The organism is uncultured Chitinophaga sp. (assembly GCF_937898475.1).
Taxonomy (GTDB): domain Bacteria; phylum Bacteroidota; class Bacteroidia; order Chitinophagales; family Chitinophagaceae; genus Chitinophaga.
This window is the reverse complement of record NZ_CALEJS010000033.1, coordinates 1-199,201: the sequence shown is the minus strand read 5'-3', so window position 1 is coordinate 199,201 and position 199,201 is coordinate 1. Positions and strand designations below refer to the sequence as shown.

At 49.7% G+C, this 199,201-nt stretch carries 157 protein-coding genes; 74 read left to right on the top strand and 83 right to left on the bottom strand.

Annotated elements, in window-relative coordinates:
- Positions 1-43: 43 nt before the first annotated feature.
- From Q0577_RS21170 to Q0577_RS21150, 5 genes are all read right to left on the bottom strand, one after another.
- Positions 44-238 (bottom strand): hypothetical protein, encoded by a 195-nt coding sequence (locus Q0577_RS21170; RefSeq protein WP_298739923.1) that lies wholly within the window; start codon positions 236-238, stop codon positions 44-46.
- 904 nt (positions 239-1,142) lie between these two features.
- On the bottom strand, positions 1,143-2,711 hold the full coding sequence (locus Q0577_RS21165; protein WP_298739922.1) for an MFS transporter: 1,569 nt from the start codon (positions 2,709-2,711) through the stop codon (positions 1,143-1,145).
- A 5-nt stretch (positions 2,712-2,716) separates the two neighbouring features.
- Positions 2,717-3,766, bottom strand: coding sequence for an HlyD family secretion protein (locus Q0577_RS21160; protein ID WP_298739920.1), 1,050 nt, complete (start codon positions 3,764-3,766; stop codon positions 2,717-2,719).
- An 11-nt stretch (positions 3,767-3,777) separates the two neighbouring features.
- Positions 3,778-5,127, bottom strand: a complete 1,350-nt coding sequence (locus Q0577_RS21155) for a TolC family protein (RefSeq protein ID WP_298739919.1) — start codon at positions 5,125-5,127, stop codon at positions 3,778-3,780.
- A gap of 15 nt (positions 5,128-5,142) precedes the next feature.
- Positions 5,143-6,021: an AraC family transcriptional regulator gene (locus Q0577_RS21150; protein WP_298739918.1), complete on the bottom strand. Its 879-nt coding sequence runs from the start codon at positions 6,019-6,021 to the stop codon at positions 5,143-5,145.
- 161 nt (positions 6,022-6,182) lie between these two features.
- Between Q0577_RS21150 and Q0577_RS21145 the strand changes: the two genes are divergently transcribed.
- A complete protein-coding gene (locus tag Q0577_RS21145) occupies positions 6,183-6,944 on the top strand; it encodes a hypothetical protein (protein ID WP_298739917.1) in 762 nt (253 codons plus the stop codon).
- A gap of 31 nt (positions 6,945-6,975) precedes the next feature.
- A complete protein-coding gene (locus Q0577_RS21140) occupies positions 6,976-7,731 on the top strand; it encodes a hypothetical protein (RefSeq protein ID WP_298739916.1) in 756 nt (251 codons plus the stop codon).
- A gap of 29 nt (positions 7,732-7,760) precedes the next feature.
- On the opposite strand, the gene Q0577_RS21135 is transcribed toward Q0577_RS21140, so the two are convergent.
- The 8 genes from Q0577_RS21135 to Q0577_RS21100 form a co-directional block, all read right to left on the bottom strand.
- Positions 7,761-8,186 carry a VOC family protein gene (locus tag Q0577_RS21135; RefSeq protein WP_298739914.1) on the bottom strand — a complete coding sequence of 142 codons (426 nt, stop codon included), beginning with the start codon at positions 8,184-8,186 and terminating at the stop codon, positions 7,761-7,763.
- A gap of 80 nt (positions 8,187-8,266) precedes the next feature.
- The gene (locus Q0577_RS21130) at positions 8,267-9,037 is read right to left on the bottom strand and encodes a helix-turn-helix domain-containing protein (RefSeq protein ID WP_298739912.1); all 771 of its coding nucleotides are present in this window, start codon (positions 9,035-9,037) and stop codon (positions 8,267-8,269) included.
- 30 nt (positions 9,038-9,067) lie between these two features.
- Positions 9,068-10,915 carry a sulfatase gene (locus tag Q0577_RS21125; RefSeq protein WP_298739910.1) on the bottom strand — a complete coding sequence of 616 codons (1,848 nt, stop codon included), beginning with the start codon at positions 10,913-10,915 and terminating at the stop codon, positions 9,068-9,070.
- A gap of 75 nt (positions 10,916-10,990) precedes the next feature.
- The gene (locus tag Q0577_RS21120; protein WP_298739908.1) at positions 10,991-11,479 is read right to left on the bottom strand and encodes a DUF6000 family protein; all 489 of its coding nucleotides are present in this window, start codon (positions 11,477-11,479) and stop codon (positions 10,991-10,993) included.
- 10 nt (positions 11,480-11,489) lie between these two features.
- On the bottom strand, positions 11,490-12,011 hold the full coding sequence (locus Q0577_RS21115) for a hypothetical protein (protein WP_298739907.1): 522 nt from the start codon (positions 12,009-12,011) through the stop codon (positions 11,490-11,492).
- Between the two features lie 16 nt (positions 12,012-12,027).
- Positions 12,028-13,125 (bottom strand): YbjQ family protein, encoded by a 1,098-nt coding sequence (locus Q0577_RS21110; RefSeq protein WP_298739906.1) that lies wholly within the window; start codon positions 13,123-13,125, stop codon positions 12,028-12,030.
- Positions 13,126-13,167: 42 nt separating this feature from the next.
- Positions 13,168-13,416 (bottom strand): hypothetical protein, encoded by a 249-nt coding sequence (locus tag Q0577_RS21105; RefSeq protein WP_298739904.1) that lies wholly within the window; start codon positions 13,414-13,416, stop codon positions 13,168-13,170.
- Between the two features lie 34 nt (positions 13,417-13,450).
- Positions 13,451-14,062 (bottom strand): hypothetical protein, encoded by a 612-nt coding sequence (locus Q0577_RS21100; protein WP_298739903.1) that lies wholly within the window; start codon positions 14,060-14,062, stop codon positions 13,451-13,453.
- 377 nt (positions 14,063-14,439) lie between these two features.
- Here Q0577_RS21100 and Q0577_RS21095 point away from each other — a divergent pair, with 377 nt between their 5' ends.
- The 4 genes from Q0577_RS21095 (at position 14,440) to Q0577_RS21080 (ending at position 21,471) form a co-directional block, all read left to right on the top strand.
- Positions 14,440-16,158 (top strand): thiamine pyrophosphate-dependent enzyme, encoded by a 1,719-nt coding sequence (locus Q0577_RS21095; RefSeq protein ID WP_298739902.1) that lies wholly within the window; start codon positions 14,440-14,442, stop codon positions 16,156-16,158.
- 42 nt (positions 16,159-16,200) lie between these two features.
- Positions 16,201-18,204: a hypothetical protein gene (locus Q0577_RS21090; RefSeq protein ID WP_298739901.1), complete on the top strand. Its 2,004-nt coding sequence runs from the start codon at positions 16,201-16,203 to the stop codon at positions 18,202-18,204.
- Between the two features lie 193 nt (positions 18,205-18,397).
- Positions 18,398-18,778 carry a hypothetical protein gene (locus Q0577_RS21085; RefSeq protein WP_298739900.1) on the top strand — a complete coding sequence of 127 codons (381 nt, stop codon included), beginning with the start codon at positions 18,398-18,400 and terminating at the stop codon, positions 18,776-18,778.
- A 200-nt stretch (positions 18,779-18,978) separates the two neighbouring features.
- Positions 18,979-21,471, top strand: a complete 2,493-nt coding sequence (locus tag Q0577_RS21080; protein ID WP_298739898.1) for a family 43 glycosylhydrolase — start codon at positions 18,979-18,981, stop codon at positions 21,469-21,471.
- Positions 21,472-21,551: 80 nt separating this feature from the next.
- Here the strand turns inward: Q0577_RS21080 and katG are convergent, their stop codons facing one another.
- Positions 21,552-23,825, bottom strand: coding sequence for a catalase/peroxidase HPI (gene katG / locus Q0577_RS21075; RefSeq protein WP_298739897.1), 2,274 nt, complete (start codon positions 23,823-23,825; stop codon positions 21,552-21,554).
- Positions 23,826-24,047: 222 nt separating this feature from the next.
- Between katG and Q0577_RS21070 the strand changes: the two genes are divergently transcribed.
- Positions 24,048-24,836, top strand: coding sequence for a DUF899 domain-containing protein (locus Q0577_RS21070; protein WP_298739896.1), 789 nt, complete (start codon positions 24,048-24,050; stop codon positions 24,834-24,836).
- A 5-nt stretch (positions 24,837-24,841) separates the two neighbouring features.
- On the opposite strand, the gene Q0577_RS21065 is transcribed toward Q0577_RS21070, so the two are convergent.
- Positions 24,842-25,171: a multidrug efflux SMR transporter gene (locus Q0577_RS21065; protein WP_298739895.1), complete on the bottom strand. Its 330-nt coding sequence runs from the start codon at positions 25,169-25,171 to the stop codon at positions 24,842-24,844.
- A 203-nt stretch (positions 25,172-25,374) separates the two neighbouring features.
- Here Q0577_RS21065 and Q0577_RS21060 point away from each other — a divergent pair, with 203 nt between their 5' ends.
- The 3 genes from Q0577_RS21060 to Q0577_RS21050 are packed head-to-tail and all read left to right on the top strand — an operon-like array spanning position 25,375 to position 30,688.
- Positions 25,375-29,472 carry a DUF6531 domain-containing protein gene (locus Q0577_RS21060; protein ID WP_298739893.1) on the top strand — a complete coding sequence of 1,366 codons (4,098 nt, stop codon included), beginning with the start codon at positions 25,375-25,377 and terminating at the stop codon, positions 29,470-29,472.
- A gap of 29 nt (positions 29,473-29,501) precedes the next feature.
- The gene (locus Q0577_RS21055) at positions 29,502-29,876 is read left to right on the top strand and encodes a hypothetical protein (protein WP_298739892.1); all 375 of its coding nucleotides are present in this window, start codon (positions 29,502-29,504) and stop codon (positions 29,874-29,876) included.
- Positions 29,877-29,932: 56 nt separating this feature from the next.
- Positions 29,933-30,688: a TerC family protein gene (locus tag Q0577_RS21050; protein WP_298739891.1), complete on the top strand. Its 756-nt coding sequence runs from the start codon at positions 29,933-29,935 to the stop codon at positions 30,686-30,688.
- On the opposite strand, the gene Q0577_RS21045 is transcribed toward Q0577_RS21050, so the two are convergent.
- Positions 30,685-31,047, bottom strand: a complete 363-nt coding sequence (locus Q0577_RS21045; RefSeq protein WP_298739890.1) for a helix-turn-helix domain-containing protein — start codon at positions 31,045-31,047, stop codon at positions 30,685-30,687. The genes Q0577_RS21050 and Q0577_RS21045 overlap by 4 nt on opposite strands.
- Positions 31,048-31,143: 96 nt before the next feature.
- Here Q0577_RS21045 and Q0577_RS21040 point away from each other — a divergent pair, with 96 nt between their 5' ends.
- From Q0577_RS21040 to Q0577_RS21020, 5 genes are all read left to right on the top strand, one after another.
- The gene (locus tag Q0577_RS21040; protein ID WP_298739888.1) at positions 31,144-31,896 is read left to right on the top strand and encodes an SDR family oxidoreductase; all 753 of its coding nucleotides are present in this window, start codon (positions 31,144-31,146) and stop codon (positions 31,894-31,896) included.
- A gap of 95 nt (positions 31,897-31,991) precedes the next feature.
- The gene (locus Q0577_RS21035) at positions 31,992-32,576 is read left to right on the top strand and encodes a hypothetical protein (protein WP_298739887.1); all 585 of its coding nucleotides are present in this window, start codon (positions 31,992-31,994) and stop codon (positions 32,574-32,576) included.
- A gap of 80 nt (positions 32,577-32,656) precedes the next feature.
- Positions 32,657-33,130, top strand: coding sequence for a hypothetical protein (locus tag Q0577_RS21030; RefSeq protein ID WP_298739886.1), 474 nt, complete (start codon positions 32,657-32,659; stop codon positions 33,128-33,130).
- A gap of 43 nt (positions 33,131-33,173) precedes the next feature.
- Positions 33,174-33,452: a hypothetical protein gene (locus Q0577_RS21025; protein WP_298739885.1), complete on the top strand. Its 279-nt coding sequence runs from the start codon at positions 33,174-33,176 to the stop codon at positions 33,450-33,452.
- Between the two features lie 281 nt (positions 33,453-33,733).
- On the top strand, positions 33,734-33,892 hold the full coding sequence (locus tag Q0577_RS21020; RefSeq protein ID WP_298739884.1) for a hypothetical protein: 159 nt from the start codon (positions 33,734-33,736) through the stop codon (positions 33,890-33,892).
- A gap of 173 nt (positions 33,893-34,065) precedes the next feature.
- Here the strand turns inward: Q0577_RS21020 and Q0577_RS21015 are convergent, their stop codons facing one another.
- On the bottom strand, positions 34,066-34,476 hold the full coding sequence (locus Q0577_RS21015; protein ID WP_298739882.1) for a DUF2000 domain-containing protein: 411 nt from the start codon (positions 34,474-34,476) through the stop codon (positions 34,066-34,068).
- Positions 34,477-34,478: 2 nt separating this feature from the next.
- Positions 34,479-35,015 (bottom strand): helix-turn-helix domain-containing protein, encoded by a 537-nt coding sequence (locus Q0577_RS21010; RefSeq protein ID WP_298739881.1) that lies wholly within the window; start codon positions 35,013-35,015, stop codon positions 34,479-34,481.
- 177 nt (positions 35,016-35,192) lie between these two features.
- Between Q0577_RS21010 and Q0577_RS21005 the strand changes: the two genes are divergently transcribed.
- The gene (locus Q0577_RS21005; protein WP_298739879.1) at positions 35,193-35,945 is read left to right on the top strand and encodes a hypothetical protein; all 753 of its coding nucleotides are present in this window, start codon (positions 35,193-35,195) and stop codon (positions 35,943-35,945) included.
- Between the two features lie 100 nt (positions 35,946-36,045).
- Here the strand turns inward: Q0577_RS21005 and Q0577_RS21000 are convergent, their stop codons facing one another.
- Entirely contained in the window at positions 36,046-37,041 is a 996-nt protein-coding gene (locus tag Q0577_RS21000; protein ID WP_298739877.1) for a hypothetical protein, read from the bottom strand.
- 115 nt (positions 37,042-37,156) lie between these two features.
- On the opposite strand from Q0577_RS21000, the gene Q0577_RS20995 reads away from it, so the two are divergent.
- The gene (locus Q0577_RS20995; RefSeq protein WP_298739876.1) at positions 37,157-38,254 is read left to right on the top strand and encodes an alpha/beta hydrolase; all 1,098 of its coding nucleotides are present in this window, start codon (positions 37,157-37,159) and stop codon (positions 38,252-38,254) included.
- Here the strand turns inward: Q0577_RS20995 and Q0577_RS20990 are convergent.
- The 5 genes from Q0577_RS20990 to Q0577_RS20970 all read right to left on the bottom strand — a co-directional run bounded on the left by Q0577_RS20990 (position 38,228) and on the right by Q0577_RS20970 (position 45,904).
- The gene (locus Q0577_RS20990; RefSeq protein ID WP_298739874.1) at positions 38,228-38,398 is read right to left on the bottom strand and encodes an antibiotic biosynthesis monooxygenase; all 171 of its coding nucleotides are present in this window, start codon (positions 38,396-38,398) and stop codon (positions 38,228-38,230) included. The two genes, Q0577_RS20995 and Q0577_RS20990, sit on opposite strands and share 27 nt — an antisense overlap.
- A gap of 179 nt (positions 38,399-38,577) precedes the next feature.
- Positions 38,578-40,992, bottom strand: coding sequence for an ABC transporter permease (locus Q0577_RS20985; protein WP_298739872.1), 2,415 nt, complete (start codon positions 40,990-40,992; stop codon positions 38,578-38,580).
- Positions 40,993-41,055: 63 nt separating this feature from the next.
- Entirely contained in the window at positions 41,056-43,434 is a 2,379-nt protein-coding gene (locus tag Q0577_RS20980) for a hypothetical protein (RefSeq protein WP_298739870.1), read from the bottom strand.
- A 20-nt stretch (positions 43,435-43,454) separates the two neighbouring features.
- Positions 43,455-44,192 (bottom strand): protein-L-isoaspartate(D-aspartate) O-methyltransferase, encoded by a 738-nt coding sequence (locus tag Q0577_RS20975; protein WP_298739867.1) that lies wholly within the window; start codon positions 44,190-44,192, stop codon positions 43,455-43,457.
- Complete coding sequence (locus Q0577_RS20970; protein WP_298739864.1) at positions 44,192-45,904, bottom strand: hypothetical protein; 1,713 nt, start codon at positions 45,902-45,904, stop codon at positions 44,192-44,194. Before Q0577_RS20970 ends, Q0577_RS20975 begins: the two co-directional genes overlap by 1 nt.
- A gap of 191 nt (positions 45,905-46,095) precedes the next feature.
- Between Q0577_RS20970 and Q0577_RS20965 the strand changes: the two genes are divergently transcribed.
- From Q0577_RS20965 to Q0577_RS20945, 5 genes are all read left to right on the top strand, one after another.
- Complete coding sequence (locus Q0577_RS20965; RefSeq protein WP_298739861.1) at positions 46,096-46,680, top strand: hypothetical protein; 585 nt, start codon at positions 46,096-46,098, stop codon at positions 46,678-46,680.
- 82 nt (positions 46,681-46,762) lie between these two features.
- Positions 46,763-47,506 carry a hypothetical protein gene (locus Q0577_RS20960; RefSeq protein WP_298739857.1) on the top strand — a complete coding sequence of 248 codons (744 nt, stop codon included), beginning with the start codon at positions 46,763-46,765 and terminating at the stop codon, positions 47,504-47,506.
- Between the two features lie 30 nt (positions 47,507-47,536).
- Positions 47,537-48,232, top strand: coding sequence for a DUF2461 domain-containing protein (locus Q0577_RS20955; protein WP_298739854.1), 696 nt, complete (start codon positions 47,537-47,539; stop codon positions 48,230-48,232).
- Positions 48,233-48,284: 52 nt separating this feature from the next.
- Positions 48,285-49,259 carry a DUF1080 domain-containing protein gene (locus tag Q0577_RS20950; protein ID WP_298739852.1) on the top strand — a complete coding sequence of 325 codons (975 nt, stop codon included), beginning with the start codon at positions 48,285-48,287 and terminating at the stop codon, positions 49,257-49,259.
- Positions 49,260-49,406: 147 nt separating this feature from the next.
- Positions 49,407-50,420, top strand: coding sequence for a DUF6528 family protein (locus tag Q0577_RS20945; protein WP_298739851.1), 1,014 nt, complete (start codon positions 49,407-49,409; stop codon positions 50,418-50,420).
- Positions 50,421-50,619: 199 nt separating this feature from the next.
- Here Q0577_RS20945 and Q0577_RS20940 read toward each other — a convergent pair whose 3' ends face one another.
- From Q0577_RS20940 to Q0577_RS20930, 3 genes are all read right to left on the bottom strand, one after another.
- Positions 50,620-54,045, bottom strand: coding sequence for a HEAT repeat domain-containing protein (locus Q0577_RS20940; RefSeq protein ID WP_298739849.1), 3,426 nt, complete (start codon positions 54,043-54,045; stop codon positions 50,620-50,622).
- A 166-nt stretch (positions 54,046-54,211) separates the two neighbouring features.
- Complete coding sequence (locus tag Q0577_RS20935; RefSeq protein WP_298739847.1) at positions 54,212-54,895, bottom strand: response regulator transcription factor; 684 nt, start codon at positions 54,893-54,895, stop codon at positions 54,212-54,214.
- A gap of 1 nt (position 54,896) precedes the next feature.
- Entirely contained in the window at positions 54,897-56,426 is a 1,530-nt protein-coding gene (locus tag Q0577_RS20930; RefSeq protein WP_298739845.1) for a HAMP domain-containing sensor histidine kinase, read from the bottom strand.
- 160 nt (positions 56,427-56,586) lie between these two features.
- On the opposite strand from Q0577_RS20930, the gene Q0577_RS20925 reads away from it, so the two are divergent.
- Positions 56,587-57,387 carry a GLPGLI family protein gene (locus Q0577_RS20925; RefSeq protein ID WP_298739842.1) on the top strand — a complete coding sequence of 267 codons (801 nt, stop codon included), beginning with the start codon at positions 56,587-56,589 and terminating at the stop codon, positions 57,385-57,387.
- Between the two features lie 26 nt (positions 57,388-57,413).
- Here Q0577_RS20925 and Q0577_RS20920 read toward each other — a convergent pair whose 3' ends face one another.
- On the bottom strand, positions 57,414-60,239 hold the full coding sequence (locus Q0577_RS20920; RefSeq protein ID WP_298739839.1) for an outer membrane beta-barrel protein: 2,826 nt from the start codon (positions 60,237-60,239) through the stop codon (positions 57,414-57,416).
- 119 nt (positions 60,240-60,358) lie between these two features.
- Here Q0577_RS20920 and Q0577_RS20915 point away from each other — a divergent pair, with 119 nt between their 5' ends.
- Genes Q0577_RS20915 through Q0577_RS20905 form a run of 3 tightly spaced genes read left to right on the top strand, consistent with a single transcriptional unit; the run spans position 60,359 to position 62,631 of the window.
- Positions 60,359-61,111, top strand: coding sequence for a class I SAM-dependent methyltransferase (locus Q0577_RS20915; protein WP_298739836.1), 753 nt, complete (start codon positions 60,359-60,361; stop codon positions 61,109-61,111).
- A gap of 30 nt (positions 61,112-61,141) precedes the next feature.
- On the top strand, positions 61,142-61,567 hold the full coding sequence (locus Q0577_RS20910; protein WP_298739834.1) for a hypothetical protein: 426 nt from the start codon (positions 61,142-61,144) through the stop codon (positions 61,565-61,567).
- Between the two features lie 2 nt (positions 61,568-61,569).
- Positions 61,570-62,631: an RHS repeat-associated core domain-containing protein gene (locus Q0577_RS20905; protein WP_298739832.1), complete on the top strand. Its 1,062-nt coding sequence runs from the start codon at positions 61,570-61,572 to the stop codon at positions 62,629-62,631.
- Positions 62,632-63,343: 712 nt separating this feature from the next.
- On the opposite strand, the gene Q0577_RS20900 is transcribed toward Q0577_RS20905, so the two are convergent.
- Entirely contained in the window at positions 63,344-64,318 is a 975-nt protein-coding gene (locus Q0577_RS20900) for an alpha/beta fold hydrolase (protein ID WP_298739830.1), read from the bottom strand.
- A 410-nt stretch (positions 64,319-64,728) separates the two neighbouring features.
- Here Q0577_RS20900 and Q0577_RS20895 point away from each other — a divergent pair, with 410 nt between their 5' ends.
- Entirely contained in the window at positions 64,729-66,207 is a 1,479-nt protein-coding gene (locus Q0577_RS20895; RefSeq protein ID WP_298739827.1) for an O-antigen ligase family protein, read from the top strand.
- Between the two features lie 415 nt (positions 66,208-66,622).
- Positions 66,623-66,937: a hypothetical protein gene (locus tag Q0577_RS20890; RefSeq protein ID WP_298739825.1), complete on the top strand. Its 315-nt coding sequence runs from the start codon at positions 66,623-66,625 to the stop codon at positions 66,935-66,937.
- 130 nt (positions 66,938-67,067) lie between these two features.
- On the opposite strand, the gene Q0577_RS20885 is transcribed toward Q0577_RS20890, so the two are convergent.
- Genes Q0577_RS20885 through Q0577_RS20875 form a run of 3 tightly spaced genes read right to left on the bottom strand, consistent with a single transcriptional unit; the run spans position 67,068 to position 68,379 of the window.
- A complete protein-coding gene (locus tag Q0577_RS20885) occupies positions 67,068-67,511 on the bottom strand; it encodes a hypothetical protein (protein WP_298739823.1) in 444 nt (147 codons plus the stop codon).
- Positions 67,508-67,900: a group III truncated hemoglobin gene (locus tag Q0577_RS20880; RefSeq protein WP_298739820.1), complete on the bottom strand. Its 393-nt coding sequence runs from the start codon at positions 67,898-67,900 to the stop codon at positions 67,508-67,510. The genes Q0577_RS20885 and Q0577_RS20880 overlap by 4 nt, the downstream gene beginning before the upstream one ends.
- A gap of 47 nt (positions 67,901-67,947) precedes the next feature.
- On the bottom strand, positions 67,948-68,379 hold the full coding sequence (locus Q0577_RS20875; protein WP_298739817.1) for an Rrf2 family transcriptional regulator: 432 nt from the start codon (positions 68,377-68,379) through the stop codon (positions 67,948-67,950).
- Positions 68,380-68,474: 95 nt separating this feature from the next.
- On the opposite strand from Q0577_RS20875, the gene Q0577_RS20870 reads away from it, so the two are divergent.
- Positions 68,475-68,828 (top strand): DUF488 domain-containing protein, encoded by a 354-nt coding sequence (locus Q0577_RS20870; RefSeq protein WP_298739815.1) that lies wholly within the window; start codon positions 68,475-68,477, stop codon positions 68,826-68,828.
- A gap of 3 nt (positions 68,829-68,831) precedes the next feature.
- Here Q0577_RS20870 and Q0577_RS20865 read toward each other — a convergent pair whose 3' ends face one another.
- A complete protein-coding gene (locus Q0577_RS20865; RefSeq protein ID WP_298739813.1) occupies positions 68,832-69,929 on the bottom strand; it encodes a hypothetical protein in 1,098 nt (365 codons plus the stop codon).
- A gap of 123 nt (positions 69,930-70,052) precedes the next feature.
- Here Q0577_RS20865 and Q0577_RS20860 point away from each other — a divergent pair, with 123 nt between their 5' ends.
- The 4 genes from Q0577_RS20860 to Q0577_RS20845 all read left to right on the top strand — a co-directional run bounded on the left by Q0577_RS20860 (position 70,053) and on the right by Q0577_RS20845 (position 75,707).
- Complete coding sequence (locus Q0577_RS20860) at positions 70,053-71,369, top strand: hypothetical protein (protein ID WP_298739811.1); 1,317 nt, start codon at positions 70,053-70,055, stop codon at positions 71,367-71,369.
- Positions 71,370-71,425: 56 nt separating this feature from the next.
- A complete protein-coding gene (locus Q0577_RS20855; protein WP_298739808.1) occupies positions 71,426-71,758 on the top strand; it encodes a YegP family protein in 333 nt (110 codons plus the stop codon).
- A gap of 178 nt (positions 71,759-71,936) precedes the next feature.
- Complete coding sequence (locus Q0577_RS20850) at positions 71,937-73,037, top strand: glycoside hydrolase family 43 protein (protein WP_298739805.1); 1,101 nt, start codon at positions 71,937-71,939, stop codon at positions 73,035-73,037.
- A 291-nt stretch (positions 73,038-73,328) separates the two neighbouring features.
- Positions 73,329-75,707, top strand: coding sequence for an ABC transporter permease (locus Q0577_RS20845; RefSeq protein ID WP_298739803.1), 2,379 nt, complete (start codon positions 73,329-73,331; stop codon positions 75,705-75,707).
- A gap of 8 nt (positions 75,708-75,715) precedes the next feature.
- Here the strand turns inward: Q0577_RS20845 and Q0577_RS20840 are convergent, their stop codons facing one another.
- Positions 75,716-76,267 (bottom strand): dihydrofolate reductase family protein, encoded by a 552-nt coding sequence (locus Q0577_RS20840; RefSeq protein ID WP_298739801.1) that lies wholly within the window; start codon positions 76,265-76,267, stop codon positions 75,716-75,718.
- 150 nt (positions 76,268-76,417) lie between these two features.
- Here Q0577_RS20840 and Q0577_RS20835 point away from each other — a divergent pair, with 150 nt between their 5' ends.
- The gene (locus tag Q0577_RS20835; RefSeq protein WP_298739798.1) at positions 76,418-76,672 is read left to right on the top strand and encodes an Atu4866 domain-containing protein; all 255 of its coding nucleotides are present in this window, start codon (positions 76,418-76,420) and stop codon (positions 76,670-76,672) included.
- Between the two features lie 148 nt (positions 76,673-76,820).
- On the opposite strand, the gene Q0577_RS20830 is transcribed toward Q0577_RS20835, so the two are convergent.
- Complete coding sequence (locus Q0577_RS20830; protein ID WP_298739796.1) at positions 76,821-77,612, bottom strand: hypothetical protein; 792 nt, start codon at positions 77,610-77,612, stop codon at positions 76,821-76,823.
- Between the two features lie 1,333 nt (positions 77,613-78,945).
- Between Q0577_RS20830 and Q0577_RS20825 the strand changes: the two genes are divergently transcribed.
- Positions 78,946-79,722: a hypothetical protein gene (locus Q0577_RS20825; protein WP_298739794.1), complete on the top strand. Its 777-nt coding sequence runs from the start codon at positions 78,946-78,948 to the stop codon at positions 79,720-79,722.
- A 381-nt stretch (positions 79,723-80,103) separates the two neighbouring features.
- Here Q0577_RS20825 and Q0577_RS20820 read toward each other — a convergent pair whose 3' ends face one another.
- Positions 80,104-80,499, bottom strand: coding sequence for a helix-turn-helix transcriptional regulator (locus Q0577_RS20820; RefSeq protein WP_298739789.1), 396 nt, complete (start codon positions 80,497-80,499; stop codon positions 80,104-80,106).
- A 39-nt stretch (positions 80,500-80,538) separates the two neighbouring features.
- On the opposite strand from Q0577_RS20820, the gene Q0577_RS20815 reads away from it, so the two are divergent.
- Positions 80,539-80,889, top strand: a complete 351-nt coding sequence (locus Q0577_RS20815; RefSeq protein ID WP_298739787.1) for a hypothetical protein — start codon at positions 80,539-80,541, stop codon at positions 80,887-80,889.
- Positions 80,890-80,899: 10 nt separating this feature from the next.
- Here Q0577_RS20815 and Q0577_RS20810 read toward each other — a convergent pair whose 3' ends face one another.
- Entirely contained in the window at positions 80,900-81,268 is a 369-nt protein-coding gene (locus tag Q0577_RS20810; RefSeq protein ID WP_298739785.1) for a DUF1801 domain-containing protein, read from the bottom strand.
- A 160-nt stretch (positions 81,269-81,428) separates the two neighbouring features.
- Here Q0577_RS20810 and Q0577_RS20805 point away from each other — a divergent pair, with 160 nt between their 5' ends.
- The 3 genes from Q0577_RS20805 to Q0577_RS20795 all read left to right on the top strand — a co-directional run bounded on the left by Q0577_RS20805 (position 81,429) and on the right by Q0577_RS20795 (position 86,414).
- Positions 81,429-81,830: a BlaI/MecI/CopY family transcriptional regulator gene (locus Q0577_RS20805; RefSeq protein WP_298739784.1), complete on the top strand. Its 402-nt coding sequence runs from the start codon at positions 81,429-81,431 to the stop codon at positions 81,828-81,830.
- Between the two features lie 22 nt (positions 81,831-81,852).
- Positions 81,853-84,114 (top strand): M56 family metallopeptidase, encoded by a 2,262-nt coding sequence (locus Q0577_RS20800; protein ID WP_298739781.1) that lies wholly within the window; start codon positions 81,853-81,855, stop codon positions 84,112-84,114.
- A gap of 80 nt (positions 84,115-84,194) precedes the next feature.
- Positions 84,195-86,414 (top strand): outer membrane beta-barrel family protein, encoded by a 2,220-nt coding sequence (locus Q0577_RS20795; RefSeq protein WP_298739778.1) that lies wholly within the window; start codon positions 84,195-84,197, stop codon positions 86,412-86,414.
- A 3-nt stretch (positions 86,415-86,417) separates the two neighbouring features.
- On the opposite strand, the gene Q0577_RS20790 is transcribed toward Q0577_RS20795, so the two are convergent.
- Positions 86,418-87,458 (bottom strand): adenylate/guanylate cyclase domain-containing protein, encoded by a 1,041-nt coding sequence (locus Q0577_RS20790; RefSeq protein ID WP_298739775.1) that lies wholly within the window; start codon positions 87,456-87,458, stop codon positions 86,418-86,420.
- Between the two features lie 122 nt (positions 87,459-87,580).
- Between Q0577_RS20790 and Q0577_RS20785 the strand changes: the two genes are divergently transcribed.
- The 3 genes from Q0577_RS20785 to Q0577_RS20775 all read left to right on the top strand — a co-directional run bounded on the left by Q0577_RS20785 (position 87,581) and on the right by Q0577_RS20775 (position 89,913).
- On the top strand, positions 87,581-88,459 hold the full coding sequence (locus tag Q0577_RS20785) for an SDR family oxidoreductase (protein ID WP_298739772.1): 879 nt from the start codon (positions 87,581-87,583) through the stop codon (positions 88,457-88,459).
- 159 nt (positions 88,460-88,618) lie between these two features.
- The gene (locus tag Q0577_RS20780; RefSeq protein WP_298739769.1) at positions 88,619-89,428 is read left to right on the top strand and encodes an AraC family transcriptional regulator; all 810 of its coding nucleotides are present in this window, start codon (positions 88,619-88,621) and stop codon (positions 89,426-89,428) included.
- A gap of 215 nt (positions 89,429-89,643) precedes the next feature.
- Positions 89,644-89,913, top strand: coding sequence for a metalloregulator ArsR/SmtB family transcription factor (locus tag Q0577_RS20775; protein ID WP_298739766.1), 270 nt, complete (start codon positions 89,644-89,646; stop codon positions 89,911-89,913).
- 282 nt (positions 89,914-90,195) lie between these two features.
- Here Q0577_RS20775 and Q0577_RS20770 read toward each other — a convergent pair whose 3' ends face one another.
- Together Q0577_RS20770 and Q0577_RS20765 are read right to left on the bottom strand one after the other, a co-directional pair.
- Positions 90,196-90,621 carry an OsmC family protein gene (locus tag Q0577_RS20770; RefSeq protein ID WP_298739763.1) on the bottom strand — a complete coding sequence of 142 codons (426 nt, stop codon included), beginning with the start codon at positions 90,619-90,621 and terminating at the stop codon, positions 90,196-90,198.
- Between the two features lie 97 nt (positions 90,622-90,718).
- Complete coding sequence (locus tag Q0577_RS20765; protein ID WP_298739760.1) at positions 90,719-93,598, bottom strand: triple tyrosine motif-containing protein; 2,880 nt, start codon at positions 93,596-93,598, stop codon at positions 90,719-90,721.
- 238 nt (positions 93,599-93,836) lie between these two features.
- Between Q0577_RS20765 and Q0577_RS20760 the strand changes: the two genes are divergently transcribed.
- A complete protein-coding gene (locus Q0577_RS20760) occupies positions 93,837-95,063 on the top strand; it encodes a family 16 glycosylhydrolase (protein ID WP_298739758.1) in 1,227 nt (408 codons plus the stop codon).
- A gap of 65 nt (positions 95,064-95,128) precedes the next feature.
- Here the strand turns inward: Q0577_RS20760 and Q0577_RS20755 are convergent, their stop codons facing one another.
- Positions 95,129-95,548: a DoxX family protein gene (locus Q0577_RS20755; protein ID WP_298739755.1), complete on the bottom strand. Its 420-nt coding sequence runs from the start codon at positions 95,546-95,548 to the stop codon at positions 95,129-95,131.
- 274 nt (positions 95,549-95,822) lie between these two features.
- Here Q0577_RS20755 and Q0577_RS20750 point away from each other — a divergent pair, with 274 nt between their 5' ends.
- Complete coding sequence (locus tag Q0577_RS20750; RefSeq protein WP_298739751.1) at positions 95,823-96,587, top strand: basic secretory protein-like protein; 765 nt, start codon at positions 95,823-95,825, stop codon at positions 96,585-96,587.
- Between the two features lie 87 nt (positions 96,588-96,674).
- Here Q0577_RS20750 and Q0577_RS20745 read toward each other — a convergent pair whose 3' ends face one another.
- From Q0577_RS20745 to Q0577_RS20735, 3 genes are read right to left on the bottom strand one after another with little or no spacing between them, the layout of a single operon-like run.
- Positions 96,675-97,418, bottom strand: a complete 744-nt coding sequence (locus tag Q0577_RS20745; RefSeq protein ID WP_298739748.1) for a metallophosphoesterase — start codon at positions 97,416-97,418, stop codon at positions 96,675-96,677.
- A gap of 4 nt (positions 97,419-97,422) precedes the next feature.
- Entirely contained in the window at positions 97,423-98,163 is a 741-nt protein-coding gene (locus Q0577_RS20740) for a nucleotidyltransferase (protein WP_298739745.1), read from the bottom strand.
- Positions 98,164-98,218: 55 nt separating this feature from the next.
- Positions 98,219-98,824 (bottom strand): ABC transporter permease, encoded by a 606-nt coding sequence (locus Q0577_RS20735; RefSeq protein WP_298739742.1) that lies wholly within the window; start codon positions 98,822-98,824, stop codon positions 98,219-98,221.
- 273 nt (positions 98,825-99,097) lie between these two features.
- Between Q0577_RS20735 and Q0577_RS20730 the strand changes: the two genes are divergently transcribed.
- Positions 99,098-99,745 (top strand): START domain-containing protein, encoded by a 648-nt coding sequence (locus Q0577_RS20730; protein WP_298739739.1) that lies wholly within the window; start codon positions 99,098-99,100, stop codon positions 99,743-99,745.
- A 3-nt stretch (positions 99,746-99,748) separates the two neighbouring features.
- Here Q0577_RS20730 and Q0577_RS20725 read toward each other — a convergent pair whose 3' ends face one another.
- Together Q0577_RS20725 and Q0577_RS20720 are read right to left on the bottom strand one after the other, a co-directional pair.
- Positions 99,749-100,255, bottom strand: a complete 507-nt coding sequence (locus tag Q0577_RS20725; RefSeq protein ID WP_298739736.1) for a hypothetical protein — start codon at positions 100,253-100,255, stop codon at positions 99,749-99,751.
- Between the two features lie 117 nt (positions 100,256-100,372).
- Positions 100,373-101,194 carry a helix-turn-helix transcriptional regulator gene (locus Q0577_RS20720; RefSeq protein WP_298739726.1) on the bottom strand — a complete coding sequence of 274 codons (822 nt, stop codon included), beginning with the start codon at positions 101,192-101,194 and terminating at the stop codon, positions 100,373-100,375.
- A 91-nt stretch (positions 101,195-101,285) separates the two neighbouring features.
- Here Q0577_RS20720 and Q0577_RS20715 point away from each other — a divergent pair, with 91 nt between their 5' ends.
- Positions 101,286-102,167, top strand: a complete 882-nt coding sequence (locus tag Q0577_RS20715; RefSeq protein WP_298739723.1) for a glycosyltransferase family 2 protein — start codon at positions 101,286-101,288, stop codon at positions 102,165-102,167.
- 95 nt (positions 102,168-102,262) lie between these two features.
- Here the strand turns inward: Q0577_RS20715 and Q0577_RS20710 are convergent, their stop codons facing one another.
- The 10 genes from Q0577_RS20710 to Q0577_RS20665 all read right to left on the bottom strand — a co-directional run bounded on the left by Q0577_RS20710 (position 102,263) and on the right by Q0577_RS20665 (position 118,606).
- A complete protein-coding gene (locus Q0577_RS20710; protein WP_298739721.1) occupies positions 102,263-103,669 on the bottom strand; it encodes an MATE family efflux transporter in 1,407 nt (468 codons plus the stop codon).
- A gap of 33 nt (positions 103,670-103,702) precedes the next feature.
- Positions 103,703-105,013: a SidA/IucD/PvdA family monooxygenase gene (locus tag Q0577_RS20705; RefSeq protein WP_298739719.1), complete on the bottom strand. Its 1,311-nt coding sequence runs from the start codon at positions 105,011-105,013 to the stop codon at positions 103,703-103,705.
- A gap of 25 nt (positions 105,014-105,038) precedes the next feature.
- Positions 105,039-107,192 carry a prolyl oligopeptidase family serine peptidase gene (locus tag Q0577_RS20700; RefSeq protein ID WP_298739716.1) on the bottom strand — a complete coding sequence of 718 codons (2,154 nt, stop codon included), beginning with the start codon at positions 107,190-107,192 and terminating at the stop codon, positions 105,039-105,041.
- Positions 107,189-108,991 carry an IucA/IucC family siderophore biosynthesis protein gene (locus Q0577_RS20695; protein ID WP_298739713.1) on the bottom strand — a complete coding sequence of 601 codons (1,803 nt, stop codon included), beginning with the start codon at positions 108,989-108,991 and terminating at the stop codon, positions 107,189-107,191. Before Q0577_RS20695 ends, Q0577_RS20700 begins: the two co-directional genes overlap by 4 nt.
- Before the next feature lie 112 nt (positions 108,992-109,103).
- Entirely contained in the window at positions 109,104-110,933 is a 1,830-nt protein-coding gene (locus tag Q0577_RS20690) for an IucA/IucC family siderophore biosynthesis protein (RefSeq protein WP_298739710.1), read from the bottom strand.
- Positions 110,934-110,938: 5 nt separating this feature from the next.
- Positions 110,939-112,462 carry an aspartate aminotransferase family protein gene (locus Q0577_RS20685; RefSeq protein WP_298739707.1) on the bottom strand — a complete coding sequence of 508 codons (1,524 nt, stop codon included), beginning with the start codon at positions 112,460-112,462 and terminating at the stop codon, positions 110,939-110,941.
- Positions 112,437-113,615, bottom strand: coding sequence for a GNAT family N-acetyltransferase (locus Q0577_RS20680; RefSeq protein WP_298739704.1), 1,179 nt, complete (start codon positions 113,613-113,615; stop codon positions 112,437-112,439). The genes Q0577_RS20685 and Q0577_RS20680 overlap by 26 nt, the downstream gene beginning before the upstream one ends.
- 31 nt (positions 113,616-113,646) lie before the next feature.
- Positions 113,647-114,771, bottom strand: a complete 1,125-nt coding sequence (locus Q0577_RS20675) for a TauD/TfdA family dioxygenase (RefSeq protein WP_298739701.1) — start codon at positions 114,769-114,771, stop codon at positions 113,647-113,649.
- A gap of 259 nt (positions 114,772-115,030) precedes the next feature.
- Complete coding sequence (locus Q0577_RS20670) at positions 115,031-116,113, bottom strand: DUF2652 domain-containing protein (RefSeq protein ID WP_298739699.1); 1,083 nt, start codon at positions 116,111-116,113, stop codon at positions 115,031-115,033.
- A 120-nt stretch (positions 116,114-116,233) separates the two neighbouring features.
- Positions 116,234-118,606: an ABC transporter permease gene (locus Q0577_RS20665; protein ID WP_298739696.1), complete on the bottom strand. Its 2,373-nt coding sequence runs from the start codon at positions 118,604-118,606 to the stop codon at positions 116,234-116,236.
- Between the two features lie 216 nt (positions 118,607-118,822).
- Between Q0577_RS20665 and Q0577_RS20660 the strand changes: the two genes are divergently transcribed.
- Complete coding sequence (locus Q0577_RS20660) at positions 118,823-120,238, top strand: aldehyde dehydrogenase family protein (protein WP_298739693.1); 1,416 nt, start codon at positions 118,823-118,825, stop codon at positions 120,236-120,238.
- 36 nt (positions 120,239-120,274) lie between these two features.
- Here Q0577_RS20660 and Q0577_RS20655 read toward each other — a convergent pair whose 3' ends face one another.
- The 4 genes from Q0577_RS20655 to Q0577_RS20640 all read right to left on the bottom strand — a co-directional run bounded on the left by Q0577_RS20655 (position 120,275) and on the right by Q0577_RS20640 (position 123,722).
- On the bottom strand, positions 120,275-121,324 hold the full coding sequence (locus tag Q0577_RS20655) for an MlaD family protein (RefSeq protein ID WP_298739691.1): 1,050 nt from the start codon (positions 121,322-121,324) through the stop codon (positions 120,275-120,277).
- 2 nt (positions 121,325-121,326) lie between these two features.
- Entirely contained in the window at positions 121,327-122,100 is a 774-nt protein-coding gene (locus Q0577_RS20650; protein WP_298739688.1) for an ATP-binding cassette domain-containing protein, read from the bottom strand.
- Between the two features lie 69 nt (positions 122,101-122,169).
- Positions 122,170-122,943 carry an ABC transporter permease gene (locus Q0577_RS20645; protein ID WP_298739685.1) on the bottom strand — a complete coding sequence of 258 codons (774 nt, stop codon included), beginning with the start codon at positions 122,941-122,943 and terminating at the stop codon, positions 122,170-122,172.
- Between the two features lie 263 nt (positions 122,944-123,206).
- Positions 123,207-123,722: a DinB family protein gene (locus tag Q0577_RS20640; RefSeq protein ID WP_298739682.1), complete on the bottom strand. Its 516-nt coding sequence runs from the start codon at positions 123,720-123,722 to the stop codon at positions 123,207-123,209.
- A 252-nt stretch (positions 123,723-123,974) separates the two neighbouring features.
- On the opposite strand from Q0577_RS20640, the gene Q0577_RS20635 reads away from it, so the two are divergent.
- Positions 123,975-125,168 (top strand): glycosyltransferase family 87 protein, encoded by a 1,194-nt coding sequence (locus Q0577_RS20635; protein WP_298739679.1) that lies wholly within the window; start codon positions 123,975-123,977, stop codon positions 125,166-125,168.
- A gap of 196 nt (positions 125,169-125,364) precedes the next feature.
- The gene (locus tag Q0577_RS20630) at positions 125,365-127,779 is read left to right on the top strand and encodes a TonB-dependent receptor (RefSeq protein WP_298739676.1); all 2,415 of its coding nucleotides are present in this window, start codon (positions 125,365-125,367) and stop codon (positions 127,777-127,779) included.
- 150 nt (positions 127,780-127,929) lie between these two features.
- On the opposite strand, the gene Q0577_RS20625 is transcribed toward Q0577_RS20630, so the two are convergent.
- Positions 127,930-128,319 carry a response regulator gene (locus Q0577_RS20625; protein WP_298739674.1) on the bottom strand — a complete coding sequence of 130 codons (390 nt, stop codon included), beginning with the start codon at positions 128,317-128,319 and terminating at the stop codon, positions 127,930-127,932.
- A 147-nt stretch (positions 128,320-128,466) separates the two neighbouring features.
- Between Q0577_RS20625 and Q0577_RS20620 the strand changes: the two genes are divergently transcribed.
- Positions 128,467-128,919, top strand: coding sequence for a YhcH/YjgK/YiaL family protein (locus Q0577_RS20620; RefSeq protein ID WP_298739673.1), 453 nt, complete (start codon positions 128,467-128,469; stop codon positions 128,917-128,919).
- Between the two features lie 111 nt (positions 128,920-129,030).
- On the opposite strand, the gene Q0577_RS20615 is transcribed toward Q0577_RS20620, so the two are convergent.
- Positions 129,031-129,339, bottom strand: a complete 309-nt coding sequence (locus Q0577_RS20615) for a hypothetical protein (RefSeq protein ID WP_298739671.1) — start codon at positions 129,337-129,339, stop codon at positions 129,031-129,033.
- Entirely contained in the window at positions 129,336-130,118 is a 783-nt protein-coding gene (locus Q0577_RS20610) for a thioredoxin family protein (protein ID WP_298739669.1), read from the bottom strand. The genes Q0577_RS20615 and Q0577_RS20610 overlap by 4 nt, the downstream gene beginning before the upstream one ends.
- Positions 130,119-130,279: 161 nt before the next feature.
- Between Q0577_RS20610 and Q0577_RS20605 the strand changes: the two genes are divergently transcribed.
- Positions 130,280-131,257, top strand: a complete 978-nt coding sequence (locus Q0577_RS20605) for a helix-turn-helix domain-containing protein (RefSeq protein ID WP_298739666.1) — start codon at positions 130,280-130,282, stop codon at positions 131,255-131,257.
- 335 nt (positions 131,258-131,592) lie between these two features.
- On the opposite strand, the gene Q0577_RS20600 is transcribed toward Q0577_RS20605, so the two are convergent.
- On the bottom strand, positions 131,593-131,787 hold the full coding sequence (locus tag Q0577_RS20600) for a YwbE family protein (protein WP_298739665.1): 195 nt from the start codon (positions 131,785-131,787) through the stop codon (positions 131,593-131,595).
- Between the two features lie 517 nt (positions 131,788-132,304).
- Here Q0577_RS20600 and Q0577_RS20595 point away from each other — a divergent pair.
- From Q0577_RS20595 to Q0577_RS20565, 7 genes are all read left to right on the top strand, one after another.
- The gene (locus Q0577_RS20595) at positions 132,305-132,898 is read left to right on the top strand and encodes a tail fiber protein (RefSeq protein WP_298739663.1); all 594 of its coding nucleotides are present in this window, start codon (positions 132,305-132,307) and stop codon (positions 132,896-132,898) included.
- A 27-nt stretch (positions 132,899-132,925) separates the two neighbouring features.
- Positions 132,926-134,089, top strand: coding sequence for an ABC transporter substrate-binding protein (locus Q0577_RS20590; RefSeq protein WP_298739661.1), 1,164 nt, complete (start codon positions 132,926-132,928; stop codon positions 134,087-134,089).
- 9 nt (positions 134,090-134,098) lie between these two features.
- A complete protein-coding gene (locus Q0577_RS20585; protein ID WP_298739660.1) occupies positions 134,099-141,619 on the top strand; it encodes an Ig-like domain-containing protein in 7,521 nt (2,506 codons plus the stop codon).
- 20 nt (positions 141,620-141,639) lie between these two features.
- Complete coding sequence (locus Q0577_RS20580; protein ID WP_298739658.1) at positions 141,640-142,578, top strand: PorP/SprF family type IX secretion system membrane protein; 939 nt, start codon at positions 141,640-141,642, stop codon at positions 142,576-142,578.
- Positions 142,579-142,924: 346 nt separating this feature from the next.
- Positions 142,925-143,488 carry a hypothetical protein gene (locus tag Q0577_RS20575; protein WP_298739657.1) on the top strand — a complete coding sequence of 188 codons (564 nt, stop codon included), beginning with the start codon at positions 142,925-142,927 and terminating at the stop codon, positions 143,486-143,488.
- 138 nt (positions 143,489-143,626) lie between these two features.
- The gene (locus Q0577_RS20570; RefSeq protein WP_298739655.1) at positions 143,627-144,397 is read left to right on the top strand and encodes an AraC family transcriptional regulator; all 771 of its coding nucleotides are present in this window, start codon (positions 143,627-143,629) and stop codon (positions 144,395-144,397) included.
- A gap of 72 nt (positions 144,398-144,469) precedes the next feature.
- Positions 144,470-145,423 carry a S41 family peptidase gene (locus Q0577_RS20565; protein ID WP_298739654.1) on the top strand — a complete coding sequence of 318 codons (954 nt, stop codon included), beginning with the start codon at positions 144,470-144,472 and terminating at the stop codon, positions 145,421-145,423.
- 3 nt (positions 145,424-145,426) lie between these two features.
- Here Q0577_RS20565 and Q0577_RS20560 read toward each other — a convergent pair whose 3' ends face one another.
- Positions 145,427-145,738, bottom strand: coding sequence for a GMC oxidoreductase (locus Q0577_RS20560; RefSeq protein ID WP_366884798.1), 312 nt, complete (start codon positions 145,736-145,738; stop codon positions 145,427-145,429).
- Between the two features lie 31 nt (positions 145,739-145,769).
- On the opposite strand from Q0577_RS20560, the gene Q0577_RS20555 reads away from it, so the two are divergent.
- Positions 145,770-146,018: a hypothetical protein gene (locus Q0577_RS20555; RefSeq protein ID WP_298739653.1), complete on the top strand. Its 249-nt coding sequence runs from the start codon at positions 145,770-145,772 to the stop codon at positions 146,016-146,018.
- Between the two features lie 316 nt (positions 146,019-146,334).
- On the opposite strand, the gene Q0577_RS20550 is transcribed toward Q0577_RS20555, so the two are convergent.
- From Q0577_RS20550 to Q0577_RS20540, 3 genes are all read right to left on the bottom strand, one after another.
- Positions 146,335-148,524: a beta-1,3-glucanase family protein gene (locus Q0577_RS20550; RefSeq protein WP_298739650.1), complete on the bottom strand. Its 2,190-nt coding sequence runs from the start codon at positions 148,522-148,524 to the stop codon at positions 146,335-146,337.
- A 33-nt stretch (positions 148,525-148,557) separates the two neighbouring features.
- The gene (locus Q0577_RS20545) at positions 148,558-149,694 is read right to left on the bottom strand and encodes a CapA family protein (RefSeq protein ID WP_298739648.1); all 1,137 of its coding nucleotides are present in this window, start codon (positions 149,692-149,694) and stop codon (positions 148,558-148,560) included.
- Between the two features lie 103 nt (positions 149,695-149,797).
- On the bottom strand, positions 149,798-152,179 hold the full coding sequence (locus tag Q0577_RS20540; RefSeq protein ID WP_298739646.1) for an ABC transporter permease: 2,382 nt from the start codon (positions 152,177-152,179) through the stop codon (positions 149,798-149,800).
- A gap of 274 nt (positions 152,180-152,453) precedes the next feature.
- Between Q0577_RS20540 and Q0577_RS20535 the strand changes: the two genes are divergently transcribed.
- Both Q0577_RS20535 and Q0577_RS20530 read left to right on the top strand, forming a co-directional pair.
- Entirely contained in the window at positions 152,454-153,602 is a 1,149-nt protein-coding gene (locus Q0577_RS20535; RefSeq protein ID WP_298739644.1) for a putative sensor domain DACNV-containing protein, read from the top strand.
- 163 nt (positions 153,603-153,765) lie between these two features.
- Positions 153,766-154,533 (top strand): phosphosulfolactate synthase, encoded by a 768-nt coding sequence (locus Q0577_RS20530; protein WP_298739641.1) that lies wholly within the window; start codon positions 153,766-153,768, stop codon positions 154,531-154,533.
- 9 nt (positions 154,534-154,542) lie between these two features.
- Here the strand turns inward: Q0577_RS20530 and Q0577_RS20525 are convergent, their stop codons facing one another.
- Entirely contained in the window at positions 154,543-155,253 is a 711-nt protein-coding gene (locus tag Q0577_RS20525; RefSeq protein WP_298739639.1) for a DUF3667 domain-containing protein, read from the bottom strand.
- 56 nt (positions 155,254-155,309) lie between these two features.
- A complete protein-coding gene (locus tag Q0577_RS20520) occupies positions 155,310-155,843 on the bottom strand; it encodes a DinB family protein (protein WP_298739636.1) in 534 nt (177 codons plus the stop codon).
- A gap of 263 nt (positions 155,844-156,106) precedes the next feature.
- Between Q0577_RS20520 and Q0577_RS20515 the strand changes: the two genes are divergently transcribed.
- From Q0577_RS20515 to Q0577_RS20500, 4 genes are all read left to right on the top strand, one after another.
- On the top strand, positions 156,107-156,943 hold the full coding sequence (locus tag Q0577_RS20515) for a S1-like domain-containing RNA-binding protein (protein WP_298739634.1): 837 nt from the start codon (positions 156,107-156,109) through the stop codon (positions 156,941-156,943).
- Positions 156,944-157,106: 163 nt separating this feature from the next.
- A complete protein-coding gene (locus Q0577_RS20510; RefSeq protein ID WP_298739630.1) occupies positions 157,107-157,838 on the top strand; it encodes an Error-prone repair protein ImuA in 732 nt (243 codons plus the stop codon).
- Between the two features lie 73 nt (positions 157,839-157,911).
- On the top strand, positions 157,912-159,417 hold the full coding sequence (locus Q0577_RS20505) for a DNA polymerase Y family protein (protein WP_298739628.1): 1,506 nt from the start codon (positions 157,912-157,914) through the stop codon (positions 159,415-159,417).
- The gene (locus Q0577_RS20500; RefSeq protein WP_298739626.1) at positions 159,414-162,590 is read left to right on the top strand and encodes an error-prone DNA polymerase; all 3,177 of its coding nucleotides are present in this window, start codon (positions 159,414-159,416) and stop codon (positions 162,588-162,590) included. The genes Q0577_RS20505 and Q0577_RS20500 overlap by 4 nt, the downstream gene beginning before the upstream one ends.
- 81 nt (positions 162,591-162,671) lie before the next feature.
- On the opposite strand, the gene Q0577_RS20495 is transcribed toward Q0577_RS20500, so the two are convergent.
- A complete protein-coding gene (locus Q0577_RS20495; RefSeq protein WP_298739623.1) occupies positions 162,672-166,580 on the bottom strand; it encodes a sugar-binding protein in 3,909 nt (1,302 codons plus the stop codon).
- Between the two features lie 349 nt (positions 166,581-166,929).
- The gene (locus Q0577_RS20490) at positions 166,930-167,220 is read right to left on the bottom strand and encodes a hypothetical protein (RefSeq protein WP_298739620.1); all 291 of its coding nucleotides are present in this window, start codon (positions 167,218-167,220) and stop codon (positions 166,930-166,932) included.
- A gap of 104 nt (positions 167,221-167,324) precedes the next feature.
- Between Q0577_RS20490 and namA the strand changes: the two genes are divergently transcribed.
- The 4 genes from namA to Q0577_RS20470 all read left to right on the top strand — a co-directional run bounded on the left by namA (position 167,325) and on the right by Q0577_RS20470 (position 170,509).
- Positions 167,325-168,389 (top strand): NADPH dehydrogenase NamA, encoded by a 1,065-nt coding sequence (gene namA / locus Q0577_RS20485; protein WP_298739618.1) that lies wholly within the window; start codon positions 167,325-167,327, stop codon positions 168,387-168,389.
- Positions 168,390-168,517: 128 nt separating this feature from the next.
- Positions 168,518-168,862, top strand: a complete 345-nt coding sequence (locus Q0577_RS20480) for a YciI family protein (protein WP_298739617.1) — start codon at positions 168,518-168,520, stop codon at positions 168,860-168,862.
- Positions 168,863-168,888: 26 nt separating this feature from the next.
- The gene (locus Q0577_RS20475) at positions 168,889-169,230 is read left to right on the top strand and encodes a YciI family protein (protein ID WP_298739615.1); all 342 of its coding nucleotides are present in this window, start codon (positions 168,889-168,891) and stop codon (positions 169,228-169,230) included.
- Positions 169,231-169,234: 4 nt separating this feature from the next.
- Positions 169,235-170,509 (top strand): sigma-70 family RNA polymerase sigma factor, encoded by a 1,275-nt coding sequence (locus tag Q0577_RS20470; protein ID WP_298739613.1) that lies wholly within the window; start codon positions 169,235-169,237, stop codon positions 170,507-170,509.
- A gap of 96 nt (positions 170,510-170,605) precedes the next feature.
- Here the strand turns inward: Q0577_RS20470 and Q0577_RS20465 are convergent, their stop codons facing one another.
- Both Q0577_RS20465 and Q0577_RS20460 read right to left on the bottom strand, forming a co-directional pair.
- Positions 170,606-171,964, bottom strand: a complete 1,359-nt coding sequence (locus Q0577_RS20465) for a DEAD/DEAH box helicase (RefSeq protein WP_298739610.1) — start codon at positions 171,962-171,964, stop codon at positions 170,606-170,608.
- 449 nt (positions 171,965-172,413) lie between these two features.
- Entirely contained in the window at positions 172,414-174,234 is a 1,821-nt protein-coding gene (locus Q0577_RS20460; protein ID WP_298739609.1) for a sugar-binding domain-containing protein, read from the bottom strand.
- A 580-nt stretch (positions 174,235-174,814) separates the two neighbouring features.
- Here Q0577_RS20460 and Q0577_RS20455 point away from each other — a divergent pair.
- Positions 174,815-175,354: a hypothetical protein gene (locus Q0577_RS20455; protein WP_298739608.1), complete on the top strand. Its 540-nt coding sequence runs from the start codon at positions 174,815-174,817 to the stop codon at positions 175,352-175,354.
- A gap of 69 nt (positions 175,355-175,423) precedes the next feature.
- Here the strand turns inward: Q0577_RS20455 and Q0577_RS20450 are convergent, their stop codons facing one another.
- The 9 genes from Q0577_RS20450 to Q0577_RS20410 all read right to left on the bottom strand — a co-directional run bounded on the left by Q0577_RS20450 (position 175,424) and on the right by Q0577_RS20410 (position 190,467).
- Positions 175,424-176,398: a zinc-binding alcohol dehydrogenase family protein gene (locus Q0577_RS20450; RefSeq protein WP_298739607.1), complete on the bottom strand. Its 975-nt coding sequence runs from the start codon at positions 176,396-176,398 to the stop codon at positions 175,424-175,426.
- A gap of 71 nt (positions 176,399-176,469) precedes the next feature.
- Positions 176,470-177,054, bottom strand: coding sequence for a Crp/Fnr family transcriptional regulator (locus Q0577_RS20445; RefSeq protein ID WP_298739605.1), 585 nt, complete (start codon positions 177,052-177,054; stop codon positions 176,470-176,472).
- Positions 177,055-177,086: 32 nt separating this feature from the next.
- Complete coding sequence (locus Q0577_RS20440; RefSeq protein ID WP_298739604.1) at positions 177,087-177,938, bottom strand: ROK family protein; 852 nt, start codon at positions 177,936-177,938, stop codon at positions 177,087-177,089.
- Positions 177,939-177,941: 3 nt separating this feature from the next.
- On the bottom strand, positions 177,942-179,252 hold the full coding sequence (locus Q0577_RS20435) for an MFS transporter (protein WP_298739603.1): 1,311 nt from the start codon (positions 179,250-179,252) through the stop codon (positions 177,942-177,944).
- Positions 179,200-181,041: a class I mannose-6-phosphate isomerase gene (locus tag Q0577_RS20430; protein ID WP_298739602.1), complete on the bottom strand. Its 1,842-nt coding sequence runs from the start codon at positions 181,039-181,041 to the stop codon at positions 179,200-179,202. The genes Q0577_RS20435 and Q0577_RS20430 overlap by 53 nt, the downstream gene beginning before the upstream one ends.
- Before the next feature lie 8 nt (positions 181,042-181,049).
- Positions 181,050-183,935 carry a glycoside hydrolase family 38 C-terminal domain-containing protein gene (locus tag Q0577_RS20425; protein ID WP_298739600.1) on the bottom strand — a complete coding sequence of 962 codons (2,886 nt, stop codon included), beginning with the start codon at positions 183,933-183,935 and terminating at the stop codon, positions 181,050-181,052.
- A gap of 488 nt (positions 183,936-184,423) precedes the next feature.
- Entirely contained in the window at positions 184,424-185,929 is a 1,506-nt protein-coding gene (locus Q0577_RS20420) for a RagB/SusD family nutrient uptake outer membrane protein (RefSeq protein WP_298739598.1), read from the bottom strand.
- 18 nt (positions 185,930-185,947) lie between these two features.
- On the bottom strand, positions 185,948-189,022 hold the full coding sequence (locus tag Q0577_RS20415) for a TonB-dependent receptor (protein ID WP_298739596.1): 3,075 nt from the start codon (positions 189,020-189,022) through the stop codon (positions 185,948-185,950).
- Between the two features lie 149 nt (positions 189,023-189,171).
- Positions 189,172-190,467 (bottom strand): hypothetical protein, encoded by a 1,296-nt coding sequence (locus Q0577_RS20410; protein ID WP_298739594.1) that lies wholly within the window; start codon positions 190,465-190,467, stop codon positions 189,172-189,174.
- A 239-nt stretch (positions 190,468-190,706) separates the two neighbouring features.
- On the opposite strand from Q0577_RS20410, the gene Q0577_RS20405 reads away from it, so the two are divergent.
- The 4 genes from Q0577_RS20405 to Q0577_RS20390 all read left to right on the top strand — a co-directional run.
- Entirely contained in the window at positions 190,707-191,438 is a 732-nt protein-coding gene (locus tag Q0577_RS20405; RefSeq protein WP_298739592.1) for a GntR family transcriptional regulator, read from the top strand.
- Positions 191,439-191,590: 152 nt separating this feature from the next.
- A complete protein-coding gene (locus Q0577_RS20400; RefSeq protein ID WP_298739590.1) occupies positions 191,591-191,971 on the top strand; it encodes a nuclear transport factor 2 family protein in 381 nt (126 codons plus the stop codon).
- A gap of 238 nt (positions 191,972-192,209) precedes the next feature.
- Positions 192,210-195,629, top strand: a complete 3,420-nt coding sequence (locus Q0577_RS20395) for a hypothetical protein (RefSeq protein WP_298739588.1) — start codon at positions 192,210-192,212, stop codon at positions 195,627-195,629.
- A 16-nt stretch (positions 195,630-195,645) separates the two neighbouring features.
- Positions 195,646-199,201: DUF6443 domain-containing protein (locus Q0577_RS20390; protein WP_298739586.1), on the top strand; the 3,556-nt coding region annotated here is incomplete at its 3' end.

Below are 199,201 nucleotides of genomic sequence, written 5' to 3'. Positions count from 1 at the left end.
CGTGGGGTTCCAAACATTGAAATAGAATTTGACACAGTTTATTTTACACTCCCTTTTGTGAGTAGAAGATGCGGCTATTGTTAATCTCTTCTTCTTCGGAATCCTCCAAGCCTTCATCATCAGTGAAATTATTGTGATACTCGATAGCTTCATTTTCAAACTCATTGAGTTTGGATTGAAAGCCGAGTACATCTAAAAATGCAACGGCCCTATGTGAATATCTATATTGATGCTCCATATTCTATTCCATTACAAAAACCAAAGGTTATTCTTTCCATAAGGAGGTATGTAATCATCGATGAAATGAGGAGGGATCTTAGCCACCATTTCAGATTACTTGATGGTACCCGAAGGTTTTGGTACTTAATTGACTTCCAGTATATTATGCTGAACTGGCGTACCTGATCTTAATTCCTTTATCGCCTTCATGTCTTTGAATAGCTCCGAATTTGTGCATTGTAGTTTATAATTGATGGGAAAGGTCATTTAATTGATTTGAGTGCAAGCTTTAGTGCCTGTTTCTTGTAATCTTCTTCGTTAATGGTTTTCAGAATTTTGTCTGCCAACCAGAGGGTAAACAAGTCTTCTTCCGATTGCTTAAAAATTTTGGTAAGAGTCACAATGTCTTCCTTCCTGAATAAGCGGTCGCCACGCTCCATTTTGCTGAGCATGGCGTGTCTATATCCAGTTTGGCAGCTAATTGCCGGAGCAATATGTTATCTTTTTCACGTAGCTCTCTAATCCTATTTCCAATCATTTTAAGTCAGTTTATTGACTTGACAAATTTTGGCTAATATAGGAAAAGAAAGCTGTATTGAAAGCAAAATAACGGAATAAAATGTATTCAGGATTTTAAGAAAACAGAAGATACTAAGAACTAAACGTCTTTAATATTCTGAGAATCCAGAGTTTTCTGAACTGTATGGCTTGGGTAGTGATCGTGCTGCCAGGTTTTTGCACAGCCATCACCACCGTGTTGAGTGACCGTAGTTTTCTAATAGTAACTGATTAGCAGAGAGGATAGCATAAAAAGGAAAATTAGCAACAAGTAAAGGATAGAGAAATAGCCTAGATGATAGTAAAGAATGGTTTAGCGTAACAAGGGAAGTGTAGTTACTTCTCAAATCAGAAACTGCAAAATATCATTTTTGCAGCCGCTTATTGATCACTGCAAAGAGCAGTAATGCGATGAAGGCCAGCACCATTAAACCTGCCGCCAGCAGGAATATAGCGCGGATGCCCAGCAGCTGGCTCTGGACAGCGGTGGCTTTGGCCACCAGCATACCGGAAATACCTGCTGCCGCATCAGGGGCGGCCCCACGGGCTGCCAGCGCGCTTTTGTATAATTCGGTCCTTTGCAGCAGGAGCGCATTCTCCGGGATCAGCTTAGCCAGGAAGCTGAGTTTGAACTGCTGGTTATAATGTAACTGCAAAGTATAGAAACCAGCAATGGAGTTGAGCACGGCAATAAAACGGGCATAGCTGCAGACAACAATGCCCGTCATCCCCGTACCTGGCGGAAGCTGTACCAGGCAAAAAACGGTGACCGGAACAAACAGCAGCCCGCAGCCAACACCCTGCAGCAGTATGGGGATACGTAGCTCATGTAGTGAGAGGTCGGGCGTCAGGCGTTCGTATACCCATATATGATAGCAGCACATCAACGCGAAGCCTGTGAGCAGCAGGAGAGGCAGCAGCTGCTTTCTGAGCAGTATCAGCTTCACCGCGATAAAGGTGGCGATGATCACCCCAGCTACGTTGTACAACCCTGCGTTGGCCACATCTGCTGCGCTCCAGCCAAGTATGCCTGCTGCATAGCCATAGAGCAGGTTGAGACTGTCCCGCACCCCGTAAAAGAGCAGCAGGAGCAGCAGGCCGAAAATAAATTTACCGTGACGGAAAACGCGGAGATCGATCAGGGGTCTTTTCAGGCTGGCCTGCCGGAAAAGGAAAAGTACCAGCAGCACCGCAGCGGCAATGGAGGTGTACAGGATAAGCGGATCCTGCATCCAGTAACGTTTGGGACCGTATATCATCACAAAGGCCGTTGCAGACGAGGCGAACATAAAGAGCGCCACGCCCGTCCAATCCAGCTGGTACAATGGATACGGCTTCATGATGGCGACCGGTCTGAAAATGAGCAGGCAAAGCAGCATGGCCATTAGCTGCAATCCGATCAGTGCGTAGTATAACGCCGTCCAGTCGGTTCTTACCACCACCCGTGAGCTGAGCAGGCCAAGCAGCGTACCGCTGGTCAGGATCAGTGAAAAGAACAGGGATGTGCCTACCAGTGTTTTTTTGGCTTCCGGCAGCGTAGAGAAGATGACGATCAGCATACAACCCGCTATGATGCAGGTAATGACGCCCGTGAAAAAGCGCAGTACGGAGAACACCAGCAGATCGTGCACAAAGAGGCAGCCTGTATTAAGCAGGATACCTGTCAGCAATGCCACCAGCAGGTAACTGCGTGTATTGAAATAACGCAATAGCCTGAACTGCAGCGGCAGGGTGGTAATAATACCCGCGTAGGTAACCTGGAAGGCAAAGGAAATATCTTCCGGCTGTGCACCGTAAAAAGAGATGACATGCGCCTGTATCAGTCCGAAGGACGCAAACTGTGCGATGGCCGCGAACAGTATCAGCACCAGCGCCAACCTGGCGATACCCGGGTAGCGGCTGATCCGGCTGTTGAAGTAAACGGTTTGCAGCATATCTTTTATTTGGTTGCCATTTTTACCCTTACCCTTACGTTCATGCCTGCTTTGAGCGCTTCCGCATCCTGGCCGGTGAACACTACCTTTACGGGTATACGCTGAATGATCTTTACAAAGTTGCCGGTGGAATTATCGGCTGGCAACAGGGAGAATTTAGACCCGGTAGAAGCCGCTATTGCCGCGATTTTTCCCTGGAAGACTTTACCCGGTATGGCATCCGCTTCAACGCTTACCGGCTGACCTACATACATGCCGTATACCTGTGTTTCCCTGAAATTGGCGCTTACCCATTTACCGGCGGTGGTTACCACAGATACCAGGGGTTGCCCGGCCTGAACCTGCTGACCTTCGAGGATGGTTTTTCTACCCGTGTAGCCGTTGTAGGGAGAAGTGATAACGGTGTAGCTGAGGTTCAGCCTGGCGAGATCCAGCAGGGCGGCGGCGCGTTTGCGTACCGCGAAGAGGGAGTTATACCTGGCCTGCAGTTCCCGCACTTTGCTGTCGCCGGTTCTCAGGCTGTTGACGGCCGCGTTATAATCGTTCCTGGCTACATCGTACCTGGTTTGCACCTGTTCAAATTCAGACAGGGTCACTGCATCATCGCCCAGCAGGTTCTTAAACCGTTTTACATCCTGTTCCTGTTGCCAGAGCCTGGCCTTGGCGGCGTTGATCTGGTCTTTGTTCACCAGGGTGGAAGTCTGGGCGGCGGCAATGGCGGCAGCTAATATTTCCAGCTGGCCTTTGGCATCTTCAAGCATGGCTGCTGCTTCCTTCACTTTTTGGATGTATTCGCGGTTGTCTAGTATCACCAGGGTATCTCCCTGTTGTACCTGCTGGTGCTCTTCAAAGCGCACATCCTGTATAAAGCCTCCGGCGCGGGCGGAAACGGGATTGATAAAGGCCTCTACCTGTGCATCGTTGGTATCTTCATAGTTGGCGGCATAGGCCAGGTACCAGGTAAAATAAGAGAGCCCGGCAAGGATGAGCGTTATAGCCACCCATTTGATCAGCTTGTTCATAAAGCCTGTTTTAGTATGCTTGTTAGTTTTCATTGCATCGTTGTTTAAAGTTTACCCGTTAAGAAAAGCAGCCGGTAGTACAGGGACAGGGCGGCGATGTTTGCCTGTATATGGTTCAGCCTGGACTCCTGGTAGAGGTTATCTGCTTCCAGGAGGTCTGTTAGGAGACTGAGCTGATTGGCATACTTGGTGTGCTGTATCTGGTAGTTGGTTGCTGCCTGCTCAATGGATTTTTTAGTAACGGCCGCCCGGTTCAGCGCTTCATTATACTTAATGTTCAGTGCCGTTGCTTCCTGTTGTACATTCTCGCTGATCCATTCCTGCTGCTGTTGTAAGCGGCTTTCCCTGAGCCGGGATGCCCGTACTTTATTTTTATGCTGGTAGCGGGATGAGAGCTCATAGGTCAGCCTTACACCGGCGGTACCCACTGCAAAAGTTTGTGGCCGGGGTGGAAACACGAGGGTGTTGGGATAGTTAAAGCCATACCCGCCAAACAGGGAGAGGGAGGGAAGCTGGAAGGATCTGGCAAGTTTGGTGCGGTTTTCCTGTAACGTGATGTGCTTTTTCAGCTTTAAGACGGCATAGGCGCCGGAGAGATCTGCCGAGAGCCTTTCCAGTTCCAGGCTGTCTGGCCGGATCAGGGACACGGTATCTGCGGGGATGATCGTGGTGGACTGATCCAGGTGCAGGAGCATATTCAGTTTACGGTTGCTGATGCGATAGTCATTGTCATTTGCAGTTTCGTTTAACAGTATGTTTGACAGGGAAACATCAGCCCGCAGCACATCGCTTTTGGTGACCTTACCGTTGATATAAAAGGCGTTGATATTTTTGGAGCGTATACGCGCCCGCGTTACCTGGTCTTTTATAAGCCGGGCCTGGAAATAGAGCCGGATCATGTCCAGGTATTGCAGGGTTACCTGTAAAGCGATGGAGGAGGCCTGTTCCCTGGTATCCAGGGTGGCCAGTTCGCTTTTATGCTGCATGTCGGTGACCATGGCCTTTTGACGGCCGCCGGCGTACAGGTTCATGGAGGCTTCCAGTGCCAGGGCCCCGGCATCCGGGCCGGGTGGTTTGGGTATCTGGTGCGGATCGCCCAGCACCCCGTCAAAAAGCGTTACGCTGGTATAACGCTGGTAAGATGCATTTGCCTGTACGCGGGGCAGGGCGCCCATCCTGGCATCCTGCAGATCTGCCCGGGCGGCGTCTTCTTCCTTTTTCAGCGCGCTGATGGCGCGGTTGGCAGCTTTAGCCTGCCGGATGGCCTCTTCCAGGGAGAGGCTGAGCGTGGCGTTGTGGGTGGATTGCGCTTTCAGGCTGCAGACCGGGCTTATAAAAAACAAAAAGAGGATCCATTTGGGAATGCTGGTACATCCCATCAGATGAATATTCATGTTCCGTGCGGATTTTTAAGCTTTGAGAGATTTGAAGTTGGTCCGGAACCGTCCCGGCGGCGTGCCTGCCAGTTTGGTAAAGATCCGGTTAAAGTATTTGGGGTCTTCGTATCCCAGCCGGTCAGATATCTGTTTTATGCTGAGGTCTGTATAGCACAATAAGCGCTGGCTTTCGCGGAGCATTTCCTGCTGGATAAAGTAAGAGGTGGTAAAGCCGGTTACCGCTTTTACGGTATCGTTCAGGTAACTGATGGAATAGCGCATTAAAGCGGCATATTCACTGGGCTTTTTAAGGTCAGGGAAATGTTGCCTTACCTGTCGTTTGAATTCTTTGGTCAGCTCAATGCTTCTCTGGGAATGGTGATTTAATCCCAGCTGCGTATTGGCCTGGAATGCGGAGGCAATTTTATACACACAGGGCGCGGCAAATGCATTAACAGCCGGTTTATGGAGGGGGCCCAGGCTTTCGTCGTTATAAGTTTGCAGCAGCAGTTCAAAATACCGGATAAACCACCACACATCCGGAGCCGATAAGGGCAGCACCGGCCCTTTGAACAGGGAGTCTTCGATCATCAGCCGGGCATGTTCATCTACCATTTTATTGTCCAGGAATAAGATCCATCCATCCACATTATTCTCAAACTTAACAGCCCGCTGTATCTGCCCGGGGAAAAGAAAGATCACCCGGCCGGGTGTAACCTGTACCTTCTTAAAATCAACCAGTAATTCGGCCCTGCCTGTGGTGAGCATGATGCATATAAAATGGTCGTTACGGTGCAGCGTACTGATATCGTCAAACAAGGAGGAAATAAAGGCTTCGTTCATCTTCTCGATACGAACGCCGGAGATATTTTCTTTTAGTTGCCATATAGGAATATTCAATTTCATCTTCATTGTCCATCATTTAAACACGGTACAAAATTACCGCATCCCCGCATTGGAATTTCCCACTTTTCACGCCATTTGTTGGATAAAACACCTTTTTTTACCTGAAATCGGAGGTGTACCCAACCTTTTTACCTGGCCATGCATCTAATAGAGGTAAAGCGATACGCATGAAGAAGATACTTATAATTTTTACTGTTATTTCCGCCACGCTGATGGTGATGTCAGCCTGTAATAAAGAAGACGCAGAACAGCCTTTTGTACCGGAAGATCATTATAGTGTCAGCGATACGGTATTGAAGCGGGGGCAGACAGGATATTTTGGGTTTGTTATTGGTACGGAGTGGAAGGGCGACTGGACCGTTACACCCAATGATGGAGTGAAGATCGTTACTACTGATCCTGAGTATGGCGTGTCGGCCCGGATCATCTTCACGCAACCCGGCCGCTTTATTGTTACGGCCAGGGCAAAAACAGGGGGCCAGGTATTTGCTGATACGGTGCGGGTGATGGACAGTACTTATATTCCCCCATACCACCCGCCATTCGGAAGTGCGGACGCTGATGATATCATCAGGCTGGAGCCGGTTACTTTCCGGGATGATGTGCTGGTATTTTATGTCACCAGCAGCAAGTGGTATTCCTGCCTCGCCTATTTTGAATACCAGAATAACAGTACGGCTACCGCGGTGGATATCAGCCTGGGTATTCCCAGCGGTGCAACGGTATTATGCCTGGCAATACCCATACCCAAACCGTTCAGCTTTATATATACCAGGGGCTATGCCAATGGTGTACATCCGCTTACCATCCGCCTGGGAAATGCTGTCTATACAGGTACGGTGATGGTAACGGATGATAAGTTTACTTTCAACTGGCCGGACAATATACCCATCGCCATTACAAGCAAACAAATTAACCGGATAAAATAATTAACACCAGATAAATGAAAAAGCGATCAGCATGAAGAAGACACTTATAATTTCTACTGTTATCTCCGCCACACTGATGATAGTGGCAGCCTGTACCAAAGAAGAAACACCCGTGCAGCCCGGTGAAACGTTTACCCCACCATTGCGGCTGACTGATGGCGAAGTAAAAAGAGGGCAGACCATTGTGGCCTGGTTATCAGACAGCATTCAGCGGGAATGGACCGTGGAACCCTGTGAGGGCGTAAAGATCTTCCCTGCCGGGCAATCAGCCGAGATACTGTTCACACAACCCGGTGAATATATTGTGAGGGCCAGCGGCAACAACGGCCCGGTATATACAGACACCGTACAGGTAGCAGACATTCCCTATACCCAACCGGAAAGCCAGGGGCCCGTCAGCCTGTCCGCAGACGATACCATTACACTGGAACCGCTGGCCTTCCCGGATGATGTGCTGGTTTTTCATGCACGGGGCAAGAAAGGTTATTCCTGCCTGCCCTTATTGGTGTACCAGCAGAACACTACCGCTTCCGCGCTGCACATTGATTTCATTGGTACGCCCAGCACCGCAGCGGTTACGTGTACGCCCGGCCCTTATTCACCGCCGCATGGTTTCGTATATACCAGGGGGTATGATAATGGAACGCATCCGGTTACGATCCGCTTAGGGACGGCGCTTACTGCTTATACGGGAACGGTCACGGTTACGGATGACAAGTTTAGTTTCAGCTGGCCGGATGGTATACCGGTGGTGATAGCGCCAAAGGTGGTGAGCAGGGTGAGATAAGGAAAGGCCTGGTTAGCGGAAGGAGCGGATTAAGCGTTTTCCAGCGCTTTGATATCGAACTTCTTCATCTTCATATAGGCTTCCAGTACTTTCGGCGCCCTGTCGGGATTGGAAAGCAGTTTGGGTAAAACAACAGGGACCACCTGCCAGGAGATGCCATATTTATCTTTCAGCCAGCCGCAGCTGCCTTCGCTACCGCCATCGGCGCTCAGCTTTTCCCAGTAGTAGTCTATCTCTTCCTGTGTTTCGCAGTCTATCACAAAGGACACCGCTTCATTAAATTTGAATTGGGGGCCTCCGTTAAGGCCGATGAACTTTTTACCATCGAGTTCAAATTCCACCACCATTTGATTATCTGCCCTGATCTTTGAGTTTTTGAAGATAGCACAGTAGAACTTTGCTGCTGCCTGGGCCTGGCCATCAAACCAGAGGCAGGGATAGATGTTGTTTGCCATATTGATGTGTTTTTGTGTTTGTTTGATGGTTCAAAATTAGCGGAGACAGGGAGCGGAAAATAGAACAAAAGTGACAAAATTCATTTGCCGGCTGGTTTGATGAGGGCGAGGTATTCTTTAGGGGTGATGGCGGTGAACTCTTTGAAAGCGCGGATAAAATGGCTCTGGTCTGAATAACCATTGCTGAGGGAAAGGTCTGTAAGGTTGCGGAACTCCAGTTTGCGGAGTTGCCGGAAAGCCGTATCAAACTGGCTGATGCGCCGGTATTGGGTAGGGATGATGCCGATATTTTTTTCGAACATGCGCTGAAAGGTGCGGGGCGTCATGCAGAGATCCTGCTGTACTTCCACGAGGTTCTTTTTGGAGGGAGCGCCGGCGATCTTTTCTACCGCATATTTTATGATCTGCACATCGGTGCTGACCTTGGTGGTAAGACTGAAAATATAATGATCCAGCAGGGAGATCATTTCGCTGGTGGACGATGCGTTCAGCAATTGCTCCTGCAGGTTGGCCCTGACAGCGGGCGACAGCAGGTTCAGGTCTACCGGGCTGTCTGTCAGTTCCCGGGCAGCAACGCCAAACAGGGAGTTGAGGGCATAGGGTTTAAAGAAGTAAGCAATGAGGGTAAAGTTTTCCTTTATGGTGAGTGTAGAGGGGAATACCGTCTGGCCAAAGAGGGTCAGGTGGTTGGTGGCATTCCCGATATGGCCTTTGGCTGTCTGGAAAAGAAGGGTAGGCTTACCATTGGCAAAGAGGGGCAGCACAAAAGGCGTACTAACCGGGTAATTATCGATTACCAGTATTTCCTGCACATAGTCAGCAATTTTCAAAGCCGGTTTGAGATATGACACATTCATATGATTGTACAGAAGACTGTTACATTATGGCTTTCCGGAAAGATCGTTCATAGTAAACCGCAGGTCGCTGATCTTTCCCTGGTATGTTTGCAGCTTACCGTTCAATGCTTCGCCCTGTATTTTGCCGCAGGTTACATAGCCGTTCCTAATCTTTGTCAGGTCTTTTCCCAGGTCCTGTTTTAAAATAGTCTGCCCGTTGAATACCACCTGCAGTGCGCCCTGTGCAGAGAGGCTGAAAAGCAGTTGTCCGCTGCCGGCAGGTATTTTCCCGCTGGCAATGTCGGTACCATCTGCTAATATGAGGCCTATTGTATGCTGATAGGCGTATAGTTTAAAGTTATTGAAATAGTCGCATATAACGCCTCCTTTGTCAGCGTCTTCCAGGTATGCAGTGATGATCAATGTATCGGGGTTCCAGCGTTTTTTGTTGAAGGAGAGATCAGAGACGCCCACGTTTTGGCGGATGGTATATCCCTGGTCAAAAAATTCAGGCAGGGGTCCTGCCAGTATCATTTCCGCTGTTTCGCCCTGCCGTTGCAGCTCTTTATTGAGCAGCTGTTCCAGTGCATGCCTTTTATCCTGATAAGCCGGATGGGCCGCCAGGTTTTTAAACTCATCGCGGTCGGTATTCAGGTCAAATAGTTCTTCGGGGGGATGATAGCTGTAACGGTCAAGCAGGAACTTCGTTTTGGGATCAGTGGCTGCGGCGGCTATCCAGCTATCGAAATAATATTCGTTCTGTTCCACCCTGTCGATATGTGTGATGAAGCGTGCGCCGGGGTGATAGTTTTTGATGTAGTGGAAGCCATCATCGGTAAAAACCGTCCGCGCGGGTGTATAATTATACCAGAAATGAGGCTCCATGGATGTTTCGGCGAAGATATACCGGTGATGATCTTTCTGTTTATCCAGTAATACATTTTTGAAAGAAGCGCCGTCCAGTTCATCGGTTGGTTTGCCGCCTCCGAGGTCGATCAGGGTAGGGGTGAGGTCTACCAGCGAGATCAGCGCATCAGAGGCGGAGCCGGGCTGCACTTTTCCCGGCCATTTTATGATCAGGGGCACCCTGAGGCCCTGGTCGTATGCAGACCATTTTGCAGCGGGGAATTGAGCGCCCTGGTCTGCGGTGAACATCAGGACGGTGTTGTTCGTTTGTCCGGCTTTTTCTATGGCCTGCATCACTTCTCCGAACATCTTATCCGCTTCGCCGATGCTTTGATAATAGGCGGTCAGCGCTTTACGGGTGGCTTTGGTATCGGCCAGGTAATTGGGGACTTTTATTTTTTCCGGATCGAAGTCTTTATTCGGGAACCAGGGCACATGCGGTACCCAGGGTGCAACAATGAGGCAGATAGGTTGTTGCGGGCGATCCCTGAAGTGGCTTTCGATCATGTGAACGGTTTCTTTTTTGCGATCCAGCCGGTTCTCAACCGGGAAATATTTTCCGAATGCTTCGCCGGTCTTTTCAAACGGGAAGTTATGGAGGGGGAATACATCCGTTTTGCCGGAGATCACCACCCGGTAGCCGAGTTGCTGCAGGAACTGCGGCAGGTTCGGTATATTGGGCCTTACGGTGAAGTGGTTCATCTGTGAGCCGTTTCTGAAAGGGTAGCGGCCTGTGAATATAGCGCTCCTGGAAGGCGTACAGATGGGGGCTGCGGCGTATGCACGGTTAAATTGTTTGCCTTCCCTGGCCAGGCGGTCTATATTAGGTGTTTTGACGTCAGTATTGCCATAGCAGCCGAGGTCTTGCTGGTTGAGGTCGTCAGCAAGGAAGATGACGATGTTGGGCTTGTTTTGTGCGGTGGCGGGGTTGGGCCATAGCAAAAGCGCCACCAGGAGTGATGTGAGTACAGTACAGGCTTTGGTCATATGCAAGCTTTTCCGGAGGGGGAAGATAGGAAATAATTTTGGGTCTGTATAGCCTCTTTGGAGGCTTGCATGTTGTTATAGGGGATGTTGATGCAGGTTGCGAAGAATAGCAGTTTGTTCCTCAAAATATGTTGATAACGATTCCTGCGACTCCCAGCGTTGTTGAAGCTGTTGTAAGTAGTTATTTGAAGCCTCAGTTCCTTCTTTCAGGGCTATATGTTTTGCCATCTCCAGTGCCTTGCGTTGCTCAGTGGTGTGCCGTTTTTCCCAAAACGCTTTCCACTTATCTGAATGCGTGTTAAAATTGGTGGTGTTGTTCAGCTTGTCTAAGAACAGCGCCGCCTCCATGACCTCCTTCTGATCGAAGTAGAGGGACGGTTGGGTCAGGTAATAGTCAAGATATCTGTTCAGATATTGGATGGAGTTTGCATCATTAAAGAAAGCCAGTGTCAGGGCATAAATGTGTCCTACGCAACAGACTTCAGTCAGATTGTCAAAAGGTGAAGCGTGCGTAACGGTTGCACCTGCGGAGTGGCGTTGTGCCATTTCGTTTGGATCGTCCATATATCTGGTATCAGGCTTTATTACTTACTTCTTTGATTATTGCATTTTCTTCGTCTGTGTTCCAGTTCTGGGTCCGGAGGCAGAGGTTTGTCCAGAATGTTTTGTTATCAAATGTTCGTCTTTTAAGTTTGTTGATCATTGGTAGCTTGTCAATCACGGTTGCATATACAATGTATCGTTGGCCTACTTGAAAGTTATATCCGCAGGCTGCTCCGTTGTAGGGTGTCAGGATGGTGATCGTGTCACTTGCCAATTTTCCTTTAAATTTCTTATCAACCTTTATCCTTACAACGGTTGAGGGGATTTCACGCCAGTTAAAGTATGCTACATTTTTATCCCCGGTGGTGACTATTCCCAGGCTGTCATAATTTGTTGTCAGGATTTTGGAAATAACTTTACCACTGAAGGCAGCATCGGAATAATGTAAGCTTGCTGAAACACTGATATCTTCCTGACAAGAACAGGCAAATGAATGTAGCGTACCGGCGATAGTGAGGATGATTGTTAGTAGGAGGATTTTGTCTTTTGTCATTTTCGACAGCATTTGCCTATTTTATATATTCAGAAATAAGTTCTATTTTTTCGCCAATATAATTATCTGCATCCGCTGGTTTCATTTCATTTTGCTTAAAGCCATAAATATCTTGTCCGCAGCCGTTGCAGTAGGTATCTATATCGCTGGTTTTCCCGCATTCACAAGTCCATACTTCCTTTTCTTTTGACGATAACAACTGCTTTTTTGTTGTCCTGGTGCCACGTTCGGTGAAGGCCTGTTGAATATAGCTCCTTATATGCTGTAATTCCTGAATGTCTTGGGTATTATAGTATGGCTTGTTGTATGTGACGATGCGGAGGGCGCGCTTCTTTGTCCGGAAATTATCACTATTTAACAGCTCCATGCTGTAATTGTAATCGAACAGATTTAGCTCGTTAATTATATCGGATAGTTTTGATGTAAGTAGTTCGCTTGATTCATTTTTAATGCTATTATATAGCAGGTCTAATTTTTTGTGTTCAGGTAAGGCGTCAATATAGCTGACTAGCTGCTTGTAAAATTGGTTAGTAGCTTCAAGAAGACCGTGGTCATTTACGATTGTTGTTGTAAACTTATTCAGGAGAAATGGGAACACTTCATCGACCTGGTTTGTAGTGATGAAGTTCCAGACATATTCGTTAAGCGACAGGCTACCGGTGTTTGCTTCTTCTATTATCTTTTTTTTGTATCTTAAAATGTCGATTCTTTCAAGACCAACATGATCGGGTTTTTCATCGGGTTTTGGCAAGTGTGCTTTTTCTGCAACTTCCTTTTCCAGAATGACTGCGGTTCCAACTGCTGTCAGCATGAACATAGACTTACCTTTTCCTGAAATTTCGTCCATGTCTATATTCAACCCAACAATACAGTTTGCTCCGATTTCATAGGCTGCGAATTTTATTCGTTCTATTGCTTCTTCGTAAAGAGATCTCAATTGTTTCTGGTAAGTGTAAGAGCGTCCGCCGAAAACGTCAGTTAATCCGCCCAGAAAATCGTTGAATAGGTTTGTCCCTGCAACAATGTGCGCAGAAACAGGTTTCAAGTACCGTTTTACTTTAAGTCCGTCAACAGAAGATGTTGTAACTACCAGAACGTCTTTGGGATTTACCATATTAAAATATTGATTTGATAATTGGCATCTGATAAAGCCTTATTAAGGGTGGGCTTTTCTTAGCCGGTTATTTACAATTTGTTGAATTTTTCCCTTGCCAATAATTCTTGCACCTTCTAAAAAATCAAATGTTATCCCCTCTTTGAGTTGTCCCGCAAATTGTTCTGGGGAACTTAGCCTGATTTCAGCGACAACGGTATCACCAGGGTAAACAGTTGTCCTTTCTATAAACGTTTGTTGTCCTGATGTTTGCAGTTTTGAAAATTCTTTTACAAATTTTTCTGCTGTCATAAGTATTGAGTGTATATGGGAGTAATTGAGGTAATTATAATTCATTCTTTATCCAACCAAGAAAGCGGTGAAACAAACCTTTTTTCTCAATGAAACGGATAGTTTTATCACCGCCTTCAATCACTTCTCCTTTATCGTTATTGGCGATTATCTGCCGTTTCATTATTCCAGGCTGATTTTGAAGAAACTTTTCCGCGTCTATTTCAATATAAGAGGATTGCTCAATTTCCGCTTCCTCGTCTGTACCTTCAAGCCCCCGAAACCAATTGTCAACTTTTCCTGCTATGCGTAATTGCCGGTATCTATGATTTTTAATTTCAGTGTCCTGGACTTTAATTGACCTGATATCATTTAGTTTCCTGAGCAGATCAAAGGTCTGGTCAATTACGGTACTGGGGCTGACGATAGAAAACCGCAGACTGAAGTCTTCCAATACGGACGCTGTTGGTCCTAGTATACAATGCGCCTCGGTTAAACCATTTTCAGTCCTTAGTTCAAAGTAGTAAGCGCCATAATTTTCAGCGGTTCGTTTATTGAACTTATCATCCAGGTGCTTCATGCCTGTTCTTTCAAATAGACCAATGATGTCTTGCTCCAAAACCGGATCTTTAAATTCGATATTGAATAGATATGATTCTAGTCCCATTGGCTGTCATTTTCGGTAGTGTTTAATAGATCTTCCAGGTCAACTTTACCTTTTCCCAGGCATCGGGGACAATCAACCATATTGCTGCGGAACAGCCGCTTGATAAAATTCATAGGTCAGGATTTGAAGCCGTTAAATATACACAATAAATAATAGCATACAGGAACAGGATAAAGTTATCTGAACTGTTTGTCAATCATTTAATTTTTCCGGGTGTTTAAAAAATCACTATCTTCCATCCCCGTAGATAGAAGACCCTGACTTGTCATATGAAAACGTAGAATGCAACCACAACAGATCCCATGATACTGATTCCCTGTTTTCCATCGTAAAACAGCTACACCACTGTATTCCCTCAATTACATAAACCGAAAAAAATGCAAAAGCAGAATTTTACCGTTGCAGATTACTTGCTTACACGGTTAAAACAACTCAACGTTACGGAGGTCTTCCAGATTCCCGGCGATTACGTTAAACATTTTACCCAGGCCCTTGAACATTTTGACGGTGTAACAGCGATTGGCTGTATCAATGAGCTGGACGCCGGTTATGCCGCCGATGCCTATGGCCGTACCAGGGGACTGGCCGCGGTATCCCTGCAGTACGGGGTGAGTACCTTCATTGCCCTGAATGGCATTGGGGGCGCTTATGTTGAACGCAGCCCCGTTGTAGTGATCAGCGCCACACCCGGTGCAGATGCCCGTCGTATCACCAACATGTACGACGTGCTGTATCATCACTCCACCGGCAACCTGGCGGCCGACCAGGAAGTGTACAAACAGGTAACGGTTGCAGCTGAAACGCTCAGCACTTCCGCCGGAGCAGGAGAGAAAATAGACCGGCTGCTCATTGCCGCCATCACGCACAAAAGGCCGGTGTTCATTGAATGCTACAAGGAAGTATGGGGAGAACCCTGTCTGCCGCCGCCAGACAAGCCGCTGGAGCCGCTGAAACGCAGCAGTGATCCGCTGGCGCTGTTGAATGCTGTGGATCAGGCCTGGTCGCAGATCGCTGCCGCCAAAAATCCCCTGATCTTTGCGGGCGTGGAAGTACTGCGCCACGGCTTATCCGGCCTGCTGCAGGACCTGATCGACGCCAGCGGTTTCCTGTACACCACCACCTCCCTGGGTAAAACCGTGCTGGATGAAGGCGGCGATAAGTTTATCGGCACCTATTCAGACGCCGCCTCCATTGAAAGCGTCCGTAACATTGTGGAGCAATCAGATTGTATCCTTACCCTGGGCACGATCATGACGGATGATTACCTCTGGTTCGTTGAGAACAAGTATCCCAATATGGTGCTGGCCACTACGGAGCAGATCAGGGCGGGTTACTTTATCTACAAAGACGTGACCATGGAGGATTTTATGGACGCCCTGCTCACCCGTTTCAAAAAGGTGAACACCTATCCGCTGAATGTAACGGCGCCACCACAGCCAAAGTTCCCGGAGCCCTGGCTGTCTAATTCAGATCCGTATTGGGATGCAAGTCCGCAAACCATTACCTACAACCGTTTCTTCCAGCACTCCATGCAGTTCCTGCAGCAAAATAAGCTGCTGAACCAGATTGTCATGACCTTCGGCATCAGCTCTGCCATGTATGTGGCTACAAATGCCTACGGTTTATCGCAGAACAGTTTCCTGGCTTCTGCCGCCTGGCAGATCATCGGCTATGAAACCGGCGCTGCATCCGGCGCGCAGCTGGGCAGCGGTAAACGCGCCTGGACCATAGCGGGCGATGGCGGCTTCATGATGATATGCCAGTCGCTCTCCACCCTGGCCAGGAACAAACTCAATGCCGTGGTCTTCGTAATGAGCAATGCCGTTTACGCTATTGAACAGGTATATGTGGATATCAATTCCTTCAAGCCTGGCCCGGAGCATACCTTTGATACATTCGACATCCTGCCAAAATGGGATTACCTGGCCCTTGCCAAGGCCTTTGGCGCAGAGGGATTCCGCGTTACCACCGTTGACGAACTGAATGCCGCATTGCCGAAGATCTGGGCGCTCACTGATAAACCAGCCCTGGTAGAAGTGGTGATCCCCGAAAAGGATCTTCCCCGCCAGATGTACCGGCTTGGAACAGAAAGCTGATCGACGCATTTAAACGTTTTTTCACCCTCAAAACACTATTCTATGGGAAAGAAGTATTCCATCTTCGGAGCCGGGGCGGCAGGGCTTTATACTGCCTGGCGATTACTGGACAGCATGAATAATACTGAAAAGGCTTCCGCCAAACAATTACAGCCGGGCGATACACTGGAACTGTTTGACTGGGGCAAATATGCTTTCAATAAAGAAAACCCCGGCACCCGCGCCGCCGGCGCACGTATCTGTACCTGGCATTACCAGGACGATAAAACAAAATCTTACCTGGAGCTGGGCGGTATGCGCTATTCTTATTGGGACGGTACGCCTAAAGGCGGCGGGCATCGTTTAGTAACGACCGTTATTGAGAAGCTGGACCTGAAGAAATTTTCCGTGCCCTTTAATGAATCCACCAACCCCTTGTTCTACCTGCGTACGAAGAATATGTACCTGAACGATATTTCTTCCTCCAACCCGGCGCCCTATAATGTACAGAACTATGGTGCGGCATCCTCACCCGATACCGGTTTCAATATCGTGGAAAGCCTGGCGGTAACCGCCGATTCAGGCCCGCAAACCAGGCTGGAGTGGTGCGATTTTTACCGCAATGGGAAGATCAGGGCCGAGCTGCCGGACAGCTCCGTTTATAAGAAAGGTGATCACCTGAAAGACATCGGTTACTGGAACCTGATGTTTGACCAGCTGGGATCAGAAGGATATAAATATACTTCTGACGGTAACGGTTATACATCCAACGTGATCAACTGGAACTCCGCAGTGGCTTTCCAGGCCAATAACGAATTCACACCGGGCACAGAATACCGTACGCTTACGCATGGGTATTCCAGCATGTTCAACGCCCTGTTCAATGCCATTGAAAAACTGGCAAAGGAGAAGCAGGTTAAATTTGACTACTACCCGGATACACGCCTGCATTCCATCCTGGTGATCGATAACGTGATCACTTATACAATAGCTACCCGCGAGCACCCGAATAAAGCATCCGGCGAACCACGGACTACAACAGCCGCCTGGCTGGCAATGCCCCGTTACGCCATAGAGCTGGTAGCGCAGGCTTCCCGTTATATAGCGCATAAGGGACTGGATGTGCTGAACCACAGGAAAGTACAGCTGTACCTGGAATCTGCCGTGCTGCAGCCGTCCTATAAAGTAGGGATGTTCTTTCATGAGCCCTGGTGGACGGAGAACGCCACTAACCCGCCCGCCTACCCGGCGCAGATCACCGGTTATGAGGTGACCCAGGATGTGCTGGACCAGCTGCAGAAGAATGGCTTTCCGCCGGCTTACATTGCAGACATGGGCAACGATGTTAACAATGTCAGCATCCTGGAAACCCCTTATGCATCGGCAGCTGCCTTTATCAAAGCTGTGGAGACCTGCATACAGGCACGGCTGACGGTAGTACAGGAAGAACAGCTGCTGAAAGCAGCCGAACGGAATACGATCGGGCCCAGTGTAACAGACCTGCCTATCCGCCAGGTGGTGTACTTCGGCAACAATGCCCTGGACCAGAGCGGTAAACCGGTATACGGACTGCTGGCCAGCTATGATGATGAACAGTTCACCAGCTTCTGGTCAGATCTGGAGATAGGGCCTAACAGGCAACGTGAAAGGCCTGTTTCAGAAAACTATCAGCCACTGGAAGGTCCGCGTAAAGTACCTGACGTGATGGTGAAGATGCTGCGCAAACAAATGGCACAGGTGCATTTTGGTCCGCAGGCAGATTATACCATGGTGCCGGAACCGCTGGAGGCAAAATATATGGACTGGTCTTTGCCGCCGTTCAATGCCGGTTATCATGCTTATGCAGGTCACTATGATGTATGCGATGTACAGCAGAAGATACGTAAGCCTTCGCAGCTGATAGAGGGCGCGGATGCAGATATCTTCATTGTAGGAGAGGCCTATTCCAATGACCAGGCCTGGGTGGAAGGCGCTTATTGCACTTCGGAATCTGTGCTGAACGATTTCTTTGGTATTCCGCCGATTATCGACAACAAGGAGTATCCGTTTATCTGCCCCTGCAAATAAAGGGATCACCATCAACATCAGCAGCCGCTTCAAAGCTATTTTGAAGCGGCTTTTTTTATGCCCGCAACCGTTAGTAGACAATCCGCTACCGTTGGTAAAACGGCAGCCTCCGGGAGGATCCTGATATGAAAACGTTTTATATGTTTGTAAAGCCGGCAACATAAAAATTTTTTTCATCATCAAAATAACCCGTATGAAACACCTATTGCTAAGCATGGCCTCCATGCTCCTATTCCTGCATGCATCAATGGCCCAGACAACAACAGCGGCAACTGCTGCCACCCCGCAAAACAGCCTGGCAATCGGCGCCCCGGCGAAAACAGTTTCGACCAAACAGAAGGCGCTGCCCGCAGCACCGCAGATGCGGAACCCTTATACCGCTGTAAATAAACCCGGCTGTGACGGTCAGGACAGAAAATTAGTGAACGGGGTATGTGAGATCGGACAAATAATATTTTCCAGGAGCGAGTGGAATGATACGACCCATGAGTGGAAGTGTTATTACTACTACCGCTGGTCAGATAACAGCACCAGTGCAGAGTATTACTTTGTAAACTCTGCCGGCTGCCCATGATAACAGGTTGTTATCAATACATTGATACTGATTTATTACGAGACTGTCTTTTCCAGACGGTCTCTTTTTTTGCCGGAGGTGTTCTTTTATGTCTTAGTTTTAACAGGAATTTGATAAGAAATGAATAAGTAATGATCAACCATGAATAACAGGCAAGGCTGCTGATTTTTATATTTATTTAAGGCACTAAATCCACTGTTATGAAAACCATTACTACGATCATTATTTTATTGATCTGTTCCCTGTTTACCTATGGCCAGGTGATCAACCCCCGCACACTTCCCCAGGAATGGGGCGAATACGGTATCGGCGACCCCTACATCCTTAAGTTCAGGGGCAAATTCTACCTGTACTGCAGCACCCGTGATGATCAAACCGGGGTTAAATGCTGGAGCAGCTGGGACCTTGTCAGCTGGAACTACGAAGGGCTCTGTGTAGCCAATACTGTTACCCTCTCCAAAGGCGCCTACGCCCCGGAGGTGATCTACTGGAACGGCACCTTCTACATGTACACTTCCCCGGCAGGGAATGGGCATTATATACTCTCAGCTCCCAGTCCGACGGGCCCCTTTACCGTGCAAACCGGCAACCTGGGCCGCACCATAGACGGCTCTGTATTTATAGACGATAATGCGCAGCTGTATTTTACCTATGCAGGGGGCAGCGGCATACAGGGCGCTGTCATGAGCGGCCCGCTATCCATCAGCGGCGGCGGGGCCACCTTAAGCGGCACATCGCTGAACGGGTGGACGGAAGCCTCCACGCTATTTAAACGTAACGGTCTTTACTACCTGACCTATACGGGTAACCATGTTTTCAGCAGGGGCTACCGCGTTCACTATGCCACGGCTACCAGTCCCTTGGGCAGCTACACCGCCGGAGATAACAATCCCATTGTGCTGAATACGGAAGGCGCTTTCTTTGGTTTGGGGCATAGCGGGTCTTTCATTGGCCCGGACCTGGATACCTGGTTCATTGCCTATCATAACCTTTTAGGGCCCAGCAGCATTGTAGGACCCAACAGGAAACTGAACATCGATCCCATGGGCTTCAACGGCAACAAGCTGCTGGTATACGGCCCTACCAACTGGACACAGCCATCTCCCGCCATGCCCACATTTTATGACCGCTTTGACAGAACGGCCATTGGCGGCAACTGGACCAACATCAACGGTGGTAACTGGGGCATCTACAACCAGGAACTGATGTGGCAGGATAATAAAACCACTTTACAGTGGTACCGCCAGGTAACCACCGCTGCTACCGCCGCCAATTATACAGCAGAATTCAACATGAAGGAAATGAGCAGGGGCGGAAATGACGCCCGCTTTGGCGCGGTGTTTTCCTACATTGATGAAAATACCTATGGTTCCGCCTTGCTGAGCAGCTTTAACAATACGCTGGAAACAGATATCAAAGTGAACGGCGTGTCTATCGGTGTTAATGCCATCCCGCTTCCTGCGGGCTGGGATTACCAGAAATGGCATGTAATACGTGTGGAGAAAGAGGGCACTACCTTCAGGATCTATGTAGATGGTATGCTGAAGTCTACCCGTAGCGCCAATATCACAGCAGGCGGCAAGATAGGGGTTACTACTTATCACGACCACGCTGACTTTGGTTACACTGCGTTCAGCAATCGCGTAAATGGCAGCGGCGTATTCAGCTTCTATAAACCGGTGCCCGGCACCATTCCTGCCGTGCATTACAATGAAGGCGGAGAAGGAGCAGGCTACCATGATCTGACTAATGAGAATATTGGCGGTAAATACCGTGCAGACCGGGTGGATATACGCGACTGTGAGGAAGGCGGGCAGAATATAGGCTGGAACCAGACTGGCGAGTGGTACCAGTACAATGTAAATGTGCAGTCGGCAGGCCCTTATCATCTTGGAATAAGATACGCCACTACCTTCACCTCCTGTAAAGTGCGTGTTTACTGCGATGGCGCCCCTGTTTCAGACATCGTGGCCATCCCTGCCACCGGGGCTTGGTCTGCCTGGCGTACGGCGGTTTTAAAGAACCTGAACCTGCCTGCGGGCAATCACAGCATCCGCATAGAAACGGTAGAAGGTGAATTTGATTTCTCCACATTGAAGTTCGAATCAGGGGCTACTACGGTGCCCGGCGGTTCAGATAATTTTGACTCCGGTAGTTTCTCTACCTTATGGAACTATACGAACGGCGCTTATGCTATTTCATCCGGCAGGGCTACCATCAACGGCTTTGGCAAAAGGACCATGGGGAATGTGGGCTGGACGGATTATACGGTGGAGGCGGATGTACAATGTCCTGCATCGGGCAACGGGGGACTGATCTTCCGGGTGCGTAATCCTGCTGCCGCAGAATTTGGCAATTCCACTGCGCTGAGCTCTGATTATTTCCAGGGCTATTATGCAGGGATCGAAGCGGGCGGTATTGTGCTGGGTAAACAGAACTATAACTGGACCTCTCTTTCGTACAAATCGCAGGCGCTTACACCCGGACAGTTCTATAAGCTGCGGGCCGTGCTGAATGGCGCCAACATCAAGATATACCTGAATGACATGGCTACGCCGGTGATAGATTATACAGACCCTTCGCCCATCATCAGCGGGAAGGCGGGGCTGCGGACGCATGCGGCCAATATGGCGTTCGATAATTTCCTGATCTCGGCAACTGCCCCGGTAATGGCGTTGGTGTATGGCCGTTAAGATATAGCGAACCATATATTAAAAAAAGGGTGTCTCAAAAGAAGAGACACCCTTTTAGCTATACTTACTGGATGTTATGGTCAAACGATGTCAAACCTGTCCAGGTTCATTACTTTCGTCCATGCAGCTACGAAGTCTTTCACAAATTTTTCCTGGCCGTCTGAGCTGCCATACACTTCTGCAATGGCCCTCAGTTCTGCATTAGCACCAAACACGAGGTCTGCACGGGTGGCGGTCCATTTCACCTTGCCGGTGGCGCGGTCGCTGCCTTCGTACAATTCCTTATCAGCGGTGACTGCTTTCCAGGCGGTGCGCATATCCAGCAGGTTGACAAAGAAATCGTTGGTCAGCACGCCGGGGCGTTCTGTGAAGACGCCTTCTTTAGATCCGTCGTAGTTGGCATTCAGTACGCGCATACCGCCTACCAGTACGGTGAGCTCCGGACCTGTCAGTGTGAGCAGGTGGGCTTTATCGATCAGCAGCTCTTCGGTAGATACCGGGTAACCTTCCTTGCGGTAGTTACGGAAGCCGTCGGCGATGGGTTCCAGGTAGGCCATGGATGCTACATCGGTCTGTTCCTGTGTGGCATCGGTACGGCCGGGTGTAAAGGGAACGATGATCTCGTGGCCTGCATCTTTCGCTGCTTTTGCAACGCCTACACAACCAGCCAGCACGATCAGGTCTGCCAGGGAGATTTTCTTACCGCCAGACTGTGCAGCGTTGAATTCCTGCTGGATGCTTTCCAGTTTATCCAATACTTTCTGCAGCTGCGTGGGATTGTTCACTTTCCAGTATTTCTGCGGGGCCAGGCGGATGCGGGCGCCATTAGCGCCACCGCGTTTGTCGGTACCACGGAAGGTAGAAGCGGAGGCCCATGCAGTAGATACCAGTTCTGATATGGTGAGTCCGGAAGCCAGGATCTTTTCTTTCAGTACGGCTACATCCTTTTCTTCGATCAGGGGATGATCCACTGCGGGAACAGGATCCTGCCAGATCAGTTCTTCCTGCGGAACATCGGGGCCCAGGTAACGGGCGCGGGGGCCCATATCGCGGTGTGTTAATTTAAACCAGGCGCGGGCAAAGGCGTCTGCAAATTCTTCGGGATGTTCGAGGAAGCGCCTGGAGATCTTTTCGTACACGGGGTCGAACCTTAAGGAAAGGTCGGTAGTGAGCATGGTGGGACGGCGCCTTTTGGAAGGATCGTGTGCGTCCGGTATAATTTCACCTGCATCTTTCGCTACCCACTGGTGAGCGCCTGCAGGGCTTTTGGTGAGTTCCCATTCAAAGTTGAAGAGGTTCTCGAAAAAGTTATTGCTCCATTTGGTAGGCGTGGTGGTCCAGGTAACTTCAAGTCCGCTGGTAATGGTATCCGCCCCTTTACCGGTACCAAAGCTGTTGTGCCAGCCGAGGCCCTGTTGTTCCAGGTCGGCGGCTTCGGGCTCTTTGCCTACGTGTGTGGCAGGTGCGGCGCCGTGGGTTTTACCGAAACTGTGGCCGCCTGCTATCAGCGCCACGGTTTCTTCGTCGTCCATGGCCATGCGGCCAAATGTATCGCGGATATCTTTTGCGGCAGCAATGGGGTCTGGATTACCATCAGGACCTTCCGGATTCACATAGATAAGACCCATCTGTACGGCGGCCAGTGGCTTTTCGAGGTTACGGGAGTGGATATCGCCATCCGCATCATCATCGGAAACCAGTACGCCATGTCCTTCCACACCGGGGGAGCCGTGGGCATAACGCAGATCGCCACCCAGCCAGGTGGTTTCTGAACCCCAGTATACATCTTCATCCGGTTCCCATACGTCGGCACGGCCGCCGGCAAAACCGAATGTCTTAAAGCCCATGGATTCCAGGGCCACATTACCGGTAAGGATCAGCAGGTCGGCCCAGGAGATCTTGTTACCATATTTCTGTTTGATAGGCCATAACAGGCGACGGGCTTTGTCGAGGCTAACGTTGTCGGGCCAGCTGTTAAGGGGGGCAAAACGTTGTTGTCCGGAGCCTGCGCCACCGCGGCCGTCAAATACGCGGTAGGTACCTGCACTGTGCCAGGCCATACGGATAAATAAGGGGCCATAGTGCCCGAAGTCTGCCGGCCACCAGTCCTGCGAGTCTGTCATGAGTGCATGCAGGTCTTTCTTTACGGCTTCCAGATCGAGGCTTTTAAATGCTTCAGCGTAGTTAAAATCTTCACCCATCGGGTTTGACTTGGAGGAGTGCTGACGAAGAATATTTAACTTCAGCTGCTTAGGCCACCAGTCCCGATTCCTGGTGCCGCCGCCGCCAACATTAGTCTTCATACTCCCGTTGTGAAAGGGGCATTTACTGATGTCTTTTGATTCGTTTCCCATTAGTATTTAAGTTTATGGTGTTGAGTGAATATTTACATGTGCCTGTTGCAGGTTGGTAAAATTATCGAAAAGTAGATATAGTCAGAATCAATTGATTCTATCTTTTAATAGTTTTAATCTATACGTCCGGATCAACCCACCGGAATGTCTATATCACCCTCCCGATACTTACAAATAAGGCCCTACATTTGTTTCATGGTATAAACGTTAAATTTTACAATCATGGCAAACAGACATCCGGAACACAACATCGTCAGCCGTGAAGAGTGGCTTTCCGCCAGGCTGGAGCTGCTGGCAGCGGAAAAAGAACTTACCCGGCAAAGCGATGCGCTGGCGCAGCGGCGGCAGGAGCTGCCGTGGGTACGTATTGACAAGGAATACCTTTTTGATACGGATGAAGGCACGGCATCCCTGGCAGATCTTTTCAAAGGACGCTCACAGTTACTGGTCTATCATTTTATGTTCGGGACGGATTATACGGCGGGCTGCCCATCCTGCTCCATGATTGCGGATGGTTTTAACGGCTTTTCGGTACACCTGGCCAATCATGATGTGATGCTCTGGGCCGTGTCAAGAGCGCCGCTGGCCAAACTGCAGGCGTACAAACAGCGGATGGGATGGGAGTTTCCGTGGGCATCTTCCGGCGGGAATGATTTCAATGCCGATTTCAATGTATGGTTTACGGAAGAGCAGCAGCGTGCAGGTGTGGATTATAATTACCAGCGTGAAAAGCGCTTTGAATGGCGGCAGGGCCAGGAAGGCGGCGGCCAGGCAGCTGAAGACAAGTTTGCCGCCATGTGCGGAACGGATACGCCCACCTTCCATCGTGACAGGCCGGGTATGAGCACTTTTGTGCTGGAAGACGGGGTGGTGTACCACGCTTATTCTGCCTATGCGCGGGGGCTGGACAGCCTCTGGGGTGTGTACCAGTGGCTGGATCGCGCTCCCAAAGGCCGTAACGAGCGCCAGGGAGTATGGTGGCGCCGTCACGACGAATACGCACAGCGCTGAAATGCTTAATGGGAAGAAACTGCTTTCAGTCCGACAATGGAACCTATCAACGTTGTTATAAAGAACAGCCGCCAGAAATGAGCGGGCTCATGAAATACCAGTATACCCACCAGGGCGGTTCCCACGGCCCCTATGCCTGTCCACACGGCATAAGCGGTGCCCAGTGGCAGGGTTTGCGTGGCTTTCATCAGCAACAGCATGCTGGCCACCAGGGACACCAGGAAAGCGCCATACCACAGATACATAGTAGTGCCGGTTGATGTTTTTGCCTTGCCCAGGCAGGAGGTAAATGCTACTTCAAACAACCCGGCGATAATTAAAATGATCCAGTTCACGGTTAAATGATTTTGAGCCTGCAAGATCGGAAGATGTGGGGAAGGAAAATTTTACAAATGATAAAAAATCAGCAGGGTGTTTCTTACGGGAAGATAGCTAAACTCCAAAAATTTGTATATTACAGCGGCTGTTAATGTTGTTAACCACAGCCTGTCCGCTGTCTCTACGCCTGTATTTGTGTACTGTAACCCAACCTGGAATCATGCTCGTAAGCAATAAGCATTTCGTCCCGGTGATCGGACTGGATATTCATTTTGTTATCCTGTTCGGTTTTCCCATTCCACTACCGCACCCGTATATCGGTTTTGTGCTGGATCCCATGGACTATATCCCGTTCTTAGGCGCTACCACCAAAGTTAATCATGTGCCGCGGGGTAAAAGCGATACCAGCGGTATTTTCATTATCCTTTTTCACATTCCCATGGGCGGGCCTTTCCTGCTGGCGCCCCTGATAGGCCATGACTCCGTCAATTTCTTCGGCAGCAAAACGGTGAAGGTGGAAGGTAATATGTTCAGTCCTTCCGGTCATATGCTGATGACCTGTAACGATATCGGTATTCCATTATCCCTTCAGCCGGGGAAGAAGTTCAAGCCACTGCCCAGTATGTACCTGCCCACCTCGTTTTCCATCCCGCTGTCGTATGGAAAGCCCGTGATGGTAGGTGGTCCCTTTGTACCCGATTGGGCGGGCGCCCTGCTTAATCTTGTCATGTCTTTTGGATTTGGCGCACTGATGAAAGGCCTGGGCAAAGGCCTGAAGCTGGCAGCGAAAGCCGGTAAGAAAGCCAAACGAAGGGTCAGCGACTTCAATCTTGCCCGCCAGGAAAAGATGGGCGGCAGTGATAAGCTGAGTCAGGCGCTTTGCAAGCTGGGCTTTGAGCCGGTAGACCTGGTACAGGGTATTGTAGTGTATGACGGTACTGATTTTGAATTGCCGGGGCCCATTCCCCTGCAATGGACCCGTTCCTGGAGCAGCGACAGCCAGCATCATGGCCTGCTGGGCCACGGCACGCATCTCTGCTATGATATGCGGCTGCTGGAGTTTCCTGATGAAGATGCCTGTGGCGTGCTGCTGGGCGATGGCCGCAGCGTAATATTTGACTATCTGCCAGATCCCGGCAACAGCGAATATAATCGGGCTGAAAAATTAACCCTTACACGCAGCGGGGAAGAAGAGTACCTGCTGTTCAACCACGGGGAACGGCGTTCGTATTATTTCCGTAAGCTGCACCGGCAATATCGCCTGTATGCTATCCGCAATGAAGCGGGCTTTATGATCAGCTTCCATTATACCAGCAAAGGGCACCTGGTACAGGTAACAGACAGTGTAGGCCGCCGCCTGAAAATAGCGAACGACGGGGAGGGGCGGATTACGGCGGTCACTGCACAGCACCGCGGACAACAGCAATTGCTGGTGCGTTACACGTACAATGAGAACGGTGATCTGTGCGCTATTACAGATCCCCTGGAACAGGCTACCCGTATAGCATACCGCCAGCACCGCATGACTGCCAAAACGGATCGTAACGGGCAGACATTCTACTGGGAGTATGATGACAGGGGCCGATGTTTCCATACCTGGGGAGATGGCGGGGTACTGGAAGGATGGATTGACTATCACCCCGAAGAAGGATATAACCTGGTGACCAATAGCCTGCATCAAACCACTACCTACTATTATACGCCGGATCACCTGGTTACTCAGGTCAAAGATCCGCTGGGGAACTCGCGTTTTACGGAGTATACCGAACATGCCGAAGTGTACCGCGAGATAGACGAGGAAGCCAATGTTACGGGCTATTCCTATGATGAACGGGGTAACTGCACCCGCATTGAACAGGCAGACGGCAGCGCCTATACGTTCAGCTACGATACGGCAGGCAGGCTGCTGCTCAGTACCAGTCCGCAGGGCGGCAGCCGCACTTATATCTACTATCGGAAAGCGCAGCACAACGGGCAGTTGCACACTGTTACGGAGGCAGACGGCCGTATCACCATCTTCCGGTACAATGCAGTGAACCTGCTGAGCAGCGTGGAAGATGAGCAGGAACATCGCAGCATACTGGAATATGATGAGGATTATAATTTATCGGCCCTGATATTGCCGGATGCCGGGCGCGCCAGCTGGGAATACGATGCCTGGGGCAATTGTACCAAGTCCGCTAATCCTTTACAACAGGAACAATATTTCCGTTATGACGCCCTGGGCCGCGCTACAGAAGTACTGCTGCCGGATGGTAACCGTATACAGCTGCAATACAACGCTTACGAGGAAATAGTGCGGCTGAAGGATGCACATCATGATATCCGTTTCGGCTACACGCCCTTAGGCAACCTGAAACTGCGGGAAGAGAACGGCGCCAGGCTGCACTTTATTTACGATAAGGAAGAACAGCTCAGCGGGGTGGCCAATGAGCATGGCGATATGTACCGCTTTATCCGCAATGGCCGTGGAGATATTATCCGCGAAACAGGCTTTGATGGCCTGAGCCGCGTTTACCACCGCGATGCCGCCGGTAAGGTGATCCGCATTCAGCGCCCGGGCAAACGGTGGACGGAATACGAATATGACTTTAACGGCCGCTTAACCCGCGCAGCGCACAGCGATGGCAGCTGGGAAACCTACAGTTACGACCGTAACGGTTTGCTGACAGAAGCCGTGAATGAACATAGCACGCTTAAACTGCAGCGGGATATCATGGGGCGCATTGTGCAGGAGTGGATCAACGATCACCGCGTGAACAGCCGTTATGGTACGGACGGCCGCCGCAGCCAGATCAGCAGCAGCCTGGGGGCGGATATCCGGCTGCAGCGCAACGCCGCCGGCGATGTAATGGGGGTAGCAGCGATGGCGGAGGGAATGGAGGAACCCTGGACGATGCACATTGAACGGAACTCCCTGGGACTGGAAATAGCGCGCAGTCTGCCCGGTGGCGTTAACAGCAGCTGGAGCTATGAGCCATCCGGCATGCCTGCCTCACATACCGTGCGATCCGGTGATCGTACCACCCGGCGCCGCCATTATCGCTGGGACGCCAACCAGCGCCTGAAACAGTTGACAGATGCGCTGAGCGGTGATGTGGTGAACTTCAGGCACGATGAGGTGGGCAACCTGGCCTGGGCGCAATATGAGGACGGGCAGTATGACTACCGCCTGCCTGATAAAGCCGGTAACCTGTACCGCACATCCTCCCGTAAAGACCGCAAATACTCGCCCGGCGGTTGCTTGCTGCAAACACCGGAGGCCCGTTACAGTTATGATGAGGAAGGTAACCTTAGCAGGAAGATCATCACCGCCACCGGTGAAGCATGGGAATACCAGTGGTATGGTAATGGCGCCCTCCGAAGCGTGCTACGCCCTGATGGAAAAATTGTGGTCTTCCGTTATGACGCCCTGGGACGCCGTGTTGAAAAATCTTACAATGGCCGGCTAACCCGTTTTGTATGGGACGGGCATGTATTGCTGCATGAATGGACCTATCCTGAAAAACAGCGGCCCTTGGTTACGATAGATGAAATGGGAGACGTGCAGCAAAGTCACCCGGAGCCCGTGCCTCCTGCAACCCTGGCCACCTGGGTGTTTGAAGAAGGCAGCTTTGCACCGGCCGCCAAAATAGTACAGGATGAACAGTATGCTATTATCACCGATCACCTGGGCAGTCCTGCGGAAGTATATAATGCAGGGGGAGAAAAGATATGGACCTGTGAGCTGGATATATATGGAAAGCCGCGCAGGCTGCAGGGAGATCCTGCACTGATACCCTTCCGCTACCCGGGACAGTATGCAGACCCCGAAACGGGCCTGTACTACAACCGTTTCAGGTATTACAGCCCGGAAGACGGCAACTATATCAGCCAGGACCCCATCCGCCTGAACGGCGGCCATCAGCTGTACAGTTATGTGCATGATCCCAATGGCTGGGCAGATGTATTCGGACTAAAGAAAACGAGCGAGGCCTGTAGGGGAAGGGTACAGGCGCAGGGAAAATCGCTGGAGGAATCAGTACCCTGGGCAAGAGATACGCCGCCTACGGTATCAGAAGGCCTGGCCATGCTGGACGAGCTGGAAAACAAGCTGTCAAACGCCGAACGGAAATTAAGGGCGCAGGCATTTGCCAAAGCGCGTAAATTTGTGACCGACGCCGGTAAAGCAGGCGGCGTAGACGCCCCGGTAAGCCGCACCTTCATGGTGAAAGGCACGAAGCATGAAAGGGTTGATATCGAGGTGAAGACCGGCAAAGCATTTGTGCCAGACCCCGCGCCCAACGCCGGTGGTGGCGCAGCAGGCGTTGTTAACTAAACAATACCATCCATTCAAACAAAATAAAGATGTACGATAATTTCCTGACAGATGAAAAGGAGTATGCAGCTTTAGAGCAATACTGGAAAGATCATTTTACAGCATTGCTGAAAGCAGCCGGCGAAAAGCCGGAAGACTGGCAGTACCCGTATTACAATACCACTTTCAGCAACGGCACAAAATTCATGGATGGCAATCCTATTTTTTCAGCACAGCACCTGAAAACAAAGGAAACCATGAAGATCGTACAGGAGGCCTTTGAAGGGGAGGAGCTGCTGGAACATTGGGAAGACGAGGAAGACCAGCGATTGACGATTGTTTGTGCGCTGACGGAAACCAGTATGCCGGGTGTCACTGATTTATTGAAAGGTTGGATAGTGAAAGCGGGCGCTGCAGGTAAATAGGCATTTTTCTGGCCCGGTTGATGTATATTGAAGCATCATCAAATGCCTCCCATGTTATGGAAATAGTCATCGCCTTACTAACACTGATCCTGCTGGAAGTTGTTTTAGGCATCGATAATATCATCTTTATCTCCATCGTTACATCGCGCCTGCAGGAACACCAGCAAAAGAAAGGACGAAGGGTGGGGCTGTTACTGGCAATGGTGATGCGTTTATTGCTGTTAACGGTTATCTCGTGGGTACTGAAGCTGGAAGGCGACCTGTTCACTGTGCTGTCTGTAGGTATATCCGGGAAAGACCTCATACTGATATGCGGTGGTTTGTTCCTGCTGTACAAGAGCGCTTCCGAGATCTATCATAAAATGGAGGGCGAGCCGGGGGACAAATCCAAAGAGATCAAGGTAACGGGTTTTAGCAGCGCTATCGGGCAGATACTGATTCTGGACCTGGTATTCTCAATAGACAGTATCATTACGGCGGTGGGGATGGTAGACCAGCTATGGGTGATGTATGTAGCCGTTGTAGTAAGTGTGGGCATTATGCTGTTTGCGGCAGAGCCGGTAAGCGGATTTGTGAACAGGCATCCTGCCTTTAAGATGCTGGCCCTGAGCTTTCTGTTACTGATAGGTTTTGCATTGATCGGGGAGGGGATAGATGCACACATACCGAAAGGCTATATTTATTTTTCAATGGCCTTTGCATTGCTGGTGGATGTTTTCCAGATGAGGATGAACAGGACCGCGGCAAAGAAGGTGCAGCCGCATGAACATTACCTGCAGGATGAAGTAGCGGAGGCAAAGAAGAAGGTTTAACCGGCCGCTGTCTGCCGCCTTTGTTTCTTACCCCACTGACTCAGCTGTTCCATTATCGGGCCCAGCTCCAACGCTATTTCCGTGAGGGCGTATTCCACTCTTGGGGGCACTTCTGCATATACGGTTCTTTTGACCAGCCCGTCCTGTTCCAGCGCTTTCAGCTGCAGGGTGAGCATGCGGTCGGACATATAAGAAAATTCCTTTTTCAGCTCACTGAAGCGGAGGGGCTTATGCGAGAGCTTGTTCAGTATTAACAGTTTCCACCTGCCGCCGATCATGTAAACCGCATAGGTCAGATCACAGCCAATGATGCATTGCTCGTTACGTGTATAGGTTGATGATAGTTTTCTGCCCGCCATTACTAACAAATTTGTTTGTACCACACAAATGATTCAGCTATCATAAAATTAAGCGCCTCCACCTAGTTTTGCAAAGAAATTTTCAAAGCAACAATTATGGATCTGTATCTAAATGGAAAAACAGCAGTGGTAACAGGCGGCAGCCAGGGTATTGGCCGCGCTATTGTAAAAGAGCTGGCTCTTGAAGGCGTGCAGGTGTTTGCTACAGCCAGGAATGAAGCATTGCTGAACAGTTTAAAGGAAGAGGTGCGTGCTGCCGGCGGTGTGGCGCCAGTAACATTCGTTCAGGAGCTTACCGCGCCCGAAGCGCCGCAGCGGATTGCCGCTGCAGCAATGGAAAGCCTGGGACAGGTAGATATACTCATCAACAATGCCGGGCGTAGTTGTCCGCTGGATGTAACAGGCCCTGAAGAAGCCTGGCAAAATTCCCTGGCGCTGGACTTTGATCGTCCGCGGCAGCTGACGCAGGCATTGCTGCCGCATTTGATGGCACGCAGGCAGGGTGTTATTTTGAACCTGGTAAGCAGTTATGAGCTGCGCTCCGTGAATGTTTCGGCGGTGGCGAAAGCGGCCATCACGACCTGGTCTAAACAGCTGGCCGGGCAACTGGGCCAGTATGGTATACGGGTGAACTGCCTGCAACCCGGGTTGATAGATACGGAGAACGTCCGCCGTTTATTTAACGCAGCAGAACGTCAGCAGTTTGCCGCGCAGCAGATCCCCCTGGGAGATTTTGGCGAGCCGGAAGATATGGCCAATATGGCGGTGTTCCTGGTATCGCCCCGTGCCCGTTATATAACCGGCTCCGTAGCGGTAGTAGATGGCGGGATGCGGTATCATCCCTTCTGATAAAAGCCTGCTGTTATACCGCTGCCATTTACGCCGGGCATGCATATAAAATAAAAAAAATTCCTTAAGTTAAGCCCTGATTTAAATACTATACTATGTTATCAAGGCTCCTATGCTGCCTCGTTTTATTTTTAATGATCATCAGTTCGCCGGCGGCGGCGCAATCATCTGCCAACAATATCGCCTTTAAAAGCAGCCAGGGGCATATGGTAGCGGTATATAACGGCTCCATTATCGTTAACAGCAAGCGCAGCTATCAGCTGGCTACAGACAATATCGTGTACAAAAGCAGGCGTAACAGGATCATCGAGGACAAAGGGCAGGTGTTCCTGTTCCTGGAGGTTACCGATAGCGGAAAGAAGAATAAGTTCTACGTATTCAACATCCACCATTCCATTGCGGATTCATTGTTTACCGCCATTGCATCGGATGTAAAAGACTTTGACCAGGACGGCTTCCTGGAGTTTGGAGGCAGTGAGGCTTCCCCGGTTTACCCGGCGCCGGATTCCATGTACTATGTGCCTTCCCGGTTTTATGAGATTAAAAACGGCCAGATCACTTTTGACGGGGCGTACACTGAAAAAGTGGACCTGAAAGTGAACAAAACATATATTCCTGATCCTTTGGACAGGAACGGAAACTGCTGTGTGGTGGTTCCCAGGAGGCCCAAAGCCAAATAGGGAGCGGAATGTTAGTAAGTTTTTCAAAGATGGGTCGTTCAGGCTTTGAAAAACTTTCAAAATAACATTATATTCAGGTGATGAAACCTACAATTTTACCTGTCACACTTGTGCTGGGCCTGTTATTTTCCTGTGCGGCAGCAACTGAGGAGCCAAAAGAGGATCAACCGCCTGCCGGCGTGCCGCTTACCGGTACCTGGCGACTGATTTCCGGAACGACGATCACCAAAGGGGATACTACCGTTACAGACTACACCCAGGGTATGAGCATGATCAAGATCATTAACGGATCTCATTTTGCTTTTTTAAAACACAGCCAGGACGCCCCCAAAGATTCTTCCAACCAGTTTGACGGGGGAGGAGGCAGTTACACACTGGAGGGCAATACTTACACAGAGCACCTTGATTATTATGGCGATAGGAACTGGGAGGGCAAAACATTCACTTTCACGGTAAACATCAGCAACGACACACTCACGCAAAAAGGGATAGAAAAAGTAGAGGGCGCAGGCATTGATCATGAGATCATTGAACGGTATGTAAGGTTAAAATAAGGGGCAACATCGTCGAACACTCACCATTTTAAAGTCAACCTATATGAAATCTAAACAGCAGCTGGCAAAAAAACTGATCACTAAACACGTTGAACTCGCAGATCTTACCTCCAACCTGCAGATGACAGGGGTTACCATTTACCTGATGGACAGTCTTAACCTGTTTGATATGGCGCTGGACCTTCTTGATTATCCTGCCGAGGGCCGGGAGGAACTGAGAGAAGAGGCCGCCAGCCTTCGTATGCAGGATATTGATGCTTTTATAGCACGTTTGTATGTAGAAGCGGACAGCTCACATCTCCTGCTTGATCCTGTTCAGTAATTGCGGGAGCGTGGTTTCCACGATAAAAGTCTTTTATTCAGGGATTTGGGTTTTCAGGTCAATAGCAGGGTTGGCATGCTGACAGCTGCGGGTGGCGGTGATCCATTTTTGTTATGCGATAAGGTGCCGTTGCGCCTGTACCGTGCGTTAGCGGGTATACGTTTATGACCAACTTTACGAGATAAGAAATCCCCGTTTTACAGGGTTGCCATGGCATTCAATAGTCAGTATCTTCACCAACAGACTGTAGCATTTTCCAACCCATCAAACAATACATATTTATGAAGAAGCAACCTGCAAAAAAACTTCGTCTGAACAAGATCAAAATTTCAGTGCTCAGCAATGGCGGTACACAGCAGAAGTGGGAGAACGCGCCTACTTTCGGTTTTAAGTGTCCTCCGCCGATCAGCAAGCCCGGACAGCCCGGCTGTTTGATCTGAGGCTGTTATCTGGTTTTCAGAAAGGCATCAGGCCCAGGAATAAGCATATGCTTGTTTTGGGCCTGTTGGTTTTTGGGGTGGGGCGGGTCTTCATCCCACGTCATTGCGAGGCCCGGAAGGCCTTAGCGGGGGGAGCCGGGCCGAAGCAATCATTTAAATCTCCCACCTGTAAATCACTGGTGAAACTTCAATCCATCCAGCGCTTTATCTACCTTTTTGTTTTCGCCGTAAACAATGATCCCCACCAGGTCAAGGTCTTCAACGCTTTTACTGGCAATTTCCTCCACGTTTTCCTCGCCGGAGCGTGTGTCAAACAGTGGTCTTGTGTAAATACCGATGGCAAGTTCGCGATCGCGCGCGCGAAGGAATGCCCTTTTGATCTTTTCCGGTCCCTCTGCCTTATATATCAGTGTCGGGTGTTTGATAAAGGGAAGAAATTTCAACCCATCAGCCGTTACAAAATCCCCGCCATGGGTTTCCGGGAAACTGATAGCGATGCTACCTGCGAGAAACGAGACGATGTTGAGCTTTTGCCATAGCAACAGGTCATCTAAAACCACGATGGCCACTTTCTTATCATACATAGCTATTTCTTTTGCGCTTTTTTTATTGTTTTTACACTTTCATTTTCCGTTTTACCTTCCCGCAGTTTGCGTTGTTCCAGCACTCTTGTCAGCAATGATCGCCGGGTTAACAGCAATTCCCATTCAGCAAGCGCTTCCCAGAGATTGTGCTGCGCTTCGCTGATCAGTCCTTCAATGGCAGCTTCTACATCTGCCTGCTGCGGCCTTAGTTTCTCTGAAAACAGTTTCCCTTTTTTGGTTAGCCTTACCACGTTGCGCCGCTTATCATCAGATTGCTGATTTTCTTTTACCAGCCCCGCCTCCGTCATCTCCCGGATGATCTTGCTGACAGAGGGCTGGGAATGCCCGATCTCCACGGCAATCTCCGTGATGGTTTTTTCCCTGTCGTCTGCCAGTACAAAAAATACAGGATACCATTTGGGCGTAAAGTCCAGTCCGTAGGACGCGTAGATCCTGGCGGCATCATCCGTGATCATGGCAGTAAACAGCCGAAGCCTGCTGCCGAGCGCAGACTTGCCGGTTTTTTCAAACAATTCCATAAGTAATGAATTACATAACTGGTTATGCAAATGTAGGAATTGATCTGCAACCGGCAAAAAAAACAAAGCCGCTATATCCAAAGATGTACGGTAACAATTGCTTAATTAATACTAATTTTAATGTAGCCGCCATGCGTTTATGCAATGCCAGCGGTAGATCCCAAAAACATCACGATCATGGTATACAATATTTTAAACGGCGACGCGCTTGCCTACAGTTTTCCGGATGCGAAAATTGAAGGAGAAATGATAGTTGTCAGGGAAGGCCTTATAGACGGTGATCTGTCAGGCAATACCCTGGACGGGTTCTGGCGATCCCGGGCAAAGTACCAGGGTGTATCGGCCGATGACTACCATAGTAAAGTTGTAACGGAGTTCGAAAAAATATTGCATGCACCTGATGATTCAACGTTTAATCTCTGGTTTGAGTATGACCTGTTTTGCCAGGTAAATATGTGGTTTGTTATTTCCCTTATCGATAGTTTGCCAATAAAGAAGGAGGTTTTTGCTGTTTATACTGCTCATGCAGACAAAACCAGTAAACACTTCTGGAATGGTTTTGGACCAGCAAATACTGATGAACTTCGCATTTGTTATGCGAATAAAGTGGCTTTAAGTGAAGCTGATATACATTTCGGGAAGGACCTCTGGGAGGCTTACAAAAACGGTGATCTCAAAAGGCTGATCGTGCTTTCACAACGCCCGTCTCCTGCATTCCCGTATGTTGCGGAAGTAGTCAAAGCGCATGCAGACCGTTTTCCGGAAGATGGTACAAAAGGAAGGCCGGAAAAGGTGATTGAAGACATCACAAAGCATATTTCCACTGATTTTAAGGAAGTGTTTAAGGAATTCTGGAAGCGGGAGAGTATTTATGGTTTTGGGGATACACAATTAAAGCTGTTGTATGATAAAGTAATGGAGGCCCGTTAGGCGGGTATGGGTGTGAGAGACCTGAAATTTACGGATGGTATGAAAATAAACCGGACCAGGCAATCACCTGGTCCGGTTTATTTATAATAGCAGTATGTTATCAGAAACCTACGGTCTCGCTGCCTGTCCAGTCAGTTTCAGTGATAGACGGCGTAAAAGCTGCGCTGCCGGAGGGAGGAATGGTGACGTTGATCTTTGTGAGGATATTTCTCTTGAAGTAGATCTTTTTCTCTCCGAGAGCAACAATGGCGCCATCTGGTTTTTCCCATTTCAGTTTCACGGTAACAGCGTCATTCAGGAGTGAATCTCTTTCCTTGAATTCTTCTGCCGTATATAGGAATTGTCTGGTGGTGTCAGCCGGGGTGAGATACCTTGTGGGCATGTAGTTGGAGTAATCTGCTATCAACCTGCCGGAGGTGAAATTTTGAGTACTGTATTGTACGCCGAATGTATGACGCTTCATGAACAGGTTGACCACATCCGGAGCGGCAGATGCAGCAAAGGTGGTGCTGCCCAGGTAGGCGTCCATTTCCGGATGGAGGGTGTTGGTTGCCCTGGTGCTATCTTCCGGAACAAACATACTCCTGTAACGCAGTGAGTCTGCACGGAAGACATAACCGTAAACGTACCGGATAGTGTCCATTTGGTTGGTAACATAACCGGTTGGGTTGACGGCGTCTCCGCCGTAAATAGGGGAGGAGTAAGCCTGCCGCCCGTCGTACCATCTGTAAAACAGGCCCGTTCCTGATCCTTTTTTATAAGCCGCCGCTTCCACCGTTACGGTTCCCGCAGTTGGCAGTTTGAGTTTAATTGAGTCTGCCTGGTTAAACACCCCGATGTAAACAGACTTGTTGTCTTTTCGCACGATCACATAGTAGATGGTGCTGTCAGTTAGCGTCTTTGCAAATACCGTAGTTCCCGGCGCTTTTTTGCCCAGGGGCGATTCGCTGGTCTTAATGTCGCCGGTAAGTTTCAGCAGCGCTTCCACGGTACCTTCCGAAGCAGGAGGCGCAGCCGGAGGGGCTTGCTCGTTACTCTTTTTACATGAAAACGCAGTGATTGTCACACAGGCTAACAATAGAAATCTTAATCTCATGGTACAGGAATTTGGGTTTAAGGGCGCAAGTTACAATATATTTTCAGGCGGGGTGCGCTTGCATTTATAATATTTTAGTTGTATCCTCGCTGATACATTTTCCGTAAGACTATCTATGATCAACAAAATCCTCCTGCTGCTCTACCTTGCCATAGCGCCGATATTACTTTTTGCACAAGACGACAGTACAAGCGCCGGTCTTTCCAAGGGAAGGCGGATCATTACAGACCTGGACAGGATCGTGACGCCCGATGGTATCCAGGAAACTTACCAGGCAAAGATCGGTGGCATTCCGCAATGGGTATATGCACGCGGACAGCATAAGGATAACCCTGTGATCCTTTTTGTACATGGTGGTCCGGCTTCTCCGATTTCGCCGGTCATGTGGATGTTCCAGCGTCCTATTGAAGAATATTTTACCGTTGTAAATTATGATCAGCGTGGCGCGGGCAGAACTTTCCAGGCAACGCCGCCGGATTCTATAGCGCATACGATCAGGATCGATACCTATGTAGATGATGCCATCGAGCTGGCGGCTTACATCAAAGAACGTTATCAGGCTACAAAGGTAATTCTGATGGGGCATAGCTGGGGAACGATCATCGGCATGAAAGCCGTTCTGAAACGTCCAGATCTTTTCTATGCCTATATCGGTATCGGGCAGGTGATCAATACCAGGGTGAATGAGCAGGTGAGTTTTGAGTATGCCGTGTCGCAGGCAGAGAAATACAAAAATGATACTGCGCTGGCGGAGCTCAGGACGATTGCGCCTTACCCTGGTGATCAGCCGATCACCCGGGAACGGATTATCACGGCCAGGAAATGGGCGCAGTATTACGGCGGGTTAAGCGCTTACAGGAGTGAGTCGATGTATTTCCATAACGGCCCTTTGTTGTCGCCGGATTATGAGCGGAAAGAGGTGCCGTCAATTGATGATGGCAATGTGTTCACCCTATGGCGGGTGTTGCCGGAGTTCCTGGAAGTGGATTTTAAGCCGGTGAAGCGGTTCCCGGTTCCGGTGTTCATGTTTATGGGCAGGCATGATTATACCACGCCTTCGGAGCCTACAGCGGCCTGGTTAAAGGCGGTTAGTGCACCGGTAAAGAAAGGCGTCTGGTTTGAAAATTCTGCTCATATGATACCCTGGGAAGAACCGGGTAAGCTGCTGGTGGAACTGAGGGAGTGTTTAAAGCCGGTTGTTGGCAGGAAGTAGGGGAAAGAACGGTGATTTCACCATGTGGCGGGTGGAGGTTTGGTAGTGCTGGAAATGCGGCGTTGCCAGGTGTGCCTGGTGGGCGGCTTTACTGGCGTAAATTTCCACTATTCTCACCTGGTTGGGATTCTCCCGCTGGTACATAGGAAGATTGCAATGACCCCAGGTTCCTTTATCATGGACGCTGTCGCTTCAGTGCTGAGGATGGCATTGTATGCTTCCAGGTGTTCCGGTACGATTTCAATTTCAGCGATGCGTATCATCATATCGGCTGGCGGAGTGGTAGCTGATTGTGCGCTCAACCTTTATCATCCCCCTTCATCCTACTCTGATCTCAACGATTGCACAGGATTTGTCAATGCAGCTTTTACTGACTGAAAAGACACCGTCAGCAATGCAATGCCTGTGGCTATCAATCCCGCCACTATAAATACCCACCATTCGATATTTATGTGGTAAGCAAAGTTCTCCAGCCAGCTGTGCATCATGTACCAGGCCAGGGGAGAAGCGATCAGTACCGCGATGCCTACCAGGCGAAGGAAATCTTTTGAAAGCAACGCCAGTATGCTGCTTACGCTGGCGCCCAGCACTTTCCTGACGCCGATCTCTTTGGTGCGCTGCTCTGCCATGAAGGCAGACAACCCTAAGAGACCCAGGCACGCAACAATAATGGCCAGCACGGAAAAACTGGTGAAGATGCCGCCGGTGCGTTGTACATCGGTGTACATACGCGCAAAACGCTGGTCGAGGAAGGTATAGCGGATAGGCTGATGGGGAGCAAAACCTTTCCATACAGCGCTGAGTGCCTGCACCAGGAACCCCATATCCGCCGTGCTCACCTTAACGGATACGATTGAAGGACTATTCCCTATTTCCAGGCAAAGGGGGCGTATATTTTCCCGGAAGGATTCAAAGTGAAAATCTTCCACTACACCGATCACCGTTCGCGGCTCGTCTCCATGACTGATACGCATACCTATCGGATCTTTTCCCAATTGCTTAGCCATCATCTGGTTGATGATCACGGCCTGTGAATCCGTAGGCATGTTAACGTTAAAGTCCCTCCCTGCCACAATACGCATGCCCATTGTCTTCAGGTAGTCATGATCTATCTGCCATAACTGGCCGGATATGGGAGCTGTTTCCTGTGACTTCCCTTCTTCCCAGAATAGGTTATCGTTTCGCTTGGTACCGGCTACCGGCAGGTAGTCGCTGACGGAGGCGCGCTGTACACCGGGCACTTGTAACAGCGCTGCTTTAAAGGCCTGCATGCGGTTCCCTACGGCGTTGGCGCCTTGTATCATCATCACCTGGTCTTTTTCAAATCCTGTTTTTTTGTCAAGAATATATCTCATCTGCCGGTAGATCACAAAGGTGCCTGCGATCAGTGCAATGGAAACAGTAAACTGGAACACTACCAATGTGCTTCGCATACCAGACCTGCTGCCGCGGTTCACCCTTCCTTTCAGCGCCTGGATGGGTTGAAAGGAAGAAAGGTACAGGGAGGGATAAAGGCCTGCCAATAGTCCTGCCACTACTGCTGCGGCAAGCAGCAAGGGCGCCATCCACCAGGCGCTCCAGGGAATGTGCAGCGACTTGCCCGATAGTGTATTGAAATACGGCAGCAGCAGCCGGGCAAGCAGTATACCCAGGGCAAAAGAAAGCATACTGAATAACAGCGACTCGCTCAGGAACTGCCGGATCAAACTGCCGCGATCAGAGCCGATGGTTTTTCTCAGTCCTACCTCTTTGGCCCTGGTAGCCGATCTGGCGGTAGAGAGATTGATAAAGTTGATGCAGGCAATGAGCAGGATAAAGCCTGCGATTGCGCCGAACAGCCATACCATGCGAATGTCGCTGTGGCTGCGCCCATCATTGATACCCTGCGATCTCAGGTGAATATCTTTAAGCGGCTGAAATCCCAGGCTCACTTTCGACATAATATCTATAACCCCTTTGTTGCCGGTTGCCCGCGCGCTGTTCAACAGGTACCTGTCTTTAACGGCCGACAGCTTTGTCTGGAATTTTGCAATATCCGTTCCCGGGCGCAGCAGGAAGTAAGTATGATAGTTGGTGGTGAGCCAGTGGGTTTGTTCGCCCGGCCATAACTCAACGCCTTTCAGGGTAAGCAGAAAATCGCACTGCAGGTGGGAGGTCTCGGGGAAATCGGCGATGACGCCGGTTACCTCATAAGGTTTCGTTTTATCATCATTCAGGATCAGTGTTTTACCAAGCGGATCCTGATTCGGAAAGTATTTATCTGCCTTGCGTTTTGTGATCACAATGGTATTGGGTTTGCTGAGAGCATGCGCAGGATCCCCGTAAATAAAGGGCAGCTGCAGTAGCGTCAGCAGTTCCTGGTCTGCAAAGATCACCCCTTCTTCATAGGTATTCTGTTCTTTACCTGCAGGCCTTACTTCACTGCTTCCGGCGCCAAACAGCTCGCCGTCCAGTATGCGGCCGGCTTCCTCTACTTCAGGAAAGTCTTTCTTCATGGCGTTTGCCAGGGGAGGCGGCAGATAAGTGGTTCTGGCATTGGGCATATTCCAGTCTATCACTACCCGGTAGATACGGTCTGCCCGGGGATATTGTTTGTCATAGCTAAGTTCCTGCCTGATATATAAGCCAATCAGCAGGCAGGCGGCAATACCCAGGGCAAATCCACCGATCTTGATGAAGGCATACATTTTTTGTTTAGACAGATTCCGCCAGGCGATCCTGAAATAGCTGCTTAACATAATAGGAGCATTTTTATTTGGTGTAGGGTGTAGACCAAGAATATTGCCATTTTCTGTAAAGGCTTACCTATGGCTTTGTTGCAGGTTGCTGAAAGGCTTTTTCTGTCCGGTTCTGAACGATGATCGTCCGGAAGCGGACAACAGCGGCAGGATGACCAGGCCATATGCTGCGGCAGCGAGCATCATCACCCAGCTGAAGCCCAGCTCTATTGCAATGATACTGGCCAATCCCGTGCTGATCACCGACAGGCATCCGTTTACCCCCCAGGCCCAGGGTACTGCAGCTGCTTCCGTTCGGGCCACATAAGAAAGGCCGGCTGGAAAAGGTATACCCATCAGGAATGCCAGGGGCGCTATCAGCAATAGTACAATGAAAGCTTTAAAAAGTAAAGGCAGGTGCATGGTATTTTGCAGCAGCGGCGTTAACGCAGGCGCATATACCAGGAGCAAACCCGTAATGCAGATCAGCACTGCTATGAGCAGCTTTCGCGGTTGCATGAGGTAAGGCGATACATAACTGCCAAGGCCCGAGAAGATCAGCAGGGAAGTGATCACCGCTGCGGCGGCATATACAGGTGTGCCAAAGTACAGTATACAACGCTGGATCAATACCATTTCAACAAACATATAGCCGATGCCGCTGAAATAAACCAGGATACCCGGCAGGGCGGCGCTTTTCCATCCTTTTCTGAACAGCGGCACTATGATGAGGATGAAGGACAGCAGGATGATCTGCACAAAAGTAGCTATCAGCAGCAGGTAGCCCAGTTCAAGAAAAGGCAGTGACCGGTTGCCCAAAAAACCGGCTAAGCGTGGCAGGCGGGATAGTTTAATGAACTGCTGGAAATAAGGCTGGTTATCAGTAGCCGGACGGATGTTAAAATCATAATCGTTATAGAATCCGTTGCCGCCGGGGGATAATATACGGTTGATATAGTGAAACAGCAAAGTATCTTCCAGCTGGTTATACTGCGCGCGTTCCGATTCCAGCAGGCCGGGCAGGATAGCGGGATCAAACTGCATGTCTTCACAGAACTGCCGGACGGCGGCTATCTCTTTTGCTGTTAAAGGTGAACGTGTAACCGCAAAGGTGATAGTGCCCCAGCTTCTGACAGCGGCAATATGCTGACGCGGATCTGTAATGCCTGCGCTATACAGCATCTCCGTGATGGTGGCCAGCAGCTTCAGCGGATGGCGAAGCGGGTAGTCCATCCAGGCGCTTACACTGATGGCGCCATCGTGCCGCAGCCTGATCCACATTTCAAGGAAGGCTTCCCTGGTCAGTACAAACTGTTCCTGCAAGGCAAAGAGGCCTGCAGCTCCGCCAAAGGAGCCCGCAATGGGCAGCGTGATCAGGTCAAATTCTTCAGTGCCGGTTGACAGGAATGTGCGTGGTTCCAATGCAAGCGCGCGGACACCAGGGCCCCAGTCGTTTTGTAAGATGTTCAGCATAACGGCATTGGGCTCTACCGCGGTAATTTTTTCGGCACCATTGCTGCGGGCCTGTTGTATGTGGGCCCCGCCGCCGGCGCTTAGTACAAGCACTTCTTTACGCGGACCGATCACATACGGCAGTGCAAGGGTGGTATAGTTAAGGATACAGGAAGTATCTGCCTTGAGTACCGCGCCAAACCAGTCGCCATTTACAAAGGCCGCATAGTTCACATCGCCGGTAGTGGTAGCGTTCAGGCTTAAGCCTGGCGCATAGCGCAAGGCGGGCGAGGTGAGGGTTTGGATAAGTCCGCCGGGACTGTTCTTTTCCCGGGTGATCTTCGCCCCGGGCAGCAGCAGTGTTTTGCTAAGGTCTTTATATTGGGATAAGTGCAGGGGAGAAGGAAACATCCATTTCAGGCCGATAATGACGATGGCAGCCAGCACTATGAGGTATCGTCTTGGCAGGATCAGCCAGGCAGCCAGTACAGGCAGTATAGCCATGACCGTAGTGAGTTGCTGCGGACTCAGAATACCGACGCCCACCAGCGCCAGTATACCGCCCATGCCCGAGCCGGTTAGATTGGCGAAATACAGTTTGCTGATGCGCTCTGCATACGCCACAAACAGGAGGCCGATGGCCAGCGCACCCAGGAAAAAGGGAATGAAGAACAGCAGATAGTTCAGCAGCAGCAGTCCTGCCTGCTTTAAATCTGTGAAAAGCAGGTAAGCGTCAAAACGGATGGCCGGCGTTTGTGCAATACCGGTTACAAGGGCCATACCCAGTCCTGCGCCCATCATCAGCCAGAACAGCCAGGCAGTAAGATGGGCCAGCATTTTTTTACGGAAGATGGATAATACGGTGCCGGCTGTTCCGAAGCCCAGCAAGGCTACCGAAATTACCATGTAAGCGAAATGATACCATTGCACAATAGACAGCACTTGCATTAAAGCCAGCTGAAAAGCTATGATGGCAGCAGATAGCAGGCCAATAGACCAAAGTACCCTCATGGTTATACCGTTTGGTTGTCTTACTTCCTGGTAAAAGGGACAAACGAAACTGGCAACAGGCGTTTAGTGATGGCTTTACCATCTTTTTTGGTGACGAGCATCAGCCATTGTGTCTCAAAAGGAGAGCCTACCGGTAGGATCATTTTTCCATTCTCTTTGAGCTGTTCCAGCAGGGGTGGCGGGATATAGGCAGTGGCGGCAGTTACTACAATGGCATCGAAAGGGGCCTGTTCCTTCCAGCCATGATAGCCATCGCCTATCCTGACGGTAACATTGTTATATCCCAGTTGTTTTAATCTTTCGTTGGCGCTTTGTCCCAAAGGCGCAACGATCTCAATGGTATATACTGCTTTCACTATCCCGGACAGTATAGCGGCCTGGTAGCCCGAGCCGGTGCCTATTTCCAGCACTTTGAAGCCTGGCTGGGGGGTAATGGCCTGCGTCATGTAAGCAACGATGTAGGGCTGCGAGATCGTTTGTCCGTAGCCGATAGGGACGGGGCGGTCGCTGTAGGCGTAAGACCGCATGCTTTCGGGGACGAAGAGATGACGGGGTACAGCACGCATGGCCGCTAATACAGCTGGCGACCGGATCCCTTCTTTCCGGATCTGCTGCGTGACCATGGCGTTCCTGCTTTCCCGGTAGGCATCTTCCTGGAAGGGGGCGGCGCTCAGCGCCAGGGTCAGTATGGCGGTAGCGAGCTGCATCAGGACAAAGGTACGAATATGGGGCGTTTGAACGGTTGAACGTTTAAACATTACCTTCTCGCCAGTTTATACCCCTGTTTCTTCAGATACAATTTGGCGCTTTCCACTTCGGGGCGGCTGGAATTAGCCGTAATACCGGCCAGCTGCTGATAATACTGTTTAGCTTTGGCAGTATTGTTACACTTTTCGGCAGCGGCGCCGGCGCCGTACAGGCCGTTAAAACGGTTGGGGCGCGCTTTAAGGTTTGCTTCGTAGGCGGTGAGGGCTTCCTGAGGTTTGTTCATCTGCAATAGCATATCTCCCAGCAGTTCGCGGGCGGGAAGGATCTCGCCGGGTGTCACCGGCAGCTTCTGGATATTGTCTTCCAGGTCTGCTGCAGCGCGCATCAGCCGCAGCGCTGCTTCCTGTTTCTTTTCTTCTTTGAATAAAAGCCAGGCCTGGCAGGACTTGATCTGGATCAGCAGCTGGCTGGCCTTATAAGCGTCTTTCTGCGCCACGAAGGTATCATAGAGCAGCTGCAGTTGCCGCAGCTCCGTTCTGGCGGCATCATAACGGCCGGTGTTGGTGTTGCCCAGTGAGCGTGCATACCAGGTAATGGCCCGGGCCCAGGAATGCGCTTTCCAGGGAAAGCTGGCAGGACCAGGTGCCGGCAGTGCGGCGGCATCCTTCCAAAGACGGTTCTCCAGCGCATAACGGGCAGGAACGGCCGCCAGTGAATAGGCCACTTTAAAGCTGGCGGGATACACATTTGTGATGGCGGCAAGATAATCGCACTGTTCCTTTGCGCGCACGTTATCTCCCTTTTGCAGGTACGCGTATACCAGGTAATCTATCCCGTGCAGTTCTTCGTCCCAATGCCCTTTAATGCCCATATTCTCCCCGTAGCACCTGGCGGCGCTGGTAGCCGTGAGGTTGGATTGTATATCCTCTTCCCAGAGGCCCAGCCGTGTGAATATATGCGAAGGCATATGCTGTGCATGGGCAGAAGAAGGGGCCAGGGAGGCATAGCGTTTGGCCGCAGGCAGCGCCAGCTGCGCCAGTGGCGGATAATCGTAGCTGTGGATGATATAATGCACTACGCCCGGATGATCCGGCTTATAGCGATAGATGGCGGTTAAGAGCGCGCCCGCTTTTCGCTGCCTGCGAAAGGTGGTATCAGCGGGATTGGCGGCGCCGTTCAGCGCCAGTGCATAAAAGATGGCTGCTTCGGGGTCATCGGGATAATCCGCATACACTCTTTCCATGGCCTCTTCAAAGCGCTCACTGCGCGTGGTATGAGGGGTGATATCCCAGTTGTTATAAAATGCAGCCAGGGCATTGATATAGGCAGACTCACGGGCTGTTTTTTTAAGATCCTGTGCAATGGTGATCGCTTTAGCGCCTTTTTCCAGTTCTTCCTTTGTGGGAGGCGTCCAGAGCGGGTGGTAATTGCTCATAGCCACTCCCCAGTAAGCCATAGCGCATCCTGGTTCCTGGTCGATGATCCTGGCAAAGGCTTTTTCTGCTTCGTCATATTCGAAGGAGTGCAATAATGATACAGCGAGATTGAAGTCTTTCTGAGTTTTTTCAGCGCAGGAGGTCTTGAAGTTTACCTCGCCCAACTGTTTTTCGGGCGGGCCGCAGAGTATTATTTTTCCTCTCTTCAGATCGATAGCGCTGATCGCTTCGGTAGTAGGGATCCTGTTCTTATGTTGGCATGCTGCAATAAAGAAAACGCATAGGCCGGTGATGAACAGTAGTAAGTCCCATGGGAACTTTTTCATGTCGTGGCAATTTGCGGGGTAACTGTAAAAATAAATCAGCCAATTAATTTGGCTTTAGGCATAGATCTGTTCCGAAGTTAATATAAATTGACGGATTTTTGGTGTGCGGCAATGGTAAGATCCGCTGCTGTGGTATATTTTTATTTTTTTTAATTATGCTAATAGCTTATATTTTTAAAAAAGAAAGAAGGATGGCAAGTCATGTATTTTCCAGGTTAATGTTTTGTTTGCTGCTCCTGTTAAGCGCTGCCGGCGCTTCCGGGCAATCCACCCCGGCTGTTACGGATGTTTCCAATCACCTGCTGGACTGGCTCAAAAAGCTGAATACGAATTTTGACAAGTACTATACGCCTGAAAAAGGTCCGGATCTGAAAACACGGGTAGCCTTGCTGAAGGATGATCTCACCATCTATATGAAAGCCCGTAAGAAGTTGTCAGACAGCCTGTTCAGGAACAATATCGCCCCCGGGAAAAAGGACCCCGCCAACCTGGAGTCGCTCAAAACCAAAATGAGCACGGTAATGGGCCGTTTGCGGGATGTAACTGACCTCACCAATAAAGAGCTGCGGGTGGAGGGCGACAAGCTGAATGATGAGATCTACAACGCCCTTTACGGCGAACCGGCCCGCTATTTGTCTTACCTGGATGCATTTCTTGACGGGGCGGATGTTACCAAAAAGGACCTGGCAGTTGACGGCAGTGCAGTCTATGGCCGGTTTGAAGAATGTGTGAATAATCTTTCCGCGGTACAAAGCAGGATTGAGCACAGGATGTAGGCGTACGGCATCAGATATAATGAATTGTTAATATTTTTACTGCACTTGTATATATTTTTATCCTGTCTTAGATTGAGACGAAATGAGGCGCGCTATTCTGTTACAAAAGACAGTTATCATCATCCTTTTACTCCTGTTCCGGCTGGCAGCCAGCGGACAGGTGCAGGTGTATGGAACGGTATATGACCGTTCCGCCCGCTTTGGCATGGAAGGAGTAAGCGTGAAGACAAATTCAGGCGCCGGCGCCGTTACAGATTCCCTGGGGCGCTACAACTTATGGCTGCCCCTGGATGATTCCATCAGTTTTTCCTACCAGGGTAAGTCTACCCAGAAATTTGCCGTCAGGGAGCTGCGCCGCGGGCGTGCCTTTGACATGAGCATTCATGTAGACATTAAGACCCTGCCCACCGTGGAGGTGATTTCCAAACCGCATACCCACCAGCTGGACTCCATAGAGAACCGGAATGAATATCGCAAGTATTTCGATTTTGAGCGGGAATACCTCACCAGCAGCGGTATGGGAGCAGGGGTGAACCTTGACCTGCTCTTTGGCATGAAGAAGGTTAAAAGGATAGAGCAGTTCAGGCGGCGCCTGGAAGCGCAGGAACGCGATAAATATATTGATCACCGTTTTAACAGGGGCCTGGTAAAACGGATCACCGGTTTACAGGCGCAGGCGCTGGATACTTTTATGTTGCAGTACAGGCCCAGCTATGAGATGTTGTTATGGTTCGAGAACGATTACGAATACTACAAATACATCCGCGACGAAGGTCTGTACTTTTCAGAAATGTGGAGGCGCGAGCATCCGCTGCAGGGACAGTAAATTTATACACTCACAATATTACGAAAAGCAATGGGCAGGCAGACAGCAGCTGGAATACATTCCTCCAGCTTTGAGTTTTTAAAAGCATTAAAGCAAAACAACAATCGCGACTGGTTCAACGAGCATAAGGCACAATACCTGGCAGCGCTGGAAAACATGGAACACTTTGCAGACGCCTTACTTGCACAGCTCAGTACACATGATCTGATAGAGACACCATCGGGTAAGAAAAGCCTCTTCCGCATTTACCGCGATACCCGTTTCTCCAATGATAAAACGCCGTATAAAACACATTGGAGCGGAGTTTTTAAACGCGCTACCAAGCAACGGCGGGGAGGATACTATTTCCAGATAGAGCAGGGCAACAGCTTTATAGGCGGCGGTTTCTGGGCGCCGGTAACGCATGACCTGAAACGTATCAGGGATGATATTGCATTTGACGCTGCCCCGCTGCGCAAGATCCTGAAGAGTAAGTCGTTCACGTCTCTATTTGGATCGCTGGAAGGTGAGCAGCTGAAGAAAGTACCCAGGGGCTATGCGGCCGGTCATGAAGCGGCAGATCTTCTGAAATACAAACAGTTCTTACTGATCAGGCGATTTACAGATAAGGAGGTACTGGATGGCCAGTTTTTAAAAGAAGTGGGCCTGACCTTCAAAGGCATGCGCCCTTTCTTTGACTACATGAGCGAGGTGCTGTCTGCCGATGTGAATGGGTTGGCAGACTAAGAGATAAATGTTATCTTGTTTCGTTTGGAAGTTTAAAATACAACTACATCATATGCTTAGAAAATTCCTCGTATTTGGTATGAGTGCATTATTGCTGGCGGGCTCCGCCGGGGCAGTAGTGTTACCGGGGGCTGCTGCACAGGCAACGGCGCCGGCTGCAGATTATAAAGAGCTGATCGGCCGTTGGGACATTACCGTTGATGAGAACGGGAAAAGCGTTCCTTCCTGGCTGGAAGTGAAACTTTCAGGTACCCGCACCCTGGTGGGATATTTTGTAGCTGCTTCGGGTAGCGCCCGCCCGGTGGCCAAGGTGAATTTCAATAACGGCCAGTTCGATTTTACCATTCCGCCGCAATGGGAAAAAGGCGACCAGGATTTTGTGATCAAAGGTGCGCTGACAGAGGACGGTATAGCAGGAACGATGGTCACCAGCGAAGGCAAGGAATACAAATGGAAAGGCGTGAAGGCGCCCTATCTGAAAAGGACCGCTGCACCGGTGTGGGGCAAACCCATCAACCTGTTCAACGGTAAAGACCTCAGTGGCTGGAAAGCGGTAGGTAATACCAACCAGTGGATCGTAAAGGATGGCATCCTTATCAGCCCGCATTCCGGCGCTAACCTGATCTCCGAACAGACCTTCAATGATTTTAAGCTGCATGTGGAATTCAGGTACCAGAAGGGCAGCAATAGCGGCGTGTATTTAAGAGGCCGTTATGAATGCCAGATAGAGGACAGCGATAAAGATACCCATCCGTCTAACGTGTTGTTCAGCGGTATATACGGTTTCCTGGCGCCCAGCGAGATCAATGCACTGGGGCCCGATCAGTGGCAGACATATGACATCACGCTGGTGGGCCGTATGGTGACGGTTGTGGCAAATGGTAAAACGGTGATCAGCAACCAGGAGATACCCGGTATTACCGGCGGCGCTTTAGACAGCAACGAAGGAGCGCCCGGCCCTATCTATTTCCAGGGGGATCATGGTCCGATAGCGTTCAGAAAAGTAGTGATCACACCGGCTAAGTAAGCCGTATTGTGTTGACCATATTAAGCCCGCGGCCAGCCGCGGGTTTTTTATTTCTATTAACTTTTTATTATTAAATTACAGTAAGGCCGCTGCTTTCATGCAGATAGTCTTACTTTACCATTTATCCTTTATTCTAAAAAACACTCTATGAAACCTGTATTTGTAGCATTATCGCTGCTGTGGGCCCTTGCCTGCAGACAGGAAAACCTCCGTCCCGCTAACCCTGATCCCTCCAACACACAGACCGCTGATGTAAAGGCGAACATCGCCGCTGCTGCCACGCCCAGGGAGCTCATTATATGCGACCAGAAGAACGCCCGCATCATTATGGTAGATGTTGCTAATGGAAACGCTATCACCTGGGAGTGGAAAGCCACCGCTTCCTACGCTATGATCCGTTCCGGTGCGCAAGGCTGGTTTTCCAACCTGAGCGATGCCAAGCTGGTGTACAACGGTGCTTATGTACTGGCTACGGCCTCCGGCGGCGGCGTGGCGCTGATCAACGTCAGCTCTAAGAAAGCTATCTGGTATGATTACGCAGGCGGTAATACGCATTCTGCCGAACTGCTGCCTAATGGCAACATTGTTACCGCCTCCACCACCGGCGGTTACCTGATGATATTTACGACAGACAGCTACAGCAATGACCAGTCTGCACAAACAGCGCCCATCGCCTTTGAAGACGTGCATAATGTGGTTTGGGATCATGCCCGTCAGCAGTTGTATGCAGCCGGTAAGAATAAGCTGAAAGTATTTACCTACAACAACAGCTGTACTGCGCCAAAACTAACGCTGAAGGCTACCTATACCATGCCCGAAGGCAATGCACATGACCTGTTCCCGGTGCATGGCAGCACAACAGACTTGTGGCTGACCAACTCCGGGCATATATATAAGTTCAATGTAACAACGGGCGCGTTTACCCTGCAGAAAACCATCAGTGGTGTGAAATCAGTTAACTCTGGCCCGGCGGGTTATGAGACGATTATGGCGAGGGCTACGGGCGCAGGCGGGGAAACCTGGAGAACAGACCAGATTGTAGATATTGATGGCGCGGTGGTGTATAAGAATACTTCACTGGGATTATATAAGGCCCGCTGGAAACTGGTGAATACATTTAGTTACCCGGCGGGAGATAAGTTTCATGAGTGTACGCACTGAAAGGTTTGAAGTTAGTTGAAGGTTAAAATAAGGGTCTTCATCCTTCGTCATTGCGAGAAGAGCAGCGGAGCTATACGTACAGGACGACGAAGCAATCTTCTAACACTAATTTAAAATAATGACATTAGAAGATTGCTTCGGCCCGGCTTCCCGTTAACGCCCTGAGGGCCCCCGCAATGACGGGATTGGAGATCCTTTTTTAATTATCCTCCTTCAATGTTGCCAGAAAACTCACCACATCCCTGATCTCTTTCCTGGACAATATCGCCTTCATATCCGGCATGCTGGATGCCGCATATTTCTTTTCAACGATCTGCTCATTCGGGATCAGCTGCTCGGGTTCCAGGCCAATCTTCACTTTCAGGCCTGCTTTGCTTTCACCTTGCAGTATACCGGTAATGTTCTGTCCATCTTTCAGTTTCAGTGTCACCATTCCAAAACCGGGCGCCAGGCGTGCACTGGGAGAGATGAGCGCTTCCAGCAGCTGTTTGCGGGAAATGCGGTTGGCTACACCATTCAGCCGGGGACCAGCATTGCCGCCTTTATCGTCAATGGTATGGCAGCGGATGCATTGTGAGTTCTGGTTCTGGAAAAATATTTGTCTGCCCCTGTGCGGATCACCGCCTTCCAGGCTGCTGGTATAGGAAGCCAGCAGGGCATCGGGCGACAACTTACCGCTGATCTCCTTATACCGGGCGATCAGCTGCGGAGAGCGGCTGCTGTCTATCGCTTCACCCAGTTCCAGCAGGATGCCGGAGCTAAGCTGGTTGTTCGCCATTTTATTGAGCAGACCTTCCAGGGTGGACTGTGTTTCCGCTACAGGCAATTTGCCCAGCGTGAGCACGGCCGCCTGCTGTTCTTCTACGGAGCGGGTATTGATCACGTCTGCCAGCAGGCTTACCATGACTGCTTTTGAGATCGTCATTTTTTCCAGCAGATCGAGGCCGGCTACACGTACCTCTTTTTCTTTATCGGCCAGCGCCAGTTTGATGCCCTGTTCTGCCAAAGGATCCTGCAGGGCCACCAGCGCTTTCAGCGCTTCCACCCGCATGGCCGGTTCGCGGTCATTTTTCAATACGGCCAGCAGGGGAGCGGCCGCCTGCCTGATCTTCAGCTTATTTACTGCTTTGGCGGCGCTGAGCTTTACGGGCAGGGCTTTGCTTTGCAATAAGGCGGTCAGCGCTTCGCCTGATTTATTCACCAGTATGGCCGGGTCTCTTTCTATTACACCCCGGTAGCGGCCATCAACCCGGTCTGCTACAGATGGTTTGGCCCATCCGCTCAGGGCGTCAATGGCTTCTGCTCTCATCGCGGCGGGAGCGCTTTCCTGCTGTGCATATTGAATGAGGTTTTGCAGGGCAGCGTCGGTGCCTACACGAAGATTGGCATTGATAGCGCGCCTGAGCAGGGCTTCATTTTTAAAAGTAGTGGTGTTGAGTATATTGCCTAAAGCGGGCAATGCATCTTTAATAGAGAGATCATCGTTGATAGCGCGGGCAGCTTCTGTTACCACAAATTCATCCTTATCGTTCAGGAACTGCGCCACACCGGGATGCGCCATTCTCCTGAGGGCCACTACTGCGGCTATCCGCAGGGCGCGGGAAGGACTGGAGGATAATGCCACCACCGGATCTGCTTTACCGATGCGGCTTAAAGCCAGGGCGCCCGCATGACGGATGTAAGCGTCGTTATCATTTTCCGCTTCCAAAAAAGCAATGATAGGTTGAACGGCCGGTGCATATTTGATCCTTCCAAGCGCTTCCGCGGCAAAAAAACGGGCGCGGCTGCTGTTATCTTTCAACACGGGGATCAATGCAGGACCCGCTTCCTGGTACTTAATATCCCCCAGCCATTTAGCCGCCTGTGCGCGGATCTCCGGATCATTGTCTTTCAATACGGGTACCAGTGCGGCAGCGTATTGCTTATCCTGGCGGGCCAGCTGGCTGATACCCCAGATAGCGTGTACCCTTGCCAGTTGGTGAGTGGTTTGTTTGAGCGCCTGCAGGAAGATCTCGTTGCCTTTTGCCTGGCGTTTTACCAGCTCAAACTGGGCTTTCAGCCTCACGCGCATATCCGGATTGGAAAGGAGCTCGCCGAGTGCCGCTTCATTGCGTTGGGAGAAGTCGGCCGCCAGGAGCGCTTTTGTTGTTTTACGAACAGGATCCAGTGCGCCGGTACTATCGTCCAGCTTCCAGATGCGGCCGTAGTTATGAGTGCCCCAGCCATCGATCCAGTCGGCTACATACAGGGCGCCATCCGGTCCGAAATCCAGGCCGGTGGCAAGCACGCCGCCTAACACCTTTTTATGTTCACCCAGCTCAAAGGTGGCGCCTTTGGGCTGCAGGCGGAAGCTGTGAATACCGGAGTTGGAGGGATTGCCTACAAATTCGGCGATGAAGAAAGTGTTCTTATAAGCTTCGCCCAGGGCGGTGCCGGGGTTATACACCATACCGGCGGGACCGCTGACAAAGTTGCTGATGCAGGGAGTGATGTATGCTGCCTGTCCTTCAAAACGGGGCAGGTACATCTTTTCATCCATCCACACTTTATAGCTGTTATTCTCCGGGTCACGGTATTTACCGTATTGCCAGTTGCTGCGCCAGCCCTGATCGGAGCCGTTCACGATATATACCAGGCGTTCTTTTTCGCCGGGGTGATCACCGTCGTTATCTTCGCTGATCAGGTTACCGTATTCATCAAACACGAACTCGTGCGTATTGCGGATGCCGGAAGCAAATATTTCAAAGTCGCTCCCATCGGGGTTAGAGCGGGCGATGACGCCGCAGTTGGGATATTCCCATTTGGTGCCATCGGGCCCTTTGCCGTTGAAGCCAATGTCCCCGATCTGCCAGTAGATGCGGCCATCGGGCCCCATTTCAACACCAGACATGCCATGGCCGCTGAAGCCGATGTGGATGCCATAGCCGTGGGATATGGAGGTCTTTTCATCGGCAATGCCGTCTTTGTTCTTATCCTTTATCCGCCACAGATCGGGCGCTACTGCCAGATAGAGATCGTCGCCTTCGGCCAGTACGCCGCCTGCAACGTCGGTTACTTCGTCGTTAAAGTCTTCCACTACGTGCTGGGAAAGATCGGCCACTCCATCGCCGTTGATATCTTCCAGGCGGTACACATGTTCTTTTTCAATGGTCAGATCGCGCCAGTCGCGGGAGCTGTCGCCATTGAGGTCTTCCAGCCAGCCGTTCTTTTTGCTGTTTTCAGGAGAGAGTTCCTTGTGCAGGAAAGCGCGTCTTTCTTCCACGGTTTGCAGGGCGATGGAAGGGAGCTCCCAGTCGCGGTGCCCGCGTATATCAAATTCAGAGTTTTTCTGCCTGTCGGTAGTGGTGTAGTATAATCTGCCCTGGTTATCGATATCGATGGCGATGGGCGAGATCACCAGGGAGTCGATACCCCAGAGCTTCAGCGTCAGTCCGGGCGCCAGTGCAGGTTTTACCTGGGAGCCGATGGAATCCGCCAGCTGGGCGGTTTTGGCAGTATCCATCTGGTAGATTTTTTTGTCAGCCGTATCCGGTTGACCGCAGCCCGGCAGCAGGGCGGCGGGCGCCAATAGGGTGATCGCTAGCAAGGTGTTGATCCTTTCAGGCGAAGCAATCAGTCGTTTCATTGTAGAATTTAAATGGTTTCTGTTAGGCATGTTGATCAGGAAGGGGATAAGTTAGGTCAAAAATCCGCCAAATGCAAACCGTCTGACATATTTAGTGTAGGTCAGACACATATTGACCTTTATTTAAATAGGAATGGTATGGATAGTATTTTAATCATGTTACCCCTCAGCCCAGCACAAACCTGTACCCGATCCCTTTGATCGTCAGGATCTGCAGATTGTCATCCTCTTTCAGTCTTACCCGCAGGCGGGTGATATAGACATCCAGGTTGCGGCTGTTAAAGAAAGAATCATGTCCCCAAAGCAGGTCAAGGATGGTTTTCCGGTCAATGATCCCGTTACGGTGCTCATACAGCAGTTTTAACAGCTCGCTTTCCTTGTAGGACAGTTTTACTTCTTCCTTTCCGTTCACCAGCAGCTGGCGGCTTGTATAGAATTTAAACTTCCCTATTTTAATATGATCAGAGGGTGGGGCAGGGGCTTTTTCCCGGAAGCGGAGTACATTGTCGATACGAACGATCAGCTCTTCCATGCTGAAGGGCTTACGGATATAGTCATTGCCACCCAGTGAAAAGCCTTTTACCAGGTCGGCCGTTTGCGTTTTGGCGGTGAGGAACAGGATGGGTACCTGGGGATCGATTGCGCGGATCTCTTCAGCTACTTCAAAACCGTCTTTATTGGGGAGCATCACATCCAGCACGCATACGGTGGGTCTGAGCGTTTTGAACAGCGGCAATACCTTCTCTCCATCGCTTTCCATGGTTACATCGAAGCCGCGCCGCTGCAGACTCTCTTTCACGATCTTACCCAGTGATAGTTCATCTTCCACGTATAGAATACTGATGTTCATCTCAGCCAATGGTTTTAAACTTTATAACCCGGCCCCTGTTGTACTGTATGACCGGCGCTTCTGCAAAGGGAAGCTTAACAGAAAAAGTGCTGCCTTTATTCACTTCGCTTTCTACCTCGATAAAGCCCATATGGCGTTGCACGATATGAGCAACATAACTAAGGCCAAGGCCGTAGCCTTTGATATTATGACGGTTGCCGCTGGGCACCCGGAAAAATTTTTCAAAGATCTTATTCTTATACTCCCGTTCGATACCGATACCGTTATCGGCTACACGTATTTCGATATACTGTTTGTGATCGATGATGTGGATGAGGATATCAGGTTCCCCGGTGCTGTATTTCAGCGCATTGTCCAGCAGGTTATAGAGTACGCTGGTCATATGCAGTTTGTCGGCAGTGATGATGAAATTATGCCCGGTTGTTTTCAGCGCGGTAGCAGCCTTTTTCTGCTCAAACTGCAGCTTCATGGACACCAGTACCCCCCTGGCCAGGTCGCGCAGGTCAAACTGTTCTTTGTTCAGGGTGATTTCGCGGTTCTCGAACATGGAAAGTTTCAGCACTTTATCTACCAGCATGCTAAGCCGTTGCATTTCGTTGGCGGAAATGTCCAGGTATTCATTTGTCCTTTGCAGGTCTTCCAGGGCGTCAAAGCTTCTCAGTGCTTCGATAGCCACGCTGACGGTAGCGATGGGCGTTTTCAGCTCATGTGTCATGTTGCTGATGAAATCATTTTTCAGGCGGGCCAGTTTCTGTTGTTGTTTGAGGTTGCGGTACAGCAGCAGGAAGGAAAGGGTGGTAACGCCCAGCAGGAATGCGGACACCAGTATCGGCTGACTGATCCTTTTCAGCAGGTACCACCTGTTATTATCAAAGCGCAGCTGGTAGCTGACAGGCTTTGTAATGCCGATGGTCACCGTATTGCCTTCCAGGCCTTCCGGGAAGGGGTCAAACACATCTTTTGTTGTATCTGCAGGAAAGGCATTGATATGGAAGCCGAGGTGTATATTCTCTGCATCGAGGGCTTTGCGGTAACGTTCGCTGAGTTCTTTTACCGTGATAGCATCCTGCAGGGAGTCAATGCCTGCTACAAAGCGGGCAACAGGCCTTAAGCCGGGCGGCGCCTGGGTAAGATGATAGCTGACATTAATGGTGTCTCCATCTTCCCGTGTGCTGTTCACGCCGGAAGCACGGTCCAGCGACACCATCAAGGTACGTTTGGTCATACCGGCCGCCGGGATGGGAGCCTCCTCATAGACACTTTCGGCCCTTATTTTCTCAGCGATGATGCCCGAAGCGCGGACAACCCCTTCACGCTCCCGTATACGGAAGTGAAAATTGGAATCGAGCTTCAGTTTGGCAGCCTGCAGGCGGAATATTGTTTCCCGGAAAAGAATATTGGTGCGCGCAGTGAACAACCGTCTTTCCTCCCGGTAATTCTTGCGCAGCCAGTATGCCTGGAAAGCAGTGATCACCAGGATGGTCAGTATGATCAGAAAGGCCGTGACCGGTATGGATAATTTGTAACGCAAACAGTTGACAAGATAGTTTGTAATGGCAATACTACGGCAAATGTTGCACATCCACCGCCCCCGGTCGCGAAATATTAACCTTAATTAACATTAAAGCAAGGCTTATTAACCGCTGTTGCAACAGCAACATAATAGCTTTAGCTTCTTAAAATCACACACTATGAAGCACACCATTTTAACACTGTCAATGGCACTTACATTATTGGCCGTTAAGGGACAGCAAAAAGAAGGAAGGGTGGTATATGAACGTACCGTGCAGATGCAGATGCGCATGATGGGTGGAGGGAATGAGATGGAGCAGATGATGCCCCGGACGCGTAAAGACAAGCTGGAAGTATTGTTCGGTAATGACCAGTCCCTTCGCCGTACACTGGACGATGATGTACAGGAAGACATGACAGCCGAAAGAGGCGGCATGCAGGTACGCATGATGATAGCCGGCGCCAATGATATTACTTACACCGATTTCAGTGCGGGCCGCACGGTTGAACAGCGCGAATTTGGCGCCAGGAACTACATTGTGGCAGACAGTATCAAAAAGCTGAACTGGAAGCTGACCGGTGAAACCAAAACTATTCTGAACTATCCCTGTCAGCAGGCCGTAGCTCAACGCATTGGTAAACGTAACATCACTTCCATGGAGAACGGCGAGTTAAAGAACCAGGAAGTAGCAGACACCATGAATATTACCGCCTGGTTTACCCTTGCTGTTCCTGTACCCGCGGGACCGGAGTACCAGGGACAGCTGCCGGGATTGATACTGGCAATAGATGTTAATAATGGCCGGGTGGTATACGAGGCGGTAGCATTATCACCCAAGGTGGATATAGCCGATATTAAAGCGCCTTCCAAAGGCAGAAAGGTAACAGCGGAGGAGTTTGCGCAGGAAAGGGAAAAGGTGATGAAAGAGATGCAACGGAATGGAGGCGGCAGAGGTACAACGATTAGGATTGGAGGGTAGGGAGACGGGGAGGAACCCCCTTCCCTCTACCTCATCACCCTGATTCCTCCCTTCCCGGCTCCAGGGCCTGCAGCCAACCCACTCTTACTCAAACTATACGTAAACGTCAGCATAAAGAACCTTTGCAGGTTGGTGATCCGCGTATCTTCCAGGTAATTCTGGTTGCTTGTCCGCGTAATACCTACATTCTGATTCAGCAGGTCAAAAACACTCAGTTTTAGTTCGCCCCTGTTAAAGCGGAGGAACTGCTTGCTGAATGAAGCATTCCACAAAGGTACCTGTGCATTAAAACCAGCTGCCCGCTGGCTGTTGATCGTATAGGTAAAACTGGTGCTGAGGAAAAATTGCGCAGGCAGCTGCCAGTTGACTTCACCTTCATACTGTTGTGAAAAATAATGGATATTGTTAGCCGCCTGCAGGGAGTAAGTACTTGAATAGAAATTAAAGCTGCCACCTGCAGAAAGGTCCAGTTTCTCTGAAGGGCTCAGATCAAAGCGCAGCGAAGGGCCCAGTGAAAGTGTATTGATATTATTGGGAGCTGCATTGATGAACTGCTTGGTTTTGCTGTACCCTATATTGCTGCTGAAGTTCACGGTGCCCTTTAATGCCCGCAGCGGAAGGCCCAGGTTAACCGTACCACTCATATTGAGTACGCCGTCCACATTCACAGGACGGGTACGTTTGATGCCCAGCGAATCCACCGTGTCATAGTTCACGATCTTGTGCTGTGTTTCCTGCAGGTTGAAGAAGGCAAAGAAGTTTTTATTCCGGAAAGGATCAACAGACATAAAATTCACCTGTACCGCATGCGTAAACTCCTGCTGCAGATCAGGATTGCCTTCCCTGATATTCAGGGGGTCGGTAATATCAGGTACCGGCTGCAGCTGCGAAATATTCGGCTGGTTGGTGATGGCTGCATAGTTGATACTGAGATGGCGGTACCGGGTAAAGTCATACTTGAACCGCATGGAAGGCAGCAGGTTGTAAAACGACTTACTGATCACAGAATCGCTGGAGCCGGCAATGATTTTGCCTTCCAGATCCGCCCGCTGCCAATTAAGACCTGCCGCCAGGCTGAAATTTTTCTGCTGCGTACGGATGCGGATACCCGCATTGGTATACCCGTAGCTGTTCTCGAAATTATTACTCAGCGCAGGATTGAGCTGATCAAATTTGCCGTTGTTCCCGTTATAGTCATATGTTATCTTCTCTGAGCTGCTGCTGGTATTACTGCGACTAACACTGAATTCCAGCAGGGAGCGTTTGAACAACGGTTCTGTATACACGGCGCGCAGGTTATAACTGTTCAGACTTCCGGATGTATTGTTCTGTTGGTGGATAGAATCGTCAACAGGCGTAGACGGATCACGCTTGTAAAAGTGATTCACAGATAACAGGCTGCCCTCACTTTCAGAGCTGTTCAGGCTTGTCTGCAGCCCCAGTGAAAATGTCCGTCCTTTTCGATGGAATTTCTTCCGGAAGAGTATGTCGTTCCGGAGATTGCTGCCGTGCCCATTGGAGCTGTTATTACTGAAGCCCTGGTTTGCCAGCTGATGATCACCGGTTAATGTTTCATAGGTATTAAAGCTTTTATTGCCGGTTTCCTGGTAGCTGGCGGAAGAAGTGATCTTCAGGGAGTGGAAGGAATCGATATTGATATCAGCCGTCAGGTTCAGCCGGTGACTATTATTAAGGTTGTCGCTGTTGGACCGCTGGTTATAGAAGTAGGAAGAATCTGGCAGGAAATACTGGCGCTGTGTATTGCTTTCCTGCTGTGGGTTGTAGCGGTTATAAAAATAGCTGCCGTTAAGATCGGTTTTATTACCGATGATGTTGCTATAGTTTACCCCGCCGCCCCAGATGGTTTTAATACCGTTACTGTTACTGTTGCCCATCATTGACGCCATAGGATCATCGGCATTCAGGGTGAAGCTGGCGTTGCCGCTGCCGCTTTGCCGCATCCGGTTCAGTTCACCGCTGAAGTTCATGAGGTCCATGAAGGAGAAGCCTTCGCCATTGGTGTTGTTGGCCATGCCAATGGCAGACAGCTGTCGTGCGCCTTTAAAGGAGTTGACATTGAAACGGCCTTCATAGCGTTCATCCGTACCCGCACCCGCGCTGGCTTTGCCAAAGAGGCCTTTCTTTTTATCCTCTTTCAGTTTAAGGTTGATGGTCTTTTCACTGTTACCGTCGTCAAAGCCCGTCAGCTGGGCGGCGTCGCTCATACGGTCGTACACCTGTACTTTGTCTACCGCATCAGCCGGGAGGTTTTTGGTGGCAATTTTAGGATCACTGCCAAAGAATTCCTTGCCGTCTACCAGCACGCGGTTCACTTTTTGTCCCTGCGCTTTTACGGTACCGTCTTTATCTACCTGCAGGCCGGGCAGTTTTTTCAGCAGTTGTTCTACACTGGCATTAGGGACAGTGCTGAAAGATCCTGCGTTGTATTGCACGGTATCGCCGATCAGCGTAACAGGCGGCGCTTCGCCGGATACTACTACTTCATTCAGGGTCCTGCTCAGATCAGATAGCAGGATGTTGCCGAGCGCTACCCGCGGATTGGCGGCGCTGATGCTAACCATGATGCTGGTACTGTGGTAGTTCAGGTGGGTGATCAGCAGGCGGTATTCTCCTGCGGCAATACCGTTCAGCTCGAAAGCCCCTTTGTTATCGGTCATCATAAAGCTGACCAGTGAAGAATCCTTTTTCTGCAGCAGGGTAACGGTGGCAGAAGTTACCGGGCGACTGCCAATCGTATCTACTACTGTACCGGTAACAACGCCGTTCCTTTGTCCATAGGCGGTAATGCAGATAATGCTGCAAATGATGCATAGTAAGTAACTTTTGGGCATGATAATCCTTTTAGCAGTTGAACAGCTACGAAAATACCCTGGGCATAAAAGAAAGCAGGTTAACAAGCCTTGCTTTAATGTTAAGGAAGGTTAATAAAAACGGATTAACTTTATTGATTATGAAGCATACAGAACGTTTCAGCGACCGGGTAGAGAACTACGTAAAGTACCGGCCGCATTATCCGCAGGCTATTATACCCTGCCTGGAGCAGGAAGCCGGCCTTACACGCGACAGCGTAGTGGCTGATATTGGCGCGGGCACCGGTATCTCTTCATTGCTTTTCCTGGAATATGGAAATAAAGTGTTCGGGGTAGAACCTAATACCCCCATGCGTGAAAAGGCAGAGCAATTGCGGCAGCGCTTCCCCCATTTCACCACCGTAGCCGGTACGGCAGAACGTACCATGCTGCCCGACGCCTGTGCAGATCTGATCGTGGCAGGGCAGGCCTTCCACTGGTTCAGCCAGGGGGCGGCCAGGGTAGAGTTCCGCCGTATTGGCCGTAAAGATGCACATATTGCGCTGATGTGGAATGAACGCCGTACAGATACCGATTTTGAGCGGGAGTACGAATTGCTGGTAGCCCAATATGCAACGGACTATAAAGAGACCGGTCATCGTAATGTTGGTCCGGCGCAGCTGGCGCAGTTTTTTTCGCCCTCTGCTTATAGCGAGCATACATTTCATAATGCCCAGCTGTTTGATTTCACCGGATTGAAGGGCAGGTTGTTGTCTTCTTCTTATGCACCACAGGAAGGGCATCTTTCACATCAGCCGATGATTCACAGGCTGGAGGAGATATTTGAGCGGTATAAGCAGCAGGGGATGGTGAAGTTTCATTATAATACGAGGTTGTATGTGGGGAAGGTGTAGGTGGGCCGAACCAATATCAATATTAAATATATGGCCAAAGGGTATTCTAGTATCATCGCTAAGTATGATGATCGGTATTTTGAAAACTGGATAAGGTTTATTTCTGAGCAATTTATACTTTGGGAAGGCGATAAACGTATCGTTATTTTGACTGAGGATGGTGATGAGGAAATAGTAGAATTATTGTCGGTTGAACAGGCTTTTCGGGAAAAGCACCAGGTCGTTATCAAGTTTCGAAATTCTCGGGGGAGAACAATTGCTGCCAGGATTTTGCAAAACATAAAATCCTTTATCGTTGAATACTATTCAATGGACGAACTGTTGGATGATGAGGACCATAATATGTTTTACAACTGCTTGCTGGAAAGATTTGTGGAGTTGTCAAAGCATACGCAAGTTGGCGGGTTCGTATTTGATCGGGATGGTTATACGGAGGACTATATTCAATTTTATTAGAGTTGAAGAAATGGGCGCAGCGGATGATGCAGCCGGGCAGGAGTTGGAATATTGGGAATTACAGGTATGGGTTTAATGGGAAGGAGAACGACAACGAAATCAAGGGCGAAGGAAATCAGCAGGATTATGGGATGAGGGTGTATGATCCGAGGTTAGGGAAGTTTTTGAGTGTGGATCCGTTGACTAATAATTATCCGTTTTATGCACCATATCAATTTGCTAGTAACAATCCCATTGTTGCAATCGACGTGGATGGCCTTGAATCAAGTAAGATATTAAATAAGGCGGAATCACTGCTATATACACCTTACGAATTTGGAGGTAAATCACCACCTGCATCACTCATTGGCAGTATTAATACGACAGAAGGTAATTCATTCTGGGAAAATGAACTCAAACCGGTACTTCAGAAGATATCTGATGATCATCCTATGCATTATAAGGCAAAGCATCCTCAGTCCATGCTTACAAGCTCTGAAATTAGTGATAACTGGAGAAACACTGTTAAGGATGCATATTCCGATTTTCAGCAAGTTATGGACGGTGCTAAATCTATTGGTATAGATTGTTCTGGATTTGTATATGCGTCATATATAATGGATAAAGAATTGTCGTTTATTTCAAAGAGTTTAAATACCGGATCTGGTGGACAGTTGGGTGTTTTCAAGACTAATACGGGATGGGGAACTACGTATTATCATAAAAACTTTAATCTAGTTTCAGAAGGTGATTTGATACACAATGAGGGGCACGTAATGATTGCTACAGGGTATGTGAGACTGGATGATAAGGGGAATGTTTCAGAATTTCAAACGTATGAAGCGAATAGTACAGATAAAGGTTCGCTCGTAATGTGGCGTAAAGTTGAGGGTAAATATATGATCGGCCATCCATTTAGGACGACAGATCTTGTGGGGAAACCCTTAGATATTGGGATCGTTAAAATACTTCCTAGACAATCGTATGGGCAACAACGTTCGTTCAATTTTTCCGCTTTGGAGAGAATAAAAGCTAATTTGAAACAAACTGTAGAAGAATCACCTAAAACAACTAAAAAACAATAGTGAAATGGTTCAAAAATTACGTAGGAAAATCTATAAATACAGTCTGCATCTATCTATTATTGTTGTTGTGTTTTGTTCCTGCGAACATACCAATACTAATAGAAGTCTGGATATATCAAAGAACGGGGATTCAATCGTAGTTGACAAGGCGCCGAACTCATTCAATGAATCCCGTAAACTCGCCGATAGAGACATTATCGCATTAATTGAAGCGAAGAAGGAGATTCCGATTGAAATGATAAAGAACTATTTTTACTTCGACTCATCATTTTTGTCGACCAGAGATTATATATCCGGTTTTTCAGTAAAACGATATGGGGATAGTTTGATCCTTGTTTGTATTGATTTTTATAAGTCGCCCTGTGGTGAACGATATTTAGTTACATTGCATAGTTCCTCATTGAGGGAGATCGATAAGTTATTAATAACAACATATTGTGATTCTGACCAAATTTTGAACGATCAAACAACCCGGTGCAAGTTTAAGAGTGATTCTACATTCGAAACGGAAGACATGCTTTACGGGAAAGGAAGGCTAAGCGAAAATGGTCAAAAAGCGAACATAGTTTACAAAAAGAATTGGCTAATTGCTAAGAATGGCAAAATTACTTTAATTAGTTCCCAGGAAAGCGAGCAGTGATTGGTATTCCACAGGACTAAGGACTTGACGCTTCACAGGTATAAAATCAGATACGATAATAGTTAATTTTCATTACTTGACAAAATAATTCTTCCTCAAAAAATCTTCAATGTTCTGTGATACTCTTGCAGAAATCGGGGTCGATACAGAATTATATAGCTGAAAATTTTTACCGAGGTCCTTATCACTAATCTTTAAAACATGATTCATCCCAGGAATAGTAACGAATGTGGCATCGGGCTTTGCTTTGGTCAATTTGGCCGCTTCTAGCTGTTTTATCTGGAGATCGTTATCACCCTGTATTATAAGAATCGGAGCCTTAATATCAGCAATCTCACGGCATGGATCGTAGGCCATCATAGATATCAGGAAGGGTTGCACTCCCGGCCTAAATAAAACAGCCAGCTCTTTCGGTATACTGTCTACTGTTTCTTTATTCCTGAGCTTGTCTAAAATGGGTGTTGCTTTCCCAACTAGGGCGGGCATACGTTCCTTAATCTGAGCGGCCAAGATGGAATCGATAGGGCTACCAGGCGCTGCTAATGAAATATAGGCATTCGCATTTGCTCTTTTCCCTGCTACAAAAGAAACTAATGCCCCTTCACTATGCCCAACAAGCACTATATTCTTAAACTTACGATGCATTCTAAGATAGGATATCCACTCGGAAAGGTCTTGTATGTAGCTGTCAAAAGTTAATTTCGATTCATTGACCCCTGCGCTCGCACTTGCGCCCACACCTCGCTTATCGTATCTGAAAGCCGTTATCCCCCTTTGAGCAAGATCGTGTGCCAGAAATTTATATGTATTGGGATACATAGCACCGTATTGATTGCCATCTCTATCTGTTGGCCCGGAACCACCAACAATAATAGCAACCAGACTGTTGGAATCCTTTGAATTTGGTATTGTCAGGGTTCCTGACAAAATTGATCCTCCTGCTGGCGACAGGGACAATTCCTGTTCTCTATAAAAAAATGATTCGACTTGTCGCCCTGATGAGGATAAATACACAAGAGTTAATAATGAAAGAAAAATTTGTTTCATTAGGATATTTTAATAATTTCCACTGTAATAATACTGAATCTTTTTTAATTAAAATGCCCCTATCTCGTACTACACCTTCTATCGTTGGCATATTTCTCGGCTTATTGATGATGCTGCCCGTCGCTGATTATTATCTGGCGCCTTGGACAATTTTCTATTTCTAGGATTTTTATCTCTTATTTACCTGCGTTACATTTTCTCTGTTTATCTTATCAGTAGTTTTATTTAGGAAAGACATAGGGCATTTAATAGTAAAGCTTGAAGGGATAGATTTGCTCCTGTTAATATTAGCTGGCTATCTTACTTTGAAGAGCTCCCCTTACTTGAGTCTTAAACATGCGACCTTGAATACACCTCTAATAGAGATTTATAGCTCTTTGATACTTTATTATACAACCAGATATTGTGTTGTGAAATATCAGCTTAAAGAAGTGATAATAGTAGGTATTGCAGCTATTACTCTATTTGAGGCTGTTCTTGGCATTCTTCAATTTCATAACATTGTTAAATATGCCAATACAAATTTTGAAATAGGTGGTACCTTTAACAATCCTAGCATATTCGGCAATTTCTTTGCTCTGACCATTCCCTTTTTGCTTGCTTTAATGCTTTTTCCTGAACATTTCTTTCTTAGTCGCAGGCAAAAAACTGGCATTATCCTGATCTTATGCCTAGCTATCTATGTTACCATTCTTTCAATGTCCCGTAGTAGTTGGATGGGAATTATAGCTGGAGGATTGACTTTAATATGTATCAAATACAGGCTGAACCTGAATCTATTAAAAGTACAGCCTCCGAAAATATTTGCCAGGGGTATTATTGTGAGTCTACTATTTGTAGTAGCTATAATACTTCTGATCTTCTACATAAAAAAAGATTCTTCATTTGGCAGATACTTTATTTATAAACGAAGCTTAGAGCTGAGTGCTGCTAATCCGATTACAGGTTATGGGTCGAATAGCTTTGGGCGTGTATATAATTTGTTTCAGGCAGATTTTTTCTCTAAACATAAAAGTACGCAACAGGAACGGCTAGTAGCAGATAATATCAATATAGCCCCAAGCGATTTTATTCAAATCCTGATTGAGTTCGGTGCAATAGGGCTCTTACTTACATTGCTAGTAATGATAACCGTCATATACCTTGGGATTAAGAACTTAAACCACTTGATAGGCAAGGGTCGTAGTATTCAAGCTGGAGGTATTGGCTCAGTTATTTCCCTGTTCACATGCTCTTTATTATCCTATCCTCTACATATAATTCCCATTTCAGTTATAGGATTAATAATCGTTTCCATGTTAAATCTGAGAGGAGCGCGGCTTTTTACTTTATCTATTTCTAATCCCTTAAAAAAATTATCGGCAGTAATAGCGATCTCGTTTCTTCTGTTAATAGGTTATATACAGATACGACAGTACAAGGTGCAAAGGGAATGGGGTAAGTTACATTTCCTCTCCGGGTTCTTAACCAGCGAAAGTACATTGAATGATTATGGCAAGCTATATTATACTTTGCACGACAGGTACTTATTTATATCCGAGTTTGGAATGAAGCAATTCTATGCTGGAAATTATAGAGAAGCTATCAGGTTATTAAGTGAGAGTAATCACTATTTTGCAAATTATCAAACCTACATGTATCTGGGTCTTGCATATCAGCAAGTGGGTGCAAACGATGCGGCTTTAAAAAATTTCAAAACCGCTACATATATCGTCCCCAACCGCTTCCTTCCGAAATTTCATTTGTTTAATTTCTATATGAAGACTGGCCACCATACAGAAGCCCAAGCCGTGGCCAAGGAGATCATGGCTATGCCTGTCAAAGTTCAGAATTCCACAGTAGACTATGTTAGAGAACAGGTTATCAGAATGATGTCTGCTATTCATTAGTTTTTAATCGCGTTTATCGTAAACATCTTACGTTAGGGGACGATTACTGGTTGCTGCAATTGTATCATTTACGAATAAATTATCATTACTTTCCTATTTAAACTATTTGGAGTACTGCTGTAACAAACTCGGTCGTTAACTCATAGAAAAGTAACATCCCGGTTCGTTCGTTCTTGCTCCACTCATCCGCAATATCGCTGTCCATTGCTGCATAAAGCAAAGACCATAACACCTCTTTTACACGACCTGGACTGTCATAACAGTAGGCTCTGTTGTCACAAAAGGACAAAAGAGACGTTAGACGTTACCGCGGATGCAGTTTACGATTTCTTATTTGGATGGAAGGATAGGGGTCAACAGGCCGTACTCGACATGAAAAATGGGATTGAATTGGACGCTGCTGTGAGAAATGGGAATGCTACATACAATAATCCTGATGTGCCGGAGCGAATTCAGGAGAAGCACCCGGGAAGTTCCAGAAGCAGATGGAGATAAAACAGTAGATAGCCCATTTATACGCTTTGATCCATTGTGTAGATTTGCTGAGCGTATAATGCTGGTAAGCTTCAAAACCGATCAGCACCAGTGGAAGGATCTCCAGTGCGCTGAAGGTGGCGCCCAGCGCCAGTACGGCAATATAGGCGCCATGCCCCCAGATACAGCCTACCGTCTGGCCGCCGATAGATTGCCATACATTCTGCCCATCCTTTATCTCCTGACCGGTGAATAAGGTGTCGCCGGATGCGCTGAGTACTGCTTTGGGTATAGGTGGCGCCTGGCGGTATAGTCATAGCTTGTGTTGTTGTGGATAGTAGATTAAAAAAGAGTGGAGTTGAATGTTGGGGAGAACTGCTAATGGATCAGAGTGGTTGAAAAAGTTTTATGCCATAGCGTACGATTAAAATTGTTTTGAGCAATTCTGCGCCTATATAGTACAGGTGCAGGTAAGAATGCGGTAACTGCTGTCCGCTGATAACCAGCGACGCCCTCGTATCCAGCTGTGGCAACAGCCATGCCGTTTGGAGCAGCAGTATCACCAGTACCGTTAACAGCAGGTATCGCGGAACAGCCGGCCGCAGCCTGTTATGCAGGAAGGCGCTCACCAGTATGACCACCCCAAAGCCCCATTCGATCTTATTCAGCGCGTTGAATACCAGTCGCCCGATGCCTAGTCCGATGGGCAGCGTTACACCCGGCGCCCTGAACTTCAGCCAGGCTTCCAGGAAACTGACGGCGCATATGAAACCCGTCCACACGAAGACACAGGCCAGCGCTACCGGCTGATCTACTCTTGTAGTTTTCATAGTATTGGTTTTCCGCCGTTGCGGATGTATGCTATTTTTGACATGAACATCGTAGCCATCTTGCCACTGCGCCATTTGGCCTCTTCTGCCTTCTCACCTGCGAAGTAGCGGTCAACCGTGGCATGCCACATTTGCAGCCAGGTATCGAAATGCTGTTGTTCCAGCGGTAGTCTGGCATGCGGCGGAAATGGGCCGCCAAAATAGGTATGTTCTTCCAGCAGCACGGTTTGCCAGAAACGGTACATCTTTTCCAGGTGCGCCGGCCAGCGGTCCTGTATCACGCCGTTAAAGATGGGTCCTAGTAACGCATCTTCCCTTATCTGCTGGTAGAACGCGTTTACCAGTAGCTGTATATCCCCCAGTGTGGCTATATCCTTTCTTTCGTCCATGGGTAATAGTTAAAATACCTTTTTGTCTTTTATTAAGGTAAATTTTTTTACCGTTTCAGGAATGCCAGCTGTTTTTCCAGCTGTTCATTGAATGTTCCCAGTTTGGCTTTTTCGAGCATATTGAAAATGTCTTTTCTTATTTTTTTAAATTCAAGATGGATAGGACAGGGATGCGTTTCCGAGCATTGCTTCAGTCCCAGTCCGCATTCTGCGAAAAGCTTATCGCCATCTGTCGCTTTAACGATATCGGCGATGGAACATTTTGCAGTAGCGGCGTCCACATAAAAGCCCCCGTTGGGCCCTTTTGCAGATTGTACCAATCCCCGCCTGCCAAGGTCCTGCAGGATCTTGGCAATGAAATGCTCCGGTGAGTCAATCCCACTGGCAATTTCCTTTATGCTAACCTTATCTCCGTTCTTTGAACGCTGGGCAATGAACAACACGGCCCGTATAGCGTATTCGCAGGTCTTTGAGAACATTCAAACTCCTTTAACGGAGGCAAAGGTACATAAAAGTTTAATAAAAGACTATAAACTCTTTTATTATTGCTGTAACTTCATAGCAAATCCTGGTAATGATGAGAACGATAAAGATCAAACGGGTGTATGAAGCGCCAGCCAAGGCTGATGGATACAGGGTCCTGATAGACCGGGTATGGCCCCGGGGCATTACAAAGGGAGGGGCGGCGGTGGATGAATGGCGGAAGGAGATAGCTCCCTCCACCCCCCTGAGAAAATGGTTTGGCCATGATCCCGAACGGTGGAAGGAGTTTCAGCGGCGGTACCGCGATGAATTAAAGCACAACGAAGCCGTGACACAATTTATAGATGCCCACCAAAGTACCAGTGTAATGACCCTGGTTTACGGCGCAAAGGATGAAGCGCATAACCATGCCCTGGTGCTGCAGCAATACCTGGCAGACCGTTAAGGCCTATTCCAGTCTGGCTTTGATACCCCATCCGCCGAAGTTTTCGGATACGGCGATCCATAGCTCGTTAGGGCCCTTTTGCAGGTGGAGGTACACGGCGTCAAAATAGCCGATGGTACCCAGAAAGCGGTAATCTCTTGACAGGAAATTGTCCGTCCCCTCATACAATAACTGCTTGTTGAGATACACTTTTGCCCGATCAGAGAAGCCAAAGGTCAGTTTTTTAACCCCCGGTGCATTTGCGTGTATCACCACCCTGGCAAAGACGGTATTCTTCTTCGGCGCCGTACCTGATAACACAGAAAAATCAACAATACCCTGCTCATCTGCCTTTAAGCCCTTCCAGGTGAGTGTAGCCGTATCCGTAGCAGTAAGCTGCACTTTATCTTTCAGCAACGCTTCATCAAAGGGAGAGGAAACTTCCCAGGAGGTCAGCACGGATGCAGGTAAAGGAGGAGGAGGCGTGGCTTTACGCTTAATGGCAACATCATCCGTGGCGATGTACGCAAAATTACGGTACCACACAGGCGCAGGGGCCATGTTATTCAGTTCGATCATCCCGCTGGCGGCCTCCCTTTTCAGACGGCGGATAAACAGCACGGGCGTAGTGTCCTGGTCAAAATATACTTCTCCCTGGCTACCCCATATGACCAGCTTTATATGTATCCACCGGTCCACCGGCAGGAGGGCGGCATTGCTGTAACCCGGCCCGTGATACAACTGCCAGCTGGGAAGCTCGTTATATACCGGGGTATACTGCATGGCATCGGGGTTGCCGGATTGATGAGGCCTTACATAATACTGCTCATAATTTTTCTCGTCCTGCATACGGAACGCTATCGCCGGGAAGTAGCGGTCCGCCGCCAGTGCGATGTCAAATTCAATAATGCCGTTCTTAAAATTCGCGTCTTCCAGCAGCAGGCTGCCTTCCTGCAGGCGAAGGGCTGGTTTCCCCAGGTGAAGCTCTTCATAAGGGGTTTTTCCTTTTACTTTCCAGCGCGGTGAATTGAATGGAATAATTGTCTGCGCATCTGCCACATAAGGCAGGATCATAAGCAATAATAAACTGAAACGCATGAAGGTGATAAGTTTAAAATCCACGAAAAAGATTATTTTGGAACCGGATATGATGGAAAGGTATCACCTTCCTGCAAAGCACAGTTATTCAACTCGTATGCAAGTTTGTTCAAAATTGTTCAGTGTTTAATTAATTGATTTCCAGTAATGAATAATATTGAATTACTACAACAATGCTGCAGGCTGATAGAAGAACAACTGGGCTGGGGAAGTAGTGACAACTGGCAGAACCAGGACTTTGAAGCGCTCAGCTCCCGTATATTTGAGCGCACCCAGGTGGCCCTCAGCGTAAGCACCCTGAAAAGGGTGTGGGGAAAAGTGAAGTATGACAATTTCCCCTCTCTCACTACCTTAAACACCCTGGCTATATTTGCCGGTTTTGAACACTGGCGCGATTACAGGCAGCAGCAGCTGGCGGTAAGCGGACAAGCCCCGGTTCCTGAGCCCGACGGTCATATGGCCAGCCTGAATGGTCATGGCGGCCGGACCGTTAAACGCCGCCATATCGGCTGGTATATCGCTCCCGGTGTGCTGGTGATACTGGTCATTGCGGGATGGATGTACAACCGCACGGGTAAGAACGGCGTACCTGTTTCCGGACTGCCGGACGGCGCCCGGTTTTCTTTCAGCAGTCAGCCCCTGGCCGCAGGTATTCCCAATTCCGTGATCTTTAACTATGATGCTGCCGCCGCGAAGAACGACTCCGTGTTCATACAGCAGTCCTGGGACCCGAAGCGGCGCTTCCGCGTGCCTGCCACCGGCCATACCTATACCTCCATCTACTATTACCCCGGTTTCTTTAAAGCGAAACTGGTGATAGGTAAACGGATTGTGAAGGAGCACGATCTGTGTATCCCATCCAACGGATGGCTCGCAGCAGTGGACCAGGAACCCGTGCCGGTATATTTTTCAAGAGAGGAGTTTATAGGGGATGGCGCCCTGCGTATACCGCTCGCCCTGATGGAAAAAATGAAGATACCTATGCATCCGCAGCCGCCGGAACTACGTTACTATAACATAGGAGATCTTCACGGACTGAAAAATGACAATTTCATTTTTGAAACGGAAGTGAAGAACGACTATAAGGAGGGCACGGCAATTTGCCAGCCCGCTGATATTTATATTCATTGCGAAGGGTCGGCAATCATCCTGCCCCTGGGCATACCGGGTTGTGTAGGAGAGATGCGGCTGATGGCCGTAGATACCGGTTTTTCGGCCCAGGGCGCCGATCTTTCCGGCTTTGGTTGCAATATGAGCGAATGGGTAAAAGTGCGTTGTGAAGCACGAAATAAACACCTGCAGGTGTGGGTGAACGGGAAAGAGGCATTTAACTATACCTTTAAGCGCGCGCCAGACAGGATCGTTGGCGTTAGCTATCGTTTTCGCGGCGCCGGTGCGGTAAACGCTGTAAAGTTTTCGGGGCCTGATGGCACTGCCGTACTGGAAGATACCTTTGACGACTAGCCGCTGTTAATTAATTATGTTGTTTGTTGCATCTATAAACCTTAAACACCACAACAATGAGTAAGTTTATCATCAAAAAAAGGACAAATGGCGAGTTCCAGTTCAATCTGAAAGCCGGTAACGGTGAAGTTATCCTTACCAGTGAAGGCTACAGCTCCAAAGCTGCCTGTGAAAACGGTATTGAATCTGTAAAAAAGAACGCCCCGGACGACAGTCGTTATGAAAAGAACACATCCACCAATGGCAAGTTTTATTTCAACCTCAAAGCCGCCAATGGCCAGGTAATCGGCTCCAGCGAATTGTATACCAGTGAATCCGGCAGAAATCAGGGGATTGAATCAGTTAAAAAGAACGCACCATCCGCCACCGTAGAAGACCAAACGGCGTAGTGAGTTTCAAATTCCAAAGACCAAATTCCAAATTCCAAATCCCAACTTTAAGGTCCAGCCTTTCGTTTGGAACTCAGCATTCAAGCTTTGGAATTTGGTCTTTGGTCTTTGGAATTTGGCATTTTATCCCTAAATTCATTGAGTGTCAATAAGACAAACAAACGTTATGAACAACTATATGAAAACAGTAAAATTCCACCTCGTTGTCACAGCCACTGCCGCTGTGCTACTCTCTTCCGCCTGCAATACAGGACAAAGCACCCATACGGAGCAAAACGACAGTACTGCTGCAGGTATGCAGCCGCCCAAAAAAGAGCCAATCTCTCAACCCTTGGTATCCGATATTTATACGGCCGATCCTTCCGCCCATGTATTCAATGACCGCATCTACATTTATCCCTCTCACGATACCGCTACCGGCACGCCGGAAAACGATAATGGAGACCATTTTAATATGATGGACTATCACATTCTCTCCATGGATTCCGTAGGCGGAAAAGTAACGGATCATGGTGTAGCCCTGCATATAAAAGACATTCCCTGGGCGGGCCGCCAGTTATGGGCGCCCGATGCCGCTTTTGCCAATAATACCTATTACCTCTATTTCCCCGTAAAAGATAAGCAGGATGTATTCCGCATCGGTGTGGCCACCAGCAGCAAGCCGGAAGGTCCTTTCGTAGCAGAGAAAGAACCGATCAAAGGCAGCTACAGCATAGATCCGGCTGTTTTTAAGGATGATGATGGTTCGTTTTATATGTACTTTGGCGGTATCTGGGGCGGACAGCTGCAACGCTGGAACAATAACAGATATGATTCAGCCGGTAAGCTGCGTCAGCCAGGGGAAGAAGCCATTCTGCCCCGTGTAGCCAAACTGTCAAAAGACATGAAGCATTTTGACGGACCGGTAAAAGAAATTAAGATCGTTGATAAGGATGGCCGCCTGTTCACTGAAAAGGATAATGATAAACGCTTCTTTGAAGCCTCCTGGATGCATAAGCACAACGGCAAATATTACTTCTCTTACTCCACCGGCGATACGCATTATATTGTTTATGCCACTGGCGATAATCCTTATGGTCCTTTTACTTACCAGGGCGTGATCCTGAACCCGGTTGAAGGCTGGACCAATCACCAGTCCATTGCTGAAGTGAATGGTAAAACCTTCCTCTTTTATCACGATGTACAGCTGAGCGGCAAAACACATCTGCGTAATGTGAAAGTTACTGAGCTGCATTATAATGAGGATGGTACTATTCAGCCGGTGACGGCGTACAAGTAACTATACATATGTAGCCATACATTCTTATATCCCTGTGCCGGCGATCTGCCGGGCAGGGATTTTTTATACCGGATGATGATCTTCGTATTACATGTTCCGCCGGATCACCGGTGAAACAATATCACCAATACCATCCTGAAGTGAAGTACGTAAAGCGATACCGGACAACTGCTGTCCGGAAGCGGACAAACTACGCTCTTACCCGGAAATTAACCCATTGATTTGTAAGGTGTTAATATTTGGTATGCTCTTGGGGAGGCTATCACCAGGTTTCACCTTTATTTCCTGCTCATGCTAAAGAATTACATCCGGATTGCCTGGCGCAACGTGTTGAAAAGTAAGTTGCATTCATCTATCAATATTGCCGGACTGGCAGCGGGAATGGCCGTTGCCATGCTCATAGGCCTGTGGATAAGGGACGAATGGATGTATGACAAGCAGTTTGATAATTACAAGCGTATTGCCATGGTATGGCAAACCGTAACGAGCAATGGTAATAAGGACATGTGGATCAATCAGCCATTTCCCCTGGGTACGGAAATACGTAAGAACTATGGCAGCGATTTTAGCCATGTTTCTATGAGCACCTGGAACCAGACCCGTGTGTTGCTTCAGCAGGATAAGCGTTTAAGCGGAAATGGCATTTACTGCGAACAGGGCTTTACTAAAATGTTTTCCCTGAAAATGCTGGAAGGCGCTGACGGTTTGACCGATCCTCATTCCATACTGTTATCCGCCTCCCTGGCAAAGGCTTGTTTCGGCAACGCAGACCCGGTGAATAAAACCCTGCTGGTAGATAATAAGATAGCCGTTGTAGTTAGAGGGGTGTATAAAGATATGCCTGTTAATTCTTCTTTTGCCGGTGTGGATTTCCTGATGCCCTGGGAGCTGTATGCACGGACCGAAGGTTTGTATGAGAACGACAACCCCTGGAGGTCCAACTCCTTCCGCTGTTTTGTACAATTGGCAGATCATGTTTCCCTGGAAAAGGCGTCCGAAAAGATCCGGGACATTAAAATGAAGAATGTGCGCCAGGATGAGATCGGCCTGCATCCGCAGCTGTTCCTGTATCCTATGTCGCGCTGGCATTTGTTCTCAGAGTTCAGGAATGGGGTGAATACCGGCGGCCTGATACGCTATGTATGGCTGTTGGGTGTGAGCGGTGTGTTTGTATTGCTGCTGGCCTGTATCAATTTCATGAACCTGAGTACGGCCCGGTCCGGGAAACGCGCCCGTGAGGTGGGCATCCGTAAGGCCATTGGTTCAGGGCGCAGTCAGCTGATAGGGCAGTTTTTCAGCGAATCCATGCTGATGGTGACGATTGCCCTGATACTGTCGCTGCTGTTGGTACAGCTGTCATTACCGTTCTTTAATGACATTGCACAGAAGCGTATCGCTATCTTATGGACGAACCCTTTATTCTGGTTAATTAGTATAGGCTTCAGCGTTATTACCGGACTGATAGCCGGTAGTTATCCTGCATTCTATTTATCATCTTTCCGTCCGGTGAAAGTGCTGAAAGGCACTTTCCGGGTGGGGAGATCGGCGGCTGTTCCCCGCCGGGTATTGGTGGTATTGCAGTTTGCGGTATCTGTGATCCTGATCATTGCCACGGTGATCGTGTTCCGCCAGGTACAGTTTGGCCGTAACCGCCCCGTTGGATATGATCGTAGCGGCCTGGTAATGCTGCCCATGTACACCCGTGAGCTTCACGACCATTTTGATATCGTTAAAAGCGAGCTGCTGAAGAGCGGCGCTATCCAGGATATGGCCGAGTCCTGGAGCCCTGTTACAGCCGTATGGTCTACCAACAGCGGGTTTAACTGGGAAGGGAAAGATCCGTCAATGGCCGTTGATTTCCCCAACGACGGGGTCTCAATCGACTATGGAAAGACCATGGGCTGGCAGTTTAAGGATGGGCGCGATTTTTCCAGGGACTTTGCTACAGACACTGCCGCATTTGTGATCAATGAAACCGCTGCAAAATTCATCGGTTTAAAGGATCCGGTAGGTAAGATAGTGATGTGGGATGATGAACGCTATACAATTATCGGCGTAATAAAGGATGTGGTTGCAGAGTCGCCCTTTGAGCCTGTTCGTCCGTCCTTTTTCCATCTGAACAGGGACCCCGGCACCCAGATGCTGGTACGTTTGAACCCGGGCGTTGGTGTACAAACAGCATTGGACAGGATGGAGGAGGTGCTCAGGAAATACAATCCCAATCATCCTTTTGACTATCAATTTGTAGACCAGGAGTATGCCAGGAAGTTCGGAGATGAGCAGCGATTTGGCCGTCTTACCGCTGTTTTTTCTGTACTGGCAATATTCATCAGCTGCCTTGGACTGTTTGGAATGGCCTCTTTCATGGCAGAGCAGCGTACCAGGGAGATAGGCATTCGCAAAGTACTGGGCGCTACACTTTTCAGCTTATGGCGCCTGTTGTCTGCCGATTTCGTTATGTTGGTGTGTATCGCTCTTGTTATCGCTTTCCCGCTGGCTTATTATGCCATGAACAACTGGCTGCAGCACTATCACTACCGCACTGGTATCCCCTGGTGGATTTTTCTGGCAGCAGGTGCAGGCACACTCTCTATTACACTACTAACGGTAAGCTTCCAGACTATCCGGGCATCCCTGATGGACCCGGTGAAGAGCCTCAGAACGGAATGATGCGTATATTACCTGGCTGCTTCGTACACCAGTATGATCACCCCTGAGCTGGAAGGCGTGGCGCTTTTCAGTTTCAGGTTCGTCCTTTTACTGATATTGGAGAACAGCGGTTTTCCCTGTCCTAATATAACAGGATGTACCGCCAGGCGGAATTCATCAATCAGGTCCAGTTCCATAAAGGTACGGATCAGGCCCGCGCCGCCGTACAACCAGATGTTCTTTCCCGGTTTGTTTTTGATTGCTTTAACCTGTTGTTCGATGTCAGACCGGATGAAGGTGGCTTTACCATCTTCGCTTTTCGTTTTGGAAAAAACAACTTTCTCTTTGCTGTGAACGGCTTTGAAAAGATCTTTCATGAAAGGGGAGGCGTCTTCTTCCGGTTGATAATTACCCCACAAATCGTAGCTCACGCTGCCATAGAAGATCGTGTCAATATCGTTCAGCAGGGCATCGAGGCTGGAATTGGCTTCTTCATCCAGGATGCACCAGTCATATTCGCCGTTGGGGCCTTCAATGAGGGAGTCGAGTGTAACGGCCAGGTCTAAAATGATCTTTCGCATATTTTGCAGGTGGTATGGTCAGGCGCAAAATTAGAAAATGAAAATTATAATATAGATCACTGTGTTTGATATTTGCAATTTTTGGTTTGGAATCCGCAGCTGTTGTCCCTGGATCCCTTGCTAACTTTGGTCCAGGCAAAATTAATAACAATGCAAACGAACAACACAGATCCTCAGAAGTACCTCGGCATGTGGGTAACACGCGATAACTATATCCGGCAGGAACTGCTGCCCAATGGCAGGTACGATGAAGCGCGGGGAGACCGTCAGCATGCTTATACGGGCAGGTATGAAATAAGCGGCAATTATATTGAATACTGGGATGACAGCGGTTTTACAGCTGACGGGGAGTTTACGGATGATAACACATTACATCATGGAGGGTATATTTTCTACAGGCAGTAGTATGCCGGTCTCGGTGTTTACCCCGGGATGTTATGTAGATGATATGTAGATGTTATGTAGATGTTATGTATCTTAAGAAGTACATAACATGTATATTTTATCCAGGTAATACATACGTAAAATAGTGTACCAGGTCCTGTCAGCAGGCCTAGCCCACCGCCAGGATATACGCTGAACCGGCGCGTTTTACTTCCTCTACTGTCCCATTTGCGCCGGGTTTGCCCATGCCTATACCGATGGCTAATACCAGGGTATGTGAATCTTTAATGGCATGTTTTGTATTTAATTTCAGCTCTACGGTTTGTGGCGGAAAAGGTGTTGCAGCCAGCTGCCATTCCGTATCGAGGCCGGTATCCTGGCGGTCTGCTGCATGATCATTATACCCCCCGTCTTCATATACAATATCCGGTACCAGGCCCAGTGACATGGAAAAACGGTAGAGGGGCTGCTTCCAGGGTAAGTGCACGTTGATGCCGGGGGTAAGCCTGGGTAGCTTTATCACGGCGCTTTTGCTGTTGCGGTTAATGGTGCAGCTTACCGGGGAGGCCACTATACTCTGGAAAGCATGCGTTTTGTTAAGTGAGAAGCTTTCCAGCCAATGCCGGTTTTCCGAGAGGAGAATGCTGCGCTGGCCCCGGGCTCCGGTTTTATCTTGTTTCAGAATTTCGCTGCAGATGTTGGTCAGCCTGGAAGTGAAGTTAAAATCAGCAAGATGCTTGACATGCAGCAAGGGGAACCGGATGGACCTGACGGCTATCCCAACACCGGTAAATTCTGTGGTGTTTTCCCGTGTTCGTTCATAGCGTTCAGATTTTAATACCTGTTCCCGGGTAGGGCCTCCTTTTTTGCGGATAACCAGTTTGTCAGAGCCCTTCATTCTGTAGACCGAGAATTGGCTGGGATCGTGGATAACTTCATCAACTTTTTTGGGCGTTGCCATGAGGTAAAGATTTGGTGAACAATGGATTGTTGATGCGGCAATATAAAACAAATAGCAATATGATCAGTATGATTATAGTCATCTTTTATTTATGGGGAGGGAAGCATTTACTTTTAAACATAAAAAGTGCTGCCTGTTATTGGTTTGATCTTTAAAGTAAAAATGGGATGTCTAGAGGAAATTGTAAAGACCAACGCGCTATGAGGTTAAAATATATTATTTTTGTATAATGTTTGTGGCATTTGTTAATGCCCGGCTGGTTTGTGGTGGATGAGCTTTTTTGTTGTAAGGAATGCCGCTTTAATGTGGCCATATTATTGAATAGCCTGATCTGGCGTTTGGCGCACGTTAACTATAGTATATATGAAAGAGCAAACAAAGAATTGGATCGATGCTGCCAGAATTTTAATGGAAGAACCTCAACTTAAAGTTCCGTGTCCGGAGTGTGGTAGGGGGCGCCTTGTCGTTAAAGACGAAATTATACCTCGTCGAGAAAAGATGATAGATAGATACTTAATATGTGACAATTGTGGCCGGTGGAATGTAATTACAATGGAGCTTTCAATATGAAAGTACAATAGATAACGGTGGAGCTGCCCTTACTTCCTGGACTGGTTTTGGCAATTCTAACGGTGATGGCGATGGGGGGCAAACTACAGGAGATGATAGTGGCATTAGGCTGGACGCCACTGAGACTTACACATTGAAGCTGGTAGGGCCCCGCAGAACGGGTGTGTCAGTTGCCCGGTACGGTGTATGGCGTATCATGGCGGAGCGAGCTACAACAAAATGCACTGGGCAATATGGCTGTTCAGAAAGTAGTTACTGGTGTGGCCCCGGATGCAACCGGCAAGATATGCATCGCTTAATACAGCTTATGGCGACTTTTCTTATTTAAATACCCTGTTCATTGAAGAGGAGCGATAACAGATGTTGATCGCAAACATAGTCCCCAGCCGGAGCCGCCCGTCCGGAGCTGGAGATTAGACCATTATGAAGCCAATCTGACCTCCGCGCAGGATTACTATCCCTTCGGGATGCTGATGCCTGGACGTAATGGCCATGCAGTAGCGGTAGGCTGGGCTTCGGGTAACAGTGTAGTAAATGGGTATAGCGTGCCGGAGTCGCTGACATTAAGCAGTAGGTCAGCAAATCAGCCAGGTGAATATGTCGCGTCGAAGACGGTAATATTTACAGAAGGATTTAACAGCGGTGCTGATGATGCGTTTAACGTGACTATCGCAGATGGCGGGTTGGAGGTGGGGGAGAAGGAGATGGCGGAGGAGGTGCGAATAGTGTGGCGCTGAGTGGGTATAGGTATGGTTTCAACGGGATGGAAAAAAATGATGAAATTAAAGGGGAAGGGAATAGCTATACCGCAACGTTCTGGGAGTACGATCCAAGAATAGGAAGAAGGTGGAATTTAGATCCGGTTGTTAAGAATTGGCAGAGCAGTTATAGTACCTTTAGTGATAATCCGGTGAATAGAATTGATCCAAACGGAGATGATGACTATTTTAATACAAAAGGCCAGATACTGAAGAGAACGAATACTAAGACGTCTAATATTTATGTTCAAACTGCAGAAGGCGTTAAATTGCTTTCTGAGTTAAATTTGAAATTGGCAGCAAATCGACAAACCGTTGCAAACATTGTCGGACACTATGCAAAAGAAATCGGGGTTGATTTTCAGCGGAAAGAACAAGGTGATATCGGAAAAGGCTATGTTGGTGTTAAAGATAAAGGAGATAAACATGCAATTGCTTTTGCATCTGGCAAGGATATATATGTTAATATTAATGGGTTTGAATTGCCAAAAGGTTTAGATAACATTAACTTCTTAAAGAATGTTCTAGTACATAAAAATGGACACAAAAAAGATTTCATTGCAAACGAACCGAGAAGCTACCTTTTACACGCAAAAGTTTATCTAAATCAAATAACAGACCCTTCATTTGATAAGGTTCCGAAAGAACAACAACTTGGAACGCTTGGTTCATTCGCGAACCACCTCTTGAACTATTATGCGAATGAGGAACTGAACGGATTTGGACCTGGTATTGAAAAGCTTATTGATGAATTTAATAACAAGAACCCTGCAGGATATTAAATGAAGGTAAATATTTTTTCCACTAACCCTTCTGGGTATACATATGAATTCTATAAAAACAATAAAAGCGTAGGTGGTGGTAAATTCAAAGAACAAAAGACAACAGAAGAGTAGCGTCGTAGGCGTATCGTTATTGTTGCTAATGCTATTCTCTTGTAAGCCGACTAATAAGCGACAAGTGGAAACTATCTTAGTTGCTGGCAAGTACTGGGATATTATTCAGGAAAATGGGAAATCGGTCTACGGCTATGAATTTAATAAGCAGAATAAGTGTATATACTATTATTATCACTATAGTGGGAAACGCCAAACTTACGTTAGTGAGGATGAAGTTTTTGATAGTACATGGCATGTTAGCGACAATGGTTCGAAAATCCGAATTCAAGGACTAGATAGGGATATATTGGACTTCAAGACGGATACGATACTGCTGCGCAATCCCACAAATAGGGCCAAAATACTTCTTGTGAGAAGCAAAATTGACATATACAGGATACAATGTTTATCCTCATCAGGCAAAGCGCTGATCTCATTAAGACGCTGCAGCATGGCAGGGTCTTTAAACGTACTGCTGCTGGAAGCTTCCCCTAGTAAATAACCGACAGTAGTATTCAGGAGAGCAGTCAGTTTTTTAGCAACTTCAGTGGAAGGGGGCATCTCATCGCGTTCATACTTGCCGATGACCGTGTAAGAAGTGTTCATCTGCCTGGCCAGCTCCTGCTGGGAAAGGCTTTTAGCTTCCCTGCATTCTCTTACTCTTTTGCCGAAAGTAGACATTTTTAGATCGTATTAGGTACTAAATAACCGTTTTGGTTTATGAAGTATTCTGATAAAATGTATTTAATCTCTTTAATTCAAAAATTTTTCAAATCGACAGAAGGCTGTATTTATATTGATGTAAGAAGGCCTGATTATAATGTGTCTAATATTATTGAGAGACTGCAGGAAATGCCTTTGATAATTAAAAAATTGAGCATTGAACCAGACTTTTTTGACGGGTCTTTTTCGTGTTTGGGTGATGAAATAACACATGAGTTACTCTATGCTCTGGCGGATTTATGGTTTGCTTTTGAGCATAGGATGTATTGCTTTTTTGCGAATAAAGAGGTGAGTCAATTAAAGAAAGGTTGGAGTGAGATATTACAACAGAATCACGTTCCTACCTAGCTAAAGACCCTCACCCCTTCACCTTCTCCCTTTCCCGCCTTACCCTATACTCCACAATCTTCTCAATCACCTCCACCGGCATCGGTTTATCCAGCGGAAACTGCACTGTACCTTTCCCGGACGTCTCATAAGGCGCCAGCAATTTATCAAACACCGGATCGCCCGTAGGGGCAGGATAGAGGCTGATATGCTTTTTAAACGCCGCAAAATGCACCAGGTTCCCATTCAGCACAAATGTAGGCATGGCGTATTTGATCGCCTCCCTGGCCTCCGGAGCGGCTCTTTTTACGGCGGCACGAACGGTTTCCAGTGCCGCCTGCACATTGGCGGGAAAGGCAGCAATATAGGCGTCTATATTTTCAGCAACGGTACTTTTCATAACCCATATTTAAGTTAATACAAATTTACCCCTTCACCGGCCAAAAGATCATCCGTAGAAAGGACTTAATAAATGGCCAAACAAGACATTTTTACCCCTTCCGGGAAAAAAACTTATCCTATTACTTGTTTCGTACGAATATATTCGTACCTTTAATTCCATGAAAGACGATCCTAAAAATAATCCGCAGTCGGAGCCCACCCGGTCGGAGCTGGAGATATTACAGGTATTGTGGAAACATGGCCCCTCCACGGTCCGCTTCGTGAATGATCACTTAAATGATGAAAAGCGCAGCGTGCAGTATACGTCCACCCTGAAGATCATGCAGATCATGACAGATAAAGGCATGCTGGCCCGCGATGAAAGCAGCATGAAGCACGTTTACAGCCCCCTCCTGGAAGAAAAGTCCACCAAGGGGTTACTGCTGGACCGCTTCCTGGATGCTACCTTTAACGGATCTGCCGCCACGCTGCTCATGCAGCTGCTGGGCAACAAGAAAACTTCGAAAGACGAGCTGGATGAGATAAAAGCACTGATCAATAAAATAAACCCGGATAAGTAATAACCCTTAAACCTGCATTATTATGCAACTCCTGTCCAATGATATTATCCGCGCCATCGGCTGGACACTGATCCATTCCCTTTGGCAAGGCCTCGTACTCGCCCTGGTAGCCGGTATCCTGATATTATTTACCCGCAAGTCCAGGCCCGCGTTGCGCTATAATATCTTCACACTGCTCTTCTTTTTACTGACAGGCAGCGCCCTGCTCACCTTCTTTTATGAGCTGCGCCAGCCCACCGGGCATGCGGTAATGACGGGAGGATCAACAGTGGAGATAAACGCCGCAGCAACTACGCTGCCAGACGCCACACCGGTGCTGGTGGCATCGGCCGCAACGCCGCAACCCGATTTCAGCCGGCGCTTTGCCGCCTATTTCAATGAGCATGCACCCCTGCTCGTGATGTTATGGTTCATCGTTTTTGTGGCCAGGATGTTATGGCTCTTCGGCGGACTGGTATACGTACAACGCATCCGTCATTATAAAACTTCGGTACCTGATACAGCCTTCATGGAACAGCTGTCTGTGCTGTGCCGCAGGATCAGGTTGAACAGCAAGGTACAACTGCTGGAATCTGCCCTGGTGAAAGTACCTGCGGCGCTCGGCATACTTAAGCCGGTGATCCTCATGCCGCTGGGCATGCTGGCGCAACTGCCGCCAGACCAGGTAGAGGCGGTGCTGTTACACGAACTGGCGCACATCCGCCGCCGCGATTTCCTGGTGAACCTGGTACAGCATTTCGCGGAGACCATCTTTTTCTTCAACCCGGCTTTGCTCTGGTTGTCTGCACGCATACGGGAAGAACGCGAGCATTGCTGTGATGATATAGCCATTAACGTTACTCAGAGCCGCAGTAACTATATTCAGGCGTTGGTCAGCTTCCAGGAATTCCAGCTGGCGCCCCAAATGAAATATGCCATGGCTTTTCCCGGCAGAAAGAAACAGCTGCTGCATCGCGTAAAGCGTATCCTAGGCAGCAACAACAAAACACTCAACATCGCTGAAAAGTCTTTCCTGCTGGTTTGTTTCAGCCTGATAGGTATGCTGGGCATTGTTTTCTCCCAGCCTGAAAAGCAACAGGCAATTGAAAAACAGGTTACGGCACAGGTGCAGGAAATGGAAGATAAAAGCCCCGTACCGGAAATCGTCTCCGAAGATAAACCTGCCAGGGAAGTCCCTCCCGCAAATGTAGCGGGAAAAGATGAAGCCATTGCGCCTCCGGCAGAGCATGATCCTGCCAATGCCCCATCTGTAAATGCCACGCAATTGCTGAATGCCGCATACTATTATTACGATGTGGATATTAAAGGCATAACCGAAGGTACTGCCATTACCTTTGACGGGGAGCCGTTCCGGGTCTATTTGTTTAAACGCAACAATACTGTATACCAGGTGCAATGGGATGAGCGGCATAATGAACTGGCAGCATTAAAGGTGGACGGAGATGAGGTGTTTACCAGGGGAATGGACAGACGGCGCCTTGCACCCTATATTGCCGCACTGCAGGCAATGACAGACATTTACAGGATGCCGTATCGGGCCAATTATCAAGCCAATTATCAGCCATATCAGCCCTGGCAAACCAAGCCCGATTCAGTACCCGTATTGAGAAGAGGAAATTCCATCATGAGCGGTACGATGACCACCACTATGAATGGTAAGAAGTATGCGGTAACGCTCGATAGTAATAGAGTTACCGGGCTGACAATAGATGGAGAAAAAGTGCCCGATGAGGAACTGCCTTCCAAATACCCGCTCATCAACTCCATTATCAACAGGGAAGAAAGACTACCCGTCATAACAGCAAATAAACATCAGCAGCTGGGCCGGATGACTTCAGAGAAGAGCAGTGAAGCCAGTCAGGAGCGGTTATCCCAGACTGATGCTGTAGATAACGGCAGGCTGACGCCCGCTACACCTGCTGCACCTGCTGCGCCTTCTACACCACCGCCTTATCCGCGGGTACAGACGGCCCCTCATGTACAGGCTGTGCCGCATGTACAAACCAGTCCTCAGATACAGGTTATACCTCATCCCGCGCCGCCTTCCTCACCGGTAATGAATAAAGAAGCGGATAAGATCCTGGATGATATGCGGAAGGATGGGCTTATTAAAAACAAAGATAAATTCTCTTTTCAGCTGAACCAGACAGCACTCATCGTGGACGGCGAAAAGCAGCCGGATGACGTATTCCGCAAATACAAGGATAAATACATCAAAAAGCCTTCAGATGCCTACATGTATTCAAAGTCATATGAACGTACCTCTATCAGCATAAACAACTAATTCTTACTTCTAATACAACAACCAGCATCACACTTCCGGGTGAACAGGCATTGTCTTGCCCGGATCTAAATCCGCCTTTTATGAAGATCAAACACTGCCTGCCGGCTTTCGGCATGGTACTGCTGGGGTATTGCACCTACGCACAAGCGCCTGCTGCAGATAAAAAGCCTAAAGATACTGTACTGCCTGTCACCCGGCAATTGAAAGATGTAACAGTCACCGGCCGTAAGCCTTTTGTTGAAACCCGCCTGGATCGTACGATCGTGAACGTGGATGCACTGATCTCCAATGCGGGTACTACCGCCCTGGACGTGCTGGAGAAATCGCCGGGTGTAATAGTGGACCAGGACGGTAATATCAGCCTGCTGGGCAAATCAGGTGTAACGATCTTCATCGATGATAAGCCTGCCTACTTATCCGGGAATGACCTGGCAAACTATCTCAGGTCGCTGCCATCCGGTTCCCTGGAAGCTATTGAGCTGATGCCTGTACCGCCCGCCAAATATGATGCAGCGGGTAATGGCGGTGTGATCAATATCCGCACCAGGAAACTGAAAAGAAAAGGCTTTAACGGCAGTGTTTCAACTGCCTATCAGCAGGGCGTTTATCCCAGGTATTCCAACAGCCTGCATCTGAATGTTCGCAATAATGCCTTCAATTGCTTTGTGAATGCGGGTTATAATGATTTACGCAACTTCCAGGATCTGCTGATCGAGCGCAGTTACAGGAATGATGATGGCAGTCCGCGTTCAGGGTTCAGCCAGTATTCATATATCCGCAGGCAGCAACGCTCGCCGTCACTGAAAATTGGCGTGGATTACTACATGGATAAGTTTACGACCATCGGTATTGCACTGAATGGTCTTTCCAACAGCAGTAAGGGACTGGTAGACAACAACAGCTTCCTGTATAACCCGGCGCAGCAGCTGGACTCCCTGGTAACAGCCGATAATGAGGATAAACGCACGCTGAAGAGGGGAAGCGTTAATCTGAACTATCGTCACCAATATGGTAATACGGGCCGTGAGCTAGCCGTAGATCTGGATTACATTCACAATAAGTCAACCGCTACCCAGCTCTTTCAAAATGCCAGCTATTACCCGGACGGCACGCTGAAAACCCGCGATGATCTGCATGGAAGCATTCCTTCCGGCATTAATATCTACAGCGGCAAAGCAGATTATACTTACCCCCTGACAACGGGCGCCCGCTTTGAGACCGGCGTGAAAACCAGCTATATCTCTACGGATAACAAGGCAGATTATGAAGTGACCATCAACAAGATCACATATCCCGATTATGATAAGACCAACCATTTCATCTACAACGAAAACATCAATGCTGCCTACCTGAACCTTCGTAATGAAATGGGGAAGGTCTCCCTGCAAGCCGGACTGCGCCTGGAAAATACCGTGATGCGGGGAGAGCAGCTGGGCAATATCGCCAAGCCGGATTCCGCATTTAAAAGGAATTACACCAACCTGTTCCCCACGTTTTATTTTTCGTATAAAACAGATTCTGCAGCCACACACCAGTTTGTATTGTCTTACAGCAAACGCATTGAACGCCCGGGCTTCAATGATCTCAATCCCTTTATCTCCCCGCTTGATAAATTCATGTATTATGTAGGCAATCCCTTTATACAACCGGTGATCTCTCACTCGCTGGATCTTTCGTGGATCTATCGTAACATGCTCACGGGTAAGATCAACTACAGCCATTATCGGGGTGAGATAGGAGAGACCATCGAGGTGCAGGGAGACCGCTTCTATAGCCGCCCTGCCAACGTAGGTAAGAGCGATTACGTGTCATTCTCCGCCAATGCAGACCTGCAGCCTTTCAACTGGTTCTTCATCCATTGGTTCGGTATCGTGGAGTACTGCCGCTTTAAGGCGGATCTTTACGGCAATGACCTGGATGCTGATGGGATAAACTATGTGAGCAACATAACGCTGCAGGCTAAACTGTCTAAAGGATGGAATGCAGAGATCACAGGTATGTACCGTTCGGATATCATCACCCAGCAGTTTGTCCTGGGCAATTTCTGGACGATGGGATGTGCACTGGAAAAGAAGATACTCAGCAGCAAGGGCTCACTGAAGCTGACCATAAACGACCTGTTCTATTCCCGCCTGAATTACGGGGATATTCGTTTCCTGACTAATGCAAGCGGCAGCTATCGTAATAAAGGGGATACACGTATTGCCGGACTTACCTTCACCTACAATTTCGGTAAGTCTTATGAGAAGCGCGACAGGAGCGAAGGCGGTGCAGATGCGGAACAACAGCGCATCAGGTAGGGCCTATTGCATATGCATTGATTTGAGCGCAATCAGCAGCATTTCTTTCTGCTTGCCTTTCAGTTTGATGGAGCCCAGGGTCTGGGCGGCAAAGTTGCCTGCCAGGCGGAGAGACGAGGCTAAGTCGCCCGACACGATCACCTCTTCGTTAAACTGCCTGCACATACCCTGTATGCGTGAGGTGGTATTCAGCACATCCCCGGAGTAAGTGATATCTCTTTTGATGATGCCTACCTCGCCGGCAACTACTTTTCCGCAGTGGATGCCTGCTTTAAAGGTGGGGATCACACCATACAGCTGCTGGTATTTATGGTTCAGCTGCTGCAAATGATATTTGATGTCAAAGAAGCATTGCACACATTTGCTGTTCCGGATGCCTTCATCGTATTTCCAGGCTACGATCACTTCATCGCCTACGTACTGGTAGATCTCGCCGTTATTATCCAGTATAGGGTTTGTAATGTCGGTAAAGATATCTTTCAGGAAGGCGTGGTATTTCTTGTCTCCCAGCCGTTCAGCAATGGTGGTGGAGGAGTTCAGGTCCAGGAACATGAAGATGCGCTCTTCTTCCCGGGGCGTATTATATTTTCCGCGGATAATGTTCCAGAATACGCCTTGTCCGAATTTATTATTGATCTGGAGGAACAGCTGCGTAATGGTTACCACTACGCCCCAGACCAGGCAGTTCTTGGTGATCCGGGTCCACTCAGAGGGAATATCAAACAGGCGCAGCAGGATGTTCACGATGGCGATCACCAGGAGGAAAGCGCCGGCTACTGCCAGGATCGTGTAGCCGTAGGATTTATCCCTGAAGCGTACGTTCACGTAAAATACCAGGAAGCTGCCGCCCAGCAAGGCGCCGGTAAAGGCAGCGCCCATATTGATAAGGACGGCTTCCAGCATGGTATACCTGGGTGCCGGCGGCACAGCATTCATAGTGACCAGCGCCAGCCTGTCGTAGAACGGAATAATAAAACCTATTATCAGCCATACCACTATGATAATGCCCAGTTGCCGCAGCTTGTAAGCGGTTCGCCTGTTCATGTGTTCTGGTAAAGATTTTGCGAGCTAATATATCCCTTTTTCAGCGAAATGGGGCGCGCTTCGTTTTCTTACAATGCAGGGGCGCGGTGAAAGCGGAATTTTGGGGTATAAATAATTTGATCATGACACAGACAACATCACCTTCATTACTGATCACCGGGGCTACCGGCAACATAGGGTTTGAGCTGGCTAAACAATTATCGGCAAAAGGAGTGGCATTCAGGGCCCTGGTAAGGTCTAAAGAGAAAGCAGGCGAGCTGGCGTTGCTGCCAGGTGTGGAATTGGTGACCGCCGACCTTGCAGACCCCGAAAGCCTGGCTACAGCGCTGAAAGGGATCAGGCGCGCTTTCCTGCTCACCAATTCTTCTGAGCAGGCGGAAACATTGCAGAACGGCTTTGCTGATGCCGCCCGGAGTGCAGGCGTGCAGCATATTGTGAAGCTGTCACAGCTGGCTGCCGCTGCAGATTCGCCCGTGCGTTTCCTGCGTTATCACGCTGCTGTAGAACAGCATATCAAAGCAGCCGGGATGGCTTATACCTTTCTGCGGCCTAACCTGTTTATGCAGGGCCTGCTGGGCTTCAGCAGCACTATCAGCAGCAAGGGGATGTTCTTCGCCGCTATTGGGGATGCGCGTATAAGCCTGGTGGATATCCGTGATATTGCAACGGTGGCGGTTGCTGCACTGACAGCAGAGGGGCATGAAAGTAAGGTGTATACGATCACCGGGCCCGAAGCCTTAACGCATGCTGAATTGGCGGCACAATTTTCTGCAATACTGGGCCGCGAGATCCGTTTTGTCCAGGTATCTCCCGAAGACATGCGGAAGTCCCTCATCGATGTAGGGTTCCCGTTGTGGCAGGCTGACGGGCTGATAGAAGACTATGCCCATTATGCCAGGGGAGAAGCGGCCGCCGTGAGTGCTGATGTACAAACTGTTACCGGTCAGGCGCCCCGCAACTTCAACACTTTCGTAAAGGATTATGCGCGGGCGTTTTCGTGAGGTTTGAGGTTTGAAGTTTGAGGTTTGTTGAAAGTTAAAGGTGCTGAACAAGTGTGCTGTATCTGAACGCTGTTCCGCAACATTTAACCTTATAACGAACTTCAAACCTCAAACTTCAAACCTCAAACGTTAAATTTGCCTGGATATAAATCGGGTAATATGTCGGTTCAGCAAGCGCACAAGTCACAGATCCTGTATTCCTGTTATTATTCCAGGAACAGGGAGGGCGAGCAGTTCATACCGGAGCACGTGTTCAGTTATCAGGTGAGCGGTTCGCTCAGCCTGAATGACGGCAACGAAGTGTATACGTTTAACGAGGGTGATTTCCGTTTCTGCCGGCGAAACCAGCTGATAAAGTTTATCAAGCAGCCGGTCCCGGGCGGCGAATATGCTAACGTGTCTGTTTACCTGGACCAGGAAACATTGCGCAATTTTGCCATTGAGTATGGCTATCAGGCGGCTAAGCGGCAGGAGCATTGTCCCCCGGTGATGCTGCTGAATCCGGACCCGCTCTATAAAAGTTATATGCAATCGCTCATGCCCTATGAGCGCCTGGCCAATCCTGCCAATAAAGCGTTGCTGGTACTGAAACTGAAGGAAGTGATACTGATCCTGCTCCAGGCCAACCCCTCCCTGGCAGATGTGCTGTTCGATTTCAGCGAGCCGGGTAAAATAGACCTGGAAGCATTTATGAACCAGCACTTTCACTTCAATGTAGAGCTGAAGCGCTTTGCCTATCTCACGGGCAGAAGCCTGGCCACCTTTAAACGCGATTTTGAAAAGATCTTTCATAGTTCCCCCGCCCGCTGGCTGCAAAAACGCCGCCTGCAGGAGGCCCATTACCTGATCAGTGAAAAGGGCGCCGCCCCCTCCAGCATTTACCTGGACCTGGGGTTTGAAGATCTGTCGCACTTTTCTTTTGCGTTTAAGAAGATGTATGGGGTGTCACCGTCGAAGATGAAAGTTTAAAAGTTTGAAGTTTGAGGTTTGAGGTTTGAGGCTGGTTGGAAGTAGCAGGTTCCAGGACAAGTGTGCTATATCGGAAGACTCATCCTCAACATTTAACTTTTTAACGAACCTCAAACTTTGAATGGTGTCATAAGCACTGGTTTAACACGCTCATGGATGCTACGAAATTAGCCAATTTACCTTTGAGGAATAGTGCTAAATCGGTACATTTGCAAATGGACCTGAAAAGCGTTGAAAGAATCTCCAAAGCCATAGGTGACCCTCACCGCATTAAGATACTGCAGGCGGTAAAGAAGCAGGGCTGTCTGCCCTGCGCGGATATTTGTAACATGATCGATCTCACTCAATCTTCCATTTCCCATCACGTTAAACAACTCACAGATGCCGGCTTGCTCATAGCCGAAAAGGAAGGCCGTAATGTAAGGTACACGCTGGATAAAAAACTGCTGAACGAGTATACTAGGTTTCTGGCCACATTTGCGTAGGGGCGGAGGCTGGCCCGGCTGCCCGCCAGGCCCGGGGGGCCTCGCAATGACGGAGATGAAGACCCGGATCTTCAGTATAACTTTATTGCGTATAATGTCATTGCGAGGCGCAGCAAAGCTGATGTGCGTAGCGTGACGAAGCAATCCTTTTGTGTTATTGCTGCAATTAGCGGCACAAAGGATTGCTTCGGCCCGGCTTCCGCAATGCCCTGTGGGCCTCGCAATGACGAGGAAGACCCAATGATGGGGATGAGTACCCCATGACGAGTATAAATACCCTTCCTATTGATAAACTACATTCAGTGTAATCGGTGTTGCGGCCAGCGCCTTGGAAATAGGACAGTTCTCTTTTGCGCCTTTGGCGATCTCCAGGAATTTATCTTCCGGCAGGCCTTCAATGACAGAGGCTTTCAGCTCCAGTGCAATGCTGGTTATCTTCGGACCGGCTGCCGGGTCCAGTTCTACTACGGCGGTGGTGTTCAGGTCTCCGGGGGTAAATCCCGCCTGTGTGAGGGCAGCGCTTACAGCCATGGTAAAGCATCCTGCATGGGAGGCGCCCAGCAGTTCTTCGGGGTTAGTGCCCACACCATCCGCAAAACGGGTGTTAAATGAATACTGTGTCTGGTTCAACACCGTGCTCTGTGTAGAGATCTCTCCTTTTCCTTCTTTGAGGTTGCCCTTCCAATGGGCTGTAGCTGTTCTTTTCATAAAAATCGTTTTACACCTAAAATAATACATTTGAGGCGAAAGTTTAAGAGTTTGAAGGTGTGCTGAAATATCAGGCGGCTTTCAAACCTTCAAACCCTCAAACTGTTTCCACCACCGCAATGAGGAAGTCGTACAGGTTCATGTCGCCGGGGACTTCCAGTTTTTTACGCAAACGGTAACGGCTGGTTTCCACGCCGCGTACAGAAATGCCCATGGACTGCGCTATTTCCTTTGTGGTAAGGTTGATGCGCAGGTAGGCGCACAGCTTAAGGTCTGTAGGACTGAGGTCGGGGTATTTCTTCTTCAGTACGGACAGGAAATTGTTATGCACCTCATCAAAGTGACGGGAGAATTGTTCCCAGTCCTCTTCATTATTCTCCGCTTCTTCAAACAACCGAAGCACCCTTTTAAATGCATGCGGGGGCACGGGCTCTGCTTTTTTGATGGCCATCAGCAGCTCTTCTTTGATATGGAACAGCAGTTTGCCGCGTTGTAAGAGGTACATGGTGGCGGTGGCCAGCTCCTTATTCTTAAACTGTACTTCTGCCGCCAGCTTTTCATTCTGCAGGTGGATCAGCTCCTTTTCACGTTGTCCTTTTTCGTACTCATGCTGCAGTATCAGCCGATCCTGCGCCAACTGGTGCCTTCGCTGCTGTGCGGCAAATTTATTCTGCTGCAGCCGGTAAAGGTACCAGGCCAGTATCCCCAGCAGCACCACATACCCCATGCGGGCAGGCAGGCTGTGATACCAGGGGGGCAGGATGCGGAAGGTGTATCTTGCAGGGGCGGAGATATTGCCCAGGTTATCGCGCGCCTTTACCTGGAAGGTATAATGGCCGTAGGGCAGGTTGGTATAGTCTTTCTCCGTTTTAGCCGTCCATTCGCTCCAGCCTTTGTCAAAGCCTTCAAGGTAATAGCTGTACTCGGCCTTACTGGTATGCCCGTATACCGGGGAGGCATATTCGAAATGGAAATTGGAGTAGGCATTGGGCATCTGCTTGACCGTAGCCTGGTCTGCCGGAATATAGCCCCCGAACACGAGGCTGTCGGTACTTCCCAGGGCGTTCACCTGGCTGATCAATACCTGGGGCCTGTCTTTCTGCTGGAGGTAGTGCTTGTAGTTAATGTGGTACATGCCCCTTTCAGCGCCTACAAATATATTCTCTTCGTTATAGGGATAGATGAATTCAAAGCCACTGACGATCTTTCCCTTCAGTTCCGGGAAATAAACAATGCTGTATGGCTGTTTGGCAGTCGGTTTAAAGAAGTCTACCACGCCCGGCATCTTGTCTGATACGAACCAGATATTACCCCGGGCGTCTTCCGAGAGGTATTGCAGGCTCGCGTTCTTCAATACCGGGTAGAGCCAGGGGGAGGGGATGAAGGTATCTTTTGCCGCCTGGTACTCATAAATCCCTGCCTGGGTAGCCACTACCATACGGTTGCGGATACGGAACACGAAGTTGTTATAATCCGATGGCAGCCCTTTGGTGTGCGTGTACAGGGTATGGCGCAGGGTGGTATCCGGCTGTAGTACCAGCCTGTAAACACCCCTGTAGGGATGGGAGGCCCATACGATGCTGTCATGCTCGGTGGTGAGAAAGCGCAGGGATTCAAAGAGCCCTTTGATATGTTTTACGCCGGAGATGCTGTTGCCATTAACCTGCATAATGCGCAGGCCGTTATAGCAGCCGGCCAGTATATGAGAGGCGAGGGGCTGGAACAGCCAGCAGCCGCTGTTCTTCAGCAGGGGCACAGCGGTATTCTGTCTGATCTCGAATGCGCCTTCGTGGTGCCCCAGCAGCAGGTGATCGCCCACCTGTGAGAGGTTCCATATCTGCCCCTTCGTTTGCTGTACCATACTGAAACGGCTTTCCAGGAAACTGAGGTCGCTGCGACCGTCCAAAGGAGTGGTATAGAGGCCGTCTGCTGTGCCGATATACAGCTGCCCGTTAAACACCCGGGCCGTATAGGTGGTGAGGTAATGTTTATTGTCTGGCAGGATCTGTTTGATAGCGGTATTGTACCGGATCATGTCTATACCGTTATCCAGGGTGAGCCAGATGTTGCCCCCGGGGTCTGTAAAGATGCTGATCACGTTATTGTTCTGCAGCCCTTCGTCCAGGGTAAAGCGTTGTATCACTTCGCCGGTGCCCGGACGGATAATATAACAGCCACCCCAGGCAGTGCCGATGAGCAGCTGATCCCTGCCATAGGCGCGGGCACAGTAAATGCCGCTGGTGCGGAATATGCTGTCTGCATCGGTTTGAAAGGGGTAGAGCTGGTTATTATACATTTTGAACAGCCCGTTTTTCATGGTGCCCAGCAGCAGGGTGTCTCCGCGGTAATCCAGTATGGCGGTTACCTGTAGCTGCTGTGCGGCAACAGCCGGGCAAACGGCCTGCCAGGTGCCCTTGTTGTACTGCAACAGGCCGTTTCGCCGGTCCAATGCAAATAAATGCTGCCGGGTATTACATAATAAGCGCCATTCTACCGGCGCGCGGAATACCTGGATGCTATCCTTATAATACCGGAAGACCTTGTGATTGGTGCGGAAAAATACTGCACCATCATGCAGGGCTATATCCCATATATCCGCAAATTGTTTTTCGGTAACAGGGATCAGGGGCTTCAGGGAGGTGTATTGCAACACCCCGTCTGCATCCGCCTGGTAGTAGCCAAAGTCGTCCTGTGCGCCCACATAGATGCGGTCATCAGCGCCGGTTCTTACAGCCCGCAGGCGGGTATTGTTGGGCACCGGCAGCAGTTTCCAGAAGTGGCCGTTGAACGTCAGCAGTCCCTCGTTGTTGGCAAAGTAAAGAATGCCGTGCCTGTCTATATCCGCATCCCAGGTTTGCCCGCCACCCATGTATTGCTGTTTCGTATAATTTACGATGGCGGGTAATCCGATAATGTGCTGGCCTGACGCGCTGACGGCTATCCAAACGGGTAGCAGTAACATCAGGAGGTTTTTCATGTTCTCATAACGTTTCACTGCTAAAATAGGTATTATTCCTGGTTGTAGTAGTGGTGGCGTAGAATATCCGGATTGATAATCAATGACCTGTATTTTACTGAAGTAGTATTGACGTATCCCCAAATTGCACCCGGAAACATTAAATGCTGATCTTTGATCCCGGCTGACCAAGCCTTTTCCACGTCATCAATGGCCAACATCAGCAGCTAATTTATCCATGTCATCAATGTACATCTCTATGAAAAAACACACCTTATCTTTGCCTGCAGGCATCGTGCTGTCATTTTGCCTGTTTGCCGCTTCCTGTAAAAAAGACAACCAGGCGCCGGTAGAAAATGTTCCTGCATCGGATGATGTTCGTACACCAAAAACAGAGGCCGCCTATGAACTGGTATGGTCCGACGAATTTGACGGTACCAGTCTGAACACTTCCAAATGGAACTATGAAAATGGTAACCTGCGCGTTAACAATGAAAGGCAGTATTACCAGTCTTCCAACGTAAGCGTCAGCAATGGTAACCTGGTGATCACCGCCCGTAAGCAAACCGTAGAAGGCCAGCCCTATACCTCCGGCAGGATCAACACCGGCGGTAAATTCACACAGCGCTATGGCCGTATCGAAGCCCGTATGAAACTACCCGGTGTACAGGGGCTCTGGCCCGCCTTCTGGATGCTGGGCGCCAACATCGGCGAGCCGAACGTAGGCTGGCCCAAATGCGGCGAAATAGACATTATGGAGCACGTGAATACGGGTCCTACCGTATTAGGTACCATTCACTGGGATAACAACGGCCGTACCTACTATGGCGGTAATACCAATACCACGCCTACCGATTACCATGTCTATGCGATAGAATGGGATGCTTCTTCTATCCGCTGGTTTGTAGACGGCGTACAATTCCATGTGGCCAACATCGCCAACAACATCAACGGTACCGACGAGTTCCACAAGCCCTTCTTTATCATCTTTAACCTGGCGGTAGGCGGTGATCTGCCCGGACAGAACATCAATGACGGCGGACTGCCTGCCAGCATGCTGGTGGACTATGTAAGGGTATATAATATTGTGAACACACCTGGTACTGGTACCGCACCTATCGGCGCCACCATCAGCATACGGGGTAACAACAACCAGTTTGTAAGCGGCGAGAACGGTACGCAGGCCATGAACTGTAACCGCCCCACTGCCCAGGGCTGGGAGCAGTTTACCGTAGTGGATGCCGGTGGCGGAAAAATTGCCCTGCAGAGCATGGGTAAATACGTTTCATCAGAGAACGGCGTGCAGCCTATCACGTGCAACCGTGCAACAATAGGCGACTGGGAGAAATTTGACTGGGTATCCAATGCAGACGGTACCTTCTCCCTGCGCGGTAATAACGGCTTATACATCTCCAGCGAGAACGGTGCGCAGCCTATGACCTGCAACCGTGCTACTATTGATGGATGGGAGAAATTCAGGTACTGATTTATCCCTTTACTGCTATTTAATAAAGCGGGTGTCTCTTCTTTCAGGAGACACCCGCTTTACTTTTATGCAGTTGCAAGACCACCCTGCACTACCCGGCTGCGGCCACGGTTAAAGGCGCCCGCGTTCAGCAGCTTGTGATAGTACACGTAAGACACTATCAATATAACCAGTACCACCAGCGGGAAAATGGCGAAGCTGCCAATACCGTATATCACGGCATTGCTCACAGCTGCACAGATCAGGCTGATACCAAAGCCGGCGTAAGCCCATTCTTTCAGGCGGGCGGGAATAAAGGGCAGGGCCAGGATGATGCCGCCGATCACTTTAAAAACGGTGAGCATAACCCTGAAATAGTCGGGGTAGCCCAGTTTCCTGATCGCTTCTACGGCAAGGGGGGTATGAGAAGTAAGGCCGGGCATAACGCCGTCCCACAATACGAAAATGATGGTAGCAATCCAGAAGATGATCTTGTTCTTTTTCATAACTTATGTTTTAAAATTTGTTTGCGTGTTTGTTCAATGCAAAACTGCTGCTTTTTCCCGGAAGTGGTCATGCGTGAATACGACATTTTGAGGGGGCGATTGCGACATCATATTAAAGTTAAGTGACATGATACTGACATTTGCAGGGAAGAAAGGGTGTTTTATGTGGCAGAACTGTCATTATTTGTGTGGAAGTTATGAAAGTATAGGGTTAATCACTAAATTTCATTAGACCGCTTGTTATATCCGCTCCCCATGAAAACCCAAATTCAAAATGAAACACCCTCTTAAGCATTCCATTTTACACGGTGTACTCAGCCTTCTTTTTATTACTGCCTGCAGCAAATCCGGGCTGGTAAAACCCGCTGCACAAGACCCTCTCGATGAACAGCCTGTCAGCACCGGTAACGTAGCGGCCCTTGCCACCACACCCGTAGGTACGGTTACCTACCGCAGCAACGGCTATACGGTAAGGTTCACCAACAACGACGCTACCTTTGACAATGCCGTTTACCAGCGGATGATCAACACGTTCTTCAGCGTGTATCCTACACTGGTAAACCGCTTTTACACCAATGCCGCCAGAACGGTATCCTTTACCATCGATCCGTCTTATAACGGTGTAGCCTATACATCGGGCACCAGCGTTACCTACAGCGCCGCCTGGTTTCACAGCAACCCGGAAGACATTGATGTTGTGACCCACGAAGTAATGCACATTGTACAGGCCTATACCGGGGGCGCTCCCGGCTGGCTCACCGAGGGCATTGCCGACTATGTACGCTATAAATACGGCGTGAATAACGGTCCGGCCGGATGGTCACTACCTGCATGGTCCCCATCACAGCATTACACCAACGCCTACCGGGTAACTGCCCGCTTCCTGGTATGGCTGGAACTGCATGTTCGCAGCACGATCGTTAATGATCTGAACACTGCGCTGCGCAATAAAACCTACAGCGGCAGTACCTGGAACAGTCTTACCGGTAAATCGGTAGACCAGCTCTGGGCAGACTATTCCCAGAACCCTGCCTTATAAGGCATTTTCAGTGTAACGACGTTATCCATACTACGGTATTACCTGATATTCATTAACCAGGAGAGCGTATAACAGGCGGTTGGTTTTTTACACTTCCAGCAGGTAGTACGGCGTTTTATAGCCTGCCTTGGTCAACACAGGTTTCGATACATTGAACACCTTTACACCACCCGGTGCTTCGCCTTCCAGTGTACCCATGTGTGCGTGTCCGTGAAAAGCAGCGATTACGCCACGACGGCTCAGGGGCTCTGCCAGGCGGGATGAGCCCAGGAAAGGAAAGATCTCTTCCGACTCGCCGATAACCGTGGCTTTAACAGGCGAGTAATGCATAACGGCAATTTTCTTCAGGTCTTTATGTTCCTGGTCCAGCCGTGCAAGCGCACGGTCCAGGTGCAGGGTTTCATCTACTGTTTCCTGTACAAAGGTTTTCATGGCGCCTTCGCCGAACATAGAGAGCATGTGATTGTCAAAGCCGCCGCCAAAACCTTTTACGCCTGCAAAACCGGTATCGGCTACTACTACTGCTTCGCCATCCAGTATATGCAGTCCTTCGTGCTGCTGCATGATCTGCCGGATCAGCTTATGTCTTCCTTTCTCATGATCATGGTTGCCCAATACTGCCACGATAGGAATGGTGCAGGCTTTCAGCTCTTCCACCAGTATCTGCGCTTCCGTTTCATCGCCGGTATCTGTCAGGTCTCCGCAGATCACAAGTACGTCGGCATTTTTGGATACTTCTTCAAAGAAAGGCCGCCATTTTCCCTTGTCGGTGTCCTGGGTATGAATATCCCCGATCGCTGCTATGCGTGTTTTTCCGTTCTTTGCTGCCATACAATTATACGGTTTTGATAGTGTAAGATTTATAATCCCACTGCTTTACATCGGTCTCATATTGTGTCTGGTCTATTATCGGCCCGCGGCACACTTTTTCCACGGCAGGGGGCAGGTCATACTGTTCATTGGCTTTTGCGATAAGCGCATCGAACAGCCATTTTGGAATAATGCGCTGGTAGTCTGCCGGGTAAACAAACTGGAAGAGCAGCAGCTGCGCCAGCAACAGATGCCAGTGATTGTCCAGCAGTGTGAGCACCCGTTTCCAGTCCAGATTCGGGTGGCGGAGTATGATATGGTTTACATCTGCACCGTCGTAACGTTCCCTGTTCTGCACATATATCTTGCAGCGCACCAGGTCTTCCGGGGAAAGCAGCTGTACCTGTACGCCTACAAATTCGGCGGTAACAGAATGGGTATACCAGCTTTCATCCACATGAAAAATACTATTGACGGAGGAGAAGATGATGTCTACAAAATATTCGCCCTTGAACACCTTAGCGAGCCAGCGTACATCGGTTAACTCGGTGCGGTAACCTTTTTCCGCAAAGTGTTTCAGTATCTTCGGATACTCTGAGGGGGCGCAAAATACATCCAGGTCTTTTGTGTCCCTGTAAATACCGGTGTAGTGAAACAAAGCGAATGCACCGCCCAGCATAAACCTGGCTCCGCTTTCCTGTAACAGTATGAGTGCTTCCCTGTAAAACGCGTGTGCTTCTGAAATTTCTTGTGCTGCTGGTATCATATGCCAGCTGTACTTCAAAAGTCATTCCAGCACAAACAGGCTGGACAGTAAACATTTAACGGTTATCCACCTTCAATGGCTGTCCTACGGGGTTACTATCGCCAAAATATTTCTGTGCCACGTTTTTGGTGAGCACAATGCTGTAGGGCGCCTGCAGCGCGGTATGCGGATTGCCAGCCAGCATTTTCCAGCTGAAAACATCAAAGGCGGCAGCATCCATGAAAACGATATTGGTCTCTTCAAAACGCTTGTCTTTGTACTCCAGCAGGTAATCAGTAGAACTGGTGAACTGCACTACGTGCCTGATCTGCGGGAAGTCTGCTTTTAGCGCCGGTCCTACGGGTGCATTGCCCCATACGTCGAAGTCCTCCGGGGAGGGAGGAGGCAGCTTTTCATCCGCCTGTACATCGCGGTAAGCATGCACCACGCGGTAAATATTGTCTGCATGCACGTGGTAACGGTCATAAGACAGTTCATCCTTCACGTACAGGGAGATGAGCACGCAGCAGGCAATGCCTACGGCCAGGCCGGTAATATTGATGATGGAATAAGCCTTGTTCCTGGCCAGGCTTCTCCAGGCGATCTTAAAGTAGCTTTTCAGCATTTGCTTTACATTATGCCACAGCTGCTCAAAAAGACTGCCATTTGAAAGGCCCGCCACGGGCTTGTGTTTCCAAGGAACATGCGCGGGGCGCCTGTTCACATCCGGACAAATTTGTTCAGAAACGGACGTTGGGTAAGCTGTTAGCCATTAACTATTAGCTGTCAGGGATTGGAGCGATGATGATCTCTGCAGCATGCTAACAGCTATTGGCTGATAGCCAACAGCTGCGAGCAATTAGCTCTTTCTGCCAATTATTATCAGTAACTTGCATCCTTGAAAAACAGGTGCAAAAGGCCGGAATTTATTAATTGACAGGACTTTATCATGTATATGCGAAAAATGATTATCACACTTTGCCTGGCAATGATGGCTAGCCTGCAAGGCAAAGGGCAGGAAGACTGGAAGCTGAAGGTAAACAAGGAAGGGATCGAGATCTATACCAAACCTTCAATTCTGAATGCAAAACTGAAAGCCATCAGGGTACGTTGTGAACTGCCCGCCACTTTAACCCAGCTGGTTTACATTGTACTGGATGTTAATGCAGGGGCAGACTGGGTGTACAGCACCAAATCCAGCACCCTGCTCAAACAGGTTTCTCCCGCAGAAGTATATTACTATTCAGAGGTATCGCTGCCCTGGCCCTGCAGCAACCGCGATTTTGTTGCTCATTTAACAGCCAGGCAGGACCCGCAAACCAAAGTGGTGACCATAGACGGCCCCACGGTGGATGGTATGGTGCCCGAGAAGAAGAATATTGTCCGCGTCAGTAAATCATCCGGTAAATGGATCATTACCCCGTTGCCTAACAGGAACGTGCGGATAGACTATACCCTGGAAACCGATCCGGGCGGTGCACTGCCTGCATGGCTGGTGAACCTCTTCGTAACAAAAGGCCCCATGGAAACCTTCCGGAAATTAAAGGAACAGGTAGCCAAACCTGCCTACCGCAACGTAAAGTTGCCCTTTGTTGTAGAGTAAGCCTTATACAGTGATATCCAGTATTGGCCTGTCTGCAATGGGCTTATGATGTCCGTTGTGAGAGAGTTTGTGGCGGGCATCCTGCTTTTTATCGCAGAGGTAAGCCAATCCGGCCGCTACTAACCCGCCTGCCAGGTATAAACCCATGGTCATGTATTTGCGCTTTGCACTGGCTCCGGTATAACCGCTGCTCAGGTCCATCAGTTTGGGGAGCATTACCGCGGCTAAACCCATGGTGGTACCCAGGAAACCCCCGGCGGCAGCTGCTTTCTTTGTTCTTATACCAGCAAGGCTGTAGTAAAGGCTGTTGAAAAGGAGATCTCCGGCCAGGCTGGCGTTGTAGAGCTGCTTATCAGACAGGTGCTTCTTTTTGAGCAGTTTTGCAGTGGCCTGTTTACCCAACAGGTCTAAACGCGGCGCATCCGGGTTCATTTTCTTCAGCAGCTCCTGCAGCAGGGTGAGGGTAACGGCGCCGCCCAGGCCGCCGATCAGAGAAGATGATAGTCGCATAACAGTACGGTTTTTCCATAATCCCGGAACAAAATCCATTCCGCCGTATGCCGGTGTTCATGTAATAATACTTTTTTAACAAAAATGGGTAAGCACCAAGGAGAACACTTGCGAATGTTAACCAAGCACTTCGGCCAGGTTGTCCACTACTTCCGTGGAATGCTTCCGGAACTGGTTGGGAGAGGCGCCGGCAAACTCCTTAAAGGCGCGGATATAATGCGAATGGTCTGCATAATCATGCTCATAGGCAATATCTGACAGCTTACTGAAATCACGCTGGCGCAGCTGTTGCAGGCTGGACTGAAAACGGCAGATGCGGGCAAACAATTTAGGGGAAATACCTACCCACTGTTTAAACTTCCGTTCAAAGCTTCTTTCCGTAAGGAAGAGCTGTTCCTGCAGGAATTTCAATGACACACTTCCCTTTGACTGTACAATCTGGTGCACGGCATGCTTCATACCCGGATCGGCTATGGCTTTATTGTCCAGGATGCGGGAGAAGAGATAGGAAGAAAGGATGGCCACCTGTTCAGCAGCGCCCTTTGCTTCCGCGATCTGTGCGTACAGGGAAACACCCTGCCGGTTGCTGAAGGCTACAAGGTCAATACAATCATCCGTTATTTCATGTGCATTCAGGCCGAAGACAGCTTTAACGGCATTGGGGTAGAAGAATACGCCGATGCTGCCAAAGTTCCCGCAGGAGTGGAGTATCCGCGGCCTGGTGGCCTGACCGTACAGGAAAATATCAGGCAACTTATCATGATTTTCATCATGCAAGCCTCCTGCTGCCGGTTGCTGGAAGATCAGGCCGGGGCATCCGTCGGGTATGGTGCGGAAGGTCCTGAGAGGAATGTCGCCTGTTCCGTGATGCTCCAGTGTCCAGAAGAACCGGACATAATCCTTCAGGTAGTCCGGCGGAGGTATCTTTGCATAGCGCATGCAGGATAACGGTTTAATCTTGTTTTGTAAAAATATATGAAATTTTTCTATTTTCACGGCGTTTTGCCAAGCAAATATTTATCACCCATATATGAAAGTAACCGGATTTACCTTTGTGCGGAATGCTGTCAAGCTGGATTACCCGGTAGTGGAAGCCATTTCCTCCATTCTCCCGCTTTGTGATGAAGTGATCGTCCTCGTAGGCAATTCAGAAGATACTACGCCGGAGCTGATCAGATCTATTAACTCTCCCAAGATCCGGATCTTTGATTCTGTCTGGGATGATTCCATGCGTGAAGGCGGCCGGGTGCTGGCTATCGAAACGGATAAAGCCATGCAGCATATCAGTCCGGATACTACCTGGTGCTTCTATATCCAGGCGGATGAGGTAGTGCATGAGGATGATTATCCTGCCATCCGTGCCGCCATGGAAAAATACAGGGATGACCAGCGGGTGGAAGGCCTGCTGTTTAACTACATACATTTCTACGGTACTTACGATTATGTAGGCGATTCCCGCACCTGGTACAAGCACGAGATCCGTATTGTGCGTAATGTAAAAGGGCTGCATTCCTATAAAGACGCCCAGGGCTTCCGCATAGACAACAGGAAACTGTATGTAAAACCGGTGAATGCCCGTATTCACCATTACGGCTGGGTAAAAGACAACAGAACAGCCGGTTTTGAAAAATGGAAGAACACCATCCTGCTGTATCACGGTCATGACAAGGAAAAGACAGACGCCATCCTGTCTTCTAACTGGTTTGACTATACGGGGATCGACTCGCTGGCTAAGTTCAAAGGCACGCACCCCGCAGTGATGAAGGAACATATTGCGCGCAAGAACTGGGAGTTTGAACATGACATCAGCAAGAAGCAATTCAAGAACTTCACCAAAAAGATGTTGTACTGGATAGAGCGATGGACAGGCAAGCGGCTGTTTGATTACCGCAACTATAAACTGTTGAGATAAGACTTATTGATAAAGGATGAAGGGCCGGCATGAATAGTGCCGGCCCTTTTATTTTTAAGATCATTCGTCTGGCATATCAGCAGCAGTCGTGGTATTCAGATGCTGATGTTTTTCCATCTGCCTTTTCTGAATACCAGGATGCAGCATACCGCCAGTATGATTTCTGACAGCAGTATGGCGCCGAAAATACCTTTTGATCCCATGCCTGCGCGGATACCCAGTATATAGGCAAGCGGCAGCTGGATGATGTAGAACATCAGGATATACAGCAGCGTTACCACATGCACGTGCCCGGCGGCATTCAGTGATCGTGAGATCACCATGGTATAGCCAAAGAAGAAGAAAGCAACGGCCATGCAGCGTAAATACAGTATAGCATTATCCACTACAGCTGCTTCGCTGCTGAAGGCTGCCACCAGGGGCCTGGTGAACAGCAGCAGTACCAGCGATATCAATCCCAGGAAGCACATATTGAACATACCTGTTTTCCATACAGACTGCGCTGCTCTTTCCGGCTGCCGGGCTCCCAGGTTCTGACCTGTAAGCACACCGGCCGCATTGGCAATGCCCCATGCGGGTAGTGTGGCGCATACAATGATACGGTCGGCAATAATGTAGCCGGTTAAGGTAGCTTCGCCCAGCTGAGCAACGATGGTGATCATCAGCAACCAGCTGCTGGCTGGTATGAGGTATTGTAGCGTGCCTGCAGCGCCCAGTTTCAGCAGCTTGTGCATAATAGCGGGCACGATGTTGAATTGCCGGCGGCCTATTACCAATATGGTCTTTTTCTGCCCCAGGTACCAACACTGGTAAGTTACTGCTGCCAGGTTGCCGATACCATTGCCAATGGCGGCGCCCGTAAGGCCCAGCGCAGGTATGGGGCCCCAGCCAAAGATGAGGATACCGCCTGCGGCGGCATTCACCACAAAGGCCAGCAGAAAAGTGCGCATGGCCATTGCTGCATCGCCCGAGCCGCGGAAGATGCCGTTCATCAACATCCGCAGCACCAGGAAGATGATACAGCCAAAACGGATCTTCGTATAAAGATCGCCTTCACGTACCAGTATTTCAGTTGCGCCGATGGCATGCAGGATCTCTTTGTTGAAGAACATACACCCTGTGCCGAAAAGAACGGCGATCACCACGCCGGTGTAAATTGATTGCACGGCGGTAAGTCCGGCTGTTTCCAGGTCCCTTTCGCCGATCCTGCGGGCGATCAGCGCACTGGCGGCAATGTTGAGGCCCACCGGAACGGCATAGATGATAAGGATCACCGAGCCCGTCATGCCGGCGATGTTGATGGCATTATCGCCCAGGCGGCTTACATATACCAGGTCTACTACTACGAATAATGATTCGATCAGCAGCTCGAACATGGCGGGCAGCGATAGCAGGAAAGCGGCCCTGGTTACGCTGCTGGTAGTGAAGTTCTTTTCCGTGCCCAGCATGGCAATGCGGACAAGGTTAAATAGGGAGCGTGTTCTGACTATAAGTGATTGCACGATAGTGAGTTTAAAGGGTGGAGGGCTTGCGCATCATACAGGCTGCGGGAGCGCTGTTACGCCAAAGTCCTGGTAGGCGATCCTTTCTTCCGGGTGATAGATCTCTCTGCCGGTGATGGTGTTGATGATCCATGAATTGCGATAGGCCCCCATGCTCAGGTCGGGCGCGGTAAAACCATGCGTATGGGTTTCTGCGTTCTGTAGGAAGATCTCCTGTCCGTTCACATCTATTGTATAGTTGCGTTGCACATCAAAAGCGCCATTGTGCATACGGCAGATGCGTTCACTAATGCCCTGCAGGAAGGCGGGTTCGTTATACCGGTAACCGGTAGCCAGCAGGATGGAAGATGCCTGGTGAGAAAAGGGGGTCTGCTGCTGCAGCTGCATGAACTGCAGTGTATACAGTTTATCCTGCAGGGCAGGGGTAATGCTGGTTAGCTCGCAGTTGGCGCGCAGCTGTACAGGCACTTTTTTACCACCAACGGTCATTTCATACAGCATATCATAGATCTGGTCTATCAGGCTGTAGTTAATGCCTTTGGAAAGGGAATTTTGGGTACGCAATATACTGGCCCGCCGGTCTGCCGGCAGCCGGTAAAAATAGCTGACATAGTCCGGGGAGCTGATCTCCAGTGTAAGCTTGGAATGCTCCATGGGGAAGAAGCGGTCAGAGCGGGTGAACCAATGCAGGCGGAAACCGTTTTGTGCTTCGGGCAACAGGTCGTAGAACACTTCTGCGGCGCTTTGCCCGGAACCTACAATGGTCAGTGATCCCTGCTGCAGGATGTCTTTCTTTGCGCTGAGATATTCGGAGGAATGGATCACACCCGGCAGCCTGTTATTATCAATGAAGGGGGGCATATATGGCTGTGTACCGGTGCCGATCACCAGTCTTTCCGCCTGGTAGGTAGTGGTTTCACCGGTACGTGTATGCGAAACGGTTACCTGGTAAAGGCCTTCTGTATATGTCACTTTTGTAACCCGGTGAGAGAAGCGGCAGTTAGGCAGCTGTGCTGCCACCCATTTGCAGTATATGTTGTACTCGCGGCGCAGCATGTAGAAGTCGTGCCGTATAAAGAACTGGAACAGCCTGCCTGTTTTTTTCAGGAAGTTAAGGAAGCTGAAACGGCTGGTAGGATCTGCCATGGTTACCAGGTCGGTACCCATAAAAGGATCCTGTAGGGTGGTGTGCTGCAGCATCAGCCCGGGGTGCCAGTCAAATGCGTCTGTCTGGTCAAAGAACAGGGCATTTACTTCCTGCACTGGTTCGAGCAGGGCGGCTAGTCCCAGGTTAAAAGGCCCGATGCCGATGCCGATAATAGAATAGATCTGTTGGGTATGCATGATAAAGTTTTTGTAAGGTGATGAATTAATGCGGCCATTCTATGTCCAGCTGCTGGTATATAAAGCTCCAGGCATCTGCCGCTTCTTCGATCAGTTTGGTGGTGGGTTTGCCTGGCCCGTGACCGGAATTGCGGTCTATACGGATGAGAGCCGGATTGTTTCCCGCCTGTTTTTCCTGCAGGGTGGCGATGTATTTGTAAGAATGCGCGGGTACTACGGTATCGTCATGATCCCCGGTAAGCACCAGTACGGCAGGGTAGGTAGTGCCGGCTTTGATATTGTGCAGGGGAGAGTATTTTACCAGGTAAGCAAACTGGTCAGGGTGCTCGCTGGTACCATATTCTTCAGACCAGCTGCTGCCGATGGTGAACCGGTGATAGCGCAGCATATCCATTTTGCCTGCAACGGCAACGGCTACTTTAAAAAGCTCCGGCCGCTGGTTAATAACAGCGCCTACCATTACGGCGCCGGTAGAAATACCGGTAATGGCGATGCGCGCGGGCCTGGTGTACCCTGTTTTGATGAGGTATTCGGTGGTGGCGATAAAGTCATCATAGGCATGCTGCCTGTTCTGCCGCATACCGCCCCGGTGCCAGGCTTCTCCATACTCGTTGCCGCCCCGCAGGTTGGGCTGCACATAGATGCCGCCGTTTTCGAGGAACAGCATCCTGGCTACGTTGAAGAAGGGAGTCAGGTTGCGTTTAAAGCCGCCATGTCCCTGTATGAACACGGGGTTATTGCCATTTAAGGTAATACCTGTTTTATGTACAATGAATATATGCACCCGGGTACCGTCTTTGGAGGTAATGAATGCATCTTTGGTAACAAAGCCATCGGTGGGGCCTTTATAATCCGCTTTACGGTAAAGGGAGGATTGACCGCTGGCAACATCAAGTTGGTACACATTCACCGGTGTAGTGAAATTGGTGAAGGTGAAGAATAGAGTTTTGTCGGTCTTTTCTCCTGCCAGTCCAGCAGCCGTGCCGATGGCGGGCAGCTGCAGATCGCGGATGCGATGGCCGCGGTAATCATATTGCCTGATGAGCGTACTGGCATCTTTGAGGTAGAAGGCCCAGAGGTAACCGCCACCGGTCTCTATGTTTTCCAGTGATTCCTGTTGTTCAGGGATGATAGGCTGCCAGTACTGTTTATCCGGTCTGGCCGGATCTACCAGTACCAGCTGGTTATTGGGCGCATCGGTATCTGTTTGCAGCAGCAGCTTTTCGCCGATGTTATCCACAACGATGTTGTGGTGTTCATAGCCTTTGATCAAAGGCTGTATACGGCTGCCTTTAACGGAAAGGTCCTGGCAGAACAATGCATTGCCCGTTGAGGTGGTCAGCTTAAAGCCCAGGAAAGAGCCCGGCAGGGCAGAGATGAGCAGGAAGCGTTCATCTGCCGTTACCCAGGCAGCTACGCTCAGTGCAGGATGTTGGCGGTCTTCAAATACCAAACTGTCTGTTACTTGTTCTTGTCCAACGCGGTGATAGTACACCTGGTTCAGGCGATTGCTGGCGGAAAGCTCCGTGCCATTTGCGGGGGTGGGGTAGCGGCTGTAGTAGAAGCCATTGCCTTTCCAGGCGGCGCGGGGGAATTTCACCCATTTCAATGCATCGGGCAGGGTTTGCCGTGCGTGCATATCCATGATGTAGATGGTGTTCCAGTCAGAACCGCTGGTGGCAACTGCATAGGCCAGGTAGCGTTTGTTTTTTGAGAATCCCAGCATGCTGACTGCTGCAGTGCCATCAGCAGACAACTGGTTGGGGTCCAGCAGTATTTCTTCCGGCCCATCGGTTCCTTTCCTGAGATACCAGACATTTTGCGGCTGGATGCCGTTGTTGCGGGTAAAGAAGTAGTATTCACCAGCTTTTACGGGCGGTGTTTCGCGTGCGTAGTTCCAGGTGTCTTCCAGTCGCTTCCTGATGGCGCTGCGAAAGGGGATCTGGTCAAGGTATGTGTTGGTCAGCTGGTTTTGTGCCGCGATCCATTGCCTCACCTTTACAGCGGTATCATTTTCCAGCCAGCGGTAGGGGTCGGAGATGAGGGTGCCGAAGTAATTATCGGTAATAGCTGCCTTTTCCGTTGGCGGGTAGGATAAGGCGATGGTATTGTGGGCCGCCAGTTGTGCACGGGCGCTGAATGCGCAGCAGACGGAGAGTATACAGATGGTTATTTTCATTGTGGCATGTTTGAAATGGGTGAGCACCTGGCAACCGGGTTTTCCACTACGCCAATGGTGGGAACATCAAATGGGTTGGACCTGTCACGCAGTTTCCTGCTGTTAAGTATCTGCATGCGGTTCAGTGCATCCGGGGCAATACGTTCTGCAAAGAGATCATACTTAGCGAATTTTTCTTTCAGCGCCGGATGCTGTTGCTGGTACTCCCGGATACCTGCCGCTACCAGCTGCCAGAAGTGTGGCTCCGGCAGATCATGCTGCTCATCAAGAATAGCAGCAATAAAGCGGAAGATGCCGTCAAACAGCTGGGTAAAGATAGGCCGCGTGCGCAGTTCATCTGGTACTTCCACCTGTATGCGCCGGGCATTTTCGGGCAGGCTGATACGGGTGTTCATCAGCGTTACTTCTTCGCCGATGTCTTTCATGATGGCGCGCACCGGAACATTATTTTCCAGTACCAGCACAATGTTCTCGCCATGCGGCATAAACACCATATCATACTGGTAAAAACAATGCAGCAGCGGATGCAGATAGCAGCGCAGGTATTGCCGTACCCAGGCGCTGGTGGCCAGGCCCGATGCCTTCACCAGCTCTGGAAGCAGGGTATTGCCGCTGGTATCGGTATGTAAGAGTGCCGCCATGGTAGTAAGCCGCTGTCCGGGTTGCAGCATTGATACAGGACTTTCCCGCCAGAGAGCGGCCAGCATCTTTTTATATGGACTATCTGCCTGCAGCGCTGCTTCATAGTACTGATTGGTGTAACCTACGGCCGCTACTTCACGCAGCACGCAGAAGCCCTGCTGCCGCAGGTAAGGATCTGCCGTTACAATTGCATGCACCCATTCATTGATAGCCGGTGTGGTGCGCATGAAGTAAGGGGAGAGAATGCGCACATAACCCATATTGAGAATGGCCAGGGCAGTCTTTACGTAGTACTTCTGCGGCTGGCTGTTATTGAAGAACGTACGAATGGACTGCTGGGGCAGATATTTATCTTCGCTGTAGCCCAGGCATACCAGCCTGTTGGCGGCAATATCCGGCGCCAGGATGTTCAGCAGTTTATTATACCACTGCCAGGGATGTACGGGCATAAAATAGTAATCTGCAGGATCAAGCCCTTTGCTGCGCAGGCGTTCATTAAAGCCGGCAATATCTGCTGCACTCAGCTCATGCTCCAGCAGTTGTTGGTAGTTCAGTTCGCCGATACTGGAGAACTCCGCACGGCTTTTATGCCCGGCCAGCCATACCAGGCTAAGCGGAGCGGCGGCTTCGGGCGCATATTGCGCATAGTCATCCATATCAAAACCGATACGTCCGTTATTGATAATGAAACGCGGGTGACCGGTCATAGCGCGTTCAATGGTCTGGTAGTCCGCTTGTGCCAGCGCTTCAGCAGACAAGGCATCACTGCCATGTATATACGCGCTGGCATACAGTGTACCCGCCACTTCTTCCATATAATCCGGCAGGGATTCGGGGGCAATCCCGATCTGGTCGTTCAGTTCAATGATACAGCGCATTGCTTCCAGTCTGGCGGTATCGCCGGCCACTATTTTTTCTATGGACGCGGGATCTACTACCCAATGCTGCAGGCTCATCACCTTTGCTTTGAATCGGTATTCCGTTTGCAGCCGTTCTATCCGGAGGCGGTAATACCTCCAGCCGTTCTGCATTGACTGTAGCTGCGGCTGTAAGATCCCCTCATGTGATAACTCGGCAATTATTTTGCTGATGTGCAGGCGGGTCACTTTTTCCCACACGGCAGCATTATGGCCTGCTTCTATGTTTGTCTTTCTCATTTTTGAATGCTTTACATTTTCAATTTTAACCGTTTGAAAGTTTGATCGTTTGAAGGTTTGAAGGCCGCCAACCTGTTCCGGACACTATCAAACTTTTAAACCATCAAACCTTTTAAACCAATGTCAGTTGCTGCTGATGTTTGGTCATGGGGTTTTTCAATGTGCCTGCAAATTGCTGGCTCTTGAAAGGATTGTACATATGATCTACCATTTTGCGGTTGTTACGGATCTGCAGGCGGTTCAGACAGGTTTTGGTGATCTCCGGCGCAAACAGGTTGATGCGGTTAAATTTATCCTGCAGTTCCGGATGCTGTTGCTGGTAGGCCAGGATACAATTGGCCACCAGCTGCCAGAATGCTTCTTCTGCGAAGCCCGCATGTTCTACCAGTATCTGTTGCAGGAAACGGAAGAAGCAGTCGAAGGCCTGTGTGAAGATGGAAAGGATCCGCAGCTCTTCGGCTACATGCATGTAGATCTGCTTCACGTTATCCGGCATGGGAATGTTTTTGTTCAGCACAGCTATTTCTTCGCCGATGTCTTTCATGATAGCGCCCACGGGAATGTGATCTTCCAGGATCAGGATCAGGTTTTCGCCATGCGGCATAAAGCGCATATCGTGATAGTAGTAGCAGTGCAGCAGCGGACTTAAATACACATCCAGGTAGCGTTGCAGCCAGGCTTCGGTGCTGAGCCCGGAGACTTTGATCAGCTCTGGCAGCAGGGCGTTGCCGTAGCTGTCTACATGCAGCAGGGCGGCCATGGTCATTAAGCGTTGCCCGGGTTTCAGCCGGTTCTTCGGACTTTCGCGCCAGAGGGCAGAGAGCATACCGTTGTAGGAGGAGTTATCGTCTTTGATGATGCTGGCGTAATGCGGGTTGGTATAACCCACGGCAGCTACTTCCTGTAACAGCACAAAGCCTTTTCTTCTCAGGTAGATATCGTTTTCTATTATTGCGTTCACCCATTCGCTGATGGCCGGGGCGGTCAGCACAAAGCTGGCATGTAGCCCGCGCATGAAGCCCATGTTCAGGATAGACAGGGAAGTTTTGGTATAGCGTCTTCCCGGTGAGGTCACATTGTAAAAGGTGCGGATGGATTGCTGCGGCAGGTATTGATCCTGCCCATAACCCAGGAACACCAATTTTCTTTCGGAAATATCTTCCGCAAAGAGTTGTGCCAGTTTATTGCACCATTGCCAGGGGTGAATGGGAATGAAGTAATAGTCTGCCGGAAGCAGTCCCATATTTTCCAATATGCCGTTAAAAGCGGCGAGGGTATCATCGCCCAGCTCTTCCTGTATCAGCTGTTCATAGCTAAGAGCTGTAACGCCTGCATAGCCTGTTCTGCTGCGGTGTGCCGCCACCCAGATCAGTGCAAAAGGATCAGCCGCTTCGGGCGCATATTGGCGGTAATCAGTAGCATCAAAGCCTATACGCCCATTGTTGGCCACAAAGCAGGGATGTCCGGCCATCATGGCCTGTTCTATCACCTGGTAACCGGCCACCGCCAGTTCCCTGGCAGTACGCTTGTTATAGGTGTGCATGTAGGCACTGCCGCAGAGCGTACTGTTGATCTCTTCGAGATAAACGGGCATAACGGTTTCGCTGATGCCTATGGTTTCGCGGAGCTCGATGATGAAGGGGATGGACTCCGGTGTTACGCTTACATTGTTTACGTATTTCTCAATGGAGGCCGTATCAATATACCAGTGATCCAGGCTCAGTATCCTGGCGCGGAAACGGTATTCAATGCCGGGAATGTCTGCCGGCAGTTTATAATAGCCCCATCCGTTCTCGCTGTATTGCAGCTGGGGATGGATGATCAGCTCATGAGCAAATTCACAGAGGATCTTGCGGAGGTGCAGCCGGTTCACCTGCTGCCATACTTCCGGCTGCAGGTGGGCTGCCGCCTGTTCCGGAGACACGTTTATAGGAGGTTGCATTGTTTTCAGTTTTTAGTGATAAAAGCTTTGCCATGCCGTTTGATGATACCCAGTATATCGCGTATATCATCAATGTTGGTGATCGGGTTCAGTAATGTGAATTTCAGGTAGAAGGCGTCATTCACCCGGGTGCCCGCTACGATGGCTTTTCCTTCCTGGAACATTTCCTTCTTGATATACTGGTTCAGTTTATCGGCCGTGCTGTTGTCTGTTATACCGGCGGGAAGATAGCGGAACACCAGCGCGCTGATGTCTGAATGCGTGAGCAGTTCAAAGTCAGGATCCTGTTCAATGATAGCGGCCGTTCTTTTGGTAGTATCAATGATGGTGTCTGTATACTCTCCGAGTTGCTGTTTACCCATCAGGCGCAGGGTACACCACAGTTTCAGCGCATCAAAACGGCGGGTGCTTTGCGTGATGGTTTTGTTGATCTGGTTCAGTCCTTCAAAGTCATTTTCCTGCGGGTTCAGGTAATCAGCATGATGGGTGATGAGGTCCAGGTACTGGTGGTGCTTTACCAGCAATGCGCTGCTGCTGATGGGCTGAAAAAATGCCTTGTGAAAATCCGTAGTAACAGAATTGGCCTTTTCGATACCGTTCAGCAGGTGGCGATATTTAGCAGAGAGCAGGAGTCCGCAGCCATAGGCAGCATCTACATGGAACCACAATTTGTACCTCGATGCAATCTTACTGATAGCTGCTAAGGGATCTATGTTGCCAAAATCAGTAGTGCCTGCGGTGGCTACTACGGCAATAGGCAGGTTGCCCTGTTCCAGCTCTTTTCTGACGGCCTGTTCCAGCTGGGCGGCATCTATGCGGAAGCCCCTGCCGGTCTTCACTTTTACAAGAGATTGTTCACCTAATCCCATCAGCGATACGGTGTTCTGTATACTGAAGTGGGTCATTTCTGAAACGAAGATCCTGAAGCGGGACGCTTCGGGCGGCAGGCCGTGTTTCCGGATGTTGTGATGCAGGTATTCCCGCGCATAGTGATCCCTGCCCAGCAGGAGGCCCATCAGGTTGCTTTGTGATCCGCCTGCAGTGAAAACGCCATCTGCATCGCTGCTGAAGCCGATCTCGTTGCAGGTCCAGCTGATCAGTTTCTGTTCCATGAGTGTGCCGCCAGCGCTCTGGTCCCAGGTATCCTGGGAGGAATTGATGGCAGCGATGAGCACTTCTGCGGCCAGTGCGGGTATCACTATGGGGCAGTTCAGGTGGGCAATGTAATGGGGGAGATGAAAAGCCGTTGCATGATTGACGTATAATGTTTCCACTTCGCGGAAGAGGCTGTCATAATCGGGCAGCGGTGTATCAAATGCCACCTGGTCAAACAGCGCCCGCAGTTCGTCGGGCCTGATGCCGCTGAAGGGCTGGCGGTTGTTCTGCAGAAAGGAGCTAACCAGTTGGCGTGCGCCGCTGATAGCTGCCTGGTATTCTGCCGCGGCGCCTTCATGAAAAATATCTTTATAGGCGCCGGCGGTTATGATGGCCGGGGCGTTTATTTCAGGAGCTATAAGATTTGCTTGCATGGATGCTTTTGTTTAATTGAAATGATAGATCATGTGCGGCATATTGCGCCCTGGTGCAGAAGGCCAGGTACGCTGTTTTCTGTGGCAGCTGTATTTCCTGCTGGTATTCAAATCCTACCCGTTTGGTGAGCACATGCATTTTTTCGTTACGCACATCCGGTTCTACGATCAGTCTTTCCACGGCAGGATTGGTCAGCATAAAATCGATGATGGTTTTAAGGATATGCAGTGTGAAATGATGGATGGGCGTTTCTACCGGGGCCACTAGCAAATGCAGTCCGTAATCGCCTTCTCGCGCTTCATAGTATTTGCCGATGGGGTCGTTCACGGCCTGGTAGCTTTCCCATAAGAAAGCAGGCGTGTTGTTGTAGAAGCCCATAAAGGCATGCGAATGTTTGGCCTGCGTAATAGTGGTGTAGGCGGCGGTTACCTGCTCTATGGTGGTATGTTGCATTTGCCAATACCTTGCGTAGTCGAGGTTCACCCAGTTATGGATGAGCGCAATGTCTTCGTCTATCTGCAGGGGGCGGAAAGAAAAGTTGCCCAGTCCGGGTACGTGTTTGGTATACAGACTGCCGGGCGTTGCATCCTTTTGCTGGTTTTGCAGATCCGCTTTTCTGGCGGCGGCATATTGTTCCCGTGTACAGAAGGCCAGGTAGGCCTGCTTTTGAGGCAGGTCAATGATCTTCTGGTAGGCAAAGCCGGCGCGTTTATTCAGCACATGTATCTTGTTATTACGCACGTCCGGTTCTACAACCAGTCTTTCCACCGTGGGGTCTGACAGCATGAAGTCGATGATCGTGGTAAACACATGCCATGTAAAGTTGTGAATGGGCTGATCTGCAGGGGCTACGAGGATATGAAACCCATAATCACCAATGCGTGCGTCGTAATACGCGCCAAGCGGGTCATTCATCACCCAGTAGCATTCCAGCAGGAATGCCGGCTGATCCATATAGAAGCCCATGAATACACGGGAGCCTTTAGTCTGCGTGATCTTCGTATAGGCGGAACGTACATCGTCCAGCGAAGAATCCTGCATTTGCCAGTAGCGGGCGTATTCCCTGTTCACCCAGTTATGGATCACGGGGATGTCTTCCTCCATCTGCAGCGGGCGGAGCAAAAAAGGGCCGCTGCCAACCGGAGTTGTCATGAAAGTCAAATTTCCCATAAAATTATTTTTGTTACCGGGTTGGCTGGTAGATCTTTCCGTAATGTTCTTCCATAACCAGGTATGGGTTTTCAGGGTGAACAACGGATTGGATATGGATGAGGCTTGTTTTACTCATCATGCGCAGCATCATGCGGCGTTCGCAGGGCACCAGCTTTCCGTTCTCATTTCTGAAGCCGGCTACGAAGGCATTGCGCCCATGTGCGCAGAGATGATTGTTCACAAAGATCAGGTCACCTGCTTCGGGTATAAAGCCATCGTAGATGAGGGAGCGTGCCTGCTGCCAGAAGTGCACCAGCTGTTCCATGGCTTCCCCGCTTTGTCCCGCGTCTTTGTTATAGATCTGTTCTGCGGCATCAAAGCGGATGAAAGGCGCGTCAGGGTTGCCATATAATATGGACGTCAGGGTACCCTCGCCGATGGCCTCTTCCTGTTCATAGTTGGCATCTTTCGGACATTTGTAGATAGGTGCGAAAAGCGGCTGCAATGCTGGTCCCGGGCGGCCGTGCGAACGGATGGAATACAACATGGAGGGCACCTGTTCTTCATTGCGCACATAAAGAAAGCTCAGAAAATCTGCGGCATTGAAAAGAAAAGCATCTTCTGTATGCACAAACAGTTCTGTTCTTGATCCGGACCCGGTTTGTGAAAAGGCTTTTTCTTTTTCCGGGATGATGGCATGCAGCAGTCCGCCGCCTTTTCTTTGTGCAAAGTACTCTACCGGTTTGGAGGGCACGGCGCCATGCAGTAATGAGGAGATGAAGCCGTATTCCAGCATGCGTGTTTTATCCATCTCTCGCCAGCTGGGCGGGGTAGGGCCTAATGCAGCCTGGTCTACGTCTACCAGGCCTTTCAGGATAACGGCGCCATACTGGCGTGGAGAGAAATCAGTTCCCATCTGCATCAGTATCCTGGCAATGCGTTCGGGCAAAAGCCGGTATGCATTGAGATGCAGCATGGCAATGTACTCCGGGTTTTCGTAGCTGCCGTATTTTTCTTTAAGGGCTTTTCCCATGCTGGTGATCTCCGCTCTTTCATCGGCATTGATGATAATGACGGGTGGCGACATAGGGGGCATGATCCCTATATCCTGGTCCTGTTTCAGGTTAACTTCCTGAACTATTGCTTGAGTTTCCATGGAAGTGTAAATGGGTGTTAAGGGTTTTTAATAAAGCTGTCTTGGCAGGCAGGAAGTGGCGGATACTTCAACCGGCAAGTAGTGTGTCTTTTTAGGTTTAATGCCTGCAAATCTATCCGGAAAATGTATGGGTGTTTGATCAAAAAAGGAAATTGATTTACGCAAAACGGAAGAACCCCTGTAGGAGGAGGTCTTCATTTGCGTCATTGCAATGAGCGCAGCTTCGTGTGTCGGGGCGGCGAAGCAATCTTTTATTCCATTAAAACTCCAATGGCAGCACCATCTGCTGAACCACCGGTTCCAGGTTCTGAAGCGACTGCCGTAAACGTTTTTCCATTTTGCTTTTTTCGCCCAGGCCAAACAGTAACTGGCGAAGTGGATTTTTCTGTATATAAAACTCGATGCTCAGCCGGGATCGCTGCTCATTTACTTTCTCAATAACAAAATAAGTGGAGTGTTTACGTTTTTCTTCCGTCTCGCTGAAGATGATCTTCTTTTCAGGGTTATAGGCAAAACTGCTGATGCGCATCATTACCTGCTGGCCATTATCCAGCACATGACGGTGACGGCTGCCAATGCCCGGAAGGAAGTGTTCCACTTCGTCGATCGTCCTGATGCCCACCTGCCACTGGTGACGAAACTCAAAATGCACCACCGTAAAGGCGAGTGTTTTAATATCCACATCATACTCCTTTGTTACTGACACCATCCTGGCCATACCGGCCAGTTCCTGCTGCGGATCAGGTTCTGCGGGCAGTTCATTTCTGAGCTGGGTTAACTGGGTATAGTGAAAAGGAATGGTACCTGTTTCTGTTTGTTTAGCGCTGCTATCCCATGTCATCCACTGTGCCAGTTCGGCAGGCGGGGTTTCCTGCAGCAGGGGCGCTGTTACCAGCCAGTATTCATGCTTGTCAATATCATTCTTCAGCAACTGGTGCGCAATGATCACATCCCTGCCGATCAGCTTACTGAAATTTTTTACGTTATAGGTGGCGAATTCGCCGTAGTGAGTGATGACCTTAAGGGTAAGGTCTACAGCAGATACACAGGCCTTGCACTGACAGATCCTGCGGTTGTCATAAGCATTGAGGTGGCGATGGAACGCGCAGAACATCTCTTCCACCTGTTTGTAGATGGCTTCCAGTGCAAGCGGCTGCCCGAATTTGTAAAAGAGAATGGCGTCTCCTTCAATCTCAGATATTTCCAGCCCTGTATTATTGGCGTTGATCAGTACCTCCAGCAGCTGCTGGATAATATGGCGGCTGTGCTCGATCTCTATTTCGTTAACAAAACGGGTAAAGCCACTTATATCGGGAATGAACAGCAGCCCATTGTTCTCCATTACTTTTTTTTATAAAGATAGGATAAATCCTGTTTGCCGTCTGGAGATTGCTTCGTTGTGGCTGCGCGCATGGCGCTGCAGCTCCCCGCAAACACGTGAAAAGAAACCAGGTATTTCTTTTTACTCCGCTTTCAGGCTCCGTACCGGGTTCATAACAGCTGCGCGAAAGGCCTGGTAGCTGACAGTCATCAGGGTAATGATCAACGCGCCGGTTGCTGCGGCTGCGAAGATCCACCAGGACAGGGTGGTACGGTATGTATAGTCCTGCAGCCACAGGTGCAACAGGTACCAGGCCAGGGGAATGGCAATGACACAGGATATCATGACCAGTCCTACAAAATCTTTAGACAGCATTTTCCATAAGTTAAATACGGAGGCGCCCATTACCTTGCGGATGCCTATTTCCTTAGTACGTTGTTCTGCCACAAAAGAGGCCAGGCCGTATAATCCCAGGCAGGAGATAAAGATGGCCAGGATAGCGAAGATAGTGGCCAGGTGACCGATGCGTTCTTCATCGCTGAATTTAGCGGCATATTCACTGTCAACGAATTTGTATACGAAAGGACTGCCCGGGTTATACTTTTTAAATACAGGCGCTATTTTAGCCAGTCCTTCGCGCATGGGAATGTCGGGCTTTATCCGCACGGTCATTAAGCGTGCCCAGTTGGGATTGAGGTGGAAGATGGTAGGTTTTACGGGCTCGTAAGGTGATTCCATCACCATATCTTTTACCACACCTATTACCAGGTGGTCCTCATTGCCCCAGCGGATCATTTCACCTACAGGATGTTTAAAGCCGGTGAGTTTCACCGCAGCTTCGTTCATGATAAAGGCGCCGGTATCTGATGCAAAGCTGCGGGAGAAGTCGCGTCCATCGATGATTTTCCAGCCGAGTGTAGTGCCGAAGTCGTGCGACACGGCAATGGTGCCGGGGCTCACCACCAGCCCGGGATCTTTGCCTCTCCAGCTTAGTATATTATTAGACCATACTTCTGTAGGCGCGCTGTTGGATTGCGCCATATCTGCCACTACACCGGTACGCAGCAGGTCGTTGCGGATAGCGTCGTAATGCCCGTGTATGTCCGGGGTGTTCATGTCAACAGTGATCAGCCCTTCGCGGGTATAGCCCACAGGCCGCTGCCGTGCATGTTGTATCTGACGGTAAACAATGAGGGTACTGGTGATAAGCGCAACAGAGATCGTGAACTGCGCCACTACCAGTACCTTGCGCGGCAGGGTGGCAAAACGTCCCGCACGGAAAGTACCTTTCAGCACTTTTACTGGCTCAAAAGCAGACAAATAAAAGGCCGGGTAGCTGCCGGAGATTAGCCCGGTTATAAACGCAAAGCCCAATACCAACACCCAGAACAAAGGATGGCTCCAGGGAATGGTCATGGTCTTATACGTTATGTTGTTGAAGAAAGGCAGCGACACCTGTACAAGTACAATAGACAACACCAGTGCAAGCATCACCACGATGAGCGACTCGCTCAGGAACTGTCCGATGAGTTGTCCGCGTAAGGAACCAACGGCCTTACGGATCCCTACTTCGCGGCTGCGCTTTTCGCTTCTCGCTGTAGAGAGGTTCATGAAATTGATACAGGCCAGCAGCAGGATGAATGCGCCGATGATACCGGTAAGCCATACCATACGGATACGGCCGCCGCTCAGTTTACCATTACTGAATTCATTATGCAGACGCCATTGGCTCATGGGATGCAGTTGCAGTTCTTCTTTTGAGAAGGAGATATGAGGTGTTGGAATACTTTTAATGCGGGCGTTAACTTTTGCTATATCGGCATGATCATTCAGCTGCACATATAACTGGCACATATGGTTTTCCCATTGTGTCTGCGCCGCTTTGATCCAGCTATCTGAATTATTGGCGTAGGTGGTCCAGGGCAGTATCAGCTTCAGATCGTTGAAAGTGGTATTGTGGGGCAGGTCTTTATACACGCCGGCCACTTTCATATCAAACCTGTTGTCAACACGCACCATTTTGTTCATAGGGTCTGCATCGCCAAAAAGCGCCCGGGCAGCAGATGCTGAAAGCAGGAGGGAAGAAGGGTCTTTTAAGGCCTGCCGGCCGCCCTGCAGCATGTGTAATGAAAACATTTCTGGGAGGGCATCCTGCGCCCACATGCCCTGTTGTGATAATTGTTTGTCGCCTACCGCCAATATATGCGCCGCACGCCAGGATACCAGGGCTACGTGTTTAAAGTCTGAGCCGTACTTGTTTTGCAGCTCATATCCCATTGGCTGGGACACTGTACTGCCAGTATAGACTCCACCTTCTGCCGTGGCGTCTACCATAACCCGTGCCAGCCGTTTGTAGTTATGGTGATAAGTATCAAAAGATACTTCATCCCATACCCATAAACCTATGATCAGCGCGGCCGCCATACCGGTAGCGAGACCGATGATGTTGATAAACGAATAGATCCGGCTGTTCACCAGGTTGCGCCAGGCAACCTTTAAGTAATTCTTTAGCATAGCAAGATGTTGACAAAACTGGCTACGAAGAACGTGCCATCCAGTGGCGCATATATTTTCCAGTATAGTACATATTTATTTTATTAAGTAACTGTTCGGTTTCGATACAGGCTTGTCCGCTTTTACTATGAACTTTCCAACAAACTAGTTTGAACATCTCAACAAAATGGCGGGGCATAAAAGTGCAGAACTTTGTTCCCACTAAATTATTCAATAATGAAAAGGATAGCACACGTGTATATCAATGGCGCTTTTGTAGCGCCACACGGAACGGAGATCTTTACGCTGATCAATCCTGTTACCAATCAAAAGACAGGAGAAGTTGTACTGGGTGATGAAACTGATGCCCGGGCAGCAATTGCAGCGGCAAAGCAGGCATTTAAAACATTTTCAGCCACTACGCGGGAGGAACGCATCGCCTACCTGCAGGCACTGAAACAGGCTGTCAGCAAACGCGAAAAAGAACTGGTGGATGTGATGGTAGCAGAGTATGGCGGCACCTTGCAGTTTTGCCGGATGAGCGTACAGTATACCATCAGTAATTTTGACGCCATGATCAACACCCTGCAGCAGTTCGGGTTTGAAAGAACAATGGGGCAGTCCGTCGTAAGACTGGAGCCGGTTGGCGTAGCGGGCATCATTACCCCCTGGAATGCCAGTAATGGTTTTATCTGCAGTAAACTGGCCACCGCAATTGCCGCCGGTTGTACCGTAGTGATCAAACCCAGTGAATTGAGCGCTGCCCAAACGGAGCTGATCACCGAATGCTTTCACGAAGCAGGTTTACCCAAGGGCGTCATCAACATTGTGAATGGCCTGGGCAGTGTGGTGGGAGCGGAGATTACCCGGCACCCGGATATTGCCAAGATCTCCTTCACCGGCTCTACACTGGTAGGCAAAACCATTGCACGGGCAGCGGTAGATACGATGAAACGTGTAACGCTGGAGCTGGGTGGTAAATCGCCCAACATCATTCTGGCAGATGCTGATCTGCAGCAGGCCATCCCGATGGCGGTATCCGGCGCTTACATGAATAACGGGCAGGCCTGTATTGCGCCTACACGTTTACTGGTGCCGGAGAACAAGCTGGAAGAAGTGAATGCCCTGGCCAAAGCAGCCGTACAGGAAGTAATAGTAGGCGACCCTGCCGATGAGAGAACGAATGTAGGGCCCATGGTAAGCCAAAAGCAGTATGAACGGGTGCAGCAGTACATCAGCACCGGAGTGGAAGAAGGGGCTACGCTACTGGCAGGCGGAACAGGTAAACCTGAAGGCCTGGAAGCAGGCAATTTTGTAAAGGCCACCATCTTTACCAATGTGCGGAATGATATGCGTATTGCGCAAGAAGAGATCTTTGGCCCGGTGCTGTCTATTATTCCTTATAAAACGGAAGAGGAAGCAATTGCCATTGCCAATGATACTACTTACGGACTGGCAGCTTATATCAGCTCAGGCAGTGAGGAAAGGGCCAGGCAGGTAGCGGCGCGTATTGATGCAGGCAGGATTTGCATTAATGGGTTCTCTCATGATCCGCAGGCGCCCTTTGGTGGATTCAAGCAGTCCGGTATCGGAAGAGAGTATGGTGTATACGGACTGGAAGCATACCTGGAGCCTAAAGCGATACTGGGATAGTCCATCTATATCTTCATGAATAACCGGCCTGACAGCTTATTGCTGCCTGGCCTTTTCTGCTTCTTTTTGCTGGCGCTCCAGTTCCTTCTGCTGCTGTTCTGCTGCTTTCTTTGCCGCTTTTTCCTGGCGGCGGAAGTAGCCCCTGAACAGGAAATTATGTTTCAGCGCTTCCATATTCTGATTCAGCCTGCCAGTGCTGCTGTCCAGGTTAATGATGGTTTGCTTGAGATGCTGTGCAGTTTGCGGATCGTTCAGTAATACGCCTGCGGCAGATTGCGGGTTGCTGAGTTGCTTGTTCACATTGGCGCTGACGCCCTGCAGGTTCTTCACTGTTTCGTTGGCACTTTGTGCCGCCTGCTCCATATTGCTCACGGTGCTGCGTAGCCTGCTAAACACCATGGTGTCGGTTACCAGTTCATTGGCCAGCACCCCTTCGGTTTGCAGCTTGGCGCTGTAGGCAGACAGGTTGTTGGTCAGGCGCTGGGCGTTGGCGGATGTTTGCTGCAAACTGGCCAGGGTACGTTCCAGGCGGTCGTACACGGTGGTGTCTTTCAGCAGTTTACCGATATTTCCCTTGCCGGCGGCGATGGTGTTGGTGATCTCTTTCAGGTTACCGGTAATGTCTACCAGGTTTTTGTTGTTGACCTGCAGGGTGTTCATCAGCTCATCGCTGCTGATACTGGTTTCAACCGCCACTTCGTCGCCGTCCTCTATTACGGGCGATTGCGGGTTGCCGCCGTTGAGGGCGATGATCTTATTGCCGATCAGGCCGTCTGAACTGACCTTGGCCCTTACATCTTTCCGGATAAAGCCAACGTAGCTGCGGTCTATATTGATCAGCACTTCTATCTTATGCGGCTCCAGGAAGGTGATCTTCTTGATGGAGCCAACCTTCACGCCAGAGTACCATACATTGTTCCCCTTGGCGAGGCCGCCAACATCCTGGAACATAGCGCGGACCTGTACTGAAGGCATAAAGGCTTTTTTCTGTCCGCCCAGTACCAGTACGGCCAGGCAGAAGATGACCAGTCCTACAAAGATGAAGATGCCTACTACAACGGTTCTTGTTTTGGTTCTTGTTTGCATAGCTATTCAGTAAAGTTATATTCATAGAATTCCCTGATCAGTTCATCGTTTTCACGGAATACCTCGTCAAAGGTTCCCTTGACAATGAACTTTCCTTCTTTCATTACTGCAATATTATCGCCTGTGGCTTTGGCACAGGTAAGATCATGGGTGATGATGATAGAGCTGGTTTTAAAACGGCGCTGCACTTCGTTGATCAGGTTATTGATCTCTGTGCAGGTGATGGGGTCCAGGCCGGCGGTCGGTTCGTCATACAGCATAATATCCGGCCGCAGGATCAGTGTACGGGCAATACCGATACGTTTGCGCTGCCCGCCGGAAAGCTCCGAAGGCATCTGGTCGCGGGTATGGCTCAGGCCAACGGCTTCCAGTACCAGGTCTATACGGCGGTTCCGTTCTTTGGCCGTCATGCCGGGCTCATTCCGTTCCAGGGGAAAGTTCAGGTTCTCGGCGATGGTCATACTATCGTACAGGGCCCCATGCTGGAAACAGAAGCCTACTTTCAGGCGCAGCTCCCGCAGGCCTTCCGTATCCAGGTGTTCTACTTCCTGTCCCATTACGTTCACCTGCCCTGCATCCTGTTCCAGCAGCCGTATAATGATCTTGATCAGTACAGATTTACCGGTACCGGAGCGGCCCAGCACCACTACATTTTCGCCTTTGTGCACGTCGAGGTTCACACCACGGAGCACATGGTTATCCCCGAAGGATTTATACAGATCCTTTATCGAAATTACGGTTTCATTCCAGTCAATATCCGGCGTAAATCCTTTCATTTTGTATCTTTTTGCTGTCAGCGTTTAGCTGTTGGCGTTTGGAATCTGATTGATGGTTTTTGGAATTCATCATCTTATAGCGTTGATGAGTTGTACAATCACCACTTCTTCTATAAAGATGAGGAACATGGATATTACAACAGATACATTCGCGGCCTTGCCCACGCCCTGGGTGCCCTGGGTGGCATTGTATCCCTGGTAGCAGCTGACCACCCCGATGGTGAAGCCGTACATGGTAGCTTTGAGCAGGGAAGAGGCCAGGTCCAGGAAAGAAATATTGGTAACGGCGTTCTGTGTAAAGGTAGCCAGCGAGGTCTGCTCATTTAAGTGAATGTCCAAATAGGCGCCCGCCATGCCCACCAGTCCTGTGTAGGCCATGAGCAGGGGTACGCATACCGTGGTGGCCATGATACGGGTTACCACCAGGTATTTAAAAGGATTGATGGCCGATACCTCCATGGCGTCTATCTGTTCTGTTACCCGCATGGAGGCCAGTTCTGCCCCGATGCCGGAGCCTACTTTGCCTGCGCAGATAAGGGAAGTAACCAGCGGCGCCAGGGCCCTGATGATGGCGATGGAGATCAGGGAAGGCAGCCAGGAGGTGGCCCCGAATTCGGCCAGCGAGGGGCGGGATTGCTTGGTGAATACCAGCCCGGTAATGAACCCTGTAAGCGTGATCAGCGAAAGGGATTTGTTGCCTACAAAATAACATTGACGCATAAACTCCCGGAACTCGAACGGCGGATGGAACAACTGCCTGAAAAAGCGGCTGATGAACCGGAAGATATTGTACACATCAATGAAGAAATGGTCTATTCCTTTCGTTATTACTGGCTTATCCATAGAGTAAATTAACAAATTTTACCGGTACGTATACGCTCAATCCCCTCCTGTACTATTACAATTTGAGGCAGTGCTTTGTTAAAAGCAGGCTGCTTTATAGCACAAGATATGATCAAACCGCATTCCATTCGGCAGAAATTGCATAATAACCCCGTGATTTTGAGGAAGGGCAGCCAGGGCAGGGGCAACATCGGGAAATTTAGGCCGCCAGGCTGTACAGATTGTGGAGAAAGCTTTACGCCCCGTACAGGGGCGTAAAGTATTTAAGCGTAGGTTTTACGGATGACGGTTTCAAAGATATTTTGCAGTTGTCGTGTATGCCTTTGGGTATGGACGGTATAAAAGCTGACCCACTCCAGCCGGGTAAGGTAGCCGGTTTGTGGCATTTCCCAATCCAGGCAGGTAACGCTGAGGTCCAGGGTCTGAATACCTTTGCGGATGGCGGCAGCGGTGATTTCCAGTTCGCTGAGCAGATTTTCTTTGACATATTCCACATTTTCAGGTTCCAGCACTTCCGGCGCTTTGAATTTGACCGTGAAATCAAGGAAGGTTTGGCGCAGGGGCGCTACCAGCATATCCGGCTGGCGTTCTGTAGGCCCGGTATGCCCGTACAACAATCCGGCCGGGGAGCTTTTCTGTAAATGCCGGGCTACCTGTGCGCCGGTCCAGCTGCCTTCAAAGGGCACGGTGTTTAGACGATCCTGCGGGAATGCGGCTATCAGCTGCAGCAGGATATTGAAACTATCATCAAAAGACTTCAGAATGGCGGTAGTTTGCATGATAAGGTGTGTTTAGTTGTAGTAATCAGGTATCCTATACAAACTTACGATGACCGGATGGCCCGGGCAGGGTGCATTAATGACAATCTGCGGGGCAGGACAGGCCAAAAAGAGCTGTTGGCGGTTAGCTGTTGGCTGTTAGCTTTAATATGCGGGGTATTTTGCCTGGTTTAAGTGTAAATTGTTAACGGCGAGGGACTTTTTATTTTTAATTTATTTAATATAATTTTCCGCCCTCATTCTAATCGATCTATGGAGCAGAACATCGGCCTTGCGTCGAAAAAACGTTTTACACTCGCCTGGCTGGGCGAAAAAGAGTGGCTGGCGCCCGCATTATGGTTTGGGCTGTCTATATTGGTAGCTTTTAAGGAGCTGGCTGGTCCCTACATTAACAACTACATCATTTTCAAGCACGTATACCTGCATACCCGTGCCCTGCAACCACTGTATATTGCCTACCCGGAATATTTTGACGTAAACATGTACGGGCCGGTGTTCAGTATGATCATCGCCCCCTTTACCTGGCTACCCGATGTGGTGGGAGCTTTTATATGGATGTTGTGCAATGCCGCTTTCCTGTATTTTGCCATCCGGCAGCTGCCGCTGAACCGGATACAGCAGAACCTGGTGCTGATATTTGCTAGTCATGAGCTGATGGCCGCCAGCAGCTACTGGCAGCTGAACCCTTCCATCATTGCCTGCATTATCATGAGTTATGTGCTGATACGGCAGGGCAGGGAGTTCTGGGCAGCATTTTTTATCGTCATAGGTACGCTGACTAAATTATATGGCGTGGTAGGCCTGGCGTTTTTCTTTTTCTCCAACAACCGCTGGAAGCTGATCGGCAGCCTGCTGGTATGGGGACTGGTATTGTTTGCCCTGCCCATGATCATTTCTACTCCTGCTTATATCGTAAACGCCTATAAGGAATGGGGAGAGGCCCTGGTTTTCAAGAACAACAAGAACTACCAGTTTGACAAAGGCGTACTGTTACAGAACATTTGTGTGCAGGGCGTGATCCAGCGGGTATTTCACCTCAAAAAACTGAGCAATCTCTGGGTACTCGGACCAGCCATTTTACTGTTCGCAGGGCAGTACCTCTTTCTTAAGTACCGTGAGAACCGTAATTACCAGCTGTACCTGCTCTGTACTACGCTGATCTTCACCGTTATCTTCAGTACCAGCTCGGAATCGCCTACGTATATCATCGCGTTCCCTGCCGCCTGTATCTGGTACGTGCTGCAATACCCCACCAAATGGGTGAACGCCTTCTTTATCTTTTTACTGATCGGCACCTCATTTTCACATTCGGACCTGGTAACACCCTGGTTTAAAAAGAACTTTGTTGTGCCTTATGCTTTAAAAGCCGTGCCCTGTGCCGTGTTGTGGCTGGTGCTTATCTGGCAGGTATATACGAAACAGTTTTTACGGATAAGAACGGCTTGAAGGTTTGAGGGTTTGAAAGTTTGAAGGTCCCCTGATATATGGTAGTGCACCTTCAAACTTTCAGGCGCTCAAACTTTTAACCTTTCATTACGGTTTTTCCCAATATGGTAAAAACTATTCCGTTTCTCGTAAATGGAAGCGGCGGGTTTACATTTACTTCGCGCCAGTTCGAAAAAATGCATAACTACTAACCGCAATGAGTACAAGTTTACCAAGTCCTGTCAAAGCCCTTTACACCGGCCTTACGGCAGCGCTCTTCACCGCACTATGCAGCGCTCCCAATTCTGCAGCTGCCACCAGCCCTTTATCCGGTCTTATTCATTACCAGCAGCAAGATGGCACTATAAAAGGAAAAGTAACTACCAGCGATGGTCAGCCCGCAGAGCATGCCACCGTGCGCATTAAAGGTAAAACAGCGGTGCGCGTGGATAAGAATGGCAACTTTGTCTTCAGCGGACTGGAAGCAGGTACCTATATACTCAGCGTTACCTTTACGGGCCAGGAGCCCCAGGAACGCACCGTTTCCCTGCAGGCCGGTGAAACCGCTACGGCAGATTTCAGCCTGGCTGCCAGCATGCAGGCCTTGAATGAAATACTGATCGTGGGAGATAAATATACCATCACCTCCCGCAAACAAAGCGATAACGTGGCCCGCCTGCCCTTAAAGAACCTGGAAAACCCGCAGGTATACAGCGTGGTGGATAAAGAACTGATCAGGGAACAGATGGCCGTTACACTGGAAGAATCTTTCCGTAATGTGCCCGGCGCCGCTCCCTCTAAAACGGCGGCTGGTATCCCTGCTTTCTTTTCCCGTGGTTTTAACACCACGGATAACCTGCGTAATGGTATGGCCACTTTTACCCGTACCACGATAGACCTGGCTACGGTAGATCGCGTGGAAGCCATTAAAGGCCCTTCTTCGGCTTTATTTGGCGGTACCATGGTTTCCTTTGGCGGACTGGTGAACTACATTACCAAAAAGCCGTATGACTACCTGGGCGGTGAAATATCGTATACCCAGGGCAGTTATGACCTCAGCCGTATTGCAGCCGATTTTAATATGCCCGTGAATGAGGATAAGTCCCTGCTGTTCCGGATCAATACCGCTTACCAGAAAGAGAACACCTTCCAGGACCAGGGCCATGGCACCACCGTTGTTATCGCACCATCCTTTGCCTATAAAGTGAACGACCGCCTTACCCTTCGCCTGGACGCTGATTTCCAGAATTACAGCGGTACTTCCAGTTCAGCCTGGATCATTGGCCCCGGTGTGAAGGCCAGCTCCTGGGATCAGCTGAAGCTGGACTACAAACGCTCGCTGATCGATAATTCTTTCTCAGGCAGGCAGATGTCCAGCAACATCTTTGCCCAGGCAACATACAAGCTGTCCGATAAATGGACCTTCACCACCAACTACGCATGGGCTACCGGCGGATATAATGACCTCTATTACTTCAATCTTACCTGGACCACCGATACTACTGTTGCGCGCAACATCGGTACCTATGCACCCGATAAAATGGGCCGCAAGCATGTACAGCAAAACTTCACCGGTGACTTCCTCATCGGCAGTATGCGAAACAGGCTGGTAGTAGGGGTAGATTTTATGGACCAGTACCGTAACCTGAAATATGCTTTTGTGAACCTGGATACCGTGAATATCCTGCGCACACAAAAGGACATCCGTATACAGCAGCTGGACGATAGTTTGTCGCTGAAGAGCGCACCTGAAACCCTGAGCCGCCAGTATTCCTATGCAGCTTACTTTTCTGATGTATTGAACCTGACCGAGCACCTGCTGGTAATGGCGAGTCTCCGTGTAGACTACTTTGTAAACAAAGGCACGAAGAACAATCTTACACAGCTAACCACAGGTAATTATAACCAGACGGCGTTGTCGCCCAAGTTTGGTATCGTCTATCAGCCGGTGCCCAGCAAAGTATCTTTGTTCGGTAACTATATGAACGGATTCAAGAATGTGGCCAACGTAACGCAACCTGATGGTACGGTGTCTGAATTCAAGCCCCAGCAGGCCAACCAGTGGGAGGGAGGCCTTAAGCTGGATCTGCTGCAGCATAAACTGAATGCCACTGTCAGCTATTATAATATTGACGTAAAGAACAGTACCCGCCCCGAAGTGAGGGATGGCAAAGTTTTTACTGTACAGGACGGCACCCAGCAAAGCAAGGGCATAGAAGTGGAAGTGGTAGGCAACCCCTTCCCAGGTTTTAACTTTGTAAGCGGTTACGGCTATAACGATAATGAATATACAAAGGCGGATTTAAAGATCGTTGGCAAAAGAGCGCCGGGCGCACCTAAGCATGTGGGCAATATCTGGCTCAGCTACACGATCCTGAACGGTGCTGTAAAAGGCCTGGGTGCAGGTGGCGGCGTAATGTATGTGTCTGACGCATTTTACGATAATACCAATGCATTTATACTGCCTGCATATACGGTGATAGATGCTACTGTATTCTACAATACTCCTAAGTTCCGCATTAGTGTAAAGGCCAATAATATTGGCAACGAGAAGTATTGGGTAAGTGATGGTTTTTATGCCCGTCCGCAGAAGTTGTCTAATTTTTTGACGAGTATTGCGTATAAGTTTTAAATAGTTTAATAGTTTGAACGTTTGAAAGTTTGAAGGTGTACTACCATATCAGAATACCTTCAAACTTTCAAACGCTCATACTTTGAACCCCGCCAATCCCAATCCCAAAATCCTACATGCAAGGTTCGGAGTGAGACCAATTTGCAATGTTCATTCAGGGATCTGTACCTGTGAATTTGAAAGCTGCAACCTGCTGATGTAAGATCGCAATTCTTCCATATTCCCTGTCTTTTTAAGGAATTTGTCTGCCCCTGCATGGAGGGCCGTGATCTCGTCGCTTTTTTCAAGAGAGGAGGTATACACCACGATCTTTGCGTGTGGATCGGCATTCCGGATACTCTGGATCACTGGCGCCCCGTTGTGCCCGGGAACAATACACCAGTCCATGATCGCCATGTCCACCGATGGCATGGTGGATATGTATCTAATACAGTCTTCACCGGTAGCAGTGATAACTTCTGCCGTACAGTAGCGCCTGAGATAGGTGGTAAGCACATAACGCTCTATCGGGTCATCTTCAATAAGCAAGATTCTGGGCATGTTAGTTGGCAATTTTGAGCATCGGTGTATAGCAACTACCTAATAGTACAAAAAATGATCCAGGATAGTTTAGGGAAATTCATAGAAATATTAATCTAATTTATTTTTAAATGCTATATCTTTCTGCCCTAACCATGCATAATTGTTATGATACTGGACACCCTGGAGAACGCTCACCTGTACTACGGTCTGGGCCCGAAATTCGTTAAGGCCTTTGAATACCTGAAGCGTACTGATCTTGCTTCGCTGACGAAAGGCAGGTATGAGATCGAAGGCAAAGACATTTTTGCCATTGTCAACGAATATGAAACGGTAGATCCTTCCGGTGAACAGATGGAGTCTCACAAGCAATACATCGATGTACAGTACATCGTTCGCGGTGCAGAGTTGATCGGCCACGATCTGCTGCTGGACAAATCTCCTTCCCAGGCCTACGATGAAGCGGCTGACTATATGCTCTTCCCGGAAAAGCCAGCTTTTTTCTCCCGAATGGAGCAAAACTACTTCGCTATCTTTTTCCCAACAGATCTGCACATGCCCAACCTCCGCATTGATGAGCCGGGAGAGGTGAAGAAGGTGGTCATTAAAATCAGTGTCTGAAAAGTTTGAAGGTTTGAGGTTTGAAGTTCGTTTAAAGTTAAAGGTTCAGGGCTGGTGTGCTTTAACAAACCCACAATTCCCTAACCTCGAACATTTAACAAACTTCAAACTTCAAACTCGTTTCAACTGTTTTACCAGCATATACGCCAGTGATAAGATGCACCCCGCAATCAGGCCGGTTCGCAGATATTGTGCTGTAGTCACAGAAAGGCCGATGCCCGTTCCCAGGGCAATGTAGGCGGCCAGGCACATGGGGCATTTGGGGATGAGGATCAGTATGGCGCCGGGGAGCATCCAGCGGATGCCATTGCCGAGGCGTTTGAGCAGGGAGGGTTTTTGCGACGGTACTTCAGCGGGCGGCGGCAGACTGGCTGCAGGCCTGGTAGCTTCCCGGGTGCCGCAGCAGCAATGCGGTTTCATGAGTGTGCCCCTCCGCTGCAGCAATCGTGCCCCATGGTGGCAGGCGCCTGGCCGGCAGCTTTTTTATTTGCAATATAGCTTTGTTCATAGCGGTCGTGGTGGCGTACCCAGGACATGGTAAAGCCCAGGTCATCTTCGTTACGGCCGAGGGGGGCAATATCCATAAAATTGTATGTGTTCACCATCACATCACAGCCCCGCATGTAGGTAGAGTAGGTGTGGAAGATCTCGTTCTCCTCATTTTTGTAGAATGCACTGGCTCCGTGCAGGTCTTCCGCCATAAAGGGAATCTTGTCGTAGTTGTAGTATACCTCACCCGTGGCAATCTCTTCGGGCCGGAAAGACACGTGATAATCGTAATTGAAGTCGTTACCGTAGGAAGATACCCATCTTACCTGCCAGCCCATCCGCTCTTTAAAAGCCTTGATCTGCTGATAAGGCGCCCTGGAAACCAGCAGGAGGGTAATATCACGGTTGGCCAGGTGTACCAGTGTACCGTCTATATGATCAGTGAAAAATGAGCAGCTGGGACAGCCTTCTTCCCGGTCGGGCCCCAGCATAAAGTGGTATACAATCAGCTGGCTGCGGCCGTCAAAGAGGTCGGCCATTGTTTCCGGGCCGTCGGGGCCTTCAAAAACGTATTGCTTTTCTACCCGTTCCCAGGGCAGGGAGAGGCGTTCGCGGGCTACCTCGTCGCGCAGCCGGTTCAGTTGTTTTTCCTTTTCCAGGAACTGTTTGCGGGCAGTCAGCCATTCGGCGGGAGATACGACAGTATGCATAACCGGTGATATTTTTGGTACCATACAAATCTCAGCAAGAAAATCCGCTTTCATGATGTGCGGAAGCGCCATAATAAGGGTGTGTTTGTGCCATGTTCTTAGGGTATATTTGTAGAGTTGTTAGTAATATCACCAGCCGCTAATGGCTAAACAATGTCTCCATGAAAGAAGTAGCATTGCTGATCTACGAAGACGCCATCCTGTCTGCTGTTGCCGGTGCACTCGATCTGCTGGCCGGCGCCAACCGATATATGGACGTGGCCGGAAAGCCCCCTGCATTCCGCGTTACCCTGGCGGTGGAAAAGGAGGGTTTTGAGCCTTTTCCGTTGCCATACCCGGATTTCCGCTATCGTACCCTGCGGGAGATCAAAGACACTCACCTGGTTATTGCCCCGGCGTTCTACAACGCGCCGGAAAAGGCTTTGGAAAACAAGCAGGCCATGGTGAGCTTCATTGCCGCCATGAACAGGAGAGGAGCGGAGGTGGCCAGCCTTTGTGTGGGCAGCTATTTACTGGCGGAGGCGGGCCTGCTGGCAGGCAGGGCATGTACCTCCCACTGGAACAACATTGCAGACATGCAGCGCCGTTATCCGGGTATAAAAGTGCTGCCCGATGTGGTGGTGACGGACCAGGACGGCGTGTATACCAGCGGCGGCGCGTTTTCTTCCCTGAACCTCCTGCTGTACCTGGTTGAGAAATTCTACGGCAGGGAAGCGGGTATCTGGCTCAGCAAGACCTTTTCGATCGATATGGACCGGGTGAGCCAGGCGCATTTTGCCGTATTCAGCGGTCAGCGTCAGCATGAAGATGAAGAGATCCGCAGGGCGCAGGCCTATATTGAAGAACATTATCACTCTGTGGTGTCTGTGGAAGAGATTGCCGGACAGATCAATATGAGTAAGCGGAATTTCATCCGCCGTTTCAAACATGCCACCAAGAACACACCTCTTGAATACCTGCAGCGGGTAAAGATAGAATCAGCCAAGAAAGCCCTTGAACGGGAAGCCCACAGCATCACCAACCTCATGTATGACGTAGGCTATAATGATATGAAAACTTTCCGCAAAGTATTCAAACGGATCACCGGTCTTACGCCACAGGATTATCGCAGGAAATATTGCCGGGCGTTACAGCATTGAGCGTTTGAAGTTTGAAGTTCGAGGTTTGAGGTTCGTTGGAAAGTTAAAGGTTTAGATCAGGTGTGCTTACCCGGTCACAGTTCCTGAACTTTTGAACCTGTGGCCAACCTCAAACTTCAAACCTCAAACCTCAAACAAAAAAACCGCCGGTATACCGGCGGTTTTCCGACGCGTCTGCGTCAACAGTCTTCTTGTATGGAGCAACCCGGTTAGGCGATACTAACCGAAGGTTTCCATGAATATCCTGTAGATTGCATGAATACCTCCTTTTCTTTGGTGAATTATAAAATTACAACATAATCCGGTAAAAGAATTGTTAAAATGACACGCTTCTTTTATCCTTCTATCACGGCTACACGGCCTATCTGGCCATCTTCCAGCCGCACTTTAATGCCCCGGGAGTGATAAGCTGCTGAGGTCAGTATATCTTTTACAATGCCGTAGGTGATTTTGCCGCTGCGCTGATCTTTCTTCAGGATGATCCCTACTTCCAGCCCCGGGTAAATGTCTTTTCTGTATTGGCCGTCCATAAAATCGTAAGTGGTTAATCGTTAGTCGTTAATATCTGCTGCGAAGATAATTCGCTTATTCAGAATGTGTAAAAGTACCCTGCAGAAAGAGTAGAATCACTCTATCAGCCGTACAAAAAATTGTTATACATTGCAGCACAGTTAATTGTGTAATTGACGTATTAGGATATTACAATATTAAAAATTACCTTTGGGCACAGAGTCAGATATAAGGACGTTTGAGCTCCACATTTTTAGCCCTATTGTTGAAAAGCCTGATAACTTCTTTTATCCTATTTGTTTTGAGAACCTGGCGTTAGTTACTGACGTCTAAATTTAAAAAAGAGAAGCGCACGACCTGAACTATGAACGTACCCTTTATTACCCTCGAACCGGTAATGCCGTTGCCCTCACCGGCTACTGATAAAAGCCGCAGTGATTGTCATGTAATGTACGCTTACAACGGGTTTATTTCCTCCGGATTATTTTCACAAGACGAATACAGTAAACACTCGTTATCACCTAAACATTAAATGCTATGGATCCATTTTTAGCGTCCCTTTTATTGTTCGGCGGCAACTTCGCCATCAGAGGCTACCAGATGTGCTGGGGCCAGATCATTTCTATTTCGCAGAATTCCGCGTTATTCTCTTTGCTGGGTACTACCTACGGCGGAAACGGCCAGACTACCTTTGCATTGCCCGACCTGAGAGGCCGTGCGCCTATCGGTACCGGTAATGCCCCTGGTTTAGGCAATTACAATCTCGGCCAGACTGCAGGTACTACTTCTACTACGCTTACACTTAACAACATGCCTGCGCATAACCACGTGGCAGCCAGCACTATTGCAACTTCCATTGCGGTGAACACCACTGCGGCTACTACCAACACGCCCGCTTCCGACGTGGGGCTGGCAGCACCGGCCAATGTTGGTACTGGTCCCAGCGCTCAGCCGGTGAAGATTTATGCAACGCCTGACGCTACCAATACTACAACCCTGGGTGGCGTAACCACAACAGGCAGCGTTACCATTGGTATGGCCGGCGGCACACAGCCCTTCAGCATACAGAACCCTTACCTGGCAATGACCTGGCTCATCGCCATGGAAGGAGTTTACCCTTCCCGGAACTAGAACATATAAGGAACAACAGCAGAAGATATGAAAACCTCCCTGAAAATTGGATTCCTGACACCCTATTCGGGTATTTATCCCTATTACTCGCACCACCTGTTTACCGGGTGGTTGCTGGGCATGGGCCTGGACCCCGTGCGGCAGAATACCATCGAATTTGTGCAGGAATACACTCATATGGGAAGTATGGATGCTTGTGAAACGGCAGCCCGTAAGCTGCTGTTTTTTAACCGTGTGGATATTCTCTCAGGCCTGGTCAGCTATAAATCAATACCAGGCATGATTCCGTTGATAGAGAAAGACAAACGTCCCGCCTTCTTCTTTGATATGGGAGAATATGTACCTTATTTCCCTTATCTCAGCCCTGATGTTTTCTATGCCTCCCAGCAGGTATGGCAATCTCAGTATGCCCTTGGACGTTGGGCCCGGAGTAAATGGGGCGACGGCGGGCATATTATTACTGCTGTATACGAGGCAGGCTACCACCTGAACAACAGTTTCCAGCAGGGCGTGCTCAGCGCAGGCGGACGCGAACTGCAGCTTACGATACTGCCTTTTGATCAGCAGGATCCACACAAGATGGAGCTGGACAGCTTCTTTGCGCAGCTGGCCAAAGAGCCGCCTCCCTACGTGCATGTCATCCTTTGTGGCAGCATGGGCAACCGCTTCCTGGAAAAATGGACACAGAGCGGTTTCTATAAAAAAATACCTTTGCTGGTATTTGAGACCATGGCCTATGATGACATCCTAGAAGATATCAAGAACGTCAACCTTGAAATATATTCTGCGCAGTTATGGATGCGGGAAGATGAGAACAAAGCCAACCAATTGTTTGTAAAATCATTTGAAAACATCGCGAAACAGCCCGCCAATATTTATTCCCTGATGGGCTACGAAGCCGGACTGGTTTGGAAAGAACTGCTGCCTTATGCGCGTACTGACGACTGGGACACAGTAAAGCAGCGGCTGCGTGATGGAATTATTAAGGGCCCCCGTGGAGAAAAGAATTTTTACCCATCCTCCGGCTTTGCTTTGCCGGCTGCCAATATTCTGAAGATTACAGCTTCCGCAAATAAGATACATAAAATTATCCTTGACCAGGGTACAGGCATGCGGTTCGATGCGAAAGAACTGGAGGCGATCCACCAGGAAAGCGTATCGGGCTGGCAAAATCCCTTACTCTGTATTTAATATTTGAATATGAAGTACAACTTTACGCTTCTTAAAATTGTGAGAACCCTGTTGCTGGCCCTGTGCTGTATGATCGGCGCAGAGCAGGTCATGGCACAGGCTTACACAGCTTCACTGGTTGAGTCTGACCCGAGTCAGAACACCGGCTACTATTCAGCGATTGCAAAAGACAATAGTGGTAATCTTTACGTTGTCAAATACAATGGTAGCGGTTACCGCTTGTATAAATGGAATGGTGGAAATCCCACCAGCCTTGTTCCGCTTTCTATGCTGGCCTCAGATCCGGTAGCGTTTCAGATTCCCTGGGGAGTAGCGGTAAATTCAACCAACAACGATGTATTCGTAATAAGCGCCAATATCGGTGTTGGATATGAGATACTCAGGCATCAAGGGGGAACAGGTGGGCCAACATCTGTACAACAGGGTAAAATGTATTCGGCGATCTGCCTGGATAACAATAATAACCTGCTGGCCGTTGAGCGCAGTGGGCCTGTGGGCTCTTCTTACCAGATAACACGCTATACTTCCGAGGGAGGTGGTTCTGGTACGGTGTTGTACAGTGGCATTGCCGATCCCGGCGATGGAACCTTTCCCTGGGGAATTGATACCGACACAGACGGTAATATATATGTTACCAATTTCTATAACGGTGGCGCCGGGGGCATAATCAAATTAACTGCACCTGCCTTTGGCAGAACCGATATACTGACCGGAAGGTATTTTACCGGCCTCACTATTGATGCCTCCAATACCATGTATGCCGTAGAGCGTGACGGCGCTAATCCTATATATAAGGTAACAAAATTTGCCAATGCATCCGGTACCGGAACTCAGATTTACAGCGGGCTTACCGAAGGTTTTGGTACCTATCCCTGGGGAATTGTGGAGCACAATGGCGACCTATATGTGAATGACGGAAGTGCGACTACTGATATAAACGGTGATCCCTGCGGTGGCCAGGTGCTCAAGCTGTCGCCTCCCAACATCCACATCCTCAGCATTAACCGTTTTAACCCGACAGCAACATCCACCAACGCCAGTTCCGTACAGTTCCTCGTTACCTTCGATGGTCCGGCTAGTGGTGTCAGTGCTTCCAACTTTATTGCTACGGTAGTCAATGGCAGTATTACTGGTATGACCATAGATCCGGTTACAGGTTCCGGCAATACCCGCGTGGTTACCGTTAACACAGGTAGTGGAAATGGTACAATCCGCCTGGATATGGCGAACGTCACCGGCATTACGCCCGCCGTGGACAACCCTATGCCCTATACCTTAGGACAAACCATACTTATTGATAAAATTGCGCCCACCGGTGCCGTCACCATTAACGGCGGCGCTGCATATACAAATAATGCCAGCGTTTCGCTGAGCCTGAACGCCGCCGACGGTGGTGGCAGCGGCGGCCTGACAATGGCGATTTCCGAGGATGGTACTAATTTCGGCGCCTTTGGACCTTATACCAGTCCGATGGGATATCTGTTTAATGGTCCGGATGGCCAGAAAACCGTATATATCCGCCTGAGAGACGAGGCCGGAAACGAGTCCGCTGTTTTCCAGGACGATATTATATTAGACAGAACAGCGCCTGAGACGGGGATCGTGGATGCTCCGCCAGCCCTTACCAACGAGGTCAACGCAAGTTTCACCTTCACTTCCGATGATCCAAACGCTACCTTTGAATACGAGCTGGATGGCTCGCCGTTTTTCCCTACCGGTAATCCGTTCAATGTCTTCGGCCTTCCCGCCGGAACGCACACCTTTTCCGTTCGCGCAAAAGACCTCGCGGGTAACGTGGATCCGACACCGGAAACCTACACATGGACCATCGACACCGAAATGCCATCGGTTACTTCTGTAGGGGTACCTGCCAATGATACTTATGGTGTTGGCGGGCAAATGGACTTTACGGTAACATTTAATGAAGATGTGGTGGTGGACGCCACCGGCGGAATACCTTACATTACGCTCAACATCGGCGGTACCACCCGTACAGCAACATATGTATCCGGCTCAAATACACCTAACCTGGTTTTCCGCTATACCGTAGCGGCAGGGGATCTGGATAAAGACGGTATAGGTGTAAGCGGCCCGATTACCCTTGATGGCGGTATTATAACAGATATCGCCGGCAATGAGGCCATTCTCACACTCAACTCCATTGGCAATACAGCCGCTGTACTGGTAGATGGGGTTGGCCCTGTGGTAACTTCTGTAGAGGTACCTGCTGACGGTTATTATAATGAAGGAGACTACCTGGATTTCATCGTGCACTTCGACGAGGTTGTAAGGGTTACCGGTACGCCTTCCATCGATGTAAACATCGGCGGAGTGATGGTACCCGCCAATTTTCTCTCCGGCGCCAATTCAAACGCCCTGCGTTTCAGGCATATTGTTGCGGCAGGAGAAAATGATGAGGATGGTATTGAACTGGGCGGCAATATTTCGCTCAATACCGGCAGGCTATGGGACGCAGCTGACAACGATGCCACACTTACACTGAATGCTGTTGAAAATACCAGCGGGGTATTGGTGAACACAGTCATACCAACGGTGAACTTAACCGGTACCGCCCAGCTCAACCAGCCCTGGACCATGACCGTCACCTTCAGTGAAGAAGTAAGCAACTTTGAACTGGCAGATATCAATTGCAATAACTGTACAGTCTCCAGCCTGAACACAACAAACGATATTGTATATACGGTGACGGTAACTGCCCAGGGAGATGGACCGGTGTCTGTTAATGTACCAGCCAACGTTGCCGAAAATATGGGCGGTAACGGAAACGCCGCCTCGAATACCATCACCTATGAGTTCGACGGCACAGCGCCTGCTATTACCTCGGTGGATGTGCCTGCCAGCGATTACTACAGCGAAGGCGAAGACCTGAACTTCACCGTCAACTTCAGCGAAGCTGTGAACGTGACCGGCACTCCATCATTGCCGGTGATCATCGGGGCCGCCACAGTACAGGCCACCTATACCGGCGGTTCTGGTACCAGTGCGCTTACCTTTGCTTATACTGTACTGGCCGGGCAGAGCGACCTGAATGGCCTTGCGCTGGGAACCACCCTCGCCCTCAACGGCGGTACAATAACAGACCTGTCGGAGAATAATGCCGTGCTTACCCTCAATGGTGTAGGTCCGATAAGCAACGTACTGGTAGACGCAGTAGCACCCACGGTTTTTTCCGTGTCAGTACCGGTTAATGCTTACTACAGAGAAGGCCAGATGATCGGTTTCGCTGTAAATACCACTGAGAATGTAATCGTAACGGGTACGCCAACACTCGACATCGTGATCGGTTCTGTTACCCGCAAAGCCAATTATACCGGTGGCAGCGGCACCAATTCGCTCTTCTTTGTGTATTATATAGTGGCAGGCGATAATGATATGGACGGCATCACCGTTGGCACGCTCGACCTGAACGGCGGCACCGTGCGCGATGCAGCCGGTAACGACATGAACCTGACACTTAACAACATAGCACCCACTAATAATGTGTTTGTCAACACGGTGATACCTGCGGTTACCTTATCCGGACCGCCGGTGCGTAATGCACCCTGGACCATGACCATTACCTTCAGCGACGAGGTGACCGGCTTCGCGTTGACTGATATCAGCGCTACCAATGCAACGCTCAGTGGGTTCACCACTTCAGATAACACCACCTATACTGTACTGGTAACAGCAACGGCAGGCGGTAATGTGCCGGTATCACTCAGTGTAGCCGCCAACGTGGCCACCAACATTGGCGGCAATGCCAACACCGCCTCCAATACGATCAACTATGTACATGACGATATACCGCCAACCGTTACCTCCGTCAACGTGCCTCCCTTCGGTGGGTACAAGGCAGGCGATGACCTTGATTTCACCGTTCACTTCGATGAGAATGTAACGGTTACCGGCACGCCTTCCGTCCCCATAATCATCGGGTCCACTATTGAACAGGCCACCTATGTTTCCGGAACAGGTACAGGATCTCTCGTATTCCGCTACACCGTACAGGATGGGGATCTGGATGATAACGGTATTGCCGTTAATCCCACCATCGTCCTGAACGGTGGTACGATCACGGATGAAGCTACCAACAACGCGGTACCTGTCCTGAGTAATGTAAACAGTACCGGCGGGGTAATAGTAGACGCTGTTGCACCGGTGGTTACTTCCGTATCCGTTCCTGCCGATGGTTACTATAAAGGCGGCCAGCAGCTATACTTTACGGTACACTTCAGCGAGAATGTTACGCCTTCGGCAGTTCCATCTATCCCTGTCACCATCGGCACTACCGTGGTAGAAGCAGATTATGTCAGCGGTGCCGGTACTTCCGCCCTGTACTTCACCTACACCGTGCAGCCGGGAGATATGGATATGGATGGTATTGCAGTGGGTGCCAGCATCGCGCTCAACGCAGGTACCATCAGGGATGGAGTAGGTAACAATGCAGTGCTTGCACTGAATAATATCGCTCCTACCAATAACGTGTTCGTGAACACGAACTTACCTTCAGTGGTATTGTCTGGTGCACCGGATCTGAACGGCCCCTGGACAATGACCATCACCTTTGAGGAAGATGTCACCGGCTTTACTGAGACGGATATCACCGCTGCCAATGCAAACCTGAGTAATTTCAGCCAGGTATCCCCCAGCGTCTACACCGTGCAGGTGGAAGGTGCTTCAGACAATCCGGTATCACTTAGTGTAGCTGCTAACGTTGCCACCAACATTGCAGGCAATGGTAACGCTCCTTCCAATACGCTTACCTATATTCACGACGCTACGGGCCCGGCCATCACCTCGGTAACAGTGCCTGCTGACGGCACTTACAATGTGGGCGATGTGCTGACCTTTACCGTCAACTTCAACGAGGACGTAACGGTTACCAATACGCCTTCCCTGCCGCTCACCATTGGCACTACAACCGTAGCAGCTAATTATACAGGCGGCAGCGGCAGCAATGCGCTGACCTTCAGCTATACCGTGCAGAATGGCCAGAGCGACCTGGATGGCATCACCATCGGTACTGCACTCTCGCTCAACAACGGTAATATTACAGATCTGGCTACCAACAATGCGGATCTTACCATTAATGGCGCTGGCAATACGAGCGCGGTACTGGTAGACGCCCTGGCGCCGGTGATCACCGCTGTAACAGTACCAGCTGATGATTACTATAAAGCCGGTGAGGTATTACTGTTTACCGTGCAATTCAGTGAGCCGGTAGTATCAACCGGATCAACCGCTACTTTACCTGTAACAATCGGCACTACCACCGTACAGGCCGCCAGGTTCAGCATGCCCACTGCCAATACCATTGTATACCGTTATGAAGTACAACCCGGTGATATGGATATGGATGGCATCACAGTTGGCAGCGCGCTTGTTCCGGGCGGTACGCCGATTAGAGATGCGGTTGGTAACAGTGCTGACCTTACGCTGAACAACGTGGGCAGCACCAGCAACGTGTTTGTGCTGGGCAGCCGTCCAACGGTAAGCTTCAGCGGTATAACAGGCTCCAATGTGGCCTGGACTGCCACCATCGTCTTCAGTCATCCTGTTACAGGCTTTACGATATCAGACATTGCGCTGACGAACGCCGTAGCCAGCGACTTCCAGATGATCAACAGTACTACCTACACCGCCCTGATCTCACCGCAGGTACAGGGAACAGTGTCCGTACAGATACCCGCTAACGTTGCGGAAGATATGGCGGGCAACCTGAACGAGGCTTCGGGCACGCTCTTCTATTCTTATGATCCTAACCCGCCGTTTATCACTGCTGTAGAAGTGCCGGCTAACGGCTACTACAAAGAGGGAGATGTGCTGAACTTTGCCGTGAACTGGAATGAGATAGTAAGGGTGAATGCCACACCCAGCACGCTCACCCTGCCGGTGATCATCGGCAGTAAAACCGTGCAGGCAGGCTTTGTTACAGGTTTTGGTACTACGCGGCTCACTTTTGCCTATACTGTACAGGCAGGAGACCTTGACCTGGATGGTATCCAGCTGGGCACAGCGCTGGAGATGACCCGAACCGATGTGCGGTTTACCGACCAGTCCAACAACCCTGCTATTCTCACGCTTAACGGCGTACCCAATACCAGCGGAGTATTCGTACACACGGCCCGTCCGTCTGTAGCGCTTACATCTGCAGCCCCCGCCCGCGTCAATGCAGCGTTCACCGTAACGGCTACCTTCAACGAGGCAGTAACACAACTGACGGCATCAGACTTTACGATCACCAATGGAACTGCATCTAACCTGCAGACTGCAGATAATATCACTTATACCGTGCTGGTAACACCCGGAACAGATGGCCCGGTAACCATCAGCCTCCCGGCAGATGTGGCAGAGAACGTGGTAAACTACGGCAACACCGCCTCCAACAGTATTACCCGTACTAATGATGTCACCCCGCCGGTGATCGCCGCAGGTCAGCACTTTACCGTAAGCCAGTACAGCCCTGCAGGCACCGTTGTGGGTACGGTTACCGCTACCGACGCATCCGGCACCATACAGAACTGGGCCATTGCAGCTGATGGTTCGGCAGGCGCCCTGGAAATCAGCACCGCAGGTGTGATCTCCGTAAGGAATTCCAACCTGCTGAATGCCCTGGTGGGTACGGATGTGAACCTGGGCCTGACCGTCAGCGACGGCCTCAATACCAGCACCGCGGTACCGGTTACTGTACGCGTAGTATTCGTGAACCAGCCGCCCACCCTGGATGCGATCAGTAATGTGGCCATCTGTAACGATGTGCAGACACATACCATACAGCTCACCGGTGCTTCTGCCACCGAACCGGGCCAGACATATACCATTACCGCCACTTCTGCCAGCAACATCTTTGATGAGCTGAGCGTGGGCGCCGGTGATGTACTGACCTATCGCCTTAAAGCAGATGCGCCAACAGGCGCCGCCACCGTAGCCGTTACCATCCGCGATAATGGCGGTACTTCCGGCGGGGCGGTAGACTCCCTGCGCCGCACCTTCACCGTCACGGTGAACGCATTGCCGGTGGTAACCATCACCAGCGATAAAGGCGCCAGCATTTCAAAAGGCGATGTTGTGAGGCTGACCGCTACCGGTGGCGCTACCTATGCGTGGACCGCCGCAGATGGCATCATCAGCGGACAAAACTCCGCCGTACTCGAAGTGCGCCCCATGGTGAACACCACTTACGAAGTAACAGCCACCAGCGCGGCAGGATGTACCGCTACCGGTTCATTTGACCTCAGCGTGGTAACAGACTTCAAAGTGGATGCTACCAACGTGCTGACGCCTAACGGCGATGGCCGCAACGACCGCTGGGTGATCCGCAACCTGGACAGCTATCCGGATAACGAGGTGAAGATCTACGACCGCGCCGGCCGCCTGATCTACAACCGAAGGAATTACAGCAATGACTGGGATGGTACTGTAAACGGCAGCCCGCTGGCAGAAGGTACCTACTACTATATCCTGACGATCCAGAATGGCGCCAAGACGGCAACAGGTTATATTACGATTGTACGTGACCGTTATTGATCCTTTAAATGTGTATGATTATGAACTTCCGATCTGATAAAAAAGTACATATGCGCCTGTTCATGCTTTGCAGTGTTGTACTGGCCACTTTATTCACCCGGAATGCCCAGGCCCAGAGCCTGGGCAACTCCCTGGGTTTGCTGGAGCCCTCCGGCACCCAGTGGTTCCAGAACCAGTACCTCGCTAACCCGGCTATGGCCGGAATTGATAGCGGTATGCACCTGAATGCCGCTTACCGTCGTCAGTACAACGGTATAGAAGGCTCTCCGGTAACCGGTCATTTCAGTGCCGATGGCGCCCTGGGTAACAGGGTAGGAGCCGGCTTCAAAGTCTTTAACGACGAGGCGGGCCTCATTACCCGCACCCGCCTGGCAGCTACCTACGCTTATCACCTGCCCCTGGGCGAAAACGGCTCGCAGCTGCATTTCGGCCTGTCGCTGGCATTCAACGTGCAGCGGCTGGACTATACCAAGGTAGACGGCGACGCGGCAGATCCTTCCCTGTCTGCATTTAACCGCCGCGACAACTACTTTGAAGCAGAATACGGTATGGCCTATACGAATGGCAACCTGTTCCTGCAGGCGGCCCTGCCCAACGTAAGGAGCCTTTTCACCGGTAAGGACTATGGTGTGAACGGCGGCGGGCTTTTCTTTACTTCAGCATCCTATCGCTTTACACCGGAACAGGGCGTGATCAGCGGTATTGAACCCAAAGTATGCTACCGCGGCATAGACGGCTATGACAACATCGTGGATGCAGGTCTTAATCTATACATACTGGATAACGTGGCCAGTCTGATGGGCATGTATCATACCTCAAAAAGTGTCACAGCAGGACTGGGGGTTAATATTGCCAGGACGGTAATATTACAGGCGCTTTACACCACGCAGACAGGCGGCATCAAATCTTACGTGGATGGTACCTATGAGATAGGCGCCACGGTGAACCTGTTCAGGTAATACATTCGGTTTCCCTCATTCATAATAAAGCATCCTGGTATCTCAATGGGTATACGCCCGTTCAGCCGCCAGGATGCTGTCTTTTCCACATCTCTTCCTCATCTTCCGGCCGTCTTATCCTCGTCCGGGCCGTTTCCGCTCCTCATAGTGCAGCCGTCTTAGCTTAGTGGTGCCCGCGTGATACCGGCATTAAAAGCGTTCGTGAGCTACACAAAAAGCGTTCGGTGGTAATACGAACAGCGTTCGCGGGCCTTTCCGCAAGGCCAATTTAATGATCCGGATCAATTTTTTTCTCCCTCCCCCATCGTAACTTTATTGGATTGTTTAACAGTTAAAATGATTGACAATGGCTAAGCAGAAAGGGCCCACTTTCATCACCGGCACTTTTAACGGCTTGTGCTATTACCAGATGGACGGCCAGTATTATGTACGCCGTAAGAGCTCCCTGAGCCGCAGGCGGGTAAAACGGTCTCCCGCATTTAGGCGTACCATGCGCTATGCCGGTTTCCTGGCGGAGGCCTCGCGCATTGCGTCCGAGGTGTACCGTATTACGCCGCGTAAGAGCAGGAAGCGTGAGATCTTCCAGGGCCTCACCGGGAAAGCTATGGAACTGCTTAAAAAAGGCATGGAGGCAGCACTGGTAATGGCGCAGCTGAAGGCGGAATACAGGCCGGCGCCCCTGCTGCAGGTACAGCAAACGGAGCCACCCAGGGCCGCGCCGGTAAAGGTATTACGCGTGATTCGCCGGCAGCATGCACGCCTGCAGACAGGCAATTATCAGGTAGCGGTGGATGGTTCCCTGCAGCTGAATGTACGCGCATTCGTATCTTCTCAGCGCCTGATGGCGGCATCGGCAGGGGGGATGTCCATGCGAAGATCCTCCCGCACAAGGCAGAAAGCCTTCACTTAAACGCATACTTCAATGCTGCTGCCAGCACCACTCCGTCATTCCTGGCAAAGTCGGGGTAAGGGTCTTTTACCCACTACGGGGTACATTATGCCTGTGGCTGCCATTTATGGAATATCTTTACACCTGCATCATAGTATTATGCTCAGATTGGAAAAGGCCAGTTTTCTTGGCGACAGCGCCCATAGCTTTTATACAGAAGGGATAGCGGTTACCGAAACCGTCTATCGTGAAAAAGTATTTGAAGGGTGGCACTGCCATGCGCAGCATCACATCACTTTTATACTGGATGGCGGCAACCTGGAGCAGCGGAGGCGGGGAGAGCAGGAGGTTTGTCCGGGCAGTGTGTTACTGTATCATTCCGGCGAGCTGCACCGCAACCGCCATACCCGGCATCCTTCCCGCAATATCAATGTTGAAATCGACGATGCATGGCTGTCTGAATACCAGTTAAGCTTTACGGTAAGAACAGCGGATGCGGGGCTCAGGCCTGCGCTGGTGCGCATCTGGCAGGAGACCAGGATAAAAGATGACTGTTCAGCGGCCGCCGTGCAGGCATTGGTGCTGCAGCTGCTGCAGGCGCCTGCTACAGGCAGCAGGCCGCCATGGGCAGACCAGCTGCGTGAGCTGTTGCATGATTGCTGGAACGAGACGTTCTCTCTGGAAGACCTCTCTGATATTTTACATATTCACCCGGTAACGATCTCCCGTTATTTTCCCCGTTATTTTTCCTGCACACTGGGCGAGTATATGCGTAAGGTGAAGATAGAGCATGCAATGACGCTGCTGCGCGGTACTGATCGGCCGCTAACAGCTATTGCCTATGAATGCGGCTTTTCGGACCAGAGCCATTTTACCCGCACTTTTAAGTCGGGCACAGGTATGCTGCCCGGCCAGTACCGCAAATGCTGAACAGGTTAATTTCATGCTATTTCAGGAACGCACAGTACAGGATCTTTGTAACAGATCATTACCTGTATTATCATGAAACTGTTTATTTTCTTCTTAGCGTTATCATTACCTGTTCAAGCGCAGTGGCGCCCCCTTACTTCCCAAACAAAGGACAGCGCCGTTAACAACATTGCGGCCCTGATCAAAGAGCACTATGTATTTAAGGAAAAAGGAAAACAGATCGCAACTGATTTATTACAACAATACCGCCGCGGTGCGCTGGATAAAGCCGGTAACTGGCAGGTGTTTGATTCCCTGGTAACGGGCATCATAAAAACATCCGGGAAGGACGGACATCTGTATGTACGCTATGATCCCCCAACGGTAAAGTCGCTGCAGGTGCCTGAAGACAGTACGGCCGAACAGGAAGATCTGTTCCTGCATGGCCCCGATGCACGTAACAGGAACTACGGCTTCCGCGAAGTGAAAATACTTGATCATAATATCGGGTATATCAAGGTAGATGAGATCAACATCTCTGTTAAAAGTCTGCCCGTATTATATGCTGCCATGCAGCTGGTAGCCAATACCCGCGCCCTGGTGATCGATCTCCGGGATAACGGCGGCGGTGGCAGCGATATAGGGCCCGTGTTTGAAAGCTTCTTCCTGCCTGCGAATAAAGTTTTGCTGGAGGTGAAAGGACGCAACAGTATACTGGAAAGTGTAAAAACAGTAGGATGGCTGACACAGGAGAAATATAAACAACCGCTGTACATCCTGGTGAACAAAAATACGGCTTCGGCAGCAGAAGCGTTTGCCTTTACGCTGCAGGCGCAACGCCGCGCGGTGATCATCGGGCAGCCGTCTGCCGGTGGTGCGCATATGAACAGCTGGTACCCTGTGAATGATGAGATCTATGTGTCAGTATCTACGGCAGCGCCGGTATTGCCGGGAACGGAGGTGTCGTGGGAAGGGAAGGGCGTACAGCCGGATCATGTGGTGGAGGAGGGGAAGGAGCTGGAAGTGGTGATGGGGGTGGGAAATTAATCCCTACACCTTCCCCTTTTTCATCTCCCTCACCGCATGCCCCACCGCTCCCGCCGTCAGCGCCATATACAGCAAACTCGGGCTCTGGTTCCCGGTGCTTGTCATACACACACCATCCGTTACAAACACATTCTTACAGTGATGCAGCTGGTTCCATTCATTCAGCAAAGACGTTTTTGGATCAGTTCCCATCCTGCATCCGCCCATTTCATGGATATCCAGTCCGGGCGCCTGGTGGTTATCATGCTGCTGTATATTTTTACATCCTGCCTTTTCAAGCATTTCCTCGCTCTGGGTCAGAAAATCCTTGATCATCTTTTCCGCGTTATCGTCATAATCAACGGAGGTGATCAGTAGGGATGATATCTACTACTTTGCAGACCCGGATTACTTCAATCGTGTGAACCACATTACACCGCCAGCCGGGCCGGCGCCCACTCCCCGTACACATACCGCAGAAGAGGAAGAAGACAAACGACAATTGGAACAGCTGAAGTTCTACTATGATTACAACAGTGCTGTGCTGCTCACGGAATCCCGAAAGGCGCTTGACATGGTGGCGGCGGTGTTGAAGCCTTACGTTGCTTTGCGGTGATAGATTACCTCGTGGGTAAAGGCATCAATCCCAGACAGCTTTATTACAGCAATAAAGGGGAAAAAGAGCCGGTAAACGGATGTAAAGACGCCGTACCCTGTAAGGAAGAAGAATATAAAATGAACCGGCGTTCTGAGTTGGAAGTCAGATGATGTTGGCATACATGCAAGACCTTGACGATATTGTCTGAGGCAAATACCGGCAATAATTGGTTTTAGAAAAAGGTTCTACACAAAAGGGTCACCAGGAATGGTGACCCCGGAAGAGGGCGTATTGTTTATTCATACGCCCTCCTTTTTTATTGCAGAATGGTTTCCTATTGTTTAATGATCTTGATACTCTGCCGACTGCCATCCTGCTGCTTTAACACAACAATGTACACACCAGGAGTGAGAGATGACACCGGAATGATGTTGCCCGGCTTCTTAACCGTCATGATCGCACGGCCGTTGATGTCGTAAATGCTGATCAGGTACACCTTCTCATTACCTCGCAGCTGGAGTTGCTCCCTTACCGGGTTGGGGGATAATGTAACAGTAGGTGCATCAGCCTTCGGAACGGCGGCTATCTGCGGAGCCAGCCTTGCGCCGGACACACTGGTAATGGTCAGGTAGTTCAGGTTAAAGCCGCCGGTAGTGGTGGCAATACCGATATCGTAGCTGCCGGCCGGCAGGTTTACCGTATGTGAAACGGTGGTCCAGTTCTGCCATCCGCCGGTATTGGGTATTGTTACGCTGCCTAACTGGGTGGCGCCGGCATCTTTCTCCAGCCGCAGGGAAGTGTTGGCATTCGGGCTTGCCACGCGGTAGTCTATACGATAGGTGCCGTTAGCGGGAATCGTTACCGGGTACGACATCCAGTCGCCGGCGTCTATCCATCCTACATTTTGACCGCCGCCTGCGTCAGTAGTGGGCTCCACATCAATGCCGGACATAAAACTGTAATCTTCCGCCTGGATCACGGTAGAGAAGGAAGCACTATTCGGTTCTACTTTCAGTGAGCTGGTAGAATCATTCCAGCCGTTATCCACCAGGCAATTATCATCTGCTGTAAGGGTAAGTGCGGCCCCGCCAAAATTGTCGTGCTTGTAAAGGGTTACCTTATAGCCGGCACTTATTCTGAGCGATGAAATATCATCGTTCTGAATACCCAATGCGTTCAGCTGGCTGAGGGTATAGGTGCCCTGGCCCAGGCTTACTGCATAACCGCCGTAATTGCAGTCTTTATAAGCAGTTACCGGACCGCTGGGTGTAGTGCCTGCAAAACCGCCTATCGTAACGGTGGCCCGTATAGGAGAGGAGCTGTTGATGGTTGACGAATAGTTGAACACATCATCATAGCAGAAGGAATAAGTAAGGCTCTGAAGACTGATATCGCTGCGATGCCAGAATTTACAATACCAGTTATAGGGAGCGGTCTGGTAGTACTTAGCAGCAGTAGCCAGATCCTGTGTAGCGCCGGTGGGCAGGTTCAGGTCAATGGCATGACGGTTGATCGCAGCACAGATTTGTGCCTGTACTACTTTATCCAGGTCACTGCCGGTGGCCATTACACCGCTGCCTTCCATCACTTCGGTATTGGTAGGTTTACGGGAAATGGTGCCCACCTGGCCGTCTGAGCTCCTGGTAAAAATAAATGCATCACCTGATACACGGCCGTTGAATGTCCCGGCGTCGCCTGCATTGAAGACCAGGTTGCCGTTGCGGTATTTAGACCAGATAGCGTCTACATAAGCGTTGAAGTAGTTGGCCTGTGGCCCGCCGGGCTTAAAGGCACTGGTCTTTGACGGGAACTTGATGATGCCGTTGGCAGCATCATAACAAGCGGCAAATTCAGCAGGGGCGGTAGACTGCCACAGAGAAAGGATCTGGTTGTGCGGTATGAACTCGCCTACCTTCTGGTAGAAGCCGCCATTACCCCATACTTCAAGTCCCATAGGATACTGATAGTGATCTACACGCGTGGTGTTGGTCCAAAGCCCGTTAGGCGCATTGGCGATCTCTATGGTCTCAAAGCGGATGCCCTGGTTCGGGTCTGTCGGGTTGGCCAGGTCAGGCGCCGCATAACCGCTTGGTGCACCGGATGCGCCAAAGAAGTAAAGGAATAGCTGTGAGTTGAAAGAGATCAGCATACGGCATCCCTTAATGGCCGGAATACTGATCGTTTTGTTAGGGATCTCGCTCAGCCGGGCAAAGCAATTGGCGTAACGGCCGTTACCGCCGGGGCCCTGGTTGCCGTTGATCACGGGCCCGGGTACGGTGTTGTTGGCTACGCTCATCAGGTTTACTGCGCCGGTCTTCGGATCGATCCATACATAGTTGTCATTAATGATCCCAACAACAGCCACATACACATTGGCGTCCGGGTAAGCCGAGTTGTTGTTTAAAGTAAAGGGAACCGGGGATTGGGCCTGTAACTTGCTGTTTAGCATGATAGTGCATGCAAGGACAAAGGCCATGCGGGTACAAAGTACCGCGACGAGGGAAAAGAAAGATCTGGTTTTCATAATAAATAATGGATATTGGTTACAAATGCTTCGCTAGTTGGCATCCGCATAACTGTTCAGCGTAGTATCCATATTATATCCGAAATCCTGCTGCGATAATGTGCGCATAAGTTTGAATGCGCTCATGGTGGAATCCGGCTTTGGTATGCCTTCTCCATGCTGCAGGAAGGATACTACTTTGTGTGAGATCAACTGACCCCTGCTGGTGATCTTTACCTGCAGCAGCGGCGCAAGGTTATAAGGATGCTTCAGGTTGAAAAGGCTATAGGTGGCAAAGTTGCCCAGGCTGTAGGCGATCAGCTTTTCTTTGTACAACTCCATGCCTCTTACTACATGCGGCCCGGAACCCAGCACCATATCGGCGCCGGCGTCAATGCAAAGGTGCGCAAAACGAACCACGTCACCGCGATCCTGCCCGTAGAAGAATTCTCTTGCCTTGGGGGTGCGTGTACGGGAATAACCCTCTGCACCACCATGAAAGAACACCACCAGTACATCGCAGAGCGGCCGTAGCTGTGTAATGTGCGCCTGTACAAGCGAATCGTTGTTCAGGTTCAGGCAGTTGTTGTGTGGCGCAAAGGAAACAAACCCTATGCGTGTATTCTTTACAGTGAGTGTGTCTGTAGGGTGCTGTTGTACACCGCTGGTGCGGATGTTGTTGCGGCTCAGAAAATCCAGTGTATGCTGTACACCCCTGGGACCAAAATCGAAGGAGTGATTGTTGGAAAGGTTAAGGTATTCAAAACCTGCATCTTTGTACCACTGTGCATATTTCAGCGGAGTACAGAAAGCATAGCATTGTGTAACCCCGCACTTCTTATATACGGCTACGCTGTCTGCAATAACGCTCTCAAGATTACCTATACGAAGATCGGTTTGCTGCAGGTAGGGCAGGGCATGCTGCAGGATACTGCCTTCCTCTTCGGGCGGCAACTGGTTGCGTGAGGGATAGCTGGAGCCCACCATCATATCACCTACAATGGAGATGCTGATGGTGTCATCCCCCGGATCCTGCCAGGCAGGCAGGTCCTGATTGATAAACGCCGGTAGCTGACGTGTGCGGTGCGCAACGCCGGTATCACCGGAAAAGAAACATGGCAGGGCAACAAGCCCAATTACATTGAATGTCAGTAACCGGGCATTCTTCAGGCCAATGGTTGTAGTCGGCATAGGAATGATAAAATAACTTCTTCAGGGATTAACACAGTGTAAACATATAGAAATTATTTTATATTCCTCGCGGTGTGAATAACTAATGATATTCACATTATGTTCATTCCGCCCGCAGACTTTTTACCGGGTTGGCCAGTGCTGTTTTAACTGCCTGATAACTAACGGTTGATAATGCTATAAAGAGCGCCCCGGCCATAACGCTCACAAAAATTCCAACGGAAATGGACGTACGGTATTCAAACTGACCGAGCCATTGCTGCAGGACATACCAGGAAAATGGGAGGGCAATACAGCAGGAGAGCATGACCAGTAACACGAAATCTTTTGAAAGCATACGCCAGAGGTTGAACACCGATGCACCCATCACTTTGCGGATGCCGATCTCTTTGGTGCGTTGTTCCGCCATAAAGGAAGAGAGCCCAAACAAACCCAGGCAGCTGATGAGGATCGCCAGGCAGGCAAATACGGCGGAGAGTTTGCCGATGCGTTCTTCCGCACCGAATTTCCTGGCGTATTCCTGGCTGGTAAAGGTGTATTCAAAAGGTGCGGCCGGGTTATATTTTTTAAATACCGCTTCAATCTGCGGCAACGCCTTGCTCATGCTTACAGCAGGGTTTACTTTGATGTTGATAAAGTTACCTCCTACATGCAGTATACTGTAAACAGTGGGCGGTACGGGCTCGTAGGGAGAAGCCATGATCATGTCTTTGATAACGCCGATCACCGTATGGGCTTCCCCGTTACAGCGTACTATCTGCCCTACGGGATCTTTCAACCCCATATATTTTACAGCGGTTTCATTCAGGATGATGGCGCTGGAGTCAGTGCGGTAGGCGCTTGAAAAATCACGGCCTGCCAGAAACTGCCAGCTCAGCGTCTTACCATATTCATGTCTTACTTCAATGTTGGCAAAGCGGTCTTTCATGCCTTCCGGTTTTCCCTGCCATTCAAAGCCGCCAGCACCTGCCCATATATCTGTTACAGGGCATTGTGATTCTGCCATCTCCACTATAGCGCCCGTAGCCAGCAGTGCGTTCCTGATCGCATGATAGTTATTATATACCTCCGGTGTAGTTTCACGGATGGCCAGCAGGCCTTCCCGGTCATAACCAACAGGACGGTTTTTGGCATATTGGATCTGTTTAAAAACGATCACAGTGCCGGTGATCAGCAGTACGGAAACGGTAAACTGTACCACTACCAGCACTTTCCGCGGAATAGCGGCCAGCCGCCCTGCACGGAAAGTACCTTTCAGCACTTTGATGGGCTGGAAGGAAGACAGGTATATAGCCGGATAACTGCCGGCAACCAGCCCGGTGAGCAGGCAGAACGCGGTCATAACACACCAGTATACCGGATTAAACCAGGGTACTGTTATCTGCTTGCCGGATACGTTGTTGAACCAGGGCATTGCCAGTTGCACAAAGAGCACAGACAGCAGCAGCGCAAATAATGCCAGCAGTATGGATTCGCTGTAAAACTGGCCCATCAGTTGTATGCGTTCGGAACCGATCGCCTTGCGGATACCAACCTCCCTGGCGCGTTTTTCAGAACGGGCGGTGCTCAGGTTCATGAAATTAATGCAGGCCAGCAGCAGCACAAAAAACCCAATGATGCTAAAAAGCCATACATAAGTGATCAGGCCGCCGCTGTTAACGCCATCCTTAAATTCTGAATACAGGTGCCATTTACGCATGGGATGAAGGAACAAACCAGTTTTGCTATCATCCCTTTGAGGGATGTGTTTGTTCAGCAGATCAGTAATCTTCTGAGACACTTTACCAGCATCCGCTTTTTTATTTAATTGCACCAGTAATCCGCAGGAGCTGTTATCCCATTTGTCTTTGATCGCCCGTATCCAATCCCAGGAGTTAACATAGAAGTCCCACGGCATGATGTAACTGATATCGCTGTAAGTGCAGTTAGCAGGAAAATCTTCATATACACCACCCACCTTCAGGGTCAGGATATTGTTTATTTTAACTGGCTGCCCCATAGGATCTGTTGTGCCAAATAATTTTTTTGCCGTGCTGCGGTCCAGTAGTATAGTACCGGGGTCCTTCAGTGCTGCCCTGCTGCCCTGCAACATTTTCAGCGATAACAGATCGGGTACGCCGGGCTCCGCTGCGCCACCGGTGACACTGAATACCCGGTCCCCGTAGGAGAACAGCCATTCGCCGCTCATGGCTACATTTGCCACCTGTTTGAAATCTTCCGGAAATGACTGCCGTATGGCGGCTGCCAGGGGAATGGGCACACCTGCAAAGGCAACCGTTTCGCCGTTGCCGCTGCGGCGCTGCCATACCTCCGCTATCTCGTCATAATGCTCAAAGTTCTTATCGTAAGACAGCTCATCCCACACCCAGAGCCCTATCAACAGGGCCACGGCCATGCCAAGCGACAAGCCAAAGATGTTGATGATGGAAAAGGTCTTGTGTTTAAGCAGGTTGCGAAAAGCTATTTTGCAATAGTTTCTGAACATAGCATGTAGTTTTGGTCATCAGTGGGAAATATCCCACCAGGGCAAAGCAAGAAGGTTGCCATTTCATACATCCCGCAACAGTACTGCATTTATTGAGTAGTAACATTCCTGTGTTGTACGCATGTGAACAAGGGATGTCCGGAAACGGACAAAGGCGCACCAGGCAAGGTGGGCCTTTACTGTTTCATGACAAGGGCGTGCTCAGGCCTAATGCCTGAAAATGGTTAACTTTGCCGCTGCAAGACTGAATTGAAAAGGATTTAATAGTAATCGTATGGAATTGACGAATGACACAACTTACCAGGCTGCCAGTAAGGTGGCTGAAATTATAGAAACGCATTTCTTCAAACACCTGGCGGTCGCCAAAGAGAATGGGGAAGAAGACCTGGCCTGCGCGCCCAATGCAGGGATTGTTGAAAAAATGATCGACGTGGCCTTCTGGGCCAGCCTGCGTAAAGAAGAAGGAAACTCCACCAAGATATCACTGGCTTTTCTCAGACCCAACCAGGCGGGAAAACCCTTGTTGTTCGAGCAGCGTATGCCGCTCACGGTAAAGGTGCTGACAAAGCTGGCGCCAGGCGTAGAACGTGCAGGCGTACATGTAGGCGTATGGTATGAAGGTTCCGAGCTGTATATCTGGGGCACTACGATCAAACTGCCCAATTATTGTTTTGTGCTGGATGTGTCAGAACCCGCGCTGCTGGTAGTTAAGCAACGCCGTATCATCGGTTTGGGCAAATTCACCAACGTGGCGGTTTTGCGTGGCGACCAGATTAAAATAGTAGACGAGAACAGCGGACTGGCGCCCGACAGCCCGGCTATTCTGACTTCTCTGCTGGGCCTGAGCTCTTCCGCCCTCTGGAACGATCCCGTGAATGTACTGATACAGATCGCCGTATCTATGCGGGCGCATGGGCGGGGCGGTATCTTACTGGTAACGCCTTCCGCACATGACCGCTGGAAAGAGTCTATTATTCATCCCCTGCAATACCCGGTGTCTCCGCCGTTTTCCGGCGTGTCAGACCTGGTACGGCGGGATGGGGGAACAGCCAGCGACATTTACTGGCAAAACGCCCTCAGAAGAGAGGTAGAGAACATTACCGGCCTCACGGCAGTGGATGGCGCCACCGTGATCAATGACCGTCATGAGCTGCTCACCTTTGGTGCAAAGATCGCGCGTGCCAATAACTCAACTCCGGTAGAGGTGATGCATTTTACAGAACCTGTTATTGGCGGGCATCCCATATCCCTGCACCCTTCCAGTGTGGGAGGTACCCGGCATTTGTCGGCCGCACAGTTTATACATGATCAGCGGGACTCCCTCGCCCTGGTAGCATCACAGGACGGCTATTTCACCGTCTTCTCCTGGTCTGCCCATGCACAGGCCGTGCAGGCGCACAGGATAGATGTGTTATTGCTGTAATGTTTGAAGTTTGAGGTTTGAGGTTAAAGGTTGTTGGTTAGTATACCAATAAGGCACACTTGTCTTTAACCTCAAACCTCATACTAACTTCAAACCTCAAACATTAAACCTCCGACTTTTTCATTATTGATCCTATATTTGTTGCCTTAATTAAACTGGTACTATGAATTTTAACCTGGACAAGATACCCGGACGTACAGCACAGCCACGCTCTTTTGGACTGACAATGGTAACAGACAAAGGACTTAGCCTGCAGGATACAAAAGATTTTCTTTCTGTTTCCGCTCCTCATGTAGATGTTGTAAAGCTCGCATTTGGCTCGGCGTATGTTACGCCTAATCTGGCAGAGAAAATAAAAGTATACCAGTCATATAATATCCCTGTATATTTTGGCGGACTGCTATTTGAAGCTTTTTTGGTCCGCAACCAGTATGATGATTTTGTGAAAGCGATCAAAGAGTACGGTATTACACATATCGAAGTGTCTGACGGCGCCATTACCATTCCCCACGCAGAAAAATGTGGTTATATTGAAAAACTGGCTAAACTGGGCACTGTTTATAGCAAGGTAGGGTCAAAAGATAAAGACCGCCAGCATATTACACCGCCCTACAAATACATCGAAGTAATGCATGCCGAAATGGAAGCCGGCGCGCAATATATTGTTGCCGAAGCCGGTGAAAACGGTACCGTTGGCATCTACCGCGATTCCGGCGAAGTACGCGAAGGCCTGGTACAGGAAATACTTACCCGCATATCCCATGAAAAGATCATCTGGGAAGCTCCCCTCAAAAATCAGCAGTTATACTTCCTTGACCTGATAGGCTGCAATGCTAACCTGGGTAATATCCCGGCCTATGAGGTAATCGCCCTCGAAGCAATGCGTGTGGGCTTAAGAGGCGATAGTTTTCATTTCTATCTGGGAGAGTAAGCGGCAGCACTAATGCCTGAATAAATTAATAGCCACCATCACCAGTACTACGTTAAAGCTATAATACAGGATGGTGATGATCACCTGGTACAACAACACTTTCCATAAAGGTATTTCCCGGTATAATCCACTTATCATAAACGTGGTATAACTGATCGCTATCAGCAGTTGTATATACAGCATTGTCTTGCTGTCTGCCTCCATACTGGTGCCCAGCAGCAGGTACAGCAATATGTGTGACAAAGAGATGGTGCCGGCTATAAACACATTGATCACACAGTATTCTGCGAAGTTGTGCCGGCGATAGAACAGGTACATCAGCAGGGCGCTGACCGGCAGCAGGAATACGAAAAAGATCTTAAGGTATTTGAAGATGAACGTCTGCATATTGTAAGCCTCCAGCTGCGCCGGGGTGGCGTGCGGGGGCGCATGATGTACCAATGAAAATGCCAGGCTCTGTAAGCCCAGCATGATCAGGAAATAGATGAAGGGGTTAAAATACTTCTTCCGCTGACCCTCAAGGTAATTACGCGCGGTCTGACCGGGCTGAGAGATCAGGGCTGCAGTAAGCCCCAGGATATTTGTTTCCAGGTGTGTGATGCTGTGAGACAGCTCATGCAGCAGTGCTGGCATGGTGAAGCGGCTTACCGAGGCTTTTTGCCCACATTGTGCACAGTACTTGCCGGTAAGTATTGCACCGCAGTTTTTGCAGTTGGTCATGATGATAGGGTAGGTTCAACGAATTAAACGAATTTCTATCACATTTGCAACTACGTTTATTTAGCCATTAAAAGATAGAACATATAATCTGTCATAGGCGCATCATGCCAGCCCAGTTGGTGACCAATGGTGATCAGCTGTCCACGGTGGTAACTACTGTGGTTCATGGTGTGCTGAACGATCTCGAATACAGGGCGCTTCACTTCTCCTACAAAGGGAATATCTACATAACAGTTTTCTGCCAGTTCTTCATCGCTGAGTGATTGCAGGTGCTGTACAAATTGTGCAGACTGTTCCAGGATATCCGTATACAGGTCTTCCACTTTGCCCATAAAAACGGCGCCATAAGCAAGCTCCGGCGTTACGCCCGTCAGGCTGGATAACCACCATTCCTGTACCTGCAGAATATGATATAAAGTTTGTTTGATGCCGGAGAAACTGGATGCCACCGCTTCCTCCTGCAGATGGGCCGGTTTATTCTTCAGCCAGTTAACCAGCTGTTCATTGGCCCAATGGTTGTAAGCTGCATAATCACGGGTAAGTGTGGCAAGACGGGTGGAAGTCTGTGGGATAGTGGCGGTTTGTAACATAGTAGTAGTGTTTTATGATACAAAGCAACAAGGTGAAAGTGACAGCCTTATGTCAGCAGGGATAAAAAATATTTTCAGTGCTGATTGCTTTGTCCTTAAACATTACCCTCCGGTGTGAAAAGATGTCTGTAATTAATTGAAAAACAGTTTATAACAAATAATACTTCTGATATTGTACCTTTGTATGGATCATCGCGGCCTTAACCCGCTTTCATCTCTGATAACTAACTAACTGCTAACAGCTAACAACTAACTGCTAATTAATGATTTCCATCGGCGCCTATAACAAGCTTAAAGTGAAGAAAAGTTCTGATTTCGGATTGTTTATGGATGGGGGCGATCAGGAGATCCTCCTGCCCAAAAGATATGTTCCGGCCGGAGCTAAACCGGGGGATGAGCTGGAAGTGTTTCTCTACCACGATTCGGAGAACAGGCTTACAGCTACCACGGAGCGGCCTAAAGGCATTGTAGGCGACATCGTGAACCTGAAAGCGGTAGACGCTACTGAACAGGGCGCCTTTCTCGATTGGGGCCTGGCAAAAGACCTGTTTGTGCCCAAATCCCAGCAGCTTACCCGTATGCACAAAGGCCAGGAATACCTGGTAAAGATCTACCTGGATAATCTCAGTGGCCGTATTGCCGCCACAGAAAAAATAGATCCCTACCTGAGCAATGAGCAGCTGACCGTTAAGGAAATGGACCCTGTAGACCTGATCATTTACCGGCGTACCGACCTGGGTTATGTAGTGATCATTAACCAGCTGCATACAGGCCTGCTGCATTTTAATGAGGTATTCCGCCCGGTGGATATTGGCGACCGCCTGCAGGGCTTTGTCAAAAAGATCAAGGAAGAGAACAGGATTGATGTGGTAGCCGGACAGCCAGGTTATAAGAAAGTGGAAGATGAAACCGGCAGGATATTACAGCTGCTGCAGGAAAATAACGGTTACCTGCCTTATCATGATAAATCAGACCCTGAAGAGATCTATGCCTTCTTCGGCATGAGCAAAAAGACCTTCAAAATGGTCACTGGCGCTTTGTATAAGCAGCAGAAAATAGCCTTTACCAAAACAGGCATCCAGCTGCTGGAGAAGGACTGATTTTTTCCTGACCAGCATTACCGGTAAAAAAATATTTCGCCTGCTCCCTCAGGAACAGGCATGTTTGCTTGTGTGCCCCTAAATAAGCTGCTTGTTATACTAATAAAATTAGTATGTTTGCTAAACAAATTAGTTTGTTTTTCTAAACCGTTTTTATCTACCCATGAGGGGAAGCAAAGCAGATATTATTGCACAATTGCAAAGGGACATTCTTTCCCTGCAAGGTTTCAGGTCTACCGCCAAGAGCACTGCGGCAGACCTTGGCTTAGGACCCATTAAACATGCTTTTCCCAACGCTACTTTTCCTACAGATGCTGTTCATGAGTTCCTGAGCACTGCACCGGAACACTCCGCCGCAACAGCTGGTTTTATTAGCGGCCTCCTGGGCAGGCTGATGCAAAATAACGGCGCCTGCCTGTGGATCGGTACTGCCCGCTCCTTATTTCCTCCTGCATTGAAAGTGTTTGGCATTGAACCTGACCAGGTCATTTTTGTGACAATGGAGCGGGAGAGAGATGTGCTCTGGGCCATGGAGGAAGCGCTGAAATGTAAAGGCCTGGCAGCGGTGGTAGCAGAGATAAAAGAGCTCAGTTTCATGGCCTCCCGGCGCCTGCAGCTGGCAGTAGAGCAAAGTAACGTTACCGGGTTCATCATCCGTCACCAGCCGCGTTATACAGGTGTTAACGCCTGCGTATCCCGCTGGCAGATCACACCATTGCCCAGTGAGCTGGAAGCCGGCATGCCTGGCATCGGTTTCCCCCGCTGGCAGGTGGCATTACTGAAGATCCGCAACGGCCGCCCGGGTGTCTGGCCCGTAGAATGGTCGGGCGACAGATGCCAGCTCTTAACAGCACACATAATGCAGCCTGATCATCAAAAACGTTTGAGAGTTTAAAGGTTTGAGCGTTTGAAAGTTTGAAAGCGCCCTGATAATGTAAGACACCGTCAAACTTCCAAACATATTAGATATGTCACAACGCTTTGTTCACATATGGTTTCCGCATTTAATGACAGACTGGTTCGCCATCCGCCGGCCGGAGCTGCGCAATACTGCTTTTGTGCTGGCAGCGCCGGATCATGGCCGGATGATGATCACGGCTGCCAGTGCGGTGGCACAGTGGCAAGGTATTTCAGCAGGTATGGCGGTGGCAGATGCCAGGGCGGTGCATCCATCCCTGCAGGTGATAGATGATATTCCCGGACAGGCAGCAAAGCTCCTGGATGCGCTGGGCAAATGGTGCATTCGTTTTACGCCTGTAACAGCAGCAGACCTGCCCGATGGACTGATCCTTGACGCCAGCGGCTGCGCGCATCTGTGGGGAGGAGAGCGGCCCTACCTGGAAGACATTACCATGAGGTTGAAAATTGCCGGCTACCATGTACACGCCGCCATGGCAGATACCATTGGCGCTGCCTGGGCGGTGTCACATTTCGTAAAAGAGATCATCACCATCATTCCTGCCGGTGCACAGCGTGAGGCGCTGCTGCCCCTGCCCCCGGCAGCCTTACGCCTGGAGCCCGCAGTCACTGAGCGCCTGCTGAAACTGGGCCTCCACCACATCGGCAGTTTTATTGGTATGCAACGTGCGGCTCTGCGGCGGCGCTTTGGTACTGAAATGCTGCTGCGGCTGGATCAGGCTACCGGCATGGAACGGGAGACCATGCTGCCTTTAGAGCCTGTTGAGCCTTACCAGGAACGGCTGCCTTGCCTGGAACCGATCCTTACACGCAAAGGGATTGAAATAGCCCTGGAGCGTTTGTTAAACACCCTGTGTCAGCGTTTGCAGCAGGAAGGTAAAGGCCTTCGTACCGCCACGCTCAGCTGTTACCGTATGGACGGCAAGGTAGAACAGGCGGTTATCGGCACTAACCGTGCTTCCCATCATGTAACACATCTTTTCAAACTGTTTGAGCTTAAAATAAATGAGATCCGTCCCGATCCTGGTATTGAGCTGTTTGTGCTGGAAGCCCCCAAAGTGGAAGAAGTTACAAACTCCCAGGAAACGCTCTGGCGCGATGCGGCCGTAATGGAAGATAGCGGACTGGCTGAATTGCTGGACCGCCTGTCGGCCAAAGCTGCCAAAGATGGTATCCGCCGCTATCTGCCGGATGAGCATCACTGGCCTGAACGGTCCATCAGGCTGGCTACTTCGCTTGGCGAAAAACCAGCCATACCATGGCGTTCAGACAGGCCACGCCCTATCCGCCTGCTGGACCAGCCAGAACCGGTAATAGTGTCTGCACCAATACCGGATTACCCGCCCATGCTGTTTGTTTACAAAGGCGTTGTACACCATATCAAAAAAGCAGATGGACCGGAACGCATAGAACGAGAATGGTGGCTGGACCCTGGAGAGCACAGGGATTATTATTATGTGGAAGATGAAAATGGCCGGCGTTACTGGATATTCAGATCAGGACATTATGATGTGGATAATCCCAAAGCCTGGTTCATCCATGGTTTTTTTGCATGAAAGAGGAAAAAGAAATATTACACTATACTGAACTGCAGGTCACAACCAATTTCAGTTTTTTAAGGGGCGCCTCGCACCCTGAAGAATTGGTAGCACAGGCAGCTGCCTACGGCTACAAAGCTATAGCCGTAACAGACCGAAATACGCTGGCCGGTATTGTACGCGCCCATGTTACCGCTAAGGAAAAAGGCATCCGTTTAATTCCGGCCTGCCGTCTTGATCTGTTGGATGGTCCATCCCTGCTGGCATATCCTACCGATAAGGCAGCATACGGCCGGCTTTCTGCACTGCTCACAAAAGGGAATCTGCGTACAGAGAAAGGTAAATGCGAGCTGTATAAAGCAGATGTTTTTGCCCATGCAGCAGGCATGAAATTTATTGCGGTACCACCTGTTGCACTGAATGAAAAATTTGAGTTGGACCCCGCTTTTATCCAGGCGCTCAACACCTACCGGGAGGCCTTAGGCGCTGATCTCTACCTCGGCGCCATCCGTTCTTACCAGGGGGATGATCAGAAAAAACTGTACCGTCTTGCTCAATTATCCGAACGTTTCCATGTTCCGATGGTCGCCGTTAATGATGTTCATTATCACTGCCCGGAACGGCGGCAGCTGCAGGATGTGCTGACCTGCATCCGTGAAAAATGCACCATTTATACGGCCGGCTACCGTTTGCATGAGAATGCAGAAAGGTACCTGAAAGAGGAAACGGAAATGCTCCGCCTTTTCTATCAGTACCCCGATGCTATCCGCCGTACACAGGAAATAGCGGATGCCTGCCGCTTCTCGCTGGATACGCTGCAGTATGTTTATCCAAAGGAGGTGGTGCCCGAAGGCCGTACTCCACAGGAAGAGCTCAGCTACCTGGTGTATAAGGGGGCAAAGGAGATGTTTGGAGAGATGATCCCAGCGAAAACACGTGGTAACATTGAAAAAGAGCTGCAGTTTATTGAAGAACGGAACTATGCATCTTATTTTCTTACCGTATATGATATCGTGCGTTTTGCCAGGAGCCGGGACATTCTCTGCCAGGGCCGCGGATCTGCCGCCAATTCTACGGTCTGCTACTGCCTCGGTATAACATCCGTTAATCCAGAAAAATTTGATCTCTTATTTGAACGCTTCCTTTCTGCCGCACGGAATGAGCCGCCTGATATAGATGTGGATTTTGAACATGAGCGCCGGGAGGAAGTTATGCAGTATATCTACAATAAGTATGGGCGTGACAGGGCCGCTATTGTTGCTACCGTGACTGAATTACACCAGAAAGGAGCCGTGCGCGATGTAGGCAAAGCCATGGGTCTTTCTGTAGATACCCTTAACCTCCTGGCAGGTGCAGGCTGGCATTACAGGGAGGATGGGATCGAGCTGAAACGCATCATTGAACAGGGACTGGATCCTACAGATCAGCATCTCAGCAAAGTGATACAGCTTACAGAACAATATATGGGCTTTCCTCGTCAACTGGGGCAACATACCGGTGGCTTCGTGATCACAGAAGGCAAACTCACGGATCTTTGTCCTGTACTCAATGCACGGATGGAAGACCGTACCTGCATTGAATGGAACAAGGATGATATTGAAGCACTGGGATTTCTGAAGATTGATGTACTGGCGCTGGGAATGCTGACCTGTATACGGAAGGCTTTCAATCTGCTGAAAGATCATCACCATAGGGAATACACGCTTGCCAATATACCACAGGATGATCCTGCCGTATATGAAATGATCAGCCGTGCGGATACCATTGGGGTATTCCAGATAGAAAGCAGGGCGCAGCAGGCTATGTTGCCACGTTTAAAGCCAAAGGAATTTTATGACCTGGTGATAGAAGTGGCCATTGTACGGCCGGGCCCTATCCAGGGAGATATGGTGCATCCTTATCTGCGCCGGCGTAATGGCCAGGAGCCGGAAGAATATCCGTCTGAAGAACTCAAAGAGATATTAAAGAAAACAAAGGGCGTTCCTTTATTCCAGGAACAGGCCATGAGAATTGCCATGGTAGCGGGAGACTTTACGCCCACGGAAGCAGATGCGCTGCGCCGCAGTATGGCCACTTTCAAAGCAAAGGGAATGGTGTCTAATTTCGAGGAGAAGCTGGTGCAGGGCATGATCAGAAAGGGATATGCTCCTGAATATGCCAACCGTATTTTTAAACAGCTGGAAGGCTTTGGCAGCTATGGCTTCCCGGAGAGTCATGCCGTGAGCTTTGCCCTGCTGGTATATGTTTCTTCCTACATCAAATGTTATTACCCGGATGTTTTTGCCTGCGCTTTATTGAACAGCATGCCCATGGGTTTCTACCAGCCGGCGCAGATAGTGATCGATGCACAGAAGCATGGAGTAGAAGTAAGACCGGTGGATGTTAATCTTTCCCGTTGGGATAATACCATTGAGAACAAGGAAAGCAAGCCTTATGCAGTGCGCCTGGGTTTTCGCCAGGTAAAGGGGCTGCGGGAGGATGATATGCAGACCCTGGTAGCCGCCAGGGGGAACGGTTATACCCATGTGCATGCCCTGCGTGATGCAGGTGTGCCGCAATCAGCCATCGAGAAGCTGGCTGATGCCGATGCATTCCGCTCTATGGGAATGGACAGGCGGCAGGCATTATGGGAGGTATCAGCCCTGCACGACCGTCCTATCGGTGTATTTACCGGCCAGCCTTCTGAAAGCGCTGAAGAAGCCCCTGCAGCGTTGCCGCAAATGCGCTTGTCGGAGCATGTGGTCCATGATTATGCAAGCACTTCCTTGTCCTTAAAAGCCCACCCCGTAAGCTTTGTGCGGGAAAAGCTGGAGCTGTTGCGGGTGGTCCCCATCCGGGAGCTGGATCATATGAGCGATGGTATGCCAGTAAAAGTTGCCGGACTGGTACTGGTTCGTCAGCGGCCGGGTACTGCCAATAATATTCTTTTTATTACCATTGAAGATGAAACAGGTACCGCTAACCTGGTGGTGTTTGAAAAGTTTTTCGATCAGTACAGGAAAGAGATCCTGCCGGCAAGAATGTTAATGGTAGAAGGCAAACTGCAAAAGGAAGGAGATGTGATACATGTGATCCTCAGCAGCTGTAATGATGTATCAAAGTTATTACGGGGCTTAACGGCTCCTGCCACAGAAGATGGAAAGGACGCCAGCATAGAAATGCTCTTTCCGGATGGAAGGAATTTTAAATAACACCCAACCCCTCCAGCTTTCAAGTAAAAAAGAAGCCCTCCAATAAGGTTTGGAGGGCTTCATACCAGCGCATTTTCCACATTACGGGATCAATAGTTTACTATTAACCACTACTTCGCCGATCACATATTTTACTACATACATACCTTTGGGTAAACGGCTAAGATCCAGGGTGGTCTGCGTTTGCAGGCGCTCTGTATGGACCATCTTACCCTGCAGGTCAAACACCTGTAAAGCGCCGCCGCCTTGCAGTCCGGAGAGACTTACTTTCGCCTGTCCTGCTGTAGCGGGGTTAGGTGAGATGAGTAACTGGCCTTTTGCTGCAGCCCGCAGCTTATTGCCAGATACAAACAGGCCACTTTGCCTTGCAGCGTTGTCGCCAGCAAGGATCAGCGTACCAAAGCCGCTGGTATTGGTATAGTTATTTACATTTCCATACCATACCGCTTGTCCGTCGCGTGCGCCGCCGTTATCATCATCGTCATAACCTATATCAAAACCAATAGACAGATCCGCTGCAGGTGTAAGGCCCAGTTGCGACCAGGGAATGCTTATTTCTACACTGTAACCGCCGGGGATGGCCGCCCAGGCATGCTGCACGCCGCTAACGGGAACTTTGGTGAAAAGGCCGCTGCCGCTATAGGTTTTAATAAGCTGGTTATCGCTGCCATCATATACTGACAGTTTGTTGTTGTTAGCATCAATGTATATTTCTACTGCATCATTATCCCAGGCATCGGGAGAATCGTTGTACAGGGAAGCGTCCAGTACTTTCACGCCGATGTACAGGTTGTTATTGTCCCACAACGCGCCGAATGTAGCCGTATTATTGGGCGCGCCGACAGTCGGCTTGGAAATGTACTGGCTCAGGTTCCAGGCGCTTTCATTCAGGTTGCCGTTAACGGTAACGTTGCCGGTCACACGAACGGCATACACCTTACCGGTAGAATCAGCCGGCGGATCAGGAGGGTTATTATTGCCGCTGCAGGTGGTAAGATAAACAGTGCCGAACAGCCGCGGATCAGACCAGGCCATGCTGGTGGTGGCAAAAGTAGCGATCTGGGCGTCGCGTGTGCCATTGTTGTCATCATCATCCACCTGTACATCCAGGCCAATAGCTTTACCAAGGGCAGGCGTAGTGCCCAGTGTGGACCAGGGGATTGCCACTTCCAGGTTATACCCGCTGCTGGTAGCGTACTGTTGAAAATTGATACCGGTGGTGCTGGTTACAGAACTACCGCCGGTGTGCACCGTATTGTCGTTCCAGCGAAAGCCCAGCTGGAAATCATTCACACCATCATAGGATGCCCCTTTACTGTTATCCGCATCTATAAAGATCTCTATTACATCATCTTCCCACCAGCTGCTGCCGGAGTCATTGATACGGGTAGCGTCGTTCACTTCTACCAGCAGGTACAGGTTGTTGTTATCATACAAGGCCCGCCATTTGCCGGCATAATCTCCGGGCAGGCCGCCCAGGGTTACATTGCTGATATTCATTGCAGGCGCTATACTCCAGACCGCGTCTATGCTCTGGTCTATCACCGGTGCGCTGCCTGACACCTGTGCAATTACCGGCGAAGTGCAGGGCGGGTTATCATTATCCGTAATAATGATCACCGCAGTAGTATCACCGCCAAGGTTATATCCGGAGCCGGGTTGTAAAGTGATCCGCAGGTTTTCCGGTCCTTCAAAGACGGCATCATCCACAGGCGTAATAGTAATAGCGGCGGATGGACTGGCAGGGGTAAGTGTAACAGTGCCTGTAAGCGGCGGACTGGCAACATAATCATTGGCGCCGGCGCTGCCGCTAAGGATGTACCCAACGGTAATATTTTGCGAAATTCCCTGTGTGCTGATGGTGAACACACCTGTGTTGCCGCCTTCTGCCGCGGCAGCGTCTGTAGCAACAACATTCACACCGGGCACGACAGATATTTTACGTGTAGCCGTAAACGATCCGCTTTGCGTAGACACCGTAATAGTGGCAGTGCCCAGTCCAACAGCGGTAGCCTTGCCATTGGCATCTACCGTTACCACTGCCGGGTTGGAGCTGGACCAGCTGATGTTCTTGTTCGTAGCATCTACCGGTTGTATGGCTGCCCGCAGCGTTACTGATTGTCCTGTAGCCAGGGTTGTATCTGCTGCAGGGGTAATAATGCTCACACCGGTAACGGGGATATTCGCATTCTGGATAATCAGCTGGAAGTTGGTGTTGCGGTTAATATAGGTGCCAGATTCCGCATTGGTAACGGTCAGGTTGTTAAAGGTGGCCGTTTGTGAATTAGCCTGGCAGTAAATGCCAAAACCACCGTATACATCTGCCGGTACATCGCGGGTGATGGGATCCAGGCCTGTGCCATCGATGATGGTGTTATTGAACACCAGGTGATGGATGTTGTTGCCGAATAGCTGCACGGCATCGCGTTGAGAACGTAGTATGGTATTATTGTCAAACTGCAGGTTGAAGATACCGGTGTTGGCAAAGAATTCAACCGCGCCGCGTTTCTGGTTCCAGAGGTCATAGCTGGTGCCGCAGCCATCGATGGTGTTCTCATATACACGGATCGGATCGCCGGGGTACTCAAAGGTAAAACCGCCAAAATCATTGGTAAAGCGGATACCCGATCCGGCTACGCCGTCTTTGATCAGGTTATGGTGCACTTCATGGCCCGTACCGCCAAAGATGCCGATACCGCCGGCGCGCCAGGTGTTCTCAATGGTGTTGTTGCGAAAAATGTTATTCCGGCAGGTCTGGTTATTACCTGCTGCATTGGCCGGCCATATGGCCAGGGCATCATCGCCGTTATTACGTACGCTGCAATGTTCCACCACAGAGCCGGAAGTGCCCTGGCAGAAATTGACGCCGTCTGCATAATTGTTGCGGATGCGGCATTTGGAGATCACCATATTGGTGGTGATATCTATAGGGTAGGGAGGATCATAGCCGCCCAGCCAGAAGCCGCATTCAAAATGCTCTACCCAGATATCATGCACATAGGAGTTGGCACCATACGTGCCCATAAAACCCTTGTAGATCTTGTACTTTTCTGCAGGAACACGCGGATTAGGCTCATCATATTTCAGCCGGTCGTTATTAGCCGTATTCATGGAGAAATGGGAGATCTCTACATTGCTGGCCCGGCCCATGATGCCGCCATAGAACTGGCGGTCAGTAGTGAAATAAACTTCCGTATACCAGATACCCGCGCCCTGTATCTTCATATTAGTCACGTCTAATGACAGCTTATCGCTCAACAGGAAACGGCCCTGCGGAATGTACACATGCTTACCCTGTGCGGCTGCGGCAGCGATACATTGGTTAAAGGCGGCAAAATCATCGGTCTGGTCATCCGGTGTGGCGCCGTAGCTGGTTACAGACAGGTAATTGGCCGGTTGGGATAATGCCGGTGGTACGGGTTCCAGCTCTGCGAAATCTATCCCATAGGTAAGGGAACTGTTGTCTTTCTGCAGCCGGATCTTACCGCCTGCAGGAATGGCATTATCCAGCCGGAAATGGATCTCATCAAAACGCATAAAGGTTTTAGTGCCCGGCGTTTGCTGGGGATCTTCCCCGTTAAAGTACTGGTATGCCCAGTAGGAGGATAAGGTAACGGTCTTCACCAGCACATCGTTCACATATACGCTCAGCGGGCCTGATTGCCCGGTGCCGCTCCCGTTATCCGGCAGGGTAAAGCGGATGGTCACGCCTTGTGCGGCCTGCGTAAGCATCCATTCTACCGAGGCGCCGTTGCTGCCCAGGCTAACATACTTTTGATCGGATGCTTCAGAGGCAATGTCTGACTGGATGAACTGTGGCGACTGCTGCAGACTGGCGCCGCCGCCCAGTGTGGCCGCTTCTGCTTCGTAGCGGATATAGGGCAATTGGGTAGCGCCGCGCGGCAGGCCGTCGCTTTGTGCATGTACGGATAGGGTGGCGCCTGCTCCCAGCAGGAGAAGGGCGAGCACGTGGAATAAAGGTGTTTTCATAACATTTATTTGTTGGTTTGGGTATGGAGATATGGAGATGGATATTGGCGGTACAGCAAAGAAAGTAAGGAGGCAGGGAGGCAGCAATTTTTATAGGGAAAGTATAAGAAATAGGGGGGCGGGAAGAAGGAGTTAACAATTTAACATGTTAGCAGTCAACAGGGTGTAAATACATGTAAATTTATTGTATATAATGGCGTTCACCACATTGCTTATGCGTGGTATAAGCTTTGATTGTCTGAATTTATTCTTCAACTGCTTTCTAAAGTAAAATCATCCTGGTTCATATTCAGTCATAGGTATTCACTGACATAGGTAAGTACGATAGCAGCAATGCCCGGGGCTGCATTCAGCTTCCCGCAAACGGCGTCCCAAAAATACCCACCGCCAGCTCAGCCCAGGTAAGCAGAAAGGCAACCAGTATACCAGCAAGAATCGCTAGCCGGTAGGCCGTTTTCTTTACCTTCCGCAAAACAAACTCACACATAAGTCCGGTGACCAGCAGTAAGACGCCCATCACCAGGAAATCAAATGGAGACCAGTCCACTTCACTGGTGAACTGCATGGCTACCAGGGGTATGAGCAACAGCAAACCTACTGTGAGCAGTATGCCGATAAGCCTTATGTTTTTTGTGATCATAGTTAAAAAGCACTTTGTAATTCAAAGTTAATGAAGATTTTTATACGTTCCGTGTTTTCAGGAAAAAAATTTACTTTAACAACCGGATCATTTAACGGAAACATATGTCACAATTATTTTCTCCTCTTACCATAAAAGGGCTTCAGTTTAAGAACAGGATCGCCGTATCTCCCATGTGCCAGTATTCTTCAGAAGACGGCTTCGCTAACGACTGGCATCTCGTTCATCTTGGCAGCCGTGCGGTAGGCGGCGCCGGGTTGATCATCACAGAAGCCGCAGCCGTATCGCCGGAAGGCCGTATCTCCCCGGAAGATCTCGGCATCTGGAAGGACGAACATGTCGAGAAACTGCGGCAGATCACATCGTTTATATCCGCTCAGCAATGTGTGCCCGGCATCCAGCTGGCCCACGCCGGCCGCAAGGCCAGTACCAATGCACCCTGGAAAGGCCGTGGAGAGGTAACTGTTGCAAACGGGGGATGGGTAACAGTTGCGCCTTCCGCTATACGTTTCTCCGATAATTACCCCCTGCCGGAAGCACTCACTATAGAAGGTATCCATAAAGTAATTGCAGATTTTACAGCTGCCGCTAAAAGATCATTGGCCGCCGGCTTTAAAGTAATAGAGGTACACGCCGCACATGGTTACCTGGTACATCAGTTCTTATCTCCCTTAAGCAACCATCGTACAGATGAATATGGCGGCAGCTTTGAAAACCGCATCCGCTTGTTACTGGAAATAATTGAGAGCGTAAAAACAGTCTGGCCGCAGGAGCTGCCATTGTTTGTCAGGATCTCTGCCACAGATTGGGTGGATGGTGGCTGGAATCCCGATGAATCGGTAAAGCTGGCGCATATACTGAAAGAAAGCGGAGTAGATCTGGTGGATGTTTCCAGCGGCGGACTCTCAGTGCAGCAACATATTCCTGTAGGACCGGCCTACCAGTTGCCGTTCGCCTCCCGGATCAGGAAAGAGACAGGCATACTCACCGGCACTGTGGGGATGATCACCAATGCCACGCAGGCAGAAACGATCCTGGTAAACGGCGATGCGGATATGGTCATTATGGCAAGGGAACTCCTGCGCAACCCCTATTTCCCGTTGCAGGCCGCGCAGGAATTGAATGATAAGATCAGCTGGCCCATTCAGTATGAAAGGGCTAAACCATAGAATGATTGATATTTGTTCCGTTCCTCCACTGAATTTTAAATTATGTTACCCACCATGTCCAAATCCCGGTTCTTTCATTCGTCATTTAAGTGTGTAAGCAATCTCTTAACCACTAAAAACTTAAAAAAGTGAAAGACTATCTCTTTTTGTTCCGCGGCGGCCCACAATATGTGCCCAGCTCCCAGGCCGGTGAACCGATTTCCGCCAATTGGAAAGCCTGGATGGAAGACCTGATGCAGAAAGGTCATTTGCCACAGGGCCAGCGCCTGGTAGGCGGCGGTACCGGCGCCGTACTGAAGGGCCGGAAAGCAGCCCAATTGACTGACGGCCCCTTTGCCGAGGGCAAGGAAATTGTTGCGGGGTATCTCGTCATCAAGGCAACAGACCTGGATCAGGCCATCAGCCTGGCCAAAGGCTGCCCCATTTTTGAGCACGATGATGTAAGCACGGAGATCAGGGAAATTGCTTCCTGAGATGGTCAAACACTAAAACCTGTAGCATGAAAGATTACGTATTATTATTCAGGGTGGGGCCGCGTTTCCTGCAAGCCTCACCCGAAGAACTGCAGCAGATCATGCTGCGATCAAAAGAATGGATAGGAGAGATCGCCGGAAACGGGAAGCTGAACAGCGTGTTACGCCTGCAGCGCAACGGTGCGGTAATGAGCGGGAAGCAGCAACAACTAAGCGAAGGACCTTTTACAGAAGATGAAATGCTGGTAAACGGTATGGTAACCGTCAAAGCAGCCAGCCTGCAGGAGGCCGTACAGATCGCCCATGGCAATCCCATCTTTGAATACGACGGCGTTATGGAAATACGGGAAGTAGCACCTAACAACTGATCCTTTGGCCATTTCACCTGATCATATTAACCAGCTGACAGACCATCTTTTCCGCCGCGAAGCGGGGAAGATGGTAGCTGTGCTGACAAAGATCTTCGGCGCAGAAAACCTGGAAACAGCCGAAGATGTTGTGCAGGATACCCTGCTGCATGCCATGCAGTCCTGGACGGACAAAGGTATTCCGGACAATCCTTCCGCCTGGCTGTTCCGCGTAGCCAAGAACAAGGCCATTGACATCATCCGCCGGAATAAACATTCCGTACAGTTTGATTTCACGGATGATGAAAGCCATTCACACAGTTTCGGCTATACGCTTGACGCAACGATGGACCACCTCTGGCAGGAAGCCCCTGTGAAGGATGATATGTTGCGCATGATGTTCGCCTGCTGCCATCCCGGCGTTTCTGAAGAGAACCAGGTGACCATCATCCTGAAAACGCTTTGCGGCTTCAGTACCGCAGAAATCGCGAAAGCGTTCCTTACTTCAGAAGATACCATTTCCAAAAGGCTCTACCGCACAAAAGAGTTTTTCCGCGATAACAGGATCAAACTGGAGATTCCCTCCATCGCCGACCTGGAACACCGTACCGCTGCCGTACTGAACGCCATCTACCTGTTATTCAACGAAGGATATAACTCTACCCATTCAGAAGACCTGATCCGCAAGGATGTAATGGAAGAAGCGATGCTGCTCTGTAAGCTGCTCACGGAAAATGTCTACACGCAAACACCTTCCACCTTTGCGCTGATGGCCCTTATGTGCTTCCACGCCTCACGCACGGAAAGCCGGTTGAGCACAGCAGGGGAGATCATCCTGCTGTCAGAACAGGACCGTGGCAAATGGGATCGTCAGCTGATCGCCTTCGGGAACGCCTATATGGAAAGGGCCGCTTTCGGCAACACGATCAGCCGCTACCACCTGGAAGCCGCTATCGCTTATGAACACTGCATTGCCGAAAGCTATGCCCAAACCAATTGGAGAAAGATCCTGGAATATTACGACTGGCTTTGTGAAACCGCGCCTTCCGCCATTACTGAATTGAACAGGGCCGTCGTGGTAATGCTGGTACATGGCCCGTCTGCGGCATTGGTGGAGCTGGAGCAAATAAAAGACCGGAAGAAGCTCGCATCTTTTTACCTGTATAACAGCTTACTCGGAGAACTGCACGCAAGGTTAGATGACCTCGTGCAGGCTAAACAATATTTTGAGACCGCTATCGCCCAAACGCAGTCAGAAACAGAAAAGCGTATACTGCGCAACAAGATCAGCAAACTCTAAGTAAACAGAATAGAAAACTCCGGTACCATTGCACCGGGGTTATAACAACGCCGAAAAGCGGTATCTGGCTTAAACAAAAAAGCAGTTAGTTCTCCGCTAACTGCTTTTATTGTTGTTGAAATTATTTGATGGCTTCTTCTTCGGTTTCCGGTGGCCTTGCGGAGCACCGTTACGGTTACCCTGACCATTACTGTTCCCATCCGGCTTGCCGTTGCCGCCTGGTCTGCCATGGCCGCCTCCCGGTTTACCGCCGCCATTACGCCGTGGTTTACCATTGTTCCGGCCCGGTCTTCCTTCCGGCCTTGCGTTAAACGAAGGGGCTGGACCAAATTGTTCCGGCACTTCGCCGCGGGGTACCTGTTTTCCCAGCGTTCTTTCTATACGTGCAAAGCGGCCCATTTCTTTACCGCTCACAAAGGTATAGGCGCTGCCCTCTGAGGCGGCGCGGGCGGTACGGCCAATGCGGTGAATATAATCTTCCGCATCTTTCGGCACATCGTAATTGATCACCAGGTCAATATCCTCAATATCGATACCGCGGCTCAGGATGTCCGTAGCCACCAGTATTTTCAGCTTTTTATTCTTAAAGTCCAGCAGGGCCTGTTCGCGTTTTTCCTGTTCCAGGTCGGAGTGGATCAGCTCTGTGGAGAATTTCGCCTGTTTCAGCTCTGCGTACAGCTGTTTAACATTCATTTTGCTGGAGCAGAAGATGATCACGCTTTCAAACTGCTGTTGTGAAAGCACATATTTGATCAATGGCGCCTTTTGCTGTTCGTGCACCAGGAAGGCTTTTTGTACGATCTTTTCCGGCGCCTTGTTCAGGGCGATGGATATGCCTACAGGCTCCTGCAGGATGCGGAGCGCCAGCTGCTTTATTTTGGGCGGCATGGTAGCAGAGAACATCAAATTCTGCCTTTCCTTAGGCAGGTAAGAGATGATCTTGATAATGTCGTCAAAGAAACCCATGTCCAGCATGCGGTCGGCTTCGTCCAGCACCAGGTATTTCAACTGCTTTACGTTCACATAGCCCATGTTGAGGTGGGCTATCATGCGGCCGGGTGTACAAATGACAATGTCCACGCCGGTAGCCAGCGCCTTTTTTTCAGTGGCGAAGGAAGCGCCGCCGGTGCCGCCATATACGGCTATAGAACTGATGGAGGTATAGTAGGTGAGGCCTTCGAGCGTTTGCGCGATCTGGATGGCCAGTTCGCGTGTAGGCACGATCACCATTGCGTTGATACTCTTTTCATCCCGGGGTTGCGTAAGCAGGTTGTGGAGTACCGGGAGCAGGAATGCGGCCGTTTTACCGGTACCTGTCTGCGCTGATGCAATGATATCTCTGCCTGCAATAATGGGTGGTATTACCTGTTCCTGTACAGGAGTGGCCTTTTCATAGCCCATGGCATAAATGCCATCCAGCAGATCGTCGTCAAATCCAAATTCGTGAAAGTTCAATGTTCGTTTATCTTTTTTATAAATTTACCTGAGGTTACTTATTTGTCCCACTGGTATAGTTAATATACTATTAAAATCCAGTGAAGATACCTGAAATTTGCCGTTTAGCCAAATTTTAGCTATTATCCGCCGGCCTTCCTGACCCGAATTTCCGCTCTTTTGTAAAAATTGACCCGAAAGTCTACCATAAGATCCGGATTTTATGCAGAAATTTATAGCGGACCTAACAATGGAATAAAGATTACGGTCACAACCCCGGTTCTTGGCCAGGGACGTGTCGATATATTTGAGGGATGACACGTTCCGCCTTTTCAGGCGGAACACTTTTCAAAAAAGTTTGAGGTTTGAAGTTTGAGGTTTGAGGTTCACCAACAGGCAGCCTTACCTGCATACCAGTCAATGAACCACTAACCTTTAACAAACCTCAAACCTCAAACCTGAACTTTGTATTATTTGCTATTGATCACCGCCTTATTCACCGCACTGATCTTTTCGGCCGGTACTTTGATGATCTCACGGTCGTAGGTCATGAGACCGTTTACTTCCATCTCCACGTCAGTGGTCTGAGTATAAACGGCTGCTGACAGTCCGTGTTGAATGAGATCTTTCAGGCGTTCACAAAAGTCGCTGTACACTTTAAACATATCGTCGGCATTCTTGAAGGTCTGGTAACCCCAGTTGTTTTTCTGCTGCCAGGTATGCCCGTCAAGCGGCAGTCCGAGGCCGCCGTATTCTCCCAGTACCAGTATCTGTTTGTTGCCAAATATCTCTGCCTGGGGCATTGCCGGGTCGGGATAGTTGTGCAGGTCTATGATATGCCCAACCGGGTGGAAGTTACCGCCGCTGGCGCTGTTCACCAGGCGGGAGGGATCGTATTCCATTGTCCATTTGGTGATATCAGCTGTTTTGAACTGGCCCCAGGCTTCGTTAAATGGTACCCATACCACGATGGAAGGGAAAAAGCTCACAGCGTCCATAATGGCTTTCCACTCGTTGCGGTAGATCTTTTCAGATTCCGGTGTACGGTCTTTATCCGTAGCACGGCCATAGATGGCGGGGCGGCTGTCCCACCTGTTACCCAGGTCGCCGCTGGGCATGTCCTGCCATACCAGGATGCCCAGGGAATCTGCATAATAGTACCAGCGGGCAGGTTCCACTTTTACGTGCTTGCGGATCATGTTAAAGCCCAGCTCTTTGGTCTTTTCGATGTCAAAACGCAAGGCATCATCGGTAGGGGCGGTATAGAGCCCGTCAGGCCACCAGCCCTGGTCCAGCGGACCAAACTGGAAGACAAAGTTGTTGTTCAGCAGCATACGCTGTATACCCTGCTGATCAGGCGCCATAGAGATCTTTCGCATCGCGAAATAGCTCTTTACCTCGTCTATTACCTTGCCTTTGCGCAGGATGGACACCTTAAGCTTATAGAGGGCGGGAGAGGAGGGAGACCACAATTTCGGGTTGGCGATATTCAGTGTAGCGGCAGCGCCATTGTCCAGCGTCTGCTCGGCTACCTGTTGGGTACCGTCAAGGGCAACGATCTTTACCTGGTCGCCCGCCTGCAGGTTTTCGGTGTTCACCGACAGTTGGAGGGATTGTTTATCAATATCAGGCACGGGTTTCAGGGAAGCGATATAGGTAGGCGCCACCGGCTCTAACCATACGGTCTGCCAGATACCGGTAACAGGCGTATACCAGATGCCGTGCGGCTTGATGATCTGTTTACCCCGGGGTTGCGGACCTTCATCGGTTGGATCCCATACTTTCACAACAATCTCCTGTGTGCCCGATTTTTTCAGCAGGGAGGTAATGTTGAAGCTAAAAGGATCAAAGCCGCCCTGGTGGGTGCCGGCGTGTTTGCCATTGATATAGACATCTGTTTGCCAGTCTACCGCGCCAAAGTGCAGGAGAATATCCTTGTTCCTGTAGGCGGAAGGAACGGTAAAGGTACGTTTGTACCAAAGGATGCTGTCTTTACCAACGGTTTTCTGTACCCCTGAAAGGGCAGATTCAACGGCGTAAGGTACAAGGATGTTTCCCGCATAAGCCGTTGGGGCATTTTCCTGCGATTTCGGCAGTATGGCGTATTGCCAGGAGCCGTTCAGGTTCAGCCATTGGGATCTTTCCAGCTGTGGCCGCGGGTATTCCGGAAGCGGGGTGCCGGAGGAAACTTTTGAGGCCCAGCGGGTTTTAAGGGTTTGCGCCGAGGCGCCGGTAATGAATGTGGAATGGATGACAAATGAAATAAGGACAATGAGTGTTTTACGTGGCATTTTCAAAATAGATTTAAAAAAATGAACGAGAATGATGCTAAAGGGGTAAAATAGGAATTTTAGCGGAAATAAAGCGTAAGTTTTACACTTGTGGGCTCATCCATTTTTTCCCGGGATTTTCAGGTTATCCGGTCACCAGTCAACTGCAGTTAATGTCTTCTACCGGGAGCACTCCTGGTGTGAGGTCTGACATAGGTGCCGTTTTTCCTGTAATATCCTTTCACATGTATTGTTTTGGGGCTGCAAGTCGGTTGGGGGCTATTAGTGGATCGATGGCTTTGTGGCGTATAACTTTTACGTTTATTGTACACAGCTAGTAAACTGTCTTGCTCATCGATGGTCCGCTGTGGTAATAATTTGTATGTTGTGCGGCTGGCGTTTTTTAATTTAGGTTTTGCAATCCACCCGCTCGTAGATCCATATGTGATGTGCATTTTTTTCTTTTCTCCGGGAGTTTTTAGCAGCAAAACGCAGGTCAAAGATCAACGCTTAATGGCTTTGAAAAAAAAGGAAAAATCCCCTTTTGATCATTCAGTCCTTTACACTATTTTACTATTTATTTACACTTACCTATACCAAATTGATAAGAAAATTTTACATCCAGAGAAGCACCTGGTCATTACTCGGTTTATCAATCGCATTTTTTGGTGTTCTGCTTTCCATGTTTCAATCTGAAGGCCAGCGAACGGAACATATTACTGCGCTAATCGCCATTGCTACTTTTTACATTGCTTTGAATAAACACTGGATAGAACAGGACGCGGTTTTTCGTTCATTGTTTGATGCATTCAATGAACGATTCAGTAAATTGAATGACGATCTTAATCTGATCAGGGCTAACAGTATGTCGGGTGTAGCATCTGACTACAAATTGTCTGATAGTAGAACTCCTAACCAAGTGATGCAGGATTATCTCAATTTATGTGCAGAGGAATATTTTTGGTATAAAAAGGGAAGGATAGAGAAAAAAATATGGGACTCCTGGACGGAAGGGATCAGGTACTATCTGAAAACCCGGATAATCTATGATTATTTTAAAGCGCAGGAAGTAGAGGATAAAGCTTACTATGGTTTCCTTAAAGAGATCGATTTGAAATCCTTGGAAGATAAAGTAATATAACAACGCTAAACCTCAGCCAACTTACAGGCAATAAACAGATAGCTCCTTTCATTGCCTGTAAGTCGCTCATCAAATCGTCACCACCAACCTATGCCCTCCTGGTATCTCCTGGTCCCATAACTTTTCAATATCCTCCAGCTTCACCGTCACCGTATCCACTTTCAGCTTACCTTCTGCTGCCAGGGCAAACATCTCCGGCAACAACTCACTGAGCGCCTGCCTCACCTGTTGTTTCGACCACGAGCCCATCCCGGAGCCCGTCAATTGCAGGTCAACGCTCCTGAGAATGGCGGCCGACAGCGTGATCTGATCGCCCGCCATACTACCCACTGATACATAGCGGATACGGTTGGTAAATGAACCATTTCCCTTTACACCCGCCAGGATCATTTCCGCTGTATGCCCCCAGAGGTAATCAATGACGATGTCAATAGGACTTGCTGTATGTATCAATGCCAGCTGTGCTTTAAATGTCTCATCTTCCTTTGCAATAACGATGATCTCATCTGCGCCCAGTGCACGCAATGACTCCAGCGATGCCCTGTTCCTTCCGGTAACGATCACTCTTCCCGCCCCATAATATTTGGCCAGTTGCACTGCTACCCGGCCCGTAACACCCGTGGCACCGTTTATCAATACAACATCACCCGCCCGGATACCGGCCTTGAATGTCAGTGCCATCGCCGCGCCAAAAACAGCATTAGGCAGGGCGGCCGCAGTCACATCGTCCAATGCGTCGGGCACCGGAACAATACGGTCCCTGTCAACTACGGCTTTTTCTGCCAGCATACCGCTCATGCCTATGGCATACACCCGCCTGCCATCCGGCAATAAACAAATACCGTCACTGCCGGGCACGCGGCCCTTGTCTCCGGAGGAAGGTCCCGATGCATAGTGTTTGCCGCGGGCCATGCCCCTGTCCAGCTGTTTTACAGCGGCCGCTTTAACGCTTACTAATACCTGCCTGTCGCTTTGCACAAGTGGCTCAGGCACTTCTGCATACTGAGGCAGTTCCGCTTGCTGATACATAACTGCTGCTTTCATGTTCTGTTTTTTTTGTTGAAACAAAATTAGAGCAGGCAGCAGCCAGGGCACGATAACATATGTTATCAAGTTCAGAAGCGCGTTTTATTCTTCGCCAGTTTACTTTTAATACGACTCAGGTGTACTTTGCTGATACCCAGGTAGGAGGCAATAAAATGCTGGGGCACCCGCTGAATAATATGGGGACGTTCTTTCAGCAAACGCTGATACCGTTCTTCCGGCGTGTCGCGGATAAAGGACACAAATTCACTGATATAATGCACCTGCCGCTGTGCGGTCATCTGCAGCACCATCTGCGCAAAACCGGGCTCCGTACTTAGTTCATTGAGCAATTGCATCACATAACGTTTGGGAAGCAGGTAAAGTACAGAAGGTTCAATGGTCTCGATCGTAATGGGACTCGGCACATTGTTCACAAAACTGTCAAATGAGCTGAGCCCTTCGTTTTCAAAAAAGAACTGCATGGTCTTATCTTCGCCGTCCTTATCAAAGTAAGCACGCACACAGCCTTTCTCTATAAAGATATAATGCTGGGATTTCTTTCCTTCTTCCAGCAATACTGTTCTGGCAGGGGCTTCCAGCCGTTTCTGATAGGGCAGGTATTTATCCCAGTAGGTGTTGAGTTGAGGAAACCTGTTACGGAAATGGAAAAACATAACATATCACAATTGCCCGAAGATAATCATAATCATGCTATACCCGCCGCCCCGAACAAAGTTGCCCTTTCGTCCAGCGCAGATAGAACAAAGGTGATCTGCAGGCCGCAGGCATCCAGTTTATCCTGTAAGGATGGACTGAACAGCGCATAGGTATGCGCAATATTACCGCCCAGCAAGACCACCTTTGGCACCGGGCGAAGTTCCGAAAGGAACAGGGCCAGGTTAGACCCGAATTCGTGGAATATAAGCATGGCATCCGGCGTCCGCTGTACGTCCGCTGCTATCTCTTTTACATTGGCCAGTTGCTCACCGGTCAGTTCCTTGTATCGCTGGATGAACCACCTGGAACAGAAGTACTCCTCCGCGGTAGATTCCAGGAAATGCATTTCAAAATACCTGGCCTCCCTGGCAATGCCGCCTTCTGCAATAGCTGCCCCAAAACCGGTGCCCAGTGTCAGCCCGGTAATATCCTGGTAGCCTTTTGCGGCGCCGCTCAGCAGCTCGCCCTGCAGAAAGCATTGTGCATCATTGGCCATTTGGATATACTGTGCTTCCGTATGCAGCTGGTCTGCCAGCAGGTCTTTTACGTTGAGCCCATACAGTGAGTCGTATTTGTGCAGTCCCCTGATGAACGAAACTCCGGCATCATAATCAAACGGTCCGGGCATGGCAATGCCCACACGGTACACGCCCGGCGCGGCTTCCAGGCTACGCTTCATGACCCTGCCCCAGCTGTGAATAATCTCATCTGCACCGGCGCCTGAGTTGACCCGCTCTCTGTGCCAGGACCCCGGCAGCAGCGTACCCTGCTCCTGATCTATCAGTGCGGTAGTGATATGTGATCCGCCAATGTCTGCACCCAATACAATAGCCTTGCTCATTACTTAGTGTGTTATGTTGTTCCAGTGTCCCTGGATCTGTTCAAAAGATTGTCCTTTGGTCTCCGGTATCAGCCGGTATACCGTAATAAATGCCAGCACGCAGAACAGGGCAAAGAACCAGAAGGTCTGCGCTGTACCCAGTGAATGTAATAACATCGGCGTTAGCTGCCCTACCACCGTATCCGCCACCCACATCACCATGATGCTGAAAGATAAAGCCTTTGCACGAATGTGATCGGGGAAGATCTCTGCTGCGATCACAAATTTCAGCGGACCGATAGAGAACGCAAAGAAGGCCAGGAAAGCCAGTACACAAAACAGCAGGTACCATCCGTTGGTAGCCCCGGTGTAAAAACAGATGCCAGTCAGTATCAGGCTGATCGCCGCACCGGCCGTACCCCACAGGTACAGGGGCCGCCTGCCTAAGCTGTCTACTTTCCAGATGGCGATCAGCGTGAAGAGCACATTTGCGGCTCCGAAGAACAGCTGGCTCAGTAAGGAATTGCTCAGCGTAATCCCGGAATTATGCAGGATGGTGGGCCCGTAATAGATGATGGCATTAATCCCGCTGAACTGTGAGAACAAAGGTAGCAGGATGCCTATCAGCAAAGCCCTGCGTAATGCCGGCGCCCATAACTGGCGATAACTGCCTGCAGATGCTGTTGTTTGTATCTGCCGCTGTTTCAGCCAGCGCGGACTTTCAGGAATGCCGCTGAGGCCCAGCAGAAAGAGCAGGGCAGGCAGCATCCCTACGCCGAACATCTTTCTCCACAGGTCTGTGCCCGGGAGGAAATCCATCCCGTATTGCAGCAGCAGCGCATTGCTCAGGTAAGCCACAAAGATGCCAATGGTCACGGCCAGCTGGTAATAGGTTACCAGGCGCCCTCTTTTGTTGTCCGGCGCAATTTCCGACAGGTAAAGCGGTACCACGCTGGATGCAACGCCCACCGCCATGCCGCCCAGTATACGCGCGGCTATCAGCAGGGAAAAACTCGGCAGCAGTATGCAGCCAAGTGCCGTCAGCAGGAAGAAAAAGGCCGCCAGCAGCAGCAGTTTCTTTCTGCCCAGGCGGTCAGTGAATTCGCTGGCAAATAACACGCCTGCAATACAGCCGGCCAAAGCAGAAGATACAAACCAGCCTTCCTGCGCCGCAGTTAAACCGAACTGCTGTTGTACCAGTGGCAGCACGCCCGATACCACAGCCATATCAAAGCCAAAGAGGAAGCCCCCCAACGAGGCAATGAAGGTGATGAACGCCAGCTTATTGTTCGTCAGGGTTTCCATGGCGGGCGGATGTGATGTTGCTGAAAACATAATGTTCCTGTTTTAAAAAAGCCTTGATCAACTTCGCCCGGGTAGCGCCCTGGTTCTTTATACGGCAGGCACCCACTCCGGCTGGTATCACAAAGGTTTCCGCATAATGGTAAACAGTAGTGCGGTCATCTGCCGTGCTAACCGCGATGGAAGTGCCTTCCACCAGCATCAGCACCAGGCAGCAATGATCTGTATGCATGATCATTTCGCTGTCAAATTCAAGGCGGTGTACATCATAAAAGTGTGCGGCATGAGTGGGAAGATGGATGATCTGCCAGTCTGCGCCGTTTGCTATCACCTGCGGACGGGATACCAGCTCCGCTGTAACGGCTGCTCCCTGCCTGCTCAGATCCAGGTTATTGAAGGCGTGCGCAATGTTGATGGCCCGCGGCTTACCATCCAGTCCAAGCCGCAGCCAGTCGTACATTTTAAAGGTAAAGATATACGGCGTAGCGCTGATCTCCAATACCAGGTTGTTAGCCCCGGCACTGTGTACCGTACCGTTTGGGATCAGGAACAGATCGTGCCGCCGCGCCGGTAAACGTTGTACATATTGTTCTATGTCCACCGCTTTGTTGTGATCCCTGCTCTCTTCCAGCGCATTTCTGAATGCGCCTGCATCAACACCTTCCTGCAGGCCAAGATATACGGATGCGCCGTCCTTACAATCCAGGATGTAATAGGTTTCGTCCTGGGTGAAGGTTTCGCCGAAATGCTCGCGGATATACGAAAATGCCGGATGACATTGTATGGAAAGATTACCACCGTCAAAGGTGTCAAGGAAGTCAAATCGAATGGGAAACTCATAACGGAAGATTTCCGCATGGCGGCCCAGTATCGCTTCATAACGGTAGTACATCATCCACTCAAACGGGATTTCCAGCAGATAGTCATCGCTTTCAAATACTACGCCGTTCTCCGGAACGATCAGCTCAAAAGACCAGGCATAATTCACAGCATCCTGGTTCAGTTGCGGAATATGCTGCTTGAGCCATTGTCCGCCCCAGGCGCCCGGTTCAAACCAGGGGCGCACGCGGAAGGGGGAACGGCTCAGCAGATCTATGCCCTGCTGCAGGTCTTTGCCATAGATCCAGACAGGCATGTCAGGACGCTGACCATCTACCATGATATCGATATTGTTCAGCAGACTGCGTTTATGCTCATTCAGCACCACCCAGTCTACAAAGTACGCGCGTTTGTACATTTCATCTGCTGCGATGGGAGATACCGCACCAAAATTGGCGATAGCGCCTGCTCGCATGCGGTATTGCCATTCATTCTTTGGAATATCCAGGTAGATGAGCGCCGCTCCCGGGTAAGTGAGCGCCGCGCCGGTACCAATGATGATGTTGATGTCCGCATCCACATCCAGTGCCGGGACGAGTTTATCGGCCTCAAAGAAATCAGTGATCTGCAGCGTCGTTTTGGTGCCCCATACCTCGCCTTCTTTTCCAATAAACGGCGCAACCAGCGCTTGTATAATGCCCGGATCTTTCTGGGCATCCTGCATAAAATGCCAGCTGATGCGCAGGCCCCGCTGTTGTAATTGTGCGTCCAGCGCTTCGTGCAGGGCATCCCAGAAAATACCCGCATATCCGTCTATCAATACCAGTTGCTGTGTGGCTATCCAGTCTGCCAGCGCCGCATGGCCAGCATGTATCTTCCCGGGCCCAAGGGGATGCGCGGGATACATGTCGTATCCTGTGGGCCGCCGGGCGCTTAGCCGCGGGGGCATTACAGGCTGGGTAGATTGTCGCCAGGGCATGGTTGCTGTGTTGTGTTGGTTCATACTTCCAGTCAGTTTGTTGCTACATGTATCATGATAATGTCTCTTGCAGGCAGGGTAAAAGTATTCCCCAGCTCTGCGCCTTCTTCTTCCAGCAGGTTGCTTTGCCGTACCGTAAGGGATGATGACCGGTCCCTGGGAGACAAGCTAACTGTTACGGGTACGGATGCAGGATTTACAAGCTGTAACACCACACCTTTACTATTGCGGGCAGGATGGATGTTCTCTACATAAACGCCCTGCCCTGAAATATGGAAGAAAAGGGATTCTGTTGCTGCACCGGCTGCAGGTGCGGCTACCAGGGGTTGATGGTTGTCAAGTCCGTAAGCATTGGCGGCCGCAGCGTCATAGCCGCTGTTATGTGCCTGCAGGTAATAATGGAAGGTAGCAGGGCCTTCCTGGCCGGCGCGGAAATTGGTATGCCAGAGATTGTTCATCACCCAGGAAGAGATGGCGGGCTGCTGTTCCGTATATGTTTTCCATAAAGGAGAGTTATGCAGGCCGCCTATCAGGCCGGCAGTAGTGGTGGTGCGGCCAATCTCGAATAAAGGCGCATCCGGACTGGACCAGGTAATACCCAGTTCGCCATTGGAAATATCCACCCAGCGTTGCAGCGTATACCAGTTCCTGTTAGTATGCGGCAGCTGGTCGGCTTCTGCAGTGATGCTTCCCCAGGGAATGCTGTATCGCACCTGCGCGCCGGGAATATGGAAAGGAAACACAAAATGTACGCTCTCCTTGCTGGTGATGGCTTTTTTATCGATCGTGTTGATGAGCGTTACGCGATCTTCATCCGCCACCAGGCGGATCTCTCTTTGCAGCTTGCTGGCGCCCGGCGCAGCTGAGGTTACGAGGAGGCTGACCACTAGCGGACCTTTTTCTTTAATGCTGATAGTGGGCTTAGCTGCATACCGGATCTTTTCCAGTGAATCGCCCGGCAAGTAGGTGTATTCGTTCAACCCGCCCGAGTCGGCGAGGTTTTGTTCAATACCTTTCCTGGTGAGGCGGACAATGTTACCGGTATTGCCGTCCAGTGTTATGGAATAGATCCCGTTCTGCAAAGTATGATCAGTAACGGTTGCCCGGCCATCGATGTACGCCGCGCCTGCATGAATGGTAAAGCGTTGTTTGGAAAAAGGCGGCAGCGATTTTACAAACACGGCCAGTTCACCATTGGAGAGGCGCTGCGAAGGCACTTTTTTGCCTTTACTGTCTTTTACCAGATCGCCTGCTGTACTGAGCGCTGCGGGGATGGTCACCAGGCCGCTGCGTGTATGCGACAAAGTATTGTAAATATCTACTGCATTAGCAATGCCCTGATCCGCATCGGTGCTTTTGGTCAGCAACACTTTCGTGAGGGAATCTCCCCGCAATGCAAATGCCTGCTTATAGGCCCATTGGGACAGCACCTTCGGATCTTCCGGATGGGATACACTGTTGAAGGCGCCCCAGGTATGTTCGTTAAACATCACGATATTAGTCCAGGCAGAATCGAAATCACGGGAAGGATAGCCTGCCTTGTTACGGATGGCCCAGATGGCGGCGGCCTGTTGCAGCTGATCGGAAGCACGGCGGTTAATGCCGGTTTCACGTGCGGCAGAGGCAATGCCATCTGTCCAGAATTCTGTATAATCGCCGGCAATGACGGGGATCTGGTCTTTATAATTCGCTTCCAGGTCCTGGAAGAATTGTTTAACAGAGCAAATGATCAGGCGGGGAGAGGCATAACGTTCATTCCAGGTCTTTACCGCTTCGGGCAATTCAGGATCAATGGGCGCGTTGTCGCTCATGGCCCAGGTGAGCAGGGTCATATTATATGGCGCCTTTCGCTGTTCCAGTTGTGCCAGGTAGTTAAAGAGGAAGGGGTTAAGAAAGTTGTCAGAAGGTTTACCGGTAAAATAAGGTTTGGGTTCATCAATGGTGAAGAAGTTCGGGATCTTGCTGCCCTTCAGCTTATAGCCAATAGAGTAGGGGGAGGATTGATAGAACAGCAGTTTTTGTTTACCCGATGGAGAGACCCAGTAAAAGGGATGATCCCGCCAGGTATCGGCGCTGCCAATACGGTCAGAGGCATTGGGCGCACTCAGGAAATACCGGATGCCGCTGATGTCAGCCTGGCTCGAGAGGCCCCAGGAAGCGCCGGGCACATCGCCCTGGAACATGGTATGGACCTCCATGCCATGGTCTTTTGCCAGGCGGGTACCTGTGTAGAACATGTGCAGCAGCTGCGCCGGACTCGTAGCACTGGTATTGATATTACCATAGCCGCCATCCAGGTTGATCCATCCTTTCTGAACGGCATCCCAGAAGCGTTTTTGTTTGGCGGCATCTGCATCCGCCAGGTAATGTTCTACCACCCAGATGGCTTCTGTATTCCACTTAAAACGGGCTTCGGGCGGATAGCTGGCAGAATGTTCGGCTATCTTGATGGCTTCGTCTATATTATTCTTATGGATGTCCAGCACTTTAGCCTGTACATTGGTATAGCCCACATCTACATGAGAATGCGGCATCACATACACCTTCCAGTTGCTGCGGGCGGGCGTCACAATACAACGAGCCTTATAGGTCTGCTTGCCGGAGCGTAACGCCACCGACAACTGCATATCCTTATTCACCGGCTCACCGGGCAGAGGGATCTCAAATACAGAGATACCTTCCGCAGCGGCAGGGATATCCAGGCTGTCCTGGCGGCCGTTAAAGGAAAATACCAGCTTACCGGGCGCGTAGCTCATCCCACCATGAAAAAGCAGGCGTACCATCCTGCAGGCGCTGTTGTTATGATGCAGGTAGGCAATGGTAGGCTGCAGCGCTATGGAAGTAAAATCCTTTTGGTGCTGCGCAAAACAAAAGCCCGGAAGTAAACAGGAAAAGAGTATGAGTTGTCTTAGTTTCATTCGCAAAAGGTATATGTACAAACATATGGACATAATTCGAGAAAACAAACAGTTAAGGGTTTGAAAGTTTGAAACGATCTCCCTCCCGTCATAGCGGGAAGCCTTCCAGACCCCGCGCGTGGCGCAACGAAGCAATCCTTTAAATGGCAAACGGGTCTTCATCTCCCGTCATAGCGGGAAGCCTTCCAGGCCCCGCGCGTGGCGCGACGAAGCAATCCTTTAAACAACTAACGCTGAAGATTGCTTCGGCCCGGCTCCCTCAAAGGCCCTTCGGGCCTTGCATTGACGGGATAGTAGACCCGTTTGCTTCTCCTCCCCGTATTGCAGGCAGCCGCAACGAAGCAATCTCCAAACGCTAAACCGTCTTTCGTTGGAGGTTCAGGACGGCCGGGCTGTAACCCGGCCGCACCCCTGAACCTTAACTCCAACTTTTAAACAACCAAAAACTTTCAAACCCTCAAACCATCCAGTATGTATGAACATATGAATTAGAACCCGGGGTTGTTCGGCAGCAGATTCGGGTTCACATCTGTTTCCTGCTTCGGTAACGGGAATAACAGCTGTTTCTCCCCGAACGTCGCCCCGAACACCGTTTTATGCCCCACAAAATTGTCCCAGGCGCCGGTTACATCGTTATGCACCTTCCTGGTACGGATCATATCAAACCACATCTTGTTCTCAAAGCACAGCTCATAATAACGTTGCAGCCATACTTCCTGCTCAAAGGCCGCCTGCGACATTGCCGCGATGGGCGTCAGTCCTGCCCGTGCGCGGATCGCATTCACGTAAGTGATGGCATTGGCATTCGGACCGCCTTCCGCCCGGTTGGACGCTTCTGCATACATCAGGTATACATCGGCCAGGCGGTACAGCGTATAGTTCAGGTCTGATTTGGCGGTGTTGGCCACTGCTGCAGAATCAAAGTACTTATATACATATGTAGCATGGAAACGCACGGTATCAGTGCTGTTGCGCTTCTTATACTTCGTGAAGAAGAACTGCCTTTCCTGCACCCTTTTATCACCGTCCGGGAAAGATGCAATGAACTGCGGCGTAGGATATACCGATCCATATTCATCTGCATAAGAGGAGATCCCTGCATAGTTGGGCAGCAGCAGCGGTGTCAGCGGATTAGGCGCCGGTACCGATGCGGCATACTGCACCTGGAAGATGAATTCGCCCCTGTTCTTGTTGGCCGGGTTATTCATGTCTGTATAGCGGGAGAACAGCGAATAACCGCCGTTATCGATCACCTCTTTGGATCTTTTGGCAGATTCTGCATAGTACTGGTTGCCGCCATTGATGGCTGCACCGGCGTAGGTCAGGTATACATCGGCCAGGATGGATTTTACCGCGCCCAGTGATACATAGCCGTTATTGTCCTGCCAGGGAAGGGTAGCGGCTTCGGCGGTCAGCAGGTCTGGTATGATGATGCTGTCGTAAATGGCCTTTGCAGGTGTACGGTGCATATTGATCTGGTCCACGCTGGTAGCTACAGTGGTTACCATCGGCACTGCGCCGTACATGCGTACCAGGTAGAAGTAGAAAAGCGCCCGCAATGCATGCGCTTCGGCCAGCATATTGTTTTTGGCGTCATCAGGCACACCGGTTACCTTGGGAATATACTCCAGCGCATTGTTACAGGCGCCTACGCCCAGGTAGAGCTGCTGCCACCAGGTGTCCACATAGAAAGAAGTGTTGTTATAGCTCAGGTTCTGGAAATTCACAAAACCGGTTTGCCCCAGATCGCTGTTGGCTTTGCCGGTCATAAATTCCAGCAAATTGTAGGTATTGCCGCCATAGGAGCCAGACTGCCCGTTGAGCAATCCCGTAAGGTTCTGATAACAGCCGTTTGCAAATGCACGTGCCACTTTTTCACCGGCAAGATCAGCGCCGGGAGAAATGAAACCGGTAGGCTTTTCTTCCAGGAACTTTTTACACGAAAAGCTCAGTAGTATCAAAGCCGCTACCAGGATATGTTTTAATGCCTTCATTGTTTTCAATTTGAATTGTTAGAAGCCTAATGATACGCCCAGGTTCCATACGCGGGGCCTGGGATAGGAGAAGAAGTCCAGGTTCTGTGAAAAACCGGTGTTGGAACCATAACCGGAAACAAAGGTGTCTACCTCGGGATCGTAGCCGGTATATTTGGTGATCAGGAACAGGTTCTGTACGCTGGCGTATATACGTAATTTCTGGATGCCTGTTCGCTGGTTAAAGGAAGCCGGCATTGTATACCCCAGTGTAAAGTTCTGTCCGCGGATGTAAGAGCCATCTTCTACCCACCAGGTATCAAAATGTGAATCCTGTGTGAACTTATAGCTGCGTACCTGGGCGATCATTGTATTCTGGTTCTGTGGTGTCCAGGCATTCAGTACGGTAGCAAGGCTGTTGGCCAGTGTCTGGCGATCCTCTGTAGAATGTTTAAAGGTGGCGGCAGTATTTACGCCCTGTACAAAACGTATGTCAAATGAGAAGTCCCAGTTCTTGTAATTGATCGTGCTGGAGAAAGTGCCTGTCCATTTGGGATAGGCGCGTCCGATGATGCTGTAGTAAGGGCTGCCGTCTTTGTTATAGAGATATTTCCTGTCGCCGGGTTTCAGGCTGTGCTCCGCTGCTTCTGCCGCTTCGTCTTCACTATAGGTGCCCAGGCGGGTCATACCGTAGAAAGATCCGATAGGAGAACCTACGCGCAGTACATTCGTTTGCCCGAGGAAATTAGGGCCCGGGAAAATGTCTGCATTGCCCTGGTTCAGTTTCAGGATCTCGTTCTTGTTGGATGCGAAGATGTAGTCGGTAGACCACCTGAAGTTTTTAGACTTGATATTCTCCGTATGCAGGTTCACTTCTATACCGGTGTTACGTACAGAACCTACGTTCTGGTAGATATTGGCGTCCACCATACCGGCAGACCATGCAATGGGCGCCTGCAGCAGCAGGTCTTTGGTGGTACGGCGATAGTAGTCCACGTTCATATTGATACGGCCGTCAAACAGGGCAGCTTCCACACCGGCGTCAAACTGCAGGGAGCGTTCCCATTTCAGGCCGGAGTTGCCAATATACCCCGGCAGCAGGCTGGCCTGGTTGGCGCCTCCCAGTACGGTATTGTTGGGCGAAATCTGCGGCAGTGAACGGTACTGCGGTATTTCCTGGTTGCCGGAGAGGCCATAGCTGGCGCGCACTTTCAGGTTGTTCAGCCAGGCATATTGTTTCATGAAATTTTCTTCAGAGATATTCCAGGCGGCGCCCACAGAAGGGAAGAAGCCGTATTTGTTGTCTTCTCCGAATTTGGAAGAACCATCATAACGGCCGGTAGCGGTGAACAGGTATTTGCCGTCTATGTTATAGGTAACACGTGCAAAGTAGGAGTTCATCGTCCATTTATAATCCGACGAACCAATGGCCTGGCGTACGGAGCCGGCGCCCAGGTTATGCCACTGGAAGAAATCGGAGATGAAATTCTGTGACTCTGCGTTGGACTGCTCCTGGTTATACTGCTGGAAGGAGATCCCCAGCAAAGCCGTCATTTTCTGACGGGCATTGATCTGTTTGTTCCAGGTGAGGTAGTTCTCAGACTGCCAGTAGGTGTTGGTGAAATTAGTGATGCTTGCATCGCCGCCCTGGTCTTGCGACAGGTGAGGCAAGTCTATGCCTGAGTAGAAATTGTTCTTTTGTCCGTTGAGGTTATAACCAATGTCTGTTTTAAAATCGAGGTCTTTGGTAATGTGGAACAGGAGGTAAGCATCTCCCATCGCCAGCAGGGTATTGTTGATGGTGTACCTGCTCTGGGCGATGTGCACCGGGTTGGGACCGCCTTCCAGGCCTGCGATGTCGTTATTACCTGCCCAGGTGCCATCCGGGTATTTCACCGGCAGGATGGGCACTTCTTCTGCCACCATGCGGGGTACGTTGAGGGCGCCGTTACCGTCTGATACCACCCTTTGTTTACCGGAGATGAAGGAGATGTTGCCGCCAACAGTGAGCCATTTATTGACGTCGTTATCCATCGTTAAGCGCACAGAATAACGTTTGAACCAGGACTCCAACATCAGGCCGTTCTGGTCCAGGTAACCCAGGGAAAGGCTGTAAGCCGATTTTTCGCTGCCGCCCTGCATCAGCAGGTAGTGGCTGTGAGAAACAGCGGGTTTGTACACTTCTTTCTCCCAGTTGGTATTGTACAGCGGTTTGTCGTTTTCATCAAACAGTTTGGGCAGGCTGGCGTGGTTCAGCTCCACGGGCGGGGCCCAGGTGCCGCCTGCAGGGTCGAACTTGGTAGCATTGGCAAAGGCTTCGTTATACACTTTGATGAACTGGTCTGAGTTCAGTGTTTTCACATGCCTGGCCAGCGTGCTTACGTTCACGTTACCTTCGTAGGAGATGCGTGGCGCGCGGTCGCCGCGGATACCCCGTTTGGTGGTCACCAGGATAACGCCGTTAGAGCCCCTGGCGCCGAAGATGGCGGTGGAAGAAGCGTCTTTCAGCACTTCCAGGGAGGCGATGTCACTTGGATTGAGCTGGTTGGCATCTACGCCGATCACACCATCCACCACGTACAGCGGATCAATGTTGGAGTTGATGGAGCCGATACCGCGCACCCTCACCTTCGCTGTCTGTCCGGGTGCGCTGCTGTTAATGTTTACATCCACGCCGGGTATCTTGCCCTGCAGTGCCTGCGATACATTGGGTACGGGCTTGTCCATCAGCTGTTCTGCCTTGATGGTGCTTACCGCACCGGTAAGGTCAGACTTCTTTACAGTACCATAACCAACCACCACCACATCTGTGAGCTGGTTGGCTTTCATTTCAAGACCAACATTCAGCGTGGTCTGGCTGCCCACCGGTACTTCCTTGGGGGCATAGCCGGTGTAGGAAAAGATCAGCACAGAGCTGCTGCCGGGCACCGTAATGGTATAGTTTCCGTCTACATCCGTAATGGTACCGGTGCTGGTACCTTTCACCTGTAGGGTCACGTTGGGCAGCGGCGATGCGTCTTTTGCATCTGTAACCCGCCCGCTTATACGGAGCTGCGCCATTACATTTACTGCAAGCAGCATACATGCAATGACAAAAATGAATCTTTGCTTCATAACCTGGTTTTTTTGTTTATGAAAGGATGTTTAAAAGTGGAGATGGCAGTTTTTCAGCAGCCAGCAACAAAGCTGTCAGCCGTTAGTGATCGCAGCGAATACAATCACCAACAACAACAGCTAAAAGCTGACGGCTAATAGCTAACCATTTATTTATTTAGCATGGCCCACTGTCGTAATAACTGAATAACATCGTAGAGTACTCCCGCTTCCCCCCTGAAATCTCCCGAACCTTTTGGTTGACCCGTTTGTACATCGTACCACTCGAAAAAGCCTTTGTTGGCAATGGCCCTGTCTATCATGGGGGTCAGTTCGTCACAGGCTTCTTTAATAAATCCATTTTTGATAAGCGCCTGTATCATGCGACCCCCAAACCAGGTCCAGTCGCCCGCGTTCTGATACAGGTACGGCTTCATATTCGGAAATTCTTTTAGCGGATAGGGAGGATAAACGGTGATGCCGATGGTAGCATGTTGTTCTTTACCTGCGGCCTGTACCATTTGCCGGTTGATGGCGGCAATTTCTTCGCGGGTATGGAAGCCGGCCAGAATGGCGCAGGCGGTTCCGCCGGTATATAGGATCTCCTTTTCATTAAAGGCGGGAGAGAAGGGACTGCCATTGAGATAGAGATGCGGCAGATACTTTTGTGCGTTCTTCATCCAGAGATGTTTGCGAACATCGGCGCGCACCTGGTTTTCAATATTTTTCCAATTCTTCAGCGGTTTGTAACCGGGGGCTAACATGGCCTGCAGATCCTGCAGAGCGAGTACGAACATCGCGTTGTCATAGATATCGATGGCCCATTTGGTTTTGTCGTTGATAGCAACACCCCAACCGGTTTCCGGTTGCACATCGCCCCAGTCTATAGTGGTGGCGCCGGTGATCAGTCCGTAATCAGGCGACCATCTTTCGCGGAGTAGGTAATCCAGCGCGGTTTCCATGCGCTGCAGCACAGATCTGCCGTCTATTTGTATGGTAAGGATGGAGCGGTCGCCGGTGGCGTCAATATATTTCTTCACGGCCTGGATCAGGGAAGATTCCTGGTCTGTTTCCACCGTGTTCTTGTGGGCGGCCCAACCGGGGGCCAACGCCGAATAGCGGAATTTATACCCCCCGCTGGCTTTTGCCGTGTCGATCATGCCGTCTACGATATCGCCGCCGGGGCCCTGCATTTTGAAAAACAGCAGGAGCATGTCTTTCACTTTTTCCGGCGGATGTACCTGCAGCGAGCCATTGATGAAGGTGTTGAAATCCCTGATCCAGACTTCCCCGTAGGAAGTGCCGGCGGTGAAGCCTGTCAGCAGGCGAAGTGCGCGTGCCTGGATCGTGTCCAGCCGGCTATCTGCCAGGATGGTAGCTGCCAGTTGATCATTGCCCGTTTGTGAAAAAGAGAGCTGAGCGCAGAGTGACATGCAGATAACGTGAAGAATAACGAGGAGCTTCATGCAAATAGCCCGGTTTAATATGTACAAACATATAAACATAATTTTATTTTTGCAAGTAGGCAGGAAAAATAATAACAGGCGGGCGGGAATACTTTGTTTGTATTGATAAACAAATGTTTAGACTGGTTGTGAGGGATTGCTGGCATACTGGCAGGGGTTTATCATGACCAGACATACCATCAAAGTGGGAGGCAGTCACGTCAGATTTTTTATTAATTTGCGCGTTACCTAATGCGACTATGAACTTTAGTATTGACCACAAAAATCCCCTGCCGCTGCATCTCCAGGCGGAAAACTTGTTGCGCGCCATTATCAATGACCCGCAATATGCGAACGGGAAATTCTTACCTAACGAAGTACAGCTGGCCAAACAGCTGGCTATTTCCAGGTCTACCTTACGGCAGGCCCTGAACAAACTTGTATACGAAGGATTGCTGGTACGGAAGAAAGGTATCGGCACAAAAGTGGCCGAGCCGGCCATCAGCTCCAAGTCCAAGAACTGGCTGAGCTTTACCCAGGAAATGACGGCCCGCGGCATCACCATCCGCAACTTTGAGCTGCATGTTACCTGGGTAACGCCGGATGAAAGTGTGGCAAATTTCTTCGGCATCGGTACCGATAAAAAGATCCTGAAGCTGGAACGCCTGAGAGGCAAGGCAGAAGGGCCCTTTGTATACTTTATCTCTTTTTTCCATCCCCGGGTAGGGCTTACCGGTGAAGAAGATTTTAAACGGCCCCTGTATGATATCCTGGAAAAGGATCACCATGTAATAGCCACCCTGTCTAAAGAAGAGATCAGTGCAAAAACAGCGGATAAATTCCTGGCAGGCAAACTGGAAGTGGAACCGGGCAGCCCGATACTTTCCAGGAAAAGATTTGTGTATGACCAGGGAGAAAGACCGATAGAATATAACCTGGGATATTACAGGGCAGATAGCTTTGTGTATACGGTGGAGAGCAGGAGAGAGTAGGCGGCAGGAAAATCTAACCTGTGGCCTGTTTAGAAAATTAGGCTAAGCGCCTGATATGTCTAAATCCACCCTTCATAATGTCTATTTAGCACCTCCGCTAAGTATTCGCTCTACTTTACTTTTGTTGTACAATCACGCCAAAAATAAAACCGATGGAAAACGTACAACAAAAAGTAATGACTACACAGGAAGTAGCTGCCCGCTTTCATAAACTCGCCCAACAAGAGAAATGGTATGAGATCCAGGATGAATTCTTTGCGGATAATGTAAGGAGTATAGAGCCTGCAGGCTCCCCATATTTTAACGATGCTGAAGGCAAAGCAGAAGTGCGTAAAAAAGCCGATAGCTTCATTAAGCGGATAGAAGCGGTGCACCGGCTGTATACCAGCGAACCGATTGTGACCGGCAATCATTTTGCAGTAGTGCGGGAGAAGGATCTCACGGTACAGGGGCATGGCATGGTACAGATACACCAGATCATGCTCTATGAGGTAAGAGACGGGAAGATTGTATCGGAGCAGTTCTTTTATTAGCAATCTGGCTTCCCCCGTACAGCCTATCCCCCTGCACCTATATTATTTTGGATTTAATACTATATTGCTCTTGCAAATTAATGCAAAAGTAGTTTCTTTTGTACCCAGCTATACCTTGAAAGTTTTGTTGTTGCCCGTAAAAAGATAACCCTGGCTTTCATCTATACGCAGATAGTATGCGTGCCCAGCATGCAATTTGCGGCAATATTCAATCTAATGTAAGAAATCCTGTACCGGAATGCATAGAAGTATTTTGTCCCTATTCAAAGTGCCATTCAGGCGCCTGTTTGTTACGGTTTTCCTGTTATGCCACATCCAATACGCTACTGCCCAAAATGGTCTTCCGCAACTATTGCCGCCTTCCCCCGAGGCCGCCGCATTGTTTAAATACCTGGATTATGGTGTTGATTACAGTTCGGGAGTGCCACAGATCAACATCCCTTTATACGAAGTAAAATGTGGCAGCCTGCGTGTACCGATCAGTATCAGTTATTTTGCCGGCGGCCGAAAGGCCAATGATGTCACAGGGCCGGTAGGCCTGGGATGGAGCCTGAATGCAGGCGGTATGATCGCCCGGACCATCTATGGAAAGCCTGATGATCTGTCATCTTTTCCTCCCACCTGGAAACCGGAGGCCAACCTTACCAATAAGGATGACTATGATTACCTGGCATCGCTATATTATCCTGGCGGATACGATTCCCAGTATGATATATTTTCTTACACAGCAGGTTCTTACTCCGGCCGTTTTATAGCCGCAGGTTCATCGTCGGAATATAAACTGCTGCCTTTAAAACCTGTTAAAATTTTTAACATATCCGGAACTTATCCAAATAGGATCCTCGATGATAAGGGAAACGAGTATAACTATAACGTCGATGAAAAAGGGCAGATAGTAATGGGTTACTATAACCAACCCATTACAGCTAAATTACTGAGTTCCATAATATCGGCAGACAAGAACGATACCATTACGTTTACCTATGTGACAAAAGTACAAAAGAGCTACAGCGAAGGGGATCAGTATACATTGATCGATAATGACTCGCGAATTGACGCCATCCACTATTCCACGACCTATGCTGTTAACAGTAACTATAGGGAATATGCTATTCAGCGGATTTCGGAGATTAAATTCCGGGGGGGTAAAGTTAGTTTCATCCTGTATCCCTCATCAGACCGTATCAAAACCATAGAAATCCGGAATGATAACAATGTGCTTTTAAAGAGCATTGAACTGCAGTCGTCCCAGCTGGATTTTCCCGCTTATACCGGAACGGAGCCTACCTATAAACTGGATGCCGTACTATTCCGGGACAGCAATCTTCAGTCGATAGATAAATATAGTTTTGAATACAATGCCTCTTATAACTTCAGTGCAAAAGATCGTGATTTCTGGGGGTTCGTCAACGCTAATGCCAGACGTAACTCCATTCTTATCCCAAAATGGAATAATATCCAGGTATTATTTGGCCCCTTCGGAAACTCCCTTACGGAGTTTATCAACATACCGGGCGGGCAGCTGAATGGAGCTGACCGTAATCCCAATTCCAATTCGCAGATAGGAGTGCTTAAAAAGATCACCTACCCAAGTGGTGGATCAACAGCCTTCACATTTGAAAGCAACCAGTATGAAGATAACGGCATAAAAACCGGCGCCGGCTTGCGCCTGGCGCAGATCCAGCATACCGACGCCGATGGCCATACCTATTACAAAACCTATAAGTATGGCAGTGGAGAGTCGGGAGCCGGATATTATTCATATAGGCGGGTGCTGATGCAGGACCTGAGCTATGAAAAAAGGTATTTCACTCAACTGGATAATTTCAGTGATCTTTACGAAGATAATTTCCGGAAAAGAGTATATACCTCAGACCTGCTGCAGGAAATTGAAGAGAAAGCGTCTGCATTACCATATTATACAGAAGTTACGGAATACGATGGCACTCCTGCAAATAACAATGGTAAAACGGTTTATTCCTTCGATTTCCCTTACGATGTGATGCCGGTTATCACTTATCCCTCCCCGTCCTTTCCTGGTGTCCTGCCTGCTCCTTATCAATATCTAGACTTCAGTGGATTATCAGTAGACAACAACATTGCCCGCAGGCATATTAACAGATATGAACCCTGGAAAACAGCTGAACTGCAAAGCATCGATGTTTACAGGAACAATGGAAACAATACCTATACCCGGGTAAAAAGTATAGACAAGATCTATAAACGGACAGAAACAGAGCAGGTGAAGGGAACCCATATTTACAAGCTCCTTGAATTCGGTACCCAGGATAATACCACAGGATGGAACACCAATACGGAGAAACATGCCGCGCAATATCTGCTGCTTCCTGTATTCCAGTTTGCAGACTATACTATCACCATAGGCAAACAGGAGTTGGAAAGTGAGATAGAAAACGAGTTCAATGCAAGCGGAGAGATCGGGAAAATCACCACATATACCTATAATAACAGGTCATTACCGGTCAATATTAATACCGTTTCCAGTAAAGGTGACGAATTTAATGTTCAGATCAAATACCCTGCTGACTTCCTCTCTGATCCGCAAATAGGTGCCATTTCTCAAACTATGAATACAGCAAATATGCTCTTACCTGTAGAGCAGTTGCAGTTAAAAGGTAGTACCCTGTTAAGCGGCTCAAAGACCATTTTTAAAAACTGGCGCACCTCCGCCAATCCCCAGATTGCTTCCGAATTTATACAGGAAAAGAAGGGTAGTGGCTCTTACGAAAGCCGGGTACAGTTCTTTGGATATGATAATCGCAGTAACATCACCGGGATGTCAAAAGTAGCAGACGTCAGGCGTTCCTATATCTGGGGTTATAATAAATTATATCCTATTGCGGAAGCCATTAACGCTGCTGCCACCGATATTTATTATACTTCTTTTGAGGAAGGTGATGGCAATAGTACCGATGGAGATGCTAAGACCGGCAGAAAAAGCCACACCGGGGGATTCTCAAAGGTTCTATCCGGGCTTACCAATGGAGGATACACACTTAGTTACTGGCAAAAATCCGGCAGCAATTGGTCCTTACAGACCAGTAGTGTAAACGTCAGCAGCGGCACCTATACTATTAGTCTTTCCGGACAGGTGGATGAAGTGCGTTTTTATCCCGCTGCTGCAGAGATGAATACTTATACCTACGAGCCTCTCACTGGCATGACTTCCCATTGCGATGCCGGTAACCATACTACCTTTTATGAATACGACAACTATGGAAGGCTGAAACTGGTGCGTGACCAGGATGGAAAAATTCTTAAACAATATGACTACCAATACCAGTCTTCCTTTGCTGCCGATTGGCAGCCAACCGGTAATACCCGTTGCGAGAGAGATGCCTGGAATAGCTACACGGGCAACCAGGAATCAGAGGAGAAAGATGCCAATCCCTATAGTACTACTTATAATACGTTAAGGTGGGTGGTCAGCGGTGCTTCATCGGCCTGCCCCCGGACAGCCTGTACCGGGGATGGTAAACGACCTGTCAACAATGTTTGCCAAACCGGTACCAGGGAGCTGGTGAGTTCGGAGCAACTGGAAACCAGGAAGTGGCGCTGCACTTATTGGGTAACCTATTCTACCGGACCTGGCGAAATCATTTCCACCTTCAGCACGATCCCTTGTACAGAGCACTAAGAAAAACTAATTGAAAATGATCCGGTATAACGTTTATATAGTACTGACAATAAGTATACTCCTGGAATCAGCTGCTAATGTGGCTGCCCAAACTCCTGATAACAGCAGTGTCCGTCCGGCAGCCACCGCGCAGCCATTGCCTGCAGCTTACACAGGATCCTTTATCAACTATATCCGTATATGGGAACCCAATATGCCCACCAGCGACCCAGCTACGGTTGCTATTGCCACCACCGGTGAGGTAAAACTAACCACGCAGTACTTCGATGGACTGGGACGCCCAGTGCAGACGGTGATAAGGGCGGTCTCCCCTAACGGCAAAGACCTTGTAGCCCCTGTAACATACAATTCCTTTGGTCGGGAGCAATATAAATATCTGCCCTACGTGCCACAGGACGCTAACAATACAAGCAGCGATGGCTCTTTCAAGAAAAATTCCTTCAACGGCCAGCAGGCTTTTTACCAAAATGCTTCCCTGAATCCCGCTGCGAGTGGAGAGACAATTTATTATAGCCAAACCGAGTATGAAGCGTCTCCCCTGAATCGGGTGTTGAAAGCCTACGCTCCAGGTAACAGCTGGGCTTTGGAAGGTGGCAATAAGCCGGTAGAACAACAATACCTCACAAATTCCGCAGCCGATGAAGTACGTATCTGGGATATGCCAACCAGCGGCAATATCCCTACCAGTGCTACCAACCGCGTATATGGAGCCGGAATGCTTTATAAAAGCGTCAGCAAAGATGAAAAAGGCCTGCGTGCTGTGGAGTTCAAGGATAAAGATAACCGTGTTGTGCTGAAGCGGGTAGAGTTGACATCCAGCGCTGCAGACGGCCACCTTAATTGGTTAAGCACCTACTATGTTTACGATGATCTGGGCAGGCTGCGCTTTGTGATATCCCCCAAAGCCGTAGACCTGGTCAAATCCAACTGGGTTATAGATGCCAATATTGCCAATGAGCTTTGTTTTCAATACACCTACGATGATCGCGACCGTATGATCACCAAAAAGGTGCCGGGTGCAGATCCGGTGGAGATGGTGTACGACTTGCGTGACCGGCTGGTGTTTACCCGGGATGCTAACATGCGCAACGCTACCGACAAAAAATGGCTCGTAACGTTTTATGATGCGCTCAACCGTCCCACTATGACGGCTTTGTACGCTTCGGGAGCTACGCGGGAGACCCTGCAGGCCAGCATGAACACCGCTACTAGCAATACCCAGTCTATTAATTTCACTATTCCCGGCAAGGCGAACCTGGTATTGGGCAGTTATGATGGCCTTACTCACCTTTACCAGGCTACCGGTAGCATTGAGCTGGTGGATGGTTTTGACTCTGGCTCCGGGGCCGATATCGTGTTTGAGATTAATACCGGTATTAACCAGGGACAGGTTTCCGTTAATGCTACCAATCCTTTACCCAATATAGATGTAAATGCGCTCACTCCTCTTACCTATACTTTTTATGATAACTATAGCTTCCCTGGTGTGCAGGCTGCAGAAACGGCTGATTTCAGCAAACCACAGCCTGGCAGCAATCTTTATGCAGAGCCAGTAAACGCCACCAGCAGCATGACCAAAGGACTTGTCACCGGCACCAAGGTAAGAGTGCTCGGCACCAATGACTGGCTAACCACTACCACCTATTACAACGACAAAGGCCGGGTCATCCAAATGGTTGCAGATAATGCTGCGGGTGGCAGGGATGTGGTTACTAACCTGTACGATTTTAGTGGCAAGTTGCTGAGCAGTTATGTCCGGCACCGTAACCCGCGCAGCGGCGGTACTCCGCAGACCACCGTGCTCACAATGCAACAATATGACGCCGCAGGAAGACTTAAGACCGTAAAGAAGCGATTGAATGATAACAGTGCCTGGGAAAGGATTATAGCAGATAATATCTATGATGAACTGGGGCAATTGCAGACTAAACACTTGGGCATTAACGGTAGCAACGCTCCGCTGGAAAGCCAGCTTTACGAGTATAATATCAGGGGATGGCTGAAAGCGATCAACAAAAACTATGTAAATACTCCGGGTAGCATCAGCAACTGGTTTGGCCAGGAATTGAGTTATGACTATGGCTTTACGCAGAACCAGTTTAATGGCAATATAGCCGGCAGCAAGTGGAAGAGTGGGGGAGATAAGATCGCACGTGCTTACGGCTATAGTTATGATAACGTTAACCGGCTGACAGCAGCTGAATTCCGGCAGCAAAATGATGGCAGCACGAACTGGACAAAAGACCAGAAGGACTTTTCCGTAAGCGGGATATCTTATGATGCCAACGGCAACATCGGTGCTATGACCCAGAAAGGTATGATAGGCACTGCAGTTGCGACGATAGATCAGCTGACCTATTCCTACCGCACAGGCAGCAATAAGCTGGTTGCCGTAACAGATCCTGTTAATACGGTTAGCGCTAAACTGGGGGATTTTAATAACGGCGCCAATAGTGGAGACGATTACGATTATGATCTGAACGGCAACTTAACCAAAGACCTGAATAAGAACATTGCGGCGATCAGTTATAATCATCTTAACCTGCCGGAAAGTATTATTGTTAGCGGTAAAGGCAGCGTTCAATACCAGTATGATGCTTTAGGCAATAAGTTGAAAAAGACGGTGATTGATAATACCAGTACACCGTCAAAGACCCGTGTAACCGACTATATTGCAGGTTTTGTATACCAGGACAATGTACAGGAGCTGGTGAGTCATGAAGAAGGCCGTATGCGCCCGGTATTTGCCAACGGCCAGCTATCCAAATATGTGTATGATTACTTTCTCAAAGATCATTTGGGAAATGTCCGCACCGTGTTGACCGACCAGCAGGACCTGAGTATTTATACTGCTACCATGGAAACACAGCAGGCAGCGACAGAAGCCGCGCTGTTCAGCAACATTGAAGAGACCCGTGCTGTTAAACCGGTAGGTTATCCGGAGGATGAAACTACACCGCAAAACCAGTACGTAGCCAAGCTGAACGCCAAAGACGGTGGTAAGAAAGTAGGGCCCTCACTGGTCTTGAAGGTAATGGCCGGTGATACCATACAAATCGGAGCCAGGGCGTTTTACAAGTCAACCGGGCCGAAAAATAATAAAGGCGTAAGTCCGGAAGATATGGTGGCCAGCCTGGTCCAGGCTTTCGGCGGATCAAGCAGTGCCGGGTCTTCGCATGGTACCGGACATGCGGAAACCCTGTCACCTTTCCGCCAATTGAATGGTAATGACTATCTACGGTTAAAAGAACGCGATGCGGACCAGTACCAGCAGGATAAACCTAAAGCTTATCTGAATTTTGTATTATTCGATGATCAGTTTAACTTAGTGGAGGAGAATAGTGGGGTAAGGCAGGTAAAAGGAGAACCTGATGAGTTGCAGACGCTGGCGGTGGATAAGATGGTGATGGAGAAAAGTGGTTTTCTTTATGTGTACACCAGCAATGAAACGGAACAGGATGTGCTCTTTGATAATGTTACAGTACTGGCGGAGAGTGGGCCGCTGCTGGAGGAGACACATTATTATCCTTTTGGGTTGACGATGGCGGGGATTAGTTCGAATGCGCTGAAGG

What these genes read in the sequence shown, in the direction of transcription:
- Q0577_RS20410 (WP_298739594.1), bottom strand. Translation starts at nt 190,467, where the DNA reads ATGAAGCTCCTCGTTATTCTTCACGTTATCTGCATGTCACTCTGCGCT.
- Q0577_RS21090 (WP_298739901.1), top strand. Translation starts at nt 16,201, where the DNA reads ATGGGAAAGAAGTATTCCATCTTCGGAGCCGGGGCGGCAGGGCTTTAT.
- Q0577_RS20900 (WP_298739830.1), bottom strand. Translation starts at nt 64,318, where the DNA reads ATGAAACAAATTTTTCTTTCATTATTAACTCTTGTGTATTTATCCTCA.
- Q0577_RS20535 (WP_298739644.1), top strand. Translation starts at nt 152,454, where the DNA reads ATGGAATTGACGAATGACACAACTTACCAGGCTGCCAGTAAGGTGGCT.
- Q0577_RS20745 (WP_298739748.1), bottom strand. Translation starts at nt 97,418, where the DNA reads ATGGCAGCAAAGAACGGAAAAACACGCATAGCAGCGATCGGGGATATT.
- Q0577_RS21005 (WP_298739879.1), top strand. Translation starts at nt 35,193, where the DNA reads ATGGTATACAATATTTTAAACGGCGACGCGCTTGCCTACAGTTTTCCG.
- Q0577_RS20805 (WP_298739784.1), top strand. Translation starts at nt 81,429, where the DNA reads ATGAAAGACGATCCTAAAAATAATCCGCAGTCGGAGCCCACCCGGTCG.
- Q0577_RS20935 (WP_298739847.1), bottom strand. Translation starts at nt 54,895, where the DNA reads ATGAACATCAGTATTCTATACGTGGAAGATGAACTATCACTGGGTAAG.
- Q0577_RS20880 (WP_298739820.1), bottom strand. Translation starts at nt 67,900, where the DNA reads ATGGACGAAAGAAAGGATATAGCCACACTGGGGGATATACAGCTACTG.
- Q0577_RS20590 (WP_298739661.1), top strand. Translation starts at nt 132,926, where the DNA reads ATGAAAACCTCCCTGAAAATTGGATTCCTGACACCCTATTCGGGTATT.
- Q0577_RS20980 (WP_298739870.1), bottom strand. Translation starts at nt 43,434, where the DNA reads ATGAGGGTACTTTGGTCTATTGGCCTGCTATCTGCTGCCATCATAGCT.
- Q0577_RS20700 (WP_298739716.1), bottom strand. Translation starts at nt 107,192, where the DNA reads ATGAAAATAACCATCTGTATACTCTCCGTCTGCTGCGCATTCAGCGCC.
- Q0577_RS20755 (WP_298739755.1), bottom strand. Translation starts at nt 95,548, where the DNA reads ATGAAAAAGAACAAGATCATCTTCTGGATTGCTACCATCATTTTCGTA.
- Q0577_RS20415 (WP_298739596.1), bottom strand. Translation starts at nt 189,022, where the DNA reads ATGAAGCAAAGATTCATTTTTGTCATTGCATGTATGCTGCTTGCAGTA.
- Q0577_RS20885 (WP_298739823.1), bottom strand. Translation starts at nt 67,511, where the DNA reads ATGAAAACTACAAGAGTAGATCAGCCGGTAGCGCTGGCCTGTGTCTTC.
- Q0577_RS20585 (WP_298739660.1), top strand. Translation starts at nt 134,099, where the DNA reads ATGAAGTACAACTTTACGCTTCTTAAAATTGTGAGAACCCTGTTGCTG.
- Q0577_RS20665 (WP_298739696.1), bottom strand. Translation starts at nt 118,606, where the DNA reads ATGCTAAAGAATTACTTAAAGGTTGCCTGGCGCAACCTGGTGAACAGC.
- Q0577_RS20475 (WP_298739615.1), top strand. Translation starts at nt 168,889, where the DNA reads ATGAAAGATTACGTATTATTATTCAGGGTGGGGCCGCGTTTCCTGCAA.
- Q0577_RS20765 (WP_298739760.1), bottom strand. Translation starts at nt 93,598, where the DNA reads ATGAAAAACCTCCTGATGTTACTGCTACCCGTTTGGATAGCCGTCAGC.
- Q0577_RS20790 (WP_298739775.1), bottom strand. Translation starts at nt 87,458, where the DNA reads ATGAACAGGCGAACCGCTTACAAGCTGCGGCAACTGGGCATTATCATA.
- Q0577_RS20605 (WP_298739666.1), top strand. Translation starts at nt 130,280, where the DNA reads ATGAAAGAAGTAGCATTGCTGATCTACGAAGACGCCATCCTGTCTGCT.
- Q0577_RS20695 (WP_298739713.1), bottom strand. Translation starts at nt 108,991, where the DNA reads ATGAGAAAGACAAACATAGAAGCAGGCCATAATGCTGCCGTGTGGGAA.
- Q0577_RS20525 (WP_298739639.1), bottom strand. Translation starts at nt 155,253, where the DNA reads ATGACCAACTGCAAAAACTGCGGTGCAATACTTACCGGCAAGTACTGT.
- Q0577_RS20845 (WP_298739803.1), top strand. Translation starts at nt 73,329, where the DNA reads ATGCTAAAGAATTACATCCGGATTGCCTGGCGCAACGTGTTGAAAAGT.
- Q0577_RS21030 (WP_298739886.1), top strand. Translation starts at nt 32,657, where the DNA reads ATGAAACCTACAATTTTACCTGTCACACTTGTGCTGGGCCTGTTATTT.
- Q0577_RS20975 (WP_298739867.1), bottom strand. Translation starts at nt 44,192, where the DNA reads ATGTTTAAACGTTCAACCGTTCAAACGCCCCATATTCGTACCTTTGTC.
- Q0577_RS20395 (WP_298739588.1), top strand. Translation starts at nt 192,210, where the DNA reads ATGCATAGAAGTATTTTGTCCCTATTCAAAGTGCCATTCAGGCGCCTG.
- Q0577_RS20655 (WP_298739691.1), bottom strand. Translation starts at nt 121,324, where the DNA reads ATGCAAACAAGAACCAAAACAAGAACCGTTGTAGTAGGCATCTTCATC.
- Q0577_RS20725 (WP_298739736.1), bottom strand. Translation starts at nt 100,255, where the DNA reads ATGCGACTATCATCTTCTCTGATCGGCGGCCTGGGCGGCGCCGTTACC.
- Q0577_RS20840 (WP_298739801.1), bottom strand. Translation starts at nt 76,267, where the DNA reads ATGCGAAAGATCATTTTAGACCTGGCCGTTACACTCGACTCCCTCATT.
- Q0577_RS20675 (WP_298739701.1), bottom strand. Translation starts at nt 114,771, where the DNA reads ATGGAAACTCAAGCAATAGTTCAGGAAGTTAACCTGAAACAGGACCAG.
- Q0577_RS20530 (WP_298739641.1), top strand. Translation starts at nt 153,766, where the DNA reads ATGAATTTTAACCTGGACAAGATACCCGGACGTACAGCACAGCCACGC.
- namA (WP_298739618.1), top strand. Translation starts at nt 167,325, where the DNA reads ATGTCACAATTATTTTCTCCTCTTACCATAAAAGGGCTTCAGTTTAAG.
- Q0577_RS20440 (WP_298739604.1), bottom strand. Translation starts at nt 177,938, where the DNA reads ATGAGCAAGGCTATTGTATTGGGTGCAGACATTGGCGGATCACATATC.
- Q0577_RS20760 (WP_298739758.1), top strand. Translation starts at nt 93,837, where the DNA reads ATGAAAAAACACACCTTATCTTTGCCTGCAGGCATCGTGCTGTCATTT.
- Q0577_RS21020 (WP_298739884.1), top strand. Translation starts at nt 33,734, where the DNA reads ATGAAGAAGCAACCTGCAAAAAAACTTCGTCTGAACAAGATCAAAATT.
- Q0577_RS20955 (WP_298739854.1), top strand. Translation starts at nt 47,537, where the DNA reads ATGGGCAGGCAGACAGCAGCTGGAATACATTCCTCCAGCTTTGAGTTT.
- Q0577_RS20860 (WP_298739811.1), top strand. Translation starts at nt 70,053, where the DNA reads ATGAATAATATTGAATTACTACAACAATGCTGCAGGCTGATAGAAGAA.
- Q0577_RS20690 (WP_298739710.1), bottom strand. Translation starts at nt 110,933, where the DNA reads ATGCAACCTCCTATAAACGTGTCTCCGGAACAGGCGGCAGCCCACCTG.
- Q0577_RS20685 (WP_298739707.1), bottom strand. Translation starts at nt 112,462, where the DNA reads ATGCAAGCAAATCTTATAGCTCCTGAAATAAACGCCCCGGCCATCATA.
- Q0577_RS20830 (WP_298739796.1), bottom strand. Translation starts at nt 77,612, where the DNA reads ATGGCAACGCCCAAAAAAGTTGATGAAGTTATCCACGATCCCAGCCAA.
- Q0577_RS20565 (WP_298739654.1), top strand. Translation starts at nt 144,470, where the DNA reads ATGAAACTGTTTATTTTCTTCTTAGCGTTATCATTACCTGTTCAAGCG.
- Q0577_RS20715 (WP_298739723.1), top strand. Translation starts at nt 101,286, where the DNA reads ATGAAAGTAACCGGATTTACCTTTGTGCGGAATGCTGTCAAGCTGGAT.
- Q0577_RS20510 (WP_298739630.1), top strand. Translation starts at nt 157,107, where the DNA reads ATGAGGGGAAGCAAAGCAGATATTATTGCACAATTGCAAAGGGACATT.
- Q0577_RS21080 (WP_298739898.1), top strand. Translation starts at nt 18,979, where the DNA reads ATGAAAACCATTACTACGATCATTATTTTATTGATCTGTTCCCTGTTT.
- Q0577_RS20450 (WP_298739607.1), bottom strand. Translation starts at nt 176,398, where the DNA reads ATGAAAGCAGCAGTTATGTATCAGCAAGCGGAACTGCCTCAGTATGCA.
- Q0577_RS20855 (WP_298739808.1), top strand. Translation starts at nt 71,426, where the DNA reads ATGAGTAAGTTTATCATCAAAAAAAGGACAAATGGCGAGTTCCAGTTC.
- Q0577_RS20550 (WP_298739650.1), bottom strand. Translation starts at nt 148,524, where the DNA reads ATGAAAACCAGATCTTTCTTTTCCCTCGTCGCGGTACTTTGTACCCGC.
- Q0577_RS20820 (WP_298739789.1), bottom strand. Translation starts at nt 80,499, where the DNA reads ATGTCTACTTTCGGCAAAAGAGTAAGAGAATGCAGGGAAGCTAAAAGC.
- Q0577_RS20950 (WP_298739852.1), top strand. Translation starts at nt 48,285, where the DNA reads ATGCTTAGAAAATTCCTCGTATTTGGTATGAGTGCATTATTGCTGGCG.
- Q0577_RS20435 (WP_298739603.1), bottom strand. Translation starts at nt 179,252, where the DNA reads ATGTTTTCAGCAACATCACATCCGCCCGCCATGGAAACCCTGACGAAC.
- Q0577_RS20730 (WP_298739739.1), top strand. Translation starts at nt 99,098, where the DNA reads ATGCGAAAAATGATTATCACACTTTGCCTGGCAATGATGGCTAGCCTG.
- Q0577_RS21040 (WP_298739888.1), top strand. Translation starts at nt 31,144, where the DNA reads ATGGATCTGTATCTAAATGGAAAAACAGCAGTGGTAACAGGCGGCAGC.
- Q0577_RS20595 (WP_298739663.1), top strand. Translation starts at nt 132,305, where the DNA reads ATGGATCCATTTTTAGCGTCCCTTTTATTGTTCGGCGGCAACTTCGCC.
- Q0577_RS21010 (WP_298739881.1), bottom strand. Translation starts at nt 35,015, where the DNA reads ATGGAATTGTTTGAAAAAACCGGCAAGTCTGCGCTCGGCAGCAGGCTT.
- Q0577_RS20635 (WP_298739679.1), top strand. Translation starts at nt 123,975, where the DNA reads ATGGAGCAGAACATCGGCCTTGCGTCGAAAAAACGTTTTACACTCGCC.
- Q0577_RS20425 (WP_298739600.1), bottom strand. Translation starts at nt 183,935, where the DNA reads ATGAAACTAAGACAACTCATACTCTTTTCCTGTTTACTTCCGGGCTTT.
- Q0577_RS20460 (WP_298739609.1), bottom strand. Translation starts at nt 174,234, where the DNA reads ATGCCACGTAAAACACTCATTGTCCTTATTTCATTTGTCATCCATTCC.
- Q0577_RS21025 (WP_298739885.1), top strand. Translation starts at nt 33,174, where the DNA reads ATGAAATCTAAACAGCAGCTGGCAAAAAAACTGATCACTAAACACGTT.
- Q0577_RS20965 (WP_298739861.1), top strand. Translation starts at nt 46,096, where the DNA reads ATGGCAAGTCATGTATTTTCCAGGTTAATGTTTTGTTTGCTGCTCCTG.
- Q0577_RS20445 (WP_298739605.1), bottom strand. Translation starts at nt 177,054, where the DNA reads ATGTTTTTCCATTTCCGTAACAGGTTTCCTCAACTCAACACCTACTGG.
- Q0577_RS20580 (WP_298739658.1), top strand. Translation starts at nt 141,640, where the DNA reads ATGAACTTCCGATCTGATAAAAAAGTACATATGCGCCTGTTCATGCTT.
- Q0577_RS20520 (WP_298739636.1), bottom strand. Translation starts at nt 155,843, where the DNA reads ATGTTACAAACCGCCACTATCCCACAGACTTCCACCCGTCTTGCCACA.
- Q0577_RS20505 (WP_298739628.1), top strand. Translation starts at nt 157,912, where the DNA reads ATGTCACAACGCTTTGTTCACATATGGTTTCCGCATTTAATGACAGAC.
- Q0577_RS20540 (WP_298739646.1), bottom strand. Translation starts at nt 152,179, where the DNA reads ATGTTCAGAAACTATTGCAAAATAGCTTTTCGCAACCTGCTTAAACAC.
- Q0577_RS20815 (WP_298739787.1), top strand. Translation starts at nt 80,539, where the DNA reads ATGAAGTATTCTGATAAAATGTATTTAATCTCTTTAATTCAAAAATTT.
- Q0577_RS20945 (WP_298739851.1), top strand. Translation starts at nt 49,407, where the DNA reads ATGAAACCTGTATTTGTAGCATTATCGCTGCTGTGGGCCCTTGCCTGC.
- Q0577_RS21105 (WP_298739904.1), bottom strand. Translation starts at nt 13,416, where the DNA reads ATGACAGCAGAAAAATTTGTAAAAGAATTTTCAAAACTGCAAACATCA.
- Q0577_RS20600 (WP_298739665.1), bottom strand. Translation starts at nt 131,787, where the DNA reads ATGGACGGCCAATACAGAAAAGACATTTACCCGGGGCTGGAAGTAGGG.
- Q0577_RS21135 (WP_298739914.1), bottom strand. Translation starts at nt 8,186, where the DNA reads ATGGCAAACAACATCTATCCCTGCCTCTGGTTTGATGGCCAGGCCCAG.
- Q0577_RS20960 (WP_298739857.1), top strand. Translation starts at nt 46,763, where the DNA reads ATGAGGCGCGCTATTCTGTTACAAAAGACAGTTATCATCATCCTTTTA.
- Q0577_RS21070 (WP_298739896.1), top strand. Translation starts at nt 24,048, where the DNA reads ATGGCAAACAGACATCCGGAACACAACATCGTCAGCCGTGAAGAGTGG.
- Q0577_RS20640 (WP_298739682.1), bottom strand. Translation starts at nt 123,722, where the DNA reads ATGCAAACTACCGCCATTCTGAAGTCTTTTGATGATAGTTTCAATATC.
- Q0577_RS20405 (WP_298739592.1), top strand. Translation starts at nt 190,707, where the DNA reads ATGAACTTTAGTATTGACCACAAAAATCCCCTGCCGCTGCATCTCCAG.
- Q0577_RS20670 (WP_298739699.1), bottom strand. Translation starts at nt 116,113, where the DNA reads ATGGAGAACAATGGGCTGCTGTTCATTCCCGATATAAGTGGCTTTACC.
- Q0577_RS21100 (WP_298739903.1), bottom strand. Translation starts at nt 14,062, where the DNA reads ATGGGACTAGAATCATATCTATTCAATATCGAATTTAAAGATCCGGTT.
- Q0577_RS20720 (WP_298739726.1), bottom strand. Translation starts at nt 101,194, where the DNA reads ATGCGCTATGCAAAGATACCTCCGCCGGACTACCTGAAGGATTATGTC.
- Q0577_RS20785 (WP_298739772.1), top strand. Translation starts at nt 87,581, where the DNA reads ATGACACAGACAACATCACCTTCATTACTGATCACCGGGGCTACCGGC.
- Q0577_RS21165 (WP_298739922.1), bottom strand. Translation starts at nt 2,711, where the DNA reads ATGCTGCAAACCGTTTACTTCAACAGCCGGATCAGCCGCTACCCGGGT.
- Q0577_RS20775 (WP_298739766.1), top strand. Translation starts at nt 89,644, where the DNA reads ATGGACCTGAAAAGCGTTGAAAGAATCTCCAAAGCCATAGGTGACCCT.
- Q0577_RS20870 (WP_298739815.1), top strand. Translation starts at nt 68,475, where the DNA reads ATGATGAGAACGATAAAGATCAAACGGGTGTATGAAGCGCCAGCCAAG.
- Q0577_RS21170 (WP_298739923.1), bottom strand. Translation starts at nt 238, where the DNA reads ATGGAGCATCAATATAGATATTCACATAGGGCCGTTGCATTTTTAGAT.
- Q0577_RS20970 (WP_298739864.1), bottom strand. Translation starts at nt 45,904, where the DNA reads ATGAAAAAGTTCCCATGGGACTTACTACTGTTCATCACCGGCCTATGC.
- Q0577_RS20780 (WP_298739769.1), top strand. Translation starts at nt 88,619, where the DNA reads ATGTCGGTTCAGCAAGCGCACAAGTCACAGATCCTGTATTCCTGTTAT.
- Q0577_RS21035 (WP_298739887.1), top strand. Translation starts at nt 31,992, where the DNA reads ATGTTATCAAGGCTCCTATGCTGCCTCGTTTTATTTTTAATGATCATC.
- Q0577_RS20825 (WP_298739794.1), top strand. Translation starts at nt 78,946, where the DNA reads ATGGAAAAAAATGATGAAATTAAAGGGGAAGGGAATAGCTATACCGCA.
- Q0577_RS21000 (WP_298739877.1), bottom strand. Translation starts at nt 37,041, where the DNA reads ATGAGATTAAGATTTCTATTGTTAGCCTGTGTGACAATCACTGCGTTT.
- Q0577_RS20680 (WP_298739704.1), bottom strand. Translation starts at nt 113,615, where the DNA reads ATGACAACTCCGGTTGGCAGCGGCCCTTTTTTGCTCCGCCCGCTGCAG.
- katG (WP_298739897.1), bottom strand. Translation starts at nt 23,825, where the DNA reads ATGGGAAACGAATCAAAAGACATCAGTAAATGCCCCTTTCACAACGGG.
- Q0577_RS21150 (WP_298739918.1), bottom strand. Translation starts at nt 6,021, where the DNA reads ATGAAGATGAAATTGAATATTCCTATATGGCAACTAAAAGAAAATATC.
- Q0577_RS21095 (WP_298739902.1), top strand. Translation starts at nt 14,440, where the DNA reads ATGCAAAAGCAGAATTTTACCGTTGCAGATTACTTGCTTACACGGTTA.
- Q0577_RS20740 (WP_298739745.1), bottom strand. Translation starts at nt 98,163, where the DNA reads ATGATACCAGCAGCACAAGAAATTTCAGAAGCACACGCGTTTTACAGG.
- Q0577_RS20620 (WP_298739673.1), top strand. Translation starts at nt 128,467, where the DNA reads ATGATACTGGACACCCTGGAGAACGCTCACCTGTACTACGGTCTGGGC.
- Q0577_RS20610 (WP_298739669.1), bottom strand. Translation starts at nt 130,118, where the DNA reads ATGCATACTGTCGTATCTCCCGCCGAATGGCTGACTGCCCGCAAACAG.
- Q0577_RS20495 (WP_298739623.1), bottom strand. Translation starts at nt 166,580, where the DNA reads ATGAAAACACCTTTATTCCACGTGCTCGCCCTTCTCCTGCTGGGAGCA.
- Q0577_RS20910 (WP_298739834.1), top strand. Translation starts at nt 61,142, where the DNA reads ATGGCCAAAGGGTATTCTAGTATCATCGCTAAGTATGATGATCGGTAT.
- Q0577_RS21085 (WP_298739900.1), top strand. Translation starts at nt 18,398, where the DNA reads ATGAAACACCTATTGCTAAGCATGGCCTCCATGCTCCTATTCCTGCAT.
- Q0577_RS20645 (WP_298739685.1), bottom strand. Translation starts at nt 122,943, where the DNA reads ATGGATAAGCCAGTAATAACGAAAGGAATAGACCATTTCTTCATTGAT.
- Q0577_RS21060 (WP_298739893.1), top strand. Translation starts at nt 25,375, where the DNA reads ATGCTCGTAAGCAATAAGCATTTCGTCCCGGTGATCGGACTGGATATT.
- Q0577_RS20615 (WP_298739671.1), bottom strand. Translation starts at nt 129,339, where the DNA reads ATGAAACCGCATTGCTGCTGCGGCACCCGGGAAGCTACCAGGCCTGCA.
- Q0577_RS20850 (WP_298739805.1), top strand. Translation starts at nt 71,937, where the DNA reads ATGAAAACAGTAAAATTCCACCTCGTTGTCACAGCCACTGCCGCTGTG.
- Q0577_RS21120 (WP_298739908.1), bottom strand. Translation starts at nt 11,479, where the DNA reads ATGGACGATCCAAACGAAATGGCACAACGCCACTCCGCAGGTGCAACC.
- Q0577_RS20430 (WP_298739602.1), bottom strand. Translation starts at nt 181,041, where the DNA reads ATGAACCAACACAACACAGCAACCATGCCCTGGCGACAATCTACCCAG.
- Q0577_RS20985 (WP_298739872.1), bottom strand. Translation starts at nt 40,992, where the DNA reads ATGTTAAGCAGCTATTTCAGGATCGCCTGGCGGAATCTGTCTAAACAA.
- Q0577_RS21155 (WP_298739919.1), bottom strand. Translation starts at nt 5,127, where the DNA reads ATGAATATTCATCTGATGGGATGTACCAGCATTCCCAAATGGATCCTC.
- Q0577_RS21110 (WP_298739906.1), bottom strand. Translation starts at nt 13,125, where the DNA reads ATGGTAAATCCCAAAGACGTTCTGGTAGTTACAACATCTTCTGTTGAC.
- Q0577_RS20625 (WP_298739674.1), bottom strand. Translation starts at nt 128,319, where the DNA reads ATGCCCAGAATCTTGCTTATTGAAGATGACCCGATAGAGCGTTATGTG.
- Q0577_RS20890 (WP_298739825.1), top strand. Translation starts at nt 66,623, where the DNA reads ATGCTACATACAATAATCCTGATGTGCCGGAGCGAATTCAGGAGAAGC.
- Q0577_RS20875 (WP_298739817.1), bottom strand. Translation starts at nt 68,379, where the DNA reads ATGTTCTCAAAGACCTGCGAATACGCTATACGGGCCGTGTTGTTCATT.
- Q0577_RS20915 (WP_298739836.1), top strand. Translation starts at nt 60,359, where the DNA reads ATGAAGCATACAGAACGTTTCAGCGACCGGGTAGAGAACTACGTAAAG.
- Q0577_RS21050 (WP_298739891.1), top strand. Translation starts at nt 29,933, where the DNA reads ATGGAAATAGTCATCGCCTTACTAACACTGATCCTGCTGGAAGTTGTT.
- Q0577_RS20800 (WP_298739781.1), top strand. Translation starts at nt 81,853, where the DNA reads ATGCAACTCCTGTCCAATGATATTATCCGCGCCATCGGCTGGACACTG.
- Q0577_RS20515 (WP_298739634.1), top strand. Translation starts at nt 156,107, where the DNA reads ATGATTTCCATCGGCGCCTATAACAAGCTTAAAGTGAAGAAAAGTTCT.
- Q0577_RS21140 (WP_298739916.1), top strand. Translation starts at nt 6,976, where the DNA reads ATGAAGAAGACACTTATAATTTCTACTGTTATCTCCGCCACACTGATG.
- Q0577_RS20995 (WP_298739876.1), top strand. Translation starts at nt 37,157, where the DNA reads ATGATCAACAAAATCCTCCTGCTGCTCTACCTTGCCATAGCGCCGATA.
- Q0577_RS21160 (WP_298739920.1), bottom strand. Translation starts at nt 3,766, where the DNA reads ATGAAAACTAACAAGCATACTAAAACAGGCTTTATGAACAAGCTGATC.
- Q0577_RS21045 (WP_298739890.1), bottom strand. Translation starts at nt 31,047, where the DNA reads ATGGCGGGCAGAAAACTATCATCAACCTATACACGTAACGAGCAATGC.
- Q0577_RS20545 (WP_298739648.1), bottom strand. Translation starts at nt 149,694, where the DNA reads ATGCCGACTACAACCATTGGCCTGAAGAATGCCCGGTTACTGACATTC.
- Q0577_RS21145 (WP_298739917.1), top strand. Translation starts at nt 6,183, where the DNA reads ATGAAGAAGATACTTATAATTTTTACTGTTATTTCCGCCACGCTGATG.
- Q0577_RS20990 (WP_298739874.1), bottom strand. Translation starts at nt 38,398, where the DNA reads ATGTACCAGCGGGAGAATCCCAACCAGGTGAGAATAGTGGAAATTTAC.
- Q0577_RS20630 (WP_298739676.1), top strand. Translation starts at nt 125,365, where the DNA reads ATGAGTACAAGTTTACCAAGTCCTGTCAAAGCCCTTTACACCGGCCTT.
- Q0577_RS20795 (WP_298739778.1), top strand. Translation starts at nt 84,195, where the DNA reads ATGAAGATCAAACACTGCCTGCCGGCTTTCGGCATGGTACTGCTGGGG.
- Q0577_RS20420 (WP_298739598.1), bottom strand. Translation starts at nt 185,929, where the DNA reads ATGAAGGCATTAAAACATATCCTGGTAGCGGCTTTGATACTACTGAGC.
- Q0577_RS20500 (WP_298739626.1), top strand. Translation starts at nt 159,414, where the DNA reads ATGAAAGAGGAAAAAGAAATATTACACTATACTGAACTGCAGGTCACA.
- Q0577_RS20705 (WP_298739719.1), bottom strand. Translation starts at nt 105,013, where the DNA reads ATGCATACCCAACAGATCTATTCTATTATCGGCATCGGCATCGGGCCT.
- Q0577_RS21015 (WP_298739882.1), bottom strand. Translation starts at nt 34,476, where the DNA reads ATGTATGATAAGAAAGTGGCCATCGTGGTTTTAGATGACCTGTTGCTA.
- Q0577_RS20560 (WP_366884798.1), bottom strand. Translation starts at nt 145,738, where the DNA reads ATGATCAAGGATTTTCTGACCCAGAGCGAGGAAATGCTTGAAAAGGCA.
- Q0577_RS20920 (WP_298739839.1), bottom strand. Translation starts at nt 60,239, where the DNA reads ATGCCCAAAAGTTACTTACTATGCATCATTTGCAGCATTATCTGCATT.
- Q0577_RS20810 (WP_298739785.1), bottom strand. Translation starts at nt 81,268, where the DNA reads ATGAAAAGTACCGTTGCTGAAAATATAGACGCCTATATTGCTGCCTTT.
- Q0577_RS20750 (WP_298739751.1), top strand. Translation starts at nt 95,823, where the DNA reads ATGAAACACCCTCTTAAGCATTCCATTTTACACGGTGTACTCAGCCTT.
- Q0577_RS21055 (WP_298739892.1), top strand. Translation starts at nt 29,502, where the DNA reads ATGTACGATAATTTCCTGACAGATGAAAAGGAGTATGCAGCTTTAGAG.
- Q0577_RS20490 (WP_298739620.1), bottom strand. Translation starts at nt 167,220, where the DNA reads ATGATCACAAAAAACATAAGGCTTATCGGCATACTGCTCACAGTAGGT.
- Q0577_RS20835 (WP_298739798.1), top strand. Translation starts at nt 76,418, where the DNA reads ATGCAAACGAACAACACAGATCCTCAGAAGTACCTCGGCATGTGGGTA.
- Q0577_RS20650 (WP_298739688.1), bottom strand. Translation starts at nt 122,100, where the DNA reads ATGAAAGGATTTACGCCGGATATTGACTGGAATGAAACCGTAATTTCG.
- Q0577_RS20570 (WP_298739655.1), top strand. Translation starts at nt 143,627, where the DNA reads ATGCTCAGATTGGAAAAGGCCAGTTTTCTTGGCGACAGCGCCCATAGC.
- Q0577_RS20575 (WP_298739657.1), top strand. Translation starts at nt 142,925, where the DNA reads ATGGCTAAGCAGAAAGGGCCCACTTTCATCACCGGCACTTTTAACGGC.
- Q0577_RS20400 (WP_298739590.1), top strand. Translation starts at nt 191,591, where the DNA reads ATGGAAAACGTACAACAAAAAGTAATGACTACACAGGAAGTAGCTGCC.
- Q0577_RS20660 (WP_298739693.1), top strand. Translation starts at nt 118,823, where the DNA reads ATGAAAAGGATAGCACACGTGTATATCAATGGCGCTTTTGTAGCGCCA.
- Q0577_RS21115 (WP_298739907.1), bottom strand. Translation starts at nt 12,011, where the DNA reads ATGACAAAAGACAAAATCCTCCTACTAACAATCATCCTCACTATCGCC.
- Q0577_RS20940 (WP_298739849.1), bottom strand. Translation starts at nt 54,045, where the DNA reads ATGAAACGACTGATTGCTTCGCCTGAAAGGATCAACACCTTGCTAGCG.
- Q0577_RS21125 (WP_298739910.1), bottom strand. Translation starts at nt 10,915, where the DNA reads ATGACCAAAGCCTGTACTGTACTCACATCACTCCTGGTGGCGCTTTTG.
- Q0577_RS20770 (WP_298739763.1), bottom strand. Translation starts at nt 90,621, where the DNA reads ATGAAAAGAACAGCTACAGCCCATTGGAAGGGCAACCTCAAAGAAGGA.
- Q0577_RS20925 (WP_298739842.1), top strand. Translation starts at nt 56,587, where the DNA reads ATGAAGCACACCATTTTAACACTGTCAATGGCACTTACATTATTGGCC.